At 72.0% G+C, this 189,676-nt stretch carries 153 protein-coding genes, 2 tRNA genes and 4 pseudogenes (1 of these 159 running past the window's edge); 80 read left to right on the plus strand and 79 right to left on the minus strand.

All coding sequences use genetic code 11. The annotated features are described in order from the left end of the window. Together IPQ09_27850 and IPQ09_27855 are read left to right on the plus strand one after the other, a co-directional pair. Positions 1–2,122, plus strand: the 3' portion of a protein-coding gene (locus IPQ09_27850; GenBank protein MBL0197961.1) for a hypothetical protein. 986 nt of this gene lie to the left of the window's left edge; the window shows 2,122 of its 3,108 coding nt (coding positions 987–3,108); its start codon lies beyond the left edge, outside the window; the stop codon is at positions 2,120–2,122. A gap of 67 nt (positions 2,123–2,189) precedes the next feature. Beyond that, positions 2,190–2,573 carry a hypothetical protein gene (locus IPQ09_27855; protein MBL0197962.1) on the plus strand — a complete coding sequence of 128 codons (384 nt, stop codon included), beginning with the start codon at positions 2,190–2,192 and terminating at the stop codon, positions 2,571–2,573. Positions 2,574–2,604: 31 nt separating this feature from the next. Here the strand turns inward: IPQ09_27855 and IPQ09_27860 are convergent, their stop codons facing one another. Further along, complete coding sequence (locus IPQ09_27860; GenBank protein ID MBL0197963.1) at positions 2,605–3,477, minus strand: hypothetical protein; 873 nt, start codon at positions 3,475–3,477, stop codon at positions 2,605–2,607. Between the two features lie 182 nt (positions 3,478–3,659). After that, positions 3,660–5,024 carry a hypothetical protein gene (locus tag IPQ09_27865; GenBank protein MBL0197964.1) on the minus strand — a complete coding sequence of 455 codons (1,365 nt, stop codon included), beginning with the start codon at positions 5,022–5,024 and terminating at the stop codon, positions 3,660–3,662. Between IPQ09_27865 and IPQ09_27870 the strand changes: the two genes are divergently transcribed. Both IPQ09_27870 and IPQ09_27875 read left to right on the plus strand, forming a co-directional pair. After that, entirely contained in the window at positions 4,996–6,261 is a 1,266-nt protein-coding gene (locus tag IPQ09_27870) for a hypothetical protein (protein MBL0197965.1), read from the plus strand. The two genes, IPQ09_27865 and IPQ09_27870, sit on opposite strands and share 29 nt — an antisense overlap. Beyond that, entirely contained in the window at positions 6,258–7,070 is an 813-nt protein-coding gene (locus IPQ09_27875) for a hypothetical protein (protein ID MBL0197966.1), read from the plus strand. Before IPQ09_27870 ends, IPQ09_27875 begins: the two co-directional genes overlap by 4 nt. A gap of 21 nt (positions 7,071–7,091) precedes the next feature. Here IPQ09_27875 and IPQ09_27880 read toward each other — a convergent pair whose 3' ends face one another. Then, a complete protein-coding gene (locus tag IPQ09_27880) occupies positions 7,092–7,364 on the minus strand; it encodes a hypothetical protein (protein MBL0197967.1) in 273 nt (90 codons plus the stop codon). A 173-nt stretch (positions 7,365–7,537) separates the two neighbouring features. On the opposite strand from IPQ09_27880, the gene ylqF reads away from it, so the two are divergent. The 4 genes from ylqF to IPQ09_27900 all read left to right on the plus strand — a co-directional run bounded on the left by ylqF (position 7,538) and on the right by IPQ09_27900 (position 11,967). Next, positions 7,538–8,494: a ribosome biogenesis GTPase YlqF gene (gene ylqF / locus IPQ09_27885; protein ID MBL0197968.1), complete on the plus strand. Its 957-nt coding sequence runs from the start codon at positions 7,538–7,540 to the stop codon at positions 8,492–8,494. Continuing rightward, complete coding sequence (locus IPQ09_27890; protein MBL0197969.1) at positions 8,491–9,519, plus strand: hypothetical protein; 1,029 nt, start codon at positions 8,491–8,493, stop codon at positions 9,517–9,519. Before ylqF ends, IPQ09_27890 begins: the two co-directional genes overlap by 4 nt. Positions 9,520–9,703: 184 nt before the next feature. Beyond that, a complete protein-coding gene (locus IPQ09_27895) occupies positions 9,704–10,942 on the plus strand; it encodes a hypothetical protein (GenBank protein ID MBL0197970.1) in 1,239 nt (412 codons plus the stop codon). A gap of 20 nt (positions 10,943–10,962) precedes the next feature. Beyond that, positions 10,963–11,967: a hypothetical protein gene (locus IPQ09_27900; GenBank protein ID MBL0197971.1), complete on the plus strand. Its 1,005-nt coding sequence runs from the start codon at positions 10,963–10,965 to the stop codon at positions 11,965–11,967. A gap of 48 nt (positions 11,968–12,015) precedes the next feature. Here the strand turns inward: IPQ09_27900 and IPQ09_27905 are convergent, their stop codons facing one another. Continuing rightward, positions 12,016–13,182, minus strand: coding sequence for a metallophosphoesterase (locus IPQ09_27905; protein ID MBL0197972.1), 1,167 nt, complete (start codon positions 13,180–13,182; stop codon positions 12,016–12,018). Continuing rightward, a complete protein-coding gene (locus IPQ09_27910) occupies positions 13,183–14,649 on the minus strand; it encodes a serine/threonine protein kinase (protein ID MBL0197973.1) in 1,467 nt (488 codons plus the stop codon). Positions 14,650–14,917: 268 nt separating this feature from the next. Here IPQ09_27910 and IPQ09_27915 point away from each other — a divergent pair, with 268 nt between their 5' ends. The 10 genes from IPQ09_27915 to IPQ09_27960 all read left to right on the plus strand — a co-directional run bounded on the left by IPQ09_27915 (position 14,918) and on the right by IPQ09_27960 (position 26,421). Further along, positions 14,918–15,688 carry a hypothetical protein gene (locus IPQ09_27915; GenBank protein MBL0197974.1) on the plus strand — a complete coding sequence of 257 codons (771 nt, stop codon included), beginning with the start codon at positions 14,918–14,920 and terminating at the stop codon, positions 15,686–15,688. 47 nt (positions 15,689–15,735) lie between these two features. After that, on the plus strand, positions 15,736–16,671 hold the full coding sequence (locus IPQ09_27920) for a glycerol-3-phosphate dehydrogenase (protein MBL0197975.1): 936 nt from the start codon (positions 15,736–15,738) through the stop codon (positions 16,669–16,671). Positions 16,672–16,916: 245 nt separating this feature from the next. After that, positions 16,917–18,560: a hypothetical protein gene (locus IPQ09_27925; GenBank protein ID MBL0197976.1), complete on the plus strand. Its 1,644-nt coding sequence runs from the start codon at positions 16,917–16,919 to the stop codon at positions 18,558–18,560. A gap of 149 nt (positions 18,561–18,709) precedes the next feature. Continuing rightward, positions 18,710–19,480: a TPM domain-containing protein gene (locus IPQ09_27930; protein ID MBL0197977.1), complete on the plus strand. Its 771-nt coding sequence runs from the start codon at positions 18,710–18,712 to the stop codon at positions 19,478–19,480. A gap of 56 nt (positions 19,481–19,536) precedes the next feature. Beyond that, positions 19,537–21,690 (plus strand): hypothetical protein, encoded by a 2,154-nt coding sequence (locus IPQ09_27935; protein ID MBL0197978.1) that lies wholly within the window; start codon positions 19,537–19,539, stop codon positions 21,688–21,690. A gap of 161 nt (positions 21,691–21,851) precedes the next feature. Then, positions 21,852–22,166, plus strand: a complete 315-nt coding sequence (locus tag IPQ09_27940) for an integration host factor subunit beta (GenBank protein ID MBL0197979.1) — start codon at positions 21,852–21,854, stop codon at positions 22,164–22,166. A 105-nt stretch (positions 22,167–22,271) separates the two neighbouring features. Next, the gene (locus tag IPQ09_27945; protein ID MBL0197980.1) at positions 22,272–23,609 is read left to right on the plus strand and encodes a tyrosine--tRNA ligase; all 1,338 of its coding nucleotides are present in this window, start codon (positions 22,272–22,274) and stop codon (positions 23,607–23,609) included. Continuing rightward, positions 23,606–24,661 carry a hypothetical protein gene (locus tag IPQ09_27950; GenBank protein ID MBL0197981.1) on the plus strand — a complete coding sequence of 352 codons (1,056 nt, stop codon included), beginning with the start codon at positions 23,606–23,608 and terminating at the stop codon, positions 24,659–24,661. Before IPQ09_27945 ends, IPQ09_27950 begins: the two co-directional genes overlap by 4 nt. Positions 24,662–25,379: 718 nt before the next feature. Further along, positions 25,380–25,865 (plus strand): CarD family transcriptional regulator, encoded by a 486-nt coding sequence (locus IPQ09_27955; GenBank protein ID MBL0197982.1) that lies wholly within the window; start codon positions 25,380–25,382, stop codon positions 25,863–25,865. Positions 25,866–25,872: 7 nt separating this feature from the next. Beyond that, complete coding sequence (locus tag IPQ09_27960) at positions 25,873–26,421, plus strand: cob(I)yrinic acid a,c-diamide adenosyltransferase (GenBank protein MBL0197983.1); 549 nt, start codon at positions 25,873–25,875, stop codon at positions 26,419–26,421. Positions 26,422–26,461: 40 nt separating this feature from the next. Here the strand turns inward: IPQ09_27960 and IPQ09_27965 are convergent, their stop codons facing one another. The 14 genes from IPQ09_27965 to IPQ09_28030 form a co-directional block, all read right to left on the minus strand. Continuing rightward, a complete protein-coding gene (locus IPQ09_27965) occupies positions 26,462–27,052 on the minus strand; it encodes an RNA polymerase sigma factor (protein ID MBL0197984.1) in 591 nt (196 codons plus the stop codon). A gap of 138 nt (positions 27,053–27,190) precedes the next feature. Continuing rightward, complete coding sequence (locus tag IPQ09_27970; protein MBL0197985.1) at positions 27,191–28,861, minus strand: NAD(P)H-hydrate dehydratase; 1,671 nt, start codon at positions 28,859–28,861, stop codon at positions 27,191–27,193. 1 nt (position 28,862) lies between these two features. Further along, on the minus strand, positions 28,863–29,237 hold the full coding sequence (locus IPQ09_27975) for a holo-ACP synthase (GenBank protein ID MBL0197986.1): 375 nt from the start codon (positions 29,235–29,237) through the stop codon (positions 28,863–28,865). 74 nt (positions 29,238–29,311) lie between these two features. After that, positions 29,312–30,064: a pyridoxine 5'-phosphate synthase gene (locus tag IPQ09_27980; GenBank protein ID MBL0197987.1), complete on the minus strand. Its 753-nt coding sequence runs from the start codon at positions 30,062–30,064 to the stop codon at positions 29,312–29,314. Positions 30,065–30,178: 114 nt separating this feature from the next. Beyond that, positions 30,179–33,310 carry a PDZ domain-containing protein gene (locus tag IPQ09_27985; GenBank protein ID MBL0197988.1) on the minus strand — a complete coding sequence of 1,044 codons (3,132 nt, stop codon included), beginning with the start codon at positions 33,308–33,310 and terminating at the stop codon, positions 30,179–30,181. Positions 33,311–33,412: 102 nt separating this feature from the next. Continuing rightward, positions 33,413–34,150: a methyltransferase domain-containing protein gene (locus tag IPQ09_27990; protein MBL0197989.1), complete on the minus strand. Its 738-nt coding sequence runs from the start codon at positions 34,148–34,150 to the stop codon at positions 33,413–33,415. Positions 34,151–34,219: 69 nt separating this feature from the next. Then, the gene (locus IPQ09_27995) at positions 34,220–35,506 is read right to left on the minus strand and encodes a hypothetical protein (GenBank protein ID MBL0197990.1); all 1,287 of its coding nucleotides are present in this window, start codon (positions 35,504–35,506) and stop codon (positions 34,220–34,222) included. Next, the gene (locus IPQ09_28000; protein MBL0197991.1) at positions 35,503–36,027 is read right to left on the minus strand and encodes a hypothetical protein; all 525 of its coding nucleotides are present in this window, start codon (positions 36,025–36,027) and stop codon (positions 35,503–35,505) included. The genes IPQ09_27995 and IPQ09_28000 overlap by 4 nt, the downstream gene beginning before the upstream one ends. 74 nt (positions 36,028–36,101) lie before the next feature. After that, positions 36,102–36,959 carry a UbiA family prenyltransferase gene (locus IPQ09_28005; protein ID MBL0197992.1) on the minus strand — a complete coding sequence of 286 codons (858 nt, stop codon included), beginning with the start codon at positions 36,957–36,959 and terminating at the stop codon, positions 36,102–36,104. 20 nt (positions 36,960–36,979) lie between these two features. Then, a complete protein-coding gene (locus IPQ09_28010) occupies positions 36,980–38,230 on the minus strand; it encodes an amidohydrolase family protein (protein ID MBL0197993.1) in 1,251 nt (416 codons plus the stop codon). Further along, positions 38,227–40,131, minus strand: a complete 1,905-nt coding sequence (mqnC, locus tag IPQ09_28015; protein ID MBL0197994.1) for a dehypoxanthine futalosine cyclase — start codon at positions 40,129–40,131, stop codon at positions 38,227–38,229. The genes IPQ09_28010 and mqnC overlap by 4 nt, the downstream gene beginning before the upstream one ends. Further along, entirely contained in the window at positions 40,128–41,291 is a 1,164-nt protein-coding gene (mqnE, locus tag IPQ09_28020; protein MBL0197995.1) for an aminofutalosine synthase MqnE, read from the minus strand. Before mqnE ends, mqnC begins: the two co-directional genes overlap by 4 nt. Positions 41,292–41,910: 619 nt before the next feature. Further along, positions 41,911–42,513, minus strand: coding sequence for a UbiX family flavin prenyltransferase (locus tag IPQ09_28025; protein MBL0197996.1), 603 nt, complete (start codon positions 42,511–42,513; stop codon positions 41,911–41,913). Positions 42,514–42,524: 11 nt separating this feature from the next. Continuing rightward, on the minus strand, positions 42,525–43,301 hold the full coding sequence (locus tag IPQ09_28030; GenBank protein ID MBL0197997.1) for a ubiquinone/menaquinone biosynthesis methyltransferase: 777 nt from the start codon (positions 43,299–43,301) through the stop codon (positions 42,525–42,527). A gap of 267 nt (positions 43,302–43,568) precedes the next feature. Here IPQ09_28030 and IPQ09_28035 point away from each other — a divergent pair, with 267 nt between their 5' ends. After that, positions 43,569–44,120, plus strand: a complete 552-nt coding sequence (locus IPQ09_28035; GenBank protein ID MBL0197998.1) for a hypothetical protein — start codon at positions 43,569–43,571, stop codon at positions 44,118–44,120. A gap of 17 nt (positions 44,121–44,137) precedes the next feature. Here the strand turns inward: IPQ09_28035 and IPQ09_28040 are convergent, their stop codons facing one another. Then, positions 44,138–45,469, minus strand: coding sequence for an aminotransferase class III-fold pyridoxal phosphate-dependent enzyme (locus IPQ09_28040; protein MBL0197999.1), 1,332 nt, complete (start codon positions 45,467–45,469; stop codon positions 44,138–44,140). 125 nt (positions 45,470–45,594) lie between these two features. Between IPQ09_28040 and IPQ09_28045 the strand changes: the two genes are divergently transcribed. After that, the gene (locus IPQ09_28045) at positions 45,595–46,005 is read left to right on the plus strand and encodes a hypothetical protein (protein MBL0198000.1); all 411 of its coding nucleotides are present in this window, start codon (positions 45,595–45,597) and stop codon (positions 46,003–46,005) included. A gap of 18 nt (positions 46,006–46,023) precedes the next feature. Here the strand turns inward: IPQ09_28045 and IPQ09_28050 are convergent, their stop codons facing one another. Beyond that, positions 46,024–46,623 carry a hypothetical protein gene (locus IPQ09_28050; protein MBL0198001.1) on the minus strand — a complete coding sequence of 200 codons (600 nt, stop codon included), beginning with the start codon at positions 46,621–46,623 and terminating at the stop codon, positions 46,024–46,026. A gap of 174 nt (positions 46,624–46,797) precedes the next feature. Here IPQ09_28050 and IPQ09_28055 point away from each other — a divergent pair, with 174 nt between their 5' ends. After that, positions 46,798–47,640 (plus strand): fibro-slime domain-containing protein, encoded by an 843-nt coding sequence (locus tag IPQ09_28055; protein ID MBL0198002.1) that lies wholly within the window; start codon positions 46,798–46,800, stop codon positions 47,638–47,640. 7 nt (positions 47,641–47,647) lie between these two features. On the opposite strand, the gene IPQ09_28060 is transcribed toward IPQ09_28055, so the two are convergent. From IPQ09_28060 to IPQ09_28070, 3 genes are all read right to left on the minus strand, one after another. Continuing rightward, the gene (locus IPQ09_28060; GenBank protein ID MBL0198003.1) at positions 47,648–48,412 is read right to left on the minus strand and encodes a hypothetical protein; all 765 of its coding nucleotides are present in this window, start codon (positions 48,410–48,412) and stop codon (positions 47,648–47,650) included. Positions 48,413–48,660: 248 nt separating this feature from the next. Continuing rightward, positions 48,661–49,590 carry an alpha/beta hydrolase gene (locus IPQ09_28065; GenBank protein ID MBL0198004.1) on the minus strand — a complete coding sequence of 310 codons (930 nt, stop codon included), beginning with the start codon at positions 49,588–49,590 and terminating at the stop codon, positions 48,661–48,663. Between the two features lie 184 nt (positions 49,591–49,774). Beyond that, entirely contained in the window at positions 49,775–50,011 is a 237-nt protein-coding gene (locus tag IPQ09_28070) for a TIGR04563 family protein (GenBank protein ID MBL0198005.1), read from the minus strand. A gap of 264 nt (positions 50,012–50,275) precedes the next feature. On the opposite strand from IPQ09_28070, the gene IPQ09_28075 reads away from it, so the two are divergent. Next, positions 50,276–51,643 carry a S41 family peptidase gene (locus IPQ09_28075; GenBank protein MBL0198006.1) on the plus strand — a complete coding sequence of 456 codons (1,368 nt, stop codon included), beginning with the start codon at positions 50,276–50,278 and terminating at the stop codon, positions 51,641–51,643. Between the two features lie 15 nt (positions 51,644–51,658). Here the strand turns inward: IPQ09_28075 and IPQ09_28080 are convergent, their stop codons facing one another. Then, positions 51,659–52,003 carry a hypothetical protein gene (locus IPQ09_28080; GenBank protein MBL0198007.1) on the minus strand — a complete coding sequence of 115 codons (345 nt, stop codon included), beginning with the start codon at positions 52,001–52,003 and terminating at the stop codon, positions 51,659–51,661. Between the two features lie 27 nt (positions 52,004–52,030). After that, entirely contained in the window at positions 52,031–52,753 is a 723-nt protein-coding gene (locus IPQ09_28085; protein ID MBL0198008.1) for a glycosyltransferase, read from the minus strand. 129 nt (positions 52,754–52,882) lie between these two features. On the opposite strand from IPQ09_28085, the gene IPQ09_28090 reads away from it, so the two are divergent. From IPQ09_28090 to IPQ09_28105, 4 genes are all read left to right on the plus strand, one after another. Next, entirely contained in the window at positions 52,883–53,968 is a 1,086-nt protein-coding gene (locus tag IPQ09_28090; GenBank protein ID MBL0198009.1) for a hypothetical protein, read from the plus strand. 145 nt (positions 53,969–54,113) lie between these two features. After that, positions 54,114–54,659, plus strand: a complete 546-nt coding sequence (locus tag IPQ09_28095; protein ID MBL0198010.1) for a single-stranded DNA-binding protein — start codon at positions 54,114–54,116, stop codon at positions 54,657–54,659. Between the two features lie 96 nt (positions 54,660–54,755). Beyond that, a complete protein-coding gene (locus tag IPQ09_28100; protein ID MBL0198011.1) occupies positions 54,756–55,979 on the plus strand; it encodes a D-3-phosphoglycerate dehydrogenase in 1,224 nt (407 codons plus the stop codon). 138 nt (positions 55,980–56,117) lie between these two features. Continuing rightward, entirely contained in the window at positions 56,118–56,750 is a 633-nt protein-coding gene (locus IPQ09_28105) for a hypothetical protein (GenBank protein MBL0198012.1), read from the plus strand. 132 nt (positions 56,751–56,882) lie between these two features. On the opposite strand, the gene rpmE is transcribed toward IPQ09_28105, so the two are convergent. Continuing rightward, entirely contained in the window at positions 56,883–57,101 is a 219-nt protein-coding gene (gene rpmE / locus IPQ09_28110) for a 50S ribosomal protein L31 (protein MBL0198013.1), read from the minus strand. A 129-nt stretch (positions 57,102–57,230) separates the two neighbouring features. On the opposite strand from rpmE, the gene IPQ09_28115 reads away from it, so the two are divergent. The 5 genes from IPQ09_28115 (at position 57,231) to IPQ09_28135 (ending at position 61,794) form a co-directional block, all read left to right on the plus strand. Beyond that, the gene (locus IPQ09_28115) at positions 57,231–58,421 is read left to right on the plus strand and encodes a tRNA pseudouridine(13) synthase TruD (protein MBL0198014.1); all 1,191 of its coding nucleotides are present in this window, start codon (positions 57,231–57,233) and stop codon (positions 58,419–58,421) included. Positions 58,422–58,540: 119 nt separating this feature from the next. After that, positions 58,541–59,326, plus strand: coding sequence for a MotA/TolQ/ExbB proton channel family protein (locus IPQ09_28120; protein MBL0198015.1), 786 nt, complete (start codon positions 58,541–58,543; stop codon positions 59,324–59,326). After that, positions 59,326–59,772, plus strand: a complete 447-nt coding sequence (locus tag IPQ09_28125) for a biopolymer transporter ExbD (protein ID MBL0198016.1) — start codon at positions 59,326–59,328, stop codon at positions 59,770–59,772. The genes IPQ09_28120 and IPQ09_28125 overlap by 1 nt, the downstream gene beginning before the upstream one ends. A 125-nt stretch (positions 59,773–59,897) precedes the next feature. Continuing rightward, positions 59,898–60,764 carry an energy transducer TonB gene (locus IPQ09_28130; GenBank protein MBL0198017.1) on the plus strand — a complete coding sequence of 289 codons (867 nt, stop codon included), beginning with the start codon at positions 59,898–59,900 and terminating at the stop codon, positions 60,762–60,764. A 376-nt stretch (positions 60,765–61,140) separates the two neighbouring features. Further along, positions 61,141–61,794 carry a uracil-DNA glycosylase gene (locus IPQ09_28135; protein ID MBL0198018.1) on the plus strand — a complete coding sequence of 218 codons (654 nt, stop codon included), beginning with the start codon at positions 61,141–61,143 and terminating at the stop codon, positions 61,792–61,794. A gap of 114 nt (positions 61,795–61,908) precedes the next feature. On the opposite strand, the gene IPQ09_28140 is transcribed toward IPQ09_28135, so the two are convergent. Together IPQ09_28140 and IPQ09_28145 are read right to left on the minus strand one after the other, a co-directional pair. Beyond that, positions 61,909–62,640 (minus strand): HEAT repeat domain-containing protein, encoded by a 732-nt coding sequence (locus IPQ09_28140; protein MBL0198019.1) that lies wholly within the window; start codon positions 62,638–62,640, stop codon positions 61,909–61,911. A gap of 270 nt (positions 62,641–62,910) precedes the next feature. After that, positions 62,911–64,299, minus strand: coding sequence for a hypothetical protein (locus tag IPQ09_28145; GenBank protein ID MBL0198020.1), 1,389 nt, complete (start codon positions 64,297–64,299; stop codon positions 62,911–62,913). A gap of 219 nt (positions 64,300–64,518) precedes the next feature. Here IPQ09_28145 and IPQ09_28150 point away from each other — a divergent pair, with 219 nt between their 5' ends. Continuing rightward, on the plus strand, positions 64,519–65,571 hold the full coding sequence (locus IPQ09_28150; protein ID MBL0198021.1) for a histone deacetylase: 1,053 nt from the start codon (positions 64,519–64,521) through the stop codon (positions 65,569–65,571). Between the two features lie 87 nt (positions 65,572–65,658). After that, positions 65,659–67,575 carry a serine/threonine protein kinase gene (locus IPQ09_28155; GenBank protein ID MBL0198022.1) on the plus strand — a complete coding sequence of 639 codons (1,917 nt, stop codon included), beginning with the start codon at positions 65,659–65,661 and terminating at the stop codon, positions 67,573–67,575. A gap of 127 nt (positions 67,576–67,702) precedes the next feature. On the opposite strand, the gene IPQ09_28160 is transcribed toward IPQ09_28155, so the two are convergent. The 5 genes from IPQ09_28160 to IPQ09_28180 are packed head-to-tail and all read right to left on the minus strand — an operon-like array spanning position 67,703 to position 71,540. Further along, positions 67,703–69,004 (minus strand): TPM domain-containing protein, encoded by a 1,302-nt coding sequence (locus tag IPQ09_28160; GenBank protein ID MBL0198023.1) that lies wholly within the window; start codon positions 69,002–69,004, stop codon positions 67,703–67,705. Between the two features lie 32 nt (positions 69,005–69,036). Next, the gene (locus tag IPQ09_28165) at positions 69,037–69,465 is read right to left on the minus strand and encodes a hypothetical protein (GenBank protein ID MBL0198024.1); all 429 of its coding nucleotides are present in this window, start codon (positions 69,463–69,465) and stop codon (positions 69,037–69,039) included. Between the two features lie 50 nt (positions 69,466–69,515). Beyond that, positions 69,516–70,106, minus strand: a complete 591-nt coding sequence (locus IPQ09_28170; protein MBL0198025.1) for a redoxin family protein — start codon at positions 70,104–70,106, stop codon at positions 69,516–69,518. Further along, positions 70,103–71,044, minus strand: coding sequence for a transporter (locus IPQ09_28175; GenBank protein ID MBL0198026.1), 942 nt, complete (start codon positions 71,042–71,044; stop codon positions 70,103–70,105). Before IPQ09_28175 ends, IPQ09_28170 begins: the two co-directional genes overlap by 4 nt. Further along, the gene (locus IPQ09_28180; GenBank protein MBL0198027.1) at positions 71,034–71,540 is read right to left on the minus strand and encodes a FixH family protein; all 507 of its coding nucleotides are present in this window, start codon (positions 71,538–71,540) and stop codon (positions 71,034–71,036) included. Before IPQ09_28180 ends, IPQ09_28175 begins: the two co-directional genes overlap by 11 nt. A 199-nt stretch (positions 71,541–71,739) precedes the next feature. Between IPQ09_28180 and IPQ09_28185 the strand changes: the two genes are divergently transcribed. Further along, positions 71,740–73,062 (plus strand): HAMP domain-containing histidine kinase, encoded by a 1,323-nt coding sequence (locus IPQ09_28185; GenBank protein ID MBL0198028.1) that lies wholly within the window; start codon positions 71,740–71,742, stop codon positions 73,060–73,062. After that, a complete protein-coding gene (locus tag IPQ09_28190; protein MBL0198029.1) occupies positions 73,055–73,606 on the plus strand; it encodes a response regulator in 552 nt (183 codons plus the stop codon). Before IPQ09_28185 ends, IPQ09_28190 begins: the two co-directional genes overlap by 8 nt. Positions 73,607–73,638: 32 nt before the next feature. On the opposite strand, the gene IPQ09_28195 is transcribed toward IPQ09_28190, so the two are convergent. The 4 genes from IPQ09_28195 to IPQ09_28210 form a co-directional block, all read right to left on the minus strand. Then, on the minus strand, positions 73,639–74,532 hold the full coding sequence (locus IPQ09_28195) for a haloalkane dehalogenase (GenBank protein MBL0198030.1): 894 nt from the start codon (positions 74,530–74,532) through the stop codon (positions 73,639–73,641). Between the two features lie 43 nt (positions 74,533–74,575). Beyond that, positions 74,576–76,459 (minus strand): ABC transporter ATP-binding protein, encoded by a 1,884-nt coding sequence (locus tag IPQ09_28200; protein MBL0198031.1) that lies wholly within the window; start codon positions 76,457–76,459, stop codon positions 74,576–74,578. Continuing rightward, positions 76,456–78,282, minus strand: a complete 1,827-nt coding sequence (locus IPQ09_28205) for an ABC transporter ATP-binding protein (protein ID MBL0198032.1) — start codon at positions 78,280–78,282, stop codon at positions 76,456–76,458. Before IPQ09_28205 ends, IPQ09_28200 begins: the two co-directional genes overlap by 4 nt. A 349-nt stretch (positions 78,283–78,631) precedes the next feature. Further along, on the minus strand, positions 78,632–79,906 hold the full coding sequence (locus tag IPQ09_28210; GenBank protein ID MBL0198033.1) for a hypothetical protein: 1,275 nt from the start codon (positions 79,904–79,906) through the stop codon (positions 78,632–78,634). Between the two features lie 112 nt (positions 79,907–80,018). Here IPQ09_28210 and IPQ09_28215 point away from each other — a divergent pair, with 112 nt between their 5' ends. Then, positions 80,019–81,278: a hypothetical protein gene (locus IPQ09_28215; protein MBL0198034.1), complete on the plus strand. Its 1,260-nt coding sequence runs from the start codon at positions 80,019–80,021 to the stop codon at positions 81,276–81,278. Positions 81,279–81,288: 10 nt separating this feature from the next. Further along, a complete protein-coding gene (locus IPQ09_28220; GenBank protein MBL0198035.1) occupies positions 81,289–82,119 on the plus strand; it encodes a sterol desaturase family protein in 831 nt (276 codons plus the stop codon). 40 nt (positions 82,120–82,159) lie between these two features. Here the strand turns inward: IPQ09_28220 and IPQ09_28225 are convergent, their stop codons facing one another. From IPQ09_28225 to IPQ09_28255, 7 genes are all read right to left on the minus strand, one after another. Beyond that, positions 82,160–83,245: a hypothetical protein gene (locus tag IPQ09_28225; GenBank protein MBL0198036.1), complete on the minus strand. Its 1,086-nt coding sequence runs from the start codon at positions 83,243–83,245 to the stop codon at positions 82,160–82,162. A gap of 67 nt (positions 83,246–83,312) precedes the next feature. Further along, positions 83,313–83,813 (minus strand): periplasmic heavy metal sensor, encoded by a 501-nt coding sequence (locus IPQ09_28230; protein ID MBL0198037.1) that lies wholly within the window; start codon positions 83,811–83,813, stop codon positions 83,313–83,315. A 199-nt stretch (positions 83,814–84,012) separates the two neighbouring features. Then, the gene (gene fbaA, locus IPQ09_28235) at positions 84,013–85,086 is read right to left on the minus strand and encodes a class II fructose-bisphosphate aldolase (protein MBL0198038.1); all 1,074 of its coding nucleotides are present in this window, start codon (positions 85,084–85,086) and stop codon (positions 84,013–84,015) included. A gap of 82 nt (positions 85,087–85,168) precedes the next feature. Beyond that, positions 85,169–85,993, minus strand: a complete 825-nt coding sequence (locus IPQ09_28240) for a hypothetical protein (GenBank protein MBL0198039.1) — start codon at positions 85,991–85,993, stop codon at positions 85,169–85,171. Then, on the minus strand, positions 85,990–86,880 hold the full coding sequence (locus IPQ09_28245; GenBank protein ID MBL0198040.1) for a hypothetical protein: 891 nt from the start codon (positions 86,878–86,880) through the stop codon (positions 85,990–85,992). Before IPQ09_28245 ends, IPQ09_28240 begins: the two co-directional genes overlap by 4 nt. After that, on the minus strand, positions 86,877–88,193 hold the full coding sequence (locus IPQ09_28250) for a hypothetical protein (protein MBL0198041.1): 1,317 nt from the start codon (positions 88,191–88,193) through the stop codon (positions 86,877–86,879). The genes IPQ09_28245 and IPQ09_28250 overlap by 4 nt, the downstream gene beginning before the upstream one ends. Continuing rightward, a complete protein-coding gene (locus tag IPQ09_28255; GenBank protein ID MBL0198042.1) occupies positions 88,183–89,232 on the minus strand; it encodes a matrixin family metalloprotease in 1,050 nt (349 codons plus the stop codon). Before IPQ09_28255 ends, IPQ09_28250 begins: the two co-directional genes overlap by 11 nt. Positions 89,233–89,346: 114 nt before the next feature. Here IPQ09_28255 and IPQ09_28260 point away from each other — a divergent pair, with 114 nt between their 5' ends. Continuing rightward, a complete protein-coding gene (locus IPQ09_28260; protein MBL0198043.1) occupies positions 89,347–91,341 on the plus strand; it encodes a hypothetical protein in 1,995 nt (664 codons plus the stop codon). A 225-nt stretch (positions 91,342–91,566) separates the two neighbouring features. Here the strand turns inward: IPQ09_28260 and IPQ09_28265 are convergent, their stop codons facing one another. The 3 genes from IPQ09_28265 to IPQ09_28275 form a co-directional block, all read right to left on the minus strand. Then, the gene (locus IPQ09_28265) at positions 91,567–92,241 is read right to left on the minus strand and encodes a carbonic anhydrase (GenBank protein MBL0198044.1); all 675 of its coding nucleotides are present in this window, start codon (positions 92,239–92,241) and stop codon (positions 91,567–91,569) included. Between the two features lie 468 nt (positions 92,242–92,709). Further along, positions 92,710–94,566, minus strand: coding sequence for a hypothetical protein (locus IPQ09_28270; protein ID MBL0198045.1), 1,857 nt, complete (start codon positions 94,564–94,566; stop codon positions 92,710–92,712). 112 nt (positions 94,567–94,678) lie between these two features. Next, positions 94,679–96,001, minus strand: coding sequence for a bifunctional ornithine acetyltransferase/N-acetylglutamate synthase (locus IPQ09_28275; protein MBL0198046.1), 1,323 nt, complete (start codon positions 95,999–96,001; stop codon positions 94,679–94,681). Between the two features lie 373 nt (positions 96,002–96,374). On the opposite strand from IPQ09_28275, the gene IPQ09_28280 reads away from it, so the two are divergent. Beyond that, entirely contained in the window at positions 96,375–98,720 is a 2,346-nt protein-coding gene (locus IPQ09_28280) for a hypothetical protein (GenBank protein MBL0198047.1), read from the plus strand. 267 nt (positions 98,721–98,987) lie between these two features. On the opposite strand, the gene IPQ09_28285 is transcribed toward IPQ09_28280, so the two are convergent. Genes IPQ09_28285 through IPQ09_28300 form a run of 4 tightly spaced genes read right to left on the minus strand, consistent with a single transcriptional unit; the run spans position 98,988 to position 102,616 of the window. Next, positions 98,988–99,812 (minus strand): NRDE family protein, encoded by an 825-nt coding sequence (locus tag IPQ09_28285; GenBank protein ID MBL0198048.1) that lies wholly within the window; start codon positions 99,810–99,812, stop codon positions 98,988–98,990. Between the two features lie 4 nt (positions 99,813–99,816). After that, a complete protein-coding gene (locus IPQ09_28290; GenBank protein MBL0198049.1) occupies positions 99,817–100,056 on the minus strand; it encodes a hypothetical protein in 240 nt (79 codons plus the stop codon). Further along, the gene (gene lepB / locus IPQ09_28295; GenBank protein ID MBL0198050.1) at positions 100,053–101,573 is read right to left on the minus strand and encodes a signal peptidase I; all 1,521 of its coding nucleotides are present in this window, start codon (positions 101,571–101,573) and stop codon (positions 100,053–100,055) included. The genes IPQ09_28290 and lepB overlap by 4 nt, the downstream gene beginning before the upstream one ends. After that, complete coding sequence (locus IPQ09_28300; protein MBL0198051.1) at positions 101,570–102,616, minus strand: hypothetical protein; 1,047 nt, start codon at positions 102,614–102,616, stop codon at positions 101,570–101,572. The genes lepB and IPQ09_28300 overlap by 4 nt, the downstream gene beginning before the upstream one ends. A gap of 90 nt (positions 102,617–102,706) precedes the next feature. Between IPQ09_28300 and IPQ09_28305 the strand changes: the two genes are divergently transcribed. Genes IPQ09_28305 through IPQ09_28315 form a run of 3 tightly spaced genes read left to right on the plus strand, consistent with a single transcriptional unit; the run spans position 102,707 to position 106,302 of the window. Continuing rightward, positions 102,707–103,735, plus strand: a complete 1,029-nt coding sequence (locus IPQ09_28305) for an NAD(P)-dependent glycerol-3-phosphate dehydrogenase (protein MBL0198052.1) — start codon at positions 102,707–102,709, stop codon at positions 103,733–103,735. A gap of 7 nt (positions 103,736–103,742) precedes the next feature. Next, positions 103,743–105,020 carry a hypothetical protein gene (locus IPQ09_28310; protein ID MBL0198053.1) on the plus strand — a complete coding sequence of 426 codons (1,278 nt, stop codon included), beginning with the start codon at positions 103,743–103,745 and terminating at the stop codon, positions 105,018–105,020. A 16-nt stretch (positions 105,021–105,036) separates the two neighbouring features. Next, positions 105,037–106,302, plus strand: a complete 1,266-nt coding sequence (locus tag IPQ09_28315; GenBank protein ID MBL0198054.1) for a DTW domain-containing protein — start codon at positions 105,037–105,039, stop codon at positions 106,300–106,302. Between the two features lie 96 nt (positions 106,303–106,398). On the opposite strand, the gene IPQ09_28320 is transcribed toward IPQ09_28315, so the two are convergent. After that, complete coding sequence (locus tag IPQ09_28320; protein ID MBL0198055.1) at positions 106,399–107,418, minus strand: hypothetical protein; 1,020 nt, start codon at positions 107,416–107,418, stop codon at positions 106,399–106,401. Between the two features lie 247 nt (positions 107,419–107,665). Here IPQ09_28320 and IPQ09_28325 point away from each other — a divergent pair, with 247 nt between their 5' ends. The 6 genes from IPQ09_28325 to IPQ09_28350 all read left to right on the plus strand — a co-directional run bounded on the left by IPQ09_28325 (position 107,666) and on the right by IPQ09_28350 (position 117,167). After that, positions 107,666–109,555 carry a sigma 54-interacting transcriptional regulator gene (locus tag IPQ09_28325; GenBank protein ID MBL0198056.1) on the plus strand — a complete coding sequence of 630 codons (1,890 nt, stop codon included), beginning with the start codon at positions 107,666–107,668 and terminating at the stop codon, positions 109,553–109,555. A 12-nt stretch (positions 109,556–109,567) separates the two neighbouring features. Beyond that, complete coding sequence (locus tag IPQ09_28330; GenBank protein ID MBL0198057.1) at positions 109,568–110,182, plus strand: hypothetical protein; 615 nt, start codon at positions 109,568–109,570, stop codon at positions 110,180–110,182. Between the two features lie 100 nt (positions 110,183–110,282). After that, positions 110,283–112,412, plus strand: coding sequence for a glycine--tRNA ligase subunit beta (locus IPQ09_28335; protein ID MBL0198058.1), 2,130 nt, complete (start codon positions 110,283–110,285; stop codon positions 112,410–112,412). 82 nt (positions 112,413–112,494) lie between these two features. Further along, positions 112,495–115,239: a pyruvate, phosphate dikinase gene (locus tag IPQ09_28340; protein MBL0198059.1), complete on the plus strand. Its 2,745-nt coding sequence runs from the start codon at positions 112,495–112,497 to the stop codon at positions 115,237–115,239. Between the two features lie 8 nt (positions 115,240–115,247). Next, positions 115,248–116,456, plus strand: a complete 1,209-nt coding sequence (metC, locus tag IPQ09_28345; protein ID MBL0198060.1) for a cystathionine beta-lyase — start codon at positions 115,248–115,250, stop codon at positions 116,454–116,456. Between the two features lie 24 nt (positions 116,457–116,480). Then, positions 116,481–117,167, plus strand: coding sequence for a DUF2461 domain-containing protein (locus IPQ09_28350; GenBank protein ID MBL0198061.1), 687 nt, complete (start codon positions 116,481–116,483; stop codon positions 117,165–117,167). A 4-nt stretch (positions 117,168–117,171) separates the two neighbouring features. On the opposite strand, the gene IPQ09_28355 is transcribed toward IPQ09_28350, so the two are convergent. After that, positions 117,172–117,687: a hypothetical protein gene (locus tag IPQ09_28355; protein ID MBL0198062.1), complete on the minus strand. Its 516-nt coding sequence runs from the start codon at positions 117,685–117,687 to the stop codon at positions 117,172–117,174. 95 nt (positions 117,688–117,782) lie between these two features. On the opposite strand from IPQ09_28355, the gene tatB reads away from it, so the two are divergent. Genes tatB through IPQ09_28370 form a run of 3 tightly spaced genes read left to right on the plus strand, consistent with a single transcriptional unit; the run spans position 117,783 to position 120,207 of the window. Next, on the plus strand, positions 117,783–118,454 hold the full coding sequence (tatB, locus tag IPQ09_28360; protein ID MBL0198063.1) for a twin-arginine translocase subunit TatB: 672 nt from the start codon (positions 117,783–117,785) through the stop codon (positions 118,452–118,454). Continuing rightward, positions 118,451–119,275, plus strand: coding sequence for a twin-arginine translocase subunit TatC (tatC, locus tag IPQ09_28365; protein MBL0198064.1), 825 nt, complete (start codon positions 118,451–118,453; stop codon positions 119,273–119,275). The genes tatB and tatC overlap by 4 nt, the downstream gene beginning before the upstream one ends. Then, complete coding sequence (locus tag IPQ09_28370) at positions 119,272–120,207, plus strand: MBL fold metallo-hydrolase (GenBank protein ID MBL0198065.1); 936 nt, start codon at positions 119,272–119,274, stop codon at positions 120,205–120,207. Before tatC ends, IPQ09_28370 begins: the two co-directional genes overlap by 4 nt. A 33-nt stretch (positions 120,208–120,240) precedes the next feature. On the opposite strand, the gene IPQ09_28375 is transcribed toward IPQ09_28370, so the two are convergent. Together IPQ09_28375 and IPQ09_28380 are read right to left on the minus strand one after the other, a co-directional pair. Then, positions 120,241–121,548, minus strand: a complete 1,308-nt coding sequence (locus IPQ09_28375) for a hypothetical protein (GenBank protein MBL0198066.1) — start codon at positions 121,546–121,548, stop codon at positions 120,241–120,243. 89 nt (positions 121,549–121,637) lie between these two features. Further along, positions 121,638–121,847 (minus strand): hypothetical protein, encoded by a 210-nt coding sequence (locus tag IPQ09_28380; protein MBL0198067.1) that lies wholly within the window; start codon positions 121,845–121,847, stop codon positions 121,638–121,640. Positions 121,848–122,162: 315 nt separating this feature from the next. On the opposite strand from IPQ09_28380, the gene IPQ09_28385 reads away from it, so the two are divergent. Then, positions 122,163–123,749, plus strand: a complete 1,587-nt coding sequence (locus IPQ09_28385) for a VCBS repeat-containing protein (GenBank protein ID MBL0198068.1) — start codon at positions 122,163–122,165, stop codon at positions 123,747–123,749. Positions 123,750–123,803: 54 nt separating this feature from the next. Here IPQ09_28385 and IPQ09_28390 read toward each other — a convergent pair whose 3' ends face one another. Continuing rightward, positions 123,804–125,504 (minus strand): ABC-F family ATP-binding cassette domain-containing protein, encoded by a 1,701-nt coding sequence (locus IPQ09_28390; GenBank protein MBL0198069.1) that lies wholly within the window; start codon positions 125,502–125,504, stop codon positions 123,804–123,806. Positions 125,505–125,690: 186 nt separating this feature from the next. On the opposite strand from IPQ09_28390, the gene IPQ09_28395 reads away from it, so the two are divergent. From IPQ09_28395 to IPQ09_28435, 9 genes are all read left to right on the plus strand, one after another. Then, positions 125,691–126,443 (plus strand): energy transducer TonB, encoded by a 753-nt coding sequence (locus IPQ09_28395; protein MBL0198070.1) that lies wholly within the window; start codon positions 125,691–125,693, stop codon positions 126,441–126,443. A gap of 88 nt (positions 126,444–126,531) precedes the next feature. Further along, positions 126,532–127,209 carry a MotA/TolQ/ExbB proton channel family protein gene (locus IPQ09_28400; GenBank protein ID MBL0198071.1) on the plus strand — a complete coding sequence of 226 codons (678 nt, stop codon included), beginning with the start codon at positions 126,532–126,534 and terminating at the stop codon, positions 127,207–127,209. A gap of 110 nt (positions 127,210–127,319) precedes the next feature. Next, positions 127,320–127,700, plus strand: coding sequence for a biopolymer transporter ExbD (locus tag IPQ09_28405; protein MBL0198072.1), 381 nt, complete (start codon positions 127,320–127,322; stop codon positions 127,698–127,700). Next, positions 127,700–128,125 carry a biopolymer transporter ExbD gene (locus IPQ09_28410; protein MBL0198073.1) on the plus strand — a complete coding sequence of 142 codons (426 nt, stop codon included), beginning with the start codon at positions 127,700–127,702 and terminating at the stop codon, positions 128,123–128,125. The genes IPQ09_28405 and IPQ09_28410 overlap by 1 nt, the downstream gene beginning before the upstream one ends. A gap of 23 nt (positions 128,126–128,148) precedes the next feature. Continuing rightward, on the plus strand, positions 128,149–131,022 hold the full coding sequence (locus IPQ09_28415) for a TonB-dependent receptor (protein ID MBL0198074.1): 2,874 nt from the start codon (positions 128,149–128,151) through the stop codon (positions 131,020–131,022). Between the two features lie 105 nt (positions 131,023–131,127). Continuing rightward, positions 131,128–132,567: a T9SS C-terminal target domain-containing protein gene (locus IPQ09_28420; GenBank protein MBL0198075.1), complete on the plus strand. Its 1,440-nt coding sequence runs from the start codon at positions 131,128–131,130 to the stop codon at positions 132,565–132,567. A 66-nt stretch (positions 132,568–132,633) separates the two neighbouring features. Beyond that, on the plus strand, positions 132,634–133,563 hold the full coding sequence (locus IPQ09_28425; GenBank protein MBL0198076.1) for a hypothetical protein: 930 nt from the start codon (positions 132,634–132,636) through the stop codon (positions 133,561–133,563). Beyond that, positions 133,560–134,957: a hypothetical protein gene (locus IPQ09_28430; protein MBL0198077.1), complete on the plus strand. Its 1,398-nt coding sequence runs from the start codon at positions 133,560–133,562 to the stop codon at positions 134,955–134,957. Before IPQ09_28425 ends, IPQ09_28430 begins: the two co-directional genes overlap by 4 nt. Then, complete coding sequence (locus tag IPQ09_28435; GenBank protein ID MBL0198078.1) at positions 134,954–136,081, plus strand: glycosyltransferase family 4 protein; 1,128 nt, start codon at positions 134,954–134,956, stop codon at positions 136,079–136,081. Before IPQ09_28430 ends, IPQ09_28435 begins: the two co-directional genes overlap by 4 nt. Here the strand turns inward: IPQ09_28435 and IPQ09_28440 are convergent. From IPQ09_28440 to IPQ09_28465, 6 genes are read right to left on the minus strand one after another with little or no spacing between them, the layout of a single operon-like run. Then, a complete protein-coding gene (locus IPQ09_28440) occupies positions 136,042–136,725 on the minus strand; it encodes a hypothetical protein (GenBank protein MBL0198079.1) in 684 nt (227 codons plus the stop codon). The two genes, IPQ09_28435 and IPQ09_28440, sit on opposite strands and share 40 nt — an antisense overlap. Continuing rightward, on the minus strand, positions 136,722–137,420 hold the full coding sequence (locus IPQ09_28445) for an ATP-binding protein (GenBank protein MBL0198080.1): 699 nt from the start codon (positions 137,418–137,420) through the stop codon (positions 136,722–136,724). The genes IPQ09_28440 and IPQ09_28445 overlap by 4 nt, the downstream gene beginning before the upstream one ends. A 17-nt stretch (positions 137,421–137,437) precedes the next feature. Beyond that, positions 137,438–138,940 carry a hypothetical protein gene (locus IPQ09_28450; GenBank protein MBL0198081.1) on the minus strand — a complete coding sequence of 501 codons (1,503 nt, stop codon included), beginning with the start codon at positions 138,938–138,940 and terminating at the stop codon, positions 137,438–137,440. 59 nt (positions 138,941–138,999) lie between these two features. Next, entirely contained in the window at positions 139,000–139,881 is an 882-nt protein-coding gene (locus IPQ09_28455) for a galactose mutarotase (GenBank protein ID MBL0198082.1), read from the minus strand. Next, positions 139,878–141,143 carry a DUF1501 domain-containing protein gene (locus IPQ09_28460; protein MBL0198083.1) on the minus strand — a complete coding sequence of 422 codons (1,266 nt, stop codon included), beginning with the start codon at positions 141,141–141,143 and terminating at the stop codon, positions 139,878–139,880. The genes IPQ09_28455 and IPQ09_28460 overlap by 4 nt, the downstream gene beginning before the upstream one ends. Positions 141,144–141,156: 13 nt before the next feature. Beyond that, on the minus strand, positions 141,157–143,073 hold the full coding sequence (locus IPQ09_28465; GenBank protein MBL0198084.1) for a DUF1549 domain-containing protein: 1,917 nt from the start codon (positions 143,071–143,073) through the stop codon (positions 141,157–141,159). A 147-nt stretch (positions 143,074–143,220) separates the two neighbouring features. On the opposite strand from IPQ09_28465, the gene IPQ09_28470 reads away from it, so the two are divergent. Together IPQ09_28470 and IPQ09_28475 are read left to right on the plus strand one after the other, a co-directional pair. Beyond that, a complete protein-coding gene (locus IPQ09_28470) occupies positions 143,221–144,558 on the plus strand; it encodes a 1-acyl-sn-glycerol-3-phosphate acyltransferase (GenBank protein ID MBL0198085.1) in 1,338 nt (445 codons plus the stop codon). After that, a complete protein-coding gene (locus IPQ09_28475; GenBank protein MBL0198086.1) occupies positions 144,555–145,508 on the plus strand; it encodes an EamA family transporter in 954 nt (317 codons plus the stop codon). Before IPQ09_28470 ends, IPQ09_28475 begins: the two co-directional genes overlap by 4 nt. Before the next feature lie 32 nt (positions 145,509–145,540). Here the strand turns inward: IPQ09_28475 and IPQ09_28480 are convergent, their stop codons facing one another. Then, complete coding sequence (locus tag IPQ09_28480) at positions 145,541–146,731, minus strand: HupE/UreJ family protein (protein MBL0198087.1); 1,191 nt, start codon at positions 146,729–146,731, stop codon at positions 145,541–145,543. A 48-nt stretch (positions 146,732–146,779) separates the two neighbouring features. Here IPQ09_28480 and IPQ09_28485 point away from each other — a divergent pair, with 48 nt between their 5' ends. The 4 genes from IPQ09_28485 to IPQ09_28500 all read left to right on the plus strand — a co-directional run bounded on the left by IPQ09_28485 (position 146,780) and on the right by IPQ09_28500 (position 151,544). Beyond that, the gene (locus IPQ09_28485; protein MBL0198088.1) at positions 146,780–147,622 is read left to right on the plus strand and encodes a hypothetical protein; all 843 of its coding nucleotides are present in this window, start codon (positions 146,780–146,782) and stop codon (positions 147,620–147,622) included. 35 nt (positions 147,623–147,657) lie between these two features. Beyond that, positions 147,658–148,455 (plus strand): tRNA (N6-threonylcarbamoyladenosine(37)-N6)-methyltransferase TrmO, encoded by a 798-nt coding sequence (gene tsaA, locus IPQ09_28490; protein ID MBL0198089.1) that lies wholly within the window; start codon positions 147,658–147,660, stop codon positions 148,453–148,455. Positions 148,456–148,471: 16 nt separating this feature from the next. After that, the gene (locus IPQ09_28495; GenBank protein ID MBL0198090.1) at positions 148,472–149,665 is read left to right on the plus strand and encodes a hypothetical protein; all 1,194 of its coding nucleotides are present in this window, start codon (positions 148,472–148,474) and stop codon (positions 149,663–149,665) included. 334 nt (positions 149,666–149,999) lie between these two features. Further along, on the plus strand, positions 150,000–151,544 hold the full coding sequence (locus tag IPQ09_28500; protein ID MBL0198091.1) for a hypothetical protein: 1,545 nt from the start codon (positions 150,000–150,002) through the stop codon (positions 151,542–151,544). 23 nt (positions 151,545–151,567) lie between these two features. On the opposite strand, the gene IPQ09_28505 is transcribed toward IPQ09_28500, so the two are convergent. From IPQ09_28505 to IPQ09_28515, 3 genes are read right to left on the minus strand one after another with little or no spacing between them, the layout of a single operon-like run. Then, entirely contained in the window at positions 151,568–152,608 is a 1,041-nt protein-coding gene (locus IPQ09_28505) for a creatininase family protein (GenBank protein ID MBL0198092.1), read from the minus strand. A 9-nt stretch (positions 152,609–152,617) separates the two neighbouring features. Further along, positions 152,618–154,315, minus strand: coding sequence for a hypothetical protein (locus tag IPQ09_28510; protein MBL0198093.1), 1,698 nt, complete (start codon positions 154,313–154,315; stop codon positions 152,618–152,620). Positions 154,316–154,353: 38 nt separating this feature from the next. Then, positions 154,354–157,242: an AAA family ATPase gene (locus IPQ09_28515; protein MBL0198094.1), complete on the minus strand. Its 2,889-nt coding sequence runs from the start codon at positions 157,240–157,242 to the stop codon at positions 154,354–154,356. 144 nt (positions 157,243–157,386) lie between these two features. On the opposite strand from IPQ09_28515, the gene IPQ09_28520 reads away from it, so the two are divergent. From IPQ09_28520 to IPQ09_28535, 4 genes are all read left to right on the plus strand, one after another. Next, a complete protein-coding gene (locus IPQ09_28520; GenBank protein ID MBL0198095.1) occupies positions 157,387–159,318 on the plus strand; it encodes an FHA domain-containing protein in 1,932 nt (643 codons plus the stop codon). A gap of 573 nt (positions 159,319–159,891) precedes the next feature. Beyond that, positions 159,892–159,966 (plus strand) — tRNA-Val (locus IPQ09_28525). A gap of 50 nt (positions 159,967–160,016) precedes the next feature. Beyond that, positions 160,017–160,090 (plus strand) — tRNA-Asp (locus tag IPQ09_28530). A 139-nt stretch (positions 160,091–160,229) separates the two neighbouring features. Next, positions 160,230–162,314 carry a DUF2330 domain-containing protein gene (locus IPQ09_28535; protein ID MBL0198096.1) on the plus strand — a complete coding sequence of 695 codons (2,085 nt, stop codon included), beginning with the start codon at positions 160,230–160,232 and terminating at the stop codon, positions 162,312–162,314. Between the two features lie 28 nt (positions 162,315–162,342). Here the strand turns inward: IPQ09_28535 and IPQ09_28540 are convergent, their stop codons facing one another. Next, entirely contained in the window at positions 162,343–162,645 is a 303-nt protein-coding gene (locus IPQ09_28540) for a hypothetical protein (protein ID MBL0198097.1), read from the minus strand. Positions 162,646–162,762: 117 nt separating this feature from the next. Here IPQ09_28540 and IPQ09_28545 point away from each other — a divergent pair, with 117 nt between their 5' ends. After that, positions 162,763–164,160 (plus strand): amidase, encoded by a 1,398-nt coding sequence (locus tag IPQ09_28545; protein ID MBL0198098.1) that lies wholly within the window; start codon positions 162,763–162,765, stop codon positions 164,158–164,160. 22 nt (positions 164,161–164,182) lie between these two features. Here IPQ09_28545 and lon read toward each other — a convergent pair whose 3' ends face one another. The 5 genes from lon to IPQ09_28570 form a co-directional block, all read right to left on the minus strand. Further along, entirely contained in the window at positions 164,183–166,678 is a 2,496-nt protein-coding gene (gene lon, locus IPQ09_28550; GenBank protein ID MBL0198099.1) for an endopeptidase La, read from the minus strand. A gap of 141 nt (positions 166,679–166,819) precedes the next feature. Continuing rightward, complete coding sequence (locus IPQ09_28555; protein MBL0198100.1) at positions 166,820–167,389, minus strand: winged helix-turn-helix transcriptional regulator; 570 nt, start codon at positions 167,387–167,389, stop codon at positions 166,820–166,822. Continuing rightward, complete coding sequence (gene clpX, locus IPQ09_28560; GenBank protein ID MBL0198101.1) at positions 167,364–168,668, minus strand: ATP-dependent Clp protease ATP-binding subunit ClpX; 1,305 nt, start codon at positions 168,666–168,668, stop codon at positions 167,364–167,366. The genes IPQ09_28555 and clpX overlap by 26 nt, the downstream gene beginning before the upstream one ends. Before the next feature lie 91 nt (positions 168,669–168,759). Continuing rightward, a complete protein-coding gene (locus IPQ09_28565) occupies positions 168,760–170,154 on the minus strand; it encodes a hypothetical protein (protein MBL0198102.1) in 1,395 nt (464 codons plus the stop codon). Positions 170,155–170,215: 61 nt separating this feature from the next. After that, positions 170,216–171,886 (minus strand): glycosyltransferase, encoded by a 1,671-nt coding sequence (locus IPQ09_28570; GenBank protein ID MBL0198103.1) that lies wholly within the window; start codon positions 171,884–171,886, stop codon positions 170,216–170,218. Between IPQ09_28570 and IPQ09_28575 the strand changes: the two genes are divergently transcribed. From IPQ09_28575 to IPQ09_28585, 3 genes are all read left to right on the plus strand, one after another. Continuing rightward, positions 171,827–173,029, plus strand: coding sequence for a glycosyltransferase (locus IPQ09_28575; protein ID MBL0198104.1), 1,203 nt, complete (start codon positions 171,827–171,829; stop codon positions 173,027–173,029). The two genes, IPQ09_28570 and IPQ09_28575, sit on opposite strands and share 60 nt — an antisense overlap. A gap of 141 nt (positions 173,030–173,170) precedes the next feature. Continuing rightward, positions 173,171–174,274, plus strand: a complete 1,104-nt coding sequence (locus tag IPQ09_28580) for a hypothetical protein (GenBank protein MBL0198105.1) — start codon at positions 173,171–173,173, stop codon at positions 174,272–174,274. 13 nt (positions 174,275–174,287) lie between these two features. Next, entirely contained in the window at positions 174,288–175,160 is an 873-nt protein-coding gene (locus IPQ09_28585) for a DUF2334 domain-containing protein (GenBank protein ID MBL0198106.1), read from the plus strand. Here IPQ09_28585 and IPQ09_28590 read toward each other — a convergent pair. Then, the gene (locus IPQ09_28590) at positions 175,069–176,460 is read right to left on the minus strand and encodes an HD domain-containing protein (protein ID MBL0198107.1); all 1,392 of its coding nucleotides are present in this window, start codon (positions 176,458–176,460) and stop codon (positions 175,069–175,071) included. The two genes, IPQ09_28585 and IPQ09_28590, sit on opposite strands and share 92 nt — an antisense overlap. Then, complete coding sequence (locus IPQ09_28595) at positions 176,457–177,599, minus strand: acyl-CoA dehydrogenase family protein (GenBank protein ID MBL0198108.1); 1,143 nt, start codon at positions 177,597–177,599, stop codon at positions 176,457–176,459. Before IPQ09_28595 ends, IPQ09_28590 begins: the two co-directional genes overlap by 4 nt. 266 nt (positions 177,600–177,865) lie before the next feature. Here IPQ09_28595 and IPQ09_28600 point away from each other — a divergent pair, with 266 nt between their 5' ends. The 4 genes and pseudogenes from IPQ09_28600 (at position 177,866) to IPQ09_28615 (ending at position 185,245) form a co-directional block, all read left to right on the plus strand. Continuing rightward, positions 177,866–179,203, plus strand: a complete 1,338-nt coding sequence (locus tag IPQ09_28600; GenBank protein ID MBL0198109.1) for a TolC family protein — start codon at positions 177,866–177,868, stop codon at positions 179,201–179,203. A 287-nt stretch (positions 179,204–179,490) separates the two neighbouring features. Next, positions 179,491–180,973 (plus strand): annotated as a pseudogene (locus IPQ09_28605) (efflux RND transporter periplasmic adaptor subunit). Further along, a pseudogene (locus IPQ09_28610) lies at positions 180,970–184,243 on the plus strand (efflux RND transporter permease subunit). The pseudogenes IPQ09_28605 and IPQ09_28610 overlap by 4 nt, the downstream one beginning before the upstream one ends. Positions 184,244–184,699: 456 nt before the next feature. Next, positions 184,700–185,245, plus strand: a complete 546-nt coding sequence (locus tag IPQ09_28615; GenBank protein MBL0198110.1) for a sigma-70 family RNA polymerase sigma factor — start codon at positions 184,700–184,702, stop codon at positions 185,243–185,245. Between the two features lie 33 nt (positions 185,246–185,278). On the opposite strand, the gene IPQ09_28620 is transcribed toward IPQ09_28615, so the two are convergent. Together IPQ09_28620 and IPQ09_28625 are read right to left on the minus strand one after the other, a co-directional pair. Further along, positions 185,279–185,497, minus strand: a complete 219-nt coding sequence (locus tag IPQ09_28620; GenBank protein MBL0198111.1) for a hypothetical protein — start codon at positions 185,495–185,497, stop codon at positions 185,279–185,281. Positions 185,498–185,538: 41 nt separating this feature from the next. Then, positions 185,539–185,709 (minus strand): hypothetical protein, encoded by a 171-nt coding sequence (locus IPQ09_28625; GenBank protein MBL0198112.1) that lies wholly within the window; start codon positions 185,707–185,709, stop codon positions 185,539–185,541. Between the two features lie 179 nt (positions 185,710–185,888). Between IPQ09_28625 and IPQ09_28630 the strand changes: the two genes are divergently transcribed. Continuing rightward, a complete protein-coding gene (locus tag IPQ09_28630) occupies positions 185,889–186,353 on the plus strand; it encodes a hypothetical protein (GenBank protein ID MBL0198113.1) in 465 nt (154 codons plus the stop codon). A gap of 30 nt (positions 186,354–186,383) precedes the next feature. On the opposite strand, the pseudogene IPQ09_28635 reads toward IPQ09_28630, so the two are convergent. Further along, positions 186,384–187,570: pseudogene (locus IPQ09_28635) on the minus strand (ATP-binding protein). A 101-nt stretch (positions 187,571–187,671) separates the two neighbouring features. Next, a pseudogene (locus IPQ09_28640) lies at positions 187,672–189,095 on the minus strand (transposase family protein). Positions 189,096–189,676: the final 581 nt, after the last annotated feature.

Below are 189,676 nucleotides of genomic sequence, written 5' to 3' on the forward strand. Positions count from 1 at the left end.
GGCGGGGGACACCCGGCGCGCCCACGCGCACGCCCGCGACGTCATCGCGACCAAGGGCATCGACGCCGCCCTCGTCGAGCGCGCCAACGCCGTGCTCCACGGCACGGTACGCGGCCCCTCGCCTCCGTCGCAGCCCCGCGTCGCCAAGGCCCCCGTGTCGGTGGCGTCGACCGACGAGGTGATCGCGCCGTTCTTCCCGGACCCGCGCGCCGAACCCGGCCGCGCGCGCCCTCCACAGCAGCTCGAGAACCTCGCCGTCGCGCAGCGGAGACCGAGCCACTCGGGCCTCGTCCGCGTTCAGGCGCCGGGCCCAGCGGCTCCGGCGGCTCCGGCGCAGAGCCCCGAGGTGGCGCCGCGCCCGGGCCCGCCCCCGCCCGAGACGCCAAGCTCCGCCCGCCTGACGGGCCCCGTGGGCAGCCGAGCGGCGAGCGCGCCCCCCGCAGCAGTAGCGCCGCCGCCGCCCGCGGCCCCGTCGAGCGCGGCGCGCGCAAGCTGGCCAGCCGCAGCCGCAGCCCGCGCCGCCCGGGCGACTGAGCCACCCTCGGCACCGGACCGAGCCCTCAGCCGACCGCCGAGCGCGCCGGCCGGCCCCCGCTCCGCGGCTCCTGCCGCGCCGCCCTTCGCACCTGCCGCGCCGCCCTTCGCACCTGCCGCACCTGCCGCACCTGCCGCACCTGCCGCACCTGCCGCACCTGCCGCACCTGCCACACCTGCCGCAGCCTCCGCCGCCACCCGCCCGACGGCTCAGGACCTCCCACGGGAGACGGCGCTGGACACGCCGCCAACCTTCCCGACGCCGCCGCCGCGCCCCGCGCCAGCGCCGGCGGAGGCCGAGGCCGAGGCCGCACCGGGCCCCCCGAGCGAGCCGCCGACACCCCTGCCGTCGCTGGGTCCAGGCGTGTCGCCCGCCTGGAACACGCTCGACGACGAGGACTCGCTGCCTCCGACCCCCGACGAGGTGCGCGAAGCGTTTACCGACCACGACCTCGACGAAGACGACCTCGTCGAAGACGACCTCGTCGAGGACGAAGGCGAGGACGACCTCGTCGAGGACGAAGACGAGGACGCGACCCCCGCTCCGGCTCGGCGCGCCCCCGCGGACTCCGAGCCCCCGTCGATCCCCACCTTCGTGGCCACCGCGCCCTCGAGCCCCCCGGTCGAGCCCGAGGCCGCCCGCCCAGCCTCCGCGGCACCGCCAAAGGCGACCAGCGAAGCGCCGCGCCCGCCCGCTCCCGAGGCGCCGGCGGCGAGCGCAGCCTCCCTCGACTCCCCCGCCTTCTCGCCCGCTGACAACACGCTGCCGCCTCACCTCGCGGGCCCGGCGACCGACGAGGAGTCGGCGCCCGTCGCCGCATCGACCGCGGGACCGGACGACGACGACGACGACCCGCCGTTCGCGGTCGCGCCGCGCGTCGAGGAGAGCCAGCCCGGCGACGTGTTCGGGCCGATCCCGGTCCCCTTCCCCTCCTCGTTCCCCGCCGAGCTCGCCGAGCCCGTGCTCGGCGTGGCCGAGGTCGACGTCCCCTCGCCGACGCTGTCGGGCGAGTTCATGCGCGGCGCCTCGAAGCCGCCGAGCGTCGAGAGCGATCCGCTGGCAATCTTCGCGCGCGCGCCTCTCTTTCCGCGCGCGGACCCCAGCGGCGCGGAGCCCGCCGCCGAGCTGCCGCTGCCGGCGTGCCTCAGCGCCGCCCTCCTGGTCGACACTCACCCGACGTGTGTTCTCGAGGCACGGGTCCAAAACACCCTGCTCGCGCGCGAGCTCGGCCTCACGTATCGCTCGGCGCGAGGCATCGAGCTCCGCGCCGACCTGTCCGGCATCGAGCACATGCAGGCCTATCTCTTCCGGCGCTTCGCTGGCGGCGCCGTCGACACGCCCGAGGGCGCGCGGGAGGCGCAGCTCCACGGCGCCTTCCTCAGCGAGATCCTGGCCCGCAGGCTCGGCGCCGAGTGGATCGATCTGAGCGCCCATGAGCCGGGTCACTGGGAAATGGTGGTGGCGCCTGGCACCCGGGTGTGGCCCTTCGGGCGCGTGTCGAGGCTCATCGTCAAGGGCCACAAGGAGCGCGACCTCGTGTCGTACTTTCTCGAGCTCGAGTCGAAGCGCAGCCGCGTGGCGCGCTGATCCGCGCGACCGCGGCGCTCGCGTCTGGCGGGGTCTCTGCTACGAACCTTGAAGGGCGCTCGCGCGAGTGTGCGGCGCCGACGGCGAGAGCAAGGACGAGGCGATGTCGGACGCGCGCAACAAGGCCACGTGGACCCTCGAGGAGCAGGCCCGCGCCCCGCGCGAGCTCGTCGACCAGACCTCTGGCGAGCGGTTCGATCGAATCGCGTTCGCGGCGCGGGCGGTGGCGCTCCTCGGCCCGCGCAACACGCGCGTGGCGGTCGCCCCCGCGCGGCGCATGTTGCTCGAGTCGGGGCGGGCGTGGGGGCGCGGCGAGGGCGCGCGGTGGGCCACGCTCTACGTGCCGCCCGACGCCTCGAGGCGCGCCATCGCGGTGGCGGTCGTCGCGCTCGGGGGCGCGCCACACACCCCGTACGCGATCGACATCTTGATGAACGCGGACCTGCTCTGAGCCTCGCGGGCCGCGATCGCGGCGACGAAATTCACTGCGCGACGATCGAGCCGTTCGCGTTGTCGCGCGACTTGTCGTGCAGGTAGAACGAGTAGGTCCCCGCCGCGTTCACCTCGCGGGCCTGCCCGTTCTCCACGTTCCCCTCGAAGGCGCCCGGCGCGATGGGCGCGTTGCGGTTGCCGTGGTTGAACCCGCCCGTGTTGCCGGCGTGGATGATGTGCCCCATCGAGTCGTTGTTCTTGATCTTCACGGCGATTTTTTTGCCGCCGAGCTTCAAGTCGATCGGCGCAGGCGCGAAGGCGGTGTTGGCCGCCATGCCCGTGAGAGCGCCAGCGTTCGGGGGGATCGACAGGGTGAGAGTGGGCGAGACGGTGACGTTCACCGGAGTGGCCCGCGCGCCGCTCGCGGACGTGGCGGTCACCGTGAGAGTCACCGCGCCAGGCGTGACCCCGCTCGACGTCTTCACCGTGAGCATCGCCGAGGCCGACGCCGTGGTGAGCTCGAGAGACGTCTTGTCGAAGGTCGCGGCCAGCCCCGCGGGGGCCCCGGTGACGGTGAGGTCGACCTTGCCCGTGAAGCCCTCCCTGGGCGCCACGTTGACGGTGAGCTTCGACTCGGCCATGAGCTCCAGCGTGGGCGCGGCGTTGTCGAGGGTGATGTCGAGCTTGCCGGCGCCGGTCGGCTGAGCCGGAGGCGGGGTCGCGCCACCGCCTGTCGACGGCCCCTCCCCACCGGCAGCACCCGACCCGCCGGCAGCACCTGGCGTCGCCGCGGGCCCCTGGCCGGGCGTTGGCTCGTACGTGCCCTTGCGGTAGTAGCCCGACGTGTTCTCTCCGGCGTCACCACAGGCGAGGGCGAGCGAGCCACCAAGGACGGCAAACACAAGCGCGACGGCGGTTCGCATGGAGGGGAGGCTGCAATCCTTGCGCCATCCACTCGTCGTCGCGACCTACACCCCCCGACAACCCCCTCCACTCACGCTTTCCCGCAAAAGTTGCGTCGGCGTGGCGGAGCTCGCTTGCGGGCGGCCGCGTGGCGCTGGCGCTGTGGGGGCCGCGCGACCATGGGTGGGGGATGCACGCCCCATCATCCAGCTCGTGCGCCGCGGCGACGAACGAGCGTGACCAGGGCCGCGCACGCGGCGGCCAGCGTGAGCTCCCCACCGCACGCCTTCGGCTCCGGAGCGCCGGCGCAGAGGCATCCCCGCCCTCGCCTCGGAGGCTCGCTGCCCGCGGCGCTCCCTGCGTCGGCCCCCGCGGTCATCCCGGCGTCGTTGGTCTCGCCCTCCGCGCCGGCGCCTCCCGCGCCCGCCTCCTGGGCACCGGCGTCTCGCCACGGCGCGAGGGTGGCGCGCACCTCGAGGTAGGACTCGCCGCACGGCCCCTTCAGGCGCCCGTCGCAGGGCACCGCGCCCTCGACGTTCGCAAAGGACGAGAGCGTGCGGAACGTCGCGCCGTCGTCGCTAGAGGCGCCGAGCGCGGGCCCACCCAACGTGAAGGGGTTCGCGCACTGGTAGAGCGCCGTTTCGGTCGCCGTCAGGCACTGAACCCCCACCTGGCCCGCTCGCGCGAAGGTGCGCCCGCGGTCGCGCGAGACGAACACCCCGTCGGCGGGGAGCCCCGACCCCGCCCAGACGCGCGCGCCGTCCGGCGAGATCGCCGCGCCGTACATCGCGCTCGGCATCGACAGCACCGTGCGCGTCGTCCTGCCGGCGTCTTCCGACAGGGCGACCTCGCTGCCCTCGAGGTGGAGAAACCGCGAGAGCACGCGGTCGGGATCTCGCGGGTCGACGCCGATGAGGAAGTAGGCCCCATCGTGCGACCGGACCTGGTCCTGCTCGACGAACTGGCGCCCGCCGTCGTCCGAACGAAACAGCCGCCCCTTCAGCGTGCCGTTCGGCTGACCGCTCACGTAGACCCTCGAGGGCTTCGATGGCGCCGCGTCGACGGTCACGAGGTACATGCCCTCGAGCCCCTTGCCGCCGCGCTCGAAGCGCCTGCCTGGCGCGCCACGAAAGAGCGCGCTCGGCCGCCCCGGGGTCGTGGTGATGACGAGCACGACCCCGTCGCCGTCGACCGACAGGTCCTTCACCGTCTCGCCCTCGAGCTCGCGCACCCGGCTCACGGTGCAGAAGTCGCGGGTGGTCGCGAGCCCGGCCTCGAGCCCCACGTAGAGGGTGCCGTCCTTCGCGAACGCGATCGGCGGGTCCCAGGTGCCGCTGTAGCCGAAGGTCTGCTCGCAGACCCAGCGGAACGTGCGGCCACCGTCTCGCGAGACGAGGAGGCCGAACGTGCTGCGAAGCACGAGCACCGGCTGCGCGCCCGCGGGCGTCGCGGAGCGAGGCGCGACCACGAGCTGCTGGGCGAGCGGGAAGCGGCCGTTCGCGTGCGCGGAGCGCGTCGTGTAGCCTGCGACGGCCGCGATGAGGAGGAAGAAGGCGATGGCCCGCACGGGCACTCTCTACACCGGATCGGAGGCGTGGTTCGCCCCGACGCGCCCGCTCGCGGCGCGCGCGGCCGGCGGGGTCCTGGTCGGCGCGCTCGCGCTCGGGTGCAAAAAGGCGCCGCCGCCGCCGCCCGCGCCCCGCGCGATCCCGACGCCGCCGGAGCGCGCCATCTACGTCACCAACAACGGCTCCGACTCCCTCAGCGTCATCGACCGAGACGGGGTCACGGTCACGAACGTGCCGCTCGACATCGATCCCGACGCGCGGGAGGCCCCGCACCACCTCGGGCAGGCGCCTGGCGGCGACATGTTCGTAGCGCTCGCGTTTCCACCCGAGGGCGCATCGCCTACGAAGAAGAAGCCGCACGCGGGCCACGGCGTGTCGACCTCGCCCGGCAGGCTCGCGCGGCTTCTGCCAGGCTCGCTCACGGTCCGCGCCACACGGGACGTGGACGAGAACCCGGGCGACGTGGTGGTGAGCCACGACGGCAAGAGCGTGCTGGTCACTCACTTCGACATGAAGCGGGCCATGACGGTCGCGGCCGCCGGGAACGCCAGCCCGGCCACGATGTTCGCGCGCCTCCAGGTTTGGAGCGCGGCGTCGCTCGAGCTGCGCGCCCAGCGCCCCCTCTGCGTGGCGCCGCACGGAATGGCGCTCACGCGCGACGATCGCACCGCGCTCGTCGCGTGCTACGGGTCCGATGAGCTCGCCGCGGTGGACCTCACGAGCCCAACGCTGCCGACCGCGCGATACCCGCTCGGCGGCACGCCCGGCGTGCCCGGCGTGCCCCGCTACGGTCCCTACTCCGTGACGATGGTCGGCGACGACAGCGCCCTCGTGGCGAGCCTCGAGGGAAACGATCTACGCGTGTTCGACCTCCGCGCGCGCGCGTTCGTCGCGAGCCGCACCGTCCCCATGGGGGCGAAGGTCTTCATGCCGGCGGTGCAGGGCACGACCGTGGCCTATGTGCCCTTGCAGGCGCCCGACAGCCTCGCGCGGGTCGACCTCGCCGCCGGGAAGGTCACGGTGCATGTAGTCAAGCCCATTGACGAATGCCGCGCACCACACGCGTTCGCGCTCGCCGGAGACCGCCCCTTCGTCGTGTGCGAGGGCGACCACAAGACGCCCGGGACGGTGCTCGAGGTCGACCCCAACACGCTCGCCACGCTGCGACGGTGGACCGTAGGCGTCAACCCCGACGGCCTGCTCGTGGGGCAGGCGGGCGGGAACCCCACCCCGTGACGGACCGTGAGGCCGGGGTGCACCGCGTGCTGGTCCTCGGCGCCGGCTTCGCGGGGCTGGCGGTGGCCTGCGAGGCCGCCGGGCGCGGGCTGGAGGTCACAGCGACGTCGCGCTCCCTCGAGCGGGCGACCGCGCTCCGCGAGGCGCACCCCGCCCTCGCCGTCGAGCACCTCGCGCGGCTCGACGCCAACGTGGCCCGCCTCGTCGGGACGGGCACGCACGTGATCGTGACGTTCCCTCCGGACGGCGCGACGGACGCGCGCGTCGCGCCCCACCTCGCCCACGCGCGAGCGCTCACGTACCTCTCGACCGTGGGCGTCTACGACGATCACACCGGCCACCTCGACGACACGACGCCGCTGCCCGCCACGCCATCGCCGCGGGCGACCGCGCGCCTCGCCGCGGAGCAGCGCTGGCGCGAGGCCGGCGCGACGGTCCTGCGGTGCCCCGCGATCTACGGAGCGGACCGCGGGGTGCACGTGCGGCTCGCGCAGCGCACGTTCCGCGTCCCAGGCGACGGCTCGCGGGCGACGTCCCGCCTCCACGTCGAGGACCTGGCGGCGCTCACGCTCGCGGCGGCGGCCTTCCGCGCCGACACCTTCGTCGTGGGCGACGAGCACCCCACCACCCACGACGAGGTCGTCCGGTGGGTGTGCGCCCAGCGTGGGCTGCCGCACCCGGGGTACGTCCCGCTCGAAGAGGTCCACCCCACGCTCCGCGCGGACCGCCGCGTCGACGCCTCGCGCGCGCTCCGCGAGCTGCGCGTGACGCTGCGCTTTCCCTCCTACCGAGAGGGCATGCGGGCGTAGTCCCGGCCGCTCACGCGCGCCTCAGGAGAGCAGGCGCCCGGGGGTCACCACCACCTCGGCGAGCTCGAGGCATGCCGCCACGACGCTCCCGACGTCTTCGTCACCGCTCACGGGGAACCGGTGCGCCCGCCCCTCGCGGGTCCAGAAATCGACGCGGGCGACGCCGTCTTTGCGGCGGCCGCAGGCGACGAGCCCGTACGCCTCGAGCACCTCCGCGACGTCGGCCGCGAGCTCGAGCGCGTCGCGCGACGGAGCCGACGACGGGGGGCTGGCGGAGGCTCGGGGCGCGCTCATGGGCACCGCTTACCCCGGTGCGACGGCGGTGTCAAAGCGCTCCCGTGCGCCGCTCGCGCGCCGCCGCGCGCCCACCCGCGCTGGCTCCGGAGGCTCCGGCGTCCCTACGCGCTCCCCGCGGGCCCGGCGGCGAGGGCGCTGTCGCCGGGGGCGCCGCGTGGTACATCGGCGCCATGTCCATCCAGTGGTTCCCGGGGCACATGACCCAGGCGCGGCGCGCGATCGCCGACGCCATGCCGGGGTGCGACGTCGTGGTGGAAGTGCTCGACGCGCGCATGCCCAGAGCGAGCGAGAACCCGCTGCTCGCGGATCTCCGCGGCGCGAAGCCGTGCGTCAAGATCCTCGGCAAGAGCGACCTCGCCGATCCGGAGGTCACGACCGCTTGGCTCCAAGCTTTCGCCGAGCACCCCGAGCCGACGCGGTCCCACCCCGAGGGCTCGGTGCTCGCGTGCGCGCTGACGACCAAGCGCCCAGGCGAGCTCGCCGGGACGATCCACGCGCTCTGCGCGCGCCAAGTGCCGCATCGGAGCGCCGCCGGGAAGGCCATCCGCGCGATGATCGTCGGCATTCCGAACGTCGGCAAGTCGACGATCATCAACACGCTGATGGGACGCAAGGTCGCCGCCGTAGGGGACAAGCCCGCGGTCACGAAGTCCACGCAGAAGGTCGTGCTGAAGAGCGGCCTCATGACCCTCCTCGACAACCCGGGCATCATGTGGCCACGCATCGACGATCCACGCGCGGCGCTCTGCCTCGCGTTCGGGGGCGCGATCCCCGAGACGGCGATCGACTTCGAGGAGGTAGGCATGTTCGGCGCCGGGCTTCTGCTCCAGCGCTACCCGGGGCTCGTGGTGGCCCGCTACAAGCTCGACACGACGCCCGCCAGCGCGGAGGCCCTCCTCACCGAGATCGGGCGGCGCCGCGGCGGGCTCCGTAGCGGTGGCGTGGTCGATCTTCACAAGGCGGCGGACATCCTCATCCACGACTTTCGACAGGGGACGCTCGGGCGGATCAGCCTCGAGGGCCCGCGGCGCCCGGCGCCGCGCGCACCGGCGACGCCGGAAGGGACCGAGCCCTCCGTGGGCGCAGGGTCGTCCGCGCCCGCGCCTCCGTCCGGAGATCTCTCGTGACCCTCGCGCCCTTCGCTCGTGGGGTCGCGCTCGTCGCGCTGCTCGCGACCTCGAGCTGCCGACGCGACGAGGCCCGCCCGTTCCGCCCCGCCACCCCCGACGCGCTCTCTGCGACCCCGGCCGTCGCGACGGCGAGCGTTCCCCAGGGCTCCGGGGGATCCGTCTCGCAGGCCCCCCCACCCGCGCCCCCTCCACCCGCGACCACCGACGCGGCTCCCCCTCCCTCCGCGACGCCAAGCGCGCCCGTCATGCCCTCCGCGGGCTCCTCCGCGACGCCCTCCCCGAGCCCGGACGCTCCAGCGACGTGCCGTGGCGCGGCGCCAGCGCAAGGCACGACGCGAAGCGTCGGTGGGCGCACCTTCCACGTGTGGACGCCGGCGGCGTACGACGGCCGGCAGCGCCTGCCCGTCGTGGTCGTGTTCCACGGGTGGTACGCCACCGGAAAGGCGTTTCAGACGTGGTTCAAGATGGAAGAGCACGTCCGCGGCGAGGCCATCGTCGTCTACCCGGACGCGGCGGGCCCCATGTGGAGCCTGGTTGACGAGCGCGACACGACGTTCGTGGCCGGCCTCCTCGACGACGTCGCCGCGACGTATTGCGCCGACCGCGCGCGGGTCTTGGCGTTCGGGTTCAGCTTCGGTGGAAAGTTCACGCACAAGCTTGGCTGCACGAGCACGAAGCTCGTGAAGGCGATCGCCGTCGGCGACGGGAGCCTCGGGGGTGGCCTCGTCGGGTGCGGGAGCCTCCCAGTGCTGGTCACACACCGGACGCGCGACGACGACGAGCGCTTCGCGTGGGGCAAGACCGCTGCGGAGACCTGGGCGCGAGGCAACGGCTGCACGAGCGCGACGGATCCCATCGACCCCGCGCACGGCTGCGTCGCGTTCCGCGGGTGCAAGCCCGGGGCGCCCGTGACCTTCTGCGAAGACACCTACTTCAACCCGAGCTGGCCCCACGACTGGAACCACACGGTGCGCGAAGAGTACCGCGATCTCACCTGGGCGTGGTTCTCGAAGGTTCCATGAGGCGGCTGCGGGGCAAGCTCGACCGCCGCGACCGAGAACGGGGCCTCGGACTTGCTTCCGGCGGCCGAAGAACGGATCATAGGCTGTGACGTTGCGTCGCTTCGCTTTCTTATCGGTCGCCTCGCTCGCCATCGCGCTGTCTCTCGGCGGGTGCCTGGGGGTGGCTGGCATCTCCGATTTCCGGGTGGACCCTTCGGTAACCACCGGGGACTCCGGCCTCGACGCCCCCCCCGACGCCCCGCCGGTCGCGGACGTCGGCGGTGACGTCGACGCCTCCGTCGACGCCTCCGTCGACGCGGACGCCGACGCGCCCGCAGTCCGCTCGCCGGGGCTCTCCTTCGTGTCCGTCCCGGGCACGGGGGTTGGCGTCGGCAAGGGGATCACGGTCACTCTCACGACACGCAACGAAATCGGGGATCCGGTGCCAAGGGTCGGCTCGCAGGTCGTCTTCACCGTGTCCGGGGGCACCAGCGTCGTCAGCGTCGGCGCCACGACGGACGTGGGCGACGGCACCTACACGGCGGTGCTGACCGGCGTCACCCCGGGGACCAAGGCGCAGGTCACAGCGCTCCTCGACGGCGCCGCGCTCCGCACGACTCCCGCCTCACTGCGCGTCGTCAACCCGGTGTCCCTCGGCCTGACGTTCTCTCTCGACGCGAGCAACGTCGACCGCGGCGGCAACCCGGGCACCAAGCTCTGTCCTGCGACGGGCCCGACGCAGTGGGAGGACCTCGGGAGCGGCAGCACCATCTCGGGGGCGCTCCTCGGGTTCGCGGATCCATGCGGCGTGGGCTCCGGGTGGGAGGGCACGGGCACGGCCGCCGACCCGCACCGGCTCGCCTTCGACGGACTCGACGATCGCGTGTCGTTCGGGGCCGTGAACGACCTTCAGAAGTACACGATCATGACCTGGGCCCGGAAGACCGGGGACGGCACGCCGGGCAACACCGGCGCCTCCGGGCTCTTGAACGTCTTCCCGGTCGTGGCGAAGGGCGCGCCCGAAGCTGAGTCCGGCGCGCTCGACATCAACTACTACCTCGCGGTCTCCGACACGAACCGGATCGCGGTGGACTACGAGCACGTGGGCACGAGCATGAACGCGCCGCTCGTGGGCGGCAGCGTGCTCCGCGAGAGCGAGTGGTACATGCTCGCCACGACGCTGGACTCGGCCGCCGGGGCGCGCGCCGTGTACGTGAACGGCGCGGTCGACGGCTCCGCGCCCCCCGTGGCCGGGCCGGCGTCGGGCCTGTCGTCGGTGCTCGTGGTCGGCGGCGCCAACCGCAGCGACGGCACCGCAGAGGGGCGCTTTCGAGGCGACGTGGCCGTCGTGCTAACCTACGATCGCGCGCTCAGCGCCGCCGAGATCGAGGCCAACTGTCACGCCTTCTCGTCCCGCTTCGGGATGCGCTCGTGCAAGAACTGATCTCGCCCCGAAGGAGTCCCGTGACGCCACGCCGCTTCGTCCTCGCCACCGCGATCGCCATCGCGCTGCAGAGCCTCGCGACCGCGAGCGTCGCGCGCGCGGACACGCCGTCGGCCTCCGACAGCGAGACGGCGCTCCAGCTCTTCAAAGAAGGCAAGGCGCTGCGTGACGTGAACGACTTCCAGGGCGCGCTCGGCAAGTTCCGCGCGGCGTACGCGCTCGTCGCGACGCCCATCACCGCGCTGGAGCTTGGTCGCACGTACGCGGCCCTGGGGAAGTTCGTGGAGGCTCGCGAGGTGCTGCTCGCGGTCTTCCGCCTGCCGGTGCTGCCGAACGAGTCGGCGCGCGGCGCCGAGGCCAGGCAAGACGCGGCGCAGCTGGCCACGAACCTTCGAGCTCGCATCGCCTCGATCACGGTCCGACCGCGAGGCCCGGTCGATCCGTTCCTCAAGCTGTGGATAGACGGCGCGCTGGTCCCGACCGACGCGGTCTCCGCGTCCCACCTGCTGAACCCCGGGAAGCACCGGCTCGTCATCGAGTCGCGCGGTCAGACCGTGCGCTCCGAGCTCACCGTCGGCGAGTCCGAGGCGCGCGAGGTCGAGATCGTCCTGCCGCCGCCGGGTACCCCGCCAGGTGAAGGGCCCGAGCCGCCGCCCGTGGCGCCGCCGCCGCCTCCACGCACACCGGAACCTGGGAGCAACACGCTCCGGAACACGCTTATTTTTGGCGGCTTCGGGGCCGCCCTGGCGGGTGTGGGTGTTGGCGCGGCGACGGGGCTGATGACCCTCTCGCGGGCCGACAAGCTCAAGGGGGTTTGCACGAGCGACGGGCGCTGCCCTCCCTCGGCGCAGGCCGATCTCGACGCGAGCTCCACGACGGGCACGGTGTCCACGGTCATGTTCGGCGTCGCCATCGGCGGCGCCGCGCTGGGCCTCGCGGGCGTCTTCCTCACGACGGCAGAGCCTGTGAAGGTCGGCCAGGTCCGCCTCGTGCCCGCCGCTGGCGGCGTCTCCGGGACCTTCTGATCCCGCGAAGGCTCGCGGGCGACCTCGCCTGCGGCCGCGGCGCTGGCTCTACTTCTGGATCGTGCGCGTGAACATCACCGCGCCGCGCGTGTCGATGAACTCGGCGGTGAGCGCGCGCCCTTCGACGACGATGTACACGAACCCGAGCTCGAGTGACTGAAAGTGGGTCGGGTTCGCGCCGGGCAGCGACGTAGGGCCCGAGCCCGCGCCGCTGACGATGAGCTCGGTGCCGGCGCACCGCGCCGAGAGCCACTGGAGGCTGTGGTCGTGGCCGGCGAGGTAGAGGTCGACCTTCCCGCAGATCTCCCCGTCGAGGTAGCTCTTGACGCCGTCGCCGCTCCAGATCGCCACGCCGCGCGCGCCCTCGTAGGAGCCCGCGTTCCCGTGCGGACCGTTCGAGAGGTAGGGGTGATGCCCGAAGGCGATCTTCCACGGCGCCTTCGAGCCCGCGATGAACCCCCGCATTTCGCGGCGCTGCGTGGCGTCGCGCCCGAACATGGCCGAGTTGGTCTCGAGATCGAACAGCTCGACGCCGCGGACAGTGAAGTGATGGTACGCGGCGGGGAGCTTCCACTTCTGCGAGCGGCGGGTGTAGTCGACCTCGTACTGTCCGCGCTCGAACTCGTCGCCGGAGCCATTTCCGCCGAAATCGTGGTTGCCGAGCGTAGGGTAGAAGGGCGCGTCCACGCCCGCGTAGGGCTCCTCGAAGAGCGCGCGCATGCGGGGATCGTCGGGTGACGCCAGCCCGCTCGGGTACACATTGTCGCCAAGCATCACCACGAAGTCGCACCCGCTCTTGCGGCACTGGTCGGCCATCGCGGCGCCGACGCGGCGCTGGCGGGCCGATCCGAGGCCGGTGTCGCCGACCGCGATGAAGCGGACCGGGCCGTGGCCGGTGGCGCTCGCCGCATCACTCCCCACACCGGACGCCGCGCGCGCGTCGGCGGCGGCCCCTGCGTCGGCGACGATCGCGCGCGCCGCATCGGTCGCCGCTGCGGACGCCGCGTCGGCGCTCGCCGCGTCGAGCCCGGGCGAGGCCGAGGGTCGCGGGGCGGTCGCCGGCTCCGACGCGCGCCCGCAGTCACCGCACGCCGCGAGCACGGGGGCGAGCACGGGGGCGAGCAGGAGCGGCAACACGCGGCCCAGCGCGCGCCACGCTCGCGCTCTTGCACCGAGGCGCGTGGGCCCCGTGCGTCGTCGGTCGCGCGCCGTCATCTAGAAGATCGTCTCTTCGGGGGGCTTTCCCGGCCCCTTGCCGGTCCCGGTCGGCGGGGGCGGGGGATGCGGTTTCACGCTCACCTTCGGCCACGCCGTCGGCGTCGGGCTGGACGACGAGCCGCTGGGCGGGGTCGCGCTCGACTCCGCCGACGCCGTCGGGACGCTGGGGCCTACCGGGAGAGCCGCGGTCGCCGAGGGCGCGACCATCGCAGTTCCCACGGGCACCCCGGTCGCGAGCAGCGGCGGGGTCGCGCTCGCGCGCACCCCGTTCATCTGGCCGATCCCGTAGGCGGCTACGATGGCGAGGGCGATGCCCGCGGCGCCGAGGTAGACGAACACCGGCCGCACCGCGCGCTCCAGCGGGACCGCGGGCAGGTTCTCCGTGGTGTCGCTCGTGCTCAACCCGGGCGTCGACGACATGCGTACGCCACCGCCCTGCGCGCTCGAGAGGATCTCGCGTGTCCGCGCCCGCGCGTCCGCGGCCGCGATGGCGTGCTCGACGATGAGCTGCCGCGCCCTCGCCGTGTGGGAGAGGTTGTCGAAGAAGAATTTCTCGATCTCCCAGTGCTCGGAGGGCAGCACGGCCTCTTCGAGCGCGGTGGCGAACTCGAGGGCCGTCGCGTAGCGCTGCGAAGGCTCGGCGTGGAGCGCGCGCTCCACCACCACCCGCAGCGGCTCGGGCACGGTGAGCGGGAGCGGGGCGAGCGGCTCGCCCGCCAGCTTACGGATGAGCCTCGCCGCGTCGTTTGGCCCGCTGTGGGGCTCCTTGCCCGACAGCATGAGGTACGCGACCGCCCCGAGCGACCAGATGTCGGAGCGACGGTCGACCGCGCTCCCCATGGCGTGCTCCGGCGCCATGTAGGGGATCTTGCCCTTCATGACGCCGTCGGCGGTCTCTGGAGTGAGGCGCTCGCGCGCCTTCGCGATCCCGAAGTCGATCAACATCGCCCGGCCACGATCGTTCACGAGGATGTTCTGCGGAGAGACGTCCCGGTGCACGAGCCCGAGCGGCTCGCCGTTCTCGTCGAGGAGCTCGTGGGCGGCGTGGAGGCCACGGCACGTGTCGGCGATGATGCGCACCACGATCGGCGGCGGCACGACCTTGCCCGCATCGAAGAGCGCCTCGCAGAGCTGGTCGAGCGACTCTCCCGGGACGTACTCGAGCACCAGGTAGGGAATGTCCCAGAGCTGGCCCACCTTGAGCGTCGCGGCGACGCTCGGGTGGTTGATGGCCGTGACGATCCGCGCTTCGTCGAGCATCATCGCGCGGAACTCTTGGTTCGCCGCGAGCTCCGGCAAGATGGTCTTTATCGCGACGAGGGCGTGCGGGTCGTCGGCGTGGGCGTAGCGCGCGAGCCACACGCTCGCCATGCCCCCCTGCCCGATCTTGCACAGCAGCTCGTACCCATCGAAACGGAAGCCCGGTTCGAGCAGCACGGCGGCGGGTGGCGGGATCGAACGCACGACCCAGGCATTATCGCCCGCACAGCGTGAGACCGGCAAGCTCGCCTTGCGCCCGGTTAAGAAATCGCGCCCGCCGACCGCGGGTCGCGGCCTCGGGTCGCGGCGCGGCCGGGCTCGGGGGTCGCAACGCGCCGAGGCGGCCGGGCGGCCAGCGCTCGCGTGGTAGCGTGGGGAAATGCCCAAGAAGCGCCCCGCCTACGCGCCGACCGCCCCAGGGGGTTCGCTCGCCCCCCTCGACCTCTCCGAGCACACCCTCGCCGACCTCGAGATCGAGGACGAGCGATCGCTGCGACATGTCTCCATCTACGCGGACTTAAAGGAAGTTATTGCGCAGAGTGGGTACACCTTCCTGGTCTTGCCGCCCTCCCTCGTGGGCCGCTGGGACCGCGCGCTGCTCCTGAACCTCACCTTCTGGGGGGCCACGGACGGGAGCGGCGCCCGCGTGGGAGGGGACATCCTCGTCGACCGTACCCTGCCCGCGGACGTGGTGGCGCACGTCGCGTGGCACCACCTGGCCGCCACGGCCCTGCACTCGTCCGGCCCCCCCTCGGCCGACGCCCTCTTCCTCGGAGAGGCGATCGCGAGCGCCTTCGACCTCTACCTCGTCGGCCGGCTCCTCGGGCACGCTCCAGCGTCGACTTTTCTCGAGACCCAGGTGCCCGCCATGGCCGAGGCCGCGGAGGCCGCCGGTCTCTCCGAGGCGGGCATCGACGCCTTGCTCAACGACGTGGCCCGGGCTCCCGAGGCCTCCTTCGAGTCGCTGCGGCAGCTCCTGTTCGACGCCACGCGCGCGCTCCTCCGGTGCCGGAGCGCCACCGACGGCCTCCGCGCCCTCGCGTCCTTCGACGAGCACCCCTTCGCGCCCCTGCTCCACCGCTACGAGCTGTCGAACTGGGTCCTCCACGCCCGCGCGTACGTGGCCGACCCCCTCGCGGCGGATCCCGCGGTCGAAGCCCTCGACCAGGCGCTCCGCGCCGCCCCCGACGCGGTGGAGCACCTGCGGGCGGCGTGGGTGGCTCCCGCGCTCCCGCGCGGCTAGCGATTTCCGGCGAGGCCTCCCCCTGGCGACCCGTGTAGTCTCCGGCCATGGGAGCTCTCTCGGTGTGCGTGGTCGGCGGTGGTCACTGGGGCTTGGCGCTCGCGGCGGCGATCGGCCGCGCGGGCAATCGAGCGCTGATCGTCACGCGCCGCGCGGAGCTCACGCTCCCCGAGGGGTGTGAGCTCGCCGAGCTCGCCCGCGCCTGCGACGAGGCGAGGCTCGTCATCTTCGCGGTCCCGTCCCGGGCCGCGCGCGAGGCGGCCCGCCAGCTCGGCGATCACCTCGGGGGCCACCACTACGTCGTCCACGGAGTGCGCGGCTTGGTGGGTGACGGGCTCGAGACCGTGAGCGAGGTCCTCCGCCAAGAGACGCCCGCGCGGCGCGTCGGCGCCCTCGGTGGCCCCGTGCTCGAGCCCGATCTCCTGGCGGGCGCGCCCAGCGTGATGGTCACCGGCGCTCGCTTCCCCGAGGTGAACGAGCTGCTCGCGGAGGCGTTCACCTCTCCGGCGCTTCGGCTGTATTCTACACACGATCTCCGCGGCCTGGAGTGGGCCTCCGCGCTCGTCGGGTGCGTCGCGATCGCCGCCGGGTACGCGCGCGGCTTGGGCGTCAACGCCGGGCTCGTGGCCGCGTTCATGACCCGCTCCATCCACGAAGCCGCACGCATCGCCGTGGCCGCCGGCGGGGAAGACCGCACGCTGCTCGGCCTCGCGGGCTACGGCGACCTGCTCGCCGCCGTCCTCGAGGACGAACGCCCCGAGATCGCCCTCGGGCGCGCGCTCGCGGGCGGAAAGACGGCCGCCGACGCGCTCGCCGAGGCGCGCCACTCGGTCGAGGCGGTGGAGCTCGTGCCGCGCATCCTGGCATGGTGCGAGCAGCGCGAGCTGCGGACCCCCATCTTTCGGGCGCTGGGCCTCGGGATCCTCGGCGGCCACCCTCCCGACACGTTGCTCCACCAGCTCATGACGATGCCCCATGTGTGAGTAGCGAAGCAAGGCGCGATCCGAGGAGCCCGCGGAGCCTACTCTTGTACTCTTGTAGGTGAGCAGGCACGGAGGAGCGCAACGCAGCTCGTGCCGATGCGGCGGCGCGCCGGCGACGGGAGTCCATCAACGGGCTGCTCTAGACGGGCCGCGAGGGAAGGTCGGGCTCCACGTGGCGTATCGCCTCCAGTCGTGGCACACGTGATCACCGCCGCTTCCCGTGCGGCCTCTGGAGCCCCTCCACCATGCCCGCCTTACCCAAGCTCGCCGCCGTCCCTCGCGCCATCGCCGCCGCCGCCGCCGTGGTGGCCATGGCGGGCGCCGCGGCGTGCTCTGCACCCGTCGGCGAGCCCGCCGCGTCGTTCGACACGACCGCGAAGTCCCGCGCGGCGTTCGCGAGCGCCGAGGCGACGCTCGTCGAGCTCGAGTGGGACGGCGAGGTCGTGGCCGACTGGTCCGGCGGGGCCCCCGACGCCATCGCGAACCAGCTGCTCTACACGATAGGCGCGCTGAACGAGCTCGCCTCGGTGGGGCAGCTCGAGCGGGTCGAGATCACGAACCGCGTCGTGAGCCCCATCCCCGGAGGCGGCGGCCAGCACCTGGTCACCTACCACGCGAAGCTGCCCGTCGCCTGGAACCGGCGCCGCCCCACGCCCAGCACCTTCACGCTGAAGCTCCCGCGGCGCGGGTACTGGAGCTCGCTCGTCGACTTCGCCGCGACCTACGGCGGCACCTGCGTGGACGCCTCGGCCCACGGCGTCGACGCCGGGAGCATGTGGTATTATTACCGTGTCCTCAGGCCTTCCTGCGCGCTCGCCCCAAGCGACGCCATCGAGATCATGGCCACGGTGGCGCCCTCCGCGGGGAACACCACGGGCAAGTACCCGGAGTACCACCGCGTCTGGCAGGACGATCTCCTGAAGGCGGTAGTCATCGTCGGCAAGTACGAGGAGGGCGCGACGTCGTTCTCGGACCCCGGCCTCGAGGGCTACGCGCAGTTCGTCGACCACGTCCGGCAGAAGCTCGCGCGCGCCGCCACGGGGCCGGTGGTGACGACGCCGCCAGGGCTCCCCACGCACCCCGGCGTGGCCTACCCCGACATCACGCTCGAGGCGAGCCTCCCCACCGGCAAGACGGCGCGCGTCCACTTCCTGCTCGTCGACAACGTGCGCACGCAGGGCGCCTCCTTCGACGCTCGCTACGCCTCGCTGACCTCCGACGCCGACTTCATCAACTACAGCGGTCACGCGGGGCTCGGCGCGAACGTGCGGGCGCTCCTCGATAAGGGCACGTGGTCGGCGGGGCAGCACCTGCTCTTCTTCATGAACGGCTGTGACACGTTCGCCTACGTCGACGGCCGCCTGCGCGAGGCCCGCACCGCCCTGAACACGGACGACCCCACCGGCACGAAGTACCTCGACATGATCTCGAACGCGATGCCGAGCTACGCCAACGCGTACTCGTCGGAGCCCGTCGTCCTCGACGCGCTCATCGACTGGCAGACCCCGCGCACCTTCGCGGACATCTTCCGCAGCATCGACTACCGCCAGGTCGTCGCCGTCACGGGCGAAGAGGACAACGAGTTCGTGCCGGGCATGCCGGTCGGCACCGTGCCCGCGCCGGCACCGGACGCCGCCACCGACGGCGGACCGCTCACCCCAGACGCGGGCGACGCCCGGCCTGGCACGCCCGGCACGCCCTCGGCCACGCCGAGCGCGGGCCCCCTCCCTTCCACCCCGGCGATCGAGCCGTCCTCCGGAGCCCAGGAGCCCTCGGGCTGCGCCTGCGAGACCGCTCCGGGGCGCGCGCCGGCGGAGCCCCCCCTCGGAGGGCTCGGGCTCGCCGTCGCGGGGGCGCTCGTCGCCGCTCGCCGACGTCGGCCAACCTGAGCGGCTACCCCACCCTGCGCGATCACGCTCGCGATCGCGATCGCGATCGCGCGCCCCCGTCTCGCCCCCCCTTCGAGCGGACCGGGCGCGCGAGGTTATCGCGACCACCGGCGTGGACGTGGCCTCCCTCGCTTGCTACGTCCGGGGCGGTGAACCGCACTCCCCCTTGGCTCCGGTGCCTCCTGTCGGCCCTCGCCGCGCTCGCCGTAGTGCTCGGAGCGCTCGACCCGCGGAGCGCCCTGGCCGCCGTGCCCCCGCTCGTCGGCCACGTCGTCGACGTGCCTGGCGCGCTGTCGGGCGCGGAGCGCTCCGCCCTCGACGCGAAGCTCGAGCACGCCCGCCGCACGCGCGGCCTCACGGTCGTCGTGCTCGTGGCCGGCCCGCTCGATCCTGCGCAGGGCACCATCGACGACGTGGCGTACGAGGCCTTCAACACGTGGGGCGTGGGCGCCAAGGGCAAAGACGACGGAGTGCTCCTCGTGGTCGCCCCCACCGACCGCAAGCTGCGCATCGAGACCGGCAAGGGGGTCGGCGGCGCGCTGACCGACGTGCAGTCGAGCCACATCAACCGCGACATCATCGGCCCCGAGCTCCGGGCGGGACGCGTGTACAACGCACTCGATCGTGGCACCGACGCGATCCTCGAGGCGCTGGCGAAGGACGCCCCCGCGCCCGCTCCGGTGGCGCGGCGAAAGAGCCCCCTCGAGAACCCCGTCGTCGTCGCCGTGATCGTCGTCGTGGTGCTGCTCGTGATCGTGCTCTCGATCGTGTCGCGCACGTTTCGCACGTTCTTCTTCGCGTTCCTCCGCATCTTCTGGTTTCTCCTCAGCGTCTTCAGCGGACGCGGCGGCGGCGGCGGCGGTGGCTACACCGGCGGCGGCGGGCGCTCCGGCGGCGGCGGCTCGAGCGACGATTATTGAGCGGCGCCGCGAGGACCGAATGGGGCGGGGCGCTGCGGCTGTGCGAGGTCTTCGCGGTGGTTGAGCTGCCCCCGCTGCGGGCCGTCGTGGGCACGTGGGGCCCGCCGGAGGGCGCCGCGGCCACCTGCGCCCTCGTGTTCGGCATCTTGCTCCTGGGCGCCTCCCTGACGGCGCGGGGGCGGGTCGTGCTCGAGCGCGCCGTCCTCGACTCGTCGCGGCGCGCGTTCCTCTGGGGGGCTTGCGGGCTGGCGGCGGCGCTTTCGCTCGGGTACGTCGCGTTCTACCTGCGGGGAGGGCCCCGCATCATCGACGCGACCACGTACCTCCTGGAGGCCCGCGGCCTCGCGGCCGGCTCGTTCAGGTTCCCGGCGGGGTTCCCGAGCGCGTCCACCCGGGGGCGCTTCCTCCTTTACGACGAGGCCGGCGGCGCCCTCGGAGGCATCTTCCCACCGGGCTATCCGCTGCTGCTCTCGCTCGGCGTGCGGGCAGGCGCGCCGATGGTCGTCGGCCCGCTGCTCGCGGCCGCGCTCGTGGCCGCCACGCGCGCCCTCGGCGTCGCCGCGGCCACCGAGCTCGGCGTGCCCGCGCCCCGCCGCGAGCGCATCGGCCGGGCGGCGGCGCTCTTCTCGGTCACCTCCGCCTGCGCGCGATACCACACGGCCGACACGATGTCGCACGGAGCCTCGGCGCTCTACGTGGCGTGCGGCCTCGTGGCCCTGCTCGGGTGGCGCCAACGGCCCAGCCGAGCCGCCGCGGCCTGCGCCGGCCTCGCCCTCGGCGCCCTCGTGGCGACCCGGCCCGTGTCGGCGTTGCCGCTCGGCGTAGTGGTCACGGCGACGCTCGTGCTCGCGCGCCGCGGCGACGTCACCCCGCGGGCTCGGCTCGCCGCGCTCGCCGTCGCGGCCGTCGCGGTGCTCCCAGGGCTCGCGCTCTTGCTCGCCTGGCAGCGCGAGCTGACCGGCTCGCTCGGGGGCTCCCCGCAGCTCTTGTATTATGCACGCAGCGACGGCCCGTCGGGCTGCTTCCGCTACGGCTTCGGGCGCGGCGTGGGGTGCCTGTTCGAGCACGGCGACTTCGTGCGCCACAACCTCGCCGCAGGCTACGGTCCGCTCGCGGTGTTGGGCACCACGGCGCGACGCCTCAAGATGCACCTCGCCGACGCGGCGAACCTCGAGCTGCTCTTCCCCCTCGTGCTCGCGCCGCTCTTCACAGAGCGGCGCCGACCGGTCGCGAGATTGCTGGGCGCGTCCCTCGGCCTCCAGGTGCTCGCGTACGCGCCGTTCTACTTCGACGGCAACTACCCGGGCGGCGGCGCGAGGTTCTTCGCCGACACGCTCCCCGTCGAGCACGCCCTGCTCGCGCTCACGGTGTCGAGCGCTTGGCTGCGGCCAGGTGCGCCCGCGGTGAGCGCCGCTGCGCGCGCCGCGCCGTGGCTCGTCCTCGCTGTGTCGCTCGTCGCCTTCAGTGTGCACGCGCGTTTCGACCACGACGCGCTCGCGGACCGCGAGGGCGGCGCGCCCTTCTACGTGCCCGACCTCGCGAGCCGCCAGGGGCTCGATCACGCGCACGAGCGGACGCCAGCCCTCGTCTTCGTGGACACCGACCACGGCTTCGCGCTCGGGCACATCCCGACCCAAAGCCCGGCGAGCGCGGACGCGCGATCGGGCGGCCCGGTCGTGCTCCGGCGGCGCGATGACGACCACGACTGGCTCGCGTTCGTGGCGCGCGGCCGCCCCGAGTCGTGGGTCTACCGCCACGAAGGTGGCTCTCCGCGGCTCAGCCCGTGGGCGCCGACCCCGCCGGTGGGCGCGCTCCGGTTCGAGGCCGAAGCGGACTGGCCCCCGCTCGCCCAGGACGGCGGATATGCACTCCCTTCGTGGATGGCGGGCGCAGCGTCGGGGGACCGCGTGCTGACCCTCACGCCGACGGCGCACGAGGGGCGCCCCCGCCGCGCCACGATGGTGCTCGCGCTCCCCGCGCCGTCCGCGGGGGCGTTCACGCTCGCGCCAAGGGTGCTCGCGGCGCCCGGCGTGACCGGACACGTCCGCGCCGCGGGCGCAGAGTGGGCGTTCGCGGGGCAAGGCCGCCTCGTCGACTTGCCGGCCAAGCGCGTCGATCTGCCGAGCGGCGAGTCCCACCTCGTCGTCGAGGCCGACGGCGGCGACGTGGCCCTCGACCGCGTCCTGCTCGCGCCGATCGGCGCGCCGTAGCTTAGAACTGGTTAGCTAGCTCGCTAGCCAAGGGGGGGCGATCCTCGCGCCAACCCTCACGCCGGACGCCCCGGGCCGCCGACGAACCCAGCCCGCCCTCCTTGACAGGCTTGACGCGAGGCTCACGCCTGGGCTTAGCTTGAAGGTTGGAGGGATGGGTCATGACGAAAAGCGAATTGATTGACGCACTTGCGGCCAGGAGTGATCTCACGAAGGCGCGCGCGGAGCTCGTCGTCAACTGCGTGTTCGACTCCATGACCGAGGCGCTCCAGAAGGGCGACGGCATCGAGATCCGCGGATTCGGGAGCTTCACCGTGCGCCCCTACAAGGCGTACTCCGGGCGCAACCCGCGCACCGGCGCGCCCGTCCCCGTCCCGCCGAAGCGCCTGCCCTTCTTCAAGGTCGGCAAGGACCTGAAGGAGCTCGTCAACAGCAGCCGCCACCAGCCGATCACGGGCGACGAGGGCGACGACTGATCCGCCGCGCGAGGCTACGCTCGAGCAGCGCAGCGCCGTGCGCACCTCGAGCGCGACCTCGCGACGGCGGCAGACGCGCCTGCGGCCTGGTAAGGTGACGCCGCCATGCCGACCGATCCCCCGAACGCTCCCCCGAACGCTCCCCGCGCCGACGCCTCGCCTTCGACGGGAGGCGGGTCTTTTCTCCCCGTCGAAGCGCAGCTCGAGGTCATCCTGCGCGGGGCCGAGGACGTGCACGTCCGCGCGGAGCTCACGGCCCGCCTCGAGGAGTCACGCGCCTCCGGGCGACCGCTCCGCGTGAAGGTCGGCTTCGACCCCACGCGACCCGACCTGCACCTCGGGCACGCGGTGCTCATGCAGAAGATGCGGCAGTTTCAGGACCTCGGGCACGAGGTCATCTTGCTCGTGGGTGACTTCACCGCGATGGTCGGCGATCCCACCGGGCAGAACGACCTCCGACCACGGCTCACGCGGGCCGACGTGGAGGCCGCCGCGGAGACCTACACCGAGCAGGCGTTCCGCATCCTCGCGCGCGAGATCACGGTGGTCCGCCGCAACTCCGAGTGGCTCGGCGCGCTCGGGGCCACGGAGCTCATCGAGCTCATGGCCAAGACCACGGTCTCGCGCATGCTCGAGCGCAACGACTTCGCGAAGCGCTTCGCCGAGCAGCGCCCCATCTACCAGCACGAGTTCCTCTACCCCCTGCTTCAGGGCTACGACTCGGTCGCGCTCGCCTGCGACATCGAGCTCGGCGGCACGGACCAGCTCTTCAACCTGCTCGTCGGCCGCGACCTCATGCCGAAGTACGGCAAGCGCGGCCAGCTCGTACTCACGACGCCGCTGCTCGAGGGCACCGACGCGCGCTTCGTCGACGGCAAGGTGGTCGGCAAGAAGATGTCGAAGAGCGCCGACAACACCATCGGCCTGCTGGAGGCGCCCCTTACCTTCTTCCGGAAGGTGATGCAGCTCGATGACGACGTCATCTTCCGGTACTACGACCTCCTCTCGAGCCGCTCGTCCGCAGAGATCGCCGCCCTCCGCGCCGAGCGCGCCGCGGGCCGGAACCCCCAGGAAATCAAGGCCGCCTTCGCGAGCGAGCTGCTCACGCGCCTCCAGGGCGAGGAGGCAGCCCGCGACGCGGCCGCGGAGTTTCGGCGCGTGTACTCGGGCGACGCGATCCCCGACGACGTGCCCGAGCTTCGCCTCCCCACCGAGGGCGACACCCTCTGGATCGCGAAGGCGCTCGCGCTCGCCAACCTCGTCAAGTCCAGCGGCGAGGGCAAGCGGCTCGTCGAGCAGGGCGGCGTCGAGGTGAACCGGGAGCGCGTCACCGACCCGCAGCTTCAGCTCGCGCGCGGCGAGCGCTACCTGCTCAAGGTGGGCTCGAAGAACCGGCGGTTCGCGTGGGTCACCGTGCTCGGCGCCGACGCGGGCCCCGCGTGAGCCGGGCCCGCGCGGTCCCGCGCCGCGCCTTCCTCGGCGCGCCCGTCGCCCTCGCCTTCGCCGACCTCGCGGGGTGCGCGACGCCGCCCGCGCCAGCGGCGCCCTCCGGTCCCCCGCCCGTGCCGCTCACCCTCACGCCGCTCGCGGGCCTCGTGAAGGCGCCTGGGCTCACGTGGATGGTCGAGGTCGCGCCCCGCCGCGCCCTGCTCGACGCGGGGCTCCTCGCCGCGCTCGCCACCGTGGTGCCCGAGGCGCGCTTCCAGTCGTTCGCCAAGGGCCACGGCGGGCTCGACCCCCGCAGCCTCGAGGAGCTCGTGGTGGCTCGGTACGAGGGCGTCACGCTCACCCTCGCCCGGGTCCCCCCCGGGACAATGGACCCCGTGAAGGTGCACCAGGGCTTCGAGCGCTACGCCCGCTCGATCGAGGCCCGCGCCATCGACGTGCCGAACCCCAGCGTCGTCCGAATGTTCGGCGACGGCCCGCGCGAGGGGGAGCGCGTGCAGCTCGTCACGTTCGGCCGCGAGGCGGTCGCGCTCGAGGTGGGCAAGTTCGGGCCGCTGCGGGTGGCGGAGCTCTACGCGCAGGGCAAGCTGCGACGGGCGAAGCCTGCGTTGGAGAGCGAGCCGCTCGCCAAGGTGGCCTCCCTGCTGGGCCAGGGGGCGGAGCTCCGGTTCTTCGCGGCGGGCCCCTTCGTCGGCGAGTGGGAGCGGGCGCTCGGCGGGCTCCTCCGCGCGAGCACGGGCGTCGGGCTGTCGCTCTCGACGGTGCCCGGCACCGAGGGACACCTGCGCGCCGTGGGCGTCGTGGTGGGCGACTTCGACAAGGCGCCGGAGGACGCCGCGCGCACGTTCGGCGCCGCCCTCGACGTCCTCTTCGCCAAGAACGCCCTGGGGCGCATGCTCGGGCTCGACGCCCCCGTCGAGTCCGTGCGCACGTCGACCGGCCCCGGCGCGCTCCGCGTCGGGGCCGTGTTCGACGGCGCCCGCATCGCGCGCGGGCTCCACACGGCGCTCGACGCCGAAATATCAGAAATAATGAATGAATCCCGATAGTTCTGAGGCGCGGCAAGAACGCCCGTGGGGGGGCTCACGGTTGACGCAGGGCCGATGATTGTGCTAGCCGGGCCCTCTGTCCACGATGGTTCAACCGAAGAAAAGCGCCTCCGAAGCCCGCCCCGCAAGAGCCCCTGCCAAGGGCTCGAAGCCCAAGAAGGTGGCTGACGCCGCGCGTTCCCCGAAGCCTGTAGCCAGCAAGGCCAAGGCTTCGCCCACCCCGAAGGCGCTGCCGCCGACCGCGAAGAAGAAGGCGACCGCGCCCGCCGCGGGCGAGGCTCCGAAGAAAAAGGCCGACGCCAAGGCGCCCGCCCCCAAGACCACCGCCAAGGCGCCCGCCCCCAAGACCACCGCCAAGGCGCCCGCCCCCAAGGCCAAGCCGGCCGAGGCGCCCGCCCCCAAGACCACCGCCAAGCCCAAGCCGGCCGAGGTGCCCGCCGCCCGCGCGTCCGCCAAGCGCCTGCCCGCGGCCGCCCCCTCCGCGCCCGCCCTGGCGAAGCCCGCTGTGAAGGCCGAGCCGCCGCCCAAGCCGCCGGAGGCCAAGATCTCGGAGCTCGAGTTCGGCACCTACCGCACGCGCCCGCCGCCCCCCCTGCCGCGCCTGGCGTCCCAGCCCCCGCCGGCGCCCTCACCGCCGGCCCCGAGGCCCCACATTCCTCCGTCGAAGGGCTACCAGCCCATCGTCACCATCCAGCCGTTCCCTCGCTCGACCGAGCCGCTGAACCTCTCGGTGGGCGACAAGGCGGTGCACCCGCTCCACGGGCTCGGCGAGGTCTCCTCGATCGAGCACCGCGAGGTCGGCGGGGTGTCTGGTGACTTCTACATCCTGCGCATCCTGGACAAGGGCATGCGCGTGATGGTGCCGAAGAACAGCGCCTCGTCCAGCGGGCTCCGCGCGGTCATGAGCGAGAAGGACGCGAACGCCGTGCTCGACACGCTGCGCGCCCCCGAGACCGCCGTCGATCTCCAGCCGTGGAGCCGCCGCTTCCGCGCCTACACCGAGATGATGAAGAGCGGCTCGCCGCACGAGGTCGCGAAGGTGCTCCGCGACATGTTCCGCCTCAAGTTCGACAAGGACCTGAGCTTCGGCGAGCGGCGCCTGCTCGATCAGGCGAAGAGCCTGCTCATGAAGGAGCTCGCCGCCGCGAAGAAGATCAGCGAGGCCGACCTCATGACCGAGGTCTCCGAGATGTTCAAGGCGTAGCGCCCCGATGAGGCTCTACACAAAGACGGGCGACGACGGCACCACCGGCCTCTTCGGTGGTGCCCGCGTGCGCAAGGCTTCGACCCGCGTGAGCGCCTACGGCACCGTCGACGAGCTGAACGCGACCCTCGGGGTCGCGCGCGCCACGGGCCTCGCGCCCCCGACCGACGCGCTCCTCGCCACGGTGCAGAGCGATCTGTTCGTGCTCGGCGCAGAGTTGGCATGCCTGCCAGGCAAGGAGGACAAGCTCAAGATGCGTCTGCTCGACGACGCGGACTGCGCGCGCCTCGAGCAGGCGATCGACGCGTCGGAGGGGCCGCTGCCGGCACTCCGCTCGTTCGTGCTCCCCGGGGGCTCGCCTCAGGCGGCGGCGCTCCACCTGGCGCGCACCGTGTGCCGGCGCGCGGAGCGCGAGGTGCTCGGGGTCGACGCCGGCGACGTGCGCGGGACGCTCGTCGTGTACCTCAATCGCCTGTCGGACCTGCTCTTCTCCCTCGCGCGCGGCGAGAACCTCCGCGCCGGCGTCGACGACGTCCCCTGGACGCCGCGAAGCTGAGCCCCGCAGTCCAGGGGTCATCTTCTTCGATCGCGAGGGTTCACGCGGCGCGGGCGGCCGCCGAGGCGGGCTTCGCCGGGCGGACCGGCGCCTCGGGCGTGCTCATCGCGTCGGCGAGGAGGCGGCGGCCGCGGTGCAGCCGGCTCATCACGGTGCCGAGCGGCACGCCGAGGGCGGCCGCGGCCTCCCGGTACGTCGCGTCGCCGAGATCGACCCGCACGATGACCTCGCGGAACGAGGGCGGCAGCGCCGAGAGCTGCTCCGCCGTCGCCCGAGTGAGCCCCCCCGCGCGCTCGGGCGCCGTGAATGGCTCGCGGTGCGGCCACGCGTCCGGATCGCTCGCGAGGCTCCGCAGCGCGTTTCGCTCGCGACGGCTGCGGCGGTACCGCGTCACGAAGACGCTGAACAAAATCTGGTAGGCCCACGCGCGGAGGTTCGTCCCGAAGCGGTACTGGTCCTCGAAGCGGAGCGCGCGCAGGACGGTCTCCTGAACGAGATCGTCGGCGAGCGCGGCGTGCCGCGTGAGGCGCAGCGCGCGGCCGCGCAGCTCGGGGCAGAGGGCCGCGAGCCCCCTACGGAGCTCGGGGAGGGTGTGGGCGATGACGGGCACGGCGGCGCGGGGTTCGGACATGAGCGGGCTCCTCGAAGGGGTCCTTTTCACGCCGCATGCCAGCTCACATCGCCCCGAAATAATTAGATAAATTCGAGAATCGACCGAGACGCCGGGTCAGCCTGGACACGCGCGTGTGTCTCGCGACACCTCGCGGCCTCAGGCCGCGCCGCGCGGCCCAGTGAGACCCGCGAGCACGGCGGGCACGCCCTCGGCGATCTCGCGCGCGAGCATACCGCGCTCGCCGTGAGCCCGCGCCCACGCCCGGCCCGCGCGAGCGTGCACGAAGACGCCGAGCTCCGCAGCGCGAGCCAAAGGCAGCTCGCACGCGAAGGCGCCCACGATGCCCGCGAGCACATCACCCGAGCCCGCGACCGCGAGGGTAGGCGTGCCCTCGTCGACCACGCGGAGCGTGACCTCGTCGGCTCCGCCGTCTGCGCCGGCTTGGGCCCACGCGGCGATCACGGTGCAGGCCCCCTTCAGCACCACGATCGCGCCCGAGGTGAGCGCCGCCTCGCGCGCTGCACCGAAGCGGTCACGGGCGATGTCCGCCGCGGAGACGCCAAGGAGCCTCCCGAGCTCGCCCTCGTGCGGAAGCAGCACGGTGGGGCCACGCCGGTCTCGAAGGGCCGAGAGGCGCCCCTCCAGGCCCGCGAAGCCGTCGGCGTCGAGCACCACCGGCGCCTCCGCGAGCGCGAGCACCCGCTCCACCAGCGCCCGCGCCCACGGCCCCCGGCCGAGGCCTGGCCCCACCACGATCGCGCGCTTCCCCGCGAGCAGCTCCACGAGGCCGCGCACGCTCGGGCCACCCTCCCCCGCCGCGCCCCCGCCGTGCGCGCCCCCGCCCCCGCGGTGCATACGATCACGGAGCGCACCCTCGCCGAGCGAGTGGGCATCGTCGAGCGCCGCGGTCATGCTCTCGAGCACGCGCATCTCGAAGGCAGCGACCGTCGAGCGAGCCGCAGCAAGCGTCGTCGCGCCAGCGCCAGCGCGCGCCGCGCCCAACGCCGCGAGGAGCGCCGCGCCCGTCTTTCCTGGGCTGCCACCGAGCACCGCGACGTGCCCGGCCCGGTACTTGTGAACCGACGCGGGGCGCGGGGCGAGGGCCCCGCGGACATCGTCCTCCGCGAGGCACCACGCCGTCGCGCGCGCCGCGGGTGGCAAGCCGGGCAGCGCGAGCGGCACGCCGATGTCGACCACGTGCACCACGCCCGCGTGCTCGCGCCCCACCGGCGTGGCGGTGCCGAGCTTCTCGCCCACGAAGGTCGCGGTGTGCGCGGCGAGCACGGCCGCGCCCAGCACCTCTCCGGTGCGCCCGCACAAGCCCGAGGGCAGGTCGAGCGCGAGCACCTTGCGTCGAGCCTCGGCGATGCGCTCCACGGCGACACGGGAGGGCCCCTCGATGGCCCGCGCGAGGCCCGTGCCAAAGAGCCCGTCGACCACGGCATCGGCGGCGGTCACGTCGCGCGCGAAGGCCTCGAGGCCTCGCTCGTCGAGCAGATGCACCTGCCCGCCCAGCCCCACGAACGCCTCGGCGTTCGTCAGCGCGTCGCCCATGAGCGCGCCCACGCCGACAGGGCAATACACGACGGCCTCGGCGCCCACGACCGTAAGCCTCCGCGCGACCACGAAGGCGTCGCCGCCGTTGTTCCCACGACCGGCCGCGAGCACCACGCGCTTGCCCGCGGGCGCTCCGCCGAGCAGCTCGCGGGCCAGCACCTCGTACGCGCCGCGACCGGCGTTCTCCATGAGGAGGAGCGAGGGCGTGCCGCGCGCGCTGGCGTAGGCGTCGAACGCGCGCATGGCCTCGGGGGCGAAGAGGGGCCGCATGTCAGCGGCTCGCCTCGAGGACGACCACCGCCACCGCGACGCCTGCGTCCTGCGAGAGGCTCACGTGCCACCGGTCGGCGCCGAGCGCGGTAGCGAGCGCGAGGGCCGTGCCATGCAGCTCGAGCACGGGTCGTCCGCTCGGCGCGCGCCGGACGCGGCAGTCGTGCCACGCGAGGCCTCGCGCTCCGTCGGTCGCCTTCACGAACGCCTCTTTCGCGGCGAACCGCCCGGCGATCGCGGGCGCGCGCTCGCGGCCTTCGAGGTCTGCGCGCTCGTCGGGGCCGCAGAGCCGCGCGAAGAGGCGGTCCCCGTGACGCTCGAGGGCCGCGCGCATGCGGGCGATCGAGCACACGTCCACGCCGAGCCCGACGATCATGGGGCCATCGTAGCGAAAATGGCGCGGCCCCCGACGGCTTTCGGTGCCTCGCCGGGGCCGACGCGCCCGCGGACCTACGACCGTCGGCCGCGCGACGCGACGCCCACGTCGACCGCGCGCCCGAACGCCCGCACGGCCTCGCGAATACCGCAGAACACCGCGTCGGAGACCACGGCGTGGCCGATGTTGAGCTCGGCGATCTCGGGGACGCTCATGAGCCCGACCACGTTGGCCTGCGTGAGCCCGTGGCCCGCGGCGACCTCGAGGTTCGCGGCGTGCGCCTGCGCCGCGCCACGCGCGAGCTCCGCCAGCCGCGCCGCGGCCTGCTCGCCGGGGCTCGCGTGCGCGTAGTCGCCGGTGTGGAGCTCGATCTGCTCGACCCCGAGCCCGGCGGAGGCGGCGATCTGCGCGGGGTCGGCGGCGATGAAGAGGCTCACCTTCACGGAGGCCTCCGCGAGCCTCGCCACGTACCCCGCGAGGCGCTCACGCGCGCGCACCACGTCGAGGCCGCCTTCGGTCGTGCGCTCCTCGCGCCGCTCGGGCACGAAGGTGACCACGTCCGGGCGCACGCGGAGCGCGATCTCCATCATCTCGTCGGTGGCAGCGATCTCCAGGTTGAACGTCGCGCGGAGCGCCGCGCGAAGGCGCTCGACGTCGTCGTCGCGGATGTGGCGCCGGTCCTCCCGGAGGTGTGCCGTGATGCCGTGGGCGCCCGCCTCGAGGCAGCGCCGCGCCGCCTCGACCGGGTCGGGATAGGGCGTGCCGCGCGCGTTGCGGAGCGTCGCCACGTGATCGATGTTCACATGGAGTCGGACGCGGGGCGACAGGGCCGGAGAGTCCTCGGACGTGGGGAGCTGCACCGGCGGGACTCTTGAGGAAGCCCCCCGGTTTCGCAAGAGGAAATCGTGGGCTGGACCCGGGGCGGGAGCCCGCCCGCGACCTCAGTCGTCGCCGCCCGCCTCGTCCTCGTCGGTCTTGGGCGTGGCCAAGAGCTCGCCGTTCGGGCCGTCGCGCCGCACGACGAAGAGCCTACGCCCCACGGTGTCGGGGTTCTCGCGGGCGATGACCGCGATGACGTTGACGCCCGGTCGCAGCGGGATGTCGGCCTCGAAGGTCATCTTCTTCGGATCGGGGCCGTTGCGGTTCGACCGGTAGTACACCTTGCGCGAGCCCACGACCACGTACGCGTCCAGCAGGCGCACCGTGTCGCTCGCCGTCCCCTTCAGGACGAAGTGCGTGTCGCGGGTCGCGAGCGCGGGATCGCCCAACTCGATGGCCGGCGGGAACCGCTGCAGCTCCTCTTCGTAGGGCACGTGCGCCGCGGGGTTCCCGCCGCCGTCCACCTCCGCCGCTCGGACGAACGCGAAGCGCCCCTCCGACAGGGTGACCTTCTTGTACTCGCCCATGACCGCGGTGACCGAGGCGGCCACGCCCGAGGGCAGGCGGCCGATGACCCGCGCCCCCCCGTCGGGCGACTCGAGCAACGCGGCGCCCTGCGCCTTGCCCTTCACCGCGCCCTGGGCCGGCGTGAGCGAGGCCGCGGGTGCGATGGGGATTCGGACCTTTTCTACAGTGTTTTCGCGCAGATCGCGATCGCCGATCGAGAGCTCGACCTTCGCCTCGGTGTCCGCGAGCGCCTCACGCACCTCGAAGGTGAACGAGAGCTTGCGCGACTCGCCGGGCTTGAGGTTGGACACGTCGAAGCGCCCCTCGCGGAGCAGGAGCCCGTCGCCCGAGAGGTTGCGGAGGTTCGCCTGGGTCTCGTAGGAGCGACCGCGACCGACGTTGGTCACGGTGACGTACATGGTGACGTCCTCGCCCTTCTGCACGCGCCCGTCACCGTTGCCCTTGCGGTTGTCGACGACCTGGTAGCTGTAGGCGAACACTGGCCGCTCGAGGCCCTTCACGCCGACGCGGAGCTCGGCCGGCGCAGGGACGCGGCCTCGGGCCTCGTCGAAGCGCACGCGGATGCCGTCGGCCCGCGACAGCGCGTCGCGAGGAATGCGGCACACGCGAGGCGCGTCCTTCGGGAGCGGCGCGGTGCTGCCGGCCTTGCGCCCCTCGGTCTCGCACCACCCGAGCGGGGCCGTCACGGTGCGGCTCTTTCCGGGCTCGAGCTTGCCGACGACGAGCTCCTTGTTGTCGAACATCGGGTTGTCGCTCTTCGTCATCGCGGCGAGGCGATAGAGCGGCTCTTTTCCCTTGTTCGTGACGGTGAGCTTGAGCGCCATCGGCTCGCCGGGCACACCCTCGTTGTTGGGGCGATCGGTCTCGACCTTCACGTCGACGGCGGGCGGCGCGGCGGGAGCGCTCGCTTGCGGCACGTCGGCGGGGGCGTCGGCCCAGTCGATGCCGAGCGCCTGGAGGTCTTGGGCGACCTTGGCGATCTCGGCGCTGCGGGCCTCGGCGACCAGCGCCTTCGCCGCGCGCACCTGCTCGAGCCGCTTGCCGGCCGGCACCTTCGCGACGACATCGCGCGCGAAGCGAATCGGAAAATCGAGGGCGAAGGTGTCGTCGGGATCGCCGCCGCGCTCACGGAGCTCCTGGCGCTCCTTCTGCGGCAGGTTGTACCGCACGAGCTCCGCGGGCTTCTGCCCCTCACGGATGCGCGCGTTGGAGAGGCTCCGCGCGAGATCGCGCTCCTTGGTGCCGCCCTGATCGACCGTGAGGTCCATCTCCTGGAGGTCGGCGGTCATGGGATCGAGCTCGATGTCCGGGGTGACGCCCGTCCCCTGGATGGAGATGTCGCCCGGCTCGGTGAGGTACTGCGCGATCGTGAGCTTGAGCGCCGCCTTGTCCGGGAGGTCGGGGAACACGAGCTGCACGCTCCCCTTCCCGAAGGTGGTCTCGCCGATCAGGATGGCGCGGTCGTGGTTCTTCATCGCGCCCGCCACGATCTCGCTCGCGCTGGCCGAGTTGCCGCTCACGAGGATGGCGATGGGGTAGTTCGGCTCGGTGCCGGGCGCGTGCGCGACCTTCTCTTCGCGATCCTCGGGGGCGTTGCCCACGGTCGCTACGATGGGGCCCGAGGCGATGAACTTGTCGACCACGCGCGCCGACTGGTCGAGCAGACCGCCCGGGTTGCCGCGCAGGTCGAGCACGAGCCCCTTGAGCTCGCCCGATTTCTTCAGCTCGCCGAGGGCCTTCTCGAGGTCGGCGGCCGTGTTCGCTTGGAACTGCTTGAGGCGCACGTAGCCGATGCCCCCGTCGAGGAGGCGCGACTCCACGCTCGCGACCTTGATGGTCTCGCGCGTGAGCACGAACTCTTTCATGCCGGGCCAGCCGTCGGCGCCGTCGCGGTGGATCCACACGGAGACCTTCGAGCCCGGGGCGCCGCGCAGGTGCTGCACGGCCTCGTTCAGGCCCATGTTCAGCGTCGACTCGTTGCCGATCTTCATGATGCGGTCGTGCCGGCGCACCCCCGCGCGACCCGCCGGCGTGTTCGGCATCGGGTTCATGATGGTGAGCTGCTGATCGCGGATGGAGATGACGATGCCGAGCCCGCCGAACTGGCCGCTCGTGGAGAGGTTCATCTCCTTGTAGGCCTCGGGCGACAGCAGCACCGAGTGCGGGTCGAGGGTGTGCAGCATGCCGTTGCACGCGGCGTACTCGACCTGGCGGAGGTCCACTTCGGTCCCCCGCAGGCCTTCCTGGATGAAGGCGAACACGTCACGCAGGCGCGCCGAGACGTCCCAGGGGGCGAGCACGTTGTCGACCCGGAACTCCTTCTCCTGCGTGTCGACCCGCACCTTCACGGTGGGCGCGCCCTCCTCGTAGAGCACGATGACCTGGGCCACGTCGCGCTGAACGAAGTTCAGCGCCGAGAGGAGCATGTCCTTCGGCTTGGCGCGCTTCGGGTCGACGTAGCGGTCGCGGATGGTCTTCAGCACCTCGTTGACGACCTTGAGCTGCGTCAGATCGTAGTTCTGGGCGGTGTGGGAGACGCTCGCGGCGCTCGCGGGCGCGAGGCCATGCCAGAGGCCACCCCCGTGGAAGCGGAGCGCGAGGACCGCGGCGACACCGAAGGCGCCAAAGAGCGCCGAAACCTTCACGACCTTGGGCCAGGTGGGCATATCGGCACGAAGTATACGCACGGCCGGCCGGAAACCCGAGCGGTTCCGCGGAATCGTGGACGGCGCGCCGGAGCCGCGCCCGCGCTGGCGAGGGCCGCGCGGTCAGAGCTTGCGCACGACCGCGATGTAGAAGCCCCCGAAGACGGCAGCGGGCGTGTCGCACAGTGTGGTCTCGGCCTTGCGGAGCACGTCGCGCAGCACAGGGATTCGCATGAAGGCCGCGGCCGGGGTCACGATGCGGACGCCGCGCGCCGCCTCGACGCGCGTGCCCGGAGGGAGCACCTTGCCGAGCGACCACGGGGCGTCGAACCGCGTGTACACGGCGCTCTCCCGGGTCTTGTCGGAGATCTTGCCGGCCGGCCCGAGCACCTTCGCGAGCGCGCGGAAGCTCAGCGGGTTGTAAAACTCGGCGAGCAGCACGCCGCCCTTACGGGTCACGCGGCTCATCTCGGCGAGCGCCTTGCCGATGTCCTCGACGTGGGCGAGCACCTTGAACGAGCAGGTGACGTCGAAGGACTCTTCCTCGAAGGGCAGGCTCGTGGCCGAGCCCTCGCAGACGTCGAGGCCGCGCTCGCGCGCGAGGGCGAGCATGCCGGGCGACAGATCGATGCCCTTCGCGCTGCGCGCGAACCGGCGTACGCGCTCGAGGATGAGCCCCGTGCCGCAGCCCACCTCGAGGACGTCGCGCCCGCGGCCGTACCGCTCGCAGAGCTCGATCTCCAGGTCGTCGACGAGCGCGTGGTAGCCGCTCGCGTCGTTCGGGCGGCGCTCGGCCTCGTAGCGCTTGGAGAACTCGTCGTAGTAGGCGCGGTTTTCGGTGAGGCCGGCGGGGGCTGACATGCGGCCGGTCTTAGCACCGCCGCGCGCGGGGGTGAAATCCGGAGCGGCTCGGCCCCGCCGGCCCGGCGGCTACCCCGGAGGACACACGAAGCGCGCGAGCCACGTGCGCCCGCCGTCGCCGAAGCCGACCCAGAGGGCGTGCTCGTTGTCCTCGACGATCGCGACATCCGTCACGGAGGTGCGCGCGACGAGGCCGTACGAGAGGAACTGCCCCGAGGGCGCGAGCCGCCCGAGCTCCAGCGCGCGGGCCGCGTGCGGCGCCGCCGACTCGGGGACAACGCGTGCAATGTACACATGTTTGCCGCCGTGCGTGGCGGCGAGCGGGGCGGGGTCGAGCCCGTTCGGGTACCGCGACAGCACGACGGGCACGTCGGCGCGCGGCGGCGAGGGCACCTTCAGCGTGGTCATCCCGAACGTGGTGATCTCGCTCGGCAGCGGCACGAGCGCGAACACGTCGGCGCCCGCGCGCCCCGCGGCGAGAGCCACGCCGCGCTCCGCGGGCCCCCCGATCGCGAGCACCGCGTCGGGGCCGAGCGTGAGCGCGCCCCCGGTGCCTACGGAGAGCTCGCGCGCGTGGACGGGCGTCATGGCCATGCGGGCGTCGAGCGTGAGCGCCACCGCCTTGTCGCCGAGCGACACGAGCGCGAGCTGGGTCGCGCCGCCCCCGTCGTCCGAGAGGCGCACCGGGGCGGCGTCGTCGAGGGCGACGCGCGCGTGGAGCACGGTCTCCCCCTGCCCGGTCGCCGGCCGCTCGACGAGGAAGGCTATCGCGGTGCGCGTCCCCACGGTCGCGGCGGCCACCCTTGTTCCCGGCCGGGACATGCCGACGAGCCGCTCGCCCGCGGGTCCGTAGCGCCGCACCGCTCCGTCGCGCGCCGGGCACACCCGCGTGGCGCCCGCGACCTCGCACGGGGTGGAGTCGAGGACTTGCACGGGCGCTCGGTCCGTGAGTCCCGAAGGCCGCGGCGTCGCGCCACGCGGCGGCACCGCGGGGATCGCGACGCTCTCGGTCCGCGGCTTGCCCCCGTCGTTCGCGACGACCACGAGGCGGCTTCCCTCCACGGCGAGCGCGACGGCGCCTCGAAAACCGAGCGGCTCGGGCCCGTACACCACGCGGCAGGACGCGCCGGCGTCCGGGGGGCGGGGCGCCGCGTTCGGCGCGGCGTCGTCGCTCGCGGCGGGGCTCGCGGGCGCCGGCGAGGTCACCGCCGGCGCGGACACCGCGGCGTCGAGGGGGTGCGCGGCGCTCGCCGCCGTCACGCTGGCTGAGCCGGCGTCAGGGGCGGGGGTGGGCGCGGGCGGCTTGCACGCCGCGAACGCTACGAGCGCGACGGCGGCCACGGCCCGCTGACTCACGGAGTGCTCGGAGGCGAGCCCGCGGTCGGGAAGTTCCACACCGTAAACGACGCGGTGAGCGCGGACGCGCTTGGCGCGATGCGAGCCGCGCGCAGCTCCTTCAGCACGCAGGTGTCCTGGAAGAGCGCCGCGACCGGGAGGGTGTTGGTCGCGGCGAAGCGCGCCTCCGTCGCCTCACCGCTCGGCGCGAACACCACCTCCACGAGCGCACGTCCGTAGACCCCGCCCATACACACCGCCGAGCGCTTGACCGCCGGCGCGAGCGCGCGGCCGATCTCGTCGACGCGCTCGGGGCTCGCCGAGAGCGCCAGCTCGAGCTGAGCGGGCGCGGGCCCGGCGCTCGCGACGCTCGGGGCGGCGGGGCGCAGGCGAGAGAGATCGCGTGGATCGTGCTTGCGCGCCTTCGCGGCCCACAACACGACGATGGCGAGGCTGAAGAGCGCCGCGAAGACCGCGCCGACGCGGCTCTCCCGGGCCTTCGTGGCCGGGCTCACGCGCATGTGCCTTCCGTCGTCGCCCACGTCTCGTCTTTACTCCAGATTGCGCGGATTGCGCCAGGCAACGCCAGGAGCCCCGTTCGCAAGAAGGCCCGCGCTCACCGCGGCAGGAGCCACGCGTCGAGCACGGTGGTGCCGAAGAACCCGAGGCTCACGAGCGCGTTGCAGTCGAAGAACGCCTTGTCGATGCGCCGGAGATCGCCTCCGCGCACGAGCCGATGCTCGATCACCAGCACCGCGCCGAACAGCACGGCGCCGGCGAAGTACGCGGGCCCGCGGTGGAGCGCCGCGCCCGCGGCGGCGAGGAGCGCCACCGTGGCCACGTGAGCGGCGGCGGAGAGGCGCAGCGCGCCGCGAGCGCCGAAGCGCACGGGCACCGAGTGCAGCCCGCGCTCGCGGTCGAAGCCCTCGTCTTGCAGAGAATACAGAACGTCGAACCCGAAGAGCCACGTGAGCACGGCGCCCATGAGCGCCACGATCCCCGCCCCGGGGGCCGCGCCGACCGCGATCCACGCGCCCCCCGGCGCGAGCGCCAGCGCCAAACCGAGCCAGGCGTGCGCAGCCCACGTGAAGCGCTTCGCGAGCGAATAGCCGAGCAGCACGGCGAGCACGGGGAGCGCGAGCACGAGAGGAGCACGGCCAAGCGTCGAGGCCGACAGGACGAAGGCGAGCGACGCCGCGACCGTGAGCGCGAGGGCGTCGCGCGGCCGGACGCGGCCGGTCTGGATCGGGCGCTCGCGGGTCCGCGGATTCGCGGCGTCCACGTCGCGATCGGCGTAGCGGTTCCAGGCCATCGCGGCCGTTCGCGCCGAAACCAAACACACGAGCATCGCGCCGAGCCGCGCCGGCGTGAGCGGCAAGTGAGGCGCGCGCAAGGCGAGCACGACGGCGGTCGCGGCGAACGGGAGCGCGAACACCGTGTGCGAGAGCGCGACGAGATCCGCGTACGCCCGCAGCTTGGCGCGCAGACCCGCGCTCACGACGCTGCCCTCGTGGCCGCCGGCATGGCCGCCCCGGCGCGCCGGTCGAGCCGCACGCGCGGCGCCCCCGCGTGAGCGAGCAGCCACTCCGCGGGCGCGTCGTCCAGCGCGCCGAGCACCGCAAACACGCCGGGCCTCGCGCCGCGCGCGAGCCGCCCGAGGCTCGCAATTCCCAACACTTTCGCGCCATTATAGGTCGCCATACGCACGAGCCTCTCTGCGCTCGCCGCGCCACGGTGCCGGAGCAGGGCCGCCTCCTCGAGCACGTCCAGCGAACGACACGAGGCGAGCGAGTCGGTCCCCAGCGCGGGCTCGACGCCCGCGGTCAGCAGCGCCGCCACGGGCGCGGCGTGACCGCCGATCCACGCGTTCGACCGCGGGCACAGCACGACCGGCGCGCCCGCCTCCGCGACGCGCGCGAGCTCCGCGGGGCGCGCGTCCACGAGGTGCACGAGCGCCACGTCCTCGGCCAGCGCGCCTAGCCGTGCTGCGTACTCGGTCGGCCCGCAGCCCGGCCAGGGGAAGGCCTCCACTCGCACCCCGCGCGCCGCGAGGAACGCCCGCATCGGCCCGCGCCCGTCGACAAGCACCTCGCGCTCCGCCGCGTCCTCGGCGAGGTGCAGCGACGCGCGCGCGCCCACGCTCCGCGCGAGCGCCAGCACGGCGCGCACGCCCTCGGGGTGGAGCGTGTGCAGCGCGTGCGGCGACGGCGCCCAGGTGAGCCCGGCGGGCCAGCGCAGCGCTCGCGCCTCCGCGGCGAGGCGCGAGACCCGCGCGACCGCGGCCTCCGGATCGGCGCCGAACACCTCGTGAAACACTGATCCGACGAGGCCGTGCTCGCCCAACGCGGCGACGCTCGCGAGGGTGTTGCTCACATCACCCACGGCGACGGTGGCGTGCGCGACGAGCTCGCGGACCGCGCCGTCGATCGCGCGCGCGGCGCTCTCTGGCGCGGTGTCGGCGCGCGCCGCGAGCATGGCCTCCGCCCAGCCCGCGAAGCCCAGGTCCGGGCGCGAGGGCACGCGCCCGCGCAGCGCCGAGAGCTCGAGGTGCGTGTGCGCGTTGACGAGCCCCGGGAAGACCACGCCGTCCACCCTCTGTACGCGCGCGCCTGCGTGGCGAGGGAGCACCGCGTCCGCGCGGCCCACGTCGAGCACGCGACCTTCGTCGTCGAGCACGAGCGCCCCGTCGAGGAACGAGGGCGCGTCGCCCGGCACGACCGCGGTCGCGTGCAGCGCGCGGATCACACAGGCTCCGTGAGCCACACGTAGCGCACGTCGCGCCGCGCCGCGCGGTAGCCCGTCGCGCGAATCCGCGCCTCCATGCCCCGCGCGTCCATACGGAAGGTGGTGCCTGCGCTCGAGACCACGTTCTCCTCGAACATGACGCTCCCGAGATCGTCGGCCCCGAAGAGGAGCGCCACCTGCCCCACGTCAGGCCCCTGGGTGACCCACGACGCCCCGACGTGGTCGAAGTTGTCGAGCATGAGCCGGGCGACCGCCTGCTGCCGGAGGTAGAGCATCGTGCCGTGCTCGCCTGGGCGGATGTGTGTGCCCTCCTCGAACTGGTAGTCCCAGCAGAAGAACGCGGTGAAGCCGCCGGTCTCGTCCTGCAGCTCGCGCAGCTTGAGGAGGTGGTTTATCCGGTCGCGGGCGGTGTCCACGGTGCCGTACATCATCGTCGCGCTCGAGCGCAGGCCGAGGCCATGCGCGGCACGCATGACGGACAGCCACTGCTCGCTCGTGCACTTGGCCTTCGCGATCGTGCGGCGCACGCGGTCGACCAGGATCTCGGCGCCGCCGCCCGGCACCGAGTCGAGCCCAGCGGCGTGGAGCCGCTCGAGCACCTGGGTGACGGAGAGCCCCTCGAGCTCGGCGATGTGGAGGATCTCCTCGGGCGAGAGCGCGTGGAGGCCTAGCGCGAAGTCGGCCTTGATCCAGCGGAACAGGTCCTCGTACCACTCGATGCGGAGCGCGGGGTTCAGGCCGCCTTGCAGCAAGATCTGCACGCCGCCCGCTGCCTTCACCTCGGAGAGCTTCTGCGCGAGCACCTCGCGCGTGAGGACGTAGCCCTCCGGGTCTCCCGGTCGCCTGTAGAATGCACAGAACCGGCAGCTCGTCGTGCACACGTTCGTGTAGTTGACGTTGCGGTCGACGATGTAGGTGACGACGTCGCTGGGGTTCTTCCGCGTGCGCGCGGACTGCGCCGCGAGGCCGAGGTCGAAGAGGGAGGCCTCCGCGAGCAGGCGCTCGCCGTCGTCGCCGGAGAGGCGCGCGCCCTCCTCGGCGCGCGCGAGGATGGCGTCGAGCGAGCGGCTCGGGGAGCGGGCGGCCCGCGGCGCCGAGACAGAGCGCAGGCGCTCGAACCGCGCGGGAGGCAACAGGCCCACGGCGGCCGCCTCGTCGAGGAAACGCTCGAGCCCACGCGTCGCCTCGTCGTCGAGCTCGTAGCGGAGCGAATCATGAAGGTAGGAGGCGAGATCCGAGGGATCACCGCCGTGCTCGGCGGCGTGCACGGCGGCCAGCGCTCCGCGGTGCTCGAGCCCCCACGAGGCCGCGGCCCCCAGAGCGCCGAGGTCGGCCTCCGAGAGCGCCCCGGGTCGCGCGAACCAGGCCGCGAACACGAAGGGGAGGCCCGTCCACTCGCGCCACGCCTCGGCGAGATCGAGCGTGTGCGCGAAGCGCCCCTCGAGGGCGAGCGCGGGATCGCCGATGACCAGCGCGCCCGCGCGGTCGGCCACGCCCTCGATCGCCTGACGAGGCGCGCGCCCCACGAGGCGAGGTGAGAGCCCGCGCCGCGCGAGCACGAGGCGCGCGAGCACCGCGCTCGTGCGCGACGAGAGGTCGAGCGCGATCGTGTCGAGCTCGTGGAGCGGACGCTCCGCCACGAGGACCACGCTGCGCACCGGTCCGCGCGACCCGATGCACGCGCCACCCGCGAGCGAGAGGCCACCGAGGGTCGCGGCCGCCGCCACGGGCACGAGCGCAGCGGCCACCTCGTCCTCCGCGAGCCTCCGCGCGACGACGGACGGCAGGCCGAGCTCGAGCTCGAGCCGCCCGTGGAGCGGCCCGCCTCCCTCGAAGGCCGCCCAGAGCGGCCGGGCGTTGAGGTAGGAGACGGCCCCGAGCCGCCGCGGTGCGCCGCTCATCGGACGACCTCGAGGTGGAGGCCGGCCTTCCGCTCGCGCACCTTGATCGCGGCCTCGGGCACGGCGCTCTTCTCGTGCTCGCGCACCACGTTGTAGAGCGTGTCGCGCTCGACGGGGCGGCGACCCGCCTCGCGGATGAGGCGCACGAGCTCGCCCACGCCGAGCCCGTCGGGAGAGCGCGAGCCAGCGGCCTTGTAGATGGTCTCGTGGACGATGGTCCCGTCGAGATCGTCGGCCCCGAACGAGAGCGCCACCTGGGCGATCTTCGGGGTCATGCTGACCCAATAGGCCTTGATGTGGTCGAAGTTGTCGAGCACGAGGCGCGAGACAGCCACGGTGCGGAGGTCGTCCATCGCCGTGGGCGCGGGCAGGTTCTTCATGCCGTTGCCGTCGGGGTGAAACGCGAGCGGGATGAAGGCCTGGAAGCCGCCGGTCTCGTCCTGCAGCGCGCGCAGGCGGAGCAGGTGATCGATCCGATGCTCGAAGGTCTCCACGTGCCCGTAGAGCATCGTGGCGTTCGAGCGCAGCCCGAGCCCGTGCGCCACGCGGTGGGCCTCGAGCCACTCGTCCGCCGTGGCCTTGTCGGCGCTGATGCGCGTGCGCACTTCGGGGTGGAAGATCTCCGCGCCGCCGCCCGGCAAGCTGTCGAGGCCCGCGTCCATGAGGCGCCGCAGCACCTCCCGCACCGTCATGCCGTAGTGCTGCGCGAAGAAGTGGAGCTCGACCGCCGTGAAGCACTTCAGGTGGATGTCGGGCTTCACGCGCTTGAAGCCCCGGAGCAGCTCCTCGTAGTACGTGAACGGCAGGCCGGGGTGGAGCCCGTTCACCACGTGCACCTCGGAGGGCGGGTCGTCCAGGCGGGCCTCGAGCTTGCCCCAGGCTTCCTCGAGCGACATGGTGTGCGCGCCCGGCATGTGCTCCTCGAGCCGCGCGAACGAGCAGAAGAGGCACGAGGCCACGCACACGTTCGTGACCTCCACGCGCAGGTTCTTGTTGAAGTAGGTGCGGTCGCCGTGGCGACGCTCGCGGACCTGGTTGGCGAGCCGCGCGAGCCCGAGCAGGTCGGGCGTGCGGAAGAGCGCGACGCCCTCCTCGGCCGAGAGGCGCTCGCCCCTCGCGACCTTGGCTTCGATGGCGTCGAGATCAAGACGATCAGACATGGGTCGCTCCTTCGGTCGCGTCGTCGGTGGGCCGCGCGGCGTGGCTCGGCGGAGGCGCGGCGGGTGGTGCCAGGGAGAGACCGCGCGCCGTTCGGGAGAAAGACCGCGCGGCGCCCCACGCAGGCGACGAGCGAGGCGAGCTCGTCGCGCTGGAGCTCCTGCGCGCTCACCTGCCCGCGCCCCTTCACGCGCTTGGTCGCGTCGTCGGCGATCGGGAGGCCTCGCTTGGTCGCGAGCCGACCGCAGAGCTCGCTCGCGCCGAAGCCGAGGGCGACCTGCGCCAGCTCGATGCCCAGCTCGTTGTAGTTTACACCGATTCGCACGGCGTCGGGGAGCCGTACGCGCAACGTCGCCACGCGGCGCAGGAGCGCGAGCCCGGCGCCCGCGTCCTCGAGCGAGCTCGTCTCGACCCACACGACGCCGGCCGAGGCCGCGTCGTGGAAGCCCACCGCGTCGCCGGCCGACCTCACACGCACGGCGTCGGCGAGGGCGCCGACGGTGAGCAGCGTCGCGGCCGCGAGGCGACCGTCGGCCTCGGCGGGCCAGGGCTCGCCGCGGAGCCGCGCCCGCGCCACGGCGAGGAGCCCCGCGCGCTCGAGGGCGCGATCGACGAGCGCGCTCACGGGCGCCTCGACTCGGCCTGCGCACCATCACCCCAACGTCGACCTACCTCGTGCGGGAGGCCGAGGTGGTCTAGGACCCGCGCGATCACCGTGTCGATCGCCCCTTCGAGCGAGCGCTCGCCGGCATAGAACGAGGGCATCGCGGGGAGCACGAGCGCGCCGTAGCGAGACACGGTCGTGAGGTTCTCGAGGTGCAGCGTCGAGAGCGGCGTCTCCCGCGGGACCACGATGAGGGTGCGGCGCTCCTTCAGCATCACGTCGGCGGCACGCGTGAGCAGGGTCTCGCTCGTGCCATGGGCGATCCGCGCCACGGTGCCCATGCTGCACGGCACGATCACCATCGCGTCCCACCCCGCGCTCCCGCTCGCGAACGGGGCGCGGTAGTCGCGCGCGCCCCACACCGGCAGGCCAAGCAGGCCGAGCTCCTCGCGGATGTCGCCGCCGCACTCGAGGGCCCAGACCTCCGGCGCGGTGCTCGAGAGGCACGCGGCGACCTCGACGTCGTCGCGACCACGCAGCAGCCCGGCGAGCCGCTTCGCGTACGGCGCGCCGCTGGCGCCCGTGACGCCGAGCACCACGCGCTTCTTGCGCGAGCCCACGGCCGCCGCGCTCACGAGGCCGCTCCCGGCTTCGCGGCGCACACGAGCGACGCGACGCCTAGCGTGAGCTCCTCGCCGCGCACCGCCTCGAAGCCAACGTCCACCAGCGCGGCCTCGTACTCGCGGCGCGACAAGAACGCCTTCATGCTCCGCGAAAGGTAGGCGTAGGCCTCGCGGTCGCCCGAGACCCAGCCCCCCACGCGAGGGAGCACCACGTCGCCGTAGGCCGCGTGGAAGGCGCGCGGCAGGAGGCTCACGGGCCGGAAGAACTCGAGCACCACGAGCTTGCCACCCGGCCGCAACACCCGGAGCGCTTCGCGAGCTCCCGCGACCGGAGAGGCCAGATTGCGCACGCCAAAGGCGCACACCACGGCCGCGAACGAGCCGTCCTCGAACGGCAGATCGAGCGCGTCCGCGACCACACGCGCGGCGCGCGGCGCCTTCCACCGACCGCGCTCGAGCATCTCGGCGGCGAAGTCCGACGCCACCACCCTGCGCTCCGGGAAGGCCTCCACCAGCAGCCGGGAGAGGTCCATCGTTCCCGCGCACAGGTCGAGCACGCCGCCGTCGGGCAACCCTACGAGGGACCGCACGGCCCGACGACGCCACCTGGCGTCGACGCCGAACGACATGAGCTCGTTCAGCCGATCGTAGGTGGGCGCGATGCGCGCGAACATGCCGCGCACGTCCCCCGCGTGCTCGCGCTCGCGACCGGCGCGCTGCTGGACCTCGGCGATCGGCCCTCCTGAGGCTCTCGCATCAGCGGGCGGCGTGGGCTGGGCTATCATGGCTGTCTCCTGGGCTCGCGCCCGCAGGATTTATATCCTTCAAATTCTTTTGAAAGTTGTAGGGAACGTTCCTCCGGGGGTCAAGTAGGCTCGGTCCTCGATCGCGCGGGGATGCGCGCGTGGCGCCCGCGGCGTTCCGACCTCGCGGGACGGGTGGTCATGCAAGCGAGCCGCAGGCGAGCGGCGTAGGCCACGCGACCGAAGGAGCACGGCGAGAAGGTCGATGAACGCGCCGACCCTCTGGCGCTCCCAACCCCTGAGAAGCGCATGCCCCTCCCACAATTCCTCGAGCACCACGACGCGGGCGCGCCCTCGCTGGCTCCCGACTTTTTCACGCGTCCCCCTCCCCCGGGGCGCTCTCGCGAGAGCACCATCACGCTCGACGCGGAGGGGGTGTTCCACCACGACGGCGAGCGCATCGAGCACCCGAGGCTCGCTGAGGCGATGCACCGGTGGATCGCGCGGCACCCCCTCGACGGGCGGCTCATCCTCAACAACGGGTACGACTGGACCTACTTTGTCGTCGCGGACGCGCCCTACGCCGTGCGCGCGCTCACCGAGGACGCCGATGGCTTCCCGGTGCTCGTCCTCAGCGACGGCACGACCGAGCCGCTCGGCGCGCAGGTCCGCCTCGGCGCGCGAGACGTGCTCTACGCCGAGGTGAAGCGCGGAGCGCCGGGAGGCCCGTTCGAGGCGCGCTTTTCACGCCACGCGCAGTCGCAGCTTGGGCCGCACCTCACGAGCGATCCTGGTCAGGCCGAGGGAGACGAGGTCATCGCGGTTCGCACGCGCGGCGGGACGGTGCGCCTGCCGCTGTAACGCCCGCGGCCGGCGGCTCAGCCGAGGCTCGCCTGGAGCGCGCCGATCGACTCGTCGAGGGCGACCAGCGCCTTGTCGAGCTCGGCCTTCGAGGTGGTGAGCGGGGGCGCCACCATCGTGCAGTTGAACTTCCCGAAGGTGTACACGCCGCGCTTTCGCAGCTCGCCGTAGAGGTTCTTCATCACGCCGAGGCCGCCCGCGCCGTGCCACTCCACGAGCGGCTCCTTCGAGGCCTTGTTCTTGACGAACTCGACGGCGAAGAAGGCGCCGACGCCGCGGACCTCGCCCACGATCTCGTACTTGTCGACGAGCGGACGGAGTCCCTCTTGGAGCCAGCCCTCGATCTCGCGGCCGCGCTCGAAGAGGCCCTCCTCGCGGTAGGCGCGCACGGTCGCGAGGCCGGCCGCGACGCCCATGGGGTGCCCCGAGTAGGTGTGGCCCGAGGGCAGCGCGCGCGTGTCGAAGGTCTTGGCTAGGCGCTCGCGCATCATCAGGCCGCCGAGCGGTACGTACGCCGAGGTGACGCCCTTCGCGAACGTCATCATGTCTGGCACGATCCCGTAGCGCGTCGACGCGAAGGCGGCCCCGGTGCGACCGAACCCGGTCATGACCTCGTCCATCACGAGCAGGATTCCGTGTCGTTCGGTGAGCGCGCGGAGCGCCGTGAGGTAACCGTCGGGGTAGACGATGACGCCGTTCGACCCGACCACGCCTTCGATGAAGATCGCCGCCACCCGCTTCGGATCCTCGTGCACGAGGACGCGCTCGAGGTGCTCGATCGCGCGCGCCGACTCCTCCTCGGGGGTGCTCGCGTAGAACGGGCTGCGGTACGGATACGGCGCGAAAAACTTCACGACTCCGGGCACTCCCGGCTCGCCGCCCCAGCGCCGATCTTCGCCCGTGAGGGTGATGGCGGCGCCGGTGGAGCCGTGGAAGGAGCGGTACGCCGAGAGCACCTTGCGGCGCCCAGTGAGGTGCTGCGCGAGGCGGAGCGCGTCGTCGTTCGCCTCGGCGCCGGCGGTCGTGAAGAACGTCCGGCAGCCCTCGGCGCCCCACGGCGAGATCGCGGACAGCTCTTCGGCCAGCTCCGCGCGCTCCTTGTTGAAGAGCGAAGGCGCGGCGTACCCGAGCCGCGCGGCCTGCTCCTGGATGGCCTTCACGACCTTCGGGTGGCCGTGGCCCAGGTTCACGGCGATGAGGCCCGACCCGAGATCGTAGTAGGCCTTCCCCTCGTCGTCGTAGATCGAGCAGCCCTCGCCACGGACGATGACCGGAGCCGCGAGGCCGCCTTGCGCGACCCAGGGAGAGAGGACGAAGCGAGCGTGTTTCTCTTGGATGGGGGTAGGCATCGGCGCGGATGATGCCTCCGTCGGGCACTCGGGGCAAGGCCGACAAGCCAGGCCGCCCTCCGCCGAGTCGCCCGCGCCGAGCGGATTCCATCGCGTTTCCCCGGCGCCCGCGGCAAGGTGCGCGCATGCACCCGCTCTCGGCCGATCTGTTCCTGCGCGCGCTCTCCCCCACGGACGCCGCCACGCCGCTCCGCGTCCAGGCGCGGGTGCACGAGGCCTTCCCGGGCCGCGTGTACGTCGCCACCCGTGGGCTCGCCCTCGAAGCCTTCGCCGAGGCCGGACGCTGCGAGCTCGAGCTGCTCGCGTCGCCGCCGCCGTTCGCGCCGGCCCGGTGGGGCGGCCCGAGCGACGACCGCGTGGTGCGACGCGTGGAGCAGGGGTGCTTCCGCGTCGTCTGGGAGGGCGAGGAGATCTTCGTCGTGCGGGCGAGCTGGCCGCAGGCAGGCGGCCTGGAGCCGTGCGAGTGGCTCGTCGGTCTCACCGAGCCACCCCTGCTCGCCTTCCTGCTCGCGGTGACTCGCGCGACGCCGCGCTAGCCCGCCACTAGCCTGGCACTAGTCCTTCGGGTTCGTTCCGCGCTTGGCCGTCGACGTCGGGGGCCGGAGGCGGCTCTCCGGGACGTTCTCGTCCCAGTTGGCGCCCCAGCCGAGGTAGTGCACGCGGTAAAGCGCGCCGACCTGGGCGAGGACGCGACCCTGGTTCCACCCACCGTGCCAGTTGATGTCGACCCGGTCACCCGCCTTCCATCGCCCACCTTTCGCGGGGGCGGTGGTCGTGGCCGGCGCGGCCGACACGACCGGCTCGGGCGCGGGATCCGCGGGCGTGGGCGAGGGAGGGGGCGTCGCAGCGGCCTTGGCCTCGGTCCCCTCCTTCGCGGTGTCGGTCGGGGCGCGCAAGCGCGCGGCCGGCACGTCCTCGTCCCAGCTCGCGCTCCAGCCCGTGTAGTGGACTCGGAACTTGTCTCCCTTCAGCGCGGTGACCTCGCCCTTCCACCACGACCCGTTCCAGTTCACGTCGACCTTGTCGCCCACGGCGTACGCCGCGACGGCGGCCTCCGGAGTCTTCTTCTTGCAGGCCGTCGTGGACACGACGCCCACGCTAAGGATGGCGATCAGCGGCAGGTGCAGCCAACGAGGCACGGGGAATAGATGCATGACTCTCCTCTGTGAGCCGCGATGTTCGCCGCGAGGGACACTGGCGGACAAGCGAAACTTCACTCGCGTGACATGGGTCACGTAGGACGCACCCACGCGCCGGGCGCGGGGGCGCACGCCGCCGCGAGGTGGTAGACTCCAAGGGTGCCTTCCGCCCGCTCGTCCCTCGCCGCGCTGGCGCTCACCTCGGCGCTCGGTCTCCCCTTCGCGGCCTGCGGGAGCGCCGATCCGCCCGCGGTGTTCGACGCTGCGGCCGCCTCCACCGACGCCACCGCGCCCGACGGCCGGGCGTCGGCCGACGGGCCGCTCTTCCCGTTCGATCCCGACGCCCGCGCCCCCGACGCGGGCGGCGACGGCGCCTGCGCGCCGAACCTCGCCGGCCTCCTGCGCGACTTCCGGGGCGCCGACGAGCCGGGCGGCCACCCCGACTTCGAGAGCGTCACGGGAACGAACGGCGGCCTCGACGTCGGCATCGTCGCCGAAGACCTCGGCGCCGACCGGAAGCCCGTCTTCGCGGGCCCGACGAAGTCGACCACCACGAAGGCGAGCTTCGATCAGTGGTTCCGCGACACGCCCGGCGTGAACAAGACCAAGGTCGTCACCCTTCCGTTCGTGATCGAGGCCACCGGCCGCACCACCTTCGACTCGACCGCGTTCTTCCCGCTCGACGGCGATCCCGAGGGCTTCGGCGCTTCGCCCAACCAACCGCACGACTACCACTTTACGTACGAGCTCCACACCGAGTTCCTCTACGAGGGCGGCGAGGTGTTTCAATTTCGGGGCGACGACGACGTGTGGGTCTTCATCGCAGGCAAGCGCGTGATCGACCTCGGCGGCGTGCACGGAGCCACCGCCGCGAGCGTCGATCTGGACGCGAACGCCGCGCGCCTCGGCATCACCCGGGGCGCCGCCTACCCGCTCGACTTCTTCTTCGCCGAGCGCCACACGTCCGAGTCGAACTTCCGCCTGGAGACGACCCTGCGCTTCGTGAACTGCGCCCCCATATTGCCGCGGTAATAATCGCTCACGGGAGCGGAGCGCCGGCGTCGAGCGCTTGGGTGGCCACCGCCCGCTTGACCTCGCCCAGTCGCGCTCGCACCCCCGCGAGGGCCTCGGCTCCTAGCAGCGGCCCGCCGGAAAGATCCCGGCCGAAGACGAGATCGAGGCGCTCCGCGTCGAGGGCGGCGAGCGCGAGCGCGAGCGACGCCGAGAAGCGCCGCGTGCCCGCGAGGAGGCGACGCTGGCGGGCGAGGGCGTCGGCGGGGGGGGTCGCGAGGAAGGCTCCGTCGTTGTCAATGAAGAGGAGACGGCCCGTGGAGGGGTGCTCGCCGAGGTTCCCGCCGCTCCACCGATCCCAGTTGCCGCTCACGCTGTCGAACACCACGAGCGCGGAGAGCTCGGCGAGGCGCGCGCGCCCCTCTGGGGTCGCGTCGCCGGGGTGCGCGCCGGGCGCACCGGCGAGCTCTCCGCGCCACCGCCCAAGCGCGGGCTGCCGATCGAGCGGCGGGAAGCGGAGCCCCGGGATCCATGGGATGAGCGCGCCGGGAATGCGCCCGTCGCGGGCGGGCACGGCCTCGGCCTCGAGGAGGCGCACGGCCTCGGGCGGGAGCCCCGGGCGCAGCTCGTCCAGCGCGAAGCCGCGCAGCATCGCCTCGGGCACGTTCGCCTCGAGCCCGAGCGCGGTCGCCAGACGCCGCGCGGCGACCTCGCCCCGATAGCGCCCGGGGCCTCGGCGGGTGTCGGGCTTCCAGGCGGCGACGAGGCCGCCCTCGAACCGCAGCTTCACCACGACCGAGGTGTGCCCGATCGACGCGCCGCCGAGGACGCGCGCCTCGGCAAAGCGCGACGCCCGCGGGGACGCGTCGCACGCGTCGCCCGCGTCGCACGCGTCGCACGCGTCGCACGCGTCGGCGCGGGCGTCGAGCGCGGCCGGCGGAGCGGCCTCGGGGGGCGTCGGAGAGGGCGGCGACGGCCGGGAGCAGCCCGCGACGGCGACCAGGGCCGCGAGCGCTGCCAGCCCGGACGGCCTCTTCGGGCTCAGGGCGAGAGCCCCTCGATGAACGCGCGCACGTGCGTGAAGACGACGTCCGGTTGCTCGATGGGCGCCGCGTGCGAACCGCGGTCGAGGACCAACAGCTTCGCCTTCGGGATTCGCTCCGCCATCACCGACGACAGCGAGGCCGGGGTGAAGGTGTCGCGCTCGCCCGCCACGACGAGCACGGGCACGTCGATGTCGCCCAGGTAGGGCTCGGCCGAGTGCTCTCCGGCGCCCTTCAACATGCGGAGGAACATGGGGAAATCGACGTGGGTCATGTGCTGGAGGTACGGCAGCATGTCCTCGTCGCGAATCTTCGCCGCGTCCACGTCGCCCGCGCGACGCGCCATCTTCATGGCCATGTCGGGGGGAATGCGCGACCAGAGCGCGCGCACGATGTGCGGGTTCTCGTTCGCGATCGCTGTGAGCCTGGGCAGGAGGACGTCGAGGATGGGCACGCCGCGAAACGAAGCCGTGACCCGGCCGAACGTGCCGCAGAACAGGACCAGTCCTCGCACCTTGTCGGGCTCGCGGTGGTACGCCTCAAGGCACACCTGCACGCCCATCGAGTGTCCGAAGAGCACGCGCGGCGCATCGCCCGTGGCGCGCGCCACCTCGTGGAGATCGTCGGCGAGCGAGGCGATGTCGACCCCCGCAAGATCGCTCGGCTTCGCGCTCCGCCCGTGGCCCGGGTAGTGCCAGTGGGTGACCGGCATGATCCCGCCGAGGTCGGCCCAGAGGTACTTCCAGATGAAGCCGTCACAAAGGATGCCGTCCGACAGCACCGCGTGGAGCGGCCCGGGCGTGCGATCGGAGTGTCGATAGTAGAGCCGCGTGCCGTCCGGAGCGGCGGTGAAGCCCCTCCTCTCGCCCGGATCGGGAGAACGAGGCCCCTCGAGCTCGACAGCTTCGCTAGGTCGCGGCACCTTCACGGCGACACCTCGCTCTCGGCTCGGGGCCATCGACCTTGGTTCGCCCCGGCGGGGCTCACGTGCAGGTTCATGCCTGGCTCCCTTCGGTCACCTGGCATAGGCACGCCGCTCGCCGGCGGCTCGCTTGCGTGTTCACGCGTCGTCCTCCGTCGGAGCCGTTCGCGCGCGCGACGGCCGGTTCGACTCAGCCCTCGTCGTCGTCGTCGTCGACCTCGTTCACGCTGGGCAGCTTCTTGATCTCCAAGCGAGAGATCTTCCACGCGCGCTGCACCACCCACGAGAGCGACCGGTCGAGGCGGGCCGCCTCTTCCTTGATTTCGGTCAGCATCGACTCGGGGAAGTAGAGGCTCTGCTTACGCTTGTCGGTCTTCGAGCTCTCGGTACGAAGGTTCGAGATCGAGTCCTTGTCTCCAGACGCCAAGGGAGCCTCCTGTGATTTCCGCTGCGGTGCACGTCTCGCCAGGTGGCACACGAGTGTGGGCTATCCCTGCGACACGACGAGCCTATCAGCGGGAATGTCCGTGTCGCTACGACAATCGTCTGAAAAAGCATACACGTGGAATCGCTGCCGGCCGGCGCGCGCTGGCCCTACCCTGGAGCCATGGACGCGCGTCGATCGCCGAGTCAACCGCCCTCGCCGTTACTGACCTCGCTCCCGCGGCCGTCGTCGCCGTCGACGGGTTCGGTGTCCCCTACGCCCGCGCGGCGAGCGGGCGGGACCGCCGCGCGGATCGCCAAGATCGCGGCCCCGATCGTCCTCGCGTTCGCCGCCGGAATGGTGGCCGAGGGCCGCCGCGCGGAGGCGACCCCGACCGAGGCCAGCCCCTACGCCGTAACGGGCGAGCTCGCGCGCGTCCTCGTGGTGATGGAGCGGAGCTACGTCGATCCGGTCGACCGCGACAAGGCGCTGCGCGGCGCGATCACCGGCATGGTGGGGTCGCTCGACCCGCACTCGCACTACCTCTCGGCCCCCGAGTACAAGGACTTCCAGCGCGACACCGAGGGCAACTTCGGCGGGATCGGCGTCGAAGTGGACGCGCGCGGCGACGAAATCAAGGTGATCGCGCCCATCGAGGGGGCCCCCGCGTTTCGCGCGGGGATACGCGCGGGCGACGTCATCGTGGCGGTCGACGGGGCGGGCGTGCGCGAGGCGGGGCTCGAGAAGGTCATCAAGAAGCTCCGAGGCGCGGCGGGGACCAAGGTGCGCCTCACCGTGCGACGCGAAGGGACGCGCGGGTTCCTCACCTTCGAGCTGGTGCGCGAGGACATCCACGTGCCCGCGATCACCCACAAGCGCCTCGACGGGAACGTCGGCTATCTGCGGCTCAAGCAGTTCCAGGACCACGCGCACGACGAGCTGCTGCGCGCGGCGGCTGAGCTCCGCAAGGGCGGCCCCGTGGCGGGTGTGCTGCTCGACCTCCGCAACAACCCGGGCGGGCTCGTGGACGAGGCCGCCGAGATCGCCGACGAGTTCCTGGAGACCGGCCTCATTTACTCGATGCGACGCCGAGGCGAGACGCTCGAGGAAGCCCACGCCACGTCGGGCGGTGCGTTCGTGTCGATCCCCGTGGTCGTCCTCGTGAACGAGTGGAGCGCGAGCGCTTCAGAGCTGCTCACCGGCGCGCTCCAGGATCACAAGCGCGCCATGGTCGTAGGCGCGGCCACCTTCGGGAAGGGCAGCGTGCAGACCATCCTGTCGCTTCCCGGAGGAGCGGGGCTGAAGCTGACCACCGCTCGCTACTTCACGCCGGGCGGGCACGCCATCCAGGCCGACGGCATCCACCCCGACGTGCTGCTGGAGTCGACGACGCGCATCGCGGGGGACGCGGGCGCCCCCGCCCTCCGCGAGCGCGACCTGGACAATCACCTGCCGCCGGAGGGCCCGCTCGGGGGCGCCCCGCCCTCCCCGCGTGACGCGGGGACGTTGGTGGACGGCGGCCCCGGCGCCGAGACTCTCCTCGTGTCGGACGTCCCCACCGATCCGACCACGTCCAAGGACCTGGCGCTCCGCACGGGCTACCAACTCTTGCGCTCGAAGATCGACGGGCGCTAACAGCCCGGGCCTCGCTCAGCCGCGCAGCGTCATGGCGGCGTGCACCAGCGGCATGAGGAGGACGAAAGTGAGCGCGACGAGCGCGAAGCTCACCCAGGTCCAGTCGGCCGGGCCGCCGATGCGCGCCAGCGACCCCAACATCACGAGGATGCCCACGACCACGCTGCCGCGGGACGGGCTGCGCCAGAGCATGAAGCTCGCGACCACCCCGAAGAGCGAGCAGGTGCCCGCCACGAGGCTCTTCCAGGTCATGCCGGCCACCGAGAACCACGCCGCGAGCGCCACGGCCGTGCCCGCGCTCCACACGAGCAGCGACAGGGCGGCCCCGGTGACGGCTTTGCTGGCGGCTTGGTCTTCCAACGGGACTCCCTCGGACGAGGCCGCGCGTCAGCCGCGTACGCGGATGGCGTACGTGAGCTTGAGGACGCTCTTCAAGACGCTGGGGACACGCTTCCAGAGGTTGATCGACGGGGGCCGCTTCTCCTTGATGCGAACGGGGATTTCGCGGGTGCGCACCCCGCCGCGGTCGGCGCGGATGACGAACTCGCTCGCGAACACGTCCTTCTCGACGAGGCAGGCCGTGACGACGTCGAGGAGGGCGGAGCGCCGGAACGCCTTGAGGCCGTGCGTGTCGGTGCCGCGAAATCCGAGCAAGACCCGGAGCATGCCCGAGTACGCGACGCTCGCCGCGTGGCGAACGAGCGGCCGCTCGTCCTCCGCGCCCATGAGGAGCTTCGAGCCGATGACGAGATCGGCCTCACCCGTCTCGAGGATCTCGACGGCGCGCCGGTGAAACTCGGTGTCGCAGAGGTCGATCTCCTCGCAGACGACGATCTCGCCCCGCGCGAGCAGGATGCCCTCCTTCAGGGCGCGCCCGTAGTTGGGCTCGCCCATGGAGATGATCTTCACGTGCTCGGGGCGCTCGGCGGCGAGCTCCCGGCCGATGGCCACGGTGCGATCCGTAGAGCCGTTCTCGGCGAGAATGAGCTCGTACGACCATCCGAACGGCTCGAGGCGGCCACACAGGTCCTCCACCGCCGCGCGGAGGATGCCCGCCTCGTTGTAGACCGGAATGACGATGGAAATGCGCGGCGACGGTGCGGTGCTCATCCGATTCGGGAAGCTACCTAGCAGACGCGCCCGGCGGTCGAAAGCCGAATCCCGCGCGGTCCGCGGTCGGTGGTTCCCGACCGCTCGCGAGCGCGCTCGCTTCGCCCTCGGCCTGCTAAGGTGGTGCGCATGCGCAAGGCCATGCTCCTCGTCGCCGCCGTCTCGGTGGCGCTCTTCGCTTGCAAAGACGCCCCCCCGCCGCCCGTGAAGGCGGAGCCCAAGAAGCCGCAGCCGGTGCCCACCGACTTCGTCATGAACGACTTCTTCACCGACGAGACCCAGGTGAAGGGCGTCGCGGGCGACGCCAGCGTGAACCTGCCCGACGGCGGGTCGGCGACGGCCAGCGCCGGTGGCGGCGGCAACGCCTCCGCGCAGGCGGGCGACGCGCGGGTGGCGAAGCTCGTCGAGCCCGGCGCAGAGCCGCGTGCGCCCCGCCGGTACACGTTCGCCGCCGGCAAGCCCGAGGTGCGCGTCGGCCAGGTGCGGGTCGCCATCACGGTGGCCGCCCCCGGCCGGCCGCCGGAGGAGCAGGCCGAGCCGGCGCTCGACTTGACGATGAAGCTCTCCACCAAGGGCGCGAGCAAGGGCACCTTCCCGTTCGACGTTCGCCTCGAGAAGGCGGCGCTCGCCGAGGGCCAGGGGCTCGATCCGCGCTCCGCCGCCGAGGCGCAGAAGCAGCTCGGGCCACTCGTCGGCCTGGCCGCGAAGGTCGAGATCTCGCCGCGGGGCGTCGTGGGCGAGCTCGCGTTCGCGGGCGACGAGAAGATGGCCAAGCCGGGCACCGCCGAGGTCCTCCAGATGGTCCAGCAGACCCTCGAGTTCGCGGCCGTGCCCTTCCCCGAGGAGCCGATCGGCGTCGGCGCCAAGTGGGAGATGGCGAACGTGAGCGTCGCGCAGGGCACCCGGGTCACCACGCGGACCGTCTTTCTCCTCAAGGAGTGGTCGGCCGACGGCGGCGTGATCACGGCGGAGATCGCCCGCTCCGCCCCGAAGTCGCCGCTCCGCGATCCGCGGATGGCCGGGGCGCAGGTCAGCATCGATGGCAAGGGCACCTACACCTTCAAGGTGAAGCTCGACCGCCCCACGCTGAAGGTGTCGGGCGAGAGCGAGACCATCGCGAAGATCGACGTGCCCAAGTCGGCGAAGGGGCCCGCCCAGACCATCACGCAGACCATCAAGACCAAGCACTCGCTGGACTCCCCCGGCGGCAAGTAGCCGACGACGCGGAAACCCCGCGGTTCTCGGCGGGGCGGGCGCCGCCGCTTGACGGCGACCCGCGGGTGGAGTGAATACGAGCCCGACAAACGCGATGGCGCGACGCCGCGACGACGCGACGGCGCACACGAACAAGGAGCGCGCGATGGCCGAGGGCTTGAACAAGGTGATGCTGCTGGGGAACCTCGGGGCCGACCCCGAGCTGCGCATGACGGCGGGGGGCCAGGCCATCCTGAAGCTCCGGCTCGCGACCACCGAGACCTACCTCGACAAGAGCAACACGCGCCAGGAGCGCACCGAGTGGCACTCCATCACGGTGTGGGGCAAGCGCGGCGAGGCCCTCGCGAAGATCCTCGCCAAGGGCTCCAACATCTTCGTCGAGGGCTCGCTCCGCACCTCGAGCTACGAGAAAGACGGCGACAAGCGCTACCGCACCGAGATCGTCGCCAACAACATCCTGCTCACCGGCCGTCGCGGCGGCGGCGAGGCGCGTGGCCATGACGACTTCGCCGGTCCGCCCCCGGAGGCGCGCCGCGGCGGCGGCGGCGGCGGCGGCGGCTACGGTGGCGGCGGTGGCGGTGGCGGTGGCGGTGGCGGTGGCGGTGGCGGCGGGCGACCCGCGCCCGCGCAGGCCCCGGCCCCGCAGGACGACTACAACGACTTCGGCGCTGACGACGACATCCCGTTCTGAAGCGACCCTCCGCGCCGTAAATTTCTCGGTGATCTCACGCCGCGCCGGCACCTTTCGCGGTGGCCGGTGGCGGCGATTTGAGTATGCTCGCGGGCGATGCGCCTACTCATCGCCGACAAGCTCCACCCCCGCGCCGTCGAAGAGCTCCGTACGCTCCCCATCGAGGTCGTCTACGAGCCCGAGCTCACCAAAGAGACCCTCGAGACCACCATCCGGGACGTGGGCATCTTGGTCGTCCGCTCCAAAGAGGTGACCGCGAAGGCCATCGAGGGCGCGCGCCAGCTGAACCTCATCGTGCGGGCTGGCACGGAGGCCCACAACATCGACATCCGCGCGGCCAGCAAGGGGGGCGTCTACGTCGCGAACTGCCCCGGCAAGAACGCCGGCGCGGTGGCCGAGCTGGTCCTCGGCCAGATCATCGCCCTCGACCGCCGCATCCCCGACGCCGTCCTCTCCCTCCGCAACCAGAGGTGGGAGCGCAGCGAATACGGCAAGGCCGAAGGCATCGCCGGAAAAACCATTGGTATCGCGGGGTTCGGCGCGGTCGGCCGCGAGGTCGCGCGCATGGCCCTGGCGTTCGGGCTGCGCCCCCTCGCGTGGAGCCGCGGGCTCTCGCCGCAGGCCGCCGCTGAAGCGGGCGTGGGGCACGTGAAGACCATCGAGGAGCTCGCCAGCAAGAGCGACATCCTCACGCTGCACCTGCCGGTGAATGACCGCACGCGGCAGCTCGTGAACAAGCGCGTCCTCGACCTGCTCCCGCGCCGCGCGATGCTCATCAACGTCGCGCGCGCCGACCTGGTCGACTACGCCGCTCTCCGCGAGGCGGTCAAAGGGCGCGGCCTGCGCGCGGCGGTGGACGTGTACCCGGACGAGCCCAAGGGCAAGCGCGAGTTCGCGACCGACCTCTTCGAGGCGGCGCCGTCGGCCACCGGGGGGTTCGTCTACGGCACGCCGCACATCGCCGCCTCGACCGACCAGGCCCAGCTCGCGATCGCGACCGAGACCGTGCGCGTCATCCGTTCGTTCCTGGTCGACGGCAACGTCCCGAACTGCCTGAACGTCTCGCACGTGAGGGTCGCGCGCTTCCAGCTCGTCATCCGCATGCTCGACAAGGTCGGCACGCTCGCGAACGTCCTCTCCGTGATCAAGCGGCACGGGATCAACATCGAAGAGGTCACGAACACCGTCTTCGAGCACGCGGAGGCGTCGTCGACCAAGCTGCGGCTGCTCTCTCGGCCGAGCGAGACGTGCCTCAGCGAGATCCGCGCGTTCGACGAGATCCTCCACCTCGACCTGGTCACCCTCCCCTACCTCGCGTAGCCGCCCCGGGGGGCCCCCTCCACGAGAGTCGTTGTCGCTTCGGGCGATGCTTGCTAACCCAGCGAGATGCGCGCGCCCTCAACCCCGTCGGTGGTCTAGCCCGGAATGCAGGCGCGCGGCGGTCGTGGGGGGCGGAGCGTGGCCCATTCGGGGGTGCGCTGGGCGTTCGCCATCGGCCAGGTGATCCTCGCGACGAGCGCCGCGGGTGGCGCGTGCACGCCGGTGCCGATCGTCGGCTACGACGCCGCGATCACTGCCGACGCCGAGGCCGGCGCGCAGCCGCTTGACGCGGGAGACGCCGAGGCGGCCGCCGCGCCGAAGCGCCGCGAGTGGGACGCGGGCGTCGACGACGACGCGTTCCCGGCGTCGGACGAGGAGCTCGAGCTCCGCATGCGCCACCTGCTCGAGGCCGTCGCGGCGGGCGACCCTGCCCTCGCGCCGGACGTGCTCTATCCGCGCGACGCGTGGGTGCGCTCGCGCGACGCCAGCGACCCAGGTAAGGCCTGGGACCACAGCGTGAAGCCGAGCTTTCTCCGCGACGTGGCCAAGCTCCACAAGCGCGCGAAGGGCATCGAGCGCGCGCGCTTCGTGTCATTCGATCTCGGGCGGGCCGTCGCGCACGTGCCGGCGAAGCCGCGCGACCTGAAGCGGCCCCTCTGGCGGGTGAAACGCTCGAGGATCACCTACACGATCGACGACAAGACGAAGCACCTCGACATCGCCGAGATGACCGCGTTCCGGGGCGCCTGGTACGTGACCCGCTTGCGCTGACGGCGAGGGCCCACGACGCCACCCGGGCGTCGGCACGGGTCCTCTCGAGGGGCATGAAATGCGCGCGCCCGCCGCGTCGCGAGACGGGCGGGCGTGGCGACTGCAGGGGGAGTCGGAGGCCCCGACCCGACGTCAGGCCTTGGCGGCGGGCGTCTTCTTCTCGTAGCGCTTACGGAAGCGGTCGACGCGGCCGGCCGTGTCGATGAGCTTCTGGGTGCCCGTGTAGAACGGGTGGCACGCGCCGCAGACGTCGACCTGGAGGTCGCCGCGGGTGGAACGCGTCACGAAGGTATTTCCGCACGCGCAGCTGGCGTTGGACGGGGGGTAGTCGGGGTGAATGCCGTCTTTCATGGGACTCCTGGGCTCGCCGAGGGATAGGAGAGCGGCGGAGGATATAAGACGGTCCGGACCGGGGCGCAAGGGAACGTGGAGGTGACCCCCGAACGCCGGTCGTCGGGGAGCCGGTGGCGAGGCCTCGCCATGAACGTGCGCCAGGTCACCACGACCAAACGCACCTGGGTTGCATCGACGGTCCCGGTGGGGTACGTCGGTGGCGTGGCCAAACCGCGGGCGCGCATCAAGACGGTTCCCGAGGACTTCGTCGTCGACGAGGAGCCCGCGTACGTCGCCTCGGGCGTGGGCGACCATGTGTTCGCGCGCGTGGAGAAGCGGAATCTCACGACCCACGACGCGGTGAGCGCGCTCGCGGAGGTCGCGGGCGTCCACCCCCGCGACGTCGGCGTCGCTGGGCTGAAGGACAAGGTCGCGATCACCACCCAGTGGCTGTCGTTCTTGGCGCTTCCGGGCACCCAGGTGGAGGAGCGCCTCCGCGCCTACGCGGCGGCCGCGCGCCCTGATCTGCGCGTGCTCGACCTGCAGCGGCACGGCAACAAGCTCCGCACGGGGCACCTCGTGGAGAACCGCTTTCGCATCCGGCTCCGCGACCTCGATCCCGCTCGCGTGGCCGAGGTCGAGGCGGCGCTGCTCGGCCTCGAGGCTTCGGGCGTCCCGAACGCGTTCGGGCAGCAGCGCTTCGGTCGCGACGCCGACAACGTCGCGAGGGCGCTGGCCTTCCTGAGCGGGCAGGAGCGCGGTCCGCGTGAGCCGCGCGCCCGCAAGTTCCTGTTTTCGGCGCTGCAGTCCGAGGTGTTCAATCGGGTGCTCGCGGCGCGCGAGGCCGACGGCACGTGGACCACGCCGCTCCTCGGCGACGTGCTCAAGCTCGAGACCGGCGGCCTCTTCGTGTGCACCGAGCCCGAGGTAGACCAAGCGCGCGCGGCGCGGGGCGAGCTGTGCCCCACCGGCCCGATGGTCGGCGTGAAAATGCGCGCGACAGAGCACGAGGTCCTCGCCCTCGAGACGCGCGTCGCCGCCGAGGTGCTCGGGCCCTCCTTCGACCTCGGCCGCACCCGCGCGCTCGGCGAGGGCACCCGCCGCCCGCTGGTGCTCCGCGTGAGCCAGCTCAAGGTCACCCGCGAGGAGGCCGCGTCGGGCGCGCCGGACGCCCCGCACGCCCGCGTCAACCTGGTGGTCGAGTTCGCGCTCCCGAAGGGGGCCTACGCGACCACGGTGCTCGCGCGCGTGGTCGACGCGGAGGAGCCGACGCGCGAGTCTCGTGAGTCTCGCGAGGGGCGACCGCGCCGTTCCGACGACATCCTGGTCGACGCCTAGAGCGTTGGACTCCAACAAGTGATATTCATGTTCAGCAAGACAACCTTCTCCCTCGGCGCCGCCCCCGCGGGGCGCCGGAACCCCAGGAAGCCGCAGCCGTGAACCAGCTCATCGAGCGAATGAAGAGTGCGATGGTCGGACTGGGAGCCGGGTGGCTCCTGATCCTCATGCTGATCCTCAGCGTGGTGTCGCTGGCGATCATGCTGGAGCGCGCGTTCCTCTACTGGTCGCTTCGCGACGACATCCCCGCGCTCATGAAGGACCTGGCGCGCCTGCTCCGCGCGGGCGACTTCGAGGGCGCTCGCCGTCGCCTCGAGGCGTCACCGAGCGCCGAGGCCGCGGTCGTGGTCGCCGGCATCGTCGAGGCGGAGCTCGGCGCGGACAGCGCGGAGGAGGCCATGCTCGGCGCCAGCGCGCTGCAGCGCATCAAGCTGGAGAAGCGGCTCGCGTTCCTCGGCACGCTCGGGAACAACGCCCCCTTCATCGGGCTGCTCGGCACCGTCATCGGCATCGTCGGCGCGTTCGACGAGCTCGGCAAGGTCAAGGCCGCCGCCCCGGGCGCGGCCGCCGCGAGCGTCGGCGTCGCCCCCGAGGCCGTCATGACCAACATCGCGGAGGCGCTCGTGGCTACGGCGGTCGGCCTGCTGGTCGCCATCCCGGCGGTCGCGGCTTTCAACGCCTTCCAGCGCATCGTCAAGGCGACGCTCGCCAACACCGACGCGCTGAGCAGCCTGCTGCTCGCCCACCTCAAGGCGGATCCCGCGGCGCTCTCGGCGGCGGCGGCCACGACCGCCAAGGCGCGCGCCAAGGACGACGCGCCCGCGTCCAAGAACGGCGCGAAGGCCGCGTCGAAGTCCGCCGCGGAGCCCGCGAGCGACGACGCTGAGGCCGAGGGGTCCGACTGATGGCCGGCGGCGCGCAAGACTCCGACGACGCGATCAACGGCATCAACGTCACGCCGCTCGTCGATATCATGTTGGTTCTACTCATCATTTTCATGGTGACGGCGAAGCTCATCGTCTCCCAGTCGAACGTGCCCCTCGACCTCCCCAAGGCGGCGAGCGGACGCTCCGACATCCAAGTGGTGTTCAGCGTCGTCCTCGCGGCCGACGGGACGACGCAAGTCGACTCGAAGCCGGTCGCGAACGACGACGCCATCCTGCCGCTCGCGCGGGAGGCCGCGGCCAAGTCGTCCGACCTCCGCGCGGTCATCAAGGCCGACTCGGCCGTGTCGCACGGGCGCGTGATCCACGTCCTCGACTTGCTCAAGCAGGGTCAAGTGACCAAGATCGCCTTCGGCGTGACGCCGGTGCCCTCCTCCGCCCCCGCGCCGGCGCCGCCCAAGCCCTAGCCCCCCGACAGACACCTTTCTCTTCGAGGGCCGGCCCCTCAAGGCTCGTGGCAGCATCCAACCCTCGACGCCTTCGCCTCCGCCGCTCTGTTCGCTCTCGCCTCGCTTCCTCGGACACCTCGCCCATGAACACCACCTTTCGCCCCGCCCCAGGCTCGATCCACGGTGACCCGCGCGCGTCCGGGCTCGAAGGCGTGCTCGGGCTCGAGGTCCGCAGCGGGGCGTTCTTTGGCGCCGCGGCGGCCGCCGTAGCGCTGCACCTCCTGCTCCCCTTCGTGGTTCGCCTCGTCGCGATGGTGATGGCGATCGTCGGGCTGCTCTTCGCGCGGATCTTCCCGGCCCACATCGAAGCGGCCCCTCCCATGGAGATCGAGATTTCGCCAGAGCCGAAGGCCGCGCCGAAGGAAGAGCCCAAGGAGGAGGTCAAGAAGGAGCCGAAGGAAGAGCCCAAGGAGCAGCCCAAGGCTCCGCCGAAGGAGCAGCCCGTCGCGGCCGCGGCCCAGGCGGGCGCCGTGCTCACTCAAGCGCCCAAGCCCGACGAGCCCGTCGACCTCACGAACAGCTTCGTAACCGGCTCCGGCGCCACCTACGCCGGCGGAACCACGATGGCCGCCGGCACGGCCACGGCCGCCGTGCGCGCTCCGGTCGCCTCGCCGACCGGGGTCGTGGGTGGCACGGGCACGGGCCCCGCGGCGCCACCGGCCGTCGACCGCTCGCGCGCCGCCGGACTGGGTGGCTCGAAGAGCTGGAACGATTGCCCTTTCCCCCCTGAGGCGGACGTCGACAACATCGACCAGGCCGCGGTGCTGGTGCAAATCACGGTCGCCCCGGACGGCCGCGCGAGCAACGTGCGCGTCGCCTCCGACCCGGGCCATGGCTTCGGGCGGGCGGCCCGCGCGTGCGCGACCCAGCGGCGCTACCAGACCGCGCTCGATCGCGACGGCAGCCCCGTCGGGGGCACTTTCAGCGTCAACGTGACGTTCGCGCGGTGAGCGCGCCTGCGCGAGCCGTCCGCGATCGAACCCGCGTGAGCCACGCGAGCCACGCGTGGGAGGGGCGATGAGCGTCGAGGTGCCAGACGAAGATCCGCGTGTCGAGCTCGGGCGGCTCGCGGCGAGCCTGCGCGCCTACCTCGAGACGCAGCGCGACAGTGGCGCGTCCGGCGTGCCCCGCGGCGAGCGCCTCGCCAGGAGCGCGCGAGGACCTGACGCCGAAGGCGCCCTTCCGGCTCACCCGGCGCAGCCACGGCCTCACCGACAGGCGCCCGAGATCCACGCGCAAGCGCAACAACCCCAACGGGCCTTCGTCGCAGCCACCCACGCCGCGCCCGCCGCGCCCGCCGCGCCCGCCGCGCCCGCGCCCGAGCCGATCGCCCCACCGGCGGCCCCACCGCCCTCGCGGGGCGACGCCCCGCCCAGCGTGTCGATCGGGACGATCGCGACGCCTCCTCGGGCGCTGGCGGTGCTGCAGGCCGAGGTGGCCGCCTGTACCCGCTGTGGGCTGGCCGCCACGCGCACGAACACCGTGTTCTCGCGAGGCAACCCGGAGGCGTCCATCGTGTTCATCGGCGAGGCCCCCGGCGCCGACGAGGACGCCCAGGGTGTGCCGTTCGTGGGTCGGGCCGGGCAGCTGCTCGACAAGATGATCGCAGCGATGGGGCTCGACCCTGAGCGCGACGTCTACGTCTGCAACATCGTAAAGTGCCGGCCGCCGGGCAATCGCCGCCCCGAGGCCGAAGAGCTCGAGGCCTGCACTCCCTACCTGGACGAGCAGCTCGCGAACGTGAGCCCGAAGGTGCTGGTGGCGATGGGGAACACGGCCGTTGGCGCGCTCTTCCACACCAAGATGGGCATCACGAGGCTGCGCGGCGAGTGGAAGCTCTACAAGGGCCGCATCCCGACGATGCCAACCTACCACCCGAGCTACCTCCTTCGACCGTCGCCGCAGCAGGGCGAGGCCAAGCGCCAGGCCTGGGAGGACCTCCAGGCCGTCATGAAGAAGCTCGGGCTGAAGCGCGGCTGAACCCGAAGCGAAGGGCGCGAACCGGTCGACGGCGCCCCGACGCCGCAGGCGGCCGGACGTGATGGGACGTGGGCGCGCGAGGGCGACGAGGCAGTCGAGGGCCGTGCGAGCGGCTCAGCCCTTCTTCAGGGCGCCGTCGTAGTCGATCACGTAGCGGTCCGGGAGCGCCTTGCGCACCGCGTCTCGCTCTCCCTCGGGCACGAGCGCCCCGAGCTGCGCGAGCGCGTCGCAGATCTTGTTCTTCACGCGCACGCTCTCTTCTTCTTGGAGCTGCGCGAGCAGCGGCGCCGCGACCTCGCGATCGCCCTGCGCGAGGACGGCCATGACCGCGTTGAGGCGCGCCGTCTCGTTGGAGTCCGCGATGAAAGGGGTCACCGCGGGCACGATGCCGGGGTGCTGGTGTTCCTGCAGCTCCTCCAGGATCTGGAGCTTCGGGTCGATGAACTTCGAGTACTCCGTGTCCCACTTCGAGAGCCAGAGGAGCAGCTCGTCGACGTAGGTGTCCTCGGTGACGAGCTCACGCAAGAGGCGCATGGGCCAGGAGACGCTCTCGGCCTTCGCGGCGAACGCGCGGATCGGCGTGATGGCTTCCCCGCCCGCCGCGAGGACGCCCTTCGCGGCGACCTCTTTCTCTTCCTGGTCGGTGATCGACGGGTCGATGACGAACGTGAAGCGCTTGAGCAGGGCCTCCGCGGCCTCCGCCGTGCCGAGCGCCGCGAGCTCGTTGAGGGCCTCCTGCCGATCGTAGTTTTGTGCGCGCTTGCTCCCCGCGGCCTCGGCCCACTTGGCGGCCGGGTTCGACTTGGTGGACGCCTTGTCTTTCTTGAAGAGGTCGAAAAAGCCCATGGTGCGTGTGGTGTCTTTCGAGGCGGCCCTGGCGAGCGCCAGGCGGCGGCAGAGGTAAGCAGGAAGCCTCGGCGTACCCGGAGAAGCGGGGAACGGGCAAGCGCAAAAAGCCGAGAAGGAGCGCCGTGACGCGGGCCAAGAACCGGAGAAACCCGACGCGGAAAGCGCGACGCGGCCACCCGCTGGAGGGCGCCGCGTTCGGAAGCTACAGTTCGTCCACCCGGCGAATTGTCAAGGGGCTCGGCCAGCGCGGGAGATCCCCCCCAGAGGTCAGGAGAGCGGCACCGCGAGGAGCTGCACTTCCTTGTCGGCTCGCTTGACCTGGTAGCGCACCGGGCGCCCGTGCTTCTGCGCCGCCTCCCCCTCCATGGCCTGGATTCGGGCGCGGAAGGTGGGCTCGGTGATGTGATCGGTCGCCTCGGAGAGCTCCTTCTTCGCGGCGATGTACTCGGCGAAGAGGCGCAAGTAGTAGGCCTCGGCGGGCTCCCCGGCGAGGCTCGCAGCGGAGTCGGACCCCTCCGAAGGGGCCTCGTAGCCCACGGCCGACGGGGGCCGCGAGAGGCGCCCCTGCTCGTCCGAGGTGTCCTCCTCGACGCCCATGAGCGTGTTGAGCAGCTGGTCGATTCGGAAGGCGAGCCCACCGAGCTCCTCGTGCTCGAGGTTGAAGCGCTTGTCGCCCTGGCCGTTGACGATCGCGAGCAGGCCCTCTTCCAAGGTATTGATAGGATTGATGATGTAAGCGCCGAGGAAGCCCGCGGCGACGAACACGAGGACGAGCCCGAGCGCCGTGGCGCCGAGGACGGGGAGCGCGAGCGCAGCCGGCGAGTCGATGAGGGTGGTCTGCCCCACCGTGAGCGCCGCGACGTGCTTGCCGTCGCCGAAGCCCTCGAGAGGGCTCGCCGCGAAGACGGCGCCTTGCCCCTGACCGCTCGTGGAGTTGCCGGAAGCGATCGCGGTCTGGACCTCGTCGGCCGCCTCCTGCTGGAGGGCCGTCACGGCGTCGCCGCTGCTGGCGGCGGGGACCGACGCCTTGCCGTCGGAAACGTAGACCGCCACGCCGCCACCGGTGAGGTCGGCGACCTTGCCGAGCGCGTCGTTCAGGCTCATTCCGAGGACGAGCAGCGCGGTCGCCTTGCCGTTCGCGTCGCGCACTGGCACGTAGCTCACCACGTACTTGTCGGTCTTTCGCGCGACCCACACGTCGGACCCCGCCGTCCCCTTCGTGAGCGAAGCCTTGACGAGCGGGTAGACCGCGCCCACGTCCTCGCCGCGCTCGAGCGGGGAGCCGTTTCGCCCCAGGATTTTGCCGTCGGCGCCGACGAACGCGACCAGCGAGGGCGCCGTGGAGAAGGCGGATTTGGCGGCGCTCGCCACGCTGTCGCAGAACGCGGTCGCCGCGTCGCCTTTGGCGCTGGCGGTCGACTTGGTGAACACGTCGGCGGCTGCGGGCTCGGTGGCGCGCTCCGCGAGCCAGCGCTCGATGCGGAGGCCGTCGAGCTGAAGCCGCGCCGAGACCGCTTGGGAGTCTCGCACGGAGCGCTGCTTGATCTGCCCGGGGCTCGTCGCCGCCGACAGCACCGACTGACGAACGATCACGAACGACAGAAGGCCAACGATGAGAACGATCGCGGCATTGACGGCGAAGATCTTTAGACGCATACGCCTCGAAGGGTGCGGAAGAACGCGGGGGCAGAATAGACGACGACCAGGGCCCCCTTGGCCCGGGTGGAGCGTCTGGGAGAACTTCGCTGCGACCCTAACACCCGCGACTTGACCGCGGCAACATGCGATACATGGCCGGGGCTCGGCGCGTTTGCCGCGCGCCGCCTCGCCTCGCTCCGCCCCAACGCGCCATAACGCGCCATGCCTCCCCGCGCCATGCCTCCCCGCGCCATGCCTCCCCGCGCCACGCCTCCCCTCCCCCGCGCCCTGCTTCTCGACGATCCGCGCTTCGACCTGCACGCGCCTCCCGGTCACCACCCCGAGCGCCCCGAGCGGCTCGTCGCGGCGCGCGCCGCGGTGCAGGGGGCGGCGGTCGCGTTCGAGCACGTGCCGGCGCGCGAAGCGACCAACGAGGAGCTCGGCCGGGTGCACGACGCCGCGTTCCTCGAGCAGCTCGAGCGGGCGCGGGGAGCAAGGACCCACTTGGACGCGGACACCTACCTGGCGCGTGACAGCGTGAGCGTGGCCCGGCTCGCGGCGGGCGGGCTCGTCGACGTCGTGGAGCGGGTCCTCACGGGGCCGGTGCGGCAGGGGCTCTCGATCGCGCGCCCCCCCGGGCACCACGCGCGCCCGGGAAAGGCGATGGGCTTCTGCGTGTTCAACAGCGTCGCGGTGGCCGCGGCGCACGCGCGCGCCCGCGGCGTCGGGCGAGTGGCGATCGTCGACTTCGACGTGCACCACGGCAACGGCACCCAGGAGATGTTCTACGACGATCCCTCGGTGCTCTACGTCTCGACGCACCAGTCGCCGCTGTACCCGGGCACGGGACACTCCACGGAACGCGGCGGGGGGGAGGGGCTCGGCGCCACGCTGAACGTCCCGCTCACGGCTGGCGGCGGCGACGACGTCTACCGCGGGGCCTTCGAGCGGGTCGTGCTACCGGCGCTCGAGGAGTTCGCGCCGGAGCTCGTGCTCGTGAGCGCCGGGTTCGACGCGGCTCTCCGCGATCCCCTGTCCGAAATGCGCCTCGACAGCGCCGCCTTCGGGTGGCTCACCCGCGCGCTCCGGCGTGTCGCGGACGTGAGCGCGGAGGGGCGCACCGTGGTCACGCTCGAGGGCGGGTATGATCTGGTCGCGCTCGAGACGGGCCTGTCCGCTGCCATCCTCGGGCTCACCGGCCAGGCGGAGGAGATCGCCCGCGACGTCGACCACCCGGACGTCGCGCGCGCCGCGACCGCTGCGAGAGCGAGCTTCCGGCGCGTGACCTGAGACCTGCGCGGCCATCTCCGCGGCCTGCGCGGCGCCCGAATCATCCATTGCGACACCGGGCCAAACGTCGAATACACTTTCGACACGATGCACCTCCCGCGCCTCCGTGCATGGCTCTCGGACGACCGCGCGGCCGCGCGCCTCCTGGAGACCGCGATCCGGCACGAACAGCGCGTGGTGCCCCTCGTCGCGCCGCCGCGCCAGGGAGGCCCCCACGTGCTGGAGGTGCCGCACGGGCAGGGGCAGGTGGTGTGTGTGCTGGCAGAGCCCGTGGGGCTCGGCAGGCCCGACGGCGTCCCCCTCGATCTGCGGCCCCTCGACCCGGTCCAGATGCCCGACCTGTTCGCGCTGGTGGAGCGCCTCGACAACCCGAGCGCCGTGGCGCCCGCGCCGGCGCCGGTCGCGCAGCCGGCGCCTGCGGCGATGACGGCACCGCGCCCTCACGTGGTCGCGGCCCCGGCGTTCGACGTGCCCCACGTGCCCCACGTGCCCCACGCGCGCCCCGCCGGCGCCCCTCCGCGCGCCGCCGCCGCACCGCTCGCCGCGCGCCCGCTCCAGCCTCGCGCCCAGGCCAGCGGGCAGGCCGTGAGCTCGCCGGCGCTGGTGGCACCCGCGCCCGCGCCCGCGCCCGCCAGCGCCAAGTGGCCCGCGGCCCGCGCCGGCGCGCCGGAGGCTGCCGCAAGGCCCCGCGACCCGTCCGTGCCCAGCCCCGACCTGCTCGACTACCTCGGCGAGCCCGACCAGGCCCACGAGGTCGAAGTGGACGTCGAGCTCGACGACGTGGTCGATCTCGATGAGCTCATCGAAGCGGCGCCCGACTCCATCTACGGCAGCGACGACGCGCCGACGCTCTTCCAGAGGCCGGCGCTCCGGGATCGCGAGGCGGTGCCACCCCCGCAGAGCGGCGACGAGCTGCTCGAGCCCACGGTCACGCGCACCAGCGGCCTCCTCGGCGCGTCGCCGGACGCGCGTGGCTCCGGCGCCAGCGGTGGGCCGGAGCAGACGCTCATCATGGCCGCGTCACGGGGGGGAGCACCCGACCGCGAGCCACGCGCCGCGCCCCGACCCGCTGCGGGAGCGCCGGCCCAGCGGAGCGCCCCGAAGGTGGAAGCCGAGAAGTCGATCGATCTGTCCGGCAAGACGATCGGCGCCGGGAAATACGCGGTCGAGCGCTCGATCGGGAGAGGCCTCACGGCGGTCGTGTACCGCGCCACCCACACGAGCCTGAACCGGCCCGTCGCCGTGAAGGTCCTCCATCAGGAGAACCGCGGCAACCAGCAGTTCGTGAAGCGCTTCCGGGCGGAGGGTCAGACGCTGAGCCGGCTCGAGCACCAGAACATCTCGCGCGTGCTCGACTTCGGCGAGGAGCCCGACGGCATCCTCTATCTCGTCATGGAGCTGCTCGACGGCGAGAGCCTCGAGGTGATGCTCCGCTCGGGGCGCGCGTTCTCTCCACGGCAGATCGTGGACATCGGCATCCAGACCTGCAGCGGGCTCGCCTTCGCGCACGACGTCGGCGTGGTCCATCGTGACGTGAAGCCGGACAACATCGTGCTCGTCCCCCACCGCGACGACGACGGTAGGCCGTGCGAGCTCGTGAAGGTGTGCGACTTCGGCCTGGCGAAGCTCCGCACGGGCACGGATCAAGACGGTCGCGAGAGCGAGCTCACGATGGCCGGCGCGCTCTGCGGATCCCCCGCCTACATGTCGCCCGAGCAGCTCCTCGGCGAGCCGCTCGACGCGCGCAGCGACATCCACGCGCTGGGCGTGGCGCTCTACGAAGCGCTCTCCGGCGGGAAGTTCCCGCACGAGGGAGAGGGGCTCACCGACCTCTTCGTGAAGAAGCTCACCGGCACCCCGACACCGCTCAGCATCCACGTCCCTCACGTCGACCGCGGGCTCGAGGCCTCCATCATGCGCGCCCTCGCGCGTGAGAAGTCGGACCGCCACCCCGACGCCCGCGCGTTCCGCCAAGAGCTCCGCGACGCGCTCGCGCGGCTCTAGCGCGGAGAGTCCACGAGGCTCCCGCGCGAGCCATCCCCGTGCTGCAGAGCCCGCACTGCGCTCCACGAACCTGCGAAGCTGCGGAGTGCGGACGGTACGCCTCGGTCCTGCGGCGCGGAGTGCGCGATCAGTACGAGTCGCTCGCGCCCCCGCCGCCGGAGGAGCCCCCGCCGGCCGTGTAACCTCCGCCGCCTCCGCCGCTCGATCTGGACGCGCCCGAGGAGCTTCCGCCGTACGAGGAGCCTCCCGAGCCTCCCGAGCCCCCCGAGCCCCCCGAGCCTCCCGAGTCGAGGCCCAGCTTGTGCACGAGCCACGTCGCCAGCGCGATGAAGCCAAGGATGCCCGCGATCCAGGGCACGGCGAACCAGATGCTCTCCTCGCCCACGCGCTCCTTCCACGCGCTCGACGGCACGGTGCCGAGCCCCTGGAGGAGCGTGATGGCCTCGTCGACGAACACGTCCGGGCGGCGCCCCGGCGCGGCCGAGCCCACGACGCCCTTGGCCCGCGACGCGGCGGTCTGGAGGGCGATGGACTGGTCCCGGGCGTCGCCGCTGAGGTCGTAGTACACGAACAGGTTTCGCCCATCGCGACCAACGACGGCGATCGCCCTCGCCTTGGGGAACGCGCGGTAGAACGCCGCCGAGCTCGCGCCCGCGATCAGCGGCCCGTCCAGCGCGAGGCCCTCGTCGACGACGATGACGGCGAGCAGCGGCGCCCCCTTCTTCACCGCGACGTCGGCGGCCGCGAGGTAGCGCGCGCGCGCCTCGGTCGGGAACGTCCCGGTCATGTCGACGAACAGGCTCGTGGGGGGCACCTCGGGCGGCTCCACGCGGCGCGGCGCCACAGGGAGTGCGGCGACGGGCCCCGCGTCCTCGCCGGCCGGCACCACGGGGCCGCCGCGGAGCACCGAGTGGATCGAGGTCACGCCGTCGCGCAGCGCCTCGAAGTTCTTCCCGAGCTTCAGCTTGGGGCCCACGCGCTCGGTGAGGATGCGCTTCGAGACGAGGTCGGTGAGCTCGCCCCCGACCCCCTTCCCCGACTCGATACGGAGGCGCCGGTCCTTGGGGGCAACGACAAGCAAGACTCCGTTATCTTTGCCTTTTTTGCCAATACCCCAGGCATTGAACGTGGCGTAGGCCACGTCCTCGACCGACTCGCCAGCCAAGGAAGGCGTGGTGAACACGACGACCTCGTGCCCGTACGCTTTTCGGTGTTCGGCGAGGAGCCGCTCGAGCTCCTGACGCTCGGCGGGCGTGAGCAGCGCGGCGGTGTCGTTGACGGCTCCGGAGAGGGCGGGCGGCGTGTAGGCCAGCGCGCGCGCGGGGCACAGAGTGACGAAGAGCACCAGGGCGAGCCACGAGAGCCAGCCGAGCCGCCAAGGCACGGCAAAGCACGGCGGAGGCAGCGTGAGCAGCGGGGGGGCGCGCACGAGCGAAACGCTACCACGAGGTCCCCACGCGCTCACTCCTCGCGCGTGTGACAGACGAAGCAGCCGCCCTGGGCCGGGGCGCGCCCGAGCAGACGCGCGAGCTCGGGGGCGACGACGCGCGCCATGAAGGCGTCGGTCGCAGAGGGCGCCCGCGACGGGTCGGGGGCCGGCGCGGTGTTCCACTCCGTGGGCTCCAGCAGCAGCGAGGGGTTGGGCATGCGATAGCCTCGCGAGGGGCCGTCGCGCCCGTGGCAGGTGGCGCAGGCGAACTTCGGGTAGCGATGGGAGTCCTCGGCGACGAACAGGTCGCGCATGCGAGGCGTCACCTTCGCCTCCATGAAGGTGAGCCGATCGCTGGGCGGGAGCTCGTCCCAGGCGCGCGCCGGGGCGCTCGAGGGCGCGCGGCCCACCCCACCCGCCGACTGGCAGCTCGCGAGGCCGAGGAGCGCCGCGGCCAGCACGCGGAGCGGGTCTAGGCGTCGTCGCCCTCCCCGCGCGACAGCGATCCGCGTCACCACTTGCGCAACATGCAGCCGAGGGCCTTGCCCTCGGCGCGGCGCGGCGGCGTGCCCGCGAGCACGTCGTCGAGGGCGTCGCGCAGGTACGGCGTCGCCGTGTCGTGGAGCTTGCGCTTGTCGGAGTCGACCCCGCCCCGATAGACCACGCGTCCCTTCCGATCGAGCAGGACGGAGTACGTCGCATACTCGGCCTCGAGCGCGTTCGCGATCTTCGCGCCCGGATCGAGCATGACCGGGAGGCCGAGCGCGCGGGCGGAGGCCGCGGCCCCCTCGCGCGTGGTGCCCACCTCGGAGTCGACCGCGATGAACTGGACGCCCCGGGCGCGGTAGGCATTCGAGAGCTCGCCGATGCGCCCCTTGTGCGCGTCGAGGCAGGGGCACCCCCTCGAGACGAACACGAGCACGGTCCACGGCGCGCTCCCGAGCACGTCGCCGTACGTGCGCTCGGGGCCGGACGCGGGCACGAGGCGCGCCGCGGCCAGCCCGCTGGTCTGGGTCGCGCGCGTGGTGTCGGTCGCGCGGGCCGGGGACGCGCACGCGGACGCGAGAGGCCAGAGGAGCGCGAGCAGCAGGAGGCGGTTCATAGGACTCCCCAACGGATCCCCAGGGTCGCCCCGAGGGTGGTGGTCTGGTTCATTCCGAGCGACGAGATCGGTGGGTTGAGAGAGACGCTCCCCAGCACCGAGAGCTGATCGGTCACCGGCCACGCGAGCGACGCGCTGGCCACGATCCACCGGCGCGCGCTCTCTCTCGCGGTCGCGCCGTTCACGCTGGCGTCCCCCTCGAAGGTGAACAGGGTCGAGAGCGCGACCGCTGCGCCGCTGTCGAACGCGTACGCGGCCGAGAGCAGCGCCGAGTACTGCGGCGCGAGCGAGAGCGTGACCGGGGTGACCGCCCCCACCTCGCGAGGCGCGCGCAGCGCGAGGAGCGCGCTCGCCCCGAAGAGCCACGAGCCCACCGACTGCTCGAGCGCGACGCCGCCCGTGACCTGCACCGCGCCGAGCCCGGTGGCGTCGGTCGCGAACGGCTTCGTGGCCGCCTCGGCGGAGCGCCCGGTGGGCAGCGTCACGCCGGCGAGCGCCGCGATCCCGGGCACGAGGGCGGACTCACGGGCTCGCAAGAAGTCGTAGCGCGCCGAGACGTTGATGTCGCCGAGGCCACCTCCCGCTTCGGAACGGGTGGGCGTGGTGCGGAACGTCTGGACGAGGGGAAGCAGCGCCCCGAGCTGACCGCGACGCAGCACGCGCACGGCGCCGTAGAGCGACTGCTCGAGGTCCACCTCCCCGGCGCCGGGCGGCGCGGGCACGTATTCCGCGGACGCGCTGTGCGAGCCGACGACCGTCGCGGCGCGGAGCTGCAGTCCAGCCGCGGCGTCCTCGTGGAGGGCGAGACGCGCCGGGGTCACGGCGCCCGTTCCCGCGCAGCACGCCTGCGCCCACACCGCGGACGACGCCGTCGCGAGGGCGGCGCAGACGATGCCGGCGAGCGCGGCCGCGCGCCCCCGGTGAGGCCTAGCGGACATCCACCGGCACGATCGCTTCGTCGCTCACCGCGCCGCGCACGGTCGTCCGCAGGTCCCAGCGCCCGGCCATGAACAGGTTCACGTCGGTCGCCACGTACTCGCCGCCGCCCTTCGCCGCCACCTTCGGCGTGGTGGGCGTCCCGTGCCCCATCGACGGCATGTCGGGCGCGACGGTGAGGGTGAGCCCGTCGACCGGAGCGCCGCTCGCGTCGGTGATGACGTACCGCACGGCGATCGTGCCGCGCGTCGGCGGCTGCTCGGGAGAGGTGTAGATGGCGAGCTTGAGCTTGCTCTGCTGGCTGGTGACCGTGGTGAGAGGCGCCCCGGCCGAGCCGGTGGACGGCTCCGCTGCGCTGCAGGCGGCGAGGCCGAGGGCCATGAGGGCGATCCACGGAGCCGAGCGCCAGCAGAGCCCGAGCGGGGCGCCGCGGCGCGCGTGGGGGGCGAAGGGGGGCGCGGAGACCGCGTGGGGGGCGAGGGGCGCGTGGTTCTTCATGGGCGTCTCCTGAATCGTCGGCGACGCGGCGCTGCGGTGCGCTGCGGCCTGGGTAAGGAGCTTGCCCCCAACGGGGACGCCCGACCATGAGGCAAGTTGACGCAGCCCCCGGCCGACGGGAACGCGCTACGTTCACGCCGTGACGCCCGAGACCCCACACCCGCACGCCGGCACAGCGACTCCCCGCGACGCGCGGGCTATCACGGTGTCGTGGCTCGTGCGGCTCCGGTGGTGGGCCCTCGCCGGCCAGCTCGCGACGATCGCGACCACCGTCGCCGCGCTCGACATTCCGCTCCAGCTCGCCCCGCTCGCCGCGATCACGTGCGCCACGGCGCTGTCCAACCTGTGGCTCACCACGCGCCGCGGGACCGTGCCGGCCGGGCGCGCGCCCGCCGTCCTCATCTTCGACACGCTCTCGCTTACAGGTCTGCTCTATTTCACGGGTGGGCCGTCGAACCCCTTCAGCGCGCTCTACCTCGTCCACGTCACGCTCGCGGCGGTGGTGGCGGGCATGCGCTGGACCGCGGCCCTCGTCGCGCTCTCGGCGACCTCGTACGCGGTGCTGTTCTTCGCCCACGTCCCCGTGCCCGCGCTCGCCCACGTGCACCACCAGCCCGGCGGTCGCCCGAGCCCGCACCTGTTCGGCATGTGGGTCGCGCTCACGGTGACCGCCGCGCTCATCGCGTACTTCGTGACCCACCTGGCCGAGGAGCTCCGCGCGCGCGAGGCCCGGCTCGCCGAGGCCGAGCGCTTCGCGTCGCGCAACGAGCGGCTCGCATCGCTGACGACCCTCGCCGCAGGCGCAGCGCACGAGCTCGGGACGCCGCTCGGGACCATCGCGGTCGCGTCGAAGGAGCTCGAGCGAGCGCTCAGCCTCGCGGGCGCGCCGGAGACCCACGTCGAAGACGCGCGCCTCATCCGCGCCGAGGCCGCACGGTGCCGCGAGGTGCTCCACCAGATGAGCGGCCGCTCCGGCGCGATCACCGGTGAGCTGCCGGAGCGCGCGACGGCCGCCGAGGTCTTCGACGACGTGACGGCGAGGGTGGGCTCGGCGGGGCGCGCGCGCCTGACGTTCGCCGCGACCCCCTCGGACGACGCCGCCGTGTTCGTGCCACGCAACGGGCTCGCGCAGGCCCTCGCCACCCTGGTCCGCAACGCGCTCGACGCGAGAGCCCGCGCGGTCACGCTCTCGGTCGAGCACGACCAATCGGTGCTCCGGCTCGTCGTCACGGACGACGGCGAGGGCATGGCGGCCCCGGTCCTCGAGCGCCTCGGCGAGCACTTCTTCACGACCAAGGCGCCGGGCGCCGGGATGGGCCTGGGCGTCTTTCTCGCTCGGTCGTTCGCGGAGGCCTGGGGCGGGCATCTGTCATTCTCGTCGGTGCCGGCCGAGGGCACGCGCGCGGTGCTCGAGCTGCCGCGGGCGAGGAGCAACGGCCCGCTCAACCAACGAGACGACGCGGCCTCGCCGGCCCAAGGAACACGGCAACCGCGCGAGACGATCGAGGAGCACCATGGCTGAAGACTCCAGGCGACACCTCCTCGTCGTGGACGACGACGCGACCTACCGCGCCAGGCTCCTCCGCGCGTTCGCGGATCGCGGGCTCGACGCGCGGGGCGCGGCCAACGCCCCGGAGGCGATCGCGCTCGCGCAGCAAGACAGCCCGGAGCTCGCGGTCGTCGACCTGAAGATGCCGGGCCCGTCAGGGTTGGAGCTCGTGGCGGCGCTGAAGGCCATCGACCCCACGACGAACGTGGTCGTCGTGACGGGGTACGGCAGCATCGCGACCGCGCTCGAGGCGGTGCGGCTCGGCGCGACCCACTACCTCACGAAGCCCTGCGACGCCGACGAGATCCTCGCGGCGTTCGACCGCGGGAGCGACTCGCCCAAGGAGCCGCCAGCCGCCGGCGACATCGAAGCCCCGTCGCTGGCGCGCGCCGAGTGGGAGCACATCCACCGCGTCCTCACCGACTGCGGAGGGAACATCTCGGAGGCGGCGCGACGCCTCGGGCTCCACCGGCGCTCACTCCAGCGCAAGATCTCCAAGTACCCCACGGCGCGCTAGAGCTCGAGGCCAGGCCGTCGCGCGGGGTGGGCTCAGCCGCGCATCCAGGACACGATCTTCTCGGCGAGGAACTCGCCCCGATCTTCCTGCACGAAGTGGCCGCCCCAGAAGCGCTCGTGTGGCTGCCCCGCCGCGCCAGGCACGTGCCGCTGCAGCGGCGCGTCGGCGCGCCCGAGGATGGGGTCGTTCTTCCCGAAGAGCGTGAGAAAAGGCTTCTCGAAGCGACCGAGCGCCTCCCACGCGGCGCGGTTCGCGGGCACCTCGGGGTCGGACTCGCGGGTGGGCACGAGCGCCGGGAACGCGCGCGCGCCCGCCTTGTACTCGCTCGAGGGGAACGGCGCGTCGTAGGCGGCGAGGTCGCGCGCGCCGAGCGACGTCACGCAGCCCGACCTCACGATGCGGCCGATCGGGAAGAGCGGCGAGGCCGCGGCGAAAGTGCGCCACACCTGAAACGCGGGCGACGTGCGCGTGCGCGCCGTGGGCAAGAAGCCGTTCGAGACGACGACCCGGGCGAAGCGCTCGGGCCGCGCGGCCACGAGGCGGAGCCCGAGGAGAGACCCCCAGTCTTGGCAGACGAGCGTGACGCCCGTGAGGTCCACCTGCTGGAGCCACTCCTCGAGCCACGCGACGTGACGCGCGTAGCTGTAGTCGGACTGACGCATCGGCTTGTCGGAGCGCCCGAACCCGATGAGGTCGGGCGCCACGGCGCGGAGGCCCGCCTCGACGAAGACCGGGATCATCTTGCGGTACAGGAACGACCAGGTCGGCTCGCCGTGCAGGAGCAGCACGGGCGCGCCCTGCCCCTCGTCCACGTGGTGCATTCGTAGCTTCGCCCCGTCGCCGGCGCTCACCTCGCTGTAGTGCGGCGCGAAGGGGAAGCCGGGCAGGTCGGCGAAGCGTTCGTCGGGGGTGCGGAGGGCGCGCATGTGGACGCTCTACCACGAGCCTCCGCGCGCCCCCCTCTCCCCCCTACTCGGCGCTGACCGGCGCGACCTCGCCCCCGACATGCGCGGCGCGCTCACGCGCGAACTGAAGGCGGTGGAGCCGGGCGTAGACGCCTCCCTTCGCGATGAGGCTGTCGTGGCTGCCGGTCTCGACGACGCGCCCCTTGTGAAACACGATGATGCGATCGACGGCGCGGATCGTGGAGAGGCGGTGCGCGATCACGAGCGACGTGCGGCCCTGCATCACCACCTCGAGCGCGGTCTGCATACGCTTCTCGGTGTTCGAGTCGATACTCGCGGTCGCCTCGTCGAGAACGACGATGGGCGTGTCGCGATAGAGCGCCCGGGCGAACGCGATGAGCTGTCGCTCGCCCGCGCTGAAGTTTGCGCCGCGCTCATCGACGCGCGCGTCGAGTCCACCCTCGCGCCGCTCGAAGAGCTCGAGAGCGCCGATCTGCCGGAGGGCGCGCTCGACCCGAGCGCGATCGGGCGCCTCGTCCGAGATCGCGACGTTCGAGAGCACGGTGCCCGTGAACAAAAAAACGTCCTGCGGCACGACCGAGAAGCGCTCCCGCATCGTCACGCGATCCTGCGCGCGCACGTCGCGACCGAGCACGCGCACCGCGCCTACCTCGACCTCGTAGAGCCGAAGAAAGAGCCCCGCGACGGTCGACTTGCCAGCGCCGGTCGCCCCGACGAGCGCCACCTTCTCGCCCCTCGCCACGGTGAGGCTCACGTCGGAGAGCACGGGCACGCTGGGCTTGTAGGCGAAGGTGACCCCCTCGAGCTCGAGCGCTGGGGAGCCCTCGAGCTCGGCGGGGACCGGCTCGCGCGAGGCCTCGCCCTCGGCCTCCACGTCCTCTTCATCGAGGAGCTGGAAGATGCGCTCCGCACCACTCATCGCGCTCTGCAAGATGGTGTAGCGCTGGGCGAGGAGGCTCACCGGCTCAAAGAACTGGCGGACGTACTGAGTGAGGGTGACGACCAGCGCGAACGTGATCGTCGGGTCCCCCGTGCGACCCACGCCCGCCCACCAGAGCATGCTCGCGACGCACACGGTGCTCACCATCTCGATCGCGGCGTCGAGCATCGCCTCGTAGAAGATGCTGCGCTTGTTCGCGTCACGGTAGGCGTCGTTGATGACGTCGAACTCGTGCTGCATGTGCGCCTCGCGGGCGTACGCCTGCACGACCGCCACGCCGGCGACCTGCTCGTTCAGGAACGCGTTCAGCCGCGCCGTCTTCGTGCGTATGTCTCGGAACGCCTCGCGACTGCGCTTGCGCACGTAGTTCACCACGAGGGCCACCACGGGCAGGGCGGCGAAGGCGACGAGCGACAACCGGGCGTGGAGCGCCAGCATGACCACGACGATGCCGATGAGCGCGAACAGATCCCCGATCGCGTTGAGGACGCCCGACGCGAAGAGCTCTCCCAGCGCGTCGATGTCGCCCGTGGCGCGAGTGACGAGCCGGCCCACCGGCGTCCTGTCGAAGTAGCGCAGCGACAAGCGCTGGAAGAACCCGAACACGGCGGCGCGGAGGTCAGCCATCGCGCGCGCTCCACCGATCTGCATGATGTAGGTCTGCAGGAACGAAACCGTCTGGCCGCCCACGACGAAGGCCGCGAGCACGAGGCCATCGCGCAGCAGGAGACTCCCCTCGCCCGCGCCGGCGTGGGCGACTACGCGCCCCATGAGGAGCGGACGGACGAGCTGGGTGGCCGCGAGCAGCACGAGCAGGGCGAGCGACGCGACCAAATGGCGAGAGTGCGGCCGTACGAACGGCCAGAGCCTGCGCAGGAGCGCCACGTCGTACGCGCGGCCGAGGTCTTGCTCCTCGTGGAACGCCGCCTCGGTGCGCTTCGCGCCGGCCGCGGCCTTCGGGACCTCGGACTTCGAGCCGGCGCTCATGACGCGCTCTCCCTCTCGTCGAGGTCGAGATCGAGCAAGGCGCGCTCAGCGGACTGCTCTTCGGCGAACGCCGCGTAGAGCGATCCATTCGCGAGCAGCTCCGTGGGGGTACCGCGCTCGAGCACGCGCCCCTCGTCCAGCACGACCACCTCGTCGCACATCGAGGCCGCCGCGACGCGGTGAGTGACGAGCACGAGCGTGCCCTGCTTGGCGTGCCGCGCGATGGTCGCGAGGATCGCCTCTTCGGTCTTCGCGTCCACCGCGGAGAGCGGGTCGTCGAGGACGAGGATGCGAGGGCTCCGGGCGAAGGCGCGCGCCAGGGCGATTCGCTGCTTCTGCCCGCCCGAGAGCTGGACGCCGCGCTCGCCCACTACGGTGTCGAGCTGCTCGGGGAGCGCCATCGCCTCTTCGTAGACCTGCGCGTCTTTCGCGGCCTCGCGGATCAGCGCCCTGCTCGCCTCGCTCTCGGTCTCCGTCAGGGAGAACCCGACGTTGCCCGTCACCGTGGTGGAGAACAGGAACGCGTCCTGCTGGGCGTAACCGACGGACTCGCGCACGAAGCCGAGCGGCAGGTCGCAGAGGTCGACGCCGTCGAAGAACACCGCCCCCTTGGGCGTCGGCAGGAGGCGCGCGAGCAGCATGGCGAGGGTCGACTTGCCAGAGCCCGTGCGCCCCATGATGGCGAGCGAGCGCCCTGCGGGCAGGTCGAAGGCCACGTCGGAGAGCACCTCGCGCTTGCGGACCCCGTACGCGAACGACAGACCGCGCACGGAGAGCGCGCCTCTCGGTTGGGCGGGCGGCGGCAGGTCGCCAGAGACAATCTCAGGCACCTCGGAGAAGATCTCGGCGAGGCGCGCGAAGCCCGCCCGCCCGCGCTGGACGATCGCCACCGAGAAGCCCACCGCGATCATGGGCCAGGTCATGCGGCCGTAGGCGAGCCAGAACGCGAAGAACGCGCCCTTCGTGAGCGTACCGTCGAGCAGGAGCTTCGCGCCGTACCAGAAGAACGCGAGGAGCCCCACGGACGCCGCTCCTCCGATCGCCGGACCCATGAGCCCGCGGAGTCGCGCGAGGCCGAGGCTCGCGTCGAGGTACGCTTGGTTCGCTGCGTCGAACCGGCGGCGCTCGCGGCGCTCGAGGGCGAAGCTGCGCACGACCCGCACGCCGGCGAGGTTCACCTGGAGCACCTCGCTGAGGGCACCAAGCGCCTCTTGGTTCGCCTTCGTGCGGGTGTAGAGCTGCCCGCTCACGCCGCGCCCGAGGAGCACGATCAGCGGGAGGGTGACGAACGACACCACGGTGAGGCGGCCCGAGATCGAGAGCATCACCTGGAGCGCGCTCGCGAACGCGAACCCCACGTTCACGAGGTTCAGGATCCCGAACCCGAAGAGCAAGCGCACCTGGAGCAGATCGCCAGACGACCGGCTCATGATCTCGCCAGCGGACATCTTGCGGTAGAACGCTGCGCCGAGCGAGTGCAGGTGCTCGAGGAGGGCCGAGCGGAGCTCGTACTCGACGTCGCGGCCGGCGTTGAAGATGTACCAGCGGCTCGCGACCCGCGTGAGGAGCGCCACCACCGCGAGCACGAGCATGAGCGCCGAGGGGAGCCACGGGAGCGCGCTGCGTTCGTCGAAGATCTGGTCGACCGCGGACTTCGACAGCCAGTCGATGCGGTTCATCGCGAGCTGGAAAATGGCGAGCATGACGCCACCGGCCGCGTAGGCCGGCAGCTGCCGCCGAAGCTGTCCCGTGAGGGTGCGCGGATAGGGGCGCGCGGACGACGCCGTCGGAGGGCGCGTGGAAGCTGTCCCAACGGGGGCCAAGGCCTGGGGTTCTACCCCGTGCCTGGACGGGTCGCTTCAAAAAAGAAAGCGGCCAAGCTCGCCGGGCGAGCTCTCGCGACGTCGACGAAATAGAAAAGCCCCGCACGGGAGGGGATGCCGTGCGGGGCGGCCCTCGCTTGCGCGAGGGAGTAGGCGGCATGCACCGAGCGGCGGGGGGGGGAGCTGCCCGGCGCGTGCCTAGTTCCTCTTTAGCGAGGACTGTGCCAAACAAAACAAACCAAAGATCAGCTACTTAGCGTGGGTTCGAGGCGACGTGTGTTTCGTTCGCGAACTGAACAATGCGAACCTGGAACGCGACGAACGCGTCTCGGGCGCGGCCGCGGTGAGGTCAGCGGGCGGGCGGCTTACGGTGCGACGAAGGGAGCCGCGTGCGCCCGCTCTTCGGCGCGCACGCGACCAGGTCGGCGATGGGCACCCGCGCGACGAGCAGGCCAAGGCTCACCTTCGCCTCGTCGCTGCCGAGCAGCTCGAGCACCGCGCCGATGCGACCCGCGAACGGGCCCGCGAGCACTTTGACGCCGGTGCCCCGCTCCACTGGCACGGCCGGATCGACGTCGAACAACCTCGGCGCGCGCGCGCGCCGAGGGATCTTGCGCGCGAGCGGCGCAAGCGGCGGGAGTCGCTCCGGCTCGAGCGGCGGGGCCGCGACGCTGCCGTAGCGTCGCGAGGGCGGCTCGCGGTAGCTGCGCTTCGGGCGTGGCTCGTCGTCCTCGCGAGGCGGTCTCCGCGCGGTGCGCTCGCTCGGCACGCCGCCCTCGTCGGGCAGCTCGAGGCGGCGCTCGCGACGGGCCTCCCACCGCGTCACGAGGCCGAGCACGTCGTTGTCCTCCGCCCAAGCGACGAGCTTCGTGACCGAAGACAGCGCGAACAGCGCGTCCTCCAGGGCGTCGCCCAGATCGGCGGGGAACGACAGCACGATCCGCTTCGGGATACGCCAGCGCACGCGCAGCGACGACGGCTCGGCGCGGGCGCGCTCGGACAACGCGCGGAGATCGTCCGCCGTGGCGCGCTGGGCGCAGAGCGCGCCCGCGGCCGAGGGGCCGGGAGGGAAACACAAAAGCTCGAACACCTCGGGGAGCGACTCGAGGGACGAGAGCAGCTCCAGCAAGCCCCCGGGATCGGCCAGGCGCGCGCGGAGGTTCTCCGCGTCGACCCACGCGCGCGCGGGCAGATCGATGCGCAGCTCGACCGCCTCGAGGTACACGAGGAGCGCGACGTGAAGGTGCGGGAGGTACGGCGCCTCGCCCATGCGGGGGCGGAGGGAGCGCGTGTCCTCGGCCAGCTCTTCGACCGTGGTGCGCGCGAAGCGCTCGCGCACGAAGACGACGCCCGAGCCGTCACCGTCGGGATCGCGCACCGCGTGCACCTCGAGCGGCCCGAAGCGCTCGGAGAGGTGCGCCGCGGCCTCGGCGGCCCACGAGAACAGGCGCCCCTCGAGCGAGCGCCGCGCCTTCGTCGGCGCCTGCGGGAGCGTCGCCCCGAAATCGTCGTCGGTGAGGCGAAGGCTGGCGCGTCGGGGGAGGGCCCGGGGGTTCATGGCGAGGAACGGCGTGACGGAGAGCGCGGCGTGGGGCGGCGCACGCGGCGACGCCGGGCCGAACATACGGAGTTGCGCGGGCGAGTCAATCGCAGGCTCCGCGGGGGCACGACGCGGCGCGCGCGCTCGACCGTCGAGACACCTTCCACGGGCCGCGGCTTCGAGCTACATCGGTCCCATGCGGCCAGGAAGATTCGCGCCTCGGCGGCTCGGCGTACTCGGCCTGTGCGCCATCGCCACGCTCGGCTGCAAGAAGGACCCCGCCGCCTCGAACGCCCCGGACGCCGCCGCGCACGCTGCTCCCTCCGCGCCCGCGGCCACCGTGACACCAGAGGGGGAGGCCGTGTCGGCCAACGCCTCGAACGGGGAGTCCGCGGGCGCCGTCGCGATCGGCCCCTCCACCGCCCAGGTGCGGCTTCGGCCGCGCACGCCGGCGCGCGCCGGCGAGGTGATCGCCATCCCCGCGGGGGTGCTCCTTTCGGGGACGCTGCCCAGCGACGACGGGCGTGATCCCGCGGCGGTCGCGGGCCTCTCACCCTACCCGCTCGGCGCCTTCAGCATCGACGCCCTCCCCTTCCCCAACGACCCCGCGAGGCCGCCCAAGGCGCAGGTCTCGCGCGACGACGCGGCCAAGGCTTGCCAGGAGCGCGGCGCGCGCCTCTGCACCGACCTCGAGTGGGAGCGGGCCTGCAAGGGCCCCGACGCCGACACGTACGCGACGGGGCCCACGTGGGACCCGGCGTGCGAGGCCGAGGCGGCCACGTGCGCGTCGGGGTTCGGTGCCCGCGCGATGGGTGGCCTGCGCGAGTGGGTCGGCGCGAAGGGCGAGGCCGGCGAGGGCGCGCCGTTCCGCGGAGGCGGCCCGAGGGAGCCTGGCATCGGAGTGCACCGCTGCGCGCGGCGCGGCACGAGCCAGGGGCTCGCGGCCGATCTGGGCTTCCGCTGCTGCACCGGCGGGGAGCGCCCGAAGCTCGTCGAAGTGGAGCCCTTTCGAAAGACCAAGCTGGACGCGAGCGAGCTTGCCGCGATCGTCGCGGGCGCGCCCGAGCTCGCCGGGCGGCCAGGCTTCGGCGCCGAGCTCCGCCTGTTCGACCCGGCCGACTCGACCTCCGTGGTCGGGCGGACGCAGGCGCCCCACGTCGGGTTGGTCTTCAGCACACAGCCCCTCCTGTGGAGCCCGGATCCGGGGGTCGAGGTGCTCGTGGTGACGGGGCGGAGCAAGACCGCCTCGTTCGTGCTCGCGCTGTTCCCACTCTCCTCGGGAAAATACAAAATTGCTTCTTATTTCGTAATGTTGGGAGATGTTTCCCCCGTGGCGTTGGCCTACAATCCGAGCCGCAGACGCGAGCTGCAGTGGACCACGTGCTGGGGTTGCTCGGGCGAGACCGGCGGTGTGAGCTTCCGCGAGGACCGGCGCATCGTGATCGTGCAATTCTAGCGAGACTCCGATGGCGCCTCCGCTTCGAGTCGGCCTGCTCCTCGCCGCCGCGGTCTCGGTGGTGCCCGCGGCCGTCGCGCTCCTCGTCTCGCCGGCAGCGCGCGCGTGGCTGCGAGGCACGGGGAGCGTGCGGCAGACCCTCTCCAACGCCTCGGTCGGCCTCGTCTTCCTCGCGTCGCAGATGGCGCTCCGCGGCGCGCTCGTGGGGGTCTTCGCGGGCGCCGCAGGGCTCGTCCCGTGGAAGCTCCCCGAAGGCCCTCCGAGCGCCCTGCTCGCCTTCGTCCTGCTCGACCTCGTGTATTACGCGCAGCACCGCGTGGAGCACGCCGTGCCGGTGTTGTGGGCCATCCACGCCGTGCACCACCAGTCGCGCGACTACAACCTCTCGGTCTCTCTGCGCGTAGGCGTCCTCGCCTCGCTCTCGACGGCGGTGTTCCACGCGTCGCTCGCGCTCGCCGGTGTGACGGTCACTCAGTACGCGGTGGTCGCGACCGTGCACGCCGTGCTGCTCTTCGGGCTGCACGCACGGACCAAGATCGCGTTCGGTCCCGGCCGCGTGTTCAACGCGCCGGTGTTCCACCGGGTGCACCACGGCGCCGACCGCGCGTACGTCGACAAGAACTTTGGCGGTGTCCTGCTCGTGTTCGATCGGCTCTTCGGCACCTTCGCTCCGTACACGACCGAGCCCGTCTTCGGCGTCGTCGGCGAGGAGTGCCCCGAGCTCCCGCTCGCGGCCAACGCCGCGCCCTGGGTCGCGCTCGCGGAGAAGGTGCGCCGGCAGCCGACGCTTGGCGGTAAGCTCGGCGCGTTGCTCGTGCGGCCCCCCGACGCCGCGGAGTGAACGGCAGCCGCGCCTCCCGCGGCGTGCCGTTCTTCACAGCTCACGGCATGACGAACCCGGACCCTCGCACCTCCGGTGCGCCGGCCTCGTACCAGGGGATGCGCGCGGAGTACCCGCTCCAAGTCAGACCGGCCGCCACGAGCGAGAGCGCGAACGCCCCGAGGAGCGCGAAGCCGTTCAGCGTGGGGACCGAGCCGAGGGACGCGAAGCCTCCCACGTGGACGATCCGAACCTTCGCGCGCCGACCTTGCGCTGGCTCGAGCGTCGAGCAGCGCTCTGCGGGCACCCTGAAGGCGGCCTTGTAGCCGGACTCGCCCACGACGTTGACCGTGCCCCATGAGCTCACGGAGCCCTTGGTGCGGCTCACGTGGCGCTCCACCTGGAGCACGGTCGCGTCCTCGCTCGTACCGCGGAGGCTCGCGGCGACGAACGGGAACCCGAGGAGCATGTTGGTGAACAGGAACGCGCTCGTCGCCGCCAGGCTCGCGTTGCGGAGGAAGCTCGCGCGAGGCTCGTGCCGCTCGGCGAGCCGCCTCGCGTCGGCGAGGACCATGGGCCCCTCTCGCGAGGGCGTGAGGCGCCACTCGGCGTGGACGCCGTCGTACGCGCGACCGAGAGCGCCGCGCGCCACGACGACTTGGTCCCGCACGAGGCGGGCCGCGCGTTGCCGACGCATCGGGACGGTGGACCCCAGGTCGACGCGGTCCGCGATGACGAGCAACGTCCCGCTCGGATCGACGCGGACGCGCTCGCCCTCGTCGGTCACGAGATAGAACGGTCGCGCTTCGATGCGACGACCGACCTCCAACCACGCGTGACCCTGGGTCGTTCCGCCGCGGTTCTGAGCCTGCTCGTCGATCGTGAGCCCGACCACGACGTCGCCGGCGCTCGCAAGCTCGACGCGACCGCGCACCGCTCCGTGAGGGCCTCCGACGAGCGGCCCACCGAGGCCCGCTCGATCCCGCTCCGCGAGCTTCGCCAGGCGCGCGGCCTGGACCCAAGCGACGACGAGACCTGCGATTCCACCGACGAAGAACAGCGCCACGAGCGCAGCGCTCAGCATCCACGGGAGGTGGTTGTCGGCGATGAGCTGGGGTCGAAGGAGCTCTTCGGTGGGGACCAACACAGCCGCATCCTAGCGCGTCCACGGCCGCGTTGCCCCCCCCCCGCGCTCCACGCCGCGCGTAAGCGACTCAGAGCGACGCGGGGCCTCGGTACGGGCCGCCGCCACCGAACGCGAGGCGACCGCGCCACGGGCTCGCCGAGCCGTCCACGATCTGCGCGAGGCGCTCGCGCTGCATCGGGTCGAGCACCTCGTGGATGCTTCGGAACGCGGCGACCACGGCCTGCTCCGCGCGCTCGTAGGCTGCGCGGCCCCCGGCCTGCGCCTCCGCGAAGGTGGCCGCATCCGGCCCCTCGGCTCGAATCGCCGCGGCGAGGTTCGCGCGCTGGGCGCGGCCCGCCACTCGGGCCTCGCGCGCCGTGGTCCACGCCTCCTCGAGGGCGCTCCGGATCACCTTCTCCTGGCCGGGTGTCGTGTCGAGTGAGCGAAAGACCCAGCGGAGCCAGCGACTGCGCCCGAGGCGCAGACCGCCGCCGCCGCAGCTCCCATTGTGAGACCTCCGAACGAGCTTGACGACGAGCCTCACGGCGAGCGCGGTGGCGAGGATGGTGAGCGCGGGGACGAGCAACATGACAGACCTCCAGAGGACGTTGGAACCGCGGCTCGGGGAGCGCCGCGGGGGGAGCCGTCAATGTGGGTCGTCGACGCCGCTGCGCTGCCGCGAGGCGGGTAAAGACGTGTAAACCGGTGCACCACAAAACACGACGCGCCGCACTCGCGAGCTGTCTCGCGGGGGCGGCGCGGACGCGGCGCGGACGCGGCCAGGTCGCTCAGAAGTCGAACTTGCCCAAGCTCCCCAGGTTCCGGCAGGCCTCGACGACCCGGGCCGCCATGCCCTTCTCGGCGAGGTGGAGCCACACGCGCGGATCGATGTGCTTCTTGTTGGGCTTGGTGTCGCCCTCGGGGTTGCCGAGCTGGCTCTTCAGGTAGGCGTCCTTCTCGTCCATGTACTTCTTCACGGGCGAGAGGAAGGCCCACTGCGTGTCCGTGTCGATGTTCATCTTCACGACGCCGTAGGAGACGGCCTCGGCGATCTCGTCGGGCGAGGAGCCCGAGCCGCCGTGGAAGACGAACGAGACCGGCTTCACCCCGGTCTTGCGCTCGGCCTGGATGTGCTCCTGGCTGCTCTTCAGGATCTTCGGCGTGAGCTTCACGTTCCCCGGGGCGTACACCCCGTGCGTGTTGCCAAACGAGGCCGCCACGGTGAAGTCGCCGACGGCGTGGAGCGCGTCGTAGGAGGCGAGCACGTCGGCCGGCTGCGTGTAGAGCTTCGCGTTGTCGACGCCCGAGTTGTCGACGCCGTCTTCCTCGCCGCCCGTCACGCCGAGCTCGATCTCGAGCGTCATGCCGAGCTTCGCCATGCGCGCGAGGTAGGAGCGCGAAATCTCCAGGTTCTCCGCGAGGGGCTCCTCGGAGAGGTCCAGCATGTGCGCGCTGAAGAGCGGCGCGCCGGTGGCGGCGAAATACGCCTCGCCGGCGTCGAGCAGCCCATCGACCCACGGGAGGAGCTTCTTCGCGCAGTGGTCGGTGTTGAGGATGACGGGCACGCCATACGCCTCCGCCAGAGTGCGGACGTGGTGAGCGCCCGCGATCGCACCTTGCACCGACGCGACGTGCTTGCCGTTGTCGAGGAACTTGCCTGCGTTGAACTGGGCGCCGGTGTGCGAATACTGCACGATGACCGGCGACTTCGCCTCGCGCGCGGCCTGGAGGACCGCGTTCGTCGAGTTGCTACCGATGACGTTCACGGCGGGGAGCGCGCACGACTCGCTCTTGCAGTAGTCGAACACTTCCCGCAGCGCGTTGCCGGCGAGGACGCCGGGCTTCAGCTTGAGGTTGGCCATGCGCGGCACCATACCACCTCGAGCGCGACAGTGCGCGTCAGGCAGCGGGGCCGAGCGGCGTTCGACGCGAGGCCGGGCCGGCTCAGCGGGTGGGCCGGAGCACCTCGGGGAAGGCACGCTCGACGGCGACCTGAAAGAGCCTATCGTGGGCGCCGCCGCCGGGGAGCGACACCTGCACGAAGCGCCGGTCGCGAGGCCCTGCGGCCGGATTGGCGAACAGCGTGGCGCGAAACGGACCGAAGTCCCGCTCCCATGTGTGCGTCTGGTAGTATGCGAAGAGGCGAGTCGAGGGCGCGGCGAGCAGCAGCGTCTCGGCCACGCCCTGGTCGAAGCAGGTGTCGGCGAGGATGACCGCGTGCGGCGCGGGGTCGCGGGCGCTCGCGGCGCGGAGGGCGCTCCCGTGCAGGTTGCACCCACCGCCGGAGTGCGCGAAGACGATGATCTGGGTCCGGTCGATCTCGGCGCGCCCTGCGAGCGCGGCCGACGCGCGGTCGACGAAGTCGGCGAGGTCGAACGCCTGCCACATGCCCCACGGCCGCGCGGCGTCGCGGGTCTGGCTTGGCGCCGCGACGAGGAACGGCGCCGTCTTGCCCTCGGCTTGCAGGCGCTCGAAGTACGGGCGCATGTCGGGCGTGCCGCGCCCACCGAGCCACTTGTGCAGCGGGCCGTCCTGGTTCAGGCCGTGGAAGAAGACCACGAGCGGTACGCGCGCGCCGCGAGGCAGGGCGCTCGGCACCACCACGAGCCCGGCCTGCGCGGCCAGACGCTCGGGCACGTAGCGCGGCGCTCCGTAGGGGAACACGATGTCGTCGTGCGCGTGCGCGCGGCGGCCGACGAGGAGGCTCGCGAGGAGGCCCGCCGCGCCGACCAGCAGGCCCGCGAGCCGCGGGACCCGCGAAGATCTCACTGGATCGACCAGGTGAGCTTCACCGTGCCCGACTGGTTGACGCCACCGCCCTCGAGCACGACGTAGTACGTGGAGCCGAGGGTCACGGGGAACGTGAGGGTCTCGCCGCCGTTGCCGACCACGGTGTTCGCGCAGACCTGGTTCGCGAGGACGTTGCCCGTCGGCGCGCAGGTCTCCGAGAGGTAGAGCATGTGATCAAAGGTGGCAGAAGAGCCCACCGTGCGAAGCATGCCCGTCTTATGTGCCGTGACCGCGAACACGCGCTCGGCGGTGAGCGAGCCCGATGTGGCACCGCACGCGGGCTGGGTCGTGTAGTCGTTCACGAACGGCGCGGCCGTCGTCGCCGTGTACACGACCGGCTCGGTCCACACGTGCACCGGCATGCCTGGGCACTTGTCCGAGCTCGTCGGCGCCCCCTCGAGCTTGCACGTCGTGCTGCAGCCGTCGTTCGCCGTGCGGTTTCCGTCGTCGCACTCTTCGCCGGCCTCGATCTTCCCGTTCGAGCAACCGACGGCGCCGTCGCTCGCGTCGGTCCGCGCGTCGCCGCCCGCGTCGAGGGGCGGGTCGGGCGGGAACGAGGCGTCGTTGTCGGGCGGCGGCTCGATGGGATCGCCGAAGCAGGGCTCGCACGGGCCGTACGTCTTGCCGTCGTCGTTGCAGACGCGCGAGCCCTCTTCGCGGTTCGCGCAACGGCAATAGTAGGCGTCCCCAGGGCGGCACTCGTCCTTCGGTGGCGGCGTCGCGGGGGTGGAGCTGCACGCGGCCGCGAGCGCCACGACGGCCGCCGCCGTGGCGACGTGCGCGAGCAAGACGAGCCGCATGCGACGCCGAGGCAAGGCGCCCGGCGAGGGCGGGGTCGGGACGTGGGGAGCGCGGGCGTTCCTCATGGGATCTGGAAGCTCAAGGTGTAGTTGCCGCTCGCGCCGACCGCGCCCGACACGCCCACGTAGTACGTGGTGCCGGAGGTGACCGGGAAGGTCATGGTCTCGTCGAGGGGCGCCGTGGTGCCGCGATCGTTCGCGCACATCCTGGTCGCCATCGTGGCGGCGTTGTTGCAGTCGGTCCGGGCGCTGAGGACCAGGTTGTAGGTCGCGCCCGTGGTCTTCACCGTCATGGCGCCGGTGCGGTGGGCGGTGACCGCGTAGATGTGATCGGGAGAGGCGTTCGTCCCAGCGCCCGTGGTGCACGCACTGCCGGGCTCGTTCCAAGCGCTCGGGAAGCCCGTGGTCGTCCCCGCGCCCGTGACGGCGGCGGTCGTCCACACGTGCACCGGCTGGCCCGGGCACGCCTTGCCGCTGTCCGGGTTGCCGGCGACGTTTCGGCAGTCGTTGCCGCAGCCGTCGCCCTCGACCTTGTTGATGTCGTCGCAGGCCTCGCCGTCGTCTACCGTTCCGTCCCCGCAGAACGAGCCGGGGGTGAGCTTGAGCTTGACGCTGTAGGGTCCCGCCTGGCTGCTTCCCGCCGCACCATCGACTACGAGGTACACCGTGGTGCCCTTGATGACGTTGGCGTTGAGGACGCCGCTCTGGCCTGGGTTCAGCCCCTGCACACACGCCAACTGGGTCGCCTCGTCGCCGCAGGCAGACCGCAGATAGGCGATCGGGGCGAACTTCGGGTCGGGCACCACCGTGGCAGTGAGCTTGCCTGTGGCGGGCACATTGAGCGCGTACACGTGGTCGGGCGCGCCCTTCGCGCCCGCGCAGCCGCCCTCTCCCTTGAAGTCGTCGGCCGCCGCGGTCGTGTTGCCGGTGATCGTCACCTCCGAGCTCGCGTTCAGGGCCACGTTCTGCCCATCGCACTTCTCGGCCGCGGGCGTCTGCGGGGTAGGCGGACCCGCCTCGACGGGCTGCGGGACGGCCGCATCGCCGGTCTGCGGATCGGGCACCTCACCGCACGGGAGGTTCTCGCCGAGCGCGCACGGGTCGAAGCTCTCGCCGTCGTCTTTGCAGAGCTTCGTCCCCTCTTTCTTGTCGGCGCACCGGCAGAACACGTACGTGCCCGGTGTGCAGATCTTCGGCCCCCCGGCGTCGGCGGCCACCTCTGTGCCGGAGCAGCCTCCGGTGAGCGCCGCGGCGCCGAACGCGACGCCGAACAGCGCGAGCAGCGTGCCGGCGGAGGTCGAGACGGCACGAAGGAGAGGTGCGAGGCGCGCGACCGGACGGGAGGCGCGGGGGCTCCCGTGGAGGGGCTTACGATTCATCGGGGCTCCGGTGGGGCCGCCGGCGGAGCCGACGACCGATGGCAAGCAGAAGAAGAGTGCCAGCGCCGGCGAGTCCGGTCACTGCCGCGGAGAGAGACGGCGCGCCGTCGACACCGGGCGCGAGGGCCCCCGCGAGCGGAGCCCCTCCCGGGCCCGACGCCGCGCAGCCGCTCGGCGCCTCAGCGCCAGGTCCGGGCGCCGCCGGATCGGCGCACGTGGGGCTGTAGCCGCCGCGTGGCTCCTGGTTGCAGGCGGCGGTGCTCGTGGGCGGGTACGCAGCGCACACGGCCTTCTTGTCGTCGTCGGAGAGCTCTCGAATGGCGACGGTGCCGGGCGCGTACGCGGCGAACATGGTGGCGCGCTCGTTCGCGGAGTGCCCGATGCCGAGGAAGTGGCCCACCTCGTGGGTCAAGATCGCCTGGAGATCGTAGGCGATCTTCCCTGGCTCGTCCGACACGGTGACCTGGTTGAAGGCGGTGTTGACCTCGATGTCGGCGTCGAAGATCTCGCCCGTCGTGGTGTCGAACGTGGTGCTGGTCTTCGCGAGCGTGCCGTCGATCCCGCGGTACTTCCAGTCGTTGTCCTGGAAGAGCACCACGTTCACGTTCTTGCCCTCTTTGTTGTATTCTGCACGCTTGCACTCGATGTCTTCGAGGGCGACGAAGGCCATCTTCGAGAGCTTCCCGCCGCCGCAGTCGACCTCGCTCCACGAGCGAAACGATTTCATGATGGCGGTGCGGGTCTGCCGCACGTCGAGCGACGCCGTGCCGAGACGGTTCATGTGAAACGATATGCAGGACGTGTTCCAGCGGAGGGCCGCGCCCTCCTTGGTGCAGCCCTCGTCGTCCTTGAGGCACGTCTTCTTGTCGGAGTCCTTGCACGTCGTGTTCTGGCAGAAGGCGGAGGCCGCCTGCGGCGAAATCCACGTCGCCAGGGCGAGGACGGCTGCGAGCCGACGGGCGACGGCGTGCACGCGCGGGGTTCGCTGGGTCGCGCGGCTAGCGCCGCTCCCTCGGGTGGGGCGTCCGTGGCGGGTCATCCGAGGACAAATGTACGCCGAAGCGCCGCCGAGGGCACGGACTTCACGCGCCGGCTCGGGTGGCCACGCGAGACGACGCTTGCGCGCACCGCCCGCGAAGGCTAGCACGGCGCCGTGAGCGAGCCGGAAAAGGAAGACCTCGAGGGGCTTGAGGAGGGCTGGGATTTCGAGATCCCTCGCATCTCGACGTCCGTCCCGAAGCCCGCGCCGTCATCGGCGCTCAGCCTCGACACGATCGAGTCCGGCTGGGCCTCCCAGCCCGATCTCGCGTTGTTCGCAGCCAAGGCCGAGGCCGAGGACCTCGCCCGCGCGAAGGCCAAGGCCGACGAAGACGCCCGCGCGAAGGCCAAGGCCGACGAAGACGCCCGCGCGAAGGCCAAGGCCGACGAAGACGCCCGCGCGAAGGCCAAGGCCGACGAGGACGCCCGCGCGAAGGCCAAGGCCGACGAGGACGCCCGCGCGAAGGCCAAGGCCGACGAAGACGCCCGCGCGAAGGCCAAGGCCGACGAAGAAGAGCGCAGGGCCAAGGCCGACGAAGACGAGCGCAGGGCCAAAGGAGAGGCCCGACGCCTCGAAGAAGAGGCCCGACGCGCGAAGGCCAAGGCCGACGACGACGCCCGCGCGAAGGCCAAGGCCGACGAAGAAGAGCGCAGGGCCAAGGCCGACGAAGAAGAGCGCAGGGCCAAAGGAGAGGCCCGACGCCTCGAAGAAGAGGCCCGACGCGCGAAGGCCAAGGCCGACGAAGAGGCTCGCGCGAAGGCCCGCGCCGAGGAAGACGCTCGCCGCGCGAAAGCCCGCGCCGAGGAAGACGCTCGCCGCGCCGCGCTGAAGGCCGCCGACGACGCGCGCAAGGCCAAGGCCGAGGAGGAGGCCCGACGGATCAGGACCGAGGCCGAGGCTCGCGCGAAGGCCCGCGCCGAGGAGTACGCCCGCGCAAAGGCCAAGGCCGAAGAGGCCCGCACACAGCTGCCGACCGCGCCGAGCGCCTCGCAGCCGCCGGCGTCGACGAGGGTGCCGACCTCGACGCGCCCGCCCTACTCCGTGCTGACGCCGCCGGTCTCGGCGACGCCCGACACCGTGAAGAGCGCGGAATCGATCGCCGCCGCGACGCCCTCCTCCGTTCGCCCGGCCGCCGCCGCGACGCCCTCGTCCGTCCGGCCCGCGGAGACCGCGCCCGCAGCCCCCACCTCCGTGCGCCCCGCTCCAGCCGCCGCTGTCGCTCCCACGCCCGCAGCGCCTGCCTCCGTGCGCCCCGCTCCAGCCGCCGCTGCGGCCGCCGTCGCTCCCACGACGGCAGCGCCTCCCTCCGTGCGCCCCGCGGCGATGGCCCCCGCCGCGGTGGCCGCCGCGCCCGCCGCCGTCCGACCCCCGCCCGCTCCCGCCGCGACGCCGCCGGCGGCGCAGGCTACGCCCCGCGCCGCCAAGCCCGCACCTGCCCCCTCCGTTCCGGCGGAGGCCCCCGCGAAGCCCGCGGCGACCGCCGCCGCGAAGCCCGCGCCCACGCCCAGCGCCGCGAAGTCCTCCCCTCCGGCCGCCGCCGCGGAGGCGAAGAAGGCCGCGCCCGCCCCCGTCGCGGTCAAGCCCGCGCCCGCTCCAGCCGCCGCCGTGGCCAAGCCTACCTCGCCGACCGCGCCCGCGGCCGCGAAGGCCTCCTCTCCAGCGCCCGCGGTGCCGGCCATGTCGCGCAAAGAAAAGAACCGGCAGAAGGCCCTCGCGAAGAAGGAGCGTCAGCGCGACAAAGACGCGCAGATCTCCGCGAACCAAAAGAAGAAGCAGAAGAAGGGCGGAAAGCCCAGCGTGCCTCCGTCGGCCGAGGTCGCGCCGGGCCCGTCGGGCGCGAAGAAGCCCGAGGCCGCCGCGAAGAGCAAGCCGGCCGCCCCCCCCCCGACGGCGAGCAAGCCCACCGGGGGCCCCGCGGCTGCGAAGGTCAAGCCCGCGAGCCCTTCGTCCACCACCAAGAAGAAGGACGCCGTCGCGAAGGCCGCGCCGACGGCGCCGGCGACCGACGAGCCGCTCACCATCGCCAAGGCGCCGTTTCCTTGGCCGATCGCCCTCGGCGTCGCCGCCCTCGTCCTCGTCGTGCTCGGATACGTCGCGCTGAAGAAGTGACGTCCCGGGGCCACCGTGAGCCGGGGCCCGCGCGCCGCATCGAGCTTCTTTGCCGAGGCGCCGGGCCTTCCTCGAACCGCGGTGAATGCCGCCGCGGTGGTGCTCGCGCGCGCGCCCGGCCCCCCCCAAGGTGACCCCGAGCGCCCATCGGGGTGTGCCTGGTCAGCGGGTCGATCGCGGCGGACGATGCGGCCGCCCGCCTCCAACGAAGCCCCTACGTGCGGGTCACTGCCGGAGCCGGTCGACGTCGGCGGCCGTGAAGACGCCCTCGTCCTCGTAGAACGTGACCTGCCCCGTGGCGAGATCGTGCATCGCGCCGACGACCCCGATGCCCTCGTCCAGCACGAGGTGCTCGAGGATGAAGCTGCGCTCGACGAGCGCCTTCACCCAGCGCTTGACGTTGATTCGGGCGACCTTCTCGACGAAGTCCGAGTTCTTGCCGGTGCGCTGCGCCGGATCCGCCACCGAGCGCTCCTGGTAGACGGCGGGCTGGAGCTTCGCCAACAGCTCGGTCAGATTACCCATCTCGACGTGGTCGCAGGCGCCCTTGACCGCGCCGCAGCCGGAGTGGCCGAGCACGACGAGCAGCTTGCTGCCGGCGATTTTGCAGGCAAACTCCATGCTCCCGAGGATGTCGGTGTTGACGATGTTCCCGGCGATGCGGATCGAGAAGATGTCGCCGAGCCCCTGGTCGAAGATGAGCTCGGCCGACGTGCGGCTGTCAATGCACGAGAGGACGGTCGCGAACGGCCACTGGCCGTCACGCGTCTGGTTGGCCTGCTCGAGCAGCTCGCGGCTCAGGCGGAGGTTCGCCACGAACCGGTCGTTGCCCTCGCGGAGCAGCTGGAGCGCGCGGCGCGGGGTGGTGCTGGCCTGGGTGTCCTTCGAGTGCGCCTTCATCGTCTCCTTGCGGCCGCCCCGGGGGAAAGAACGGGGAAGAGGGGGCGGCGATCAAGGGTATCTGTGGCGAGCGACCCGTCAACCGCGGGGAAAGGGAATCAAGGTCGGGGGCGTCGACGGAAGAGCTCACCCCAAGACGAGCGGCGTCGCCGACACCAGGCGCGGCGTCGCCGACACCGGGCACAGAGCACTCGCGCGCCAGGTCGCGCGCCGGAGGTCGCGGGTCGCCTACCTCACCTCTTCCACGCAGCGGTAGGGCGCGGAGCTCCCGGCGCCGGTCGTGTTCGTGACCCCGATCCTGCCGATATCGAGCCGTAGGGTGAAAGCCGCCCCGGCCCCGACCCCGGCGCGGTTGGTCTCGCCCGGGACCGCTGGGAACGGGGGAGTGACGCTCGCGCAGGTCGAGGCCCAGACGCTAGCTAGCTAGGACGGATCCGCGGGCAGCGGGCGCGCTCGGCGCGCGGCCGCTCAGCTCACCTTGATCGCCAGCGGGGCGACCGCGCCCGCGCCGTCGATCACGAAGCCATAGAGGCCCCTCGTGGTGTTGAGCAGCAGCACCGCGTCGGTGCCGCTCGAGAGCACCTGAAATTCGAGCAGCGTGGGCTCGGCGCGGTACCCGTCGTCGTGGGCGTGGTCATCGAACAGCACCCGCTCCTCGGCGCTCGCGAGCTGCTCGGCGGGGCCGAGCCGCATGCGCAGGCCGCCCGAGGCCGCACGCCACACGAACAGAAGCTTGCCCGCGAGCTCGACCCCCTGCACGTCGGCCTTGGAGGCCGGCGCAAGCAGCGGGTCTTGGCCGATGGACTTCTTGAACGCCATCGTGGTGTCCTTACAGCCGCTGGCAGAGCAGCGACTCACCACGACCGAAGGCCAGTATCCCGAGGCCGCGCTCTCGCCCTCATTGGCCACGAGGACCGCCTCGCCGCCGCGGCAGTAGAGATCGCCCCACAGCACCGTGCTCGCCACCGGCGGGCTGAACCGCGGCGCCTCGCCGGGCGTCTCCGCGTCGGTCATGAACGTGATGTACGAGTGGTCCCAGCCCTTGGCCTTGATGGCGATAGGGGCGCGCTTGGACGCGCCGTCGGCGCGGTCGCGCTCACCGGGCCGACACGCGACGAGGTGGGGCTCCTCTCCGTCGCCACCGTCGATGCGGCCGATCTCGCCGATGCGCCCCACGTCGACCGCCGGGCCCGCGGCGGGCTTGTCCTTCGCGCCCTCGATGCGGCGCGCCATGAGGTGAATGCCGTCGTCCTTGTTCCGCGACTTGAAGAGGAACGTACCGAAGAACATCGCGGTCGCGTAGTAGGGATTGCCCGTGTCCTTTCGGTCAAGCAACTTGACCTCTTCGAACGATCCGCCGAGCTCGCCTCGGAAGAGGCGTATCTGCGGCGCTTGGTCGTTCCAGTCGAGGTACGCGAACGTGCCGTCATCGAGCAGCGAGGCGCCGTACGCGCCGTTCTTGAGCTTGCCCACCACCTCCGCGCCGGTGTCGCTGCGGAAGACGCCGAACGTGCCGCGATTGCCCGCGAACAGCAGCGGCGCCTGCTCCGGCCGGGCGGTGGTGCCCCAGAGCCGCAGGCTGGGGCTCTTGCTCGCGGCGGGCCCCGTGACCTTGTGGCACAGGAGCGCCTTCTCCTTCGCGTCGAGGCGGCAGGCGAGCGGCCCCTGCGTGAGGCCCTCTTCGTCGAACACGAGGCGGAGCGGCTGCGACGGGAACGGCGCCGGGTGCACGACCCGCATCATCGTGCCCTTGGGGAGCAGCTGCGCCGCGTCGGGCAGGGTCGCGAGCGTGAGGTGCGCGCTCGGCGCGGGGGCCTTCGGCACCCCCTCGGTCGCGCGCCGCGCGATCTTGGCCTTCGCGATCTCGTCGAACACGCGGGCGGTCACGGGCTGGAGATCGGCGGCGTAGCTCTCGGGGGCGTCGAGCGCCAGCCCGAGCTTCGTGGACGAGCTCGCGAGCGCGGGCAACCCACGGCGCTTCGCGTGATCGGCGAGGCCGCGCGCGTACGCAGCGCAGCGGCCGGGCCAGCGCTCGGTGGCCGCGGGGCGGTTCAGCTCCGCCAGCTGCGAGGCGCGCACGAGCTTCGTGGGGGCCTCGGTCGCCGGGTCCGCGAGAAGGCACGTGGAGAGCTTCGCGACGGCCTCTTCGCTCTCCTTCGCGTCCTGCCGGCTCGACACCATCGAGGCGACGCCCACACCGACAGCGGCCACGAGCGCGACGCCCATCACGGCGGCGATCGCGCGCTTCCTCTGGACCGCTTGAGCGTGGGCCATGAGCTCAGGGTCGACAGCGAGCGGATCGGGGCCCGGATCACGGTAGGTCATGGCGCGGAGGATGCAGCGAGAACGCCGCCCCGGCAAGCGACCGGGCCGCGTGCCGCTCGACGTGACAAGGCGCTCCGACGAGGTCGGTCGGGACCACGCGGGCGCGCTCGCCTCAGCTCCGGTAGTCGGCGTTCTCGCTGATGTACTCGTGCGTGCGGTCCGAGCCGAGCACCGTCGCGGAGGCCTCGCCCGCGCCGAGGTCGACCGCGATCTCCACGCGGCGCTCGTGCGGCGGATAGCGCACCGCCGGCACGAAGGTGAGCCCGTCGCTCGGGGGCACGCTCGCGTAGAGCTCGGCCTCGCGGAGGTGTGCGACGAGCGCGCGCTCGGTCGTCGGGTCGAGGCGGAAGGTTCCCTCGGCGAAGATCGTGTGGCCGGCCATCGTGATGGTGCACCGCGACAGATCGAGCGGTTCGCCGGAGCCCGCCTCGCTCGCCTCGGCGCCCACGTATTTGCCTATCGCCATCACGAGCCGGCCCACGTTCGGGTCATTGCCGGCGATGGCGCACTGCACCAGCGGAGAGCCCACGATGGCCTTCCCCACTCCCCGCGCGAGCCGCGCCGACGGCGCACCGGTGACGACCACGCGCACCACGTGGTGCACGCCCTCGCCGTTGCGCACCACGTCCTCCGCGAGCGCCGCGCACACCTGCCCGAGCGCCGCGCGGAAGGCCTCGAGATCGCAGGGCACGCGCCGGGAGGAGAGCACCGCCACGGTGTCGGAGGTGCTCGTGTCGGTGTCGATCGACAGCGCGTTGAAGGTGGGGTGGACCGCGTCGCGGAGCGCCTCGCGGAGCTCGTCGCGGCCCACGTCGCAGTCGGTGAGGAGATACACGAGCATCGTGGCCAGGTTCGGCTCGATCATGCCGGCGCCCTTGGCGATGCCCACGATCACCCCGCCGCCGGGCACGCTCGCCCGACGGATCTTCGGATAGAGGTCGGTGGTCACGATGCCCTGGGCGGCTGGGAGCACCGAGGAGGGCTGCAGCGCCGCGACCGCGGTCGGCACCGCCGCGAGCATGGCGTCCACAGGGAGACGCCAGCCGATGACCCCCGTGGAGCACGGCAGCACGGCGTCGGCCGGCACGCTGAGGGCGGCGGCCACGGCCGCGGCGACGCGCTCGGAGGACTCGACCCCCGAGGGCGCGCACACGTTCGAAATCTTGTTGTTCACGATCACCGCGGAGAGCGCCGGAGACCCGAGCCGCGAGCGACCCACGAGCACCGGCGCCCCGGGGAACGCGTTCCTCGTGAACATGGCGGCGAAGGCGTCGGTTGGGCGATCGAGGGCGAGCAGCGTGAGGGTCATGCGCGAGGGCTTGTTCACCTCGACCGGGACGAAATCGAAGCTCGCCGCGCCCACGCGGAAGCCGAGCGGCAGCGCCGCCTGCGCCGCGAGCCACGCGGCGTGAGCCTCGCCCGAGGCGTGCTCCATCCGGCCCGCGCCTGCACCGTCGCCTCCCATCGCACCGACCGCAACCTCGCTCTGGCCCATGCAGCGCTTTCGCGCGACCGCGCGACGGAGTCAAGCGCCGTCGCGGGCCGCGCCCGTCGCGCCCTCGTCGACCGCAGCGGCACGGTGACGGGGGTACACGCACCGCGTCAGAGACGCGCGCTCGCACCGCAGAGGCGCCCTCGCCCAAGGACCGATTGCCGACGATATTCCCTGCGCCGGCCTTCAGGCGGGGTGCGCATCGGAGAACCGACGGAGGCGCGCCCGTCACGGTGCCCTTGGCAGCAGAGCTCCGGCCCTGGCTGCGCCTGCCTTTGCCCCCCGCCCCCTGCGCTTTTGGGCTAGACGAGCGCTCGTGCTCGGCCCTCGGCAGCTCCGCTCGTGGCTCTCCATGCTGGCCTCTTTGGTGCAGCGCGACGGCCTCGTCTACGCGCTGTGGGCGGCGTTCCACACCCTGGCCTCGGCGCGGCTCTTCTACGGCTACATGCTGAAGCAGACCGGGGGCGAGTGGAGCGGCCCGCTGGACGACGTCTTCATCCACTTCGACTACGCCCGCTCGACCGCGCAGGGCCACCCCTTCGAGTGGGTGGTTGGCAACGGATACTCGTCCGGCAACACCAGCCTCTCGTACCCGTTCGTACTCGCGGCGGGGTGGCTCGTGGGGTATCGCGACCACGAGCTCATGGTGTGGGCCGCCCTCGTGGCGTGCTTCTCTGTGTTTGGCCTCTTGCTCGCCGCGCGGCGGCTCTTCGTCGACGGGCCCCACGACACGTACGGACGGCTCTCGTCGTACCTCTTGCCGCCCATCTTGCTCTCGGTCGGCGCGCTCGATTGGTCGCTCTGGAGCGGCATGGAGGTGGCTATTTACTTGGGTGTTTGGGCGCTCGCCCTGCTGGCCTATCTGCGCGCCGAGCGCGCCGCCCGCGGCGGCCGTGCCTCGAAAGAGCTTCGGCGCGCGACCTGGCTGCTCGGCCTCGCGTGCGCGCTCCTCTTCGTCACTCGACCGGAGGCCGTAGGCACCTGCCTCGTCTTCGGAGTCGCCACGGCGCTCCCGTCGGTCGTCAAGCGACCGGGCACGGCGCTCGGCGTGCTGCTCCGCGTGGGCGGGCCCGCCCTCGCCATGCTGGTCGTGCAGTCGGTCGCGAACCGGGTGTTCACCGGCGAGGTGTCGGCCAACGGCGCGATCGTGAAGCTTGCCCTGAACAACCCGTTCATGACGAACGAGGAGAAGCTCGCCGACTACCGCTTCAACCTCGGCTACGCCGCGTTTCGAAACCTCGAGTACCACTTCTCCGGCCCGCTCGCCCCCGACGGCGCCCTCCGCGGGCTCCTCTCCGAGCAGGCCCTCGCGACCCCGCTCGGCAAGGCCCTCGACGGCGAGACCGGCTGGGGCGCCATCTTGCTCTTCCTCGCCCTCGTGCCGCTCGCCGTCGCGCGCACGCGCAAGACGGCGATCGTGCTCTGGGCGCAGGTGGCCCTCTGGATGCTGCTCGTGGCCGCGAACGGCCAGGTGCGCTGGCAGAACGAGCGCTACACGATGCCCGCGGTGGCGTGGGTGCTGGTGCTCGCTGCGCTCGGCGTCGCCGCGCTCTGCCGCCCCAAAGAACGCCCGCGGCCGGTGGCCCTCGCGCTCGTCACGGTGCTGGTCGTCCAGGTCGTGGGGGTCGTGACCCGGCCCGTCGGCACGATGCCCGACGTCCGCGTGCCCTGGCTCATCGCGCTCGCGGTGGGCGCGGGGGTGGGTGTGCTGTTCCTATTACGGCCCGCGCGCGTGCTCGCGTGCGCCGCGCTCGTCGTGCTCGCGCACCAGCACCTCGAGACCAAGATGCGGGACCAGAAATGGTTCTTCGGCCGCGCCTCGCGCAACATCCGCGATCAGCAGCTCACGCTCGGGCGCTGGCTCGCGCCGAAGGACGTGCGGCGCGTGCTCGTCGGCGACGCGGGCGCCATCCTCTACGCGTCCGACAAGCCAGGCCTCGACATCATCGGCCTCGGCGGGTACCACACACTCCCCTTCGCGCGCGCCGGCGTGCACGGCATGCCCGCGACGATCGAGCTCATCGAGCGAATGGCGCCGGCGGAGCGGCCCGACGTGCTCGCGATCTTTCCCACCTGGTGGGGCTCGTTCCCCACGTGGTTCGGCCCCGAGGTGCTCGAGCGCTTCCCGGTCGAGGGGAACGTCATCTGCGGCGGCTACGAGCACGTGGTCTATCGCGCCGACTGGCACGTGCTCGGCAGCGGCGCGCTCCCCCGTGGCTTCGACAAGGGCCTCGAGGTGCGCGACGAGGTGGACGTGGCCGACCTCGTGAGCGAGCGGCTCCACGACTACACGTTCACGAAGCCCCAGAACGGGTGGACCGAGATGAAGATCCTCCCCGATCCGTGGAACGTGCGCCGCGACATGTTCGACTCGGGCCGCCGCATCGGGGCTGGGAAGCGCGAGCGCTTCACCCTCCACCGCGCGATCCTCGGGCGCCGCGGCGCGCTGCTGCTCCGCACGGTACCCGACGGCAACGCCTCCATCACGGTGCGCGTCGACGGCCGCGAGCTCGCGAGAGAGACCCTGAAGCGCACCGCGGCCTGGGTCGAGCTCGTCCTCGACGTACCGGAGGGGCTCGTCACCCGCGACAAGCTCGACGTGGAGATCCTCTCTACCGGGCCGGGCGACTGGGTCGACTACCACGTGTGGTTCGCGCAGTAGCTACGCCGCCTACTGCGCGAGCTTGACCACGAACGAGAGCGCGCCGAGGCACATCTCGTCGAGGGTCTCCTCGCCGAGGCGAATCTCCTTGGGCTGAGAGAGGCCCTGCTCGCGCAGCGCGCCGCTGATCTTCCGACAGACCGACGACTTGCCTCATACTTCATGGTCCAGCCATTCGCGGGCCCTCGCAAGCGCGGGGCGCTCGTCACGAATGGCGCGCGCAGCGCGGCCCGCAGGCTGGTCCAGTGGACGGGCGCGGGGCCGCGGTCAGCCGAGCGGCGCGCGCCACGACTCGCGACGCTCGGAGATCACGCGCCCGCGCTCCCCGTAGGCACGCTCGGCGAACGACAGCTCACCGCTCGCGTGGAGGACGACCACCGTCGACGCGCGCGTGCCGTAGCCGGGGAGCGCGACGAAGGCCGGCGCGAGCGCCCGCTCGAGCTCGAGCGGGACGCCGGTGTGGGGCAGCTCGCCGTCGTCGACCGCCTCGCGATCGGCGAGCAGATCGAAGGCGTCGTCGAGGTCCATCGGGCCTTCGAGCCACTCCGTGAGCCGCGCGACGCCGCGGACCACCTTCGGCCACGGGTCGTCGAGCCGGCCGTTCGAGACGCCGTGCACCCCGTCGGCGACCGGATGAAAGCGGAGACCGGTCGCGGCGCCGGGCGCATCGTCGTCGCGCGCATAGAGGAGCTCTTCGCCGTCGAAGAAGAGCGCGTTGAAGGAGGGGTACTCCTCGGCGCGCAGGGCTCGCAGGTAGTCCCGCGCGGGCGCGTCACCACGGTCAGGCCCGACCGGCTCGCCCGCGAGGAAGTCGGCCACGAGCGCCCCCCGCGAGCGGCCCTCCCGACGCGCCGCGGGCGCGCGCACGTTCGTGACGCACGCGAACCTCCCCGCGCGGGTCACGCCAAGCCAGGTGCCGCCCTTCTCCAGATCGCGCCCCGCGAGCACGGTCCGTTCCCCGCGCCCGTCGCCCCAGAAGTCGCTGGCGGCCGTCGGACGGGCGAAAAACTCGTCACGGTTGGCCAGTACGACGAGCGGGAGCGGGGCTCCTCGTGTCGGCCGCGCGCTCCGGGCGAAGAGGACGAGGCACACGGGATCAGCGCCCGCCGGCCCCGGTCTGCTGGTTGAACTGCCTGCAGCGATCCATGCACGCGGGGTCGTCGACGCACTGGGTGGTGCAGTCGTTCATGCGATCGCGGGACTGGCACTTGGGGTCGCGCTCGCAGCGCTGGGGGTCTTTCGCTGCTGCTCTTTCCAGGTGCCCGCAGCCGGGGAGCGCCGCGAGCGCGGCGAGGCGGAGGGCGACGCATGCAGAGTACACGAACCGGGGGCTCACGGGGCCTGCCCCCGCGGCGGCGTGGTCTTGTCGAGCGAGGGCCGCTCACGCAGGCACTTCTCGAGCGCGGGTTGGAGCGCGGCCATGTCTGGCGGGAGCCGCGGCTTGCCCATGACGGGCGCCCCGAGGCGGTTCCAGGCCATCCCTCGCTCACCGACGGAGAGCCAGACGAAGAGGGCGCGCCCGCGGATGTTCTCGAAGGGGACGCCGCCGCCCTGACCGCCGAACCACATGCGAGAGTCGTGGCTGTTGTGGCGGTTGTCGCCCATGACGTAGGCCTCGCCGGGCTTCACGAAGTACGGGCCTTGGTAGTCGTTCATGCCCCCGGAGTAGCGGTCGTACAGCGTGAGGAAGGCCTCGTCGTCGAGAAACTCGACGAACAGATCGCCCTCGTGCTTCGCGGGCACGGGCTCTCCTTCGGTGTACGTATAGACACCCACGAAGCAGCTCGGCACCTCCCACCCGTTCAAGATGGGGTGTCCGCCGCGGGCCTCGAGCTTGTCGCCCGGTATCGCGATGACGCGCTTGATGAAGTCCTGCTCCGGGTGCTCCGGAAAGGCGAACACCATCACGTCGCCGCGCTCGGGCGGCATGCGCGAGAAGAGCCGGGTCTTGGTGAACGGGATGGCGGGCCCGTAGCTGAACTTGTTGACGAAGATGTGGTCGCCGACCTGCAGCGTCGGGATCATCGACCCGCTCGGGATCTTGAACGCCTCCACCACGAAGGCGCGCAGGAACAGCGCGACGGCGAAGGCGACGAAGACGCTCTCGACGTACTCGCGCACTTCGCTCTTTCGCCAACGACCGAGGCGCACGTCGACCTCGCCCTCGGCGCGCACCAAGGCGTCCACGAAGGTGCGTTGATCGAAGGGCTGCACGGCCATGGCGGCCTCGAGGGCGTCGAGGGCGGCGGTCAGGCTCTGCCGCTCCTTCGCAGACAGCTCCTGCTTCACCACCTGGCTGTGCGCCTCGAGGATGGACTCGGCCTCCTCGAGGAGCGAGCGCGCCCGCTCGAACGCGCTGCGCAGGGCCTCCGCGACGCCGGCCGGGAGCGGAGTGTACGCGTGGCTCGCGAGCGGCAGGCGGTGGCGCGCGGCCCAGAACGCGATCTCGAACGCGGTGAGCGTGGCGATGCCGACCGGGACCGGCTGCTCGCGCACGAACGAGCGAACGAAGGCGAGGCCGCCCTCGAGCAGCTCGCCGCTGGACGGGGTGAGCGCCCACACACACACGGAGGCGAGCACGAGGGGCGCGAGCACGAACCACACCGCCCAGTACAGGCTGCGGAGGCCGCGGCTCACCGGCGGGAGCGGAGCAGGAGGAGGGCGCTGGGGCTCCTTCCTCCGCCGGACGTTCTCGCCGGGGACGTCGCTGGCCTCGCTGGCCCCGTCGGAGGCGCTGGCCCCGCTCGCGGCGCTGGGGTCGCTGGCCTTGGTCGCCTTGCTGGCCTCGCTCGACACGGCGGCACCGGCGGGCGCGTCCTCCGTGGGGTCGTTTTCGTCGGGGACTTCGTTCACGGGGCTTCGCCGACCGACACCGCGTAGTTCACCACGGCGGCGCGATCGTCCATCAGGTTCGCAGGCGGGTTCACTACGCCAGCGCTCGGGGTGTTGTCGATGATTACGTAGTACTGCCCCTTGGGCACGGGCACGGCGCGCGCGTACTCGGTGCCCTGGGTGAGCACGTCGGCGAGCGTCGGAGGCTGCGCCAGGGGCCCATGCGACGGGTAGTCGAGGTAGAGCCGAAGAGACGCGTCACCGGCCGCCCGCGGTACGAGGAACAGATCGAGCTGCGGTGCCCCGTCGAGCTGCGCTCGGAGGAAGATCGCCTGCCCGTCGCCCGTCACCTCCAGGGGGCCGATGAAGTCGCGCTGGTTCTGGTGCACCTCCGTGCGCGAGTTCTCGAGCACCACGCGATCTTGTCCCCGCACGTTGAACGCGTGGAAAGGGCGCTTGCCGAGCTCGACGATGCCGAGCGACACGTCGTCGCTGCCGTCCTCGTCGTGGATCACCGTGAACCCCTCGTTCAGCTTGGAGGAGACCAGCTGGCGGCCGAAGGTCTCGCCGACCGGGTTCAGCGTGTTCAGGAAGCTCGCCGTGGTGCTCTCGATCTTGAGCACCTGGAAGCTCGACGAGACCACCTGACGCGGGCGGAAGTACGCGTACACGTCGCACTTGTCGGGGGCGACCAGGAAGTCTTGGTTGTACTGGACCGCGCCCTGCATCTGGAACGTGACCTTCTTGGACACGTTCGTGTAAGCGTACCCCTCGCCCTGAAACTCGACGAAGAGGTCGCCGTTGGACATCTCTCGCTGCGCGCACGACCTGGGGTAAAATCGGCCGATCACGGGCGTGTCGTCGCTCAGCTTGAGCGGCGCGTTGTGCGAGGTCATCTGCTTGCAGAACTCGCTGAGGCCGGTCTGGAGCATCGACCGGCGCATCGACCGCGACGACGGCTCGTTCAGCGTCCCGCGGAAGCTGCAGACTCCGCAGGAGCCGCACCCGACGGTGGACAGCGCGAGGAGCGTGGGGAGCGTGAGGAGGGCGAGGGCTTTTCGCACGGAGGCTCGGGGGAATGCGGGGGGAACGAGGGCGGCGGGCGCCAGCATAGCGCTACTTCGCCCCCGACGATGCGTGTAGTGTGATGCCCCATGACGAGGTCGCTGAAGACGAGGGGCAAGGTCGCGGTGCTCGGCGGCGGCGCGTGGGGCACGGCCCTCGCGAAGGTGCTCGCCGACAAGGGCGACGAGGTCGCGATGTGGTGCCGGGCGGACGAGCTCGCTCGCCAGATCAACGCGACGCGGTCGAACCCGAAGTATTTACCGAGCGCGCAGCTGCCGCCGTGCCTCGTGGCGTCGAGCGACATGCGCGCGTGCCTCGAGGACGCGACGCTCGTGCTCTTCGTGGCGCCGAGCCACGCCACTCGCGAGGTGGCGCGCCTCGCCGCGGACAGCCTCCCGGCGGGCGTGCCGATCGTGAGCGCGACCAAGGGCATCGAGAACGACACGCTCATGTTCGTCGACGAGATCCTCGAGGCCGAGCTTCCCGCCTCGGCGAGGGACCGCCTCGCGTTCCTCAGCGGCCCGAGCTTCGCGAAGGAGCTCGCCGCCGGCCTGCCGACCGGCGTCGTGATCGCGGCGAAGAACGACGCCATCCGCGAGAACGTGATGCGGCGCTTCCACGCGCCCCACATGCTCACTTACGCCAGCCGCGACGTCGCCGGGGTCGAGTGCGGCGGCGCACTGAAGAACGTGATCGCGATCGCCGCCGGCGCCGCAGAGGGCCTCGGGTTCGGGCACAACACCCGCGCGCTGCTCATCACGCGCGGCCTCGCGGAGATGGTGAAGCTCTCGCTGGCGCGCGGCGGCGACGCCCTCACCATCGCTGGGCTGGCGGGCATGGGCGACCTCGTCCTCACCTGCACCGGAGAGCTCTCGCGGAACAAGACCGTCGGCGTCGCGCTCGGCAAGGGCAAGCAGCTCCCGGACATCCTCGCGAGCCTGGGGCACGTCGCCGAGGGCGTGAAGACGACGAAGAGCGCCTACGATTTGTCCAAGAAGTTGGGCATCGACATGCCCATCGTGCGACAAGCGTACGCCGTGCTTTACGAGGACAAGCCCGCCGCTCAAGCCGTACGCGACTTGATGGCGCGCGAGCTCGGTCCAGAGTTCGACCCCTGAGGCGCCCATGACTCGCTCGCGTTCCGTGCTCTCCGTGGCCTCCCCTGCCAGCTCCGTCTCCCTGGTGCCGCCGGCCTCGGCGCACGGCGAGCTCGCCGCCCGGCCCCCCCTTCGGCGCGGATCGCTCGCGGCGCGCGTGGCGCGGGCCACCTTGGCGCTCGCGGCCGCGACGACCCTGGCGACCACGGCGGCCGCCCAGGTCCAGCCGCAGCCCCAGCCGTATCCCCAACAGCAGCCGTACCCGCAGCAGCCCTATCCGCAGCAGCCGTACCCGCAGCAGCCCTATCCGCAGCAGCCGTACCCGCAGCAGCCTTATCCGCAGCAACCTCAGCCGTATCCTCAGCAGTACCCGCAGCAGCCCTATCCCGGGCAGCAGCCTTATCCCCAGCAGCCGTACCCTCAGCAGTATCCCCAGCAGCCCGCGCCCAGCAGTCCGCGATCGGGCCCCCGCTCCGATGGGGAGTTCATGTTTCTGCTCGGCACCGGCGCGGCGTACGGCGTGGGCACGGGCATCGGCATCGACCTGCTGGCGATGAGCAAGCCCGATCCGGGGCTCGCCGTGATCGCGCCCATTGGGCTCGGCTTGGCGGTGCCGGCGGGCCTCTTCGCGGTCGACTACTACACCCCGTTCCACAAGGGCGTGCCGGCCACCATCTCCACCGGGCTCCTGCTGGGCGCCGTCGAGGGCGTGGCCATCAGCGGCACGCAGTGGCAGCTCAGCTCCGACACCGGGCGCTGGAGCGCCGGCGGCTATGGCGCGCTCACCTTCCTGACGGCCACCGGCGGCGGCATCGGCGGCTACTTCTGGGGCGAGTACGCGCGCCCCGATCCGCGCACGCTGCTCTTCCTCAGCAGCGGCGCCGCCTGGGGCGCCCTCACCGGCACCGCGATCGGGCTCGGCGCGAGCTCCGGCGACTTTCCGCGCGCCGCGGACCCCGCCGCGATCCTCGGGCTCCTGCTCTACAACGGCGGCATCGCGGGTACCGGCGCGCTGTCGCTGCTCTGGCAGCCCACGTACGCCGCGATGAAGGGCATGTGGGCCGGCTACGCGATCGGCGCCCTCGCCGGCTGCTTGGTCTACCCGTTCTACATCGGCAGCGACGCCGACCCTCGCCACGGCCTCATCGCCAACGCGCTCGGCGGCCTTGGCGGCCTGGCGGTCGGCGCGGCCCTGACGTTCAACTCGCGCGACCCCGGACAGGCCACGTGGAAGCCCCCGTTCCACGTCGGCGTCGCGCCGGGCCAGGGCGGCGGCGCGACTCTGAGCGCGTTCGGCGAGTGGTGAGACACGGGGGCGGGTCGTGCCGTCGCCGGCGGCGTCGCTGGTCTTGGAGGCCTTCCCCGTGAGGCCGGAGGCGCGGGTCCCGGAGGGCGCGCCACGCGCCGTCTGCGCGCGCTGCGACCGCCCGAGCCGCGTGTGCCTTTGCCGGCACCTCACGCCGCTCGCCACTCGGACCCGCGTGCTCCTCCTCCAGCACCCCCGCGAGCGCCGCAAGGCGATAGGCACCGCCAAGCTCGCCCACATGTGTCTGCCGAACAGCGAGCTGCGCGTCGGCGTGAGCTTCGAGGACGATCCCGTCGTGCGCGCGCGCATCGAGGACCCTGAGCGTCCCGCCCTGCTGCTCTACCCTGGCCCCAACGCGGGCTCGCTGGAGGCCCTGCGTGGCGAGGCCGCGCGGACGCTCGTCGTGCTCGACGGCACGTGGCCGCAGTCGAAGATCCTGCTGCGCGAGAACCCGTCGCTCGCGCGCCTGCCGCGGTACGCCTTCACGCCGGCGGCGCCCAGCGAGTACCGCATTCGCCGGGAGCCCGCGCGAGACTTCGTCTCGACGCTCGAGTCGCTCGCCCTCGCCCTCTCGCTCCTCGAGGGCGAGCCGGGCACCGAAGACCGCTTCCGCGCGCTGTACGAGCCTTTTCGCGCCATGGTCGACGTGCAGCTCGAGCACCAAGCCGCGCGCCCCTCGCCGCGGCGGAAGCGCCCCCGCTTCAAGAGCCGCGCGGCGAGGCTCTTCCCCGAGCTCGAAGCGGCCCGCGCGGAGGGCGATCTCGTGTGCATCGCCGCGGAGGCGAACGCCTGGCCCTATGCCTCCCGCACGAGCGCAGACGCGCCCCATTATCCCGACGAGCTCGTCCACCTCGTCGCCGTGCGCCTCTCGACGGGCGAGCGGCTCGAGCGCGTGGTTCGCCCGACGAATCCGCTCGCCCCCACCACCGAGGCGCACACCTCCCTCTCGCGGGCGGAGCTCGAGGAGGGCGCACCGCTCGCGGAGCTCGTCACGGCCTGGTCGGCGTTCCTGCGACCGCGCGACGCGGTGTGCGCGTGGGGCCGCTTCTCGCTCGACCTCCTCGCGCGCGCCACGGGCGTCGCGCCCACGCGAACCATCGATCTGCGCGCCGCGGCGAAGCGCGCCGTCAACGGCAAGGTCGGCGCGATCGATGCGTTCCTCGGGTCGTTCGAGGGCGAACCGGCGAAGGTGGCGCCCGCAGGCCTCGCGCGGGCGGGCCGGCGCGCGGCGCAGGCCGTCGAGGTCACGAAGCGGCTCCTCGCGGGGCTCGACGAGCCGTAGCTCCGCCACGCCAGCGGAGCGCAACAGGTTGCCGGGCTTTACGTGCATTCTGCACGTATACCGACACGACCCCGGCCGCCGACCGCGCGGAGGCCTCTACTTCGGGACGAGCTTGTAGGTGTACTTGACCGCGACCCCCGTGGCGCTCGCGGCGCAGGTGCCCGTGTGGAGGGCGCCGTCGAAGTCCGCGTCGGTGAACGTCGCGCTGCAGCCGCCGATGAAGTCGTCCGCGGCGACGTCGTCGTCCCAGAGCTCGAGGGTGATCGGCGCCTTGAGATCGCGCGCGGGGACGCCCGCCAGCGCCACGAACGTCCAGGTCGGCGCGGTCGTGTCCGCCGCGAAGGCGCTCTGGCCCGTGCGGCCCCCCTGCGCGACCTTCACGTACGGATCGGGCAGACCCCCGCCGAGGTCCCACGCGGCCCCCGCCTTGTCGGTCGCGGGAACGGTCGCGCCGACCACCACGAGGTCGAAGGGACGAGATTGATCGGCGACGCACACCCCGGCCGTGCACGTGCGCCCCGGGCCGCACACGGAGCACGCGTCCCCAGCCTTGCCGCAGGCCGTGACGGTGTTTCCGGGACTGCAGGTCGCGCCCGAGCAACAGCCCGTCGTGCACGTCGACTTGCACGACGCGCTGACGCACGTGCCGTTATCGCAGGCGCTCGCCGCCCCGCACTCGGCGCACGCCTGGCCCGCGCGCCCACACGACGCCGTCGTATCGCCGAACAGGCACGTCGTGCCTCGGCAGCAGCCGCTGCAGTTGTCGGGACCGCACGCGGTCGCGCGGCACTCGCGCTCGACGCAGTCGGTCGGGCCGGAGCAGCTCTCGCAGGCCGCGCCAGGCCGCCCGCACGCGGCGGGCGTCGCGCCCGAGAGGCACGACCCGTCGCGGCAGCACCCCGCGCAGTTGTTCGCGTTGCAGGCCAGCGCGCCGTCCGGCGTGACGACGGCGTCTGGAGTTGTGACGCCCCCGTCGGTCGGCCCAGCGTCGGCGCTGCCGGAGACGCCGCCGGGGTCCGGATCACTCCCGCAGCCAGGCGCAGCGGCGAGGGTGAGCAGGCCGAGGGAACCCGCAGCGAGCAGCGGGCGGAGAGAGCTCGAAGAGATGTGTCGCATGGGGGGCTCCAGGATCACGGGCGCGGAACGTACCCGAGCGGACGGTGATTGAGACGTCAGTCGGGCGGCGGCGGCGGCGGCGTGGTCACCGGGGCGCCCGAGTGCGCAGACGTGGCGGGCGTGTTCGTGCTCCCCTGGAAGGCTAGTCTAGCAGCGGTGTTCGTGCCCGCGCCTCTCGTTGGGCGTTTTTGCGGGTAGACCGCTTCGGAATGCGGCAAAATGGCCGGGACTGCCCAAGAAAGAGACCATGCCCATTCTCAAGTGGTTCCCCACGCAAGGCTCGCCGCGAACCTTCGTCCTCTACAAGCCGATGACCACCGTCGGCCGCGCCATGGGAAGCGACATCGCGGTCCCCGTGGCCGACCTCGCGGACGCGCACGCCCAGATCGTCTTCGACGGCCGCGACTTCAACCTCGACGAGCTCGACAAGACCGGGGACATCCAGATCAACGCGAAGAAGAAGCGCAGAGCGCGGCTGGTCCACGGCGACCGCCTGACGCTCGGGAGCGCCGAGTTCCTCTTCAGCATGTTCGACGAGCCGGTCAGCTTGCGCATCCCCAGCGACATGTCGCAGCTCGAGCAGCCGCTCGCCATGCCTACCTCCCTGAACCACCTCGCCGGCGTGCGAAAGCTCCACGAGTTCAGCGAGAAGCTCATGACCATGCGCGACCTCGAGCAGCTCCTCGAGGCCATGCTCGACGCGGTGATCGAGGTCACCGGCGCGGAGAAGGGCCTCATCCTCCTGCTCGACGAGGCCTACGGCGGCGCGGCGCCGGCGGCAGAGAGCAAGGCCCACGTGCGCGCGTCGCGACACGTGGGCAAGGAGACGGTCACCGATCCGAGCGGCACCATCTCCGACAGCATCGTCCGCCGGGTCATCGAGACCGGGCGGCCGCTCATCGTCTCCGACGCGCTCACCGACGATCAGTTCGGCTCGAGCAAGAGCGTGGCGGCGCTGCGGCTCTCCAGCGTGATGTGCGCGCCGCTCGTCGCCCAGGGCCACGTCGTCGGCGTGCTCTACGTGGGCAACGATCGCGTGAAGGGGCTGTTTCAGAAGTCGCAGATCGACCTACTCAGCATCTTCGCGGGGCAGGCCTCGCTCATTCTGCAGAACGCCATGCTCCTCTCCACCCTCCGCGCCGACAAGGAGAAGCTCGCCGCGGAGCTGAAAGACAAGCGCTTCGGCGAGATCATCGGCGTGTGTCCCTCCATGATGGAGGTCTTCCGGAAGCTGCAGAAGGTCGCCACCACCGACATCAGCGTGCTCATCACCGGCGAGACCGGCACCGGCAAGGAGCTCATCGCGCGCGAGGTCCATCGGCGCTCGAACCGCGCGACGGGGCCGTTCATCGTCATCAACTGCGGGGCGATCCCCGAGAACCTGATCGAGAGCGAGCTGTTCGGCCACGTGAAGGGCGCGTTCACCGGCGCGATCGCGTCGCGTCCCGGGAAGTTCCAAGCGGCCGACAAGGGCACGCTCTTCCTCGACGAGATCGGCGAGCTCCCCCTGAACCTCCAGGTCAAGCTGCTGCGCGCCCTCCAGGAGCGCGTGGTGGTGCGGGTGGGCGACTCCAAGCCGGAGAAGGTCGACATTCGCATCGTGGCCGCGACCAACCGCGTGCTGGAAGAAGAGATCCGCGCGGGGCGCTTCCGCGAGGACCTCTACTACCGGCTAAACGTCGTCAACCTCTTCCTCCCCGCCCTGCGCGAGCGCGGCGACGACGTCGTCATCATCGCCAAGGCGCTGCTGTCGAAGTACGCGGACGAGCTCAAGAGCTCGGTGCAAGGCTTCACGCCGCAGGCGCTCGGCGCGATCAAGAAGAGCCCATGGCCCGGCAACATCCGGCAGCTCGAGAACCGCATCAAGAAGGCGCTCGTGCTCTGCGACAAGAGCCTCCTCGGCGTGGAAGACCTCGAGCTCGATCAGGCGACCGAGAGCCCGATCCTCCCGCTCGAGAAGGCGAAGGAGGAGTTTCAGCGCAAGTACGTGCTGGAGGTCCTCGAGCGCAACAACGGCAACCGCACCCAGACCGCGAGAGACCTCGGGGTCGACCCGCGCACGATCTTTCGGTACCTGGAGCGCGAGCACAACCCGATGCCGAGCGGCGCCTCGTCGGGCCACTCCGACAGCAAGTAGCCGAGGCGCCTCGTGTTCTCGCTGGGGTCGCTCCTCACGCAGATCTTCTCGCGCGAGAAGAAGGCCGCCGCAGACGCGGCCCGCAGTCAACTCGTGGAACGCCTCGCGAGCCACGGCGAGCGCGCCTTCGCGGAGGTGGCGCGACGCATGGGCCTCGTGTGCGAGCCCGGGCCGTCTCTGCGGGGTGAGCTCCGCGGCGTCACGCTCGTCGTCTCCATCGCGGAGAACCGCGACGAGGGCCTCATGACCCGCTTCTCGGCGACCTCCAGCACCGCCCGCGCGGTGGCCCTCAACGTGCGCCCCAAGGCGCGCGGTCTCGAGGCGCTGCTGCGCCGCGGCGCGCCAGAGGCCGTCGGCGACGCGGAGTTCGACGCCACCTTCGACCTCGCGTGCTCCGACGCTCCCGCCGCGCGCGCCGTGCTCGACGCCCGCGCCCGCGCGACGCTGCTCTCCCTGCCCGACCGCATGCCTTTGTATTTCGACCACCGCGGCGACCCGCGGGGCGTGGAGCTCACCCTCGACGTGAGCGGGGTCGAGCTCGACCCGGACCGGCTCGTGTACCTGCTCGAGTGGCTGGTCGGAGTCGCGAGCGCCCAGCCCGAGGGCGAGGCGCCGTACCGCACGTGAAGCGCCGGCGGGCGAGGGGTGCGCGGGAGGCTTCGGCCACGGCACCGACGTGTGCGCGTACGCGGCCGCCCGACCGGCACATCGTGTATAAGCTCCGCCCATGTCCGCGACGGTCACGCTGCTCCTGGAAATTGGCGTAGAAGAGCTCCCCTCCTCGTTCGTCGACGCTGCCCTCGCCGCGTTGCCGGCGCTCGCGGTCGAGAGGCTCGGCGCCCTCCGCCTCCCGCACGGGACGCCTCGCGCCCTCGCGACGCCCCGGCGCCTCGCCCTCGTCGTCCCCGCAGTCGCGGTCCGACAGGCGGACCTCGACGAGGAGGTCGTCGGGCCGCCGGAGAGCGCCGCCTACCGCGACGGGAAGCCCACGCGCGCCGCGGAGGCGTTCGCGACCAAGCTCGGGGTCGGCGTGGACACGCTGGTCGTGAAGGACCTGGAGGCCGTGGGCAAGCAGAAGCCCGGGCGCTACGCCGTGGGGCGCCGTGTGGAGCAGGGCCGCGACGCGCGCGACCTCCTCGGCGCGGCGCTCGCCGAGGTGTGCGCGAAGATCCCCTTTCGGAAGTCGATGCGCTGGGGCACCTCGGGCGACGTCGCCTTCGGGCGACCCGTGCAGTGGCTCGTCGCGCTGCTCGGCCCCGAGGTCGTGGCGCTCACGTTCGCGGGCGTCGAGAGCGACCGCGTGTCGCGGGGCCACCGGTTCCTCGCGAAGGAGCCGTTCTCCCTCGCCCACGCAGACGACTACGAGGCCGCCCTCGCCGAGCGACACGTCATCGTCGATCGCGCCGCGCGCGAGGCCCTGATGATGGAGCGCGTCGCGAAGGCCGCGCACGACGCGGGCGGCACGCACGACGCCGATCCCTCGCTCGTGTCCGAGAACGCGTCGCTCGTCGAGGAGCCGTTCGTCGTGACGGGCTCCTACGAGGAGCAATTTCTCTCGCTCCCGCCGGCGGTGGTCCGCGCGGTCGCGCGAGGGCACCAGAAGTACTTCTGCGTCGAGCGCGGCGCCGACGAGCTCGTGCCTCGCTACGTGGCGGTCGTGAACACGGCGCTCGCCCCCGACACGATCGCGAAGGGCATGGGGCGCGTCATGCGCGCGCGCCTCGCCGACGCGCAGTTCTTCTTCGAGGAGGACAAGAGGGCCAAGCTCGAGGATCGCGTGGCGAAGCTCGGAGGCATCGTGTTCCACAACCGCCTCGGGACGGTGCTCGAGAAGGTCACCCGGGTCGAGCGGCTCGCGGCGGTCATCGCCTCGCGGCTCGATCTGTCCGCCGAATTCCGCGCGGACATAGCGCGCGCCGCGCACCTCTGCAAATCGGACCTCGTGTCGCTCATGGTGGGCGAGTTCCCCGAGCTCCAGGGCGCCATGGGGCGCGCGTACGCGCTCCACGCGGGCGAGGCTCCCGCGGTCGCCGACGCCATCCGCGACCACTACCTCCCGCTCGGCGGCGCCACGCCCGTCGCCCGAGCGCCCGTGTCGCTCGTGATCGCGCTGGCCGACCGGCTCGACTCGCTCGTGGGCTGCTTCGCCGTCGGCCTTTCGCCCACCGGCGCGGCCGATCCGTTCGCGCTCCGGCGCGCGTGCATCGCGATCCTCCGTACGATCGTCGACAACGCGGCCGAGCACCCCGCGCTCGCGCGGCTCTCGCTCGGCGACCTCGTCGACCTCGCGTACGCGGGCCTCACGGGGCGCTTCGCGCAGACCCCAGCGGATTTGACCGCCGAGGCCACGCGCAAGAAGGTGCTGGAGTTCATCACGGAGCGCCTGCGAGGGCTCCTCGCCCAAGAGACCTCGACCTCGGTCGCGGACGCCGTGCTCAGCGATGACGCCGTGCTCACGCCCGCGCACGCGTTCGTGCGGGCGCGTGTGCTCGCGCGGGCCGTGGAGAAGCGCGAGCCGTGGCTCGAGAAGGCGCGCACCGTCGCCAAGCGGCTCTCCGGAATCGCCAAGGACGCCGCGCCCGTGCTCCACGACCCGCGCGCGTTCACGAAGCCGGACGACGCGGTCATCTGCGACGTGGTCGCGCGCATCGCCGACGCCACGGCCGACCTCACCACCGAAGACCGCGTGCGCGACGGCCTCTCACGCGCCGAGGACGTCGCCGAGCGCCTCGACGCCATCTTCGTGCAGACCCTCGTCAACGACCCGACCGACGACGCGACCGCCAAGCGCCTCGAGGTGCTCGCGTACGGCGCGCGGGCGATGCGCCGACTCGCTGACTTCTCCCGCCTCTCCTGAGGGCCCGAACGACGCCTTTCGACGCGCTCGACCCGCCTCTTTTGTCGGGCGAAGGCCCCATCGCGTTGTTACAGTTCCGCGCATGACACACCATGTGTATTCGTTCGGCGGCGGCGGCTGCGACGGGGATCCGTCGCGCAAGGACCTCCTCGGTGGCAAGGGCGCGGGGCTCGCGGAAATGTCCCGAATCGGGCTGCCGGTGCCGCCCGGATTCACCATCTCGACCGAGGTCTGTCAGCTCTTCAAGGTGAACGGCGCCCTCCCCGCCGACGTGCGCGAGGCCGTGCACGCGGCCATGGGCAAGATCGAGGCGGAGCTGGGCATGAAGTTCGGCGATCCGTCGGCCCCGCTGCTCGTGAGCGTGCGCTCGGGCGCGCGCGCGTCGATGCCAGGCATGATGGACACCATCCTCAACCTCGGCCTGAACGACGCCACATGCGAGGGGCTCGCCGCGCGCACGAAGAACGCTCGGTTCGCGTACGACGCCTACCGGCGCTTCGTCGCCATGTTCGCGGACGTAGCCCTCGGCATCAAGCGCGAGGCCTTCGACCACGCGCTCGACGAGGCCCGCATGCGCGTCGCGCGGGCGCGCGGCGTCGACGTGACGCTGCTCAACTCCGAGGAGCTCAAGCGGCGCGTGCCCGACTCCGAGCTCGACGAGGCCGAGCTCCGTGGCCTCGTCACGACCTTCAAGGCCCTGGTGCTCGAGAAGGGCGGGCGCCCGTTCCCCGAGGATCCCACCGAGCAGCTGCTCACGGCGATCGGCGCCGTCTTTGGCTCGTGGTCGAACCACCGCGCCATCGTCTACCGGAAGATGCACGACATCCCCGAGTCGTGGGGCACCGCGTGCAACATCCAAGCGATGGTCTTCGGCAACCTCGGCGATACGAGCGCCACCGGCGTCGCCTTCACGCGGAACCCGTCCACCGGCGAGCGGCGGCTCTACGGCGAGTGGCTCCCCAACGCCCAAGGCGAGGACGTGGTCGCGGGCATTCGCACGCCCTTGCCCCTCCTCGCCGAGGGCGGCGACGGCTCGCTCGAGGCCCGCATGCCCAAGGCCTTCGCCGAGCTCGCGGGCATCGCGGAGCGGCTCGAGAAGCACTTCCGGGACATGCAAGACCTCGAGTTCACCGTACAAGACGGCAAGCTCTACATGCTGCAGTGCCGCACCGGGAAGCGCACCGCGCGGGCCGCCGTGCGCGCCGCCGTCGAGATGGTGCGTGAGGGCCTCATCTCGAAGGAGGAGGCGGTCCTGCGCGTGCCGCCGTCCTCGCTCGACCAACTGCTCCACCCCACGCTCGACCCGCGCGCGGAGCGCCGCCTGCTCGCGACCGGCCTCGCGGCGAGCCCGGGGGCCGCGCAGGGGCACATCGTCTTTCACGCCGACGAGGCCGAGCGCCTCGCCGAGAAGGGCAAGCCGGTCATCCTCGTGCGCGTCGAGACCTCCCCCGAGGACATCCACGGCATGAAGGCGGCGCGCGGCATCATCACGGCGCGCGGCGGCATGACGAGCCACGCGGCGGTCGTCGCGCGCGGCATGGGCAAGGCGTGCGTCGCGGGCTGCTCGGCCATCCAGGTGAGCTACGCGAGCGGCACGATGAGCGTCACGCTCTACGACGAGAACGGGCGCATGAAGGGCACGGCGAAGCTGAAGCGGGGCGATCTCGTCACCATCGACGGCGGGACCGGCCAGGTCTTCGAGGGCGCCATCCCCACCGTGCCCGCGTCACTCTCGGGCGAGTTCGGCGAGCTCATGGCCTGGGCCGACGAGTGTCGCACGCTCAGGGTGCGCGCCAACGCCGACACCCCCCTCGACGCCAAGACCGCCCGCGCCTTCGGGGCCGAGGGCATCGGCCTCTGCCGCACAGAGCACATGTTCTTCGACGAGGAGCGCATCCGCGCCATGCGCGAGATGATCCTCTCCGACGAGGTGACCGCACGCGAGAAGGCGTTGGCCAAGCTCCTGCCCGTCCAGAAGGACGATTTCATCGGCATTTTCAAGGAGATGGACGGCCTCCCTGTCACCATTCGCCTGCTCGATCCGCCCCTCCACGAGTTTCTCCCGCAGGACGAGCGCCAGATCGCGGAGCTCGCCACGATCATGAACGTGTCCGCGCTGCGCCTCGAGCAGCGCATCAAGGACCTCCACGAGTACAACCCCATGCTCGGCCACCGAGGCTGCCGCCTCGCCATCACCTACCCCGAGATCTACGCGATGCAGGTGCGCGCCATCTTGCTCGCGGCCCTCGAGGTGACGCGGGCGGGCGTGAGCTGCCACCCCGAGATCATGATCCCGCTCGCCATGACCCGCACCGAGCTCGAACGCATGAAGGAGCTGGTCCTGAGGGTGGCGGCCGAGGTCTTCGAGGGGCAGGAGCCGATCCCGTATTCGTTCGGCACCATGATCGAGCTGCCGCGCGCCGCGCTGCGCGCGAACGAGCTCGCCGAGGTCGCCGAGTTCTTCTCTTTCGGCACGAACGATCTCACCCAGTGCACGATGGGCCTCTCGCGCGACGACGCCGGCAAGTTCCTCCCGGCGTACGTCGACAGCGGCGTGCTGCCCAAGGACCCGTTCGTGTCGCTCGACCAAGACGGCGTGGGCGAGCTCGTGAAGCTCGCGTGCGAGCGTGGCCGCGCGGCGCGACCTGGCATGAAGCTCGGCGTCTGCGGCGAGCACGGCGGCGATCCGGCGAGCGTGGCTTTCTTCCACCGGGCGGGCCTCGACTACGTGAGCTGCTCGCCGTTCCGCGTGGCGATCGCGCGCCTCGCCGCGGCGCAGGCGGAGATCGAGCGGCGAGGGAAGCTCACCGCGGGCTCGACGAACTGAGCGCGGCCATGACGGGCCGTGCGCCGCGGAGACCCAAGAGAGTCGCGACGACGCTCGCGCACGGCGGGCGGCACCCGGAGCTCTTCGACGGGGCCGTGAACACGCCCGTGGTGCGCGCGTCGACCATCCTCTCGCCCTCGCTCGCGGAGTGGGAGGCGAAGCTCGCCCGCATGCTCGCGGGCGAGCCGGGCACCTACTACGGACGCTTCGGCACCGCCACGAGCCACGGATTCGAGGAGGCCGTGACCCAGCTCGAGCGAGGCCATGGGACCATCGCCTTCCCCTCGGGCTACGCGGCGTGCGCCGCGGCCATCCTCTCGCAGGTCTCCACCGGCTCCCACGTGCTGTTGCCCGACAGCGTGTACTTCCCCGTGCGCAAGCTCGCCTCCGGTCTGCTCGCGCGAATGGGTGTAGTCTGCACGTTCTACGATCCCACGCTCACGCCGGCGGCGCTCGCCGACCTGCTCCGCGCCGAGACCCGGCTCGTGTATCTCGAGGCGCCGGGCTCGCTCACCTTCGAGATGCAAGACGTGCCCGGCATCGCCGCGCTCTGTCGGTCGCGGGGCGTATCGACCGCGATGGACAACACGTGGGCGACCCCGCTCTGCTTCAGGCCGCTCGAGCACGGCGTCGACCTCAGCGTGCAGGCAGCCACCAAGTACGTCGTGGGTCACTCCGACGCGATGCTGGGCTACGTCGCGTGCGGCTCCCGCGAGGTGCTCGCGGGCTTGCGACGCACGCACGAGGACCTCGGCTACGCCACGAGCCCCGACGACGCCTTCCTCGGCGCGCGCGGCCTGCGCACCCTCGAGGTGCGGCTCGAGCGTCAGGGCGCGACGGGGCTCGCGCTGGCCGACGAGCTCGCCCGCGCGCCCGAGGTGGAGCGCGTGCTGCACCCAGCCCGCCCCGACGACCCCGGGCACGCGCTGTGGAAGCGCGACTTCTCGGGCGCGTGCGGGCTCTTCGGCGTGGTGTTCGAGCCGCTGCCGCGCGCTGCGCTCGAGGCCTTCGTCGACGCCCTCGAGCTGTTCGGCATCGGCGCCTCGTGGGGCGGCTACGAGAGCCTCGTGATGCCCATGGACCCCGCGCGGTTTCGCACCGCGACCCGCTGGTCGTACGGGGGCCCATGCCTCCGCTTCCATGCGGGCCTCGAGGACCCGAGCGATCTGCTGGACGACGTCCGCGGCGCGCTCGCGGCGCTCCGTCGCGCGCGCTGAGCCACGAGGCGATAAACTCCGCGGATGGTCGCCACCTCGTTCACCGGGTTCGCCGATACGAAAGGCTCGTTCTTCCAGGCGCTCGCGAAGCACCAAGATCGCGAGTGGTTCGCTGCGCACAAGGCCGAGTACGAGGCGGGGTGGGCCTCGCCGATGGCCACGCTCCTCGCGGAGGCGCGCGAGGCGCTCGACGGTGAGTACCCGGACTTCGAGCTCGGCGCGCCCAAGGTCTTCCGCATCCACCGCGACGTGCGCTTCTCGGCCGACAAGTCGCCGTACAAGCCCCACGCGAGCGGCGCGCTGAGCCTCGGGCACGACAAGGTGAAGATGGACGTCGCCGTGGCGCTCTACCTTCAGGTGGGCACCGAGACCTTCGCGGGCGCTGGCACCTACGGGATGGAGGCGCCGGCGCTCGCGAGGTTCCGGGCGGTGGTGCAGAGCGACCGGGGCGAGGAGCTCACCCAGCTGCTCCGCCCGCTCGAAAAGAAGGGCTTCACGCTCGAGTCGATGGGCATGCTGAAGAAGGCCCCGCGCGGAGTGGATCCCGGCCACCCGCGCGTGGAGCTGTTGAAGCGAAAGGGGCTCGTGGTCGTCTTCCCTGCCCTCGCCCCCGAGGAGCTCACGTCCCGCAAGGCCCTCACGACCCTCGTCAAGCACGCGAAGGCCGCGGCCCCCGTGGTGCGGTGGGTCGCGCGGGCCGTGCAAGACTAACTAACTAACTGGTGAGCGGCGCCGCGGCCGCCGCGCGCACCACCTGGGTGGTCCCCACGGGGCGCGAGAGCACGGCGCAGTGAGGGAGGTCGACGGTGGCCACGGCGAGGAGGCCCTCTCCGACGACTCGGACCGGCTCCGGCCCCGGGTGGGTGAGCACCGCGACGTCGCCCTCCGCGAGCGCCGCCCCCGAGAGCTCGACCCTACCGCGGGCCACCGCGACGAAGGCGCGCACGCACACAGCGGGCTCGATCGAGTGCGGGAACTGGCCCACCAGGCGCCCGCGTACCGGCGGCAGGGCGCGGGCGGCGGACGGCGCGGGCACAGCTGGCGCGGGCGGCGCGAGCGGGGACCCGGACGCCGACGCGGGCGACGTGGCCAGCGGACCAGGCTGGACCGCTCCGGCGCTCGCGCTCGGCGGCGGCGTGGGGGTGCACGCCGTCCACGCGATGAAGCACGCGCCGCACGGCCACCCGCTCCTCCACCCACGCGCAGCGCGCCCCTCTTGCATCGGCACCATCCCTCGAGCCTAGCGTAGCGACCCGCGCGCTCGCACTTCGCGTGCTTCGCGCACTTCGCGGAGGCGCCGGCTGGGCGTGTGCTAGTGTCCACCCCGTGTTTGGGATGGGCTTCGGCGAGCTCGTGGTGCTCGTGATCGTGGCGATTGTCGTCGTCGGTCCGAAAGACTTGCCCAAAATGCTCCGAAAGCTCGGGCAGTGGTCCGGGAAGATCCGGCGCATGGCCGGCGATCTGCGCGCACAGAGCGGCATCGACGACGTGCTCCACGCCGAAGGCCTCGGCCAGGACATCGCCGAAATCCGTAAGCTCGCCCGCGGTGAGCTCGACAGCGTGGCGCGCAGCATGCGCCTCGACGACCAGCCCGGCGCCGGCTCCGGCGCGGCGCCCCCGGCCTCGCACGACGCCGATCTCACCTCGGGCTACGTCGCCGAGGAGCGCGAGCACCCGCAGGTCGGCCCCGACGGGTTCGACGCGATGCCCGACACCTCGTTCGTCTACGGCGGCAGCTTCCCGCGCTCCGCCCTCGATCGCGATCCGCTCTACCGAACGGGCGCGGTCGACGGCGTCGTGCCCGACGATCCGCCCGAGCCCGAGGACACGAGCGGCCTCGACACCGACGTGGCGACGGCCCCGGAGCCCACGGCCACGTCGCCGAGCGCTCCCGGGGCCACCTCGCCGAGCCCCGCCGTCGCCGCCCCCGTAACGGCCGTGACCGACGCGACCAGCCAGAGCCCCGCGACCGAAGCGCCGGGCACGGGAGCCCCATGAGCGACGGCGACGAGCTCACCCACGTCGAGCCCGAGGCCGACGTCCACATGACGATCTGGGAGCACGTCGCCGAGTTCCGCTCGCGCGTCATCAAGGCGGCCCTGGGCACGCTCTTCGGCGCCTCGATCTGCTGGGCCTACAAAGAGCACCTGCTCTTCCTCCTCGAGCGGCCCTACTACAAGGTCTGGGCAGAGCACTTCCCGGGTACCAAGCTCGAGCTCCAGACCCTCGCGCCGGCGGACGCCTTTGTAAACTACATGCAGCTCGCCATGACGGGCGGCGTGCTCATCGGCGCCCCGGTGATCTTCTACCAGCTGTGGGCCTTCGTGAGCCCGGGCCTCTACGCGAAGGAGAAGCGGTACATCGTGCCGTTCGTCTTCTTCTCCACGGGGCTCTTCCTGTCGGGCGTGGCGTTCGCCTACTTCGTCGCGTTCCCGTTCACGTTCAACTACTTCTTCTCGCTCCTGGGCAAGGTCGACGACGGCGGCAACATGCTGCTCGTTTCGCGGCCAACCATGGAATATTACTTGGATTTCACCACCCGAATGCTGCTCGCGTTCGGCTTCGTGTTCGAGCTCCCGCTCTTCATCACGTTCCTCGCGATCGCGGGCATCGTGACCCCACAGCAGCTCGTGAAGTTCAGCCGCTGGGCGATCCTCTGCTCGTTCATCGCCGGCGCCATCGTCACACCTGGACCCGAGGTGACCAGCCAGATCGCGGTGAGCGGCGCGCTCTGCCTCTTGTACTTCATCTCGGTGGGGGTGGCCTTCCTCGTGGCCCCGAAGCCCCGCGACGACGACGCGAAGGAGAAGAGCTCATGAAACACGCGCGCGCCACCATCGACTGCGAGGCCCGGGCGTCCGGATTTGCGGCGGCTTACCTTCGGACCGCCGGCGACGAGTGCGCGTTCGTGGAGTGCTACACGAACGCCGCTGTGCCGGTGCTCCTCGAGACCCTCGCGGCCGCGGGCCGGCGCCCGGAAGACGTGCGCTACGTCGTGGTCACCCACGCGCACCTCGACCACGCGGGCGGCGCGAGCGGCCTCATGGCGGCGTGCCCGAACGCGACGCTCCTCGCGCACCCGCGGGCGGCGCGGCACCTCATCGATCCGGCGAAGCTCGTCGCCAGCGCGAAGCACGTGTACGGCGAGGCGCGCTTCACGGAGCTCTACGGCGTGATCGCGCCCATCCCGGAGGCGCGCGTGCGCGTGATGGAAGACGGCGCGACCTTCACGCTCGGCGACGCGACGCTCACGACGCTCCACACCGCGGGCCACGCGAAGCACCACTTCGTGGTGCACGATCCCGCCACGAGCACCGTGTACACGGGCGACACCTTCGGCCTCGTGTACCCGCACCTCCAGCGCGCGGGCACCTTCGCGTTCGCCTCCACGACGCCCACCGACTTCGACGCCGCGGAGGCGCTGAAGAGCCTCGACCGCGTGCTCGCCCTCGGCGAGCCTTCGGTGTGCCCCACCCACTACGGCGAGGCCCGCGACGTGCACCGCATCGCCGATCAGGTGCGCCGCTTCGTCGAGCTCTCCGAACAGTGGGTCGCCCAAGCCGCGGCGACCGCGGCGCCCCTGAGCGAGCTCACCGGTACGATCCAAGCCAGGCTGCGCGAGGCGCTCGACACCGCGGCGCGCCGGGTGGGGCTCTCGCTCGGCCCGAGCGACTGGGCGGCCCTCGAGCTCGACGTCACGCTGAACGCCCAGGGCCTCGCGTTCGTGGCCGACAAGCGCCGCGCTGGCTGAGCTGCGGCCACACCACACACCTGCAACCGCACACTACGGATCGTCGCCCGGCTGCAGCCGCTCGCCGAACACGAGCATCCCGAGCGCGACCGCGGCGGCGACGAGCCCGAGCGCCGCGACGGCCGCGGCCAACCCCGCGGACGCGCCGCTCTCAGACGCGCTCGATGAGGGCAGCGCGCGCAGGGCGAACCCGAACCAGGTCGGCACGAGCGCCCACAGCGCGACGGCCAGCGCCCCGAACCTCCGTGGGGCGCGGGTCGCGAACGCCGCGACACCGAGCGCCGCGACGAGGGAGTGCCCGAAGGCGAGCACGAGCTGCGCGAGTGCGCCGGCGGGCGCGAGCGGCACGGCGCGGAGCACGGTTCCGGCCGCGAGCACGGCGAGCCCCACGCCAAAGAGGTGCGCCGAGCGCGCGCGCACCGGGGTGGTCACGAGGACCGCGGCGAGCCCGGCGGACGCGGCGATGGACACGAGCGTCTCGAGGCCGCGGAAGAGCGAGCCGCTGGGCAGCGCGCGCGGGTAGTACGGGAGGGCCGAGACGATCGACACGATGAGGTGCGCCCCCATGAGCGCCGCCAGAAGCCCGGGGTCGAGCGGCGCCGCGCCGACGACCCGCGAGCCGGGTCCGCCGCGGTAGGGATCGCCGGCCGGGCCCGCGGTGAGCTCGAGCCGCTCGTCGGTCTGGAGGTGCGCGCGCGGCCCCATCCAGAGGAGCGCTCCGCACAACACCGCCGCCACCCCAAAGGGCGCGGCCCCGAGCCCAAATCCCCAAGAGACGCCGAGGTTCGCGCGCACCATCGCGAACGCCGACGACGCGAAGGCCACCACGTCGACCACCGCGTAGCCCGCCGCCGCCGCCGCCGCGACCCGGCGGAACCGGGCGCCGGTCGAGGGGATCGCCTCGAGCATCACCGCGACCGGCGCGACGCGGAACACGCCCGAGCCGAACGCCACGAGGGCGTAACCCCACACGCCGACCACCACGCACGCGACGCAGCCCGCGGCCGCCATGAGCGCCCCGATGAGCCCGGTGAGCCGTGGGCCGAGGGCGAACGCGAGCACGCCGCCCACGAGCACGCCGAGCGCCGTGAAGAAGGCCGCGGCCGTGTAGACGCTGGCGAAGGGCACGCCGTCGCGCACCGTGAGCTCGTAGAGCGACGCCCGGGTGCCGTAGTAGGCGAACCGCTCGGCGCCCATGGCCACCACGGCGAGCGCCAAGGCGCCGAACGCGGCGACGGCGAGCGCTGGCACGCCGGCGCCGCTCGGACCACGCGAGAAGGCGCCGTTGGGGTCGTGGGGGGGCGGCGGCGCGGGATAGCCCGGCGGCGGCGTGTACTGCATGGATCCGTCGTACCCGGACTCGGCCCGCCCGTCCCGCGCGATGAGATGCGGGATGAGAGCTGGGATGTGAACGACGAAGAGGGACGCGCTCAACGCCGCCCGGCGCACGACGGGTAACCCTTCGGCCGGGTGCCCGACGCGCCGCTCGTCCACCACCGCAGGCGGAGGGAGTCGCCGAGCTCGACGGGGCGCGGACGCCGCGACAGGACGGGGACGGGGTCGACGTCGCGTCCGCGGAGGATCCACTCCGGCAGATCGAGGGTGGAGTCGAGAGAGACGTGCGAAGGATCGTTCTTCATGCGAGGTCCTTCGCAGGCATCGTGCCGCCCACGAGAAACGCGCATGCCTGCGTCTCTCCTCATGAATTCGCGACAACGCGGGTGGCGCTCCGCGTCCTGGTCGTCCACGCCTCGTTCCGTGACGGGTGCGCGGCGCGGCCACGTCGTACACTGCGGCCATGTCCGTCACGACGCGCGCCAAGCGCCCGACCCGCACACGCTCACCGCGCGCGACCCTCGCGCTCACGCTCGCGCTGTGTGCGGTGGGCGTGCTCGGCGAGGGCTGCGGCAAGACCGCGGGGGGCGATCCGCTCACGCCGGGGACCGAGGCAGACGGTGGTGGCGGTGGCGGCGGTGGCGGCGGTGGCGGCGGTGGCGGTGGCGGTGGCGGCGGTGGCGGCGGTGGCGGCGGTGGGGACCCTCCCGCCCGTGGCCGCGTGCAACGCCGGCACCGGAGGCACCGCTGCGGTCGCCGCCCCGACCAAGAGGCTCGCGCTCGGGGACGCGGACGCGGACGACGGCTGGCTCGGATCGCCAGCGGTCGTGGACCTCGACGGAGACGGGAAGCTCGAGGTGGTCGCCGCGCGCGGCGCGCGCGTGGTCGTGTGGGGCGCGGACGGCTCTCCCAAGTGGACCGCGCCCGCGGGCGCCGGGCGGATCTGGGCGAGCCCCGTCGTCGGGAATTTTGCGGGCGACGCCGCGCTCGAGGTCGCGGTCGCGGCGCGCGACAAGGTGTACGTCTTCGACGCGAAGGGCGCGCCCGTGAAGGGCTTCCCCGTCACGTTCGCCGACGAGCTCCGCTCGATCGCCGCGGGCGATCTCGACGGCGACGGGAAGCTCGAGATCGTGGCGGCCGCAGGCAGGAGCCGCCCCTCCGACGTGGTGGCCGCGTGGCACGGCGACGGCGCTCCCGTGGCCGGCTTCCCCCCCAACGCCGCGGGCGCCAGCGGGTGCACGCCGGCCGCCCCCGCGCCCTGCTACCTCGCGGGCGCCTACGATCAGAACCTCGCGCTCGGCGATCTCGACGGCGACGGCAAGCACGACGTCGTCGTCCCGCACGACAACGCATACGCGAGCTTCCACAAGGGCACGGGCGCCGCCTTCGACTCCGCGCCCGACTTCAAGGGCAGCCGCAAGACCCCGGGCGTGCGGTACCTGCACGACCTCGCGGAGGCGCGGCAGGGCTACTCGGAGAAGGAGGCGACGTCGCTCCAGGCGCACTTCACGAACACCGCGCCCGCGATCGCGGATCTCGACGGCGACGGGAAGTACGAGATCGTGATCCTCGGCAGCGTGCAGAACGCCGCGCAGTCGAACCGCAAGCAGGGCGTCGGTCTGTGGGTCGTGCGCGCCGACGCGTCGCGCCCGCCCGGGTGGGAGGCGCCGCTGCACGTCCCGGCGTACCTCGACGGCCTCGAGGACCTCGGGGGCAACCTGATCGCGGCGACCAACCAAGCGACCGTGGCGGACATCTCTCCGGCGGAGAAGGGCCCCGAGCTGCTCTTCGCGGGCTTCGACGGGAAGATCCACGCGGTGTCGGCGGCGCGAAAGGAGCTCTGGGCGACCGCCTTCACGGCGGAGAAGGGCGTGCTCACCGGCGGCGTGGTGGTGGCCGATCTCTCCGGAGACGGCGCGCCGGAGGTCGTGTTCGCGACCTACGGCCCCGCCGGTAAGGGCGCGCTGTTCGTGCTCGGCCCCGGCGGAGCGAAGCTCCACGAGGTGAAGCTCCCCGGACGCGGCTCGATGGCCGTACCCACCATCGCGGATCTGGACGGGGACGGGGCGCTCGAGATCTTGGTCTCGCTCAAAGACGCGGACGGGAAGGCCGCGGTCCTCGTGTTCGCAGTGCCTGGCTCGCAGACCAACTGCATGCTCTGGCCTACGGGCCGGGGCAACCTGCTCCGCAATGGCTGGGCGCGCTGACGGCGCGCGGCGCGCCGCTCGAACGCGGCCTCGCACCGACGGCGTCGACGGTGGTCAGGGCGGGGGCGCGCGGCGCGACGCCGGCCTCGCGGGCTTCGCGGCCCGCTCGTCCTCGCGCTTCTGCTCGCGGTAGGCCTCCCAGTTCCCCGAGTAGAGCTGCGTCTTTCCGTTGCCCTCGAAGGCGAGGATGGACGTCGCCACGCGGTCGAGGAACCACCGGTCGTGGGACACGACGAGCACGCACCCGGGCCAGCTCTCGATGAGGTCTTCGAGCGCGCCCAGCGTGTCCATGTCGAGGTCGTTCGTCGGCTCGTCGAGCAGGAGCACGTTCGCCCCCGACTTCAGGGAGAGCGCGAGCGCGACGCGCGCCCGCTCCCCGCCGGAGAGCGCCGACACCTTGCGCCGGAGCGCGGCGCCGTTGAAGAGGAAGAGCTCCAGATAGGCGCGCATGCCCATCTCGCGATCCCCGAGGATCACCGTGCCGCCGCCCGTGCGGTCGGAGTCCTCGCGCTCGGCGACGTTGTCGAGCACCGACCAGTCGTCGCGGAGCGTGGTGCGGGCCTGGTCGAAATAGGCGATCTTGGTCTGCAGTCCGCGCACCAAGGTGCCCGAGGTGGGCTCGAGCTCGCCCGTGACGAGCCGCAGGAGGGTGGTCTTCCCTGCCCCGTTCGGCCCGACGATGCCGACCCGCGCCCCCTTCACCAGGCGCATCGTGAGCGAGTCGATGAGCCGGCGGCCACCGAGGTCGAGCCGCACGTCCACGAGGTCGAGGATGGTCTTTCCGAGCCTCGCGGCGCCGCCCTCGAGCCCCGCGAGATCGACCTCTCCGCGCACGCGCAGCCCCTCGGCCCCGATGGCGGTCTCGGCGCGCTGGATGCGCGCCTTCTGCTTCGTGGAGCGCGCCTTCGGGCCGCGCCGCAGCCACTCGATCTCACGGCGAAGGAAATTCTGGCGGTTCGACTCGACGCGCTCGGCCTGCGCGAACCGCTCGGCCTTCTGCTCGAGGAAGTCCACGAACGCGCCGACGCTGTCGTTGCGCTTCGTGTACTCGGTGAGGACGCCGTTCTCGAGGTCGAGGACCCGCGTCGCGATCTTCTCGAGCACGTAGCGGTCGTGCGTGACGAGCAGCACGGCGCCGGGGAACTCTCGGACGAGGTGGTCCTCGAGCCAAGCGATCGTGTCGGCGTCGAGGTGATTCGTGGGCTCGTCGAAGATCGCGAGCTCGGGCTTCGCGACGAGGATGCGCGCGAGCGCCACGCGCCGCCGCTCGCCGCCGCTCATGGTGCCGACCGGTCGGTCGACGTCGGTCACGCCGAGGTGGAGCAAGATCTCATCGACCTCGTGGTCGCGCGACCAGCCGCCGAGCCGCTCGACGTCCTCCGCCAGCGACGCCTGCTCATCCATCAGCGCCGCCGTCACCTCGCCCTCACCGAGCCTGTGCGACACCTCGTCGTAGCGTGACTTCGCCGCGTGCCAGAGCACCAGCCCCTCGCGGGCGATCTCGCGCGGGGTGCGCTCGGGATCGAGCACGGGCTCCTGCGGCAGGTAGAGGATCGTCGCGTCGCGGCGACGATCGATCGAGCCGGTGTCGAGCGGCTCGATCCCCGCCAGCACGCGGAGAAGCGTCGATTTGCCGGTGCCATTCGGCCCGAGCAGCGCCACCTTCTCGCCGCGGCGGATCGTGAACGTCGCCTGGTCGAAGAGGGGGCGGAGCCCGTAGGCCTTGGTGATCGCGTGCGCGGAGAGGACGGGCATCGCGCGCATCCGTAGCAGAGTGCGCCGGGCGACGTGCGCGGATCGACGCGCGCTCTGCGACGAGACGGTGACGGTCGCGACGTCCACGTGACCGCGACGCGAAGGCCCGCCAACGTCTCGTGGCGCGCGCGCGATGGTCTCGAAGGGTTCACCGTTTCGTCAAATTCGGTCCTTAGAGGGTTCGGCGTGTCACTCGCCGCACTCGAGCACGATCGCCTCCACGACTTCTCCGCCCGCCGGCTGCTCGTCGGGTACGCGTCCGCTGGCGTCGTGCTCGCGACGGTCGCCGTCCTGGGCGTGGTCTTTGGGAAAGAGATCAAACGCAAGGCGCTCGAGGAGGCGGTGCCCGTCGTGTTCGCGCCCCAGAAGCCGCCGACGCGACCGGCGCCCGCGAAGGTGGAGACCCCGAGGCCGCCCGCCCCAAAGGCCAAGTCGAGCCCCCCGCCCCTTGGGCGCCCGGCGACCCTCGCGCCGCGCGAGACGCCGACCGAGGCCCCGAAGCAGGGTGATCCCACCGCCCCGCTGCCCGCGGCCGAGGGTGTCGTCGGCGGCAGCCTCGACGGCGTCGTGGGCGGCACCGGGACCGGCGGCCCCGCGGCCGGCGCGCAGAGGCCCTCGGCGCCACCTGCGCCTACGCCTCCGCCAGCGCCCATGGCCCAGACGACCGAGAACGTCGCCGCGCCTCGCGTGCTCGCCCGCGCGCTCCCCACCTTCCCCGAGGCCGCGCGCCGCGCCGGCGTGCAGGCCACCGTCCGCGTGCGCTACGTCGTGCGCGAGGACGGGAGCGTCACCGACGTGGTCATCGTGCGAGGGCACCCGCTGCTCGACGCCGAGGTGGTGCGCGCGGTGTCGGCGTGGCGCTTCTCTCCCGCCATGCTCGACGGCCGCCCGGCGCGCGTCGTCCGGTTCGCCAACTTGCCATTCCGCCCGCGACTCTAGTGGGCATTCCTTCTTCGTCGACCCCGCCCACCCCCGACCAACTGCCCATCACGACTCCGTCTCCGCGCCTGCCAGGAGGAGTATCCCCATGAACCTCAATCCATTCCACATCTGGGCCTCGATGGGCCCCCTCAGCAAGTTCATCGCGGCGGTGCTCCTCGCCATGGCGGCCACGACCATCGCCATCGCCGTGGAGCGATGGCTCGCCCTCGCGCGCGGGTCGCGCGCGACGCGCACCTTCATGAAGACCGCGCTGCCCATCCTGGAGCGCGGACAGTTCGAGGGTCTCGCCGAGATCGCCCCCGCACACACCCACTCCCCCTTCGCCCGCCTCATAGGGCCCACGCTGAGCAAGCTTGGGTCCAAGCGGGGCACCGTCGACGCCGTCGAGCTCGTACGGCGCGAGTCCGAGCGGCAGAAGGAGGCCGTGAGCGGCGAGCTTCGGCGCGGTCTCTCGGTGCTCGCGAGCATCGGCTCCGTGGCGCCGTTCGTCGGCCTCCTGGGCACTGTCGTGGGCATCATCTCGGCGTTTCAGGGTATCGCCGCCACGGGCTCTGGCGGCCTCGGCGCCGTGTCCGCGGGCATCGCCGAGGCGCTCGTGGAGACCGCGCTCGGCCTCCTCGTCGCCATCCCCTCGGTGCTCCTCTTCAACCAATTGAACGCGTCGATCACGATCCTCGAGGGCACGCTCTCCCGCGCGACCGGCGAGCTCCTGGACGACCTCGAGAACCGGCGCGTCGACGCCTCGCTCGAGGCGGCAGAGTGAGCGCCCCCGCGAGCGCGCCCCGCGCGCCCCGCGCACAGCCCCGTCGGCCTTCGCGCGTGCCCAAGACGCGCCCCACGCGCGTCCCGACCGGAGCCACGGTGCTGCCCGAGATCAACGTCACGCCGCTCGTCGACGTCGTGCTCGTGCTGCTCATCGTGTTCATGGTCATCGCACCGCAGCTCGAGCACGGTGAGCGCGTCGAGCTCCCGAGCGTGGCCCGGCCCGACGACGCGCAGAAGACCGCCTCGGTCGACCCGGTGACGCTCACGCTCGCCGCGAGCGGCGCGCTCTACCTCGAGAGGGAGCCCGTCACGCCGGACGCGCTCGCGGCGCGCCTGACCGAGCTGCACGCGGTGGCGCCGGACCGCAAGGTCGTGCTGAAGGCCGACGCGACGGCGCCGTACGGCAAGGTCCGCGCGCTCTTCGCGCGGGTGCAGCGCACGGGCTTCCCGGGCTGCGCGCTGCTGGTGGAGAAGCAGGAGAAGGGCTGATGGCCATCACGCTCGAGTCAGGCCCTCGCAAGTCGCGGGGCGCGACGCCGCAAATGAACGTGACGCCGCTCGTCGACGTCGTCCTCGTGCTGCTCATCGTGTTCATGGTCATCGCGCCCCTGCTGTCGAAGAAGTTCAGCCTCGCCCTCCCGAAGCAGGCGGAGGCGAGCGCCGCGCAGAGCGCCGACGTGCCCGTCGTGCTCACAGTTGCGGCGGACGGCGCGGTGCGACTCAACCGTGAGGAGGTCGCCGCCGCCGAGCTCGGCGCGCGCGTCGAGCGGGTGCTCGCGGCCCGCGCAGACAAGACCGTGTACTTCGACGCCGACGACGGCGCGCCCTTCGGGGTGGCGGTGCGCACCATGGACGTGGCGCGCGCGCACGGCGCGATCACGGTCTCCATCCTCACGGCGAAGGCGGACGAGTAGCGGCCTCACGGCCAGGAGCCCTCATGCAACCCCCCGGACCCCAGGAGCGGCGCCGCGCGCGTCGACAGGTGACGTGCGTCCTGTACACGGCCCTCACGGCGCTCGGCGCCTCCGGGGCCAGCCCCGCGGCCGCCGAGGCAGCGGAGCCGCCCGGCATCGCTCCGTCGCCGAGCGCGACCGTGACCCTTCGCGGTCGCGTGACCAGCCGGGAAGACCACACGCCGCTCCCCGGCGCCGAGGTGAGCGTAATCGCGGCGGGCGGCGACGGCCAACGGCTCGCGGTGGCGACCGACGAGGACGGCGCCTTCGCGCTCGCCCTGCCTCCCGGCGCCCACACGCTCCGGGTCGTGGCCGACCTCCACAAGCCCGCGCGGGTGCGCAACGTCCGCGTGCTCAGCGGCCGCGTCACCACGCTGAGCGTCGCGCTCGAGCCCGACGCGGACGCCATCGAGGACCTCGCCGCGGTGGAGTACGAGCCCGACCGGAACAGCGCCGCCGGCCAGGTGGCGCTTCGTCGAAACGCCGCGGGGGCGACCGACACCGTCGGCGCCCAGGACATCGCCCGGTCGCCCGATCGCTCCGCGGCAGACGCCGTGAAGCGCGTCGTCGGCGCGAGCGTGGTGGACGGTCGCACGATCGTCATCCGCGGCCTCGGCGATCGCTACACGAGCTCGCTCGTGGACGGCCTGCCGATGCCGTCCACCGACCCCGATCGCACCGCGGTGCCGCTCGACATGTTCCCCTCACTCGTCCTGTCCGACCTGTCGATCAAGAAGACGTATACTCCCGATCTTCCAGGGCAATTTGCCGGCGGTATCCTCGACATCCGAATGCGGAGGGCGCCCGAGAGGTTCACGTTCCTCGCGTCACTCGGCGTCGGCCTCAACGGCGAGACCACCTTCGCGCGGCGACCGTCGTACGCGGGCGGCTCACTCGACTGGCTCGGCGTAGACGACGGCACACGGCGGCTGCCGGCGGGCCTCCCGCGGGAGCGCATCACGCGGCTGCGCCCGGACGGGACCGTCGACCCGAACCTGACCGACTACGGCCGCGCGCTGTCCTCCCCCATCGGCCTGACCGAGACGGTCTCGCTGCCGAGCGGCACCGGCAGCCTGCTCGTGGGCGACACGCGCAAGCTCGGCGGACATAGCCTCGGCTACATCGCGGCGCTCGGGTACTCCCGCCGATTCCAGCGCCGCACGGGCGAGCTCTTGCGCACCTACGGCCTCGACCCGTCGCGCCCCGGCGAGCTCGTCCGCCTGAACGACTACCGCGTGGACAGCGGCACCGACGCGGTCACCATCTCCAGCTACGCCGGGCTCGAGTGGCGCCCCTCGCCCGCCCACACGCTGACGCTGAGCGGCCTGCTCTCGCGCAGCTCCGAGGCCGAGGCGCGGCGTATCACCGGCTTCAACGACGAGCAGCAGGCCGACGTGCGCGACGAGCGGCAGCGCTTTCTCCAGCGGCAGCTCATGTACGGGCAGCTCCGCGGTGAGCACCGCATCGAGTCGCTCCGAAGGGCCGAGCTTGGCTGGAGCCTCGGCTACGGACGCGCGACCTCCGGCGAGCCCGACCTCCGCGAGTCGGTGTACGTAGCCGACGCCGCGCAGGGCCTCTCGTTCCGCGAGGGCACGCAGAGCGGCCAGCACTTCTTCGCGAACCAGGGGGAGACCACCCGCACCCTGGGGCTCACCTACAAGCAGCCCATCCGCGACGGCGAGCGGCCGGTGCGGCTCGAGCTCGGAGGCCTCGCGTCGCTCCGGGGCCGCAGCTTCGAGGCGCGCCGATTCCGCTTCCTCCGCGCTCGCGACGCGCGCCCGGAGGTCTTCCGGAGGTCCCCGGCCGAGCTGTTCACGCCCGACAACGTGGGCACCGCCCTCGAGCTCGAGGAGTGGACGCGGCCCACCGACCTCTACGCCGCGCGGTACGACGTCGTGGGCGGCCACCTGATGGCCGACGTGGCGCTCCACGAGCGCGTACGCGTCGTGGTGGGGCAGCGGCTCGAGCGCGCGGTGCAGTCGATCGACTCCTTCGATCCGTTCGCGGCGGAGTCCACCGAGCGCGTGACGTCGCGCCTCGAGCGCGTGGACGCCCTCCCCTCGGCGAACCTCACCTTGAAGACCTCGGAGCGCACGAACCTGCGACTCGCCGTCTCGCGCACGGTGTCGCGCCCCCAGCTGCGCGAGCTCGCGCCGTTCATCTTCAGCGACTTCTTCGGCGCTCGCGAGATCCTCGGCAATCCCGACCTCGATCGCGCGCGGATCGTCAATCTGGACGCGCGCGCCGAGCTCTTCCCCGGCGACGCCCAGGTGCTCTCGGCGTCGTTCTTCTACAAGAGCTTCACGGCGCCCATCGAGCCCATCATCTTGCCCACGAGCCGCGGCGTGCTGAGCTACGCGAACGCGCGCGGCGCGGTCAACGCGGGCGTGGAGCTCGAGGCGCGGCGGTCGCTCGGGTTCGTGCACAAGTCGCTCTCCGAGCTGTCATTTCTCGGGAACCTCACCCTCGTGCACTCTCGCGTAGAGCTCTCGCCCTCGGCGGGCATCCAGACCTCGCAGTCGCGCGCACTCGCCGGGCAGTCACCCTACGTCGTGAATCTGGCGCTCGACTGGGAACACCCGGTCACAAGGACGCGCGCGCGGCTCCTCTACAACGTGTACGGGGCGCGGATATCCCAGGTAGGGCAGAACGGGCTCCCCGACGTCTTTGAGCAGCCCCGCCACCTGGTCGACGCGAGCGTGGGCCAAGGAGTCGGCGAGCACGTCGAGCTGAAGCTGACGCTCGAGAACCTCATGAACTCCCCGGTCCGCTTCAGCCAAGGCGAGTCGGGCGCGTTCCTCACGAGTCGATACCTGACGGGCACCAACGCGTGGCTGACTGCCAGTTACAAATACTGAATGTCGCGGACAGTTCGTGAGAGCGAACGAAGACCGTCACCGAAGGTCGGCACATTCCTGCCCACGAACTCCACACCATCACCCGTGAAGAAGATAGGCAATCCCATGAGCTCCCGCACGTTCCTCCGGACCTCCCTCTTTGGGCCCCTCGTCGGCCTCGCGCTCCCCCTCGCCGTTTGCTTCACCGCGTGCTCCGACGACGGCTCGCTCAGCGTCGACGCCAAGCGGACCGCCGCGACCTCCCCCACGGGCAACCCGCCCTCGAGCGGCGCCGCCGCACCGAAGGCGCTAGAAGTGCTGAAGGGCGACATCAAGACGGCGATGAACCTGACCGCCGCCAAGGAGTACCTGCTCCAAGGCCTCGTGGTGGTGAAGACGGGCACGACCCTGACCATCGAGAAGGGCACGACGCTGAAGGGTGACGCGCGGAGCAAGGCCATCCTCCTCGTCGAGGCGGGCGCGAAGCTCATCGCGGAGGGCACGGAGGACGAGCCCATCGTCTTCACGAGCCAGGCCGCTCCGCAAGATCGCCGCGCCGGCGACTGGGGCGGGCTCGTGCTGCTCGGCAACGCGCCCGTGAACATGCCGGGCGGCAAGGGGAACGTCGAGGGGATCCTCACCACGGTGCAGGGCACGCAGTTCGGCGGCACCGATCCTGACGACTCGAGCGGCGTGCTTCGCTATGTCCGGGTCGAGTACGCGGGTGTCGTCCTCGCGCAGGACAACGAGGTAAACGGCGTCACGTTCGCGGGCGTGGGGCGGGGCACGAGGGTCGACCACGTTCAGGTGCGGCAGGCGCTCGACGACTGCTTCGAGTTCTTCGGCGGCACCGTCGACGCAAAGTACCTCGCCTGCCAGGGCAACGAGGACGACGGCTTCGACTGGGACAACGGGTACTCGGGGCGCCTCCAGTTTCTCGTGCTGCAGCAGTCGCCGGGCCACGTGGGCGAGGACAACGGCATCGAAGGCGACAACGACGCCCAGGGCTCGGCCAACCTGCCGCTCTCGAGCCCCACGATCTTCAACGCCTCTCTGTTCGGCAAGAACGCGGACGTCGACAACGCCCAGTACGGGCTGCTCCTGCGGCGGAACACTCGGGCGACCCTACGCAACGTCCTGGTGAGCGGGTTCGAGGCCTCGCTCGACGTGCGCGACGTGTCGACGCACGCCGGCGTGACCGAGGGGGCGCTCACCCTCACGAACAGCCTCTTCTGGAACGCCAGGAACACTGCGGTGCTCGACAACATCGCCTACCCGGAGAAGGGCGCCACTCCTCCCAACAAGGACAACGACGGCGCGCTCTCCGAGGTCGACTGGGTGAAGGCGACCGCGCACAAGAATCTCTTCAGCGTCGACCCCAAGACCGACCGCGCGTTCGACCTCGAGAAGCCCGTCTTCGGACCCGCGAGCCCGCTCGTGGAGACCGCCGCGACGCCACCCAAAGACGGCTTCTTCGACCCGTCGGCCGCTTACGTGGGAGCCTTCAAGGACCAGAGCGACGACTGGGCGACGCGGGGTCGCTGGGCGGTCTGGTCGTCGAGGTAGCTCGCGCGCGGTGGTGGCGCGCCGGGCGGTCGTGATTCACGGCCCCGGTCGTGCTACGTCCGCTGCGTGCCGCGCGCCTACCTCACGGTCACCATCGACACGGAGTGCGACAAGGGCCCAGGGTGGCGCGTCGAAAAGCCCGCGGCGTTCGCCGGCGTCACCGACGGCGTCGCGCGGCGCCTCGAGCCGCTCTTCCAGAGCTTCGGCGCGAGGGGCACCTACCTCGTGTCGGGCGAGGTCCTGGAGGACCCCGCTTCGGTCGAGGTGTTGCTCGCGGCGAAGGCCGACCTCGGCGCCCACCTGCACGGCGAGACCGTGGCGCCCGACGCGTATCTTCCGGATATTACGTCACAATTTCAACGCGATCTCCCCGAGCCTGTAGAGCGCGCCAAGCTCACGTCGCTGACGGCGGGCTTCTCCGCGGCGTTCGGCCGCCCGCCCCTCGCGTTCCGCGCCGGGCGGTTCGGCGTGGGTCGCCACACGCTGCGCATTCTCTCCGAGCTCGGCTACGCGGTGGAGTCGAGCGTGACGCCGCACATGGACTGGGCCTCGAGCGGGGCGCCCGGGCTCGCGTTCCCCGACGCGCCGACGCAGCCGTACCACCCCGCGTGGGAGGAGCCGGGCCGCGTCGGCGAGTGCCCGCTCTGGGAGGTGCCGATCACCATCCGGCGGCGGTGGGCGAACGCCTTGCCGGTGCTCGGGAGGCACCTCGAGCCCCGCTGGCTTCGGCCCACGCACATGTCGGGTCGGGCGCTCGTGGGGCTCGCCGAAGACGAGCTCCGCGACGCCGCGAAGAGGCCTGGGCCGCGGCTCCCGCCGGTGCTCACGTGCATGTTCCACAACGTGGAGATCGTGCCCGGCAAGAGCCCGTACGCCACCTCCGAGGGCGCCGCTCGACGCATCCTCGGCAACCTCGCAGAGCTGCTCGCGTTCGCGCAGCGCGAGGAGATCCGTGTCGTCGGCCTCTCGGATCTCCCCGAGGTGCTCGCGCCGTGAGCGACACGCCGCCGCCGAGCGCGACGACCGAGGGGCCAGCAGCCGATGCAGCCGAGCCGAGGGCGACGACCGCGGCGATCGCGACCGCGTCGCCGCACAAGAAGAGCCTGGCGCGCACCTCGCTCCTCCTCTTGCCCGCGCAGATCGTGTTTCGCGGCGGCGAGGCGGTGTTCCCCTGGCTCCTCTCGACGTGGTTCGGGAGATCCCACGCGACCGACGTGTACACGTTCGCGTGGGCGATCTTCACCTTCGCCGGCTCGCTCGTGTTCTCCGCGTACCAGGACTCCGCGCTCGTGCCGATGCTCGCCGAGATCCGCGAGCGGCACCCCGAGCAGCTCCCGCGCTTCCGCGGGGCGCTCCTCGCGCACACGGTCGTCTATGGAAGCGGGCTCGCCTTGCTCGTGGCGGTCGTCGCGGCCGCGTACTTCACGGTCATCTACTCGGGGCACGACCGGGCGATGGCCGAGCTCATGGTGCCGGCGTTCCTCGTGTACCTGTTGGCTTTGTCGCTGAAGACGTTCTTCGGCGCGCAGCTGAACGCCGAGCACCGCTATTTCGCGCTGCCCATCGCGAGCGCGTGCGGCACGGCGGTGGCGGTGGGCTCGCTCGCATTCTTGCGGTCCTCGGGCCCGGTGGTCATTCCGTACGCGCAGCTCGCGGGCGAGCTCGTCACGCTCACGCTGCTCGGCTCCTTCGCGCGCGGGCTCGGCTTCGAGTGGACGCTCACTCGGCCTCCCGCGCTCGTGCGAGCCGGTCGACTCATCGCCTCCGAGGTGTTCGGCGCGGCGGTGACGCGCGTCAACCCCTCCGTCGACCAGCTCTTCGCGGGGCTCGTGGGCGTGGCGGGCGGCGGGACGCTGCTCCGGCTCACGGGCGACGTCGGATCGCTTCCGACCTCCATTCTCCAAGCGGCGATGCTCTCGGTGCTGCTCTCGCACCTCTCGGACGACGCCGCGCGCAGGCACTACGCGTCGTTCCGCGCGAAGACCTGGGGCGCGCTGCGCGTGACGCTCGCGTCGCTCGCGGCGTCGTGCCTCGCGCTCCATTTCGCCCGGCGCCCGCTCCTCGAGCTCGTGTTCCTCCATGGCGCGATGGACGCGGGCGGCGTGACCACCCTGGGCGACGTGCTCCCCTACTACCTGCTCGGGGTGCCCGCGTTCGGCGCGCTGCTCGTCCTCGTGCGGGCGCACGTGGCCGCGCAGAACAGCCGCATCATGGTAAAGATCGGCGTCCTGAACGCGGCGCTCAATTTCCTCGGCAACGCCGTCCTCGGCAAGCTCTACGGCCTCGCCGGGCTCGCCCTCTCCACGAGCCTCGTGCACGCGGTGGTCGCTGCGCTGCTGTACGTCTTGCTGCGCAAGCACCTCCAGGAGATCGAGGCGGACCACCCATGAGCCGCGAGCTCCGCGTGGTGCACGTGGTCTGCGCCGGCGAGGTCGGCGGCGCCGAGCGCATGCTCATCGACCTCGTGGGGTCGCCCGCCGAGCGGCACCATGTAGCCCTGTTCTCGCCGAGCGCGACGCTGCGCGCGTTCCTGCGTGAGCACGGGGTCCTCGTGACCGATCGCGGACCGGTGACCGAGGGCGTGACCGCCACCCTCGCGCGTGCTGTCGGGCGCTCCGACGTCGCGTGGCTCGGCGCGCTGCTCGCGCGCGACCGGGCCGACGTGGTCCATCTGCACACCTTCGGCTCGCAGGTGCTGGGCACGCGCGCGGCGCTCGCGGCGCGGCCACGCCGCGCGATCGTGCGCACCGAGCACTCCACACGCGTCTTCGACGACCCGAGCTGCTGGCCGTTCGCGCGCTGGTCGCTGCCACGCGCCGACGTGTCGTGCGCCGTGAGCCACGCCGTCCGAGCCGAAGCGCAGAGGCGGGATCCGCAGCGCGCGGCGCGCATGCGCGTCGTGCCCAACGGCGTCGACCTCGGCGCGTTCTCACCGCTGCCTACGCGCCCAGGGCTGCGCGAGGTCGGCTCGCCCCGCGCCGCCGTCGTGGGCAGGCTCGAGCCGCGCAAGGGCGTCGACATCGTGCTCCACGCGCTCGCTCGCGTGCCCGATCTCGACCTCGACGTGTGCGGCGACGGCCCGGACGCGCCGGCCCTCCGCGCGCTCGCGCGACGGCTCGGCCTCCTCGGCCGCGTGCGCTTCCTGGGCCAGGTGGCCGACGTGCCGTCGGCGCTGCGCGACGTGGACGTGGTGGTCTCCGGCGCCCGAAAAGAGGGCCTGGGCCTCGCGCTGCTCGAGGCGATGGCGGTAGGGCGCGTCGTCGTGGCGACGGCGGTGGGGGGCGTGCCCGAGTTCCTGGTCGATGGGCGCACGGGGTTCCTCGCGCCATCCGAAGACCCGACCGCCCTCGCCGGCGCGCTCCGCAAGGCGCTCGCGCAGACGACCGAGGCGCGCGACGCCCTCGTGGCGCGGGCGCGAACGTGTGTGGTCGACACCTACTCGCGCGACGCGATGCGCGCGGGCTACTCGCGCGCCTACCGCGACGCCTTGGCGCGCTCGCACGCCTCCAAGTAGCGGCTCTGCTCGACGCACGAGGAGAGGTCCTCTCCGCATTGCGCGCGCTTCGTGCAACCGCTCGCGCGACGCGAGGTTTCTTCGGCCGCGCCGGTCTCGGCGGAGCAGGCCCGCTGGGGGGCCTTGCTCCCCGCGACGCACTCCGCGAGCCGTCGCGAGGCGCGGCTCGCGGCGACGTGAAGCCGTGAGCACGCGTGATCGCGGCACGTGGGAGCTGGGGCGCTCCTCGGCCACTTGGGGGCCGCACGGAGGCACTCCGCGTAAGCGCCCCGGCGCGACGCGGACAGCCGATTCCAAGTGAGGGAGCAGCGGAGCGCCGGCGGCGTGACCTCGTCGCACGACCACCAAGAGAAGCGGGCGCACTCAGGCACGTCGACGTGGTCGATGGTGTCTCCGTCGAAGCCGAGGGAATCCTCCGCCGCCTTCGGGTCCGGGGCGCCGCTCGCGCCGGCGTCCTCTGGCGCCGAGGGGGCGGCCGGCGCAGCGAGCGGCTCTGCGGCGGTGGGGCGACTCGACGCGTCCGGCGGGAGAGGAGCGCTCGAGGCGGGCGCGAGGCCCTCGCTCGGCCGGACGACAGCCGGCGCGCAGGCAGCGAGCACCGCCACGAGCGACAGGAACCTGGTGCGATCGACCGCGAGGCTCATGGACTCTCCGAACTGCGGGGGCGCCGGGCGCGGCGGGGCGGCGCGCTCCGTACCGTCGCGGTGAGCTCGCCCACCTCAAGGTTCGGCCCGAGGGGCAGCGACACGGTCACGCAGGAGCGCCCCTCTTTGCATGCATACCGCACGGTTCCACGGTGCGCGCGAACGAGGCGGGTCACGAGCCACAGACCCACGCCGAAGCCCTGCACACGCGCGCGACGCTCCTCGCGTACGAAGCGCTCCGGCGGCCGTCGGGGGCCGGCCCAGGACCCGACGTTGTCGATCGTGAGGCGCGCCCGCCCGCGGGTGGCGCGCAGCCTGACGCCCACGGGCTCGCCGCCCGCGTACTTCATGGCGTTGCTGAGCAGCTCACCGAGCACCGTGTGGAGGTACCCGACGTCGTACCGACCGCGGAGCGCGCCGGCCCGCCCGAGCTCCACGTCGGCGCCGCGGCGCCCGGCGAGCTCCGGCGCGAGCACGCGCGCCACGAGCTCCACGAGGTCGATCTCCTCGAGCCTCAATGCGACCGGCTCACGCGGCGCGGCGATCAACCGGAGCTCCCGCGCGAAGCCCGCGAGCCCGGCGACGCCGTCTCGCAGCGCGGCCTCCGGGGCGCCGTTCAGCGCGAGGGTCAGCCGCTCCAGGCGCGCGGCCGCTCTCGCGAACAGCGCGTCGGACGCGCGCAGCCTTGCGCGCATGCGGGCCACCTCCGAGGTCACGTTCGCGCCTCGCCGGGGACGGCGCCATCGTCCGCCTCGCGGAGCCCGAAGCGCACGAGCCTACGGCCGCCGACGAGCACGAGCACGAGCACGAGCCCCACCTGGAAGAGACCGACGCGCGTGAGCATCGCGGGCAGGCCGATGGCCTCCGACACCTCGGTCGCCACCCCCTCGACGACGATGTCGCCGATGATCACGAAGAACGCGTACACGCCGGCGATTCGCCCCCGCATGCCCGGGCTCGACGCGCTGTTTTGGGCAAGCTCGGCGAGCGAGCCGCTCGCGAGGGTGAGCGAGTGATCGAGCGCGAGGATCGCGGTGAACGGCAGCACCGCCGAGGGTGCCGCCGCGGCCGCCACACGCCCGGCGGCCGCGATGACGAGCCCGTCCACGAGCATCGTCACGACGAAGATCTTGCCGAGGCTCCCGGCCTTCCGCGCGAGCGCGGGCACGGCGAGCACGCCAAGCACGCCGACGATGCTCCACGCGATCTCGGCGTGGCGGACCGCGTCGTCAGTGCCGTGCAGCACGTGCTTGATGAGCATCTTGCCGTCGTACGATTCGGTGACGAATTCCACGACCGCGGTGCCGGCCAACAAGGCCAGCAGCGGCCGCCGCTCCTTGCCGAAGAGAAAGCGTAGCCCCTGGCCCAGCGACCGCCCGAAGTGCGCGACGGCGCCCAGCGGCGTGAGGCGCGCGGCGGGGGCGCCGTTACCTCCAGCGGCTGCGTCGTCCTCACCGGGCACGTCCACGAAGAGCTCGCGGAGGCGCACGTCGCGCGCCGCGCGGGTCGGGTGGCAGAAGAAGAAGAGCAGCCCGGCGAACGCGAGGTGCATCACCGCCTGCACCGCGATGAGCGGCGCGTAGCGCCCGGCGGCGAGCGCCAAAATGCGGCCACCGAGCAGCAGGCCACCGAAGGTCGCCAAGGCCTGGAGCCCGCCGATGACCGACGTCATGGTGAGCAGGTGGGTCTTCTGGAGGAGCGGCTCCCCCCGCTCGTCTTTGAGCGGCGCGCCCGTCTCGTCGGTCTGCACCGACTGCTCGCGCAAGAGGTCGACCGAGAACACGATGCGCGTCGGTCGGAAGGCGGTCTTCGTGAACGCGCTCAGCATCACGAACGGGAGGATCCCGCGGACCGTCGGCGCGCCCGAGGTGAGGCGCACGAGCAGGAAGAGGAGCGCCGCACCCTCGACCAGGCGCGCCCACACGACCAGGCGAAAACGGAACCGCGCGAGACGCGCCCACGAGAAGCGGGCGGCCCAGTCCGCGAGCGGCCCCGACACGATCGTGCCGAGGAGAAAGCAGCCGAGGCTCGGCAGCATGAGGCTCGCGCGCTCGCGTTGGCTCGTGAACAGGTTCGTCATGATGAGCATGGCGGCCCACGCGGCGACGGCGACGCCGAGGTCGTCCACGAAGTTCGCGAACGCGAACGCGCGGAGCTTCGGCTCGGCGCGAAACGCCGCGACGTACGGTCCCACGAATGTCCCGATCGGTCCCATGTGCGCGCACCCCTCCCCTCCGCAGCGTCGCAGAGATTGAGGGCCCGTAGCAGCCGAAATCAGCCCACGGAGAACGTCTCGGCGAACGCCCGCGCGGCGCCCGGGGCGAGCACCTCGAGGCCCACGCCCGTGTTCAAGGCGTCGCGGGGCGCGCTCCACGGCTCGAGGCAAACGAAGTCGCGCCCGGGCAGCGTCCACACCACCCAGTGGTTGAGGTGCCCGCCGAGCGTGACGCGGCCCCTCGGCGCGATGAGCTCGGCGCCGTGCGCGAGCTCCGCGAGGTGCAGGTCCACCTCGCCGGACGCGAGGTCGATCGACGCGAGATCTCGCTCCTCGCGGCGCACGTTGTCCCACGCGCGCTTCGACTTTGTGGGGACCTGGCACTCGAGCTTCGCGGCGTCGGGCACGGCGAAATACGGGTGATATCCCAGCGCGAACGGCATCGCCTCGGCGCCCGTGTTGGTGACTTCCGCCGTCAGTGTGAGCTCGGCTCCTCGCAGCCCGTAGCGGATGCGGAGCCGAAACGGCCAGGGGTACTCGGCCCGCGTGACCTCAGAGTCGGTGAGCTCGAGCTCGACCTGGGCTTGCCCGCCTGGCCCGCCGGTACGCGACACCTCGCGGAAAGCAGAGCGGCGCGCGAAGCCGTGCTGTCTCATCGCGCGCTCGTGTCCGCCAAACGCGTACCGCTCGCCCTCGAGCTTCCCGGGCGAGGGAAAGAGCACTGGCACTCCGCCGCGCACGTTCTGGGTGCGATCGCGCAGCGTCGCCTCGTCGAGGTAGAGCCACTCTCGGCCTCGCGCGAAGAGCGAGGTCACGAGGGCGCCGCGCGACGGTACGACGGTCACGCGCGAGCCCTCGACGGTGTCCGAGAGGACCACCGCGTCGAGGTCGCCCAAGCCCCCCAGCCGAACGTCTTCCACCGTGAAACGAGCGGCGCTCACAGGAGGAGCTCCGGCACGGGGAGGCCGCCGTCGGTCAAGGCAATCGGCCGCCCGACGGGCGAGATCGCGGCGTCGTCCGGCGCGAGGCCGACGAGCTGCCCGAGCGTCGCGAGCAGCGCGCTGGCGCTCACGGGGCGCTTCGTCACCTTCTGCCCCTCGGCGTCGGTCTCGCCGACCACCTGGCCACCCCGCACGCCCGCGCCGGCGAGCACCGCAGACGCCGCGCCGGGGTGATGATCTCGCCCCTCGTTGGCGTTGATGCGCGGGGTCCGCCCGAAGTCTCCCATCCACGCGACGGCCGTCGTCCCGAGGAGGCCGCGACGCTCGAGCTCTTGAAGCAGCGCGGCGAACGCGGGATCGAGCACGCCCATGAGCTTCTTCGTGCGCGTGAAGTTGTCGGTGTGGGTGTCCCAGCCATCGAGAGACACCTCCACGAAGCGGACGCCGGCGCCCACGAGCTGGCTCGCGACGAGGCAGCCGCGACCGAAGTCGCTGTCGCCAAACGCGTCGAGCGTCGCCTTGGGTGTGGTCGACAGGTCGAACGCGGAGAGCTGCGGAGCGCGCATGAGCGCGACCGCCTGCCCCGTGAGCGCACGCCGTCCCTCGACCTTCGGATCGCCGGTGCGGGTCGCGAAGTCCTGCTCGAGCGAGTCGAGATAGCGCAGGCGGGCGTCGAAGCGTTGGCCGTCGACCCCGGGCGCGTGGGCGACGTTCTGCGGCATCGCTCCGCCCCGCTGGAGCACGAACGGGCCGTGCTGCACGCCGAAGAACCCCGCGCCGCGGCTCGGCCCGCCGAGGCTCACGAACGCAGGGAGGCCGCCTTGCGGCGCCCCGAGCCGCTTGCTGACCCAGCCGCCCAACGAAGGGTGGTCCACCGTCGGGTTCGGAGCATAACCTGTATGATACAAGTAGCTCGCGCGCTGGTGATTCCCCTCCTTCGAGGTGAGGCCACGCACGACCGCGAGCTTGCCGGAGAGCCGCGCCAGCTCGGGGAGGTGCTCGCTGATCGAGAGCCCCGGCGTGGCGGTCCGGATCGCCTTGTGCGGTCCGCCGACGCGGGTGCCCGGCTTGGGATCCCACGTGTCGACGTGGCTCGGGCCGCCGTTCATCCAGAGCACGATGAGGGCCTTGGCCTTGGGCGCAGGGCGGGCTTCGGCGGCGCGCGCGAGACGAGGACCGGCGAAGAGCGAGGCGAGGGCGCCGGCGGAGAAGAGCTGGAGCGCGGTGCGGCGCGAGTGTGAGGGGGGCTGCCTGGGGTTCACGGGGACCTCGGGTTCAGTGATTGAAGAGCGACTCGCTCGAGTTGAGGAGGGCCCAGAAGAGGTCCTCGAAGGCGCGCGTCCGCGGATCGGTCGCGCCTGCACGCGCCGCGAGGCGCTGGAGCTGCGGGAGGTCGACGTTGGCGCCGCCCTTGCCGCCCTTGCCGGCCTTGCCGGCCTTGCCGGCCTTGCCGGCCTTGCCCGCCTTGCCGCCTGCCCCGGCCTTTCCACCCTCGCCTCGCGGCGGCTCGACGGGCGCGGGCGCGGCGCTCGGCGCGGGCCGAGTGGCCCCCTCGCGCACGAACGCGAGGGCCCGTTCCCGCTCCGCGGCGGTCGGGGTCCGCGAGAGGGTGCGAAGGTAGAGCGCGTCGACCTTCGAGCCGTCGTCCCCGGGCGCCGCGAGCACCTCGGCGAGCCCCGTGCCCGGGAGGGCCCGCGTACCAAAGCCCGTCACGTGGCCGTTCAACAGGGAGAGCGCCTGCGCGACGTTCCCCTCGAAGCGCGGCGCGTCGCTCTCCTCGTCGATGTCGAAGAGGAACGTGTAGCTGCGCGAGACCTGGGCCTTGATGGCCGGCAGGTTGCGAAGGCCCGCCGATTCCGCGGCCTGCTCGAGGCGCGTGGCGGCGAGGAGGTGGTTGAGGAGCTCCTCTGGCCCGAGCGGCACGAGGCGAAACTTCGCCCAGAGAACGTTCCCCTCGCCCAGGTTCTCGCCCCCGCTCGAGGCGAGCCCGTACACCTCGGTCGCGCAGAGGAGGCGAATGAGGGACTTGGGATCGAACTTGCGCGCCGCGAAATCCTTCGCCACCCGCCCGAGCAGCTCGGGCTGCGTCGCGGGGTTCGAGTCCCGAAGGTCGTCCACGGGGTTCGCGAAGCCGCGGCCCAGGAAGTGGGCCCATATGCGATTCGCGTAGGCCTTCGCGAACCACGGGTTCTGCGGGCTCGTCATCCACGCGGCGAGCGTTTTGCGGCTGTCTTTCCCGCGGTCGACCGCCGTGCCGTCGAGCGCCGTCGGCGTCGCGGCCGCGATCGGCACGAGCTCCTCGTTCTTCGAGTAGCGTCCGGGAATGCGCGCGACGTCGCGCACCGTCATGCGGCGCACCGCGCCCTTCACGGGCCCTTTGTCGACCTGCTGCACCTCCGCGTGGAGGAACGTCGCGGTGAACCGCCGGAAGTCGTCCTGCTTCCACTTCTCGGTCTTGTGGTCGTGGCACTGCGCGCACTGGATCTGCACGCCGAGGAACGTGCGCGAAGCTGCGCCGGCCAGGTCCTGCGGCGTCGCGAAGCGAAGCGAGTAGTTCACCGCTCCGTTCACGGCGTCGCCCGCGCCGTCTGGGGCGCTCGCCGCGGAGGCGGGCATCATCCCGTCGCTCGTGGGTGCGTCCATTCCCAGCAGGCCACGAGGACCGCCGTCGCCGTTCTGCCCTGTCGCCGAGACGAGCTCCGACACCACCACGTCCCACGGGGAGTTCGCTGCGATGCGCGCGTGGAGCCAGGCGCGAAACGCGGCCCGATCGAGGCGCTGATCCCGGGCCTCGTGCCCAAGGAGGACCTCCTCCCAGTAATTGGTCCAGTGGGCCACGTAGGCCGGCGACGCGAGGAGCTCCTCCACCTTGCGCGCCCGCTTGTCGGCCGATCGATCGGCCAGGAACGCGACCACCTCCCCGGGCGCGGGCGGGGCCCCCACGACGTCGAAGTACACCCGGCGGAGCCATGTCGCGTCGTCGGCAGGCTTCGCGGGGACGATCCCCGCCGCAGTCCACGCCGCTCGGAGCGCCTCGTCGACCGAGCGGGGCGAGAAGGTCCCGTCCGCGGGGGGCGGCGCCGCCGGCTTCGCCGCGACCTGCGAGGGCACGGGCGGGGGGCCGGGAGGCGCGGGCGGCCCGCCGCACGCGGAGACCGCGGCGAGCGAGGCGAAGAGGAGGAGAGCCTTCATGGCGAGCATGTTCGTCGGTCGGCCGGGAAGTCGCAACGGCGTCATCACCGGTGGACGTGCCGCGTCGCCGCGCGCAGCACTCATGCGCCGTAAAGGGACGTAAAGCTCACGGCCACCACCGCCCCCACGCACCGCAAAACTGAGGTAATGCTCGTGGAGATGGCGAGCTCCGTGCACCCCGTCCGCCGGCTGCTCACCCAAGTGTTCCGCATGGCCGCGCGCACGTACTTCCGCTCGATCGAGGTCGTAGGCGACGTGCCGGTCGCGAACGTGGGCTCGCGCCTCTTCGCGAGCAACCACGTGAACGCCCTCGTGGATCCGATCCTCGTCGTCACGACCGCGGCGTGCCCAATCTCGCCTGTGGCGAAGAGCACCCTCTGGAACATCCCGGGGCTGGCGCCGCTCCTCGACATCGCCGACGCCGTGCCCATCGTTCGGCGACGGGACGCGCCGAACAAGTCGGCGACGGACAACGACGAGGTCTTCGAGCGAATCGCAGGACACCTCCACGGTGGCGGCAACATTCTCATTTTTCCCGAAGGCACGAGCCACAACGAGCCGCACCTCGTCGCGCTGCGCTCCGGCGCCGGGCGCATGCTCGCGCGGGCGAAGGCGGACGGCGCGCGCGACCTCGAGGTTCAGGCGGTCGGCCTCGAGTTCGACGAGCGCAACGTGTTTCGGTCGCGCGTGCTCGTCGTGTACGGGCCGGTAGTGCGCGTCGCGGACCTGGGCGACCTCGAGGGCGACGCGCTGGCCGAGCGCATCACCGAGCTCCTCGACGCCGGCCTGCGTGGGCTCGTCGTCGAGGGCCAGACGTGGGAAGCGCGCGTGCTCGTCACTCGCGTCGCCGAGCTGCTCGGCGCGGAGCTCGAGGACACCTCCCTCGAGGCTTGGAACGCCATCGGGCGGCGCGTGAAGGCGGCGCGCGCGCTGCTCCGCGACGACGACGCGCTCGTGACCGAGGCGAGCGACGCGGTCACCGAGTACTACGCCGCCCTCGGCGAGGCCCGAACGAGCGACCTCGCGGTGCGCGACGGCGGCACCGGGTACCGGCCCGCACGCCTCCCGTCGCTGCTGTTCCTCCTCGCGGTGCTCCCGCTCGCGCTCTTCGGAGCGGTCGTCTACACCCTGCCCTACCAGGTGCCCCGGCTCGTCGTGCGGGCCACCAAGGAAGAGTCCTCGGACCTCACCTCGACCTACAAGCTTGGCGCGGGGCTCGTGCTCTTTCCGTTGTGGGCCCTCGTCGGCTGCGTGATCGCCGCGCTCACGTTGCCTCCGGGCGCCGCCGTGGCGTGCATCGCCGCGCTCCTCACGAGCCCCTTCGCGGCGCTCGCCTGGCAAGACCGCCTCCCCCGCCTGGCCGACACGTTCTGGCTGTTGCTCGGGCGAGGCACGCGCCTCGCGCACCTGCGCGGTCTCCGCGCGCGGGCGCTCGACGCCATCGCGAAGGCGCGGGCCCGCGCCGAGGCCCTCGAGGGAGCGTGAGCGATCCGCGCGCCCGCGTGGGCGTCACCTCGGCGCTGCCCGCCCCGCCCGTCGCGCGGGCCCTCGTCGTCGCGGCCGCCGTGCTGTGGAGCGGCGGCGGCGTGGGCGTGAAGCTCCTCCCCGGATGCGAGGCGCGCACGATCGCCGGCGTCCGCGCGGTATTCGCGGCCCTCGTGATGGGCACCGCGCTCCTCGCGACGCGGGGCGCGCGAGGGGCGGCGGCGCCGCTGCGGCGGCCGCGGGTGTGGGGAGCCGCCGTGAGCTACGCGGTCATGGTCGTGTGCTTCGTGATCGCGGCGAAGCTCACCACCGCGGCGAACGCGATCCTTCTCCAGTACACCGCGCCGATCTACGTGGCGATGGTGTCGCCCGCGCTGCTGCGCGAGCGGGTGCGGCCACGGGATCTCACGGCGGTCGCGGCCACACTCGTGGGCATGGTGCTCTTTTTCTTCGGAGAGCTGTCTCTCGCCGGGATGACCGGCAACATCATCGCCATCGCGTCCGGCTTCGGCTTCGCCGGGCTCCCGGTGTTCCTGCGCCTCGACGAGCTCGCGCGCCGCCGCGAGGGTCTGGTCGAGGACCCGTCGGCGCCGCTCGTGGCGATGACGCTCGGCAACGTTCTGGCCGCCGTCGCCTGCTCGTCCCGCATCGCTGCGGCCCCACCCACGACCGGCGCGGAGTGGAAGGTGCTGGCGCTCCTCGGGGCGTTCCAGATTGGGCTCCCCTACCTCCTCTACGCCCGCGCGGTGCGCGCGCTGCCCGCGCTCGAGAGCTCGCTGCTCGCGTCCATCGAACCTGTGCTGGCCCCGCTCTGGGTGGTGATCGCGACGGGCGAGCGTCCGAGCCGCGGCGCGCTGATCGGCGGCGCGCTCATCGTCGGCGCCGTGACCTTCCAGGCCGCAGGCAAGCGCCCTACGCCGGCGCCGCGCGCGACCGGGCGTGGTCGATAGATTGCTGTAAGCACTTAGAAACAGGCCACGATTCAGCCAGCCTGACGTTCGAGGGCGTGTACGACCGCGGCGAGCGCTCCGACCAGCGCGAGCGAGACCGCCATCGCGCGGCGCGCGCGGGGCGAGAGCGCGTGCTGCGCGCGGGCGTAGCGCACGAGCCACGCCGCGCACGTGACGATGGAGAGGTGCGCGAGCCACACGCCGACCCCGAAGCCGAGCCGCGTCGCGCTCGAGGCGTGCGCGAGGTCGAGCGCGGGAGCGTGAGTCGCGAACGCGAGCCCCACGGCGAAGCCGAGCGGCGCCCCGACGAGCCACCGTCCCCGCGACGAGACGACGAGCGGCTCGGGCTCGTCGGGGCTCGCGCGCGCCGGAAGCGCGGCCAGCGCGAGGAGCGCGATCAGCGCCCCGGCCGCGACGCCCGCGGCCCGCGGCCACGCGAGCTCGCTCGAGAGCGCCGCCGCGTGCCCCACGGCGAAAGCGACGACCGCCCCGAAGCGCGCGCGACGCGTCCACGGCACGAGCGCGAGGCCCACGAGCACGAGCAGGTGCTCGCGCACCGAGAGCGCGAACCGAAAGCCCTGCGTCGACGGGCTCGACGCGCGAGGACGCGGCGCGGGCCGGGGCGGTCCCTCGGCCGCCGCCGCAGGCGCTTCGGGCGCGCGAAACGTCACGCGCGAGTCCTTCGCCGAGAGCAGCGCATCGCTCGTGGCCTGGCCGACGGTGCGCGCGACGTGGCGGTGACTCTCGCCGAGGGTCTCGAGGAGCGGGAGCGACAGGACGAGCTCTCGCGGCGCGGCCTCACACGCGAACGCGAGCTCGAACAGCAGCCCGTCGCCCTCGGTCAACGCCGCGTCGGTCAGGCGTGCGCGGCACGGGCTGCCGTCGGCCACGACCACGATGCCCTCCGCGAGCGCGCGGCCGAGAGCGGCAGAGGCGCGCGGCACCTCCGAGGCGGACACCCGACCGTCGCCGTCCGCGTCGAGCGCGGGCACGAGGCGCAACCCATCGGCCACCGCGAAGGACACGCGGGCCGACACCTCCGCGCCCGTCACCTTGTACTCGCCCGACGAGAGCCCCAGCGTGTGCGCTGACGCCATGCGCGGGCCGAGCGCCGACGCGAGGAACCAGAGGAGAGCGCCCCGGAGCGCGCGCCACCGCCGAGCAAGCGGCGCGAACGGCGCGAACGGTGCGAACGGCGCGAAGGGCAGGCGACCGCGAGCCAAGGTGCCGCCGAGTTTGACTGAAACCGCCCCGGTAAGGAAGGATACGGCATGTCCGCACGAACCCCAGCTGGCCGCCGCCCCGTCTCCACGCGCGCGCGGCTCACACTCCTCGCGCCCGCCCTGTGCGCAGGCCTCGCGGCGTGCGGTTGGGGCACCGGCTCCTCCTTCATCGAGCAGCCGCTCTCCCCTGCCAACGAGCCGGGGCTCCCGCAGGGCAGCGCGCAGGGCGCTCCCGCGCCGGGCCGACGGCCGAGCGTCACGCTGGAGGCGAAGGGGCACCTCCCCGAGGACGTGCGCGGCCAGAACCTCGGCCTTTTTCGCAATACTTACTACGACTTCCCGAGCGAGTCCGAGTTCACGAGCGCCGCGAAGGGCGAGCCCGTCACGCTCCGCAACGCGACCTGCGGGGCGATAGCGCAGGTGCCTCGCGGCTTCTTCGAGACCCTGTGCGTGCAGGGCTCGGGCTCGCTCGCGCGGGGCGGCACGGTGAGCTTCGCCAAGCGCGACTGCGGCTGCGCCGACGTGTGCCCGCGCACCGGCCAGAAGATCTGCTTCGAAGCGCTCGATCCCAAGGCGTTCCCGTGGGGCCGAGGCGCCGCCGGCCGCGCCATCGCTCCGCTCCGCACGGTGGCGGCCGACACGACGGTGCTCCCCATGGGCACGCCTCTCTACATCCCCGAGCTCGACGGCCTGCCCATCGGCGAAGGCGGCGCGCTCCACGACGGCTGCGTCGTCGTGGAGGATCGCGGGCTCAAGGTGCGAGAGAGCCACATCGACATCTTCACGGGTCGCCCGCAGACCACCGAGAAGCTCGAAGAGACGCTGCCGTCGAACCAGGGCGTGCACGTCGTGGTGCGCACGACGCGCTGCGAGCACCTGGCCCCGAAGTGAGCGAACCACGCGACGAGGAGCCGGAACCTCGCCACGTGGTGACGCTCCGGCCGATCGGCTACGCGCGGACCCCCTACCGCGAGAAGGCCGAGGCCCCACGGCAGCCGCTCGCCGCCCGCGGCGTCGAAGGGCGCGTGGAGGTGTTCACGCGCTACGGCGACGCGCTCGCCGACCTCGAGGGCTTCGACCGCATCCTCCTCACGTTTGGCTTCGATCGCGCACCGCCGACCTCGAGCCTCAAGGTGCAGCCGCCGCGGAGCCCCGTGAAGCGCGGCGTCTTCGCCACGCGTTCGCCCCACCGGCCGAACGGGCTAGGGCTCTCGGTGGTCGGCCTCGCGCGGGTGGAACGGTGCACCTTGCATGTGTTCGACGTGGACCTCCTCGACCGCACGCCGGTGTACGACATCAAGCCCTACCTCGCCTACACCGACGCCTTCCCCGACGCGCGCGCGGGGTGGCTCGCGGAGGACGGGCCGGCCTCCGCGGCGATCCGCGGCACGCCCGCCGATCCGCGCGCACCGTACGTGGTCTCGCTGCGACCCGAGGCGAAGCTCGCGTGCGACTTCGTCGAGCGCGAGACCGGCCTCGCGCTCGAGCGGCGAGCGCGGGAGCACCTCGCCCTCGGCCCCGAGCCGCACGCCTACAGGCGGATCCGCCGCGACGGAGACGTATCGGTCCTCGCCGTGAAGGAGTGGCGCGTCGCCTTCGTCGAGACGGGCCCGCGGGCGCTCGAGGTGGTGCGCGTGCGCTCGGGCTGCTCGCCCCGCGATCTCGCGCGCGACCGCGACGACCTCGCGGTCCACCGGGAGTTCGTGGCCCGGTTTGGGGCGTGAATGCTACGATCATCGCATGATGACCCCGCCCCACGCGCGCCGCGGTGCGCGCCCGCGCGCGCGCTCGCTCCTCGTGGGCACCGCCTTCGTCGCGAGCCTCCTCAGCGCCGCGCTCTTCGCGGCCTGCTCGGACACGCCGGCCCCCGGCGCCGACGCGGGGGTCGACACGTCGGCGCCGCCGCTACCCACGGCGGACACGGCGCCGCCGCCACCGCCGAAGGACGCCGAGGTCGACGCCGCCGAGGCCGGCCGCGATCCCTGCGACGAGCGCGGGGCCGATGGCCTCGTCACCTCGCTCGCGTGCACCGGGCTGTACGCGGACTTCGCGACCAAGAAGCTCGCGCCGGGCGTGGTCCCCTACCAGACCGGCGCCCCCTTCTGGACCGACGGGGCCGAGAAGGAGCGGTATCTCCAACTCCCGCCCGGCACGACGATCGACACCAGCGTGATGGACGCGTGGAAGTGGCCGGTGGGCACCAAGGTCTGGAAGCAATTCAAGGTGGGCGGCAAGCGCATCGAGACCCGCTACTACGGCAAGGTCTCGAGCACGAAGTGGCAGCGCACGACCTACCGGTGGGACGCCGGCGAGACCCGCGCGATGCGCCTCGACACGGGCGAGACCCTGGCCGACGGCTACGAGATCCCCACGCTCCAGAAGTGCGACACCTGCCACTACGGCGGCGCCGATCAGCTGCTCGGGCTCGACGCCGTGGCGCTCTCGCTCCCGGGCGCGACCGGCGTCACGCTCGCGAGCCTCGCCGCCGCGGGCGCGCTGTCCGCGCCGCCCGCCACGCGCACCGCGGTGGTGCCCGAGGACGCGACCGGGAAGGCCTCCGCCGCGCTCCAGTGGCTCCACGCGAACTGCTCGTCGTGCCACAGCGACGCGCCGCTCGCCGCCGCCTCGGCGGTGAACCTGCGGCTGGCGCTGCGCCCGAACGAGCTGCTCACCGCGACCCCGACCCCCGTCGCCGACTTGGCCATCACGACCACGGCCTACTGCACGCAGACGCGCTACGTGCCCGGGGACGCCGGCGGACCGCTCAAGAACATCGAGGGCGGCGACAAGACGCGCAGCGCGATCTGGGTGAGAGCCTCGGTCCGCGACGCCGCCGGCCGCGAGCAGATGCCGCCCATCGGCTCGCACAAGGTCGACGCTGCGGGCGTCGCCGTGCTCGGGGCTTGGCTCGACGCCCTCCGCCCCTGCCCTTGAGGTGGGGGCGCGCGCAGCGAGCGCACGAGGAGAAGCGCCCCCCCACACCGCCGCGCGTGCCATGAACCCCTAGCCGTCGGCTAGGTGGGACGCTGGGCAACGCTTCAGGCTTCCGAGTTATCCGGCTCGTTAGAGCAGGCCCGGCGTGCACACCGCGCGGCCGTCGCGACCCTGGTTCGTGATCGTAAGGGATCCATGTCGCCGCGAACGACGGCACGGGGGGGCCCTGGAAACGTAGGGGCGCGACGCGCGCGCGTCAACGGGCCGTCCCAGGGGTGGGCGGAATCCGCGCAGGAAATTGGACCTCCAGCGCCCGGCGGGGGAGGTTTCGCGCATGTCCGAGAGCGAACCCGCGACCCGCGATCCCGACGCACCGACGCCCACGGCCGACGCGGCAAGCGCGGCCGACACGACGACGCGCGCGCGCGTGCTCCGCGGCGGCGTGGAGCTCGCGAGCCTCGAGGCGCGCGAACAGCGGTGCCTCGAGCTGCTCGGCGACGGGGCCGTCGTGGTGCGCGTGCCCGCGCCGAAGCGCGAGCTCCGAGGGCGGCTCGCGGCGTTCGTGAGCGACTCGATCGAGGCGCGGCTCACGAGCCTCGGGGCGCCGGGGCCTCATCCGCACACCGGAGACCTGCTGGGCGACCAACTCTTCCGCGCGCGCACGCTCGGTGCTGGGCTCGTGCTCTCGCTCGACTCGCTCGCGGAGATCCGCTCGCCGGCGCTCACGCCCGAGGACTCGCACACCCTGACGGGTCTCGCGCGGGCGACCCGGGAGCGCCCGCTCGTGCTGCTGCTCGACGACGCCGATCGCGACGCCCCCGCGTACGCGCGCCCGGTCCCGCTCGGGGCGCTCTTGGCGCCGACGCTGGTCGCGACGCTTCCGGCGCCCCCGGTGGCCGCGCGCGACGAGCGCGAGAGCGCGCCTGCCGCGCACGCCGTCGGCGACGACGTCGACGCCGACCGCCGGGCGATCGCGCTCCCCAAGACGCCCCGCGAGGCCGCGCGACGCGACGAGCCGCGCGAGGGCGCGCCTCGCGTCCCCGAGGCGGTCGCCGTGCACGCGCGCGCACTCTCGAGCGCCCGCGGGCCGCAGCCGCTCGCGGTGCTGAAGCGCCTATTCTTGGAGCACTACCTGCCCCTCGGGACCCTGCTCGACGAGGGGCACATCGACGCCCGCGCGGAGGCGGCCCACACCACCTTCCGACGGAGCTTCGAGCGCGCCTACGCCGACGCGTTTCCGACGTTCGCGCTCACGGGGAAGCGCCCTCGCATGGTGTTCGACGCGTTCGAGGAGGCCACGCGGCTCGCGCGAGCGACCGGCGCGCGCACGACGAGCCTGCTCATGGTGCCCAGCCTGCGCGTCGACCTCGGCCTGCGCATGGATCGTGAGCTCCAGCCGTCGATACCCAGCGAGGCACGCGTGGAGTCGGGCCTCTTGTTTGCGGCCCTCCCGTCGACCTCCGCGCGGCAAGAGGACACCCTCGCGCGCGGCGTCGCGGCCCTCGCGGCGGCGCGGCCCGACGAGAGCCCGGCCGACCCCGAGTGGCACACCCGCGGCGCCCTCCGACGGGTGCGCCTCGGTTCGCGCGACCTCTACTCGCTCGAGACGGTCGCCGCGTGGCGCAGCATGCCGCGGGGTCCCGAGGACGCCGCGGAGGTGGTGAGCGCGCTCGCGACGGCGATCGCTCGGCACGCGCACGCGCTCGTCGGGCGCAAGGGCCCGCTCACCAACGAGCGCAGCCCCGAGCGGACGCTCCTCTTCGTCTTCGGCGATCACGGGTTCACCTACGAGGACCGCGGCCACACGTGCGACGGCGGCTCGACCCCGGAGGAGGCGATCGCGCCGTACTTCGCCTACGTGCTCGACCCCGCGAACTGACGCCACCTAAGCCGGTTCGAGTCTCATCCGAGCGGGCGCGCGCCCTCGGCCTCGCGCTCGTCGAAGCGCAGCATGTCGCCGGGTCCCGCGTGGACGCCGACGCGACCATACAAGGTGGCCCAGCGAAGCCACCCGAGCGGAGGGGGCCTCGGCGCCTCGCCCCGGTGGAGCGCTGCGTCCGCGGCGTCGCCAAACAGCGCGGTCAGCTCACGCGCAAAGACGCGCCCCGCCTCCGGCGTCGCGAGCGACGGCGCGCCGGTGTAGCCAGGGAACGGGCGCAGCGAGAGCCACGCGGCGCACCGAGCGACGAGCGCGACCTCCTGGGCGCGCGCTCGCCCTCGCTCCCCGAGGCGGCGCAGGCGGGCCGCCCCCCGCTCGACGAGGCGCGGCCCGGCGAAGGGCGCGCAGTCGGGGATCTTTGTGTAGAATGCACGCACCGACTCCGGCGCGTAGTGCAGCGCGAGGCTCGTCTCGAAGAAACCGCCGTGAAAATCTGAGGCGATGTCGGCCATGAGCTCGCGCGCGCGGGCCGCGGGGAGGTGGGCGTAGGCTTCGGCGTACCTTGCGCCCGCCGCCTCGGGCGCCTCGGCAGCGAGGAGCTCGTGCAGCAGCTCGTTCATCGGGGAAATCGCCCGCACGCCGCGCCGGCGCAGCCAGCGGACGCCCGCCTCGAGCGCGAAGGCGTGCAGCGGGCTGCCGTGGAAGGTCACGAGGACCACCCGCGAGGCGCCGAGCGCATCGAGCTCGCGGCAGGCCTCGATCACGGCCCGGCGGACCGTGAAGTAGTCGACCGGCTGGCTCCCCGGCCCCGGCGTTGGCTCGACGCCCACGTCGAGGTCGCGGGTCACGAGCAGCGGGTACGTCTCGTTGGGAGCCCGCAGGAGCCCGGCGCGGCGACGGAGCTCTGCGTGAAGATCGCGGGCCACGCCGAGGCTGACGAGGTGGTCGTTGCGCAGCGAGAGGTGCGGGCCGTGGTACTCGATGGGGTTCACGAGCAAGAAGGCGGGGGCGCCGCGGCTGAGCGCCGCCCGCGCGCGCGGCGTGTCGTCTGAGAACAGCTGCACGTCGACAGGCTACCGCGAACGGTCCGCCGCGGCAGCCGAACCCGCGTCGGGCCCGACGAGGCGCCGCTCGCGCTCGGTCATCGCGCGGGGGCGCAGCAGGGCCCGGGCCTCGGCGGCCGCCTCGCCGGCGCCCCGGGCGTCCGCCAGCGCGACGCGCGACCCGAGCACCAAGGGCTCGCGCGGGGCGGCGACCACTCGCCGCCAGAGCGCCTCGGTCGGCCCGCCCGACGCGAGAGCCACGAGGACGTCCGCGGTCAGCACCGCGCGGTGCGTGGGCGACGCTGCCGACCCCAGCGCACGTGTCGCGGGCGCCGCGGGCTGCGTGAGCGCAGCGCGCAGGTACGCGTGAGGCACGTCGAGTGGCACCGCTGCATCTGGCGAGCCAGGCGCCACGGGGCTCCCCGCGCGCGCGGCGAGCTCGATGCGCGCCTCCGGAGGCAGCGCCGCGGGAGCCACGATGCCGCGCGCCGCGAGGTCGGCCACCCGGGGAACGAGGAGCGCGTCTGCTCCAGAGACGGGCTCGCGATGGACCTCCGCGAAGAAGCGACGCGCGCCCTCCACGCCACCGGCGCGTGCGAGGCGCTCGGTCAGCTCGATCGACAGCGCCGCAGGCAGCGGGCGCGAGAGCGGGGGCAGGCGCCCCAGCGAGAGCGCGGGGTCGGGCGCGTCGGGCGCTGCCCCGGGGCCCCGGCGCGCGAGATCGGACGCGGCGAGCGCCACCACGAGGGCCGCGACCGTCGACGTCGGCTCGGCGCCAAGGCGTCGCGACGCGAGCTCACCGGCGAGCTCCGGAGCACCGAACGCGAGCGCCCGCGCCGAGGCCTCTTCCAGGCCAAGGTGGGTCACCATCGCTCGGCGCGCGGCCATCTCTGGCTCCCCCTCGAGCAGCGCGTGATCGAGCGCGGCCACGTTCACGGCGCGCACGCGCGCGGCATCGAGCTTCGGCGCAGGCTGCCGCGGATCCGGCCCGACTCGCCGCGCCGAGTCCACCGCGGCGGCCGCGAGCCTGCGCCCGAGCTCCACCTCGCCATGGGAGAGCAAGTCCGCCGCGCGATCGAGGGCCCGCGTCCTGCCGGCGGAGTCGAGCCGCGCGAGGGCGAGCAGCGCGCGCGCCTCGGTCGTGGGGTCGTGGCGCGCACGCGCGTAGTCGGCGAGCGCGCTCCACGCGACGGAGGAGTCGGGGTAGGCGACCGTGAGCGCGAAGGCGCTCGCAGGCTCCGCGTCGTCACGCCAGCGCACCGCCCGAGCGGCGAGCTCCACGCGCCCCGGGTTGGCGCGCGACGCGGCCGCGAGGTCGGCGGCGCCCGGAGGCCCCGGCGACGCCGCGCGGGTCGCCGCCGCCCGCATGAGCGCGCACTCGCCTCGCCGCGCGAGCGCGCCCTCGTACTCGGGGTCGAGGGCCAGGGCCTTCTCGAACGCGCCGTCGGCGTCGCGCGGACGGAACGTGCACCATACCCGCCCTAGTCGGGACCACACCTCCGGATCGTCCGGCCCCTGCTCGGCCGCGGAACGGTAGCCGCGGGCGGCCGCGGCGAGATCGCCGCGCTCCTCCGCGATCGCACCCTCGAGGAAGGCGCGGTAGGCGCTGGGTGAGACCGCCGGCCCCTCGCGGAGCTCGCCGGCGGCGAACCGGCTCACGGTCCCCTCCCCAAGGCACGCCGCCGTCGCGACCGCGACGCCGACGGCGCCGGCGAACCGAAGCCGCACGCCGAGCGGGCCTCCGTCGCGAGCGCCCCGCGCCAAGCTCAGCGTCCTCCGCGGAAATCGAGCTCGTCGCCCCCGAGGTCGACCGAGCTCACATCGTCCATCGAGGGGGCAGGCGACGGCACGCGCCCCGTCGCCTCGGCCTGGCGCAGCCGCTCGGCGATCTCGATGATGCGCCGCTCCACCCGGCCGAACACCGAGCCCACCGGGAAGCGCCCGTTCGGATCGCGCGCCCCCGCCGGGACGCCGGTGAGCACCTCGATGCCCTCGCTCACGGTCGCCACCGCGTGCAGGTGAAACTGCCCGGCGGCCACCGCGGCCACGACGTCCTGCCGAAGCACGAGGTGGGGAAGGTTCGCGCGCGGGAGCAGCACGCCCTGACGCCCGGTCAGGCCTCGCGCGTGGCAGAGATCGAAGAAGCCCTCAATCTTGGCGCAAACGCCGCCTATCGCCTGCACCTCGCCGAGCTGGTTCACGCTCCCGGTGACGGCCACGCTCTGATCGATGGGGATGTCCGAGAGGGCGGAGAGCAAGCTGTAGAGCTCGGTGGAGGAGGCGCTGTCACCGTCGACCTCGCCGTAGCTCTGCTCGAACGCAAGCTGCGCGCGCACGCTGAGCGGGCGCTCCTGGCCGAACATCTTCCCGAGGTAGCCGCGCAGGATCGCGACGCCCTTCGTGTGGATCGACCCTCCGAGCTGCGCCTCTCGCTCCACGTCGATGATGCCCTCCCGCCCCAACGCGACGACCGCGGTGATGCGCATGGGCTGACCGAACTCCACGTCGCCGGCGCTGAACACGCTGAGCCCGTTCACGACGCCCACGCGCCAGCCGTCGGTGTCGAGCGCGACCTCGCCCCGCACCGTGAGCTCGCGAATGTGGCGCTCCGCGGACCCGAGGCGCTCGCGGCGCTCGCGCCACGCGGCGTCGATGTCCTCGACGGTGGTGCCGGTGAGCTCGGCGGGGGGCACCGGTTCGGGGGCCGCGGGCTCGCTCGCTGGCTCGCCCTTGGCGTTCTTCCCCAGCTTCTCTGGGCCCTTGCTGGCCTTCTCGGGCTTGTCCACCTTGGGCGGGGCCACCCGCGACGGAGGCATCGACGACGGCGCATCGTCGAGGCCGAGCTCGCGCGCGTGCCCGAGCGCGCTCGCGAACGCGGCGGTCTCCTCGAGCGGCGCGAGGGTGAGCGAGAGGCGCTCGCGGTCTCCCGACAGGCGCGTCGCGAGGTCGAGCAGGCGCGCACGCGCCGCGCGATCGAACGCGCCCCAGCCGCGCTCCTTCGCCATCGCCATGAGGTACGCGTCGAGACGCACGAGCGCGTCGTCGGTGCGCGGGATCGACGGCTCGACCTCGACCTTCACGCGAAAGAGGGCCGCGAAGTCGGCGTCCGCCTCGAGCAGCGCCGCATAGAGGCCGGGCGGCCCGACGAGGATGACACGCACCGCGATGGGCACGGGCACGGGCCGGAGCGTGGTCGCGTAGAGGCCGAGCGGTCCGAGCGGATCTTCGGCGCCCATACGCCGCTCGCGCAGGACGCGCTTGACCCGCTCCCAAATGATGGGGTCGGTCATCAGGTCGGCGGCGCGCACCACCAGCACGCCCCCCGACGCGCGGTGGAGCGACCCCGCCCGGATGCGCGTGAAGTCGGTGAGCAGCGCGCCGAAGCGCGCCCGACGCTCCAAATATCCGAACAAATTCGGATAGGTAGGGTTCGTCTCGTAGACCACGGGCGCGCCCGGATTCGACGGGTCGGTGGCCACGAGCAGGTTCACGCGGAAGCGGTTCAGGCGCGTCGCGTGCTCCGGATCGTGGTCGCGGCCGTCCTTCCCGGGCCCCGAATCCTCCTCGCCGCCGGGACCCGGCCCGCCGGCCTCGCGCTCGTCGTCGCTCACGAGGTCTTCCCAGTCTTCGGCGAGCGCCTTCTCCACGTCGGCGAGGTAGGCCTGCACCCCCTCGCCCGCGGGGGCGAGCGCTTCCCGCATGGCCGCGAGCCTCGCGGCGACGAGCGCGGCCACGGTCTGGCCGAGGGCCTCCGCGCGCGCCGCGTCGAAGCGAGCGCTCTCGCTGCGGACGCGCTGCGCCGCCTTCGCGACCTCCGAGGTGAGCCGCTCCTCGGCCTCGCCGAGCGCGCGCTTCGTCGGCTCGTCGAAGGCGCCGAACTGCTCGGGGCTCACGGGCTTTCCATGCAGGATCGGGAAGGTCTGCACGCCGCCCGGCACGGCGCGGATTCCGAACCCGAGGGTCTTGGCGCGCGACTCGAGGCCAGCCAAGATCTCGCGGTTGTTCGCCTCGAGCTCCCGCCCGAGGCTCGCCTGAGCGGCCTGCAGCTCGTCCGAGTCGGTGATTTCCACGATGTCGGCGCGCAGCCCGTCGAGGAGCTCTTCCATCGCGGCGACCAGGGTCTTCCCCTCGCCCGCAGGCAGGCACAGAGGCCGCGGCGCCTCGGGGCGCTGAAAATCGTGCACGTAGACGATGTCGGGCGGGGGCGGGCGGGCCGCCGCGAAGCGCTCGGCGAAGCGCACCACGTCGTCCTCGATCATCACCTCGGGCTCCGCCGCCACGAAGACATGGAAGCTCGGCTCGCGCGCGGCGATGCCCAAGGCGAGGGCACGTCGCGTGACGCTCCCCACGATCTCGAAGAGGCCACCGCTCGAGCGGGGCTCCTCCGGCAGCAGCATGGGGTCGGTGTGGAGGCGCACTTCCTCGGGCCGCACGCGGAAGGCGTCGCGCGCGGACCCCGCGGGCTCGAACGCGTGGCTCCACGGGCGGGGGGGCAGGCTCTCGCGAGGCGGCGGTTCCGGCACCTCCTCGGCGGGCGTCACCGCGTCGGCGAGCCCGGTGGCCGCCGGCGCCGTCTCGGCCTCGACGCTGGTCCGCGCCGCCTTCTTGCCCGCGCCCGCGGCGCTCGATTTCTTGGAGGTCCTGGGATCGCCCATCGGTCCCTCGGGACGCTACCAGAGGGGGCCCGCGTCCGCGGAGAAGATCGGCCCGCACCGCGCCGCGCGCCCCTTGAGCCGCCAAGCGCGTTCTCGAAAAGATGCCTTCTAGGAAAGGTGCGGTCACGCTACCATCCGACGCGGATGGCACGCTTGATCCTCGCCACGCCCGACGGACCGCAGGCGATCGAGCTACGCGGTGTCAACAGCTTGGGGCGTCACCCGAACAACTCGATCCAGCTCCTCGACAAGATCGTGTCGAAAGAGCACTGCATCGTGGAAGACCGCGACGGCCGCCACCTGCTGCGCGACCTCGGCAGCTTGAACGGCACCTACATCAACGGCGAGCGCGTACGCGGGGAGCAGTTCCTTCGGCACGGCGACGAGGTCTCGCTGGGCATGACGCGGGCTCGCTTCGACGATGGCTCGTCGCCGCTCGAGTACAGCCAGCAGGCCGTTGGACCCGGCGCGGTGCTCCACCCAGCCACACACGCGGGACCGCCGCCCGTCCCAAGCAACCAGCCCGCGGCGTTTCAGCCCGGTCCGCAGCGCGGAGGCCCGGTCTCCGGCCCCGCGTCGTCGGCGCAGGCGGCGCCACGCCAGCATTGGCAGCAGCAGCTCCAGCCGGCCCAGCCGGCGCAGGGCCCGCAGGGGCCCGTTGGCCGTCCTCCGCCGCTCCCGAACGCGCCAAACCAGGCGCAGTCGCCGTTCGGCACGAGCCCGCTCGGTCCGCCCATGCCGCCGGGGGTGGCGCCGCCCGGGCACGGGGCGCCGAACCGCCAGATGTTCCGCACGCGGGTCGACGTCCTCGACTCGTCACCCCGCCAGATCGGCACCCAGATCGCCGCCCTTCAGAAGGGGTTTCTCCCGTTCGAGCAGGTCCACCACGACGCCGCGCAGCTCCGCCTCGACTACGAGCGCCTGCGCCTCACGTGGGAGCTCACGCGCGAGATCGGCCTCGAGCGCGACCTCGACAAACTGCTCCACAAGATCCTGCTCTCGCTCTTCAAGTTCGTGAAGGCCGACCGCGGCGTCATCCTCATGAAGGAGGAGGACGGCTCGCTTCAGCCTCGTGCGACCCACCGGCGCGACGGCACCGACAAGCCCATCGAGGTGTCCTCGACCATCCTGAACCACGTCACGACCGAGCGCACCGGCGTGCTCACCCACGACGCGTCGATGGACTTCGCCGGCGCCAAGGGAAAGTCGATGATCCTGAACCGGATCTCGAGCGCCATCGTCGTGCCGCTCCTCCACGAGCAGGAGGTGCTCGGCGCGCTGTGGCTCGACTCCGAGATGCTCGCGCAGTTCCAGCAGAAGGACCTGGAGCTCATCACCGCCGTGGGCAACCAGGCCTCGATGTTCATCGAGAACACGCTCCTCGCGAAGAAGATCGAGCAAGAGATCGTGAGCCGCGAGCGGTTCTCGCGCCTCCTCTCTCCGAACGTCGCCGAGCAGGTCTTGAGCGGCAAGCTCGAGATCAAGAAGGGCGGCATCTCGATCCCCGACTGCACCGTCTTCAACAGCGACATCCGCGGCTTCACGAGCATGAGCGAGGGCGCCCCGGCGGGGGCCATCCTCGACCTGCTGAACGAGTACTTCGAGCAGATGGTCGAGCAGATCTTCCGCTACGAGGGCACCCTCGACAAGTTCATGGGCGACGGCATCATGGCGTTCTGGGGAGCGCCCGTCCTGCGCCCCGACGACGCCGTCCGCAGCGTGCAGTGCGCGCTCGACCAGATGGAGGCGCTCGGCCGCTTCAACCGCCGGCTCATCGACGAGGACCACCCCCCGCTCGCCGTCGGCATCGGCATCCACACGGGGCCCCTGGTCGCCGGCTACGTCGGCAGCTCGAAGGCGCTCAGCTACACCGTCATCGGCGACACGGCGAACACGAGCGCCCGCCTCTGCGGGGCGGCGCTGGCGGGGCAGATCATCATCAGCGAGAGCACGCTCTCGCGCCTCGGCTCGCGGTTCGAATACGAAGAGCTCCCGGCCGCGCACCTGAAGGGCAAAGAGAAGCCCCTCCGGATCTTCAACGTGAAGCGCGAGCGCCTGAGCGCCGCCTCGCGCTAGTCCCCTGGAAGCGTGATCCCTTCGAGAAGTCGCGCGGCTCGGCCTTTCGCCACAAGGGAGCGAGGGGTGTCCCGTCTTCGGCGGCGGTGGGAGGATACTCATGTTCGAGGGTCGGCGTTCTCGCGCGGTCACCCCCGAAACCACTGCCCCCTGAGCGCAAAGCGCCGCCTCCACCGCGCGGAACGACGACCGAGTTGAGGACGGGCCCGCCGCCGCCGAAGACGGGGCACCCCCTCGCTCCCCCCCCGCTCCTCGGAATGACACCGAAGACCGGACTTCTGATACGAACCGCGACTCGATGGGACTCTAGCCCTTCGCCGCCTCGCGCGAGCCCTTCGCGTCGCGTTTAGGGCAGTCGCCCGCGCGCGTCCGCCCGCCCACGCCCGTCGACGTCCAGAGGCCGCGCTGCGCCGCCTCCCCTGCGCGTGACACTTCGCGCGGTGCGCGGGTGCCGCGCGCGACACCCCGAGGGGAACGCGTGGGTCAGGCCACTCCGGGCAGGTCCGCGCACCCTCGAACGTTTTTCTGTTGACCCGTCTGGCATCGGAGCTTAAAAGGCGTCGGGTCGGGTTCGGGCGGGTAGCTCAGTGGTAGAGCGCTGGCCTTACAAGCCGGATGTCGCAGGTTCGAGACCTGTCCCGCCTACCACGGTTGGCGGTCCAGACTGCGAGTTGTCAGAGTAGAATAGCGTAACGTTTGGGGCGGTAGTTAAGTCGGTTATAACGCCGGCCTGTCACGCCGGAGGCCGCGGGTTCGAGTCCCGTCCGCCCCGCAACGCAGCACGAGTCTCGCGACGATCCGTCGCCGCGAGCGCAGTCGAGGTCGAAGGGGTGACACCTTCGGCCTCTTCTGTTTTTGTCCGCGCTCTCGTGGCGCGGCCTCGGTGGACAGGGCTCCTGTACACTCCAGCCATGCCGCCCCGCGCCCTCCTGCGCCCGCTCCTCCTTGGCGCGTCGGTCACCGCCGCCCTCACGCTCCTCGCCGCGAGCCGAGCTCGCGCGTTCTGCGGCTTCTACGTGGCCGGCGCCGACGCGAAGCTCGTCGCCGACGCGACCCAGGTCGTCTTGATGCGCGAGGGCACGAAGACCGTGCTCTCGATGCAGAACGACTACAAGGGTCCGCCCGAGCGGTTCGCGCTCGTCATCCCCGTGCCGGTGGTCCTCACGAAGGAGAGCGTGAAGGTGCTGCCTCGCGAGGTGTTCGACAAGGTCGACCGCCTCGGGGCGCCTCGCCTCGTCGAGTACTGGGAGCAGGACCCCTGCCCGCAGGCCTTGGGCCTCTCGGGCATCGGCGAGGGTGGTGGCGGCGCGGGCACCGGCATTGGGCTCGGGGCGGTCGGCGGGAGAGGCGACGTGGCCCGCGATCTCGGCGTGCGCGTCGAGGCGAAGTTCGGCGTCGGCGAGTACGAGGTGGTGATCCTCTCGGCGCGCGACGCCGCGGGCCTCGACACCTGGCTGAAGCAGGAGAAGTACGCCATCCCGAGCGGCGCCGAGCCCTTCTTCCGCCCGTACGTCGCCAGCGGCATGAAGTTCTTCGTCGCGAAGGTCGACCCCGCGAAGGTCCGCTTCGAGGGCGGCCGGGCCACGCTCTCGCCGCTCCGCTTTCACTACGACAGCGCCACGTTCAGCTTGCCCGTGCGCCTCGGCCTCATCAACTCGTCGGGCAAGCAAGACCTCATCGTGAACGTGCTCGCGCGCCACCAGCGCTTCGAGGTCGCGAACTACCCGAACGCCACCATCCCCACGAACCTCGACGTGTCCGACGCGACGCGCGGCCGGTTCGGTGAGTTCTACGCAGCCCTCTTCGACGACACCGTCGCGAAGACACCGAGGGCGGTCGTCACGGAGTACGCGTGGGACGCCGGCACCTGCGATCCATGCCCCGGGCCCACGCTCGACGGAAACGATCTCGCCACCCTCGGCGCCGACGTGCTCCCGGACGGGACGAACGGGCTGCGCCCTGCAGGCGCGTCCGCGGTCTCCTCGGGGCCGCGCCCCAACGTCCGCGGCGAAACCCCGACGAACACGGGCGGTCTGCCACCACCGGTCGTGGACCGCGTGGTACGGCAGGGGTTCGGTCGGTTCCGCGCTTGCTACGCGCGTGGGCTCGAGGCCAGCCCGAAGGGCGCGGGGCGGGTCTCGACGCGCATCACGATCGACGCCAGCGGCGCGGTCTCGAAGGCGGAAGACGCGGGCACCACGCTCGCCGGCGGTCTCTCCGACTCCGTGCGCGCGTGCATCCAACGGAGCTTCGCTGCGCTGCAGTTCCCCGACCCCAGCGGCGGCCGCGCGGTGACGCTCACCTACGCGCTCGTGCTGACCCCTGGCGATCCTGGGCCGCCCTCGCCTAGCTCCCTGGGCGGCGTGGGCGGGCTCGGCGGATTCGCGCGACAGGCGAGCACGCCGTACGTGCTCACGCGCATGCACCTGCGTTACGACGCCACCTCGCTGGGGGACGACCTCGTGTTCCGCGCGGCGCCCGCCATCGCCGGCGGACGGGAGAGCCGCGGCAGCGGACCCGACGGCGGCCTCGAACAGGGCGCGATGCCCGCCTCGACCAACAACTTCCAAGGCCGGTACGCCATCCGCCACTCGTGGGCGGGTCCGATCGCGTGCAAGGAGCCGCGGCGCGGCGTGTGGGGGCCCCGCCCCGCCTCCGACACGACCGGTGCGGCGCCCTCGACCCCGCGGGTGGCCCAGAAGACCGCGTTCGCCACGCGCGGGGCGAGCCTCGCCGTGTTCCTGCCAGGCGGGCCGCCGGTGGTCCCAGGCGCGGCGGACAGCGCGAACCTCGACGCAGCCACGGCCCCCAGCGCGAGCGCGCCACCTCCGCCCGCGGGCGCCCCACCAAAGGAGGCCCCGCCCAAGAAGGGGTGCTCGATCGCCGGAGTCCCGCCGCGAGGGCTCCCACTCGAGCCCATCGCGGGCGCGACGATCATCGCGGCCGCGCTCGGGTTCGCCGCGAGGCGCCGAGCCCGCTCGCAAGAGAAGATCTGATCTGTTTATCCGTCGAGCCCGGACGCGGTCACGGCTGGAGGAGCGCCTCCGCCCAGGCCGGCGGCAGGGTGCTCTGCGGGATCTCGAGCACGCGCACGATTTCACGGAGCCGCACCTTCTCGCGCTCGGAGATCTCGCTGTCGGCCACGGTGACCCGCCAGGTGAGCTGCACGAAGTCGGCGATGACGTCCTTCACCTCGTCGGGGGTGAGCTCGCCCGAAGAGAGGAACGCGCGGACCTCCTCGGCCTCGGCGTCGTTGACCACGCCGTCGGAGAACACCCGCGCGAGCATCCCCTTGAAGCGGCGCTTGGATACGGCTTTGTCGAGCATCCTTCACTGATACCCCCGGGCGCGACGACCGACTCGAAAAAATCGACGCTGGCAACGGGCGCGACCGTCGGCCCGCTGGGCTCGCGCAGGCGGACGGCGCCGTGGTAACGACCCGGCATGGACGTCGCCGACTCGCCCGCCCTCGAACTCGTCGACCTGCTCCGAAAGCGCGAGGTCTCGAGCGAGGAGCTCGTGTCCATGTATCTTGCACGCATCGAGCGCAAGAACCCCGCGATCGCAGCCTTCGTCGCGGTGTTCCGCGAAGAGGCGCTCCGCGACGCGAAGGAGAAGGACCGCGCGCTCGCGCGGAGCGGCCGGGCGACCCTCCCGCCGTTCTTCGGCGTGCCCACCGCGGTGAAGGACCTGAACCTCGTGGCGCGGCAGCGGGCGCGCTTCGGCTCGCGGGGCGCGCGCGTCACCTGGTCCCCCCTCGACGACCGCATGACGAGCCGCCTCCGCGCGGGCGGCTTCGTGTTCCTCGGGAAGCTCGCCACCTCCGAGTACGGCGTGATGCCGATCACCGAGCCGGACATCCACCCTCCCACCGCGAACCCGTGGAACACCTCGCACAGCGCAGGCGGCTCGAGCGGGGGCTCGGGCGCGGCCGTGGCGGCGGGGCTCGTGCCCATCGCCCAGGGCAGCGACGGCGCGGGCTCCGTGCGCATCCCGGCCGCGTTCAACCACCTCTACGGCTTGAAGCCCTCGCGCGGGCGCGTGCGCAACGCCTTCGGGTTCCCCGACGAGACCCTGCTCTACACCGACGGCCCGCTCGCCCACACGGTGCTCGACGCGGCCGCCATGCTCGACGTGATGGCCGGTGTCACGGTGGGCAAGCCCCACTGGGCGCCGCCCCCTCCGCGCCCGTTCCAAGAGCTCGCCATGGAGGCGCCGCGACGGCTCCACGTGCGGTTCTCGGTGCAGAGCGACGTAGCCGAGGTCACCCCGGCCGCGCGCGAGCACGTCCTGCGCGTCGCGAAGCTGCTCGAGCGGCTCGGGCACGAGGTCACGGAGCTCCCGGACACCCCGGGGCTCACGCTCGAGAGCTTCCTGCCGCTGTGGCAGAAGCTCACGTCCGACGCGCCGCTCGTGCGGTGGAGCGACACGCAGCCCGTCACACGCTGGATCGCCGAGCCCGGACGTCACCACGACAAGGCCGAAATCGAGCTGCTGCGCCTGGAGCTCGAGCGCAAGCTGTTCGCGTGGCAAGGCGAGGCCGACATCGTGCTCACCCCCACAGTGGCCGGCCCCGCACCCAAGCTCGGCCTCGCGCGCACCGACGAGCCGCCCGCGCGGATTTTCGCGAAGGCGGCGGAGCTCGGCGCGTTCACCGCGGCGGCGAACATCACGGGCCAGCCCGCCGCGTCCGTGCCCGTAGGTCTCACCGACGACGGGCTCCCCCTCGGCGTGCAGCTGATCGGCCGCCGCTACGCGGATGGGACCGTGCTCGCGCTCTCCAAGGTGCTCGAGGAAGAGCTCCCCTGGCGCGACCGCCGCGCGCCGCTCGCGCGGTCTTAGGCTCTCGTCCCCTCGAGCGTGGTTACGCGTGGCCTGGGATCGGGGCGGGCACCGCCGGCCTCGGGAGGGCCGCGGGCGGCACCACCCCGAAGGTCTTGAGCTCGCCGCCCACGTACTCCATGCCCTCGCGGCGAGGCCCGAACACCGCGTCGACGTCGGGCAGGCAGAGCGCCTCGCGGAGCACCTCGTCCATGTGCTCGACGAGCACGATGCGGGTGCTCTTCAGCACGCGGCGCGGCACCTCGCGGAGGTCCTTGCGGTTCTCCCTAGGAACTACCACGGTAGAAATGCCGCTGCGGTGGGCCGCGAGCAGCTTCTCCTTCAGGCCGCCGATCGGGAGCACGCGGCCGCGGAGCGTGACCTCGCCGGTCATGGCCAGATCGCGGCGCACGGGCACTCGCATGAGCGCGCTCGCGAGCGACGTGGCCATCGTGACGCCCGCGCTCGGGCCGTCCTTCCGGATGAACTCGGGGAAGTGAACGTGCACGTCGACCTTTTGGTAGAACTCGGGCTCGAGGCCGAGCACCTGCGCGCGGGAGCGCACGTAGCTCATGGCCGCCTGCGCGCTCTCCTCCATGCCCTTCTCGAGCAGGCCGGTGATCACCAGCTTGCCCTTGCCCTGCACCACGGCGACCTCGCACGCGAGCAGCTCGCCGCCGCCCATGCTGGTGACCGAGAGGCCGTTCGTGAGGCCCACCTCGTCGTGCGCTTCCTTCTTGCCGAGCGTGTACTTGGGCACGCCCAAGTACTTGGGGATGTCCTTCGCGTCGACCAGGATCGACTGCTCTTTCCCGTCGGCGACCATCTTCCGCGCGACCTTGCGGCACACGCTCGACACCTCGCGCTCGAGCGAGCGCACGCCGGCCTCGCGCGTGAAGTGGTGGATGGTCGTGCGGAGGGCCGCGTCGGTGATGGTCACGTCCAGCCCCTCGAGGCCGTTCTCTTTCTTCTGCCGCGGCACGAGGTACTTCACCGCGATGTTCATCTTCTCGAACTCGGTGTAGCCCGACAGCGGGATGATCTCCATGCGGTCCTGGAGGGGCACCGGGATGCCCGACAGCGTGTTCGCCGTCGTGATGAACATCACGTCGGAGAGGTCGTAGTCGAGATCGAGGTAGTGGTCGTTGAACGTGCTGTTCTGCTCCGGGTCGAGCACCTCGAGCAGCGCAGAGGCCGGGTCGCCGCGGAAGTCGGCGGACATCTTGTCGACCTCATCGAGGAGGAACACCGGGTTGTTGGTGCCCGCCTTCTTCATCGACTGAATGAGCTTTCCGGGCATCGCGCCGATGTACGTGCGCCTGTGCCCGCGGATCTCGGCCTCGTCACGCACGCCGCCGAGCGCGAGGCGCACGAACTTGCGATTGGTGGCCCGCGCGATGCTCTTCGCGAGGCTCGTCTTGCCGACGCCCGGCGGCCCCACGAGGCACAGCACGGGACCGCGCAGCTTCCCCGTGAGGGCCTGCACGGCGAGGTACTCGAGGATGCGCTCTTTGATCTTCTTCAGGCCGTAGTGGTCGGCGTCGAGGATCTCTTCGGCCGCGGCCAGGTCGTGCGCGTCCTCCGACTTGTCGGACCACGGCAACGAGAGAATCCAGTCGATGTAGTTTCGCACCACGGTCGCCTCGGCGCTCGTGGGGTGCATCATCTTGAGCTTCTTCAGCTCCTTCTTGACCTTGCCCTGCGCCTCGCGGCTCATGGTCTTGGCCTTGAGCTGCTCTTCGATCTCCGCGATCTCGTTCTTGAACTCGTCGCGCTCGCCGCCACCCAGCTCCTTCTGGATCGCCTGCATCTGCTCGTTCAGGTAATATTCCTTCTGAGTCTTCTCCATCTGCTTCTTGACGCGCGAGCGGATCTTCTTCTCCACCTGGAGAATCTCGATCTCGGCCTGCATCAGCTCGTGGAGACGATCGAGGCGCTTCGCGGGGTCGTCGTCCTCGAGGAGCGACTGCCGATCGGCGAGCTTCACCGTGGGCAGGTTCGCGACGATGGCGTCGGAGAGCTTGGCCGCGTCGTCCAGGGTCTGGACGTGCATCAGCACCTCCGGCTGGACCTTCTTGTTCAGCTTCACGTACATCTCGAACGCCGCGTGCACGCTGCGCATGAGCGCCTCGAGCTCGACGCCCTTCTGCGACACCTCGGGGATCTCGTCGACCTCGACCAGGAAGAACTCGTCGGTGTGGACGAACTTGCGAATCTTCGCGCGGCGCTTGCCCTCCACGAGCACGCGCACCGTGCCGTCCGGCAGCCGGAGCAGCTCCTTCACGGTGCCGATCGTGCCGACCGCGAAGATGTCCTCCGGCGTGGGCTCGTTCGTCTTCGCGTTCTTCTGCGCGGCGAGGAAGATGTCCTTGTCGCGGGTCATCGCGGCGTCGAGCGCGGCGATGGAGCGCTCGCGACCCACGAACAGCTGACTGCCCATGTGCGGGAACACGATGATGTCGCGCAGCGGGAGCAGCGGGACCACGCGGCGGCTCGCGCCGAGCGCGGCTTTTTTCTCGGAGTCGCTCTTGAAGAACATCCCCTCCGGTTTATCCCGGCTCGGGAGAAAACCCAAGCTCGCGACGCGGCGCTCGGCCCGGCTTCACGGCGAGACGCGGAACAGCTGGCCCGAGGTCATGACCACGACGAGCGCGCCGCCGGGGCCGGCAGGATCCCTTGGCTAACCGGGCGTGATCGCTGCGTGCACACGCATTTCAGCGCGGGCAGCGTCAAGGGCAGGCGCGGGCTCGCCCTGGGAGAGCTCACGGAGCACGCCGAGCGCGGCGGGGAGGCGCCCGGCCCCGAGGCGCGCGGCGAGGCGGTCCTGCGCGCGCTTCCAGTGGGGGAAGGCCTGCCGGAAGAGGAGCTGCCCCTTGGACGTGAGGGCGACCCCGCGCTGCCTGCGATCCCCGAGCGGCGTGAGCTCCACGAGGCCCCGCCGCGTGAGGACCGCGAGGTTGCGCGAGAGGGCTGAAGGCTCCACGAGCAGCTCTTCGGCGAGCTCCACCATCGACGGCGGCGGCTCGCCGCGCCTGCGCCCGGCGAGCACGCAGAGCACCGCGTACTGCGTGGCACGGAGGCCGACGTGGGCCAGCTCGGCGTCGAACAGCTGCGTGACGACCCGCGCCGCGCGCCGGGCGTGGTAGCACGCACACGACGCCACCTCGCGGTAGTCGGGGCCCGAGCTCGGCGGCGGGGGTGAGGCCGCGAGGGAGCCCGTCGCGTCAGGCGAGCTCGGCTTCCTTGGCATAGACGATGAGCGGCGCGTCACCCTTGGTGATCACCTCTTCGTTGATGACGACCTCCTTGATGCCGTTCGAGCGGCTGGGGATGTCGTACATGATGTCCAGCATCGCGCCCTCGAGGATGGCGCGCAGACCACGCGCGCCCGCGTTCCGGGCGAGGGCCTCTTTCGCGACCGCCGTGAGCGCCTGCTTGGTGAACTTCAGCTTCACGCCGTCCATCTCGAAGAGCTTCTGGAACTGCTTGACGAGCGAGTTCTTCGGCTTGGTGAGGATGTCGACGAGGGTGTCCTCGGTGAGCTCGTGAAGCGTCGCCATGACCGGCAGACGGCCGATGAACTCGGGAATGAGTCCAAACTTGAGGAGATCTTCCGGCTGCGCCTTGGCGAAGAGGTCGCCGAGCTTGAAGTCCTTCTTGCTCTTCACGTCGGCGCCGAAGCCGAGGTTCTGCTGACCTATGCGGCGCTGGACGATCTGGTCGAGGCCCACGAAGGCGCCGCCGCAAATGAAGAGAATGTTCGTGGTGTCGACCTGGAGGAAGTCCTGCTGGGGGTGCTTGCGCCCGCCCTTCGGCGGCACGTTGGCCACCGTGCCTTCGATGATCTTCAGCAGCGCCTGCTGCACGCCTTCCCCCGACACGTCGCGGGTGATGGAGGGGTTGTCGCTCTTGCGCGAGATCTTGTCGATCTCGTCGATGTAGACGATGCCGCGCTGCGCGCGATCGATGTCCTGGTCGGCGTTCTGCACGAGCTGGACGATGATGTTCTCGACGTCCTCGCCTACGTATCCGGCCTCGGTCAGCGTGGTCGCGTCCGCGATGGCGAACGGCACGCTGAGGATACGCGCGAGGGTCTGCGCGAGGAGCGTCTTGCCCGAGCCGGTGGGGCCGAGGAGCAAGATGTTGCTCTTCGACAGCTCGACCTCGTCGGACGAGACCTTCGACTCGATGCGCTTGTAGTGGTTGTGCACCGCGACAGAGAGGACCTTCTTCGCGCGGTCCTGCCCGATGACGTACTCGTCGAGGATGACCTTGATCTCCGCCGGCTTCGGGATGGGCGCGGAGCCGGCGTGCGGCTCGTCCTTCTCGACCTCTTCGGCGATGATGTCGTTGCACAAGCCGATACACTCGTCACAGATGTAGACGGTGGGGCCGGCGATGAGCTTCTTCACTTCCTTCTGCGATTTCCCGCAAAAAGAGCAGTTGAGGTTGCCGCTGTGGTGGTCGTCGCGCCTGCGCTCCAAGGCCTGCTTCTCCGCGTGAATCGATCGGGTAGACCTACGGACCATAGGCTTCGGGCGCGCGAACGGCAAGCTTCCGGGGGTACGCCAGAGCCTTTTGCGCGCGGCAAGCTCGAACTTGGTGCCGTCGGGCGCCGAGCTACCTCGCGGGGCTACCGCACGCGAGGTTCGGGTCGCTGTCGAGCGCCGCCAGGAAGCCCCGCCATAGCGCGAGGAGCACCCTCCGCCCCATGAAGAAGCTGCCCTCGTCGGTGAAGTGGATGATGTCCGCCTGCGCCCATTTCTTCTGACGAAACGCGACGATCGAGCGATCGCCCCCCATGGCGGCGTGGAAGTCCCAGAACGCGGCGCCGTGCTCGCGCGCGATGTCGTGGAGCTGCTCGGCCACCTTGTGGATTCGGGGATCCGTCTTGCGCCCCTTGTTGCCGAGCGTGATGTCGGGCGGCGAAAAGAACAGAAGCGGCACCTCGGGCGTGGCGAGGCGGTGGTGGCGAATGACGCGGCCCATCCACTCGTGGTGCTTCTCGAGCGCGTACATGTTCGTGCCCACGAGGAACATCACGAGATCAAAGTCGCGGTGCGCGAGCATCGCGCGGTTCACCTGCGTGTCGAGCCGAGCGAGCGCCCACGCGTTGAGCGAGCCGACGCCGAGCGAGTCGACGGTCACGCTGTTCGGCGCGTCGCGCCCGAGCGTGGCGCCGAGGAGCCTCACGGTCCCCTTCGCGACGTACGTCACCTTGTGCGGCGCGTCCTCCACCGTGAGCTCGTCGTAGCCGAGCTCGGTCTCGCTCGAGCGCGTCGACACCTCCTTCACGCCCTTGCCGTCGACGCGGATCTCGAACGGCCCGCCGCCGGGGCGCTTCAGGAAGTACACCCCGAAGTGGCTCGCGGTCTTGCCGATGGGTGCGTCGGGATCGGCGGCCGTTCCCACCCAGGTCTGGGCGCCGGGAGACACCGCCTCGACGGCGATGCCGGAGAAGCCCATTTGGTTGTCCGGCGCGGGCGCGGTGGTGGTCGCGTAGAACTTCCACATGTTCTCGTACGACGCGTGGACCACGTCGTGGTGTCGGTACCACCCCCACGGCTTCCCGAGGGCGACGAACCCGTGCCCAGCGTCGCCGTAGCGCGCCTGAAACGCGCGGCGCAGCAGGCCCGTGAGGCCGTCGAGCGTCAGGTTCGAGTCCCCATACACCGCGATGCGCAGCGCGCGCCTCGATCGGCCCCGCGCGACCTCAGCCCACCGCCGATAGAACCGCGCGAGGTTCTTGGCGGGGTCGTCGATGGTGGGGAGCTCGGGGGCGTCGGCGTCGATCGCCAGCCAGGCCTCGTCCCGGGACACCGGGGGGCAGTCGGAGGCCGCCTTGGGCTCGGGCGCGGCGTCTCGCTCCTCGCCAATCGGCTGGGCCGATCCCGGGGCGGCATCGACGCTGCTGGGGCTCGCCTCGGACGCGTGGGAGCAGCCCGTCAGCGCCGCCGCCGCGAACGCAGCGAACGCGGCGAAGCGCACGTGAGGAGGAGGACTCGGAGGCGGCACGTCGCGAACGTTAGCGCGCGGGCCCGGCCGTGAGCCACTTCGCGGCGACGTGACGCGCCGCTCAGCGCCCGATCTGCGGGTGCATGCGCCCGCGGCGGGTCTTCTCGGGCGCAGGGCGAATGTGGCCTGCCAGGTACACGCCCGCGTTGATCGTGGCCCACGAGCGGAAGTGCTGGAAGGTCGTGAGCCACTGCATGGGCAGCGGGCGCCGCACGCTAGGCCGGAGACCGCAAGCGCCCGCGTGATCTTGCGCCGAGCGGAACGTGTCGGCGAGGCGCTCCTGCACGGCGAGCGGAGAGCACCGCTCGCGCGACAGCTTGCTCGCCATCGTGCCGAGGCGCGCGCGCCCCTCCGGATCGGCGAGGATGCGCAGCACGGCGCGACCGAAGGCGGCGTCGGCCTGGGCCTCGGACTGCGTGCCCGAGCCGGGGGCGAGGAGCACGCCGTTCACGCCGTCGCGGATCTGCGAGCTGACGCCCATGCCGTCGGCGTAGGCCACAGTGGGCGTCCCGCACCACAAGGCCTCGCCCATCACGTTCCCGTAGGTCTCGCTGAGCGACGCGTGGACGAAGACGTCGGCGTAGCCGTAGTAGTCGACCATCCGCGTGAAGGGCACCTCACCCGGGAAGAACACCCGCGCCTCGACGCCCTCTTCACTCGCCACGCGCTGGTAGTAGCTTCGCTCAGGGCCGTCGCCCAGCATGGTGAGCGTGGCGTGGGGGTCCTTCGGCGCGACGTGCCGAGCGAAGATGCGAATGACGCGATCTTGCGCCTTCTCGCGCGTGTGCCGACCGGCGCAGAGCAACCGCGCGCCGTCGAAATGGGGCGTCTCCCCGAGGAACGCCTGGTACGGGTCCTCGCCGAGCGGCTTGTCGAAGATCTCGGGCTGCACGGCCCGGGGAACGACGTGGATGGGCGCGGTGACGCCACGCTCGCGCCAGTAGCTGCGCAGGCCCTCGCTCAGCACGATGAGGCCGTCGGAGTCGTTATAGACCTTCGCGAAGAGGCGCTCGTAGGGGCGCTTCAACGTGACCTCGAGGCCGGCGTGGATGGCGGGCACCTTGGAGAGGCGCTCGGGGAGGAGCACCTCGTACGCGGCGGCGAGGTGCGTGGTGTTCACGCACAAGAGCGGGATGCCCCGCATCTTCCGGAGCCACACGCCGAATTCCATGAGCAGCGTGGTGGTCTGCGCGAAGACGATGTCGAAGTCGAAGCGGGCGATCTTGTACACCCACGACTCGAGAGGCATCGGGATGTAGACCCCAGGGTAGGTCTTGAGGGGTAGGCTCGGCAGCTCGATGGTGCCCGGGGCCAGATCCTCGGGGGTGGCATCCGGATCATGGGGGCCAATGACGGTCACCTCATGGCCGCACCGGGTGAGCTCCTGGTAGAGAAAACGGGTCTGGAAAGCGGCGCCGTTGGCGTAAGGTATACGCGTGAAATCACTGAGAATAGCGACACGCAGTGGGCGCCCTTGGCGCGCGGCGAGCGCCGCGAACGGCGCCACCCGGCTGAGATCGAGCCCGTGCCCTGAGGCGACGTGCTCGGCGGAGAACCCGGAGCGCGCGGCGCGCCTGGAGCCGAGGACGTCGGGCGCGGAGCGGTCTCGCGCTTCACGCGAAGTGCCGTCATTTCCAGCGCGGCGGGGGCCGATGCTCGTCACGGAGGGACCGTGAAGGTCCTGGACGTCACCGAGTTCTATTCCGAGAGGGGAGGCGGTGTTCGAAGCCATCTAGAGGCCAAAAGTCATGTTCTGTGCCAAAGGGGAGACGAGCACGTCGTGGTGGCGCCCGGGCGAGCCGATGACGAGACGCGCGTGCGCGACCGTCTGCTAGCACGGAGCCCCGGGAGCGCACGGATCATTCGCGTTCGTGGCCCAAACATGCCGTATGACCCCACCTACCACGCCTTCCCGGGGGTGCGAAGGATTCGGGAGATCGTGGCCCGGGAGCGGCCCGACGTTCTCGAGATTCACTCTCCCTACATGGGCGCCATCGCGGCCCTCGGGTGTCCGGACCGCGACTTTGGTGTCCGGACCTTCCGGTGGCACTCCGATTTTCTGGACACGTACGCCTCCGTGGCCACCTGGAAGCTGGGGGCACTACCCCCCATGTGGGCCGAATTTTACGCACTTGCGCCGTCCTGGTTGAGGCCTCTGGCCCTCGTTCGACCGGGATGGCGGCTCGTCCGAGCCCTCGGAGAACGGGTCCACGCGACGCTCGTAGCGTCGGAGGGGCAACGCGCGAAGCTGACCTCGCACGGGGTGCCGCGGGTCCGGCACGTGCCGTTTGGGGTCGACCTCGAGCCGGCGCCCGCCGACCGCGGGGATGAGCTCCGGCAGGGGCGGCCCGGCCCCTTGCTCGTCGGGGTCGGCCGCTTCGCGCTCGAGAAGCGCTGGGAGGTGGTGCTCGAGGCCTCCGCCGAGCTCGCGCGGTCCCTGCCCCACACCCTCGTCCTCTTCGGCGACGGCCCCGAGCGCGCGCGGCTCGAGCGCCTCGCGGGGCCCCATGTGCGCATGCCGGGGTTCGAGAAGGACCGTGGGCGGCTGGCGTCGGCCCTCGCGAGCGCCGACGCGCTGGTCCACGGCTGCTCGGTCGAGACCTTCGGCCTCTCGATCGCGGAGGCCCTCGCCCAGGGGTTGCCGGTGGTGGTGCCCGACGAGGGGGGGGCCGCGGAGCTCGCCCGCCCGGAGTACGCCGAGACCTACCCGAGCGGCGACGCGCGCGCCTGCGCCGAGGCGACCTCGAGGCTGCTCGGGCGCCCCAAGGCAGCACTATCTCGCGCGGCGCGGGCGCGCGTGGCGGAGCTGCCGTCGGCCGAGGGCCAGTTCGACCTCTTGCGTGCGGTCTACACCGAGCTTCTCGCCCGGGCGTAGGCCACACGCACGCACCAACCAAGGGGAACGCGAGGGGGGAGCGCGAGGGGGGAGCGCCCTCGCAGACGTCGCGCCACGCCGCGCCACCCACCGGAGGAACCGCTCGCACCGCGAACCAACCCTTGCTAAGAGCCCAACCCCATGTCGACGAACCTCCTCGAAACCCTGCGGCGCGATCTCGACCTCATCACCAGTATTTACGAGGCCGACTTCTCCGGCCAGTCACGGCAGACGCGCGACGTCGCGCAGCTCGACGGCCTCATCAAGCGCCTGAAGGACGTGGTGGCGCGCGCAAGCTCGATCCCGGCCGCCGTGCAGGGGCCCGAGCTCATCTCGCTCAAGGAGGAGGCGGGCAACACGCTCGCCCTCTACGAGACCGAGCGCGGCGCGATCCTGAAGGCCCAAGAGGCCGGCCCGCTGTTCGACGAGTTCGCCACCGAGGCGACCGACGCCAACTTCACGTTCGCGCGCTACGGGCGTCACTTCGCCGGCCAGAACCGGGCGACCCGCGACATGGCCCTGCTCGCCGAGATGATCGAGGAGCTCAAGGCCATCCAAAAGCGCATGACCGGCCTCCTCGAGGAGAAGAACATCGCAGATTTCGCGCGTGACCTCGACGTGGTGCGCCAGGCGCACACCCAGTACACGGCCGAGCTCCGCGAGATCGACAAGGCGCAGAAGCAGGGCACGGCGGAGGAGCAGGCGGGCCTCCTCGCCACGCTCGCGAACGAGCAGTTCGCCGTCTACCAGACCCACTTCGCCGGGCAGTCGCGCGTGAGCCGCCGGCCCGCGCTCCTCATGCGCGTGGTCGACTCGCTGAAGAGCGTGAAGACCCGCATGGAGAAGCTCAAGAAGGCGGGCCTCAACGAGGACTACCACCTGAAGAACATGGAGATCGTGGCCGAGCGGCTCGCGGTCTACGAGGGCGAGGTCACCGAGATCCGCAAGGCGCGCCAGGGCACGACCCTCCCGGACATCATGGGCGCCCTCGGCGGCGCCGCCAACGAGCTGTTCGAAGAGTACCGCGCCGGTTACGCCGACAAGAACCGCGCGAGCGTCGACTACGCCAAGCTCGGACAAATCTGCGACCGCCTCGGCGAGATCAAGCGCCAGATGCGCGACATGGGCCGCGCCGAGCGCAACGAGATGAACGAGCGCAACCTCGACATCGTGGTTTCGCAGCTCTCGCTCTTCGAGACCGAGTTCGAAGAGGTCGGCAAGGTCCAGGCGGCCAAGAAGCACTGAGCGCGCGCGGCCCGTGCGACTCGCCTCGCTGCGCGGCGGAGCGCGTGTGCACGTCTCCATCCACGACGTGTCCCCCGCGTGGGACGCGGAGGTGGAGCACGCGCTCGCCCTGTGCGCGAAGCACGGCCTGAGGCCGGGCCTCCTCGTCGTGCCGAACTTCCACGGGCGCGCGCCGCTCGCGGAGCGCCCTCGGTACGCCGCGCGCCTCCGCGGGCTCCAGGCGGAGGGGCACGAGATCTTCCTCCACGGCTACTTTCACCGCTCACGCGGCGCCAACGAGGGCGAGGGCGGCGACGGGAAGCCCACGGGAGCGGCCCGGTTCTTCGCGCAGCGGGTGGTCTCGGCGGGCGAGGCGGAGATGTCCGACGTGACCCGCGCGGAGGCCCGGCAGCGCCTGCGGGACGGCGCTCGGGTCCTCGAGGCCGCGGGGCTCACGATCGACGGGTTCGTCCCGCCCGCGTGGTCGGCTCCGGCCTGGCTCGCGGGGGAGCTCGCCGAACTAGGTGTACGCTACACGGAAGATCACCTGTCCGTGAGCGATCCGGTGGCAGGCACGCGTCGCCGCAGCCTCGTGCTGAATTTCGCGAGCCGCACCCGCGCGCGAACTCTCGACGGTGCTGTTCTGCCGCGCGGCGCGGCCGCTCGCCTACGCCCTCCCTACCCGCGTGGCGCTCCACCCGGGCGACATGACCCAGCCGTGGCTCCGCGCCGAGGCCGACGATCTCCTCGCGTGGGCCGCCCGCAACGAGGTCGTGTCGGCGCGAGCTCTGCTCGACTGAAGCTCCTCGCGTGGCTCAGGCCGGACGCTTGCCCTCGGCCGCGGCGCGGAGCTCGCGGGCGCGCTCGAGCAGGCGGCCCCGCTCGTTCAGCGTGGGATCGGTCGTGACCTCCTCGAGCAGCTCGCCGAGCAGCACACCGAGCAGCTTGCCTGGAGGCAGCCCGAGCTCGCGCATGAGGTCGTGCCCGTTGATGGTGAGATCGCGGGTGCTGAGCGCGGTCCCCTCGGCGAGCACGCGCTCGACGTGGGCCTTGAGCAGCTCGAGCGGCGCCGGGCCCAAGCTCGGATCGTGGCCGGGCACATCGGGCCCTTTGGCTTCGAGGTCCGCGCAGTTCAGCGCGTAGAGGCTCTCCAAGTGCTCGCGCCCCACGCGTCGAATCCAGCGGCGCACGGCCGCGTCGGTCCACCCGTCGTAGTGGAACAGGTGGTGCCTCACGAGGTGCGCGATGCGCGCGCGCTCGTCGTTCGAGAAGCGCAGGCGCGCGCAGATGGGGTCGACCATCTCGGCGCCGATGCGGTCGTGATCGTAGAAGGTGTAATCCTGGGTCTTGTCGCTGAAGGCGCGGCTGCGCGGCTTGCCCACGTCGTGGAAGAGGCCCGCCAGGCGGAGCACGGGCTCCTTCGGGCAGGCGTCCATGCACTCCATCCCGTGGCGCCACACGTCGTAGGAGTGGTGCCGGTTCTGCGCGAGGCCAAAGCCCTCGAGCAGCTCGGGGCAGGAGACGGCGAGGATCCCGGTCTCTCGCATGACGTCGAAGGCGATCGAGGGCTTGTCGGCCTTCATCGCCTTCATCCACTCGTCGCGCACGCGCTCCGGGCTGACCTTGCGGTAGGTGTCCAGCGTGGGCTCGATCGCCGCCTTGGTCGCGGGATCGAGGGTGAACCCCAGCGTCGCGCAGAACCGCGCCGCGCGGAGGACGCGCAGGCCGTCCTCCGAGAAGCGCTCTTCGGGCTTGCCCACGGCGCGGAGGATCCGCGCGGCGAGGTCGTCGCGCCCGCCAAACGGGTCGACGAGCGCGCCGGTGGCCGAGTCGATCGCGATGGCGTTCACCGTGAAATCGCGGCGCGCGAGGTCGTGCTCGATGTCGTTCACGAAGTGCACGGCGTCGGGGCGGCGCCCGTCGGAGTAGGCGCCCTCGCCGCGCAGCGTGGTCACCTCGTAGTGCTGATGATCGAGCACCACGGTGACCGTGCCGTGCTCGATGCCCGTGGGGATGGCGCGAGGGAAAATGCGCAGGAGCTCGGCCGGGAGCGCGTCGGTGCACACGTCCCAGTCGGAGGGCTCCTTGCCGCGGAGCAGATCGCGCACGCAGCCGCCCACCACCCACGAGCGCTTGCCCGCCTTCGCCAGCACGTCGCGGATGTGGAGCACGTGCCGCGGCACACGCGCGAGCAGATCGTGGGTCATGCGTAGCCCTCCACCTTCGAGATGATCTCGTTCATGATCTCGCGTGTGCCGCCCCCGATGGGGTAGAGCCGCGCGTCGCGGAACAGCCGCTCGACGAGGGTCTCGCGCATGTAGCCGTTGCCCCCGTGGACCTGCACCGCGGCGTCGCAAACGAAGGAGCACATGTCCGTGGCGACGTTCTTCGCCTTCGCCGCGAGGCCCGTCACGTCCTCGCCCCGTACGTAGCGGGTGGTGACCTCGCCGGTGAGCGCGCGGGCGGCGGCGAGGCGGCTCGCCATGTCGGCGAGCTTGTGGCGGGTCACCTGGAAACCCATGATCGACTTCCCGAAGGCCTGGCGCTCCTTCGCGTAGCGAATCGACTCGCGGTACGCGAGCTCGGCGATGGCGACGCACTGCCCGGCGAGGTAAATGCGCTCGCTCGCGAAGTTCATCATGATGGCGTAAAAGCCCATATTTTCATCGCCGATGAGGTTCGCGACCGGGACGCGGCAGTCTTCAAAGGCGAGCTCCGCCGTGTCGCTCGCCCACCAGCCGGTCTTCTTCAGCTTCTTGCCTGCCGTGAAGCCTGGAGTGCCGCGCTCCACCACGAGCAGCGAGATCCCGCCGTGGCCGGGGCCGCCGGTGCGCACCGCGAGCGTGACGAGATCGGCGCGGCAGCCGGACGTGATGAAGGTCTTCGCGCCGTTCACCACGAAGTGATCGCCGCTCCTGACCGCCGTCGTGCGCAGGTTGGCGACGTCGCTGCCGCCGCCGGGCTCGGTGATGCCGAGCGCCGAGATCTTCTCGCCGGACAGCACGGGGGACACGAAGCGGACCTGCTGCTCGGGGGTGCCGTGCCGCACGATCGGGGGCAGCGCGATGCCGTGGCTGCCAAGGCCAACGCACGTGCCCACCGAGTGGCCGGCGAGCACGAGCTCCTCGGCCGCGACGAGCGTGTGCGTGATGTCGCCGCCCGCCCCGCCGAGCGCCTCGGCGTAGCCGACGCCGAGGAAGCCCGCCTGCGCGGCCTCGACGTAGAGCTCGCGCGGGAACTCACAGGCCTCCTCCCACGCGTGCGCGAAGGGGGCGATGCGCGTCTCGGCGAAGCGCCGCGTGTTGCGGCGGAGCTCCGCGTGCTCGTCGTTCTCGAAGAGGTACATGCGCGCACATGGTAGGCGCACTCACGGCGCGCGGGCGACGGGAGTTTATCCACGGGGAGGCGCAGCTTTCCTGTCACGCTCCGCCGTTCCGCGGCTACCTGTGCTGAACGCCGCTCCACCCAGAGCTTCCCCTCCCGCCCATTCTTCGCAGCCGCACACCCCTCAGCAAAATGGTGCACGCCCTCGCGCCTCGTCGTCGCTCGTGTCCTCCAGCCCGGTTCCGCGGTCGACTGCACGCGCTAGCGCAAGGGTGGACGAGCCGAGTCGTGCTCGCCGGGACGCTCGCCGCTTCCGTGCTCCTCCTCGCGCCAACGTCCCGCGCGGAAGGGCCGGGACCGCTCCCCGCGCCTCTCCCGACAGCCCTCCCGACAGACCCGCTGCTCGCGAGGCTCATCGACGAGAGCCTGCGCGCTCGACCCGAGCTCGCGAGCGCGGAGTCCTTGGTACGCGCCGAGCGCGAGCGCATTCCCCAGGCGGGCGCCCTGCCCGATCCGATGTTCCAGATAGGCATCCAGAACGACGGCTTCACGAGCATCGAGATAGGAAGGCAGGGCACGAGCTTCGTCTCCTTCATGGCTCAGCAGACCTTTCCCTGGCCTGGAAAGCGCGATTTGCGCGCCGAGCTGGTGGCCATAGGCGCGGTGGTGGCGAAGGCCCAGGTCACGCGGGCGCGCCTCTCGGCAGAGGCCGACGTGCGAAGGGCCTATATCGACCTCTTGCTCGCGCGCGAACACCTGGAGCTCCATGGTCGCCTCGACGGGCTCCTTGGGCACTCGGCCGAGGTCGCGCGCATTCTCTACGAGACTGGCAAGGCACCTCAGTCCGATGTTCTTCGCGCCGAGCTCGAGCTCTTGCGAAACAAGCAGCGGCACCTCGCGTACATGGGAATTGTCCGGGCCCGCGAGCAGAGCCTGAACCGACTGCGGAATCGGCCGCTCGACGAGCCCATCGCCGTGAACACGAAGCTGTCGGACCTCCCCGCGCCTTCCAGCCTGGAGGGGCAGTTCTCGACCGCCCGCGCGCTTGGCAAGAGCCCGGAGCTCGAGGCCGCGCGCCTCGAGATTGCTCGCACCGGGAAGGCGGTGTCGCTCGCAGGGAAGGGCTATTACCCCGACCTCACGGTGGGCGCGGGGCTCATGGTCCGAGGGCAGCTCCCACCGATGTGGGCTGTCACGTTGGGCGCGCCGGTCCCGGTGTTCTCAGGCGACAAGCAGAGCCGCGCGGTGGTCGAGGGGCGCGCCCGCGAGGAGGCCGCGCGCAAGACCGCGGCCGCGTTCGAGCAGGTCGTCCGCCTCCGGAGCGCGGAGCGACACACCACGTTCGTCGCGCTGCTTCGCATCCTCGACGTGTACGCGCGAGGGCTGCTCACCCAGTCGGAGGCCACCGCCGAGAGCACGCTCACGCAGTACAAGGTAGGCCGCGTCCCGCTCGCGGCGGTGCTCGAGGCGAGCACGGGCTCCGTGGCGGACACCCGCGCCTACCTCGAGGCGCTCGCCGCGGCGCACCGCATCCTGATCTCCGAGGCCGAGGTGAGCCTCTCGGAGACGACCGCGCCGGGCGACGTTCGTGGCACGACGGCTGCAGCGTCTACGGGGGGCATGTGACCGACCCGGGCACGACCGATCCCACCGGTGAGCCGTCGCCACCTGCATCTGCACCGCCCTCGCCACCGCCACCACCACGCGCGCCACGCGAAGAGCCGGAGGTCGAGGCGCCGAGCGGCGTGCCGCGGCCGGCGCGCTCCTTCGGAGTCGGCGCGCTGCTCGCGGCGATCGTCGTGAGCTCGGCGCTCTCTTCCACGGTCGCGGTGATCGTGACGCGCGCGGCGCTCCCCAGCGCGGCCTCTGCCACCCCGCACGCCGCCGAGAAGGGTGCGCTGTACACGTGTCCAATGCACCCTTCGATCGTGCAGGACCACCCCGGCACGTGCCCCATCTGCGGCATGAAGCTCGTGCCGCTCGACAAGCCACCCAAAGGAGCCGCTCCGTCAACGGCGCCGGCCGAGCGGAAGATCATCGGATATCGCTCCCCCATGGATCCTCGCCAGACCTCCCCCGTGCCTCGCAAGGACGAGATGGGCATGGACTATCTGCCGGTCTACGAGGAGGCCGCGCAGCCCTCCGACGCGGCCCCGGTGCAGGGCCTCGCGACCGCCGAGATCGACCTCGCGCAGCAGCAGCTCATCGGCCTCCGCACCGCCACGGTGACGCGCGGCGCGGTGGGCGGAGCGTGGCGAACGGTCGGGCGGATCGTCGTGGACGAGACGCGCGTACGCCGCGTGAACGTCAAGGTATCGGGCTTCGTCGAGCGCGTGTACGTCGACTACGTTGGAAAGACCGTGAAGCGGGGGGATCCCCTCTTTACCATGTACAGCCCGGAGCTCTTCGCCGCCCAAGAAGAGTACCTCCTCGCGAGGAGGCTCAGCCCCGAGACCCATGACTCAGGAGCACCCTCGCGCGGGGACACCGGCCTCGCCGCCGCGGCCCGACGAAAGCTCGAGCTGTGGGACGTCCCCCAAGGCACGATCGAGCAACTAGCAAAGACCGGACAGCCCACGAAGGCGCTGACCGTCTACTCGCCTATCGCCGGCGTCGTCACTACTAAGGACGTGGTTCCGGGGGCGCAGCTCCCCATGGGCGCGATGCCCTACGAGGTGGCGGATCTGTCGACGGTGTGGGTCGTCGCCGACGTGTACGAGAGCGATCTCCGCTTCGTAAAGGAAAACATGCCCGCGACCCTCACCCTCGCCGCGTTCCCCAACCGCGAGCTAAGGGAAGGTGGTCTTTCTCCCGCCCACGCTGGATCCGCAGACGCGCACCGTCAAGGCGAGGCTCACGTTCCCCAACCCGACCGGGGACCTCCGCCCCGAGATGTTCGGCGAGGTCGTGCTGCTGGGCGCGCCTCACGAGGGGCTCCGCGTGCCCAACGACGCGGTCATCCACGCGGGCACGCGGAAGGTCGTGTTCGTGGGCCTCGGCGACGGCACATTCCAGCCGCGGATCGTGAAGACCGGCGCTTCAGACGGCACCTACGTGGAGGTGCTCGCTGGCCTCGTTGCGGGGGAGTCCGTGGTCGTCCGCGCGAACTTCCTCGTCGACTCCGAGTCGCGCCTGCGCGCCTCCCTGGCGGACATGGCGGGGACCGGCACGAAGCAGGCGCCGGAGAGCGCGCGCGTGCTGCCCGAGACCCTGGGACCCCTGGACGGGGGCGCGGACCGCGGCACCGGGCACACGGGCCGCACGGCCCCTGCCGGCCCGACAGGCCACGAGGGCCACGCCATGCCCGGGCCCACCACCGGCCACGAGGGCCACACGATGCCCGCGCCCACCACCGGCCACGAGGGTCACACAGGCCACGGCGGCATGGCGCCATGATCGCGCGGATCATTCGCTTCTCGGCAGACAACCGCTACCTCGTGATTGCCGCCACCGTGGTGGCGCTGGTGTGTGCCTGGTGGTCGATGCGCACCATCCCGTTGGACGCGCTCCCCGACCTCTCGGACACGCAGGTCATTGTCTATGGGCGCTGGGATCGCAGCCCCGACATCATCGAGGACCAGGTCACGTACCCTATCACCACGGCGCTCCTCGGCGCGCCCAAGGTCAAGGCCATACGCGGCTTCTCGGACTTCGGCTTTAGCTATGTGTACGTCATCTTCGAGGACGGCACCGACCCCTACTGGGCACGTTCGAGGGTGCTGGAGTACCTCTCGAAGATCACCCCGACCCTGCCTTCGGGGGTGAGCGTCGAGCTCGGCCCGGACGCCACGAGCGTAGGCTGGGTGTTCCAATATGCCCTCGTGGACAAGAGCGGGAGACACGCGTCCGACGAGCTCCGCTCCTACCAAGACTGGTTTCTTCGGTATTCCCTCCAGGCTGTGCCTGGCGTCTCCGAGGTGGCCACGGTCGGCGGGCAGGTTCGCCAGTATCAGGTGACCGTCAACCCGCACGCGCTCGCGGCGTACAAGCTCCCGCTCGAGGCGGTGATCTCGGCGGTGCGCACGGGAAACAACGACGTGGGCGGCCGGCTCTTGGAGGTGTCCGGCCGCGAATACATGGTTCGCGGTCGCGGATACGTGAAGAATATCCATGACATCGAGGAAATCGTCCTGCGCTCCGCCGGGGGCACGCCGGTGCGCATCAAAGACGTCGCGACCGTGGCCATCGGCCCCGAGATGCGACGCGGCGTGGCCGACTACAACGGCGAAGGCGACGTGGTGGGCGGCATCGTCGTGATGCGCCAAGGCGAGAACGCGCTCGCCGTGATCGACCGCGTCAAGGCGAAGCTCGCGGAGGTGAAGCCCTCCCTCCCGCCCGGGGTCGAGGTGGTCACCACCTACGACCGCTCCGAGCTCATCGTGCGGGCGATCGACACGGTGGAGGACAAGCTCATCGAGGAGATGATCGTCGTCTCGATCATCATCCTCATTTTCCTCTGGCACATCCCCTCTTCGGTCGTCCCCATCATCACCATCCCGGTGTCGGTGGCGCTCGCCTTCATTCCCATGAAGCTCATGGGAATGAACGCCAACCTGATGTCGCTCGCCGGAATCGCGATCTCGGTGGGCGTGCTCGTGGACGGCGCGATCGTGGAGGTCGAGAACGCGTACAACAAGATCTACCACTGGATCAAAGACGGTAAGAAGGGCGACTTCTACCAGGTGCGCCTCGAGGCGCTCACCGAGGTGGGCCCGGGTGTTCTTCTCGCTCCTCGTGATCGCGGTCGCGTTCATGCCGATCTTCACGCTGCTCGACCAGGAGGGGCGTCTCTTTCGACCACTCGCGCTCTCGAAGAACCTCGCGATGGCCATCGCGGCGATGCTCGCGATTACCCTCGATCCGGCGATCCGCATGCTCTTCGCGCGGGTCGAGCCGTTCACGTTTCGTCCGCGCTTCCTGTCGTGGCTCCTCACGCAGCTACTCGTGGGAAAGTACCACTCCGAGGAGCGACACCCGATCAGCCGAACGCTCCACTTTCTCTACGAGCCGCCCTGCCGGCTCGTGCTTCGATTTCCGAAGGCGACCATCGTCCTCGCCCTCTCCGTCGTCCTCGGGACCCTCCCGGTCTTCGCCCGTCTCGGCAGCGAGTTCATGCCCCCGCTTCGCGAGGGCACGGTGCTCTACATGCCCTCCGCCGTGGAGCCAGGGATGTCGGTGGCCGAGGCGCAGCGCGCGCTGCAGGCGCAGGACAAGATCCTCATGTCGTTCCCGGAGGTGGAGCGCGTGTTCGGCAAGGCGGGGCGCGCGAACAGCCCGACCGATCCAGCCCCCTTCACGATGATGGAAACCACCGTGCTCCTGCGTCCGGAGAGAACCTGGAGGAAGAGGCCCCGCTGGTATTCATCGTGGGCACCGTCGTGGCTAAAGGCTCCGCTGCGGAGCGCCTGGCCGGACCACATCTCCTACGGCGACCTCGAGGAGGAGATGAACAAGGCCCTTCAGCTGCCTGGCATCTCGAACGCCTGGACGATGCCTATCAAGGGGCGACTCGACATGCTCTCCACCGGCATCCGCACGCCGGTCGGTATCAAGATCATGGGGCCCGATCTGGCGACGATCGAGCGCGTCGCGAAGGAGACCGAGGCCGCCGTCTCCAAGGTGCCGGGGACCCGCAGCGCCTACGCCGAGCGCGTGGCCGGCGGCTACTTCCTCGACTTCGTGCTGAAGCGCGAGCGCCTCGCCCGGTACGGGCTCTCGGTGGACGCCGCCAACATGATGGTGATGACGGCGGTCGGTGGCGACAGCCAGAGCATCACGGTCGAGGGGCGCGAGCGCTACGGCATCAGCGTGCGGTATGCGCGAGACTACCGAAATGACCTCGCATCTCTGAAGCGCGTGCTGCTGCCGTTGCCCGGCGGCGCGGGCCAGGTGCCGATGGACGAAATCGCCGACGTGGTGTTCGCGCAGGGCCCGTCGATGATCCGCGACGAGAACGGCATGCTCGCGGGGTACGTGTACGTCGACTTCGACACCAGCAAGATCGACGTCGGCCACTTCGTCGCCGAGGCGAAGAAGGCCGTGGCTGGCAGCGTGACCCTGCCCACCGGCTACGCGGTGGTCTGGAGTGGGCAGTTCGAGAACATGGTACGCGTGAAGGAGCGCCTGAAGCTCGTCGTTCCGCTCACGATCGCGCTCATTTTTGCGCTCCTGTACATGAACACGAAGTCGGCATTCAAGGCAGGAATCGTCATGCTCGCGGTGCCGTTCTCGGCGGTTGGCGCGGTGTGGTTCCTGTGGGCGCTCGACTACAACATGTCGATCGCGGTGTGGGTCGGCATGATCGCGCTCATGGGGCTCGACGCGGAGACGGGCGTGTTCATGTTGCTCTTCCTGGATCTCGCGTACGAGGAGTACAAGAAGCGCGGCGAGCTCGTCACGGAGGCGGATCTCGTCGAGGCCATCATCCACGGCGCGGTGAAGCGCGCGAGGCCGAAGGCGATGACCGTCACGGCCGCCATGCTCGGGCTCCTGCCGATCATGTGGTCCACCGGGACCGGCGCCGACGTGATGAAGCGCATCGCGGCGCCCATGGTAGGCGGGCTCTTCACGAGCTTCCTGATGGAGCTCCTGGTGTACCCGGCGATCTACTTTCTCTGGAAAAAGCGAGAGCTTGGGCGGCCTGAAGCCGCAGCCCCGACGGCGTGAGAGCCGCGCTCGCTCCCAGGACGTCCCTCGCGCGCGCCGCGCGAGGGGGGCGCCTCGGCGGCAGGGGCGCGCCTCTGCGACGCCGTGAGGTCCGCTTTGGCCTGCTGCCCCATGACCATCTCCTGGGGCTTCTCGTCGACGATGACCGCAATGGGGTGCGTGTCCGGTCCGCCGCGAGGAGCGCGCCGTTCGCCTGCGCTTTTCTCGCACCGGGCCCACGGCTCCCTCGCTCGATGCACCCATCAAACCTCTCGGAGGGCCCCTTATGACCTGCCTCGGCATCCGTCGCGTCCCGGCGTGATGAAGCGCATTGGGGCGCGGGTGGCCCGGCGCGGCTTTGGGTTGTGAGCTCGTGGGCACCGAGCTGCCGGCCGCCCGCGAACTTTTCGTCCAAGAGAGGCGATCGACCGGTCACGCTTGGCGCCGGCGGGCCTAACGGATACAGGCCTTTCATTGATGGACGGACGTGACACCCGCGACCTCGACGAGGCCATGGCTCGGCTGGCGTCGGGCGATCGCTCGGCGTTCGACCCCGTCTATCGGCGGCTTCGCCCCATCTTGCTCCGCTTTTCCACGCGCATGCTCGGCCCCGGTCCGGACGCAGACGATGTCACCCAGCAAGCCCTCGAGAAAATCTTCGCGCGCGCGAGCGACTACGATCCGGCGCGGCCCGCGCTGCCGTGGGCGTTCGCTGTCACGAGCTGGGAGTGCGCGACCGTGCGCCGCCGTCGCCGGCGTCGTGGGCTCGTCGAGCGGAGCGAGGACGCTGAAGCTCCCAGCACCGACCCAAGCGCGGAGTCCACGCTCATCGACCGCGATCTCCATGCAGCGCTCGCGCTCGCGGTCGAGGGCCTCGAGCCCGCGGATCGCGCGACGGTGGAGCAGGCCTTCGCGGAGGTCCGGGCCGAGCTCGATGGCGTCAGCGCCGTCGCGTTTCGCAAGCGCAAGGAGCGCGCCGTGAAGCGCCTCCGTGAGATCTGGAGGCAGCTCTATGGTTCTTGAACCAGGTGAGGCGGAAGCGCGCGTGAGGCGCGCCTACGAGGGGGCGCGCGCGAGCCGAGCGCTCGTGTGGACGGCTCCGTTGGCGTTGTTCGGAGCGCTCGCCGTGGCGCTCAGCGCGCGGCCGACCGTCGCGCTCGCGCTGTCCGCGGCGCTCGTGGTCATGTGGGCCGTGGCGCTCTGGCGCGGGAAGTCGCTGGAGCGCGCCGTCGTTCCCGGAGTAGCGGCGGGGTTGTTCCCTTCGCCCTCGCTCACGCGGCGCAAGCGTACGGGCACGTCTGTACCGGGAGCGCCTGCTACTCGGTGTGCATGCCAGCGTGCGGCGGGGGCGGCGTCGTCGCGGGGCTCTTCGTGTGGCTGGTCGCGCGTCGGCGATCTGCCACGCGACCGTCGTGGATCGCGGCGGGCCTCTTCGCGAGCTTGGTCGGAGCGCTTGGCTGCTCGTGCGCGGGCAACCACGGCGTCATGGCCCTCGTCGCGGGGCTCTGCGCGACGCTTCTCGTGCCCGTGTTGCGTGGCGACTTCCGCGGGCACGGCCACGCGGCGGGGTGGGTCGCGATGAGGGCTCCACGTCTGCTGTCGATCCGCCTCGCCGCGGGGCTGGGTCTCGTGGCCGTCTTGCCGATGCTCGCGCCGCTGAGCTGCAGTGGACCCGCGGGCGCCACCCCCCGACGGGCCCGATGCAGCGGCGCCTGTAGACGCCGCCCCCGCCGAGGCCGCGAGCCCTCCAAAGCCCCGCGACGCGGGGAAGACCTCGGGCCCAAAGCTGCTATCGGAGACTGGCCTCTACGCCGATCTCGCGAGTCGCACGCTCGCCCCCGGCGTGCTCGCCTATTCGGTTCGCTACCCGCTGTGGTCCGATGGCTCCGAGAAGAGCCGCTATGCCCTGCTCCCCGAGGGCACGAAGATCGACACCCGCGAGCTCGACGAGTGGGCCTTCCCCGTCGGGACCAAGGCTTGGAAGGAGTTTCGCGTCGGCGGAAAGCTCGTCGAGACGCGTGTTCTGTGGAAGCAAAAGGCCGAAGAGGGCGCGGACGCGTGGTGGATGGCCTCGTACGTGTGGCGGGCCGACGGCTCCGACGCGGAGGTCGCGCTCGACGGCGTGCAGTGAGCGCAAGCACGAGACATGATGGGCCGCGTGTCACGAAGAGTGAGGTTCGGCGGTCGAGCGGGGACACCCGGCCCCACCGCGACGGCGGGGCCGTGGCGGTGGAGCGACGGTGCGCCTGTTCAGAAGTGGCTGAGGTGTCGGGTGCTCGTACGCGGGGAGGTGGCCCACGAGGTCGGCGTGGTAGTCGACATAGCGGGCAGCGTCGCGGCGCAGGCGATGAAGCGAGCAAAGCAGGGCGAGGGCTCGCTGCTGCGAGGGGCCTCGCCGGGTAGGCGGCCGAGGACGCGGGGGTGAGCGGCGCGGACGGCGGCGTCCGCGAGGTCGAGGACCACGAGCAGCGCTGCGACGGAGACGAGGTCGGAACGGCGCCGCGCCTCGAGGAGGTCTGGGCTCACTTTCGCCTCGCGACGCGAGCGGTGGGCGGGGCGCGACGACCTCGAAGAAAGCTTCTCGTCGATCCTCGGGGCCTCTCGCGCTCCGCGGCGGCGGTGAGCAACTCGTAGCCGATGTTCATGAGGACGCGGTGGTTGCCGGCGGCGTGTTCGGCCATGACGGTCCGCACCTCCGTAGACATCAACTGGGGGCGCCAGCGACGTCGAGGACGTGATCGAGACAGGCGACGAGCTCGTCGCGCTGCGGGCTCGAGCGAGCCTTCGGCGGATGCGGGTACCGAGAGGCAGCAAGTCGGCCGACCGGAAGCGCTCGGGGAGCCGGGCGTCGCCGACGAAGACGACGGTCAGCAGCGACTGGGCGTCGAGATCTTTACTGACGAGCAGGCGCAGCTCGGTGAGGACGTTGCCCAACATCTCCTGCGCCTCGTCCACGATGAGGACGGGCCGGAGCATCGTCGAGGAGAGATGCTCACTCCAGCGAGCGCGGAGCGACGAAGCCAGCCCAGTTGTTGTGGGTCTTGAGCGGCACCTCGAAGAGGCTGCTGAGCTCGCGGTAGAAGTCGGAGGCGCGACCGACGGGCCACTCGACGATGCCCACGAGCAGGTCGGAGCGGCGGGCGAGGCGAGAGGCCAGGATGCGCATGGCCGCAGACTTCCCAGAGCCTGGGTCGCCCGTGATCGTGCGAAGCCACCGTCCGCGAGCCCAAACTCGAGGCGCCTGCAGAAGGTGTCGATCGCGGGCGTAGCGAAGAGCGCCTCGGTCGGTAGACCGGGGAGGAAGGGGTTGAATTTGAGTCCGTAGAGGGTCTTGAGTGTGGAGTTCATCGGTCACCTCGGTCGTCGGAGTCGTCGTGGTCGTGATCTTCGTGCTCCGGAGCAACGGGTTCGGCGCCCGCCCCGCTCCCGTCGGCGGCGCCGCCCGCGTCCAGCGGCAGGTAGGCCGGCGGCAGCTCGGTCGCCGCGTACTCCGCCATCAGAACTCGCAGATGCGGCGCGATCCCGCCCGCGCGCGTCGCGAAGCCAGGTCCTCGGCACGCTGAGGCACACCGAGCGGACGGCGAGCGCCGCTCGCGTTCTTGGCCTTGTCGAGCGGCAGCAGCGTCGCCAGGTGGGTGCCGTGTCGCGCGTCGACGAGGTCGGCGCTCGACAGGTCCCAGCGCGCGAAGCGCACCGTCGGCCGCAGCAGCACGCAGTAGCGCGCGGGCACCTCGAAGCGGACACCTTCGATGGTGATCGTCCCATCGCTGCGGCGCAGCGTGCGGACCTCTTCCTCGCGAAAGGCTCGACGCAGGACATCCATCGAGGGGAGCCTCGCGCGCGATCGCGGGCCCGCGCATGGCACGCCTCGGGGGAGTCGTGCCGAGCTCCGCTGTACGCTTGCGGTGGTAGTCGAGCTCCACCCACGCCTGCGTCGCCTCGTTGAGCTTCGAGAGCGTGAGCTCCGCCTCACCCTCGAGCATCGCCATCAGGCGCCCTCCACCAACCCCCAAGCTCTCCTGCTTGCCATTCTGCTCAGGCGTGTACGGCAGCGTCGTGTGGTGCACGATCGGGGACGCGCCAGCCCCTCGGTGCTCTCAGCGGCCATCATGGCCGAGCCGTTGTCCGTCAGCCGCGCGCGGCAGGCCCCGCTTTGAGGATCGCCTGCGACAGGCCGTGCGCCCACGCCTCGGTCGTCTGATCCGTTACCACTGCGCGTGACGGATCAGGCGCGAGGCGTCGTCCATGAAGGCGAGCAGCTGAGGCCTCTTCATGCTCCCGTCCGCGAGCGCGATGGCGCGCGAGCACTCGTGGAAGTCGGCGTGCCAGAGCCCGTGCACCTGGGTCACCTCGAAGCTGCGCCGCTCACGCGGCTCGAAGGCCTGAACCTCGCCGCGCTTGCGCTTGCGACGACGCTGCTTGACCATCCCCTGCTGGCGCATGTGACGCGCGATCGTGGCGGGGCTCGGCACCTCGCCTAGCGTCGCGTCCGCCTTCACCAGCGCCGAGAGGTTCTGGTGGTGAAGCGCGTACGTCCAGACCGGTGGGCGCGGTACTGCACGGCGAGCGCCTCCCGCAACGCGGCCCCGAGCGATGGGCGCGTGCCCGCGTGCGACGGCACCTTGCGCGCGAGCGCGTCGATGGGGTCCGTCTTCGCGTTCCACTCGCCGCGTATTACCAACGCTCGATCGTCGACGCGCCGTAGCTGCGCGACTCGCGGGTCGTCGGGTGCTCCCAGCGCCGCGCAAAGCGAGCGCTTCGACGTGCTCGCGCAGCTCCCCACGTCCGGTGGGCAGGACAGCAATGGCCCCACGATCGTGAAGCGAAACCTCGCCCACTTCATCCGGGCTGACTCGTGGCTCTTGTCGTTCATCTCGGGTCGTCCTCCTGCGCAGGCCCTCCTGCGCGTGTGCGACACCAACCCTGAAATCAAGACGGTCCCGTCTACGACCGTCCTCTGCGTGCGGTCACCAAACATCGCCGAACCCGCCCGTTCAGGGGGTTTCCGCCGCCGTCGTCGGTGGCGCCAGCAGCCGGTGCGTCGTCACCGCGCGTTTCCGGCCCGGTGCCGTGCGCGCGGACCGCATCACCGCTTACTCACTTCGTTCGGGCCACGGCGCCCGACGACACGACCAGCGCCGCGACCAGCAGCGCTACCCTCGCGTCTTGCTCGACCTGCCCCCAGTAGCTTTCCGCGGCTCGTCGTCTGCCGCGATGGCGATGAGGCCGACGCGACCCCTCCGGGCCGCTCCTCGACGCCACTCCGCGCAGGGCCGCCCACGCCACTCACGACCCGCATCGCGTGGCCACACGAATCGCCCCAGGAACTGCACCGACGGCGGTGTCGCGCGCCTCCGGCAGCCACGCACCGAGCAGCACAGCGACAGCCGCGAATCGTACCGCCTGGCGATGGTCAGCCCCAGCTGCTCCGTTCAAGCGCGGCGTTGTCTCGCC

Source organism: Myxococcales bacterium (assembly GCA_016720545.1).
Taxonomy (GTDB): domain Bacteria; phylum Myxococcota_A; class Polyangia; order Polyangiales; family Polyangiaceae; genus JAAFHV01.

Excerpts from the sequence above, each read along its gene's own strand:
- ylqF (MBL0197968.1), top strand. The coding sequence starts at position 7,538 with ATGTCCATCCAGTGGTTCCCGGGGCACATGACCCAGGCGCGGCGCGCG.
- IPQ09_28115 (MBL0198014.1), top strand. The coding sequence starts at position 57,231 with ATGAACGTGCGCCAGGTCACCACGACCAAACGCACCTGGGTTGCATCG.
- IPQ09_28145 (MBL0198020.1), bottom strand. The coding sequence starts at position 64,299 with ATGCGTCTAAAGATCTTCGCCGTCAATGCCGCGATCGTTCTCATCGTT.
- IPQ09_28190 (MBL0198029.1), top strand. The coding sequence starts at position 73,055 with ATGGCTGAAGACTCCAGGCGACACCTCCTCGTCGTGGACGACGACGCG.
- IPQ09_27985 (MBL0197988.1), bottom strand. The coding sequence starts at position 33,310 with ATGCCCACCTGGCCCAAGGTCGTGAAGGTTTCGGCGCTCTTTGGCGCC.
- IPQ09_28465 (MBL0198084.1), bottom strand. The coding sequence starts at position 143,073 with ATGAAGGCTCTCCTCCTCTTCGCCTCGCTCGCCGCGGTCTCCGCGTGC.
- IPQ09_28140 (MBL0198019.1), bottom strand. The coding sequence starts at position 62,640 with ATGGGCTTTTTCGACCTCTTCAAGAAAGACAAGGCGTCCACCAAGTCG.
- IPQ09_28450 (MBL0198081.1), bottom strand. The coding sequence starts at position 138,940 with ATGGGACCGATCGGGACATTCGTGGGACCGTACGTCGCGGCGTTTCGC.
- mqnE (MBL0197995.1), bottom strand. The coding sequence starts at position 41,291 with ATGTCTGATCGTCTTGATCTCGACGCCATCGAAGCCAAGGTCGCGAGG.
- mqnC (MBL0197994.1), bottom strand. The coding sequence starts at position 40,131 with ATGAGCGGCGCACCGCGGCGGCTCGGGGCCGTCTCCTACCTCAACGCC.
- IPQ09_28595 (MBL0198108.1), bottom strand. The coding sequence starts at position 177,599 with ATGTACCTCTTCGAGAACGACGAGCACGCGGAGCTCCGCCGCAACACG.
- IPQ09_28535 (MBL0198096.1), top strand. The coding sequence starts at position 160,230 with ATGCCGCCCCGCGCCCTCCTGCGCCCGCTCCTCCTTGGCGCGTCGGTC.
- IPQ09_28625 (MBL0198112.1), bottom strand. The coding sequence starts at position 185,709 with ATGACGCCGTGGTTGCCCGCGCACGAGCAGCCAAGCGCTCCGACCAAG.
- IPQ09_28095 (MBL0198010.1), top strand. The coding sequence starts at position 54,114 with ATGGCCGAGGGCTTGAACAAGGTGATGCTGCTGGGGAACCTCGGGGCC.
- IPQ09_28325 (MBL0198056.1), top strand. The coding sequence starts at position 107,666 with ATGCCCATTCTCAAGTGGTTCCCCACGCAAGGCTCGCCGCGAACCTTC.
- IPQ09_28175 (MBL0198026.1), bottom strand. The coding sequence starts at position 71,044 with ATGTCCGCTAGGCCTCACCGGGGGCGCGCGGCCGCGCTCGCCGGCATC.
- IPQ09_27870 (MBL0197965.1), top strand. The coding sequence starts at position 4,996 with ATGAGGAGGAAGAAGGCGATGGCCCGCACGGGCACTCTCTACACCGGA.
- IPQ09_28555 (MBL0198100.1), bottom strand. The coding sequence starts at position 167,389 with ATGCCAAGGAAGCCGAGCTCGCCTGACGCGACGGGCTCCCTCGCGGCC.
- IPQ09_27960 (MBL0197983.1), top strand. The coding sequence starts at position 25,873 with ATGAGGCTCTACACAAAGACGGGCGACGACGGCACCACCGGCCTCTTC.
- IPQ09_28035 (MBL0197998.1), top strand. The coding sequence starts at position 43,569 with ATGCCCCTCCCACAATTCCTCGAGCACCACGACGCGGGCGCGCCCTCG.
- IPQ09_28155 (MBL0198022.1), top strand. The coding sequence starts at position 65,659 with ATGCACCTCCCGCGCCTCCGTGCATGGCTCTCGGACGACCGCGCGGCC.
- IPQ09_28615 (MBL0198110.1), top strand. The coding sequence starts at position 184,700 with ATGGACGGACGTGACACCCGCGACCTCGACGAGGCCATGGCTCGGCTG.
- IPQ09_28245 (MBL0198040.1), bottom strand. The coding sequence starts at position 86,880 with ATGAGGAACGCCCGCGCTCCCCACGTCCCGACCCCGCCCTCGCCGGGC.
- rpmE (MBL0198013.1), bottom strand. The coding sequence starts at position 57,101 with ATGAAAGACGGCATTCACCCCGACTACCCCCCGTCCAACGCCAGCTGC.
- IPQ09_28220 (MBL0198035.1), top strand. The coding sequence starts at position 81,289 with ATGGCGCCTCCGCTTCGAGTCGGCCTGCTCCTCGCCGCCGCGGTCTCG.
- IPQ09_28355 (MBL0198062.1), bottom strand. The coding sequence starts at position 117,687 with ATGGTGCCGATGCAAGAGGGGCGCGCTGCGCGTGGGTGGAGGAGCGGG.
- IPQ09_28200 (MBL0198031.1), bottom strand. The coding sequence starts at position 76,459 with ATGAGCGCCGGCTCGAAGTCCGAGGTCCCGAAGGCCGCGGCCGGCGCG.
- IPQ09_28420 (MBL0198075.1), top strand. The coding sequence starts at position 131,128 with ATGAGCTCCCGCACGTTCCTCCGGACCTCCCTCTTTGGGCCCCTCGTC.
- IPQ09_28370 (MBL0198065.1), top strand. The coding sequence starts at position 119,272 with ATGAAACACGCGCGCGCCACCATCGACTGCGAGGCCCGGGCGTCCGGA.
- IPQ09_28380 (MBL0198067.1), bottom strand. The coding sequence starts at position 121,847 with ATGAAGAACGATCCTTCGCACGTCTCTCTCGACTCCACCCTCGATCTG.
- IPQ09_28125 (MBL0198016.1), top strand. The coding sequence starts at position 59,326 with ATGGCCGGCGGCGCGCAAGACTCCGACGACGCGATCAACGGCATCAAC.
- IPQ09_27970 (MBL0197985.1), bottom strand. The coding sequence starts at position 28,861 with ATGCGGCCCCTCTTCGCCCCCGAGGCCATGCGCGCGTTCGACGCCTAC.
- metC (MBL0198060.1), top strand. The coding sequence starts at position 115,248 with ATGACGGGCCGTGCGCCGCGGAGACCCAAGAGAGTCGCGACGACGCTC.
- IPQ09_28335 (MBL0198058.1), top strand. The coding sequence starts at position 110,283 with ATGTCCGCGACGGTCACGCTGCTCCTGGAAATTGGCGTAGAAGAGCTC.
- IPQ09_28350 (MBL0198061.1), top strand. The coding sequence starts at position 116,481 with ATGGTCGCCACCTCGTTCACCGGGTTCGCCGATACGAAAGGCTCGTTC.
- IPQ09_28375 (MBL0198066.1), bottom strand. The coding sequence starts at position 121,548 with ATGCAGTACACGCCGCCGCCGGGCTATCCCGCGCCGCCGCCCCCCCAC.
- IPQ09_28500 (MBL0198091.1), top strand. The coding sequence starts at position 150,000 with ATGTCCGAGAGCGAACCCGCGACCCGCGATCCCGACGCACCGACGCCC.
- IPQ09_28400 (MBL0198071.1), top strand. The coding sequence starts at position 126,532 with ATGAACCTCAATCCATTCCACATCTGGGCCTCGATGGGCCCCCTCAGC.
- IPQ09_28250 (MBL0198041.1), bottom strand. The coding sequence starts at position 88,193 with ATGAATCGTAAGCCCCTCCACGGGAGCCCCCGCGCCTCCCGTCCGGTC.
- IPQ09_28470 (MBL0198085.1), top strand. The coding sequence starts at position 143,221 with ATGCTCGTGGAGATGGCGAGCTCCGTGCACCCCGTCCGCCGGCTGCTC.
- IPQ09_28215 (MBL0198034.1), top strand. The coding sequence starts at position 80,019 with ATGCGGCCAGGAAGATTCGCGCCTCGGCGGCTCGGCGTACTCGGCCTG.
- IPQ09_28320 (MBL0198055.1), bottom strand. The coding sequence starts at position 107,418 with ATGCGACACATCTCTTCGAGCTCTCTCCGCCCGCTGCTCGCTGCGGGT.
- IPQ09_28275 (MBL0198046.1), bottom strand. The coding sequence starts at position 96,001 with ATGGAGCACGCCTCGGGCGAGGCTCACGCCGCGTGGCTCGCGGCGCAG.
- IPQ09_28440 (MBL0198079.1), bottom strand. The coding sequence starts at position 136,725 with ATGAGCCTCGCGGTCGATCGCACCAGGTTCCTGTCGCTCGTGGCGGTG.
- tatC (MBL0198064.1), top strand. The coding sequence starts at position 118,451 with ATGAGCGACGGCGACGAGCTCACCCACGTCGAGCCCGAGGCCGACGTC.
- clpX (MBL0198101.1), bottom strand. The coding sequence starts at position 168,668 with ATGGTCCGTAGGTCTACCCGATCGATTCACGCGGAGAAGCAGGCCTTG.
- IPQ09_28195 (MBL0198030.1), bottom strand. The coding sequence starts at position 74,532 with ATGCGCGCCCTCCGCACCCCCGACGAACGCTTCGCCGACCTGCCCGGC.
- IPQ09_28520 (MBL0198095.1), top strand. The coding sequence starts at position 157,387 with ATGGCACGCTTGATCCTCGCCACGCCCGACGGACCGCAGGCGATCGAG.
- IPQ09_27965 (MBL0197984.1), bottom strand. The coding sequence starts at position 27,052 with ATGTCCGAACCCCGCGCCGCCGTGCCCGTCATCGCCCACACCCTCCCC.
- IPQ09_28120 (MBL0198015.1), top strand. The coding sequence starts at position 58,541 with ATGAAGAGTGCGATGGTCGGACTGGGAGCCGGGTGGCTCCTGATCCTC.
- IPQ09_28100 (MBL0198011.1), top strand. The coding sequence starts at position 54,756 with ATGCGCCTACTCATCGCCGACAAGCTCCACCCCCGCGCCGTCGAAGAG.
- IPQ09_28090 (MBL0198009.1), top strand. The coding sequence starts at position 52,883 with ATGCGCAAGGCCATGCTCCTCGTCGCCGCCGTCTCGGTGGCGCTCTTC.
- IPQ09_28580 (MBL0198105.1), top strand. The coding sequence starts at position 173,171 with ATGTCGACGAACCTCCTCGAAACCCTGCGGCGCGATCTCGACCTCATC.
- lon (MBL0198099.1), bottom strand. The coding sequence starts at position 166,678 with ATGTTCTTCAAGAGCGACTCCGAGAAAAAAGCCGCGCTCGGCGCGAGC.
- IPQ09_27925 (MBL0197976.1), top strand. The coding sequence starts at position 16,917 with ATGCCCGCCTTACCCAAGCTCGCCGCCGTCCCTCGCGCCATCGCCGCC.
- IPQ09_28265 (MBL0198044.1), bottom strand. The coding sequence starts at position 92,241 with ATGAAGGCGCACTCGAAGGACACCCAGGCCAGCACCACCCCGCGCCGC.
- IPQ09_28340 (MBL0198059.1), top strand. The coding sequence starts at position 112,495 with ATGACACACCATGTGTATTCGTTCGGCGGCGGCGGCTGCGACGGGGAT.
- IPQ09_28410 (MBL0198073.1), top strand. The coding sequence starts at position 127,700 with ATGGCCATCACGCTCGAGTCAGGCCCTCGCAAGTCGCGGGGCGCGACG.
- IPQ09_27860 (MBL0197963.1), bottom strand. The coding sequence starts at position 3,477 with ATGCGAACCGCCGTCGCGCTTGTGTTTGCCGTCCTTGGTGGCTCGCTC.
- IPQ09_28050 (MBL0198001.1), bottom strand. The coding sequence starts at position 46,623 with ATGCATCTATTCCCCGTGCCTCGTTGGCTGCACCTGCCGCTGATCGCC.
- IPQ09_28445 (MBL0198080.1), bottom strand. The coding sequence starts at position 137,420 with ATGCGCGCAAGGCTGCGCGCGTCCGACGCGCTGTTCGCGAGAGCGGCC.
- IPQ09_28040 (MBL0197999.1), bottom strand. The coding sequence starts at position 45,469 with ATGCCTACCCCCATCCAAGAGAAACACGCTCGCTTCGTCCTCTCTCCC.
- IPQ09_28130 (MBL0198017.1), top strand. The coding sequence starts at position 59,898 with ATGAACACCACCTTTCGCCCCGCCCCAGGCTCGATCCACGGTGACCCG.
- IPQ09_28590 (MBL0198107.1), bottom strand. The coding sequence starts at position 176,460 with ATGACCCACGATCTGCTCGCGCGTGTGCCGCGGCACGTGCTCCACATC.
- IPQ09_28045 (MBL0198000.1), top strand. The coding sequence starts at position 45,595 with ATGCACCCGCTCTCGGCCGATCTGTTCCTGCGCGCGCTCTCCCCCACG.
- IPQ09_28310 (MBL0198053.1), top strand. The coding sequence starts at position 103,743 with ATGACTCGCTCGCGTTCCGTGCTCTCCGTGGCCTCCCCTGCCAGCTCC.
- IPQ09_28180 (MBL0198027.1), bottom strand. The coding sequence starts at position 71,540 with ATGAAGAACCACGCGCCCCTCGCCCCCCACGCGGTCTCCGCGCCCCCC.
- IPQ09_28270 (MBL0198045.1), bottom strand. The coding sequence starts at position 94,566 with ATGACCTACCGTGATCCGGGCCCCGATCCGCTCGCTGTCGACCCTGAG.
- IPQ09_27880 (MBL0197967.1), bottom strand. The coding sequence starts at position 7,364 with ATGAGCGCGCCCCGAGCCTCCGCCAGCCCCCCGTCGTCGGCTCCGTCG.
- IPQ09_27945 (MBL0197980.1), top strand. The coding sequence starts at position 22,272 with ATGCCGACCGATCCCCCGAACGCTCCCCCGAACGCTCCCCGCGCCGAC.
- IPQ09_28545 (MBL0198098.1), top strand. The coding sequence starts at position 162,763 with ATGGACGTCGCCGACTCGCCCGCCCTCGAACTCGTCGACCTGCTCCGA.
- IPQ09_28030 (MBL0197997.1), bottom strand. The coding sequence starts at position 43,301 with ATGATAGCCCAGCCCACGCCGCCCGCTGATGCGAGAGCCTCAGGAGGG.
- IPQ09_27905 (MBL0197972.1), bottom strand. The coding sequence starts at position 13,182 with ATGACGGCGCGCGACCGACGACGCACGGGGCCCACGCGCCTCGGTGCA.
- IPQ09_28515 (MBL0198094.1), bottom strand. The coding sequence starts at position 157,242 with ATGGGCGATCCCAGGACCTCCAAGAAATCGAGCGCCGCGGGCGCGGGC.
- IPQ09_28230 (MBL0198037.1), bottom strand. The coding sequence starts at position 83,813 with ATGTTGCTCGTCCCCGCGCTCACCATCCTCGCCACCGCGCTCGCCGTG.
- IPQ09_28255 (MBL0198042.1), bottom strand. The coding sequence starts at position 89,232 with ATGACCCGCCACGGACGCCCCACCCGAGGGAGCGGCGCTAGCCGCGCG.
- IPQ09_28570 (MBL0198103.1), bottom strand. The coding sequence starts at position 171,886 with ATGGCTTCGAACACCGCCTCCCCTCTCGGAATAGAACTCGGTGACGTC.
- IPQ09_28495 (MBL0198090.1), top strand. The coding sequence starts at position 148,472 with ATGATGACCCCGCCCCACGCGCGCCGCGGTGCGCGCCCGCGCGCGCGC.
- fbaA (MBL0198038.1), bottom strand. The coding sequence starts at position 85,086 with ATGGCCAACCTCAAGCTGAAGCCCGGCGTCCTCGCCGGCAACGCGCTG.
- IPQ09_27920 (MBL0197975.1), top strand. The coding sequence starts at position 15,736 with ATGGGAGCTCTCTCGGTGTGCGTGGTCGGCGGTGGTCACTGGGGCTTG.
- IPQ09_27940 (MBL0197979.1), top strand. The coding sequence starts at position 21,852 with ATGACGAAAAGCGAATTGATTGACGCACTTGCGGCCAGGAGTGATCTC.
- IPQ09_27975 (MBL0197986.1), bottom strand. The coding sequence starts at position 29,237 with ATGATCGTCGGGCTCGGCGTGGACGTGTGCTCGATCGCCCGCATGCGC.
- IPQ09_28415 (MBL0198074.1), top strand. The coding sequence starts at position 128,149 with ATGCAACCCCCCGGACCCCAGGAGCGGCGCCGCGCGCGTCGACAGGTG.
- IPQ09_28210 (MBL0198033.1), bottom strand. The coding sequence starts at position 79,906 with ATGTTCGGCCCGGCGTCGCCGCGTGCGCCGCCCCACGCCGCGCTCTCC.
- IPQ09_28305 (MBL0198052.1), top strand. The coding sequence starts at position 102,707 with ATGACGAGGTCGCTGAAGACGAGGGGCAAGGTCGCGGTGCTCGGCGGC.
- IPQ09_28540 (MBL0198097.1), bottom strand. The coding sequence starts at position 162,645 with ATGCTCGACAAAGCCGTATCCAAGCGCCGCTTCAAGGGGATGCTCGCG.
- IPQ09_27990 (MBL0197989.1), bottom strand. The coding sequence starts at position 34,150 with ATGTCAGCCCCCGCCGGCCTCACCGAAAACCGCGCCTACTACGACGAG.
- IPQ09_28085 (MBL0198008.1), bottom strand. The coding sequence starts at position 52,753 with ATGAGCACCGCACCGTCGCCGCGCATTTCCATCGTCATTCCGGTCTAC.
- IPQ09_28390 (MBL0198069.1), bottom strand. The coding sequence starts at position 125,504 with ATGCCCGTCCTCTCCGCGCACGCGATCACCAAGGCCTACGGGCTCCGC.
- IPQ09_28485 (MBL0198088.1), top strand. The coding sequence starts at position 146,780 with ATGTCCGCACGAACCCCAGCTGGCCGCCGCCCCGTCTCCACGCGCGCG.
- IPQ09_28150 (MBL0198021.1), top strand. The coding sequence starts at position 64,519 with ATGCCTCCCCGCGCCATGCCTCCCCGCGCCACGCCTCCCCTCCCCCGC.
- IPQ09_28435 (MBL0198078.1), top strand. The coding sequence starts at position 134,954 with ATGAGCCGCGAGCTCCGCGTGGTGCACGTGGTCTGCGCCGGCGAGGTC.
- IPQ09_28170 (MBL0198025.1), bottom strand. The coding sequence starts at position 70,106 with ATGAACCGCCTCCTGCTGCTCGCGCTCCTCTGGCCTCTCGCGTCCGCG.